This window comes from Sorangium sp. So ce128 (assembly GCF_051525245.1).
Lineage (GTDB): Bacteria > Myxococcota_A > Polyangia > Polyangiales > Polyangiaceae > Sorangium > Sorangium cellulosum_B.
Map to the genome: position 1 here is coordinate 9,998,344 of NZ_CP150313.1, position 230,686 is coordinate 10,229,029.

Below are 230,686 nucleotides of genomic sequence, written 5' to 3' on the forward strand. Positions count from 1 at the left end.
CGCGACGTCGCAGCCGGCGAAGCAGGCCGACCTGCCCTCGCCGTCGACGGTGTGACACACGTAGCCAGGCCGGCAGTCGAGATCGCTGCCGCAGGTGTTCATGCACACCGGCGAGCCGCCCTCCGCCGCGGGGAAGCAGCCCGCGCCTGGCCCGCACTCGTCATCGCTCTCGCAGTCGAAGGCGAGGCAGTACCCCTCCACCCAGCCGTTCGGCGCCGCGGGATCCTCGTCACGATAGCAGGTCGCGCCGCGCAGCGAGCACGCCTCGTCGGCGTCGCAGGCCGCGCCGATCTCCCCGGCGCCGACCGTATCCTCCGCGCACGCCGCGCCGCAGGCCGCGTTGCACCCGTCGCCGCGCCGAGGAGAGCACAGGCCATGACGGCTCTGCACGCCATCGCAGGTCTCTGGATCATAGAGGGGATAACACACCCCCGAGTCGGTCAGGATGTCCGTGTTGAAGCAGCGAGAGCCGGGCGCGCAGCCCTGCTCGCTGTTCGACGCCGTACACAGCCCCTCCGCGCGCTGCATGCAGATGCCGAGCATGCAGACGGCCGCCTCGCCGTCGCAGTCCGCATCGCAGCTGCAGCTCGCGCCGACGGGGAGGCGCTTCTGGCTCGCCCCGCCGCTCTGCATCTCGCTGTCGACCGCCAACTCCGAATCCCATGGGTCCACACCACACGCTTCCAGAGAACCCATGAGCGCCGGCACCACCACGAAGAGCCATCGCCAATGTAGATCCATGCCACCCTGCCTAGTGAGGAGTGCGAGACCGCACCTGTCGAGCGTTCTAGTCACAGGCGAGGGGTAACTGGTTATTGAAAAGAGCGTATGAGTCACGCGGGATACCCCGCGCGAAGATATTCCCAGCTTCGCAGCGGCGTTGTTGTCCCCGCGCGTGGGGGCGCCCACGCGACGAGCGGCTGGCGCGCGTCCGCCGCCGGTGGACTCGCGGTCATCCGACGCACCGGCCGCGCCGCGCGGCGCCCGCGCGGCGATCGTCATCGCGTCGGCCCGGGGCGCCTACTCGTACTTCTGGCTGACGCGGAACGAGCCGAGCGAGCGTACGCCCGTCGCGTGCTGCTCGAGCAACGCGAGGGCTTCCTTGAACGCAGGCTCCTCCGTGCTGCCCTCGCACTCGACGAGGAAGAGGTACTCTTCAGGGCTGTCCGGCAGCGCGCGAGAGACGATGCGCGTGAGGTTGATGTGGTGTCTCCCGAGCGCGGAGAGCGCCGCGACCAGGGCGCCCGGGCGGTGGTCCAGCCCGAACAGGAGCAGCGTCCGCCCCCCCGAGGCCGGCGGCTCCGCGACCTTCCCGACGATGAAGAAGCGCGTGATGTTCTCGCCCTTCGCGCCGAGCTTCGGCACGAGGATCTCCAGCTTGTAGATGGCCGCCGCTCCCTTGTTGCCGATCGCGCAGGCCTCGCCGTCCTGCGCCGCGCGCTCGACCGCCTCGGCGGTGCTCTCGGCCTCGAGGATCTGCGCGTCAGGGTAGGTCTCGCGCAGCCAGTCGCCGCAGTGCTTGAGCGGGACGAAGTGCGAGTAGATGCGCTTCGGCGCCACGCCCGCCCTGCCGAGGAGCGACAGCGTGACGTGCAGCGAGAGCTCCTCGCACACGACGAGCGCGGCGCCCGTGCCCTCGCGGCGGATCAGCTGATCGACGGTGTCGTAGATCGGTCCGCCCACCGCGTTCTCGATGGGCACGACGCCGTAGGTCGCCGCGCCGCCGGCCACGGCGTCGAACACCTCCGAGATGGTGCGCCGGGGCGTGAGCTCCGCGCTCGCGCCGAAGCGCCGGGACGCGACCTCGTGGCTGAACGTCCCGGGCCGCCCGAAGTAGGCGACCCGCTGGCGCGCCGCCGGGGCCCCTGCCGCGTCGCTCGCCGCGGGCGCCGCGTCGTCGCCGCGCGCCGTCCCTGGCTTCCCCGCGTCAGCCGACATGAGCGACGGGCGCCTCGCCAGCGCCCGCGCGGACGGTCGCGACACGCCCCCCGCAGGGCGCGCCGCTCCGCCGTGGGGCCGGCATCCTTCGATGGAAGCTGTGCATCGAGCGCCGCCTGTCTACCGGCGCGATGCGGCGGCGTCCAGCGAGGAAAGCGGCGGCGTCTCGCGTGTCTCGCCTGTCTCGCCTGTCTCGCCTGCCTACCCGCGCGATGCGGCGCCCGCCGCCGCGGTGCACCAGGCAGCCGCCGAGCCCGCCCGTGCGTCGATCACACCCCAGCAGCCGGGCGGGAGCACCATCGTGGCCGACGATGCCGGAAGGCCCCTGGCGCGGTTCGGGTGAGGAACGATCGTTACATCCCGAGAACCATCGTCAAGCGGCGCTTTCCCGAGCGATTCGGCCTGCATGCGCGCAGTTGCGCATGCGGAGGGTGGCGCAGGAGACGACCACATGCCCATACATTCGACCACTTTTTCGATCGAATTTCGCCTGTGATCGCCCCGACCAGTTTTTGCAAGTTCCGTTTCTTGTGATAACGATCGTTACGCGATGTCGGGAACGGGGCGTGGAGGCCACGGTTCAGGGCCGCCGAACGACAGAGAAGGGGCCTACTGGCGGATCTTCAACAAGAAAACGATCGTGCTCGTGCGGCGATGGCTTCGCCTCCTGGGGGTTCCGCGCCGGGATCGCTGGGACATCGCCCAGAACGTGATGCTCGCGGCGCATGAGAGCTTCGGGAACTACGATCCGGAGCTCGGGCCGTCCGACCGCTGGCTGAACAAGATCGCTGTCCACGCCGCGTCCCACTACGGGCTGCGCGAGCGGCGCCGGAGGGAGGAGCCGTTGCCTGACGACTTCGACGCAGAGCTCGACGAGCCCTCGGCCGAGGAGCAGATCATCTCGGCGTGCGATCGCCTGTTCGCGCGCGCGGTCCTGCGCGAGCTCGACGCCGAGTTCGGCGCGATCCTCATGGCCCACGACATCGAGGGCGTCCCCATGGCGGACTTCGCGAGCCGGGCGGGAGTCCCCCTCTCGACGGCGTACAAGCGGCGGAGCCGGGCGCTCGCCGCGTTTCAGCAGCTGGCCACGCGGCGCCTCGCGTCGATGCCCGGCGCAGAGGCGCGGGGCGGCGGCCGGCCGGAGTCCGGCGCTGGGCCGCCTCGCGTCGCGGGCTGCTCCGCGCGGACGTGACGGCTCAGGGGCTCATCGCCCGCGCCGGCTCGATGACGAGGGAGCGGAGCCGCGCGACCCGCGCTCCTCGGACCGAGGCCGCGAGCGGAGCCGCGCGCGCTCCGGATCCTCGTTGATGAGCGCGAGGATGGCCTGCTTCTTCGGCGAGTCGTCGGGCTCGATCAGCAGGAAGAGGAGCGCCTCCTGGAGAGCCTCGGGCGCGCGATCGAAGCGATCGGCGACGACCGCGGAGACCGGGCTCCTCCCGTCGCCGGGCAGGAGGAGCCGAGCATCGCAGTTGAGCCCCTGTGCGATGAGCGCCAGCGCGCCGAGCCCGAGATCGCGCTCTCCGCGCTCGACCTGCCGCAGGTAGGTCGCCGAGAGGCGCGCTTTCTCGGCGAACTCGGCGTAAGTGAGCCCGTGCAGCTGCCGGAGCACGCGAATGGCTCGACCGACCTCCTTGGGAAGCGCATCGCTCATGGCCGGCGCAGCCTATCAACTCCCGCCGCAGCCGGAAAAGGACGATCGCACGTTTCTCCCTGCATTCGCGCGGGGGCGCACGTCGATGTCGGTTACTTACTATAACTGATTCAGCTCCTCCAAGAGCGCCCGGGAGTGCGAGTTCTCGCGCCTCTCGATCGCTATGCCGGTGAGGAGGGGCGCTTGGCCGCAGCCCGGATCGACGCGGGGTCAGCGTCGGTTGCGTCGGTTGTGTCGGTTGCAGCCTCAGGGCGCTTCTGTCATTCCTGGCGCGTTCGCTGGCAGGATGTGCGCTGGTTCGAGCGCGTGTCTCGGCCCCTTCGGGGGACGGCAAGGGGTTCGATGATCCGTCTGGAGCTTTCAGGAGAGCACACCCGGCTGCACTCGACGCTGTGCGCCCAGTGCCCGCAGGGCCCCGCGGGGTGCTGCGTCAGCCCGCCCGAGCTCGACTGGACGGACATCGGGCGCATCGTCTCCCTCGACGGCCGTGGCTGGCTGCTCGAGCAGATCGCCGCAGGCAACCTGCTCCCCGTGAGCCGCGGACTCGAGCTCCGGCGCGTGCGGAAGCGGGAGGAGCGCACGGCCCCGCGGCAATCGAAGTGCGTCTATCACGGCGCGCGCGGCTGCTCCGTCCCCGCCGAGCGGCGGGCCGCGACATGCAATTACTTCCTCTGCGAGGACGCCTTCGCCGAGCGCACGGACGGCCAGACGGATCCTGCGTCCGCCGAGAGCCGCCGGGCGCACGCGCTCCTCCGCGACGTCTACGACCGCTGGGACCGTGAGCTCGCCGAGGCGGTCGCGTCCCGCCCGGAAGGGCCGACGTGGGACGCGGCGTTCCTCGACTGGCTGGGCGCGGAGTTCGAGCGGCTCTCGCGCGCGTCGCGCGACGAGCTCGGCGAGCTCACCGCGCCTGGCCTCACCGCGCGTGGATCTGGATAGAGAGCGTCGCTGGCGCGGCGAGCGCGCCCGTCTCCCAGGGATCACCCGTCACAGCATGGCGACCGGATCCACGTCGATGATCACCCGGGCGTTCCGGTCAAGGCCATCCCTTATCAGCCCGGCCAGCGCCGCGAGCGCCCCCCGGAGCGGACCGCGCTCGCGCGCCCGGAGGAGCACCCGGAACCGGTAGCGCCCGCGCAGCCGCGCGATCGGCGCCGCCGACGGGCCGAGCACCTCGACGCGCCGGGCGACCCCCTCGGGGCAGGTGCGGGCGTGGGCCGCGAGCTTCGCCGCGGCGCCGCGCCCCACGCTCTCGTCGACCGCGTCGATCCGGAGCAGCGCGAGGCGCGTGGCGGGCGGATAACCCACCTCCTCGCGGTCGCGGATCTCCCGCTCGAGAAAGCCAGGCACGTCGTGCGCCGCGGCGAACGCGATGGCCGGGTGCTCGGGGTTGCGCGTCTGGATGAGCACACGGCCGGGGCGGTCGCGCCGCCCAGCGCGCCCGGCCACCTGCACGAGCAGCTGGAAGCCGCGCTCGGCCGCGCGGAAGTCGGGCAGCCCGAGCGCGGCGTCGGCGTTCACCACGCCGACCAGCGTCACGTTGGGCAGGTCATGGCCCTTCGTGACCATCTGCGTGCCGACCAGGATGTCGATCTTGCCCTCGCGCATCCTCGCGAGGATCGCCTGCGAGCGATCCTTGCCGGCGACGTCGCGATCGAGGCGCGCCACGCGCGCCTCCGGGAACGAGCCGGCGATCGTGGCCTCGAGCCGCTCGGTGCCGAGCCCCTCGAGCAGCAGGTTCCGCGCGCCGCACGCGCCGCAGCGGTCCGGCAGCGGCCCCGCATAGTCGCAGTAGTGGCAGCGCAGCCGCCCCCCCTCCGGCCGCTCGTCGAGCGGCGCCGCGGGCGCGGGCGCGCCGCCCGGCGAAGGCGGGCGCGCGTCGCGGCGCCGCCCGCGGTGGTACGTCAGCGCGACCGAGCAGGCGTCGCACGTGGTCAGCGTCCCGCACGAGCCGCAGACGACGCTCGGCGCGAAGCCGCGGCGGTTCAGGAAGAGGATCGCCTGCTCCTTCGCCGCGAGCGTCTTCTCGAGCGCGCGGTGCAGCGGCAAGGAGATCAGCGGATCGCCCGAGGGGCCGGCGCGGAAGCGGCGGAGATCGACGAGGGAGACCTCGGGGAGGCTGGCCTCGCGGTGCGCGCGGTCCGGCAGGCGCAGCTCGGCGAGCTTGCCGCGGCGCACCAGCGCGACGGACTCGATGGAAGGGGTCGCGGAGCCGAGCACGCACACCGCCCCCGCGCGGTGGGCGCGGAGCAGCGCCATGTCGCGCGCGTGGTAACGCACGCCCTCCTCCTGCTTGAACGAGCCGTCGTGCTCCTCATCGACGAGGATGAGGCCGAGGTCCGGCACCGGCGCGAACAGCGCGGAGCGCGCCCCGATGGCGACGCGCACCTTGCCGACGTGGAGGCTCGCCCACATCGCGTGGCGATCGGCGTCGCTCAGCCCGCTGTGCAGCACGGCGAGCTCGTCGCCGAAGCGGGCGCGGAAGCGCGCGACGAGCTGCGGGGTGAGGGCGATCTCCGGCACCATGACGAGCGCGCCGCGGCCCCGGTCGAGGCAGCTCTTGATGGCGCGCAGGTACACCTCGGTCTTGCCGGAGCCGGTCACGCCGAAGAGGAGGAACGCGCTCGGCCGCGGCTCCTGCCCGACGGGCCGCGGCTCCTGCCCGGCGGGCCGCGGCTCCTGCTGGGCGATCGCAGGGTGCTCCCCTCCCCCGGACGGCGCGAGCGCCGCGAGCGCCGCGTCGATGCGCGCCGCGGCCTCGGCCTGCGCCGCGTTGAGCTCGGGGGGCACGTCGCGCTCCTCGGCGCGGCGGAAGAACGGGTCGCGCGGCGGCTCGCGCTCGTCCAAGGCGACGAGGTTGCGCTCGGCGAGCTTCTTCAGGGCGCTGCGCGCGTTGCCGAAGCGCTCCTCGATCCGCGCGACCGGCTGCTCGCCGTTCGCCCGGAGCAGCGCGAGCACCGCCGCGGCCTGCCCGCGGAGCGTGCCGGGCTCCTCGACGACGTCGGTCGCGCTCGCGTACGCGACCTTGCGGCCGCCGACCTGCTTGGCGCGGCCGAGGTCGAGGACGCCGTCGAGCTCCCCCTGGGCCTTGAGCGCGCGCACCTGCTCGCGCTCGATCGCCGGCAGCGCGAGGCGGAGCACCTCGCCGATCGGCGCGAAGTAGTAGGCGGCGAGCTCCTGCAGGAAGGCGAGCAGCTCCGCTGGCAGCGCCGGACGCGCGTCGACGAGCGCCGCGAGCGGCTTGATCTTGGACGGATCGATGGCCGCGCTGCGCTCGCTGACGGCGAGCACCACGCCGAGCAGCTTGCGCCGATGGAACTCGCAGAGGACGCGCGCCCCCGGTCGGACCTCGCCGGCGAGCGCGGCAGGGACCTCGTAGGTGAAGGCCTGCGAGAGCGGGACGGGCACCGCGACATCGGCGAGGAGGGGCATCGCTCCGGAGGGCCGCGCGTGGCGCGGCACGGGCGAGATACCAGAGAACGCCGCCCAGGACGAGGAACGCAGGGCGTGCGCGCGGGCGCCGCGCCGGGCCCGCAAAGGAAAGACTCCAAAAAAAAAGCGCCGCCGGGGCCTCGGGGGGGGGAAGGCCGCGCCGGCAGCGCTGGCCGGACATAGAGCACCGTCCATGCCATCCGCGGGATTCGCGATTCGAACGTATTTCACTTCAGATGGGGCGCTCGCTGGTTTCGAACCTGAAATTTCGGCAGAGCACCATTGCAGAAGCGAACTGAGCGGCCTGCTCGAGCATCACAGAGGCACGCGCCGCGGGAGGGGGTGGGAACGCCGGACCCGCTCCCGCGAGGTCCGCCGATTGCTCGGGATCCGGTCAGGGGTTCACCGCTGGACGGTCGGCGGGGCGGGCGCCATGCGCTGGAAATCCGCGCAGCCACGCGCCTCGGAGGAGGGGGAACATGATCGGAACCGCAGTCTTGGGGGGAATCGAGGAGCAGGACTGGATCGACCGGATCGCCGACCCGCTTCAGCGCGGCATCCAATCCGTCCTGAGGCGAGCGCCCACGGTCGCCAAGGTGCTGCATGGCAAGTTCCTCGGGCACCCCTTGCACCCGGTGCTGGTGACCATCCCCATCGGCGCCTGGTCCTGCGCGCTGGTGCTCGATCTCGCCGGCATCGGCCGCAGGCGGCGTCGTCTCCATCGGGGAGCGGACGCGACCGCGGCCATCGGCCTCGGCGGGGCGCTCGTGGCCACCTTCGCCGGGCTCGCCGACTGGAGCACCACCCTCGGCCCCGCGAAGCGGATCGGCTTCGTCCACGGCGCCGTGAACCTCGCGATCGCCGGCCTGTACGGCGCCTCGCTCGCCTCCCGGGCGATCGGGCTGCGGCCGCTCGGGATCGCTCTGTCGACCGCGGGGTTCGGCCTCGCGGGGGCAAGCGGCTGGCTCGGCGGAGAGCTCATCTACCGCTACGGCGTCGGCATCGGCAACGACGCGTGCGAGCGGAGGCCGGAGATGCAGGTGCCCGTGCCCGAAGCGCCGATCGCCGACGCGGGCTGACGGCGACGGGCGCCGGCGCGCCGGACGGGCGCGAGATACGACGTTCTCCTCGACCGAGCGGGCGCTAGCGCGCCGCGAGATAGCAGCCCGCGATGACGAGCGCGGCGAGGGCGAACAGCAGCGCGCAGTGCACGAGCCATGGCACGAGCCGGCGCTGCTGCGGGCAAGCGAGCGGAGGCTGCGCCCTGGCCCGGGGCGGCGGCTCGGCCAGGGCCAGCGCGGCGGGCTCTGCGCCCTGCGCGCCGGCCGCCCTCGCGGGCAGCGCGGCGGCCTCCATCGCCGGCGGCGCTGCCATCGCCATCGCCTGCGGCGCTGCCATCGCCATCGCGCCCTGCGCGCCGATGTCCATCGCGCTCGGCGTGACGGCCTCCCTCGCGCTCGGCGCGATGGCCACGGCCGCGATCGGCTCGATCACCGCAGGCGGACCGAGCTCCAGCGCGCGCACAGCGCGCTCGCGCGCCCGGCGGGGCGCGACCAGCTCCGCACCGAAGTTGTCGCGCAGCCACGCCCCGAAGCGCAGCGGGCTCGCCGTCAGCTCGGCCGCCGCCGCGTAGGCGGCGATGTCCTGGAGCATCGCCGCCGCGCTCGGGTAGCGCTCGTCGGGCGCGACCGCGAGCGCCCGCGCCACGATCGCGTGGAGCGCCGCCTCGTCGGGGAGCCCGCGCTCCACGAGCGGCGGGATCGACGCGCGCCGCGCGAGCTCGAGCAGATCGCCCCGCGCCGCCTCCTTGGAGAGCGCGGCGCCGGGGCTCGCGCTGTACATCCGCCGGCCGGCGAGCAGCTCCCAGAGCAGGATGCCCGCCGCGAAGACGTCGGATCGCGCGTCGAGCGCCTCGCCCCGGGCCTGCTCGGGGCTCATGTAGCCGGCCTTGCCCTGCAGCGCCTCGTCCATGGCTCCGCAGCGCTCGTGCGCGCGGGCGATGCCGAAGTCGCAGAGCTTGATCTCGCCCTCGAAGCTCAGGAGCACGTTCGACGGCGAGACGTCGCGGTGCACGACGCCCTTCCGGTGGGCGTACGCGAGCGCCTGGAGCGCCTCGGCGATGATCAGCAGCGAGAACGCGACCGGGAACTTCACCTTCTGGCGCGCGCAGCGGCGGAGCAGCTCGCGCAGGTCGAGGCCCTCGACGTACTCCATCGCGATGAAGAGCGAGCCGTCCTCGCGGCAGAGGTCCTCGACCTGCACGATGGACGCGTGGCGCAGCCCCGCCGCGAGCCTGGCCTCGCTCGCGAGCATCTCGACGAAGCGCGGGTCGTGCGCGAACCTCGGGGCGACCTCCTTGATGGCGACGAGGCGCGCGGCGCCGAGGTCCGTGCGCACCCGGGCCAGGTAGAGATCGGCCATCCCTCCCTGGCCGATGTGATCGAACAGCGTGTAGCGGCCGATCTGGCACGGCAGCAGCCGCCCCCCGCGGGGCGCCGCGCGGCGGCGGGGAGTGTCCTCGCGCGCGGCGCCGAGGGGGAGAGCGGGCAGGCCGGAAGGCGGGTACGGGAGCGTGCCTCCGCGACGCACATCGAGGCGATCGATCTGCACGAGCCGTCGTCGCAGACTTCGCCCGGGCGGGCCAACTAAGTGGACGCGGCGCTGTTCAGGCCCTGGGGCGCGCAGCTCAGGCGCGGCGCAGTCCACGTCAGTTCACGTCAGTTCACGTCAGTCCACGTCAGTTCACGTGCAGCGCGCGCGGCGGCGGGCTACATCCGGCGCATGGCGTTCAGCGCAGGCTGGGGACCGGCCTTTGCCGGGTCGTTCATCCGCATCGTCGACGACCGGGGGCGCAAGCACGAGTGGCGCTCCCCTCCGGGGCGCATCGTCTCGCTCGTGCCGAGCGACACCTACTCGCTCCTCCGGCTCGGCGCCCGGGATCGGCTCGTCGGCCGCACCCGCTACTGCGTCGCGCCCGCCGGGGACGTCGAGGGCATCGAGCTCGTCGGCGGCACGAAGGACGCCGACGTCGACCGCATCGCCGCGCTCGACCCCGACGTCGTCGTCGCGAACCAGGAGGAGAACAGCAAGCGCGACATCGAGCGCCTCGACGCCGCGGGGCTCCGGGTGCTCGTCTCGTTCCCGAAGCGGGTCGCCGACGGCGTGGCGCACCTCGCCCGGCTGGCGCGCCTGCTCGGGCACGCCGCGGCGAGGCCCGGCGCGCCCGCGCCCTCGGCGAACGTGGAGCACGGCGCCCCGGGCCAGCCGCCGCCGGCCGCGGCGCGCGAGCAGGTCGCGGCCGCCTACCGCGCCCACGCCGCGGCCGAGGCGCGGCGCCGCGAGCGCCCGCCGATCCGCGCCTTCGTCCCGATCTGGATGGACCCGCTGATGACCGTCCACGGCGACACGTTCCTCTCCGACGTGCTCGATCTCGTGGGCGCGCAGAACGTCTTCGAGGATCGGCCCCGGCGCTACCCGCTCGCGGCCGACCTGGGCAAGGCGCCGCCGCTGCCCCCCGAGCGCGTCCAGGGCCGCGACCTCCGCTACCCCCGCGTGACCCTCGACGAGGTGATCGCCCGCGCCCCGGAGCTCGTCCTGCTGCCCGATGAGCCGCACGCCTTCACCGACGCCGACGCGGCAATATTTCGCTCCCTCGACATCCCCGCTGCCCGCCGTGGCCACGTGATCAGGTGCGACGGCAAGGACCTCATGTGGTACGGCGCGCGGGCGCTCGAGGGGCTCAGTCGGCTGCGCGAGATCGTCGACGCCGCCCGTCCCTGATGCACGCGCGATCGTCGGGTCAGGGGGTACGACGCCGAAATCCCGCGGCCTTGCGGCCGAGCAAGCCCCTCCTCGCCACGCCGCAGTTGGGGTAGGAACGTAGGATGACGTGGACACGGGAGACGTTGCGGGCAGAGATCATCCAGCTCCTGGAAGGACACACGGCCGGCGAGGTAAAGATCGAGGAGTCGAGCCACCTCGTCGCCGACCTCAGCCTCGACTCGCTGGGAGTGATGGAGATCGTCGCGGATATGGAGGATAAGTTCGACCTCTCGATCCCCGACGACATGTTGCGCGAGGTCGACACGGTCGCCGACGTCGTCAAGGCCATCGAGCTCCGGCTCAAGAACGAAGGAAGGCTCTCGGGATGACGGCTGTTTGGAAACCGCGGACGGTCGCGCAGGCGATCGAGGACGCAGCGGCAAGCACGAAGACGGGCTATCGCTTCATCGAGGAGTCCAGCGAGAACGAGCCGTTCTTCACGCACGGGGGCGTCGAGCGGGCCAGCGCGCGCTTCGGCGGCGCGCTCCAGGCGCTCGGGCTCCAGAAGGGCGATCGCGTCGCGTTGATCCTGCCGGACAACGCCGATTTCATCTTCGCCTTCCTGGGCGCGATCCGCGCGGGCGTCATCCCGGTGCCCATCTACCCGCCGACCGGCCTCGGCAAGCTGACCGGCTACCTCGAGAACACGCTGCACATCGTCGCGAAGAGCGGCGCCAAGGTGCTGCTCACGAGCGCCGAGATCAAGCGGATGCTCGGCACGATCCAGGCGCAGGCGCCGGCGCTCGAGCAGATCGTGGCGGTGGAGGGCCTCCGGGGCGCCCGCGAGGAGCTCAAGCCGGTCAAGGTCGAGCTCGACGACGTGTGCTTCCTCCAGTTCACGAGCGGCTCGACGTCGCGCCCGAAGGGCGTGGTGCTCACGCACGCGAACCTGGCGTCCAACGTGCGGGCGATCGTGGATCTCGGCCTGGCGGTGCGCGAGTCCGTCGACACCGGCGTGTCGTGGCTGCCGCTCTACCACGACATGGGGCTCATCGGCTTCGTGATCGCGCCGCTCTACTACGTCAACACGATCACGTTCCTGCCGCCGCTCCTGTTCCTGAAGCGCCCGGTGCGCTGGCTGGAGACGATCACGCGCCACCGGGGCAACGTGTCGTTCGGCCCGAACTTCGCCTATGCGCTCTGCGTGAAGCGGATCCGAGAGCAGGAGATGGCGGGGCTGGATCTCTCGACGTGGCGGGTCGCCGGGTGCGGCGCCGAGCCGATCCGGGCCGACAACCTGCGCGCGTTCGCCGAGAAGTTCGCGCCGGTCGGGTTCGACGAGAAGGCGTTCGTCTGCTCGTACGGGATGGCCGAGAGCACGCTGGCGGTGTCGTTCAGCGCGCTCGGGGCCGGGCTGCAGACCGACGCGGTGGACGGCGAGACGCTCTGGAAGGAGGGCAAGGCGACGCCCGTCCCGGCCGACGGCGAGGGCGCGTCGTCGCTCGTGCAGTGCGGGTCGGCGTTCGAGGGGCACGAGATCGCGGTCTTCGCGTCGGACGACGCGGAGAGCGCCCGCCCGCTCGGCGATCGCGAGGTCGGCGAGCTCCGGCTGCGGGGCCCGAGCGTGATGCCGGGCTATTTCAACGACCCGGATCTCACGAAGGAGGCGTTCGCGGGCGGCTGGCTGCGGACCGGCGATCTCGGGTACCTCGCGGAGGGCAAGGTCTATATCTGCGGGCGCTCGAAGGAGGTCATCATCGTCAACGGGCGCAACTACTACCCGCAGGATCTCGAGTGGGAGGCGAGCCGCGTCTCCGGGGTCCGCAAGGGCAACGTGATCGCGTTCGGGACGATGAAGCCGCACAACGACCGCGAGCGCGTGGTCATCGTCTTCGAGACCCCGGCGTCGGACGAGCAGGAGAAGCAGGCGCTGAAGGGCGAGGTGCGCCGCGTCGTCCAGCAGGCCATGGGGCTCACCGTCGATGACGTGGTGGCGGTCGGGGCGGGCATCCTGCCGAAGACCTCGAGCGGGAAGCTCCAGCGGAGCAAGACGCGGGAGCTCTACGAGAACGGGGAGCTGCTGATCCGCAGCTCGTCGCGTGAAGGGGACCGGCTGGACGCGGCGAAGGAGTTCGCCAAGAGCCAGATCAACTTCTTCCGCCACGCGATCTTCCGCGGGCGCGGGGGGTGATCCTGGAGGGGCCTCGGAAGGGGCCCCCTGGAGATCTCCGGGGCTGCCTCACGGCAGCTGACCGCGGCTCTCGCGGGTAGCTCTCAGGACAGCAACACGTCACTGCACGCGCTTCGACCTCACGGACGGAGTTCGAGCGAGCGGGCGCGCGGGGGAAGCGCGAAGGCATGGCCGCTCGTGCGGGGGGCCGTTATCGTCGAAGGGCGTCCATGCCCGTGTGGCTCAATCAGCTGCTGCCGATCCTGCTCCTGCTCGCGGCCATCGCGGTCGTCATGCGGCGGCTGCCGAAGATCGATCTCGGGCACTCGGAGGAGTTCCGGCGCCGGCGGTTCTTCAACTGGTTTCCGCTCGGGCTCACGTACGCCTTCCTCTACATGGGGCGGTACAACCTCTCCGCCAACGCGCCGGAGCTCGACGCGCTGCACCTCCTCAGCAAGCGCGAGTTCGGGAACATCGACGGCTGGGGCTCGGCCGTTTACGGGGTCGCCTTCCTGCTGAACGGGCCGCTCACCGACCGCTGGGGCGGGCGCGTTACCATCCTGATCGCCGCGGGCGGATCCGCGCTCATGAACGTCCTGATGGGCGTGGCCGTCCGCCTCGCCCAGGAAGGGCGGCTCGACCACAGCGCCGCCATCACCGCGATGACGGTGCTCTTCTCCGCCAACATGTACTTCCAGAGCTTCGGCGCCGTATCCATCGTCAAGGTCAACGCGCCCTGGTTCCACGTCCGCGAGCGCGGGATGCTCGGCGGCGTCTTTGGTATCCTGATCTCGCTCGGGCTCTATTTCGCCTACGACTGGAGTCGATTCGTCGCCAGGCACCTGCCGATGCCGTGGGTGTTCCACGTCCCCGCCCTGCTGCTGCTCGGCTTTCTGGTGCTCGACGTCTTCCTCATCCGCGACACGCCGGGCCAGGCGGGGTTCCAGGACTTCGACACAGCTGACGCGTCCTCGGGCGACACCGGCGGGCGCCTGGGGGCAATCGCGGTCGCACGGCGCATGTTCTCGCAGCGGGTCATCTGGATCATCGTCGCCATCGAGTTCTGCAGCGGCTTCCTCCGCAACGCCGTCATGAAGTGGTACCTCGTCTTCGCCGACAAGACCGGGCTCAAGGGCTTCGTGTCGGCGCACTGGGGCGTGCTCCTCTGCATCGCCGGCATCCTGGGCGGCGTGTTCGCCGGCTTCATCTCCGATCATGTATTCGATTCGCGCCGGGGCCCGGTGGCCTCGGTGCTGTATGCAGGCCTCGTGCTCGGCGCGGTCATCGTCCTCTTCACGCTGAGCTTCCCCATCGCCGGGTGGACCGTCGTGTTCATGTCCCTCTGCGTGATCGGCGTCCACGGCATGCTGTCCGGAACCGCGAGCATGGATTTCGGCGGGAGGAAGAACGCCGGCGTCGCGACTGGCATCATCGACGGCTTCGTCTACCTGGGCACCGCGGCGCAATCGTTCCTTTACGGGAGCATCCTGCCCTCGGGCGACGCGGCGAAGGACCCGGGGAACTGGATGCCATGGCCCGCGGCCATGCTCCCGGTCGCGCTCGTCGGCTTCGCGCTGGCGACGCGGGTGTGGAACGCGCGGCCCGAGCGGCGCGCGGCGGCCCACTGACGCGCGGCCTCCACGCGAGCCAGGCGAGGTATCCCCCGCCGGCCCTCTCCGCCCCACTCACCCACGCTCGGCGGCGAGCGCCCGGGGATCGACGAACACCCACGGCATGCCCGCCGCCTGCGCGGACTGGATCCCCAGCGCGGCGTCCTCGAAGACCAGGCACCGCGCGGGCTCGACGCCCAGGCGCTTCGCCGCCTCGAGGAACGGGTCGGGCGCCGGCTTGGGCCGCGCGTAATCCTCCGCCGCGACGACCACGTCGATGTACCCGCGGAGGCCCAGGAACTCCAGCGTCCGTTCCACCGACGCCCGTGGGCTCCCCGAGACGACGGCGCGCTTCACGCGCGGAGGAGCGTCGCGGAGCGCGGCGACGACCTCAGGCACGCCTCGCACCGTCGGTATCAGGCGGTGGTACGCCGCTTCCTTCGCCGCGAAGACCTCGGCCACCGGCATCCGCAGCCCGTACTTCCCGTTCAGGCACTCGACGATCCGGTCGGTCGGCATACCCGCCCAGCCGTAGAAATCTTCGCCGGAGAACTCGCACCCATGCGGGGCGAGCGCCTCGAGCCACGCCTGGTAATGGACCGGCATGGAGTCCGCGATCGTCCCGTCGCAATCAAAGAGATAAGCGACAAACGAGCCTGAGGGGAATACAAGTCCTGGCATAGGCCGCACCTAGTAGCATATCGGCAGGCCTCCCGCTGGTGCGCCGGCCCTCCCGGAGAGCTCGCCGTTCAAAACCTCAGGCTTCGTTTTGCTCGCGGGCGAACGAGATCGTCACCACCTGTCCTCGACCGCCTCCACCCGCACCTCGCACGCGCCATCGCCCCTGAGCGGCGACTTCGTCTCTTGCACGCGAAACCGCGTCCCCATCTTGAACAGCCCGCCATAGGTCTCGGCGTCGATCGGCCGCACCGTCCCGAAATCGACGCGGTGCAGGAGCTGCATGATCGCGAGCGCCGTCCCCTGTTGAAACAGGAGCCGCCCCCGCGCCGTGGGCCCGTGCTTCATGGCGTAATACGCGCTCTCGTGCGTGATCGGCGCCCGCAGCACGAGCGCCCGGCCCGGCTGGAACTCCGGCGCGGAGAGCGCCCCCCAGCCGAGCGCGCGGGCGAGCCCGAGCAGCTGCTCCAGGCGCTCGTGCTGATCCCTGCCCACCGGACCGCACGCCGCCTCGAACGACGAGGACGAGAGCATCCCCCCGAGCAGGTGGAACGCGCCCGTCTGCGCCGCCTCCCGCACGAGCGCCTCGAACCCCGGGACCAGCTCGGGAGACCGCCGCTCGATGAGGTGCACCGTGTCGAACGTCTTCTGATCGATGTACCCCACCGGCAAGAGCGCCAGGTTCACCCCGTACGCCGAGATGAGCCCGCGCTCGTCGGACCGCAGCGCCCCGAGCTCCTCGAGCATCGCGCCCTCGACGCGCTGCGCCCGCGAGAGCGGCCCGCCCTCGGGCTCCCAGCGCACCCGCGCCGACTCGATCTGCTTGCGCGTCAGCGCCTCGCCGAAGCGCGGCCGCTCCGACCGCCTCGTCAGCAGGAAGGTGCAAGTCGCGTCACCCCGCGCGACGCACGTCACCTCGTCGGCGTCGAGCCGCCCCCAGTCGGACGGGAACGCGAGGCTCGCCGCGGCCGCGCAGTAGCCCGAGGCGAACGCGTCCACCGCCAGCCGGTTCTGGATCCGACCGCCGTACTTCGCGAGGAAGCTCGTCCCGTGGAAGAGCGAGTCCGCGTGCACCGCGCCGCCCTCCGCGCTCACCTCGAACCGCAGACGCCCCTGCCCCATCGCGGCGAACAGCTCGCCCGCGAGCTCGAGCTTCTCCCGCGGCGACGCCCCGTGGCGGTCCTCGTACAGCGGCCCGAGCAGCGCGTGCGCCGCCTCGAACGCCGCCTGCCGGCGCACGCCGCGGCTCTCCCCGCCGAGCGCGTCGAAGATCGTCTGCTCCAGGAAGAGCGCGAAGTGGTGGGAGTGCGTGATCACCAGCTGATCCGCCACGTGGAGCAGCCCGTGCGGGACGATCGGGCCGACCAGATCGCCGAGCGGGCCGTCGATGCGGCCCCGCAGGCCGTGCCGGAGCGCCGTCACAGGAGCCTCCGCAGCGCGGCGCGCTCCAGGCCGAGGATGTCCGCGACCGCCGTCTCGACGAGCACCATCGCCTCCGCGCCGAGCCCGTCGGGGTGCTCGAGCGCGAGCGGCGTCAGCCCGGCGCGCAGGGCGAGCCGGAGCCGCGCCACGTGAGGCTCCGGCGCGCGCGCCTCGAGCAGCGCGAGCAGCCGCTGGATCCGCGCGACCTCGGCCGACGGCGGATCGACGGGCGGCGGCGTCCCGCCCGTCCGGCGCGACGGGATGCTGGACGAGCCCCTCGGCGGCGCCGAGCGCGCGACGCCCCGCACGAGATCGTCCACCGTGTCCGCGCTGAGCGGCTCCTCGAAGAGCCCCGAGGGGTCGCTCAGCATCTCCTCGGGCGGCTCCTCGAGCGGCAGCTCGGGCGCGAGCGTCGCGGCGAGCCGCTGCGCCACGAGCCGCGCCATGCCGAGCGGCATCGTGCCGTCGAACAGGCTCGCGACGACGCACGCGCGGACGCGGCGCAGGAGGACGGTCCGGCCGCTCAGCTCGAGCGTGACCACGGGGTCCGGGAGCTCCTCCGCGCGGCCCTGCGAGCGCGGCGGCTTGCTCGACGACCGCGCGCCGCGGCTGCGGGCGGGGCGGATCGAGCCCTCCCGCTCCGGGACGAGCCGCTGCGCGGCGAGCTGGCTCCCGAGGTACGCGTCGCGCAGCCCCGCGGCCACGTCGCTCGGAGAGAGGGCCGCGCCCTCGCGGACGAACACGGCGTGGACGCGCGCGTCGCCGAGGTGGAACACGACGATGGCGTCGAGGCCGCCGACGCCGTAGCCGATGCCGTCGAGCGCGATCGGCGCGAGCGGGTCGTCGTCGTCCAGCGCGCCCGCGCCGGCCGCGACGCCACGACCGAACGAGGGCTCGCCGTGCTCCGCGCTCACCCGACGACCCCGACAGCGGCGTCGATCGCGTGCCGGCACGCGATCCGGACGGCGTGCGCCTCGCGCGGCGTGAGCGGGCCCGGGCGCATCAGGCCGACGATGTACGCGGCGGAGCGCACCTGGAACCCGATGAGCTGGAAGAACGGCCCGTCGCCGACGCAGAGCTCGAAGCGCTGCGACGGGGCGCCGGGCAGCGCCGCGACGAGCGAGCCGATCGCCGACGCGATGAGGCCCGAGGCGGCGAGCCTCGCCTCCGTGTCGCGGATCGCGCCGGCGAACGGGAGCCCGGCCGCGTCCGCGAGGAACACGTCCGTGGCGCCCGTCGCCTCGGCGATCCACTCGATCACCCGCTCGCAGCGGGCGACCGGCCCGCCCGCCGCGGCGAGGTCCGGGAAGCGCGGCGCGCGGCCCGCCGAGAGCGCCTCGATGGCGCCGTCGAGCCGCTCCTCGAGGGGCTCGCGCGCCGCCGCGAACGAGGGCGGCGAGCCCAGAGGCCGCAGGTCGAGCGGCGAGCCGCGCCGCGAGTCGACGTCGTCGGCCGACGAGGGCAGCGCGCCCCGGAGCCCGAGCTCGCCGCCCACGCCCGCGCCCGACAGGGGCAGGAGGTCGCTCGAGGGCGCGAGCTCCTCGAACGACGGCGAGAGCGGCGACGAGGACGTCGGCTCCGGCTCCGCCCGCGAGGACGGCGGCCGGGACTCGAACGACACGAGCGGCTCGGCCGCGGGCGCGACCGACGCCGCCCGCGGCCTCCGCGACCTCGACCGCTTGACCAGCGCCGCCGCGGTGACGACGGCGCCGTCGACATCAAAGGAGGAGCGAGATCGGGCCATCGTCATCGTCCGGCGAGGTGGGGTCCAGGCGAACCAGCACGTCGTTCGCGAGCTGATCGAAGACGCGCGCGAGCGGCGGAGGGCGCTTCTGCATGAGCAGGAGCGGCGCCCCGCGGAGAGACGCCTCGAGGAACGCCTCGTCGCGCGGGATGACCGTGTCGAGGATGATCCCGTCGGGGAACTTCGTCCAGAGCGTCTCGGCGACGTCGAGCGACGCGGACGCCTGCCGGTCGAACATCGACAGCACCATGCCGAGCAGCGACAGGTGCGGGTTCTTCTCGGCGCGGACGCGATCGATCACCGCGAGCAGCTGGCCGACCGATCGGAGCGCGAGCGGCTCGGCCTGGAGCGGCAGGAGCGCGTGCGTCGCCACCTCGAGCGCCCGCGTCGTGACCTTGCCGAGCCCCGCGGGGCAATCGACGACCACGATGTCGAAGTCCGGCGAGAGCCGCGCGAGCACGCTCGGGAGCACGGGCCCGCGGGCGAGCGCGTCCTCGAAGCCAGCGACGGTCGTGGGATCGACCCGGCCGACGGTGAGCACCTGGAGCTGCGGCTCGCGCGTCCGGAGCAGCACCGACTCGAGCCGCTCGGCGCCCGTGAGCAGCTCCGCGACGCCCGGCCGCGCGCGATCCGCGAGGCCCAGCGACAGCCCGAGGCTCCCCTGAGCGTCGAGCTCCAGGATCAACGCGCGGTTGCCCGCGCGCCCGAGGGCAAGCCCGAGGTTGAGGGAAATCGTGGTCTTTCCGACGCCGCCCTTCTGGCTCGCGACCGCGATGACGTGCATGGACTCCCTGACGGCGCGCAGCGATGGCGCCCAGGGGGCATCCTAACAGGACGGATGCCGCCCGAAACCAGTCTCGACTTGGCCACGTTTCTCGTGGAGATCGCCGGCGTCCTTGCCTCGATGACCGGCCTGCGGTGGTCGGCGCTCGTGCGCCGTGCTGGCTGGGCCAATCCGCGCACGCCGCCGCAGCGGGTGACGGGAAGCCGGAGGCGCTTCGGAGCGGTTCAGCGCGCGCACGCAGGCGACCTGAGCTCGGGCGGCATCGACGGGCGTCGGACGGCGCCAGGCTCGGGGTCGTGGCACGGGCGGGACCGGCCACGCCCGCGGGGGCGGCGCTGGTCGGTGCACGCGCTCACTCGGGGATCGATTGACAGGGGGATATCAGCGTCGGCTCACCGACTTTCAGCGAAGCTCCGTCGTGCTCGACCAGCAGATAGCTGATCTGTCGACCACAGGTGTTATACTCCGCGAGGTCGATCACGACCTCCTCCGAGGCCCCGGTGCCCTTCAGGGTCAGGGTCAGCGTGACGGTGCTGTCCTTCGTGCTCGGCACGATGCCGTACGAGCAGAGATACCGCGCCGGGAGCGACGTCGGGCACCCTCCCAGGTGCACGTCGAGCTCCCCCGAGCGGTCTCCCTCGGCCAGGACGACCACGGCGGGCTCCGCCTCTGGCGTCGAGCCGCTGATCCCGAGGATGAGCCTCGGCCAGATGCTGCGCTCACATCTGCCATTGCAGCGGCTCGCCCCGCCCGCGGAGCCGTCTCCCTCCGACGGCCCCGCGCCGCAACCGACGACCAAGACGCAAGCAATGGCGCTCAACCCAATTTTCATGCTCACCTGACGCGTGGTTATGGTCTTCTTCAGCGCTTGGCAGCACCGGCATGAGGAGCAAGCGAAGACGGTCCGCCAAGGCCTGACGTTCACCCGACTCTCAGTTACCATCCTTCAGCGCTCGGCAGTGCCTGGCCAGCCCCGGATCAGTGAAGCTGCACATGTGTGGGCATTGCTGGGTTACCGCGTTCAACCGGACCTGCGGTCCCGCGCCCGAACCGGCGTCGCGCAGGCAGCAGTCCTGTCCTGGCACATCCGACGTGCAGGTGACCGTCGTGCCGTCTTCCCTGCCGCACTGGCATTGATGGACAGACATGCTCCCGTCGCCGCTCCCTCCCCCGGAGCAGCCGAGGCTCTGCATGGGCTGGTCCGGGAACGAGGCGGAGATGTCCATCACCATCGGCCGCCCCTCCGCCCATTCCTCCAGGTCCAGCGGGACGTCCGCCAGCGTGACCGTCCCCGAAATCGCCGTGTAGACCCGCCTCTTCTCCCAGCCGCGCACCTCGATCAAGCGCACGAGCGCGCTGTCCCGGTGCTCAGGCAAGCCGTCCCCTCCGCTCATCTGCGGGACGATGTTGAAGGCGCCGGAGCGCGCGCTGTTCGCCGTGACGGAGAGATACCAGAAGTCCCCCTCGGTGGTCTCCGATCCAGAGTACAAGCTGCACGGCGCGTCGATCCCCCCCTGATGAACGGCAGCGCGCACGATCGCTCCGTCCGGCGGCTCGGCCCTGTAGGAGAGGGAGAAGGTCGCCGACTCGCCATCGAGCGACGCAAGCACCTGCTTCCAGTCTCCCTGCGGCGTTTCAGCGCCACCGCAGCCGGCCAAACAGCCATAGACAACCATACCCGCCGCCGTCCACCCGCTCTTCATGAGGTCACCCTAACGCGGAGACTGGCCGGGGAGAAGGGCGTCGGAGATCTCCGAGACCGCGCACACGTCCCCGTATCTCCTGAGCGCCTGAGCGTGAGGCCAGGCCGCGTCCTCCAGCACGTGAACCCCCACCGGGATGGCGTCGGACATCGCCGTGACCACGGCTCCGCTTTCCGGAGCCGCGCCGTCCGCGGCGACATCCTGGACCTGCCGCCGGCCGACGTAGTGCACGACGCATGCAGCCTGGATCGGCGCGGCCACGTCTCGCTTCCTCTTCGCTCCCCGATCGAAGTACCCGCACTCGAACCGCTTGATCTCGACCTCCGACGCTCCGAAGCGCATGGACGCGAGGGCGGACATGCGCTCGCTGATGACCGACATGTCGTGCACCTCCTGCCGCTCGCCGAGCGCGGCGTACTCGGGCCAGTCGTAGGAGAACGCCACCGGGGTGCGGTCGTTGGCGAACGTCACCGCGATCTTCGAGCCGGCGCCGAGGACGGCGATCCCGTTCACCGTGCGCCCGAAGATGATGGTGTTGGCCACGACGTTCTCGTACTGCTTGGGCCCCGCCCCCTCGCCGCCTCCGTGGACCTCGTACTCGCTCTTCAGCGGGACCATCTCCTCGCCGGCCTTCGTCGTGACCAGGCCCCCGAGCGTCGTCGAGATGAAGCTCTTGCCGATTTGCTCGAGCTCCTCGTGCGGGATACGGTCCTTCACCGCCACTTTGCCCGCCGCCGCCTGCTCCAGATAAACGCGGTTGTCGAACTCCACCCTGGTGCCATCCTCCCTCACTCGAATGGACCACCCGCTCGTCGAGGTGACCTGCAGGCGGCTCCCGTCGACGCTCTGGCGCTCGCTCCCCTCCGCGAGCCGCAGGGCGCCGGCCGACGCTCGCAGCCGGGACGTCACGAGGCTCGCCGCTTCAGCATTGCCCCTGCCGGGCAGGCGCTGCAGCAACTCCACCGTCTTGGCGCCGAGCCCGCTCGCGCGCGAACGAGCCCCGAGCTCCGCCCGGTACGCGCTCTCACGAGCTTGAGCGCCGGACGACAGCACCGCGATTGACGCGACCAGGGCCGCGACCACTGACCTTTTCATCATTTGTCGATTCACTGTAGCTCCTCCTCTATACCAGCCGGCGCCAATCAAACATCTTCCCAGGCCACGTAGCACCAGTGGGTCACGTCCCCGTCCGTTCGCCTCGGGAAAGACGTGTAGTTATTCCACGTCATGCCGTCGCGACGAGACTCGCAGTCCGCGAGGCTATTGCCGAAGGAGACGGCAGCGGCGTCGTTATCGAAGTACCAGTCGCTCAGCGCGTCCTTCCACGCGTTCCTGAGGGACTGGCCGCCCTGGATGTTGTCAGCGAAATCCTCTCCGACTTCATCGGTCGTATCGGAGTTCCAGACTTCGTCATGGCTACCCAGGATGATGCGCAGCCCGCCCTTCACCGCCACGTTCCAGCGTTGCCACGTGCGGTCATCCGAGTATTTCAAGGTCTCGCAGGCGTACGAGGCGAAGATGCTCAGGCCAACCCCCTCGTTCCCCCATCGCAGGTCCGTCGAGTGCACGAAATCGCCGTTGTCCCACATCGTGTAGACCGCGGAGTTGAACCAGCCGCCGCCGTGGGTATTGGCGAACATGAGGTCCACGTCTTCGGTGAAAACGTGGTCGGACGCCCCCTCCCAGTATGGCTTGGCACCATGGAGGTTCTGGTAAAAGACCTTGGTATCGGTATCGTCGAGCTCGTCGTTGAACGCGGAGCAGCGATCCCACGCGTCAATCACCTCGTCCTGCCAACCGCTCTCGAAGGTCTCCTGGCACCACGCGCCGAACCGCTTTTGACTGACAGATGCCTGCGGCGCCTCGTCGAGCTCCTCCGGTGCCCCGACCGCCTCGACGGTGCATCCGGCCGCGGCGAGCAGCGATAGACCAAGAAATCTAGATATCAACTTCCACGATGCCTGTGTCATTTCACCACCTCGATCCAATCCAGCTGATCCAAGGACAAACGCAGCCGCCACGGAGGCCGGGCGCGCCGGCACAGCCCATCGGATGCATGGGCCAGAAGGCGCGCCGTCTCTTGTCGTCCCCAGGTGCGAGACAGCGACGGCGTTCCGGACGGAACAATGCAAGCGGCTTGCCATCGCCACACGCGGTGCGAAGTCCTCGTCCGGCAGACCGGCTCTCGTGAAGAAAGACCTCTCCGGCACCGGCAAAGCCACGATCCGGACGCGAACGTCCCACGCTACGAAGCGAGGAGCTCACGCCGCGTGAGCACGAGGAGCGGCGCCGTGACATGTCACACGCGCGTGTGACGTGTCACGCGCGTGTGACACGTCACTGCGGACGGCCTGCGAGCCCCCCAGGGGAGCGCCCCTCCGCCGTCGCCCGCGCTACCGTGCAGGCTCCGCGCTCAGCGTGGGATCCAGGCCGCTGCAGGCGCCCCGCAGCGAGGCGAAGCGCCGGAGGCACGCGAGCACGGTGCCCCCTCGATCGGACGCGCTGAACCGGACGTGCGGAGCTAGAGCAGCGAGATCCGCTTCATCAGCGTGCCGCACAGATCGCTCTGCGGGTTGCGCTCGCGCTCGATCTTGAGGCCGGCGCGGAAGATCTTGTCGGCGCTCTCGAGGTTGCCGAGCACGACGTGGCAGAGCCCGAGCAGCTCGTGGTCGCCGGGATCGCCGTGGATCGACACGAGCTCGGTCAGCGCGGGGACCGCGGCGCGGTGGGCGTCGATCATCGCCTCGGTCGGCGTCGACGGGACGCCCTTGGCGAGGATCATGAGCCGCAGCACCTGGCGCTGATCCTCGGGGCGCTGCTTGAGGAACTCCGGCTTCTGGAAGAGGTCGCGGTATCCCTTGTAGGCCGCGTCGAGGTCGCCACCGCGCGCGAGGGCGACGATGGTCTTGACCGCCTGGACGAGCGTCTCATTCGGCATGACGAGACGATACACGGCCCCGCGCCCCGCGGCGAGACCGCCGCTGCACCGGCGCGACGTGTCGCCGGAAAGCCGCGCGCATGAACGCCGCGCGCTTCCGTCACCGTCGTCTGCGCGCGCTGCGCGGCGGTGCGGCGCTTGCGGCGCCGCTGTGCGGCGTGGTAGTCGCGTCGAGCTCGGTTGCTCATGCGCTGGCTGTCCTCCCTCTGTTGCCTCTCCGCGGCCGCCCTCGCCGCGCCTCTGGCGCTCGGGCAGCCTGAGGCGCGGCCCGAAGCGCCCATGGCGCCGCAGATCCTCGAGCACGTGGATCCGGAGTACCCGCCCGAGCGGCTCGCGGAGGGCATCGACACGACGGTCACGCTGTTCGTCACGGTCGAGAAGGACGGCACGGTCAGCGACGCGGTCGTGGCCGAGTCCGGGGGCGCGGCGTTCGATGACGCGGCCATGAAGGCCGTGCGGCGGTGGCGTTTCTCGCCGGCCATGCGCGGCGGCGCGCCGCTGCGGGCGCGGATCCGGGTGCCGTTCCACTTCGCGCCGGGCCCCCACGAGGAGCAGCCCGCGCCGGCGCAGACCGAGGCGCCGGAGGCGGCGGATCGCCCGGCGGCGCCCCCGCCGCCCCGGCCGGCGGCGCCCAAGCCGGTGGAGTTCGCCGGGGGCGTCGCGGGCCCGCACGCGGTGGCCGAGCCCGGCAAGCCGATCGAGATCCACGTGCAGGGCCGCCCGAACCCGCCGCGCCGCGCCGCGAGCGACTTCCGGATCGGCCGCGCGGCGCTCTCCGCCGCGCCGCACGCCACCGCCGCGGATCTGCTCCGCACGGCGCCCGGCGTCCACGTCGCCCACCCCGAGGGCGAGGCGGTCGCGCAGCGCATCTTCCTCCGCGGCTTCGACGCGGAGCACGGCCAGGACGTCGAGCTCCGTGTCGGGCCGATCCCGCTGAACCAGCGCTCGCACGTGCACGGCCAGGGCTACGCGGACCTCAGCGTGATCATCCCGGAGGTGGTGCGGTCGCTCCGCGTCGTCGAGGGCGTCTACGACCCGCAGCAGGGCGACTTCGCGGTCGCGGGCAGCGCGTATTTCGACCTCGGCGTCGAGGAGCGCGGGCTCCAGCTCAAGGGCACGCTCGGCTCGTTCGGCACGCGGCGGCTGCTCGCGGTCTGGGCGCCGGAGGGCCAGTCGGAGGACACGTTCGGGGCCGCCGTGGTGCGCGCGACCGACGGCTTCGGCGACGGCGCGCGCGGGGCGATCTCCGGGGGCGCCGTCGGCCAGTACCGCGTGCCGCTGCCGGACGAGTACTCGGCGCTGCTGCACGTCGCGGCCCACGGCGGCCGCGCGAACCTCGCGGGCGTGCTCCGGCGCGACGACGTCGAGGCGGGGCGCGTCGACTTCCACGACGCCTACCCGGATCTCGCGGCGCGCGCGCAGTCGGCCGCGTCGACGCGGCTACAGCTCGCGCTGAGCGTCGAGCGATCGGACGACGACGGCTCGCAGAAGAGCGTCTGGCTGTGGGCGGCGACGTCCGGGTACCGGAGCCGGATGAACTTCACCGGCTACACGCAGCGCTCGCGCCGGCGGCCCGAGTGGGTCGGCCGGGGCGACCTCATCGAGCAGGCGAACCAGGACGCCGCGCTCGGCGGCGGCCTCGCCTACCGCACGCCGAGGATCCCGCTCACGCCCTGGCTCACCGGCCAGGTCGCCGTCGGCGCCGAGGTGCAGACCAACGGCATCGACCAGGCGCAGAACCTCCTCCAGCCGCCGCAGAACGAGACGTGGGATCAGCGCGTCGACGCGTCGATCCAGGTGACCGGGGTCGGCGCCCACGCCGACGCGCTGCTCGAGCTGTCGCGCTACGCGCGCCTCCGCGGCGGCCTGCGCGCCGACCTGCTCGTCTTCGATGTGGACGACCGCATCGGCAACTTCATCCCGGCGGCGCAGAAGGAGACGCACATCGAGGGGTTCCGTCGCACGGCGGCGGGCCTGGCCGCCGGCCCGCGGGTGACGCTGGAGCTCGATCCGCTGCCCGCGCTGCGCGTCTCCGCGTCGTACGGGCACGGCTACCGCTCGCCGCAGGCGCGGCTGCTCGAGGACGGGGACAACGCGCCGTTCGCGACCGTGAAGAGCTACGAGGCGGGCGCCACGCTGCGCCCCGGCGGTGGCCTCAGCGTGACCGCGGCCGCCTACGAGACGCGCCTCTCCTACGACCTCGCGTTCGACGCGGCGGAGGGCGCGCTCGTGCGCATCGGCCGGACGACCCGCCGCGGGCTCGTCGCCTACCTGCAGGCCGCGCCGAGCCCCACGCTCACGGCGGGCGTGAGCGCGACGTTCGTCCACGCCACGCTGGACGAGCCGCCCCCGCCGACGCCCGAGAACCCGTCGCCGCCGTACGTGAAGGGGCAGCAGCTCCCGTTCGTGCCGCCCGTCGTGGTGCGCGCCGACCTCGCGCTGAAGCGGCCGGTCTTCACGATCGCCGGCGCGCCCGTCGAGGGGCGGCTCGGCTACGGCGCGACGTTCCTCTCCCCGCGCCCGCTGCCGTACGCGCAGACCGCCGCGCCGGTCTTCGTGGTGGACGCGTCCCTCTCGCTCCGGCGGAGCCTGCGCGTCGGCCGCGACGCCGCGCAGGGCGGCCCCTGGATCGAGGTCGGGGTCGAGGCGCAGAACCTGCTCGACGCCGAGTACGCTGACACCGAGTACTCGTTCAAGTCGACCTGGCCGGGCGCCGCGGGCGCGTCGCGGCCGTCGATCCCCTCGGAGCTGCCGGCCCGGCACATCAGCGCCGGGCCGCCGCGCTCCATCCTCGCGAACGTGACGCTCTCGCTATGAACGCCCCGAACCTCGCCCCGGCCGCGCGCCGCCTCCTCGCCGCCGTCCTCCTCGGGTCGCCCGCGCTGTCCGCGTCCGCCTGCGCCGGCACCGGCCAGCCCGAGGTCACGTACGCCGCGCACGCCGAGGCCGACGTCCCGGGGGAGATCGCCGCGGGCGCGTGGACGATCGCGCTCGACGAGGCGACGGTCGCCTTCGGCCCGGCCTACTTCTGCGCCGCGGACTCCGGCGCGTCGACGCTGTGCGAGACCGCGATCGCCGAGCTGACCACGATCACGCGCGTGAACCTGCTCGACCCCGCGCCGCAGCCGCTCGGCCTGGTGCACGGCTTCGAGGGCGAGATCCGGAGCGTGTCGTTCAACTACGGCATCCACTGGTTCTCGACCGAGTCGTCGCCCGCGCCGGCGCCGGAGGCTCCCGGCGTCAGCTCCGTCCACCTGCGCGGGCGCGCGACGCGGGGCGCGGAGGCGCTCGACTTCGAGGCGGACGTCGACGCCGTGCCGCAGCGCCAGGGGCTGCTCGCGGTCCCGAGCCTCGCGGTCGCCGCGAGCGTCGGCGCGGCGCCGGTCCGCCTGGTGGTCCGCTTCGACGTCGTGGACGAGTGGCTCGCGAGCGTCGACTTCGACGCCCTGGCCGAGGGAGGAGCGACCAGCGTCGCCATCGCGCCGGGGTCGCCCGCGCACCAGCGGCTGCGCTACGACATGATCGCGGTGCACCGGCCGCAGTTCCTCTGGACGGCGTCGCCATGAGGCGGCCTCGGTGAGCCGCCGTCCGGCCCGCGCGACGGCCGCAGCGCGGCGGCGGCCTGGCCGGAGCCCCGCCTGCCGGTGGCGAGCGCGCTGGCTCGTGGCGCTCGCGCTCGCGGCCCAGCTGTGCAGCCTGACGCACGCGTTGCTCGTCCGGCACGCCCGCTGCGAGCACGGCGAGCTCGTCCACGCGGCGACGATCGCCGTAACCGCGGCGACGCTGCACGCCGAGCGCCGTCCTCCCGGCGACCAGCCCGGCGCGCCCGGAGCGCGGCCCGGCGGGGGTGACGACCTGTGCGACGCGCTCGCGCCGCGCCACGAGGGCGACGAGCACTGCGACGCGTTCGCGCTGCGCGGCCAGCTCGGCGCGCCCGTGCACCGCGTGGCGGAGGCCACGCTGCTCGAGGTCGTCCGCCTCGCCTCGATCCGGCCCTCGCCCGAGGTCCGACCCATCCCCTTGCTGATCCTGGCGCCGAAGAGCTCCCCGCCGGCGGCCTGAGCATCTCACGAGGCCAGAGGGTGATGCGGGCGCTGGGCGCGCGAGGAGCGCGGGCCTGCGCTCGCCGGGCGCGCTCGCGCGCGCTCGTCGGGATTTCGAGACGACTCAGGAGCTTGATCATGCAGAGACTGAAGGTGACAGGGTTCATGGTGACGGCGTGCGCGCTCGCGCTCGTCGCCGGGTGCGGCGATGACAGCGGCGCGACGTCCGAGACCGGCGCCGTGCAGATCTTCGTGGAGCCGGAGGACACCATCCCCGAGGGCCTCGAGCCGGGCACGGGGGAGGAGAACATCGCGGACGGCTGGAAGGTCACGTACGAGAGGTTCCTCGTGACGATCGGCAACGTGCGCGCGGCGCGCTCGGATGCCGAGGAGACGCTCGGCGATGACTCGGTGTTCGTGCTCGACCTCAAGAACGCCCCGGCGACGAGGTACGTGATCGCGGAGTTCCAGGACGTGAGCGCTGTGCGCTGGGACCGCTTCGGGTTCGATCTCCCGAACGCGAAGGCGGGGGTGAAGACGCTTCCGCCCACCACGGCGGCCGACGTCGACCTCATGGTCGAGGGCGGCTATTCGCTGTTCTTCGAGGGATCCATCGAGAAGGAGGACGGCGAGTCGTGCCCGCCGCCCGGCGACGCGTGCGTCCCCGCGGCTCGGGTGCGCTTCAGCTGGGGCCTCTCGGCCGGGACGTCGTTCGACGATTGCGCGACCGAGGACGGGCTCAACGGGTTCAGCGTGCCGACCAGCGGCACGGTCGCGGTGAAGCCGACGATCCACGGCGATCACTGGTTCTTCGACAACATCACCGCGGGCGTGGAGCTGACCAAGCGCTACGCGCAGTACATCGCGGACAGCGATCTCGACGGCGACGGCGAGACGACGATCGACGAGCTCAAGCAGGTGAACGCCGCCGACGTGTTCGGCGACGAGTACAACCTCGCCGGCGCGTCCGGCGGCCCGATCGAGACCGCGTACGACTACGTGGTCGCGCAGGCGCGCACGCTCGGCGACTTCCAGGGCGACGGCGAGTGCCCGAGGCGCGCGGTGCTGCCGTGATCGGGTGAAGGCGGCGGGGCGCGCCGCCCCACGATCCTCACGGCGCTATGCCGGGCCGAGCTGACAGGCGGTCGTACACCCGTCGCCGTCAGCCGTGTTGCCGTCGTCGCACTGCTCCCACTCCGGGTCCACCACGCCGTCTCCGCACACCGCACCGGCGCTCGCCCCGCCCGCGCCCCCGGCTGCGCGGAGCTGACAGTCGCTCGAGCATGCATCTCCGTCAGCCGTGTTGCCGTCGTCGCACTGCTCCCACTCCAGGTCCACCACGCCGTCTCCGCACACCGCACCGGCGCTCGCCCCGCCTGCGCCCCCGGCTACGCGGAGCTGACAGTCGCTCGAGCATGCATCTCCGTCAGCCGTGTTGCCGTCGTCGCATTGCTCCCACTCCGGGTCCACCACGCCGTCTCCGCACACCGCGCCGGCGCTCGCCCCGCCCACGGCGCTCGACCCGCCCACGGCGCTCGACCCGCCCACGGCGCCGCCTCCGGCCGCGCAGTCCGTCGAGGAGGAGCAACATTCGACACACGCCCCCGTGCTCGAGCTCTCCTCCGGCGAGTCGACCCCTTCGATGAAGCGCACCTCGCACGCAGCCTGCATCAAGAACAGCCCTGCGACGGCGAGCAGCGGACAGCGCGAAAGAAGATGATGACGCATGACTCTCCCTCTCAAAGCGAAGCCGGGATGTGCCTCGCTCTGGTAAGTGGGCGCGAGCTCCTCTCCGTGGCTCACCAAAATCAACGATTCAGAACCATCCGGCGACTCAGAAGCTCACCCGCAGGCCGAGGCTCGGGAGCAGCGCCGGGCGCCCCGTGCGGCCCACCTCCGCACCAGCGATGGTGAAGACAGGCTCTCTTGCGAGCACGAAGACGTCGAGCGCCGCGTGGACGGCGAGGTACGGTAAGACGCGGACGTCGACGCCGCCCCCTGCGGAGACGCCGGCGGTGAGCCAGCTCTGACGCCGGTCGCGATAAGGAGGGTTCGCCCGGCCGGCGATCGTCACATGGTAGACGCCCGCGCCGAGCGAGATCACCGGATGGATCCGCCATGCCTCGGGGCCGGCGGCGTACGCCAGGCCGATCATGGCCGCGGTCTGCCGCAGCGCCACGCGCCCGCCGGGAGCGTCGAGGTTCCTGGCCACGACGGCCGGCACGAGGGTCCCGCGCAGCGAGACGCTCGCCGTCAGATCGTACCCCACACGGAAGTAGGGCCCGGGGACGATCCCGACGTCGCCGGCGAGCGCCGCGAGCCCCGCCTCGACGCTCAGCCGGCGCTCGTCGGACGTGGGCGCCGTGGGCGCCCGGGGCGCGGCGCTCCCGGGGTCGGGTCGCCCGGGCGCGGCCGACCCGCGCGCCGCCCGGGATCCGCCCGGAGGCGCGGCCGGCCCACGCGCCGCCGTGGATCGCTCGGCGGGCGCGACCGCCGCTCGCGGCTGCAGCGGCGCCGCGTCGAGCGCGATGGCCTCCTCGCGCCCCGCCGGCGCGGCCGCGTCGGCGATCCATTGCGCCACCCGCTCGGGCAGCTCGCGCCGCTGCTCGCCGCTCAGCTCGAGCAGGCTGGCCCGGAGCAGCTCCGCCGACCGCACGGCGAGATCGCTCGCCGCGTTGGTGGCGCCGGGGACGCCGAGCTCCACGCGGCGGACCAGCGTCTCCTTCGTCGCGTGATCCGCGATCCACGCGTCGGCGACGGCCACGCCGTCGGTCTCGAGGATGGCGATGGCCGCGAACACGCCGCCCGCGCCCTCGACCTGCGCGCGCCCGTCGACGCCCGGCGCGCCCTCCAGGGAGCGTACCGAGAAGCCCACGGCGCGCAGCTCGCCCTCGAGGCGCACCGTGGCCTCCTCGACGACCTTCCCGGCGTGCGGCGCGCGCACCACGATCACGCCGATCGCCTCGGCGGCGCTCGCCCCCCGGGACACGAAGAGCGCGGCGCACAGCGCAAGGGCGAGCCTGAACCCGCTGCGCCTCATGGGCGGCGGAGGATCTCCGCCGCGGCGGCCGCGAACGCCCCGTGCGGGTGGCGCGCGAGGTACTGCTCGGCGATCGGCCGGGCCGCGCCGTCGCCCTGGGAGGCGCGCAGCACGATCATCTTCCGCCCGAGCGCCTCGGCGGCCAGCGAGCCGGCCGGCGACTCGGCGAGGTACCGATCGTACCAGTCGATGGCCGCCGCAGGCGAGCCCGCCTCCGCCATGCGACCGAGGAGGAACGCCGCCGAGCGCGCCTCGGGCGAGCCGGGGAAGCGCGCGCGCTCGGCGAGCAGCGCGCGCCGCGCGAGGTCGTTCCGCCCCGTGTAGCGCGCGGCGTCGGCCAGCGCGGCGATCTCCGGGAGCGGGCTCGCGGCGATCGTCGCGTCGATGCCCCGCGCCTCCGCCACCGCGATCGCCCCGGCGAAGTCGCCGCGGGCGACATGCTCGCTGCAGCTCCCCGAGGCGGGCGCAGGCGCCGCAGCCGCACGGACCGCAGCCGAAGCTGGCGCGAGCGCCGCCATCGGATCGGTCGTGACTGTCGCACCCGCCGCGGCCGTCGCACCCGCCGCGGCCGGCGCTCCCGCCGCTGCCGGCGCTCCCGCCGCGGCGGCCCCGCCCGTCTCTGCCGGCGCCCCGGCGTCCTCCAGCATGCCCATCTGGGCCGGCGCCCCGGCGTCCTCCAACACGTCGGTCCTCGCCGGCGCGCCGACGTCGCGCGACTCGCCGCCTTCCGGCGTGCGCGCGCCGGCGGCGCCCAGGTCCGCGATCGTGAGCTCGCCGCGGACCACGTCGGCGACCAGGCGCTGGCCTCCCTGGAGCGCGACGCCGCCCGAGGCGAGCGGGCCGCGGACCGCGACCGAGCCGCTCTGCATGGTCAGCTCGAGCCGCTCGCGCTCCCAGCTCAGGTCGAACTCCGTGCCCGTCACCCTGACGGTGAACGGCCCTGCCGCCGCGACCCACTCGGCCTCGGGCAGGTGCGCGACCCGGAAGTGCGCGGCGCCGCCCTCGATGTGGATCTGCGCGCCGCGCGCCGTCACGGCGGTGACGCGCCCGCGAGCCCCCGGCGCGAAGCGGACGGTCGTCCCCTCGCTGAAGCGCGCCGTCGCCCCGCTGGTCCCCCCGCGCACGTAGGTGTCCGCGAGCGCCGCGCCGTCGGCGCGGTCTCCCGGCGCGACACCGTCGACCTGGTACGACAGGCGCGCCGCCGGGCGCAGCGCCCAGAGGCCCAGGATCACGAGCAGCGGCGCCAGCGCCGCTGGCAGGAGCCAGCGCCGCCGCGGCGCGAGCGGCAACACGGAGCGCTCGACCTCGTCGATCAGCCGCGCGCGGCCGCGGGCGAGCGCGCGGTCCGCCGGCGAGGCCGCCCCCGCCTCGCGCGCCAGCGCCGCAAGCCGCCGCAGGGCGACCTCCGGCGGAACCCCGGGCTTCGGATCAGCCATCGCTCGCCTCCTCCACGGGCTCGACGTACGCCGCGAGGAGCGGATCCCGCTCGGCCATCGCGTGGACCCGCGCGGTCACCTTGGCCAGGTGGCGCTTGGCCGTGGCCAGGGACATCCCGCTCGCCTGCGCGGTCTCCGCGAGCTCCAGGCCCTCGATGTGGCGCAGCACGAAGAGGAGCCGCGCCCTGTCGTCCAGCCTGTCGAGCAGCGCGTAGAGCCGCGCGACCGCCTCGCGCGCGCCCTCGTCGACGCCCTCGGCCGGTTCGTCCGGCAGCGCGCCGCTGTCGGTGAGCGAGAACCAGCGCCGGAGCCGCCGGCGCCGCAGCGCCGACCGCGCGACGCGCACGGCGATGCCGAGGAGGAACGGCCGGAGCGCCGCGGGATCCCGCAGGTGCTTCACCTCGCGGAAGAACTGCAGGAACGTCTCCTGGGCGTGGTCCTCGACGTCGCCGCCCGGCCCGAGCACGCGGCGGAGCAGGCCGTGCACCACGGCGCCGTAGCGGTCCCAGACGGCGCCGGCGGCGCCTGGCTGGCCCTCGGCAGCCGCGCGGGCGAGGCCGGCGTCGTCCAGGCCGGCCAGGGGGCTCGGGCGGACGAGGGTAAGCCGGGGGGCGAGGGCTGCGCTGGGCAAGACCACGGGAACTGGACTAGGTGGTCGCGAGGGGGTCCCGGTGGCTCACAAAAGCGACGGGGGCGAGCGCCGCGCGCGCCTCGCGAAGGGCGATCTGGATCTGTCGATGGGAAAGGGACAGGCCGCATCGAGGGGGGAGACCGACGCCGGAGCGCCGACGAGAAGGGGGCCAGGGATCGCGGGGTCGGAGGGCGGCGTCTCCAGCGCGGAGACGGGTGCCACCCGTCTTTTCTTGGAGCCACGTCCACCGGGGGACGGGTGCCACCCGTCTTTTCTTGGAGGAACGTCCACGGAGAGACGAGTGCCGCTCGTCTTTTGTTGGAGGCACGTCCACCGGGAGACGAGTGCGATCCATCTTTTTGTGGAGGCGATCGCTCAGCTGCTCGGGCTGGCGGCGGTACCGGAGGGGCGAGTGTGCTCACGCCCGTAAGGCTCGGGTGGCTAGACCCGGGCCTTCACCTTCTCCATCGTGGCGATCTACCTCATCGCCGCGCGCGCTTGGGGGCGAACCGCTGGCTGGCGACGGCCGTCGCGCCGCTTCCCACACGCCCTCCACAGCCGGCCCCAGGTTTTCAGTCTCCCCCCTGGCCCCCCTCAAACCACCTGCACCGGCGCGATCTGCTCACGCAGCTTGATCTGCCGTCACGACGACGGCGTGATGTTCGTCAGCGAGATCCCATGCGACCGACGTCGTCATCGCTGGCGAGCGCGATGACGATGGTGCGGGATCAGACCGGCGGGACTTCGTCAGAATCCAGCGGTGCCAGAGGATCGACGACACGTGGGGAGATCATCGGTGAAATCCGCGGCGAGCTCGTCCTCGCCGTAGCCCGAAGCGACGTGCTGGCTCGCGCCCAGCGTATAACAGGTGTCCTCGTCCCAGCAGGCGCCGCCGCCCTCGAGATAGACGACGACGCGCTTGCTCTTGCTGGTCAGGTTGACGCCGATGCCGGTCGTATCGCCGTTGGCGCAGAAGGCGTTGCTGAACGGGACCCAGGTCCAGTTCTCGGCGGACGCCTCGATGGGTGTGTCGAGCGGCGTCTCGCCGCTCGAGCAGGCGGCGAGGCTTGGGGCGAGGAGGAGGGCGGTGAGGGGGAACAAGACAGTCCGGGGTGAGTTCGTGGTCGCTACGTAGCCGAACGCACCGCGGGCGGTGCCTTTGGGCAGGATTCCGCAGCAAAAGTAAAAGAGCACCAGATCCCTCGGGACGGGGCGATCCGGGGCAGGAGGCACTGAGGGGGAAATGGGCTTTCCGAGGCACTCGATCAATCGAGCGGAAGGGGGTGGACACCCTCTGGAGGCACTGGGGGGTGCCATGGCCAACTTCGGCACAAGTCGACACGAGCCTCGCGCGCCAGATGAAGAACCAACGGAGATCGGGGCACGACGTGTCTGGCACGGGCTTTGCCTGGGGCGAACGTATGCCACACCAATCATCGATGCGAAGATCATGGGCTGCTGTCACCGTCGCGCTGCTGACGGCCGCACTGCTTGCGGCGTGCGGCTCTGTCACCGTTGCGGATACCCCGAGCTCCACGTCGACCGCCGGCGCCAGCGGGAGCTCCGTTGCGGATACCCCGAGCTCCACGTCGACCGCCGGCGCCAGCGGGAGCTCCGGCTCGGAGGCAGCTGGCGAGGCGTGCGGGATGAATGGGCCTTGCGAGCCGGGGTCGCATTGCCTGTTCCGCGACCATGCGTGCGGGACGACCCCGCCCGACGAACACTGCGGGACGGAGGGCTACTGTGCTGTGCCCGGTTCATGCAGCGGCCTGGGCGGTCCACCTGTCTGCGGCTGCGACGGCAAGGTCTACGACAACGCGTGTCTCGCGGACTCCGCCGGCGTGGGCACTTCGAGCCTCGGAAACTGTGGGCCCGCGCCTCAAGGGCGCTTCGCGTGCGGCGAACTGTTCTGCGAGAAGGCGGCTCAAATATGTATCGTGAACCATCCCGACGGCTGCGGGTTCACCCGGCACGAGTGTCGCGACCTGCCCCAGGGCTGCGACAGTGCCAGCTGCAATGGGTGCGTCGACGAGTCGAATGAGTGCCTCGATGTCCTCCAGTGCAGCGCGGACGCCAACGGCGACATCACCGTCACGTGCGTCACCTTCTGACCTCGACGACGAGCTATCCGGCAGCAGCTCCGTCGATACAGGAAATCTTCCTGCGCGCATGGGCCACACGGCCTGGACGCGGAAGAAGATCGGGCGCTGCCGTCAGCGGTCGACGACCTCATCCAAGTAGAAGCGGTTCCACGCCATCTTGCCGTCGCGCGCGGTGGAGATCACCACGCCACGGAAGGTGCTCGGCTCACCGTCGGTCGTCGTACCGATCATCTCCCACTCTGACCAGGTCTGACCGGACTCCGCGTCGAAGACGGCGCGCTGAATCTGCGCTCGGAGGTCCGGCACGCGGGCCAGCAGGCGGCTCCAGTTCGCGCGGACGTGCCCATTACCGACGAAGGGGCATTGACGTGGCAGGCGTCTCGATACCTCTCCACGGCAGCGCGCTCCACGTGGTTTCGCGAGTCTATGCGCCCTCTTTCGGCCGTTCTGGAGCGTGCTCGACCTCGCGCGGCGTTGACATCGGCTGACCGGACCCTCCGCGAGAGATCGCGAATCGCACGAGGAGCTCGAGGACATCGTGCAGCGCATCCGAGAGCGCACGCTCCGCTGGCTGCGAAAGCGCGGCCTGCTCGAGGAGCGTCCGAGCGAAGAGCGCTCGAACGACGCGCCGGAACGGAGTGCGCTTGACGCTTGCGCTGAGGTCGCGCTCCGCGGGGGCGAGCTCGTGAGGATTGAGGACGAGACCGTCGTGCCGACGGACGATGGCGGCGAAGCGCGGTTCGAGCCGAAGCGCCGTGGGCCGCTCACGGTGGAGCTCGATGGTTTCAACGTCAAGGCGGCGGTGCGCATCGAGGGCTACGTGCGCCGGCCATCACGACGCGCCGCGAACCGCGACAGCGGCCGTTTGGACGAGCTCAGTAGGGTACAGCCAAACGGTAGGATGCCTTCCGCTTGGTGCTACGTCGCGGTAGTCCCAGGCGTTTCAGGCGTGGAAGACCTGCCTCATCGCATAAGGCCCGTTCTGTCAATGAACTCATCCAGCCGGACTGCACGAGTCAGGAACGGCTCCGGGAATCGTGACTTTGCGGAACGCGTTTGCTTGTCCTATCCGCTCGCTGAAAGCGAAGCGATCGACGCGGCCGTTCGGGGTGGCGCGCGGATCGAAGAGACCCTCGAAGGCGCCCGGCGGCGCGCGCGGTGCTCCTGTTCGCCAGGCTTACGAGCGCTCTCACCGAACCGCGCGCGCCTCCGCTTGGGCGCAGGCCGCGCGTCTTGCACGAGCTGGTCTATTTTGTCGTCACACAGGACGCGTCGTCCGTCGGAGTAGTCAACTCTATCTCTTGAGACGGATAGTACATCACGAAATTATAACACATCTCATCCACCGTCCGCTCCCCGAACTCCACGGCCCTGTTGCCCGGGTTGTCCCACGCGCAACGCGTCCTCACGGTGTCGCCGCCTCGAAGGATGGTATCGTTGTCGTACCAGATCTGGTTGTCGAAGTTCCACGGATCGGCGAGCCCCAGGTTGCTCGGCTCGCTGCCGTCCGTGGGCACCGTGTTGCTCGACAGGTGCTTGCCGAGATTGTGCATGTGCGGCATAACACTGATTACCGAAATCGCCCCCATATCCCGCGGAAACTGGTAATCGCAGCTCACGTCGAGCGAGCCGTGAGGCGGGATGTTGATGTCTTCTGTGCCGAACGAGAAGATGCCGGCGTCGTTGGGGCGGAGCTCCGTCGTCGTGCAGACGTTGAAGCCGGTGCTGTCTTGCTGCCCGTCGAGGCCCTTGATGTTGCTGTAGTGCACCTGGACTACGAAGTGTGCCGTGCCTTCCAGCGGGAAGCCCGCCTCTAGCGGCAGCTCCGTGGCCTTGCCGCCGGGCGCCCAGACGGACAAAAGAGCCCCCTGGATGTCGCCCCCCTCACAGGGCGTGGGCGTCGAGGGAGACGCCTCATCCGCCTTGAAGAGCAGGATATGGTGTACAATGGTGCTGTTGTCGATCTGGGGTGCGATCCCGACGAGGTGTCGTTTCTGGCCGATCTCTACATCGACCCCATAACACATATACTGGTCCTGGACGTCCTTCGGCATGACGTAAGGCGCGGACGGCGCTAGCAGGACATCCGGTGTGCAGCTCAGGGTCGGAGGGTCGATGGTTCCGCCGCCGCCCGGGTCGACGCACGTGTCTTTACCGGCCGGCATGCCGGCGGCGATCCATTGATCGAAGATCGCGAGCTCCGCGGCGGTCAGGCGCTCGGTTGGGGGCGGAGGCATGGGGCGCGCGGTGTCGCGGGCGCGTGCGGCGACGAGCTCGTAGACCTTCTTGTTGGGATCGCTCACCGCGGGCGCGACCAGATCGCTCCGGTCGACCAGCGGGAACGGCGCGCCGAACTTCGGGGACGCCCCGTGACAGGTCTGGCACTTCGTGGAGAGGATCTTGTCGACGTCGCACGGCAGCGCTTCCGCGTTGCCGTTCTCCGGACCGGAGCCGGATGAGCCGCTGCTGCCCTTCTCGGCGTCGCTGCACGCGACGACCACGAGAGCGGATAGGAAGGACAGCGCCGAGAACAAATAACGACTACGATTCATGCGAGCTCCTCGGGGAAAAGTGCGACCTGAATCGGCGTTCGAGGGTATCGAGCCCTGATCTGCAGCTTTTCGGAAGGGCGGTCGAAGACCGAGATTCCGAAAAACGCCGTCGAATTGGGTGGAAGAAGAACGCGCGCCGCGAGCTCCCGAGAACAGCGGGAGACTTGGCGCGTGCGAGCACCGGCGACCCAGGTCTACGGACGGGCCGGCGACCTGGCGTCGGTGCTACTTCGGTGAGTGCCCGCCCGCCCTGAGACTGTTCAACGGTGCGCTCACGCGGAAGGTATCGAGGCGCTCGCGCGCCAGGAGGCGCGGTGCCGTCTGGTCAAAGCTCGGCTGCGGACCAGGGTCGCGCGCGGGGATCCATCTACGGGGCGCGCCCGAGCCCGCTACTGAGGCTCAGCGGCGTGCTCGGGCCGAACGCGCCGTGGCGCGCCGCCGTCGTGGTGTACGGCCGCGGAGGCGTTGCGGCGGCGAAGGCAGCCCACGACGCCCCGAAGCGGAAGAGGCGCAAGGGCAAGGAGAAGGAGGACGGCAACGCGGCGGCGATCCTCGTCGATGGGGGCGCGAGGCGTGACGAGGTGCCCGAGGAGGGCGACGTGCCGCGCTCGATCCCAGGCAGGGCCAGCCTCGGCAGCGGCGTGGTGCAGGTCGTCGGCGCGCGTATCGACTGGGCCCGTTTGCTTCGCCGCGTGTACCTCGAAGATGTCCTCGCCTGCCCTTGTGGCGGTCGGCGTCGGGTGGCCGCGGACCTTCACGATCCCGAGGTGGCGACCGCTATCTTGGTCCACCTGGGGCTGCCGACCGAGGGGCCGGCCGTGGCCCGAGCGCGCGACCCAGCGGGGTGCGAGGTCCAGCACGCCGCGACGCGGCTCCGGCACGAAGAAAATCACCAGCGGCATGACGATCGAAGCGGTCGTCGTCATAGGGCAGCGCCATGGACGGGGGTAGCGCTCATGGGAGTCTCCGGGAGTCAATGAGGGGCAGGGGCATCCCGGTCGGCGGCCAGCAGTGCCGTGACCCGGTCGATCCCCGCACGGACGCCGGCGCCATGGTCGGAGGCCAGGAAGCCGAGGCCGGCGACGTTCAGCGCCAGCGTCAGCCAGAACACGACGCGGAAGGAGCGCTTGCTGGATTTGTGGCGCAGCAACTGCTGCGCATACAGCGCGCCTGGCCAACCGCCGACCAGCGCCAGCAGGTGCAGGGTCTGCTCCGGCGTGCGCCAGGCGCCGCGCTCGGCGGCGCGCTTGTCCTTGTAATAGACCAGCAGCGTCACCAGGCTGGCGCCGAGGTAGAGCCAGGGCAGCACACGCGGCACCCGCCCCAGGGCGGCCAGCGCTGTCACCAGCGCGAGGAAGGGCAGCGCCACCAGCAGGGCGCGGCTCGCCGGGCCCAGGCTGGCCCTGGCGCCGGCCAGTTCGACGTCCTCGGCGCGGACGCGGCCCTGCGCGTCGCGAGCCGCACGATAGTGGACCGTGGCGCCCACCGCGGGGCGCTGGCCGCGCGGCAGCGACTTGATGTGCACAAAGGCCTCGGGGCCGCCGTCGGCCGGCGCGATAAAACCAAAGCCCTTGTCGTCCAGCCAGCGGACGATTTTTCCGGTGTTGCGCATGGGGTCTCCTCGAAGTACGGGCGCCGGGTCAGCTCGGTGCGACGGGGCCGTCAGCGGCTCCACCAGGGTCACCGGATGGGGCCGTGTTCCGTGCACCATCATAACGCGGCCAGCGGGGGCGGCGGCACATCAAGCGGAAGCTCGAGGGTCTGAGCGCTGTCGGCGCCCTCGATTCCGGCCGCCTGAGCGGCCATGAGGGGGAAGACGTTCTGATGCGCGCCTGATGCGTTTCCGCGGAGCGCTTGGCTCACGTTCCCGCTCCGCCAGCCCTTTTGCCCTGGCGCTCGTGCATGGCCTTTCCCGCCGCGCCCGGCTCCAGCGCCAGCAGCAGCCAGGTCGCCGCCAGCAGGGGCAGGTTCTTGGTGACCTCGCCTGGCGGTGCCAGCCAGGCCATCGGCAGGATCACGCTGATGATGGCCATGTAGGCGAGCATCAGGGCGATCTGCAGCCGATACGCCAGGCGCCAGTAGGGTACAGCGATACGGTAGGATGCCTTCTTGGTGCTACGTCGCGGTAATCCCAGGCGTTTCAGGCGTGGAAGACCTGCTTCATCGGATAAGGCCCGTTCTGTCAATGAGCTCGTACAGTCGGACTGCACGAGTCAGGAACGGCTCCGAGAATCTTGACTTTGCGGAACGCGTTTGCTTGTCCTATCCGCTAAAGGATAAATTTTATGGGGTTGAAAATTTCAACTGATGAAGACGAAAATTTCTTGTTTGAGCGTGTAGTGAAACATTTACAATCGTCTTATGGATATTCACTCGAAGACGCAGAGCGTTTGGTGAGCAGATACTACGAAAAATTTACAGATCAAAATTATTGTGACAAATACGATATCATGGCTCAAACCATGGATTTTTTTGGTCACATAGAATCGAGAGGGATGGCTGATAGAGTTCATTTTTATGAAGGCTTGAAGCATGAGCCTGATGAAGCGGCGTTTATCGAATGGCAGCAAAAAATGGGATTTGATTTAAAGTGTGTGCGTTGGGGGGGGGGGGGGGGGGGGGGGGGGTGGTTAAATGGCTGTTTTATATTGAGCGTTTCTGCTTTCAGATCTCTTCGGGCCGTCTATATTTCCTGCTTCTCCGTTTGCCAAAAACCGGAAACCGTATGAGCATCGGTATTTTCCGGATCCCGCTGCAACACCTCCTCGGCGTGGTGTTGTGCACTTTGCATGTCACTCAGTAGGGTACAGCTATACGATAGGATGCCTTCCGCTTGGTGCTACGTCGCGGTAATCCCAGGCGTTTCAGGCGTGAAAGACCTGCCTCATCGCATAAGACCCCTTCTGTCAATGAGCTCGTACAGTCGGACTGCACGAGTCAGGAACGGCTCCGAGAATCTCGACTTTGCGGAACGCGTTTGCTTGTCCTATCCGCCCCGAGCTCCGTCTGCTTGGCGCATCCGCGCCAACCCACGACGTCGATACCCTTCGACATGGGTCGACGGCCTTGGAACGCGCGTTCCACGTCAAGGCCGATCGCGCCGCGCCAAACGTGCGAGCCCCAACGGCCGGCCCGCGGGGCCCAGCGCAGAAGAATTCAGCGCCGCAATTCATCGAGGAAACGGGCGGCCACCGCGGCCGGCGAGCCCTTCTTCTCGTCCACGGCCGCGTTCATCTGGCGCATCTTCTGCGCGTCGATCGTCCCCGACAGCCCGCGCAGCGCCTCCAGCACCTCCGGGCGGGTGCGCGCGAGCCGATCGCTCACCAGCACGAGCGCGTCGTACGGCGGGATGGCCCGGCGATCGTCCTCCAGCAGCACCAGATCATCGACGATGATCCGCCCGTCGGTCGAGAAGGCGGTGATCACGTCCACCTGCTCCGCCCGCAGCGCCTCGTAGAGCAGCGACGGATCCATGCTCCGCGCCTCGCGGAACGCGAGGCCGTACACGCGCTCGATGGCGCGCCACTCCGGCCGCTGGAAGATCTCGTAGTCGCCCCCCACCCGCAGCGATCGCGCGCGCGCCCCGAGATCGCTGATGCGCCGGATCCCCAGCCGCTCGGCCTCGGCCCGCCGCATGGCGAGCGCGTAGGTGTTCTCGAACCCGAGCGCGGCGGCCACGTGGACGTTGTACCGATCGAGCAGCTCCCTCTCCACCGTGGCCAGCACCGACGCGCGGTCCGCGCTCTCCGTGCTCCGTCGCAGGACGTTCGCCCAGAGGGTGCCCGAGTAGTCGACGTAGACGTCGATCTCGCCGTTCTTCAGCGCGTCGAACACCACCGTCGATCCGAGCGATCCCAGCGTCCGCGCCGGCACGCCGGCGACGCGCTCGATCTTCCCGGCGACGATGCCGGCGAGGATGTACTGCTCGGTGAAGGTCTTGGCGCCGACGGTGATGGACACCTGATCGCGCGCGAGCAGGGCGCGCACGACCGGGGTGGCCGCGAAGACAGCGAGCCCGGCGAAGCCGCCGAGACACAGCAGCACGAGGCGCCGGCTGCGGCGCGTGACGCCGGCGAGCAGGCCACGCACCAGGCCGTCCAGCACCAGCGCGAGCCCGGCCGAGGCCACACAGCCGATCAGCACGGCCGTGGTGTTGCGCGTCTGCAGTCCGCTGAAGATGTAGTCACCAAGGCTCGGCGCCCCGACCGGCGTGGAGAGCGTGGCGGTGCCCACCGTCAGCACCGCCGCCGTGCGCACGCCGGCCACGATCACCGGGAGCGCCAGCGGCAGCTCGACGCGGCGGAGCTGCTCGCGGGGCGTCATCCCCACGCCGCGCGCGGCCTCGATCACCGCCGGATCGAGGCCCGAGAGGCCGGCCGCCGTGTTCCTGAGGACCGGCAAGAGGCTGTAGAGGAAGAGGCCGATCAGCGCCGGCAGGTAACCGATGCTGCGCGCGCCCAGGGCCGCGAGCACGGGCACCATGAAGGCCAGGAGCGCCAGGCTCGGGATGGTCTGGACGACGCTCGCCACGCCCAGCACCGGCCCCTCCAGGCGGCGCGATCGCGTGACCAGCACGCCCAGCGGGACGCTCACGGCCACGCCCAGCGCCAGGGCGACCAGCGTGAGCCCAAGGTGGGCGGCGAGGTAGCGCGGGAGGAGGGCGAGCTGCTCCTTCACGAAGCGTCGCCTCCCGCGATCGTTCGCGCGGGCGCGCCCGCGATCAGCGACTCGACGGCGCGCGCCTGCTCGAGCGGGCCGCGCACCAGATCGGCCACGTAGTCGTCGGCCGGCGCGCGCACCAGCTCGCGGCCGGGCGCGAGCTGCAGGAGGCGCCCGCCGCGCATGACGCCCACGCGATCGCCGAGGAGCAGCGCCTCGACGACGTCGTGCGTGACGAAGATCGCCGAGAACCCCAGGCTCCGGCGCACCCGCGCGAACGATCGCTGGAGGCGCTCGCGCGTGATCGGATCGAGCGCGCCGAACGGCTCGTCGAGCAGCAGCACGCCCGGCTCGGCCGCCAGCGCCCGCGCCACGGCCACGCGCTGCGCCTGGCCGCCGGAGAGCGCGTCGGGCCGCCGATCGCGGACCTCGGCTGGATCCAGCTCGACCAGCTCCAGCAGCGTGTCCACCCGACCACGGATGCGCCTCGCGTCCCAGCCGAGGAGCGCCGGCGTGATGCCCACGTTCTCGGCGACCGTCAGGTGCGGGAAGAGCCCGAGCCGCTGGAACACGTAGCCGATGCGGCGCCGGAGCGCGTGCGGCGGCACGGTGGTCACGTCCTCGCCCTCGACGCGGATGCGACCCGAGCTCGGCTCGATGAGCCGGTTCGTCATCTTCAGCGTCGTGGTCTTCCCCGATCCCGACCCGCCCAGCAGGACCACCAGCTCGCCCGGCTCGACGCGCAGGGAGACGCTGTCGACAGCGGCGATTCCATGGTAGCGCTTGGTCACCTGATCGAGCTCGATCATCGCCGCCGAGAGCGTGGCTCCTCGCGTACGACCCGGAAGCTCGAAAAGACATAGGGATAGTCCCGGCGATACCAGTTGCGGAAGCTCGGCCGGAGGAACCCCTCGTCGGTCGCCCACGAGGCGCCGAAGACGACGTCGTGCTCCCCGTCGAAGAAATCCGCCGAGTACCCGGGGTACGTGCGGGCGTACGCGACGAAGCCGGGCAAGGGCGCGAAGGGCGTGGACGTCCACTCCCAGCCATTGCCCACCAGCTCCTCGACGCCGAACGCGCTGGCGCCGTCCGGGTGGCTGCCCGTCGGCACCGGCGACCATCCGCGAAAGCCGAACTGGCCATGACGCGGCTCGCCCGGCGCGTGCCCCCACGGACGCGCGCGCACACCGCCGCTCGGCTCGCCGAACGCGGCGCGGCGCAGCTCGGCCTCGGTCGCCAGGCGCCCACCGCGCCAGGCTGCATAGGCGCGCGCCTGCTCGCCCGAGACCTGCGCCGGCCAGCCCGACGCGACCTCGAAGGAGACCGGCCCGAAGATCGTCTTCACCGCCAGCCCGCCTCCGCGGCGCACGAACGTACGGGGCGTGAGCGCGGCCCGCGCGCCGTCTTCCATCGCCTCGAGGAAGGCCAGGTAATCGCCGTTCCGCACCGGCAACGAGTCGATGGTGAAGCCCGGGACATCGATCTCCGCGCGCCCGAACTCGTTGTCCCAGCCGAACGGGATCGCCTCGAAGTCCGCGCCGATCACCACGCGGCCCGCCGGGACGTGCCGGGGCTCGGCCGCGCGCCCCCCGCCGCCCACGAACGCGGGCGCGCCGTCGGGGCGCCGCGCGGCGCCGTGCTCCTGGAGCATGTACATCAGGGTCTCGTGGTGCATCCGCTCGTGCTCGATCACGAGCTGGAGGATCCGCCCCCGCGCGCCGAGCACGTCCTCGGGGCGCGCCAGCACGTCGGGGATGCGCGCCCGCACGGCGCGGCGGACCTCGTCGCGGTACGCGATCACCTCGGCGATCGCCGGCCACGCGTCCCTCGACGCGGCGCGGGCGCCGTCCTCGTCGGCCGGATCGATCCCGCGCTCGAACAGCACGTCGAAATCGCTCCGCATGGGCCCGAGCCCGAGCACGCCTCGGCCGATCTGGTTCCACGCGAAGGCCGGGAGGTGCCCCAGGTAGAACGAGAAGGGGTGTCGCAGCGCGATGGGCCGACGCCCCATCGACGCCTCCGGGACGAGCGCGAACAGATCGTCGCTGCGGCGCCACGCGGCGGCGAGGAGCGCCTCGAACGAGGCCTCCGTCACGCGTCGATCCGCCGGAGCAGGGCCAGCGCGAAGAGCTGGTCGGGATCGGTGTGCCACGAGGACACCACGAGCCCTCCGGCCCGGGCCGAGGCCTGGAGCGAGTCGCGCGTGAACTTGCAGCTCACCTCGGTGCGGATCTCGGCGCCGCGCTCGAGATCGAGCCGCAGATCGAGCGCCGGGATCTGCACGCGCATCCGCCGCGAGGCCACGAGGCGCATCTCGATCCACGCCCGCGCCGCGTCGTAGAAGGCGCGGTGCGCGAACGCGTCGGGCGCGAAATTCGCCCCGAAGCGCCGGTTGATCACGCGGAGCGCGTTGCGGTTGAAGGCCGCCGTCACGCCCTCCGGATCGTCGTACGCGGCCTCCAGCCGGGCCGTGTCCTTGACCAGATCGGCGCCGACGAGGAGCGCGTCCGACGGCTCCATGACGCGCGCGACCTCGCGGAAGAAGGCGCGCCGCTCGTCGGGGTAGAGGTTGCCGATGGTGCCCGCGAGGAAGACCACGAGGCGCCCCCCGCCCCGGCCGAGCCGCGGCAGGTCGGTGGTGAAATCACCGATCACGCCGCGGAACGTGTACTCCGGGTAGTCGGTGCGGAGGCGGCTGATCGACGTCTCCAGGAAGAGCCCGTTCACGTCCAGCATCGTGCACGTCTCGCCGCCGCCCACCCACCGCCAGGCGTCGAGCAGGATGCGGATCTTGCGGCCCGCGCCGCTGCCCAGCTCGACGAGGCGCCGCGGCCGGACGGCGCGCAGGATGTCTCCGGCGCGCTGCTCGAGAATGCCGATCTCCGTGCGCGTCGGGTAGTAGACCCCGAGGTGGGTGATCTGCTCGAACAGCTCGCTCCCGAGATCGTCGTAGAAGTAGACGGGCGGGATCTCGGGCGGCGATCGTGTGAGGCTCTCGCGCAACCGAGCGCGCTCATCTGGTGAAGGGTACGCGTCCTCCGCGAATGTAGAGCTCAACAGGACCTCCTTGAGGGAGCGCTGGGCAACGCGTCCATTGGGAGGAGAGCGGCGGACGTCAAGCATGGATCCCCGACGTGCCGCCGTGGACGATGCTCGGTGAACCCCGGGCAGCGCGGGCGTACTCAAGGGGTGTGCAGAAAACGGGGGCCGGGCAGGTAGAGCCAGTAGGGTGCAGCTATACGGTAGGATGGCCCAGCGTATAACAGGTGTCCTCGTCCCCGCAGGCGCCGCCGCCCTCGAGATAGACGACGACGCGCCTGCTCTTGCCGGTCAGGTTGACGCCGATGCCGGTCGCATCGCCATTGGCGCAGAAGGCGTTGCTGAACGGGACCCAGGTCCAGCTCTCGGCGATCCGGGGCAGGAGGCACTGACCGGACTCCGCGTCGAAGACGGCGCGCTGAATCTGCGCTCGGAGGTCAACGCAGACATCTGTGCCCGTTTCAGCTTACCCATCGTCGAGATTCTGCTGTTGGCACGCCTGAGCCGCCGCACGCCCTTCCTCAACGAGGCGCTGGAGCTCACCGTCCGCAGTGAGCCCCTTGAAGCGCTCGTCGAAGAGCACGACTTCGGCCCAACTGGGCGCAACAGCGAGGGCTTGCCTGAGATCGGCAATAGCCTCAGCGCGCTGGCCCAGCAGAGCGTACACCGCGGCGCGGTTATACCATGGGCTCGCGAAATGGCGTGCCAATATCGAGTGCTCTGGAGGCGCCTGCACGCTGCATCCGATGGCCGCGCTATAAGCGTTGATCACGTCGTCGTGACGACTGAGCTCGAACAGCACAGTGCCCAGGATTTCCCATGATCGCGGTTCATCCGGGGCGGCGGCGACGAGGCGGTTAGCCGACGCCAGTGCTTCGTCGAGTCGACCCGCATCGCGGAGCGCTACGGTGCGCTTGCGGAGAAGATCCACCAGCGTCCAGTCTGCTCCCAGATATCGGTGATCGAGGGCGCGGACGCAGTGATCCACCGTCAGCGTGTCCCTGACATCGAGGAGCGTGAGCGCGCGGTCGAAAGCCTCGACTATTTCACCCGCTGGATCGAGGAGGACGGTGGGAGTCTCCTCGAGCGTCGAGGCTTCGAGCAGGGCTGTCCCGAGAAGGAACCACAAGGTGGGCGAGCGTGGCTCGATCGCGACCGAGCGTCGCAGCGCCTCGACGGTGCCCGCATGATCCCCCGCGTCACTGGCAAGCACGGCGCGCTGGAAGAGAAGCGCTGCATGCTGGCCCGAGCCTGGAGCGAGCAGGCCCTCGAGCACTTCCGCCGCTTCAACCCGCCAATGGTTGCGATAGAGCGTGGTGAAATTCTCGGTGATCGCGAACGGTGCCTCTTCCCCAGCGAGCCCTCCACCCGGTGAGAGCGCAGTATTAAGGTCTTCCACGAGAGAGCGGACCTCCACGGCCTTGTCCTCGTCATGCTTCAGGCGGGTCAGCGCGGTGAGCGCGTTGGCGTACGCCATCCAGGGGCCACCTCCCCATCGCCGCGCGAGCTGGCGAAGCGGGCGAAGGCTCCCGATCTCCGTTGTGGTGGACTCGAGCAGCGCGTTCACCGTCCGCTCGAGATCGGCGAGCCTCCTCTCCTTCAGCGCCGATCGCGAGAGGTGCGCCAGCATCAATGGATCGATTATCCAGACGTGCTCGCCGGTGTCGGCCTCGATAGACTCGATGTCGTGGAAGTCGACCACCGCGCGGTATCCAGGTGGCAGCGTCAGGACCTTTCCCAACCAGGGGCGCACGCGGAATATCTCTGACACCGTCGTCATGACGATAGCCTCCGGCGGTCCGGCGGGATCGCGCGACGCACCGATGGTCCAGCCGGAATCCCGGAGATCGCTCGGAGCCATGCGACGTAGACAGACGCGGAGTGACCTCAGACTACTCTTCTCCATCCTTACCAGGGCACGGAGTGGCGCGCTTGACCGCTTGGCACCGACACGCTTCACGACCGCCTCTTGCTCGTAGAGAATTCGCAGGGCTTGGTCCGCCCCAGGAACGGCATCGCGTGGTGGGCTGCCCTTGAAATCTGGCTCGTGCACGACGACCTCGCCACCCACGTGGCGCAGCGTGAAGGGAATATCTCCGAGTTCCACGGTTGCCCCATCGTTCAGCGCAGTACCTCCCTCGTGGCACCTGGCCACGACATCGAGGAGCGTCTCAGCTTGCAATTCGAGATCGGCGCCACAGCGGACGACCACCTGGGAAGCGCCGATCCTACGGCGGAACTCTCTGGATGCGTATTCTTGCTGGCTCATCTTTGGCTTCCCTCAGCTGCGCGCGCCGGCGGCGGGTCGCGGCGGCCAGCGCAAGGAGCGCGGCGCCCGCGATCGACGCGCTGGCGCGCCCGCTCTGCCCGGGCGTCGCGCAGCCGCAGCCGCCGTCCGAGCCCGCGTCCCCGGAGTCGCCCGGGGGCGCCGCGCCCGCGCCCCCCTCGCCCGCGCTGCCCGCCTCGCCGCCGCCCCCGCCGGAGGACACGCCCTCGCCGCCGCCCCCGCCGCCCCCGCCGGGCTCTCCCTCGAAGCGGACGGTCGCGAAGTTGCCGTAGCTCTCGCTCAGCGGCGGCTCGCCCTGGCAGGAGACGAACTCGTAGCCCCATGTCGGGCGGAGCGAGAACGCGCTCCCCTGCGGCGGGCCCACCACGTCGAGCTCGAGGACGACCGTGCGCTGCTCGCCCGGCGCGAGGTCCCCCGCGTCGACGCCCGCCATCAGATCGCCCGCCGCGACCGGCGCGCCCCGCGCGTCGCCCGCGACCCCGTCGGTCGTGAAGCGCTGGAGCGCGAGCCCACCCTGGAGCGGGACCTTGAAACGCACGTTCGTCGCCGCGGCGTGCCCCTGGTTGTCGAGCGTCACGGTCACGGTGAGCGCGTCACCGACCTCGACGACATCCGCGCTCGTGCGGAGCGACGAGGCCCCGCCGGTGAAGCTCGGCGCGTTGACGTCGATCTGGAACGCGGCGAGCGCCGGCATGAACGAGTCGCCCGTCGTGATCGTCCGTATCACCGCCGACCGCTGCCCCGCGACGAGCTGCCCGCCCGCCGAGCTCACGGGCACCGTGGTGACGTCCCACCCCTGGCGCCCGCCGGAGACGTTGACCCCGGCGATCGCGTCCTGGTTCGCGCTGCCGAACGTGCCCCGCGTGTCGAGCTTGCCGTCCGCGTCGTTGAGCTGCGAGCAGAAGAAGTTATCGGCGGGGTTGTTGCCGCCCGACAGGCTCACGAACACGTCGGCCGCCGTCGGCGCGAGCAGGAGCTGATCGCCGGTGTGGGTCGCGTCCCCCGCGATCGCGCCCATCGCGACCTTCCCCTCGATCGGCCCCGAGGGCGGCGCGCAGAAGCCGCTCACCACGTAGTCCTGCTGGGTGTCCTCGTCGACGAACGATCCGCCGACGAGCACCGACAGGTTGCGCACGGGCTGCGTTCCGTCGCGGTACGCCACGACGAGCGTCCACCCGGCGGCGTTCAGCGCGTTGTTCGTCTCGTTTTGCGTGCCCGGCACGCCGCGCACCTCGTACGCCCCGGCGCCGTGGGCCTGCACGAACGCTGTCACGTTGGCCGACCGCAGGTAGTAGTTCACGGAGAACCCGCTCGCGCTCGTCCCGGCGAGCGTCACCGAGGTCGCCTCGTCCGGCGACGCGGCCATCGACGCGCCGCCCGTGCTCAGCGTCACGGGGGTGCCAAGGAACGCGGTGACATCGTCGCCGTATTTGTAGCTGCCGCCCCAGATGAGCTCCGCGTAGAGAACGTCGAGCTCGTCCGGCAGGACCAGCTCCGCCGCCGACCCGTTCTGCCTCCAGTCCGCCGTGGTCCCCGCAGGCCACGGGTTCGCGGCGTTCGGCGGCGTGTCGTCGACGCTGCCGTCGAGCGAGAGGAACGTCCCGATCGAGCCCACCGCGCCAGGCCCGTTCGCACTGAGTTGCTTGCTGAGCCCCAGCGTGTTCCCGGTGGCGACGATGCCGCCCGGCGTCGTCGTCGTGAAGCGGAGCTGGGTCGCCGAGGCGGGCTGGGCGTGCCCGAGGCCCAGGGCGGCGAGCCCGGCGAGGGCCGCCGTGCGGCGGCGCAGGCGACGCATCGTTGCCTTCGTCTCCAGCAGCCGCGCGGCCCACCGATCCCATCGCGCTCGGTTCGTCATGGCTCCTGCCGCCCTGGATCGGGCCCACCGCGCAGAGGCCACGCCCTCCGCGCTCCGGGTGTGCTGCCGGCCCCGCGTCCGCGCGCAGGATACCCGCGCGACGCCGGGCGCTCCAGGGCGTCCACGCGAAGGATGGGGTTCGGACCTACGAACACGCGGAGATCGCCCTCTACCACGCGCTCGGGGACCTGCCGGAGCCCGGATGGCTCACCCACAAGTTCTACCGAGGAGGCAGAATGACTAGCTCTACTGCGGGAAGTCGGCCGGGGAAGCAAACCCCCAAGCCGTCAAGGGCGCCAAGAAAACCGGGGACTAGGGGGATGCCCGGACGGCCCCCTTCCCCCATGCGCGTTATCCATCCGCGGGGGTGAGCCCGTCCGTGCGTCCTCGCGGCGTCGCGCTACTTCCTCTTCGCGTCGTCGACGTAAGGGGCGGGCACCCAGCGGTAGGACTCTCCGTCTCTCCGGACATGGCCCAGCCCGGGAAACGGGGCGTGGGTGTGCGCGACGAGGTAGCCCTTGTCGGCCGCGTCGGCGAGCGCCTTCTTGCGCGTTTCCACGGCCATCGGCGCGTTCACGTCGAAGGCCACCGCCACCGAGGGATCGTCGAACTGAACGGCCATGATGTGAACGAGGTCGCCCCACAGGAGGAGCCTCTGGCCGCCGCTCTCGAGAGCGTACAGCGTGTGACCGGGCGTGTGGCCGTATGCCGGCTCCGCGCGGAACCCCGGAAAGAACTCGGCCGCTCCGGTGAACGGCTTCACTCGCCCGGCGTCGAGGTACGGCTGCAACGTGGCTTGCGCCGCGGCGAAGAACTGGGCTTGCATCCCCGAGGACTTCGCGGCGGCCGCCTTGTCCATCCAGTAGTCGAGATCCTTCTGGTTCAGGTGGACGGTGGCGTTCGGGAAGGCCCTCTTCCCGCCGATCACGAGCCCGCCGGAGTGATCCGGGTGAACGTGCGTGAGGAAGACGTCGGTGACGCTCTCGGCGCTCACACCCACCGCAGAGAACGACGCGGGGAGCTTCCCGGTCGTGGGGCCCATGAGCTCTGCGCACCCGGTGTCGACGAGGATCGTCCTGCCGTTCCTGTGGATCAGGAAGGTGTTGAAGGACACGTCGATCGGCGACCTCTGGAAGGATTGCGCGAGGAGCTTGTCGACCTCACCCGGCTTGGCGTTGAGGACGAGGCCATTCGAGATATCCAGGCCGAACGTGCCGTCGGAAAGCACGGTCACGTCGATGTCGCCTACACGCGTGTGATAGAAGCCCGCCTGACGCCTCTCGCCGCCGGACGGAATCAGCGCGCTCGCCGCCGGAGACGGCGCCGGTGCCGCCGGCGTCGCGGCGGGCTGCTCCGGAGCCGCCGGGCTCTTCGGAGCGCTGCTGCTCGGCGGGGCCGGGGCGGCGCACGCGGCGGGGAGGGTGAGAGCGCCTCCGAGCAGCAGGAGTGAGGCCGCGATGGACGCGATTCGCCGCGTGGAAATCATCCGCATGATCGTTCTTCTCTCCGGGCGCTCTTCGGTCGCTGGCGGCGCGCGAGCGCTGCTCGCCGCCCGTCGGCGGGACGGCGGCCCGTGTTCGCCGCCCGTTCGCCATTGCACCGTACGTCCATGCAGGTAGACTTACTATGCCTGAAACATCAGAAAAATAAACCGATCGTCCAGATGGGGCGCCTGACGGGCGCTGGAGGAGCGAGGCGATGGACGCCCTCAGCCGACTCTTTCATTCGCTGCACGTCGAGAGCGCCCTGTGCACGCGCTTCGAGGCGTCGGCGCCGTGGGGACACCGCGTCGCGCACCGCGGCCCCATCAAGTTCGTGCTCATCGTCGCGGGATCGTGCTGGCTGCGAACGCGCGCGCTCCCGGAGCCGAGGCTGCTCGGCGCACACGATCTCTTCCTCGTTCTGGATGGCGAGCCCTACGTGCTGTCCGATTCGCTGGACTCCGCGACCGTGGACTGCACCGATCTCGAGGATCGCCGAGACGGCTATCTGATCCGCTACGGAGGCGGAGGCGCGCGCTCCACGCTGGTGAGCGTGGCCTTCGACGTGGATCCGACGGAGGGCGAGCCTCTCCTCGTCGCGCTCCCGCGCTTCATCCACCTGCGCATCGATCAGAACCGGAGCCACGGCCTCCAGTCGCTCATCGAGCTGTTGCGCCTAGAGGTCTGCTCGTCGGAGATCGGATCGATCCCGATCATCCGCCGCCTCGCCGAGGCGCTCTTCATCTCGGCGGTCCGGGCCTACCTCCAGACCGGCGAGGGGCCGAGGAGGGGCGTCCTCGCGGCGATCGCCGACACGCAGCTCGCGCGCCCGCTCGGCGACATGCACGAGGACCTCGCGCGCGGCTGGACGATCGACGACCTCGCGCGCAGCGCGCGGATGTCTCGCTCCGCTTTCGCGGAGAGGTTCCGGAGCACGGTGGGCCAGACGCCGCTCGAGTACCTGACGCGGGTCCGGATGGACCGCGCGCGCGGGCTCCTGCGGGAGGGCATCCCCATCGCCGAGGTTGCCCATCGCGTCGGCTACGACTCGGCCATCTCGTTCACGCGCGCTTTCCGGCGCGTGACCGGCGGCACCCCGGGGGCGTACCAGCGCGGACCCGAAAGCGGAGCGAGGCCGGAAGACGCGCACGAGAAGGAGTCGAGGCGGCCATCCTCATGACGGTGGCGCCTCGCCGGTTCCCGGCGCCCCGTCGCCGGACGACAAGCCCGCCATGAATCGACGGCACCGTTCTTCGATGTCCTGGATGCTCAGGCGCCCGTCCTCGAGCAGCCTCGAGGCGTGCCGTATTCGCCACCCCATCACGTGCGCGAGCGGCATGTCGCCCGCCGCGGGCGGGGGGCGCCGGGACGGCTCCGCGCTTCCTGGCGGGGTCTCGTCGACGGGACGCCAGGTCGTCGGCCATCTCGACGTAGGGCGCCAGGAGGAGCGACGTCGACGGAGGGCGTCGAACCGCAGGTTGTCACAGCGCTGGGCCTCGCCGCGCCGGTTTCTACTCCGCCAGCACCGGCGCCATCCACGGCACATCGGCCGGCGGATCCTGATACAGCTTCCGAGCCCATTCCTGGTCGGTGAGTCGGGTGAAGCCCTCCGCCAGGTGCTCGTGGTAGGCGAACACCGCGCCCGCGTACGCGCGCGGCCCCTGACAGGTATCGACCGTCATGACCATCATGCGTGGATTGCCGGTGCCCACGTGCAACACCGACGGCGATCGCGGGACCGGCAGGTCGCCTCCGATGTCCGTGTGCACATCGGCGATGGTCGGGTCGCTCTTCAAGCCGTCGACGGGATCGAAGAACAGATCCTTGTACCAGCCCGTTTGCCAGGGGTCACCGCTGCCACCGCCCTCGATGTGAATTGCCTGCTTGATGAAGGTCAGATGCTCCTCCGAGTGCGGCATGCCCGTCCGCTGCGCTTCCGCCATTTCACTCAAGGTGGTCGCGATACGCGACAGGGTGCCGAAGTAGGCGCTCACCTGCTCGGCCAACGTGTCGTTCCCGTTCAAGCTGAAGTCGAGGGTATCGACCAAGGCCTGGCCCTGGCCGGCGAACTTGGCGATCCTTTGAAACAGCTCGGGGTAGGGCTCGACGTACGCATCCGGAAAGTCGCAGCCATTGCTGCCGGTATACGACTGCTTGGCATACAAGATCGTGTCGTGCCTGAGCTGCGCCCACGATCCGAGCTGAGTGTTCAGCAAACGGCGCCCCCACGCCTCGCTGCGCGCCACGCTGGGTAGACCTTCCGCGGCTGGCCCCAGGGTCGTGGCGTTCGCCGAGAGCGTCTGTAGCGCCCCGAGCCAGGACGTGTACAGGCTGCCTTCCCAGTACGATGGAGGGTGGGCGTCGGCGATGACGCGAACGGCCGCCAGATCGCCGGCGTAGCTCCATTCTTCGAGCTCACCCGCGAGCAGGCTCACCGCGTGGTCGTTCTTCAGGGCGGCGAACGCGGCGTCGAGCGGGTTCGGGACCACGCGCGTCGCGGTGCGGTCGTACACCACGTTGGAGAACACGTGACTATCGATCACGTAGCGCTGCCCGAAGAACGCAAAGCTCGCATTGAGCGGGAACGTGGAATCGCCGCCATCCTTTCGCATGATGTGGCTCGCGATGCGCTGCTCGCCGTAGCGCCCCTCGATGATCGCCTGAGCGATCGTCGTGTCATCGATGGCAGCAAGCCCGCTCGCATCGGACACCCCCAGGCCCTGCAACAGCTCGTCCAGCTCGGGCACGATCATGTAGTCGTGCTCACCAACGAACGCGGTGATGGTTCGATCGATGCCCGACCAGTCTTCCAGCGCCGCGGCATCCATCAAGTCACGCATCGCCAGCGCCGCCTCGAGCTGACGGCGCCAGAAGACGCGCGAACCATTGGGCATGGTCTCGATCAGCCGAAAATCGATGCGTCCCATCCACATCATGGCGCGGAAATAGCGCTCGAGCGCCACCGTGTCCGTGTAGTGGCCCCGAGGCTTGAATTGCGAGAAGTCGAAGCGGCGCGGAACGCCGAAGATGGACCTTTGCTGTTCTCCGTCGGCCGCCTCGGCATGAGCCAGGAAGGACGCGACGTCGGCTTTGCTGGCTCCCGCCACGGGTTCGCTGGGCGCTCCCATCAGCAGACTGCGCGCGACGGTCAGGTAGAAGTCCGCGTCGGCTGCTGCCTGCTCCGAGAGCCCGGAGTTTCCGGACGCCAGGCGAGCACGCATCGTGTCGAGCAAGCGGGCGACACGCGGGATCAAGACGGCCTGTTCCAGGGCCTGCAAGATGTCGTCGTACGAACGGTGCATGGCTTCGAGCACCATGTCGCCGCTCACGAAGACCGGCAAATCGTGCACGTAGATGGCAGCGTAGGCGTAGGGAAAGCTGGGATAGGCAAGTCGGCTAGAAACTACGAAGCCGTTCGCGGCCAGGACCTTGAGCTCCGCGTCATTCAGGCCCAGCTCTGATCTCTGGATCAGATCGAGGTTCTGAACGTCCGTGAGACCGTAGCCCAGATCGTTCGAGAACGAGACCGCGTAGGCCTCCTGGAGGGACGCCGCGTCGTGTTGTTTGGCGGTGGCCACCTGGGCTTCGACTTCGGTCGCGGCGACCGAGCTGAGCTCGAGCTGTACCTGGGTTCCGACCTCTGCGGGACGCTCGTCGCCGGGACCGGCGGGGCCCGGCCCACCCGGTTCGGTGGAACCAGAACACGCCGCGAGCAAGCCAACGCTGACCAGGGTGGAGAGAATTCGTTGGGTGTGCACGGATTTTCCTGCTCCTTTGGCGGCACAGGGTCTGGTGTGCCGGTGTGCCAAACCCGGATCGTTGTGCCGCGGCACCAGGCCGAAGGACGCTCGAATCGCGGGTTTCATCCACTCCATGTGTGCCAACGCCATAGACAGGCAACCGGCGTGCCAGCCCTCCGAGCCGACAAGCGGCTTCCCGGCTTCCTGCTGGCCACTCCAGTGCCGCGGGTGTGGGTGTTGTACGGCGCCAACGGTTGCACGGGAACGCTCGCCGCGGAGCTCGTCCAGGCGCGGAGCCTCGCTCCGGTCCTTGCTGGGCGTGGAGGGCTCGGCGGCGTGGTCCTTCCGTCGTTGGCGCGAGGGGGAGGCGCGCTCGGCGGGGTCGGGCTTGCAGGATCAGCCTTGCTCGTCCTATCGTCCTTGACACGGGTCGACGAAGCCGTCGTAATTGCGTCGTGCTGACCATCCGGCGCGAGCAGATGAAGCTCCTGGCCCGGCGCCCGGACGCCGAGCTCATGCCGCGCCTGCTCGAACGCGTGCGGGTGATGTATCCGGAGCAGGTCTGGAGCACGAACGACGAGACGCTGATTGAGCGCCTGAAGGCGCAGCTCCAGCGGGCGGCGGGCCACGGGCTTCACCTCGAGGCCCACGTGACCAGCTATGTGGATCTGTGCTTCGAGCTCGGCGACTCGTTCGAGGAACAGCCGGAGTACGCGGCGCTCGTCGCCACGCTCCGCGCCCGGAATGTGACAAGCGAGGCCAAGGCGCAGGCCATCGCGGACGAGCTGGTGATCGGGTAAGCGATGCGACGGCGCCCGATCGCGGCTGCGTGGGCAAGTGGCGCGGCGGTTCGGGTGCGCGCGTGCCGTTGACCGTGGCGGCGTTGTTGCGGGCAGCCGCGCGCTGCCAGCGGCGCATCGAGCGGATCGACGAGGAGCTCGTCCGTCTCGACCACACAACGGCCCCGCCCGGCAATACCGACTGGCCCACCGAGCGCCAGCACATCCGCCGTGTGCTCAACAAGGCGCGAAAGCTCCAGAACGAGCGGCGCATCCTGCTCCGGCGCCTGGCCAAGGTCGAGCAAGGTCAAATCCCGCCCCGGTACGCAGACCGGGCCCGGCTCTATCGCGGCAGGTTGCTCTTGGACTTGGCGAGAAACCACGCCCGCTCGAAGCCCATGCAAGGCCGGGCGCGCGACCTGGTCGACATTGTCCGCACCTGCGTGGTCGAGCACCGAGAGGCTCTGTTCGGCCAATGGATGATCGACAGCCTCCGCGAGCTCAACACCGCGCGACGTCCGGGCCAGGATCGACGCTTCCTCTACGCCAACGAATGGGATGGCGGTGTCTATCGCTTCCCGCAGCGGTCGTGGATGGCGGACGCGCCCGTCGACGACCACCACCCCGCCCACTCGGTCACCATGAACTTCGCCAACACCGAGGACTTCAGCCCGTCCGCCGCCCTCGAGGATCTGTTCACCTGCGACGCCCATCCCATCGCCATCGAGTGCATGAGCGCGCTGCACATCTGCTTCTTGCGCGCCTTCATGAAGACGGTCGGCACGGCGGCGCTCGACGCGGTCACCGAGGACATCGTGCAAGTCGCGCCGGGAGACGAGGGCAGCGTGAGCAAGCTGCGGGTGGCGCTGGCGGTGGACTCCGTCGACCAGCTGCGCCCCGGCGATTGGGTGTACTTCTACAATCATCCAGACTACGTGAAGCGCCACCGCGACAGCTCCTTCGCCACCTGGCAGGGTGCCAATGCCGTCTATCTCGGCAACGTCGGCGGCGAGCCGCGCTTCAGCACGTTCGATTCGCAAGACCCGGCGTGGACCGAAGCCGAGTTCGTGGCGTTCCTGCTGCAGGAATACAACCGCAAGCCGGGCGGCCCGAACAGGGGACAGCTGGCGAACATGTTCCCCCAGCTGGCTTCGTCCGACGACGTCCCCGGTCTGCGTTGCCCGAATCCCGAGCAGCGGGGGCGGATCAGCCCGGTCTATCGCATCAACGTTCAAGAGCTGGCGCGCTGGCGCTGAGGCGCTCGCGAAGCAAGCAGCTCTCCGACCGGCGCCAAGACGCCATTTCGTTGGGCGACGCTGGGCTTCGATGCGGATGGTCACCGGTCCGCGAAGAAGATCCACGCCATGACCAGCAGGAGCCCGAGCCGTGGAGAACAACCACGCCATTCGTCTCCTGACCCAACAATCGCCGACCCAACAAGGACCGCCTGTGGTCCTTCGCCGCGAAGACTGGCTTCAAAGCCGATCCGAGCGACATCAATCACACGTTCTGCTGCGCTCAACAGGGAGCTTGGCAGCATTCGTCAGTCATGAGCTGCCATTCAGAGTTGCGGCGCCCCCTTCGAACGCGCTGGGCAGCACAAGATCGTCATCGAAAAGACGATCGAGAGGAAGGAATAGGCAGCGGCCGTTCGAATAACATCTGGCCGCAGCCGTCAACCGTCAGGAGAGCACGTCGGCGGCGGTCTTCGCCCCAAGGACGTTATCGAGCCAGCGGTCGAGAGTAGCAATGTCCGTGCATGCCTGGACGCGCGCACTTTCGCGCTCGGTGAGCATGATCCCTGCCCGCGCAAGCAGCCGCAGAAGCGTGTCCCTCTTGCCCTTGAGCTCGCCCTCACGTAGGCCCTTGAGCTCGCTGCGATCCATGAGCTCCCGCACGAACGGAAACCTCGCCTCGCCTTCGAGCCGGCGCGAACACACGGGAGAATCCGAGGAGAGCTCGACCTCAGGGGTGGCGGCGCCATGGCGGAAAGTAGCAGTCGCCCCCATCAGAGCTTACGGCACATCCACACGCTGGGGATTTCGACATCCGATCGGCTGCTGCTCACGCTGAACGATATCAACGCGGAGAGCCGCACAAGCGAAGAGCTCGAGCGCAGCACGGTCGTCCAGGGGCCCCTCACGCGCCTGTACCTGCTCACGGCTCAGACGCCGGACGGCTGAGCGAACACGGCCCGACCGGGCATCTCGCCTGCGCTCCAGGTGCTGCTACGGGAGGTTTCCCCGGTTCAGCAGGACAACCACCATGGCGCCAAGGCCGCCAGCTCGAAGCGGCGCCGCGCCGGGAACCTCCGCTGCGGCGCCGCGCCCTCGACCGCGCTGCACCCCTGCCCCATCCTCTCGCCATGCTGCCGCCAGCCAGCGCACAGCCGGGCGACCTCCTCGCCCAGCGCTTCGTGATCGAGCGCCAGGCTGGCCGGGGCGGCATGGGCTTCGTCTACCGCGCCCTCGATCGCGCCCGCGGCGAGCCGGTCGCGCTCAAGCTCCTTGCGGGCGAGGGCGACCGCCAGGAAGAGCGCTTTGCCGCGGAGTGCCGCATCCTCGCCGGCCTGAGCCACGCTGGCATCGTGCGCTTCGTCGCCCAGGGGGTGACCGACGCGGGGCAGCGCTGGCTGGCCATGGAGTGGCTCGAGGGCGAGGACCTCGCCGCGCGGATCGCGCGCGCGGGCCTCGGCGTGGACGACAGCGTGGCCCTCGCCCTCGCCGCGGCCGAGGCGCTCGCCGCGGCGCACGCACACGGCGTGATCCACCGCGATATCAAGCCCTCGAACATCTTCCTCGTCGGCGGCGACCCGCGCCGCATCAAGCTCATCGACTTCGGCATCGCGCGCCTCAGCGGCGCGACGAGCCTGCACACCCGGACCGGCGTGGTGATGGGCACCCCGGGCTACCTGGCCCCGGAGCAAGCGCGCGGCGAGCGCGCCGATGCGCGCGCCGACGTCTTCGCGCTGGGGGCCGTGCTCTTCGAGTGCCTCACCGGCCGGCCAGCCTTCGCGGGGACGGACGTCCTCGCGGTGCTGGCGCGGCTGCTGCTCGAGCCCGCGCCGCGGGTGCGCGAGCTCCGGCCCGACGTGCCGCCGGCGCTCGATGCGCTGGTCGCACGCCTGCTCGCCAAGGATCCGGCGGCACGGCCAGCAAGCGCCGCCGAGGTCGCCGCGGCGCTGCGCGCGCTCGGGGCGCAGGGCGGCGAGCCGGCGCCGGTCCCCGGCGCGGCGCTCACCGCGGGGGAGCAGCGCGTGCTCTCGCTGGTCATGGCCGCGCCAGCGGACGCCGCCTGCGCGGCCGGCGGCGAGACGCTGCCCTCCGAGGTGCCGGCGGGCGCCGCCGGCGCGGCCGGCGAGACGCTGCCCTCCGAGGTGCCGGCGGCGCGGCGGGGGCGCCTCGAGGCGGCGATCTCCCGTCTCGGCGGCCGGGTGGACCAGCTCGCCGGCGGCGGGGTGCTGGTGAGCCTCCACAGCAAGGGGAGCGCGACCGATCAGGCCGCGCGCGCGGCCCGGTGCGCGATGGTGCTGGGGCCGCTGCTCGACGACAGCGGGGGCGCGGCGCGGATCGCGGTCGTCACCGGGCGCGCGGAGCTCACCGGGCAGACGCCGGTCGGGGATCTCATCGATCGCGCCGCCACCATGTTGGCCAGCGCGCCGCCCGCGGCAGGCGTCGCGATGCTCGACGAGGTGACTCGGGCGCTGCTCGACCCCCGCTTCGAGGTGCGGCGCGGCCCGGCCGGCTTCGAGCTCCACGGCGAGCGGGAGGCGGGCGGGGGCGCGCGCATGCTGCTCGGGCGAGAGAGCCCGTGCGTCGGCCGCGACCGCGAGCTCCGCGCGCTCGTGGACCTCTTCGAGGAGTGCGCCGGCGAGGGGCTCGCCCGGGCGGCGCTGGTGACCGGGCCGCCGGGCATCGGCAAGTCGCGCCTCTGCGACGAGGCGCTCCAGCGCATCCGCGCGCTCCGGCCCGACGTGGAGATCTGGACGGGCCGCGCCGACGTGGTGGGCGAGGGCGCGCCCTTCGGGGTGCTGGGCGAGGCCATCCGCTGCGCCAGCGGCGCGCTGGCCGGCGCGCCGCTCGGCGAGCGGCAGGCGCGGATCCGGGCGCGGGTCGCGCGGCGCGTGCCCGAGGCCGAGCAGCGCCGCGTCGCGGAGATGCTCGGCGAGATCGCGGGCGCGCCCTTCCCCGACGAGGAGAGCCCCGCCCTCCGCGCGGCGCGCCAGCACCCGGCGGCGATGGCGGAGCAGATCGCCCGCGCCTTCGAGCGCTTCGTGGCCGCCGAGGTCGAGGCCCGGCCGATCCTGCTGGCGCTCGACGATCTGCACTGGGGCGATCTGCCCTCGGTGCGGCTCCTGGGTGAGGCGCTGCGCCGGCTCGAGGATCGGCCGCTCTTCGTGCTGGCGCTCGGGCGCCCCGAGGTGCACGAGCGCTTCCCCGGGCTGTGGGCCGAGCGCAGCGTCCAGGAGATCCGGCTCGCCCCGCTGCCGCGCCGCGCGGCCGAGCGGCTCGCCGTGCACGCGCTCGGCGACGCCGTGGGCGCGACCAGGATCGCCGAGCTTGTCGAGCGCGCGGCCGGCAACCCGTTCTATCTGGAGGAGCTCCTCCGCGCGGTCAGCGAGGGGCGCGGCGAGGCGCTGCCCGAGACCGTGCTGGCCATGGTGCACGCGCGGATCAGCGCGCTCGATCCGGCGGAGCGGCGGGTGCTGCGCGCGGCCAGCGTCTTCGGCGAGGTGTTCTGGGCCGGCGGGGCGCGGGGCCTGCTCGGCGGCGATCTCGCCCCTCAGGCCTGGGGCGGCCCCCCGCCCGGGGGCGATGACGTGACCCTGCCCGTGACGGGCGCGGCGATCTGGGCGGGCGAGGCGCTGCGCCTGCCCTGCGGCGAGCCCGCCTCGCCGGTGAGCGGAGCGCTCGCGTCGCTCGTCGCGCGGGAGGTGATCGAGCGGCGCGCCGAGAGCCGCTTTCCGGGCGAGGAGGAGCTGGCGTTCCGCCACGCGCTGCTGCGCGAGGGCGCGTACGCGACCCTGACCGACGCCGATCGGGCGCTCGGGCACAAGCTGGCCGCGGCGTGGCTCACGGCGGCGGGCGAGAGCGATCCCGGGGTGCTCGCCGAGCACCTGGAGCGCGGCGGCGAGCGCGCCCAGGCGGCTGCCCGCTACCTGGAGGCGGCGGAGCTGCTGCTGCGCGGGGGCGACACCGCGGGGGCGATCGAGCGCGCGGAGCGCGGCGTGCAGTGCGGCGCCGAGGGCGACCTCCACGCGGCGCTGCGGCTTCTGCAGTGCGAGGCGCTCTCCTGGATAGGGGAGAAGGCTCGAGCCGGCGCTCTGGCGAGGCAGGCGCGGCGCCTCGCCAGACCGGGGAGCCGGAACTGGTGCCTGGCGACGGCCAAGCTGCTCTGGAGCGCGCTGGAGGAGTGCGGCTCGGCGGAGCGCATAGAGCTCGTCTCTGGAGAGCTCCTCGCGATGGACCCCGAGCCCGATGCGGCCGCACCCTTCGCGCAAGCGCTGTATTTTGCCTGGTCGTGGCTGATGTTCGTGGAGCGACGTGACCTGGCTGAGGCCTACCGCGCGAGGCTCGAGCGCCTCGACGAATCGCTCGGCCGCCGAGATCTGCTTGTGTCCGGCCACTGGCGCGTGATGCAGGCGGAGGAGGCGCGCCATCTTTGCGTTGACGGCTGGGCGGCGCTCCAGCTCCTGCGCCAGGCCGAGGCCGCGTTCGACGCGGCAGGGATGCGACTGCTGGTGGAGTACGCGCGCGTGAGCATCGCCGGGGCCTACGTCGAGCTCGGGGTCCACGACCGCGCCGAGGAGATCCTGCGCCCCCTCCTGCCCGAGGGGAGCGCTCGAGCCGACGTGAGCGGACGGATGGCCCGGTGGTGGCGCACGGTCCTGCGCTGCGCGCGCGGCCTGCTCGACGAGGCGATCACGGATATCGTCGATCTCGCCAGCGCCCTCGCGGCGCAGCAGGATCGATTCTTCGAGAGAATGGCGCGCCTGCTGCACGCGAGCCTGCTCTACCGCCGCGGCGACCTCGTCGCGGCCGAGCGCGAGGCGCTCGCGGCGATCGAGGGGCTCGCGATGCCCTCGCTGGCCCATGACTGGGCGAGAACGGTGCTCGCGCGGGTGAGGCTCGCCCAAGGCCGCGCCGCCGAGGCCGCGGCGATCACGGAGGACCTCGTGGGGCGCCTGCAAGCGCTCGGGCTCAGGCCCCCGGAGGCGGACGGGCTCACGCTGGTGCACGTCGAGGCGCTCCACGCAGCGGGGTCGACCGACAAGGCGCGCGCGGCCCTGGCGGCGGCGCGCGCGGACCTGCTCGCGCGCGCGGACCGGATCCCGGACGCGGACATCCGGCGGTGCTTCCTCGAGAACGTCCCCGAGAACGCGCGGCTGCTGGCGCTCGCGGAGGCGTGGCTCGGCTGAGGCCTCAGGCGCCGCGCGCCGCGCAACCCCAGCGCCTCGGCGGCGATCGCCGACACCGAGCGTGAGACGAGCAAACCTCTCCTCATCACCTGACGTCGATCCCTTTTTCTCTCAGGCGCCGGAGGATGTCCTGACCGTTCATCTCCCAGAGGTCACCAGGGTCGATCTCTTGCACCTGGCCGTCCCTCCCCTTCACAATCCACACCTCAATCTCGCGATTCTTTCTATCCCTGGCGGTGCCAATCGCGATGGACTCGACCTCAGCGAGACGAAATCCCTTCACGGTCGGCGCGAACCAGAACCCCGTGGTCTGCTCCAGCTTCTCGTCGTCGAGGACGACCCGATCCATCGCCAGCATCGGCGCGAAGAGGCCACCCGCTACCGCAGAAACCCCGAATGCGATCAAGGCAACCACCAGCGGCTGACGCCTCCACAGCAGGAGCACGCCGATCGACGCGGCAAGCACCGCGACGGCGATCGCAATGCCGGGCACATAGCTTGGGAAGCTGTAGATCATGCTGTCTTACCTGACGGACCTCGCGTTCTACCGCGAGACCCGAGCGAATGTAAGAACGCCGAGCGCGCGATCCCACGGAAGCCCCCGTGTAGGCTACGTCGGAGCGCGCAAGAGCACTTTCGCGGACGCAGCGCCGAGGACCAGGCCAGCGCCTGCGCCAGCGCCGCGAGGGTGCGGCGCGCCGCGTCGCTTCTCACGCTGTTCGCCCGCTCTCGTGACCGTGGAGGATCGCTCCACGGCACGGGTCGTGATAGATCCGAGGGGCAACGGGAACTCCAGGGGCCGGTCTGTCCGGCGTGCGTGGCGCTGGGCGCATGCTCTCTACCTCGCGCTGCTCCCCTCGGCCTTCCCGCTCCGGGAGTCACCGGTCACGATCCTTCAGCTTGCAGATGGTTGGCATGAACAAGAACCGTTCTTCTCGATGGCTGTGCGGCACAACCTCGATCGCACTCGGGATCGCGGCCCTCTCCGGCTGCTCTGGCAAGGTGGACAAGGCTGATGATGGCCCGAGCGGCTCGTCGAGCGCGGGCGGCACGACGGGAGAGGGGGGCCATGGCGCCAGCGCCGGCGCAACGGGCGCCGGCGGAGCTGGCACGGGCAGCACGGGCGCTCTGGGCTCTGGTACGGGCGGCTCCGGCGACGGTGGCAACGGAGGCGCCGGACCGAGCAGCTCCGGGGCTGGCGGTTCCAGCGACGGGTCGGGTGGCTCGAGCGGCAGCACCGGCAAGTTCGTCGGCAACATCACGACGAACCGCCAGGTGCGCGACGGCTTCATCCAGCACTGGAACCAGATCACGCCCGAGATCGAGGGCAAGTGGCCCTCTGTCGAGACGAGCCGCGGCGTTCGAGACTGGAGCAGGCTCGACGCGATCTACGAGTACGCGCAGGACAACGACATCCCCTTCATGCAGCACAGCTTCGTGTGGGGTGCCACGCAGGCGGCGTGGCTCACGAGGCTCCCCGCGGAGGAGCAGCGGCAGGCCGTGAGGGACTGGATGCAGGCGTTCTGCGAGCGGTACCCCGACACGAAGTACATCGTCGTCGTCAACGAGCCGCCGCCCCACACCTTGCCTCCCTTCATGAACGCCATCGGAGGCGCCGGCGAGAGCGGCTATGACTGGATCGTCAACTCCTTCAAGTGGGCTCGCGAGTTCTGCCCGGACGCGACCTTGATCCTCAACGACTACAACAACATCGAGTACGAGAGCGATCACAACCACTTCGTCGAGATCGTGAAGGCGGCGCTGGAGGCGGGCGCCCCGATCGACGGCCTCGGCGCGGAGGCCCACGACGCGTACAAGATCGACACCAGCACCGTGAAGGGCTACATCGACAGGCTCGCCGCCACGGGCCTGCCCGTGTACATCACCGAGTACGACATCGACCTCGCGGACGACGACGAGCAGCGCAGGGTGATGGAGGAGCAGTTCCCGATGTTCTACAACCACAGCGCCGTCAAGGGCATCACCCTCTGGGGCTACGTCGTCGGCTCCACCTGGAGGGACCGCACGGGCCTCCTGTACCCGGACGGCACGATGCGGCCGGCAATGACCTGGCTGATGGACTTCCTCGGTCGCGGCGAGTGATCTCCCTCGCACGACCGTGCCGCGGCGCTCCCTGGCGCGCACGACCGTGACATACGTCTCGGGGTCAGAGACGGCATCGCCGGGATGGTCGAGCACGACGCGGAGATCATCGAGTCCGGGATGTACGGGCGAGGGCACGCTCGGGATCTACTTCTGACGCGCGGGATCAGCGCGCCTCGTGCTCGCGCCAGAAGGCGAACGCCTCGTCCAGGTACACCTCCTTCGCGCCGTGGCCGAACGGGTGCTCGGCGACGCGCACGGGCCAGCCCGCGCCGCGCAGGACGCCGGCGAGGGCGCGAGCCGAGCCGCCCACCGTGTCGTGGGCGCCGAAGCCGATGTAGAACGGCCTCGGCGCGAGCGTCGAGAGCTCGGGCGTCGCGCGACCTCCCCCGCCGGACATCGCGCCGAACCCGTCGGCCTCGATCCCGCCGCGCAGCGCGAGCGCCGCGGCGAAGTACGCGCCCGACGACGAGCCGGCGACGTACACGCGCGAGAACGGGGCGCCGGCGATCTCCTCGAGCTTCCTCCGCTTCTCCGCGAACGTCGCGACGAGCGGAGCGGCGTGCTCGCCGTACGCCCGCCCGCCCGTCGGCCAGCCCCGCCAGCTCGCGTACCCCTTCGGCGCGAGGCCGACCTTGCCGCGCGGCATCAGCGCGGCGACGCCGGCGCGCCGTGCGGCGCGGGACACGACCGTCTCGAAATTGGTCTTCTGCTGGCTCTCCTTCCCCGGCGGGACGATGCCGTGGAGATAGAGCAGCAGCGTCCGGGTCGGCGCGTCGGGCAGGACGTAGCAGGTCTCCTCGTCGAGCGCGTCGACGCCATCGATGCACCAGTCCGTCTCGACGCGCGGCGGGCGCGCTCGGGGCCACGGTGCCGGCTCAGGCGATGCGGTCGGGGCGGCGGCGACGGTCGGGATCGGCGCTGCCGGCACAGGGTCGGGCTCCGCTGGACCGAGCGCGGCGCCGTCGGGCGCCGGCGCGCGCGCGCTCCTCGGAGCGTCTGCCGTGTTGCCGCACGCGCAGAGCGCGCCGAGCAACGCCGCGATCCACCGCCGCGACGGCGAGCCGCTGGCGCTGCGACCAGCGCTGGCCAGCGCGCCGCTCGCCGACCGCCGCCCCATCACCCCGCGCGCGCGTCGCTCACCGCGATCAGCGCCCCGAGCGCCGCCGCGCACACCGTCTCCGTGCGCAGCGTCAGCGCGCCGAGGCGAACCCGCTCGAACCCGAGCGCCGCGCACATCCCGAGCTCCTCCGGCGTGAACCCGCCCTCCGGCCCGACCGCGAACGCCGCCTCCATGCCCGGCGACAGCGCGGCCAGCCGCGCGCCGAGCGGCGTCTCCGCGTAGGGATCCAGGCACATCCCCAGCGCGCCGCCCTCGGTCGACGGCGCCGCCTGCGCCTCGGCGAGCGCCGCCGCGAGGCTCATCGGCGCCTCCACCCGGGGCGCGTCCCCGCGGCCGCACTGCCGCGCCGCCTCCACCGCGATCCGGCGCCAGCGCTGGCTCCTCTCCTCGGCGGGCCGCGCCACGCTCCGCGCCGAGATCGCCGGGATGATCCGCGTCGCCCCGAGCTCGGTCGCGTCGCGCACCACCGCGTCCATCTTGTCGCCCTTGCCCACGGCCTGGATCCACGTCACGCGCCGGCCTGGCCGCAGCGCGGCCGGGCGGGGCGCGTCGATGCGCGCCTCCGCCCCGCGGCGGCCGATCGACTCGAGCGTGGCCTCCGCCTCGACCCCGAGCTCCGGATCGAACACGACGAACCGATCCCCCTCGCGGAGGCGGTGCACCCGCACGACGTAGCTCGCCGCCTCGGGCGGCAGCGCGATCACGCCGGCCGCGATCGCGCCGAGCGGCACCCGCAAGAGCCCCGGGCCGCTCATCCCGGCGAGGACGCCGCGCCGCCCGGCGCGCGGAACAGGAGCGCCACCCAGCCCTCGCCGCCCGCGTCGCCCCGCCCCGCCCTGCGATCGCCGCCCGGCGACGCGGGATCCGGCCGGGTCGCGACGTGCTCGAGCGCGCGCGGCAGCGACGTGTACCGCGCGATCAGATCGTCGCGCTCGCTCTCGAGGATGCCCGACAGGATCAGCCAGCCGCCCGGCTCGAGCACACGCGCGAGCTCCGGCGCCAAGGGCCGCAGCACCCGCGCCTCGATGTTCGCGACGACCCACGGGAACCGCCGCGTCACCCCCTCGACCACGCCGGCGCTCGCCTCGATGCGGCCCTCGAGGCCGTTGCGCGCCGCGTTCTCGAGCACCACCTCGATCACGTCCTCGTCGTTGTCGATCGCGATCGCCCTCTCCGCGCCGAGCACCAGCGCGACGAGCGCGAGGATGCCGCTGCCCGTGCCCACGTCGAGGAGCTCGCGGCCGCGTAGCTCCGCCGCGTGCTCGTCGAGGAGCTCCGCCACGAGCGCCGTCGTCGCGTGGAGCCCCGTGCCGAACGCCCTGCCCGGCTCGAGCAGGAGCACCCGCTCGCCCTCGCGCTCGGGCGCGCGCTCCGCCCACGGCGGCACGACCGTGATCGTGGGCGTCAGCGCGAACGGCGCGAAGTGCTCCTTCCACGCGTCGCGCCAGGCGTCGCCCACCACCTCCTCGAGCCGCGCGGCGAGCGGCGGCGACTGCTCCCCGAGCGCCGCGATGGCCTCCATCGCCTCGCCGTGATCCTCGAAGCTGGCGACGAGCGTCACCTGGCCCGAGCGCGCGCCGCGGACGAGGGTCTGCTCGTCGCGCTGCTCGACGCCGCTGGCGCCCAGCTCGAAGAGCAGGGCGCCGATCTCGTCGGCCTCCGGCTCGGGGACATCGACTGCAACGAACGGGTATCGAGGCTCCACCTGGCTTGCTCCGTGACGGGCCGCCGGCCTGGAGAGCGGCCGCGGCGCGGACGGGAGCCTAACGAAATTCCCGCAGAGAGGCGCGGCCGATCGCGCGGAACCGCTGGAAGACGCGGAGCATTTTTAACGTCCCACGTAGCGGCGCCGCGCCGGGACCGAGACCAGAACCTCGGAGCGCGCCGCCGGCGGCGGGACGCGCTCGCCGTCGTGGAGCACCATCGCCGTCAAGCGCCCCCCGTAGACCGCGCCCGTGTCGATGCCGGTCGCCCACGCGTGCATCTGCGGCTCGCTCCGCGCGTTGTGGCCGAACACCACGTGCGGCGGGCCCTGGTACGTCTGGCCCCACAGCGTCTTGCCCCCGCGGCGCTCGACCGGCTCGCCGTAGCGGCCGAGGCAGCGCACGTACATCAACGTGTGCGGATCCTGTCGCTCGATCGGCAGCCCGGGGATCAACCCCGCATGGACCACACGGAGCCCGTGCTCCGGCAGATCCAGCCAGTACGGCAGCGTCTCGAGCCACGCCCAGTCCCGCTTGCGCAGCTGCTGCGCGGTCTCCTTCGAGAGCTCCCCCAGCGGCTCGCCGCGAGGATCGCTCCGCCCGGCACGCCAGCGGAGCAGCCGATCCTCGTGGTTGCCCCGCACCGAGATCGCGCCGACCTCCCGGAGCAGATCGAGCGTTCCGCACGGATCAGGGCCGCGCACGATCAGATCGCCGACCATGACGACCCGATCGCCCGATACGAGGCCCACGTGCTCGATCAGCCGCGCCAGCTCATCCCGGCAGCCGTGAACGTCACCGATGATGATCGTGCGCGGCATCGCACACCCAACGTAGCAGGGACGCCCGTTCCATGGGGGGCGCCCAGGCCCGTCCCCGCGGACGCGGCAGGACCGCGCGGCTCCGCCGGCGAGCGCGCCGCGATCGCCACGCGCCGCAGCGCGCCGTGATCGGAATTTTACATGCAATTCAGGAGAATTACGCGCCGGCCACCCGGACGGCGCCGCGCTGGGCCCTGGTCAGGCGCATTACGGGGAGTCGATCTTGGCGCGCTTCGGGATCACGACGATCCCGCCCTCGCTGACGAACCACTTCTTGCGGTCCTCCTCGAGGTTGAAGCCGATCTCGGCGCCGGCGGGGATCTCGACGTCCTTGTCGATGATGCAGCGGCGGAGCTTGACGTGGCGCCCGATCTTGACGTCCTCGAACAGCACGCACTCCTCGATGTGGCTGAAGGAGTTCACGCGGACCCGGTTCGAGAGCACGCTCCGGTGGATCCTGCCGCCGGAGATGATGCACCCGAGCGACACCAGGCTGTCCGTGGCGATGCCGACGCGCGCGTTCGCCTCGTCGCGGAAGACGAACTTGGCGGGCGGGTCGTGGCTGATCCCGGTCCGGATCGGCCAGCGCGGGTTGTAGAAATTGAACGCCGGCTGGATGCTCACGAGATCCATCTGGGCCGCCCAGTACGCGTCGATCGTCCCGATGTCGCGCCAGTACCCCGCGCCCTCGTCCTCGCCGGGGACGAGGTTCTCGTGGAAATCGTAGACGTAGACGCGGCTGCCGCTCTGGACCATGCGCGGGATGATGTCGCGCCCGAAATCATGCGCGCTGTCCTCGGTCGCGGCGTCGTGCTCGAGGACGTCGAGCAGCGCCTTCGTCTTGAAGATGTAGTTGCCCATCGACGCGAGGCACATGCCCGGCCTGCCGGGCATGCTCGGCGGATCCTGCACCTTCTCGTGGAAGGCGAGGATGCGCCCCGACTCGTCGCACTCGATGACGCCGAAGGCCCGAGCCTCCTCCTTCGTCACCGGGATGGCGGCGACGGTCACCTCCGCGTCGCGCGACAGGTGATCGTGCAGCATCTGGCGCACGTCCATCTTGTAGACGTGGTCGCCGCCGAAGATGCAGAGGTGCTCGGGCGACTCGTCCGTGATGACGTGCTGGGTCTGGTAGACGGCGTCCGCCGACCCCTTGAACCAGCTCTTGCCCGTGCGCTGCTGCGCAGGGACGGTCTCGATGAAGCTGTCGAGCATCGGCGAGAGGCGCCAAGCTCGGGCGATGTGCTCGTCTAGCGACGCGCTCTTGTACTGCGTGAGGATCTTGATGCGGTGCAGCCCGGAGTTGACGAAGTTCGAGAGGACGATGTCGATGATCCGGTACCGGCCGCCGAACGGCACGGCCGGCTTCGCCCGATCGTGCGTCAACGGGCCGAGCCGGCGGCCCTCGCCGCCAGCAAGGATCATCACCAAAACCTTCGAGGCTTCGAAAGCGGTGCGCAGGGTCGTCTCGCGCATGGGACGGAGAGGGTACTCGATCGATGTTGCCATCGCGAAGAGCGGAAACACGTCCTTCGCGTATTCGAGGCAACCCCGGGACCGGGAGAACGCCGCGGAGGCCCGCGCAACCCAGCCTGGCGGCGCCGGGCGGAGCCCGGGCGGGTCGCGCCGCGCGCCTTGCCGAGCCCGCCTCTCACGCCCTCCTGCCCCGCGATCGGGCGGCGCCGGCAGCGGCCCGTCGCGCTCTACCGTCCTCCGCCCGCCCTCCGCATCGGCGCGCTGCCGCGCGGCCCTCCGCCGCGGCGCGCTGCCGCGCGGCCCTCCACCGCGGCGCGCTGCCGCGCGGCCCTCCACCGCGGCGCGCTGCCGCGCGCCGATGCGCGACGAGGATCGATGAAGAGAGGGGGACGTCTCCGTTTCTCTTTACGATCGACTCGCGGCCGTGTTAGCCGTTTCCGCCGTCGCGCGCGCATGCGAGAGGCGCCTGACCCGCACGCGGCGCACCGCTGTCCGAGGGCTATTCCAGCGCTGGATCTTTCCTGCTGGAGGTGCCCGTCACGCTGACCTTGGAGATGCCATGAACGCCCGATTCGGTCGAACCCTCCTCGCCGCCATCCTCCTCGTCGCGGGCACTTCAGGGTGCGGAACGGACGAGCAGCCCTACCAGGCAAAGCCCGCCTTCAGCGGCCGCAAAGCGACCCTGCCCGCGGTGCCGACGCTGCCCGCGAAGAACAAGAAGCAGGGCGACGCTTACACGGTCTGGGGCGTCACGCACGACCTCCGGAGCCGCGTCCACTTCGAGGAAGTGAACGGCAAGAAGCTCTCGATCGTCGGCTACATCGTCAAGACGAACCTGGCGGAGGCCCCCGCCTGTGCCGTGCACAAGACGGGCAAGGGTGACCCGCCGGACTGCAAGGCGCCGGTCCCCAGCTTCGCGATCGCCGATGAGAAGGGCGAGACGAAGGACATGATCGAGGTCATGGGCTGGGCCTCGAACTTCGCGCAGATCTACACCATGATCGAGGCGATCGACAAAGCGCCGCGCGGCAAGGAGGGCGAGGCGAAGCTCACGGACGAGTTCTGGGGCCAGGAGCTGCCGAACCCGATCCCGGCCGTCGGCGCGAAGGTCAAGGTCACCGGCACCTACGGCGTGACGTTCACGAAGTCGACAGGCGGCGCGGCGGCCAACCCGAAGTACGGCATCCTGTCCGCGGAGCAGATCGAGTACCTCGAGCCGCCGCCCGAGAAGGCCACCCTCCCCGGCATGAAGCGCAGGCCCTGACGCAGCCGCTGGCGGCGGCGGTGCGCCGTCGCGCCGCGCCGCTTCACGTCAGGATGGACCGGATCCCGCTGCTCGGCTCGGTCGCCGCCGACTCGAAGACGGCATCGACGAGCAGCCGCCGCGCCGACTCGTCGTCCGCTTCCCGGCGATCGACGCGCACCAGCGACGCCGGCGCCTGACGGATGATCGCGTCGAACACCTCCCGATCGAACCGGTACAGCTCCTCCCCCACGATCACGGCGTACAGATGCGACGCCGCGCTCGTCGCCCGGAGCGAGCGCAGATCGCACTCGCGCACCGTCACCCCGAGCCGGGCCCCCGCCTCCCGGCACACGGCGACGAGCTCGGCAGGACAACCGGCCACGATCACGAGCGGAGCGGGCGGAGCGTTCGGGACCACAGCCCTGCGCGGCTTCGTACCGTCCTCCATAGGCGCCTCAGCGTAGGCCACGAGTCGAGTACGCCGGCAAGGGAATTGTTTCGTCAGGAACCACCGACGAGCCCGTCTTTCTGCGCGAGACAGCGGCGATCAACGCACCCCCGCTCCCTGCTGGATGTGCCACCCCCGGCCCTCTGCCACGCCGATGAAACGGATCCGCCCCGACCGCTCCATATCGTCGACCAGCTCCTCCGCCTCGAGCTGCGAGATGTCGATCCGGTCACAGAGCACGTCCCGGAACCGGGTCTTGCCCTGCACGTAATCCTCGTCGATCAGCGGGCCGAGCGAGCCCGCCAGGATCTCGGCGGCCAGCTCGAGCGCCACCACGGGCGTGACCACGGTCTCGGCGGTCGTGCGGACGCTCTCGTCCGTCGTCTGGACGGCCGCGTCGCCCATCGTGACGCTCGCGTCTCCGGTGATGAGGGTGCCGTACTCGACGGTGCTCCGATCGGTCGTCATGACTCCACCTCGTCCGGGCTCGGGCGGGTCCGGGTGCCGCGCCCGCGCCAGGCTTCCTTCCTCGCTCATGGAGCGCGGGAGGCCCGAGCGGAAGCCGAACGGAAGCCGAACGAAGACCGAGCGGAAGCCGACACCGCGAGGGCACCTCCAGGGACGGCGATCCTGGCGGCGATTTCAGGCGGCAACCCGCCGAAGATCAGGGAAGCTACCGCTCCTGCCAGGCCCATCGCTCGAGGGGGGAGGCCCTGGGCCACGAGATCATGATGTCGTCCCGCGAGTACTCCCCATCACGCCCCAGCCGCACGGGGGCGGCGCGCACGCCGATGCCCCGCGCGCGGGGGCTGATCCCGTTCCAGCTCGTCGGTCGGGTGCTGCTCCACGCGATCCTCGTCGGCGTCACGGCCGGCATCGCCGGCTCGCTGTTCTTCGCCGCCCTCGAGCTCGCCGAGCACGAGCTCTTCATCGCGGTCACCGGCTACGAGCCGCTCCGCGCCAAGGGCGAGGCGGTGCTCTCGAGCGCGCACATCGGGGCGTTCCGGCCCTGGCTCGTCCTCGTCCTGCCGGCGTTCGGCGCCCTCGTCGGCGGGGTGCTCACGGCGAAGCTCGCGCCCGAGACCCGCGGCGGCGGCGGCGACGCCTTCATCCGGGCGTTCCACCACATGGGCGGCCACATCCGCAGCCGCGTCCCTGTGGTGAAGGCGTTCGCCTCCATCTTCACGCTCGGCTGCGGCGGGTCCGGCGGGCGCGAGGGGCCCACGATGCAGATCGGCGGCGCGATCGGCTCGATCATCGGGCGCGCCCTCCGGGTGGACACGCGCGAGCGGCGGATCCTGCTCATCGCCGGCGCGGCCGCGGGCATGGCGGCCGTGTTCCGGACGCCGCTCGGGGCCGCGCTCCTCGCCGTCGAGGTGCTTCACCGCGACGACTTCGAGGCCGACGCGCTCATCCCCTCCATCCTCGCGAGCGTCGTCTCGTACTCCGTCTTCATTTACTTCTTCGGCGAGTCGACCCTCTTCGCGCACGCGCCCCGCTACCCGTTCATCCCGAGCCACCTCCCCCTCTACGCCGCGCTCGCGCTCGTCGTCTCGCTCGTGGCCACGCTCTTCCTCCGGACGCTGCACGCCGTGGAGCACACGGTGCACCGGATCCGCCTGCCGCCCTGGGCGAAGCCCGCGCTCGGCGGCCTCGCGCTCGGCGCGCTCGTGACCCCGCTGCTCATGCTCCTCGGGCCGCGCTTCGACAGGCCGGGGGAGGGGTTCGGGATGCTGGGCGCGGGTTATGGCGCGGCCCAGATCGCGATCACGGGGGCCCCGTGGCTGCCCGGCGGGTGGACCGCGGTGCAGCTCCTGCTCGTGCTGCTCGCCACGAAGATCGTCGCGACCTCGCTCACCGTCGGCTCGGGCGGCAGCGCGGGGGACTTCGGCCCCTCGCTCGTGCTCGGCGCGCTCACGGGCGGGGCCTTCGGGCGCGCGGCGGAGCTCCTCCTCGGCGACCCGCGCATCGACCCCGGCGCGTTCGCGCTCGTCGGGATGGGCACGTTCTACGGCGGGATCGCGCACGTGCCGATCGCCTCGCTCGTCATGGTCTGCGAGCTCGCCGGCAGCTACGACCTGCTCGTGCCGCTCATGCTCTGCGAGGGCATCGCCTTCGTGGCGCTCAGGCACAGCACCCTGTACCGCGCGCAGGTCGCGACCAAGCGCGAGTCCCCGGCGCACCGGGGTGAGCTCATCGTCGACGTGCTCCGCAGCATCCGCGTCGCCGACATCGTCATCCGCAGCCGCCCGTTCGTGTCGTTCGAGACGCGGACCCCCGCCTCGATCGTCGTCGAGCGCATCGCGGCGTGCGAGTGGCAGGACACCTTCCCCGTGCTCTCCGAGGACGGCAAGGTCGTCGGCACCATCGACGCCGAGATCCTGCGCGCCACAGCGACGAGCCCCGAGCTCTCGGGGCTCGCGATCGCGCACGACATGATGGCGAGCCCCGCCTCGGTCAGCGAAGCGGAGGACCTGCACCACGCGCTCCAGGTGCTGCTGGAGCTGCGCGTGCGAGAGCTCCTGGTCACCGACGCCGAGGGCAAGATCGTCGGCATCCTGGACGAATCCGACGTCACGCGCGCCTACCACGACGCGACGGCGGAGCTCGAGAGCGCGGGACAGTAGGAATCTCGGAACAGGCGACCGACGACGACGCAGGGCGGACGCAGGGCGCGCTCGTCCTGGAAATTCGGGAATGGCCAACTTTCCCGCGCCCGCGCGTCCGCGCGGCCGACACGCGCGTGTCATGGGCGTGCGCGCGTGGATGTCCTGGTCGCGCCGCGCGCCCGATCGTGGTTCGGGCGTAATGCCGCAAGCGTGCGGCCCCCACCGCTTTCGGGAGTCTCCTGAGCTTTCAATCTTGGATTCCACGCAGCGACGGAACGGAGCGCGTGGGGAATACTCTCGTTCATCCGGAGAATTCGGGGTCCGGAGAGCGCGAGGGAGAACGGCATGCTGGTCGATACGCTCGGAGGTCGGACGGTGCGGCGCAACGCAGAAGTACGAACACGATCGAGCGCGCCGAACAGCCGCGCCAAGCTCGTGGTCGTCGTGGACGACGAGCCGAACATCCAGGAGGTCGTGAGCATGATCTTGGAGAGCGAGGGCGGCTACGAGGTGCGCTGCGCCTCGAACGGCGAGGAGGCGCTGGCGTTGCTCGACCAGATCGCGCCGCCGGATCTGCTCGTCGTCGACATCATGATGCCGGTGATGGACGGCTGGGGCCTGCTCACGGCGCTCCGGCACAACGAGAAGACGGCCCGTATACCAGTCATTGTTTCATCCGCGTCTTCAAAACATGACGCGACGAGCCTCGGTGTCGCTCGGGTGCTGCCCAAGCCGATCGACTACGACGCCTTCCTCGCCGCGGTCGACGAGCTCACGCGCTCCAGAGAGCGGCAAATCCTCGACGCCGAGTAGGCCGAGTCGATCAGCCGACGGCGCCACTGCCTCCATCGCGGCAGAAAGCGCAAATGGCCCATGGACCTCCAGGGCCGTCCAGCGGTAGCTTCACTCCAGTGTTGTTAGAGAACCCGGGTGCCGGCCTCTTCGCCGGCTACACTCCCCTCCCCGGCGCCTACGACGAGCTGTTTGGTCGAGACGGCGCTCCTCGCCCCGAGTTCCTGCGCACTGCCACGCTCCTCGGCGCGCTCGCGCCGAACGAGTTCGCGCGCGCGCAGCACCTCGCGGAGCTCGCCCTGCTCAACCAGGGCGTCACGTTCTCGGTCTACGCGGATCAGCGCGGCGCGGAGAAGATCTTCCCGCTCTGCCTCATCCCCCGGATGCTCTCCGCGGCGGACTGGGCCCACATGGAGCGGGGCCTCGAGCAGCGCGTCCGCGCGCTCGGCCTCTTCCTCGACGACGTCTACGGGGACCAGCGCATCCTCAAGGAGGAGCGCGTCCCCCGGGACCTCGTGCTCGGCTCCGGGCAGTACCTGAAGCAGGTCCACGGCCTGCGGCCCCCGGGCGGCGTGCGCATCCACATCGCGGGCGTCGACATCATCCGCGATCCGGCCGGGACCTTCCGGGTCCTCGAGGACAACCTCCGCACGCCGTCCGGCGTCTCCTACGTCCTGGAGAACCGGCTCATCAGCAAGCGCGTCCTGCCGCACCTGCTGGACAAGGCGCGCGTGCAGCGGGTCGACCATTACCCGGCCCGGCTCGCCGAGACGCTGCGCTCGGTGTCGCCCGCGAGCCCGAGCGGCACGAGCGCCGTCGTGCTCACGCCGGGGCCCTACAACTCGGCCTATTTCGAGCACAGCTTCCTCGCGCGCACGATGGGGCTCGAGCTCGTGCAGGCCCCCGACCTGTTCGTCGATCAGGACGAGGTCTTCGTCCGGACGACGCGCGGCCCCCGCCGGGTCCACGTCATCTACCGCCGCATCGACGAGGCGTTCCTCGACCCCGAGGCCTTCCGCCCTGACAGCATGCTCGGCGTGCGCGGCCTGATGCGCGCCTACGCCGCCGGCAACGTCGCGCTCGCGAACGCGCCCGGCAACGGCGTGGCGGACGACAAGGCCGTGTACCCCTTCGTGCCGGAGATGATCCGCTACTACCTCGGCGAGGAGCCGGTCCTCGAGCAGGTCCCCACCTACCTCTGCATGCGCGACGACGACCGGCGCTATGTGCTCGACCACCTCGACCAGCTGGTCGTCAAGGCGGTCGACGAGGCCGGCGGCTACGGCATGCTGATGGGGCCGCAGTCGACCGCCGCGCAGCGCGACGAGTTCCGGGCGCGCATCCAGGCGACGCCGCGCCGCTACATCGCCCAGCACCGGGTCGAGCTCTCGACGAGCCCCACCTGGGACCCGACCGCGAAGACCGCGGTCCCGAGGAGGCTCGACCTGCGCCCCTACGTGCTGACGGGCCGCGACGGCGCGTGGGTGCTGCCCGGCGGGCTCACGCGCGTCGCCCTGGTGGCCGGCTCCTACGTCGTCAACTCGAGCCAGGGCGGGGGCTCGAAGGACACCTGGGTCCTGAAGGGCCCAGGCGAGAGCGCGCAGCGCACGCCCTCGGTCGGCGGCTCCGACGCGAGCCCCGCTGCCGCGAACAACGACCCTCCCGGCGCCGCGCCGGGACCTGCCCCCCCGGAGGCCCCGTGATCTCCCGCGTCGCCGATCACTGCTTCTGGTTCGGCCGCTACCTCGAGCGGACCGAGAACATGGCCCGCATCCTCGCCGTCACGCAGAACCTCGCGCTCGACGCCGAGATCCCGGCGCACCAGTGCTGGCTTCCGGTCATCATCGTGGCCGGGCAGAAGGCGCATTTCGGGGCCGAGCACGGCGAGGAGGCCGCGGCCGACGGCGAGCTCGTGCAGCGCTACATGAGCTTCGACGAGGACAACCCGACGAGCCTCCGCAGCTCGATCTCGGCCGCGCGGTGGAACACGCGGTCGATCCGGGAGGTCGTCAGCCTCGAGGTGTGGGAGACCGTCAACGAGCTCCACCTCTGGGTGAACAGCGACGAGGCGCGGGAGGAGTTCAGGTCGAGCCGCTACGCCTTCTACCGGCGCGTACGCCAGCTCACACAGCTCTGCCTCGGGCTCACGCAGAGCACGATGCTCAACGACACGCCGCTCGATTTCATCTGGCTCGGCGTGCTGCTCGAGCGCGTCGGGCAGACCGCGCGCACGCTCGACGTGCACCACCACGCCCTGACCAACCTTCCGCCGCCGCCGCCGTCGGAGATGAGCGCCCAGACGCAGGGAGCGCTGCGCCGGCAGCACCGGGTCGTCGAGACGGCGCTCTGGCTCTCGCTCCTCCGCGCCTGCTCCGGGTTCGAGCCGTTCATGAAGCTCAACCAGGGTCAGGTGAGCGAGCAGGCTGTCGCCCAGTTCCTCCTGTACGAGCCGCGCTTCCCGCGCTCGATCCGGCACTGCGTCCACGCGGCGTTCGCGCGCCTCTGCGAGATCCGGCCGCCGGACAGCGTGGCGCTCCCCGGCGGCGAGAGCCTCGAGCGGCTCCAGCTCCTGCACCAGTGGGTGGCCGACAGGGCCACCGAGGCGTTCGACCCGATGGCGGTCCACGCGGCGCTCACCCATGTGGTCGACGAGACGGCGATGATCTGCGACGGTATCGGTCGCGAGCTGCTCGGTTACGGGCCGCCCGACAGTAGCCCCACGGTCACGAGCCAGTAGCCGCCAGAGTCGCCGACGCACCCATGCCGAATCTCCTCGCGATGTCGTTCGAGGGCGAGCTCGCCCCATGTTTCGATCTCACCTGCCTGCAGCCCGGGCGCAAACTGCCTGACGGCTGGGGCATCGGTTACTACCCCGGCGGCGAGCCGAGCGCCTCGGTGCTCAAGGAGCCGGCGCCGCCGCAGGGGAGCATCCGCAGCGAGCTCGTGAAGGCGTGGGAGCACCTCGAGTCGTCGCTGCTCGTGCTGCACATCCGCACGGCGACGTGGGGCAGCGTCAACGACGCCAACACGCAGCCGTTCAGCCGGAGCTGGGGCGGGCGCGACTGGCTGTTCGCGCACAGCGGCAGCCTTGTCGACCGGATCGAGGTCGATCCGAAATCGCTCTTCCAGCCGGTCGGCTCGACGGACACGGAGCTCATCCTGTGCGAGCTCATGCGCTGGATGGCGTCGGAGAACCTCCGGAGCATCGGCGACATCGATCCGGCGGTGCTGCGCGACTGGTTCGACGAGATGAACGAGCACGGCCCCCTCACGACGGTCCTGGCCGACGGCCGCGATCTGGTGGTCTACGCGGATCGCGATCGCGAGGGGGACGCCTTCCTGTGGGAGGTGCTGCCGCCGTACGAGCGCCTCGCGTTCGGGGACGACGATCTGGAGGTCGACCTGACGCGCCGGGGGGTCAAGAGCCGCAAGGGCGTCATCGTCTCGTCGGAGGAGCTCAAGGTCCACGCGGGCGGGCGGGCGGCGTCCTGGAAGCGCGTGCCGCCGGGGCACCTCGTGGTGCTGCGGCAGGGGGCGCTCCGGGCCACGGCGTCCCCGCGCACCGACCGGCGCAAGCCGTCGTCGTCCACGCCGCCGCTCTCGTCGCGGCCGGTCCGGCGCCCCGTGCACGCGGCGGTCCGCCGCTTCCAGGTGGTGCACCGCACGTCGTACCACTACGCGACCGCGGTGGAGCGCAGCACGCACCTCCTGCGGCTGACGCCGGCGCACGACCGGCTTCAGTCGCTCCTGCACAACGAGATCGAGGTGTCGGTCGAGGGCCAGCAGCGCGAGTACGACGACGTCTTCGGCAACCGCGCGCGGCGGGTGCTGCTCGACACGCCGTTCCATGATCTCGTCATCGAGTCGAGGTCGCGGGTGGAGCTGCTCGACACCGATCCGCTGAGCTTCCGCCCGCTGCGCGCGCGGTCGACGATCCCGCTCGTGTGGATGCCGTGGCAGCGCCAGGTCCTGCAGCCGTTCCTCCTGCCGCCGGAGCTGGCCGAGAGCGAGCTCGCGGAGCTCATCGAGTACGCGATGACCTTCGTGGAGCGGAACGGCTACGATCTGCTCGACACGCTGCTCGACCTGAACGCGTCGATCTTCGAGGAGTACGAGTACAAGCAGGGGTCGACCAACCTGTTCACGACGGCGTTCGACGTGTACGCGAACCGCCGCGGCGTGTGCCAGGACTTCACGAACCTGTTCATCTGCCTGACGCGGCTGCTCGGCGTGCCGTCGCGCTACGTGTGCGGGTACATCTACACGGGGCCGAAGCACGAGAACCAGCGGCAGAGCGAGGCGTCGCACGCCTGGGTCCAGGTGTACCTGCCGGAGATCGGGTGGAAGGGCTTCGACCCGACGAACGGGATCCTGACGCAGACCGATCACATCCGCGTCGCGGTCGGGCGCAACTACGTGGACGCGACGCCGACCTCGGGCACGATCTACGTGGGGGGAGGCGCGGAGCGCCTCGCGGTCGACGTGCGGGTCGAGCCCATCGATTGAGGAGTGAGGAGCGGCCGGCTCACGGCCGCGGGGCGCTGGAGGGAGAGGGCGGCCGGCTCAGGGCCGCGTGGCGATCCAGTAGAGGAGCGCGGTCCGGCTGAGACCGTCGTCGAGCGTGGTGAGCGCCTGCGCGTCCTCCCAGGCCGCCTCCTTGTCGACGGTCGCGTGCGCCGCGATCAGGAACGCTTTCCAGGGGTCCTCCGCGTCCTGCGTGGTCTCCGAGATCACGGGCCACGCGTCCTGGACCCAGTCCTTGGAGATGAGCGACTCCGAGATCGGCGTGATCGGGAGCAGCTGGATCCCATAGACGTACTCGGGGTTGGGACCGAACCACGTCCCGAAGTCGGCCTTCGTGGACCAGAGCACGCCGACGGCGCCGTTGTTCTTGAACGGCTCGGGGTAGACGGTGCTGTCCGCGGTCACCTGCCAGTACGTCTGCGCCGAGGCCGTCTCCATGGCGAGGAGCACCCGGCCGAGGTTCTTCACGTCCTCGTTCTCGAGCGCCTCGCCGAGGAGCTGCATGCTGTACCAGGCGTTGACGGCCTCGGAGGTCGACTCCTGGTTACGGCCGTCCGCGAACGGGAACAGCCCTGACGCCCACGAGTGGCCCCTGAACCAATCCATGTTGCGGAACGGCGTGAAATACGTGTCCTTGGTGCTCGGGTTCGCGATGTCCCGGACGAGCCAGAGCGCCTTGTCCCCGTACTCCTCGCGCCACGCCTCATCGCTCTTCGCCAGCACGGCGGCCGCGTAGAGGAAGTAGCCGTAGTGGAAGTGGTGATCGTTGTAATACGCCTGGCCGAAGTCGGCGGCCTGGTCCGCCAGGCCGTTGGTCGTCACGAGGCCGCCCCAGGTCGTGTCGTAGACGAGGGGGTTGCCGTTCTGGCCGTTGAGCCACGGGTTGAGGCGCGACTTGAGCCGCGCCCTGAGCTCCTCCGCGAGATCCGCCTTGCCGACCACCTCGGCGATCTGCGCGAGGCGCGCGAGCTTCGCGATCTGCTTGCCCCCGAAATAGGGGTCTGTCCCGGCGACCGCCTCGTCGGGCATGAAGCCCTTGTCCTCCTCGAGGGCCGCGACGATATCATCGCCCCAGTCGTCCGAGACGCGGCGCGGCGCGTCCCAGCCGATCGTGCTGAGCGGGTACTCGAGCTCCCAGCTCGCGCCGGAGATACCCTTCATCTGGCCAATCACGGTCGGGTACGAGACGTCCGCCGCCTTGAACATATCGAGGTGATCCAGATGGTGCGGCAGCGCCATGGTCAGGAGATCGCCCTCGCCCTCGGTCTTCCAGACGAAGCGCACCCTGGCCTCGTCCTCGGTGACCGAGGCCTCGATGTCGCCGCCGACCGGGATGGCGGCGGCGTGCTTGTCGAGCACGGCCGCGGCGTTCGGCCCGGGGACGAGCGCGAGGCGGAGCGAGCCCTCGTACGGCTCGTCCGCCATCATGGAAAGGGCGTCCCACTCGAGGCTGATCTCGGGGAACGCATAGAGCACCCACGTCTGGCCGTTGTTGAGCGTGATCTCGAATCGGTCGCCCGTGACCGTGGTGGGGCTCGTCGACTCGCCGTTGACCTCGGTGATCGCCACGCCGTCACCGGCGCGGACGGAGGGGGCGAGCCCGTCGTACGTGGCCGTCACGTACGGCATCCCGTACACGATGGGCGCCGTCATCGTGCCGCCCTGCGCCGCCCACTCCATGGTGACTGACAGGAGATCGGCCGACTTGACGGTGTGGCCGGCGAAGGCCTGGCGCGCGCTGAGCGCGAGCTGCGTCAGGTCCGCCGAGGTGACGGACGCGCTCTCCACCACGACGCCGGGCCGGGAGATCGACAGCGCCTGTCCGACCGCCTTGAGGTCGTACGGCGCGGCGTTGATCCGCTGATCGCCCTGGCCGAGCGCGAAGTTCATCCAGGTGGCGTTCGTGGGGAGCGGGGCCTTGAGATCGGCCAGCACGGCGCCCGGCGCGAGCGGGTGCTCCGCCTCCGTGAACTCCGGAGCGACGTCCGACAGCGGCTTGCTGCGGTCGAGATCCCACGTCTCGACCGGCACGCCGCCGGTGCCGCCGGTGCCGCCGCCGCCGTCCCCCCCGCTGCCTCCGCCGCCGTCGCCCTCGGTCACCTTGGGCGGCGGCTCGTCATCGCCGCACGCGGCGATCGCGGACAGGCAGCTCAGCAAAGCAAAAGTCCGTAGCATCGGATGCTTCAACATCATAATCCAGCTCCCTCGCTCCCTCGCTCCAGCGCTCATCGCTCCACCTGCCACGAAGCGGATCGAGAGATGAGCCCTGGTGTCGTGGTAGTTTCATCGATTTGCAAGCAACGGCACAGATTCTTTCATGAAGCGCCGGGCCCGTCCAGCTTGGCGAGCCCGCCGCCCCCGCGCCGGAGGCCCTCGCGATGCCATCCATCAGGCGATCGACAGCCCGCACGCCGCGAGTCGGCTATGTCGTTGTCCGACGGTTCACGGGGTCCTTTATCGCGTCTTCGCAGGCGCCTTGGCCGCGCTCTTCGCAGGCGCCTTGGCCGCGCTCTTCGCGGGCGCCTTGGCCGCGCTCTTCGCGGTCGCCCGTGCTCCAGGCGCGGGCGGCGCCTCGCGGCCGCCGTCTCCGCGCACGAGCGCGAGCACCTCGTCCGCGTGTCCGTCGACCTTCACGGCGCTGAAGGCGTGCTTCACCGCGCGGTCGGGGCCGATGATGAAGGTGCTCCGGATGGTGCCCATCACCTTCTTGCCGTACATCGACTTCTCGCCGTAGACGCCGTAGGCGTTGTGCGCGGCGAGATCCGGATCGCTGAGGAGCGTCACCCCGAGATCGTATTTGTCCCTGAACTTCCGGTGGCGTTCGACGGAGTCGCGGGAGACGCCGAGCACGACGGCGCCCGCCTCGGCGAAGGCGCGCAGGGCCGCGGAGAAGGCCTGGGCCTCCCGCGTGCAGCCGGGCGTGTCGTCCTTTGGATAGAAGTAGAGGACGACCGTCTTGCCCGGGAAATCCGCGAGGCCCACCGTCTTACCGCTGTCGCTTTCGAGAGAGAAATCGGGGGCACGATCGCCTGCATTCACCATCGCTCGTTCGCTCCTTGTCCGCCCGGGCGCAGGGAGGACAGCCCCCCTTCCCCATCGGCGCGCACGATATCACGCGACGTCCCCGGCGTACCACATAGCGCCCCCCGGCCCGCGCCAGCGTCGCCGCGCGCCGCGCGCCGCGCCCAGGCGACGAGTCGGCGGGGCCTCGGCCCGGAGGGCGCGGACGCTCAGGGCCAGCCCGAATCCGGCTCGGGCGGAGCTTGATTCCGTCCGAGAGCGGGCGCACGACGACTACGTTCCACTCCCGGTTTCGCGCGCCTGCGCACAGCCGCGGCGCCCGACCCGCGAGGCACGGCGCGCGGCGGCTGGGTGGGAACACACGATCTCGAGGAAATCGCGAGGAGCAGCGTCGCGAAGAGCCCGGCCGGCGGAGCGAGGCAGGAGGGCGATCGATGTGAACCCGCGAACCGAACGAAGCGCGCAGGCAACCGCGCGCGCGACCGCGCAGGCAGCGGAGCGTCCCCGAGGCCGGCTTGCCCCCCCAGGCCAACCGAGGTACCCAAGGCACATTCGCAAGGCGCATGGCTGGCGTCATCGAATGAAATGGCATCAGCGCTGCTGGAGGAGATCATGACCCTGCCCGTCCCCGTGTACATCGTCGCAGCGGCCCGGACGCCGATCGGCGCGTTCCAGGGCGCACTCTCGCCCTTGCCCGCCCCCCGCCTGGGTGAGGTCGCCATCCGGGCGGCGCTCGAGCGGGCAAAGCTGTCTCCGGAGGCCGTCGAGGAGGTGTTCCTCGGCAATGTCCTGTCCGCCGGTATCGGGCAGGCTCCGGCCCGGCAGGCCGCCATCTTCGCCGGCATCCCGAGCAAGGTGCCGGCCACCACCGTGAGCAAGGTCTGCGGCTCGGGCCTCCAGGCCGTCCTCTTCGGCGCGAAGACGGTGGCGCTCGGCGACGCGGACGTCGTCGTCGCCGGCGGCATGGAGTCGATGTCGAACGTGCCCTACTACCTCCCGCAGGCGCGCTCGGGCTACCGCATGGGCGACGGCAAGCTCGTGGACGGCATGATCCACGATGGCCTGTGGGATCCGTACGGCAACTTCCACATGGGCACCGCGGGCGACGCGTGCGCCAGGGAGCACGGCTTCTCGCGGGAGGCGCAGGACGAGTACGCGAAGGAGAGCTTCCGCCGCGCGGTCGCGGCCCAGCGCGAGGGGCTCTTCGCCGCGGAGATCGCGCCCGTCTCCGTCCCGCAGAAGAAGGGCGACGCCGTGATCGTGAAGGAGGACGAGGGCCCGCCTGCCGGCAGGCCCGAGAAGTTCGCGTCCCTGAAGCCCGCGTTCCAGAAGGACGGGACGATCACCGCGGCCAACGCGTCGTCGATCAACGACGGCGCGAGCGCGCTCGTCCTGGCGAGCGAGCGCGCCGTCAAGGAGCACAAGCTCACGCCGCTGGCGCGGATCGTCGGCTATGGCGGCGCCGCGCAGGCGCCCGAGTGGTTCACGACGGCGCCGGCCGCGGCCATCGCGAACACAACGAAGAAGCTCGGCATCCCGACGGACCAGATCGACCTCTTCGAGGTGAACGAGGCGTTCGCGGTGGTGGCGCTCGCGGTGAACAAGCTCTCCGGGCTCGACGCCCAGAAGGTCAACGTCCGCGGCGGCGCGGTCGCGCTCGGCCACCCGATCGGCGCGAGCGGGGCGCGCATCCTGACGACGCTGCTCTTCGCCATGAAGGACCGGAACGCGAAGCGCGGCCTGGCCACGCTCTGCATCGGCGGCGGCGAGGCGCTCGCGGTCGTCGTGGAGCGGTGATCCGCCCGCAGCCCGTCGGGCCCGGCGTGCGCGGCGTGGAGGCCTTCCCCGCGCGCACGCCGACCCTGCCGCCCGCGACCCACACGAACAGCTACGCGCTCGGCGGCGGCGAGGTGCTGCTCGTCGAGCCGGCCACGCCGTACGAGGACGAGCGCCGCGAGTGGCTCGCCTGGGCGCGCGGCTTCGCCTCCCAGGGGCGGTCGCTCGTGGCGATCGCGGTGACCCACCACCACGCCGACCACATCGGGGGTGCGCGATTCTTCGCGGCCGAGCTCGGCTTGCCGGTCTGGGGGCACGCCGAGGCGGCCCCGCGCCTCCCGGGCGTCCCGCTCGCGCGCCGCCTCGCGGACGGGGAGGTGGTGCGGCTCGGCGGGCCGGAGCCGACGGCTCTGCGGGTGCTCCACACGCCGGGGCACGCGCCCGACCACCTCTGCTTCCTCGACGAGGCGCAGGGCGCCCTGGTCTGCGGCGACATGGTGGCCGCCGAGGGGACCATCCTGATCGATCCCCGGGAGGGCGACATGGCGGAGTACCTCGCGCAGCTCGAGCGGCTCGCGGGGCTCGGGGCGCGGGTCGCGCTGCCGGCCCACGGCGGGCCGATCGGCGCGCCGGAGGCGCTGTTCCGGCGCTACATCGCGCACCGGCTTGGGCGGGAGCGGCTGGTGGTCGCGGCGCTCGAGGCGGCCAGCGAGGGCGGCGCGGGCGGCGCGACGCTCGAGGCGCTCTTGCCGGTCGTCTATGCAGACACAGCGCCGCTCGTCTGGCCGCTCGCGCGGCTGAGCCTCGAGGCTCACCTGATCAAGCTGGAGCGCGAAGGGCGGGTGGTGCGCCGCGAGGACCGATGGCGGCGCGCGGCGGGGACGGGCGCCTGACCGTACGGCCGGGCGGAGCGGGGTCACGTCGTGGAGGCGTCGCCCTTCGCGCGCCGCGCGTCGCGGCCTCGTGCACCGCCTCTCCCATCAGGACGCGCGCGGCAGCTCGACCCGGAACACCGAGCCGGCGCCCGGCTCGCTCTCGACGAGGAGGCGGCCGCCGTGCGCCTCGACGATGCGCTTCGCCACGGCGAGCCCGAGGCCCGTCCCCGGGATCGCGCCCGCCGACGCCTTGAGGCGCCGGAACGGCTCGAAGAGGTGCCCCAGATCCGCCGGATCGATCCCGACCCCGCGATCACGGACCGCGATCTCGGCGCGACCCGCGCCGCCGTGGACCGCCACATCGACCTGGCCGCCGGCGGGAGAGTACTTGAGCGCGTTCGACAGGAGGTTGTTGAGCACCTGCTCGATCCGGGTCGCATCGCAGCGGACGAGCACCGGCGCGTCGGGGAGCGAGAGCTCGATCGGGTGCCCCGGTGAGACAGGGCGGTAGAGCTCGACCGCCTCCTGCACGAGCTCGCGCAGGTCGCGGTCCTCGACCCGGAGGTCGAGCTTGCACGCCTCGATCTGTGACGCGTCAAGGAGGTCCCCGACCATGCGCTCGAGGCGATCGACCTGCCGTCCGACGAGCGCCATGGTCCGCTGCACGCGCGGCTCCGACGGGGGGCCTCCGTCGTTGAGGAAGCCGACCGACAGCCGGAGCGCCGAGAGCGGGTTCCTGAGGTCGTGCGCCACGCCGCCGAGGAACGCGAACTGCGCCTCACGCTGGCGCTCCAGCGACTCCGCCGTGCTGTTGAAGGCCCGCGCGATGTCCCCGAGCTCGCGCGGCCCGACGAGCGGCGCGCGCGCGGCGCGGTCCCCCGCGCCGTAGCTGCCGATCGCCTCCTGGATCGCGACGACGGGGCCGTAGACGAGCCGCCGCGCGCTGATGAGGACCAGGGACGCGCCCGCCATCAAGAAGATGACGGCCGCGACGCCGGCGGTGGTCGCGCGCCGGCCCAGACGCTCTATGAGCGCCTGGGACGCACGGGCCTGATGGAGGTTGATCTCGACCAGGCGGTCGAGGGCCTCGAACGCCTCGTCGAAAGCGAGCGAATCGGTGGCCAGCGCCGGCGCGTCCGGCGAGGGGGGTGAGCCGCCGGCATCGCCGGCATCGCCGGCTCGACGCCCGACGAGGTATTCGTCGACGCGCCGCTCTGCGTCGACGAGCACGCCGCTCTCTTCCTGGCTGCTCACGTAACGGTGAGCCTGCGAAAGGCCCTCCCTTAGCTCGATCTCCCACTCGTGGAAGGTGGAGATCGGCCCGCCGCTGGCGGGCCCGGCGCCGCGGTGGATCTGATGTGCATCGCGGAGGAGGTCGATCTGCAGGCTGTGCACCAGGCGGACGCTCTCGATCGCGTCGCCGAGGATCCCGGTGGCCTGCTGCATGGTCGCCGAGGCGGCCATGAGCGCGGCGACCACGGCGATCGCCGCGCCCGTGAGGAGAAATGTAGCGATCCCGAGGAGCGTGCTCAGGCTTGGCTGCCTCGAGGAGCCGAGCTCTGACGCGCGCCGCGCCGCTGCTGATTCCATGGCGTCGATTGGTCCGATTTCGCGTCCGAGGCAACTCGGACGCACCGCCGCCCCCGAGCGGCGCGGCCCTCCGCGCCGCGCCCGCGGGCGCGGCGCGTCTCCGCCGCAGCTGGTGACGGCGCCATGGCGGAGGGTGGAGGCCGTCGATGTCGGGCCCGGCGGCAGCGCCGGCGAGCTCGGCTCAACAGCGCTGACCGATGATGGGCGGCGTCACGGCGCAGGTGTCACTGGCACGCCTGGGCGGCCGTGTTCCGGCGGAGCCCGCAGGCGAAGGCGCCGCCGCCGCAGCTGAAGACGCTGCAGTACTCGTGCACCTCCCTGTACCCGTTGGGGTAGGTTTTTACCTCGCAGTCCGCAGGGCTGTAGTCGCACACCTCCTGGCAGCGGATCGGGCCGGTCGTGCCGTCGTTCGCGTCCGTGCACGGCCGCTCGTCGAGCTGGGTGGTCGACGTGAACCCCACGTCGGCCTGATCATCGAAGTGCCCCGTGCAGAAGTGCGCGTCGGTGACGGTGCCCTCGAGATAGCTCCGGATGTCCGGCGAGAAGAAGGGCACCGGGTTCGGCGCCTTGTTGTCGGCGACGCGGCGGACCTCGAAGTGCAGGTGGTCGTTGTCCGGCCAGTCCGAGGACTCGCCGATCTCCTGCCCCGGGACGACGAGATCGCCCTCCGCGACCAGGGTCGACGCGGCGTGCCCGTAGATGACGTACACCGAGCCATAGCGGATCGTGAGATCGATCTGGGAAGGCGCGCCCCGGGCGGTGGGGTACCTGCCCGTGCAGGCGTTTGGCCCGGCGCACATGACCTTTCCATAGCCGACCGAGTACAGGGGGCTGCGCGCCGGGACGGAGAAGTCGAGCCCGCTGTGGTTGCCGGAGGTGTGCGTGTAATAGACGGTCTGGAGCACGACCGACGTGCACGTATGGCCGAAGTACTGCCCCATGGGCGGCGCATCTCCGTTCGGCATCGTGGTGGGGTGATTGCAGAACGTGGGCACCTTCGTGTCGCTGAGCTCGTCGCCGGGCCCCACCTCGCCGCAGCCGGTGGTCGGGTCCCCCCCGCCGCCGGCGCCCGAGACCGACGCGTTCGTGATGGTCGCGCCGTCGTCGTACAGGCTTGTGTCCAGCTCGAGCGGGTACGTGGGCGCCGCGCTGCTCGTGTGGAACACGGCCCCGTTCTTCAGGTAGCTCACCTGGCCGTTCTGCACCTCGACGCGGAAGACGTCGCCGGCCTGGTAGGTCCCGAAGTAGCCCTGTCCGTAGCCTTGCTCCACGACCTCCAGCCCCCCGTCGCCGCGCAGGTAGATCGCGTAATCGATGTCTCCGTACCCCTGATCGGCGTCGCCGTGGCCAAGGCCCGCCATCTTGTACCGGTTCGTCTCGTTCGTGGAGAACTCCACGTAGCCGTCGTCCGACGCGATCTGCTGGACCGACGAGGCCCCGGCATGCCAGCCCCAGCCGGCGGCGCGCGTCAGCGAGCCCCCGCTCGCCGGCGCATGGCGGACGTTCTTCCAGAACCCCGGCGGCATGCAGCTCGTGTCCCCGGCCGCGCAGCTCACGACCTGGGCGCCGGTGACGGTCGCGCCCTCGTGGTTCAGGCTGGTATCGAGCCTGAGCGGGTAGGTGGGCGCCGTCAGGCTCGTATGGAACGCCAGCCCGTTCTTGCGGTACCGCACCTGGCCATTGAACACCTCGACACGGAAGACGTCGCCGGCCTGGTAGGTCCCGAAGTACCCCTGTCCAACCCCTTGCTCGTAGATCTCCAGGCCCCCATCGGCGCGCAGGTAGATCGCATAATCGATGTCCCCGAAGCCCTGATCGGCGTCGCCGTGGCCGAGGCCCGCCATCTTCTCGAGGTTCGCCTCGTTCGTGGAGAACTCAGCATAGCCGTCGCCCGCCTCGATCTGCTCGGCCGACGAGGCCCCGGCGTGCCAGCCCCAGCCGGCGGCGCGCGTCAGCAAGCCACCGCTAGCGGTGGCATAGCGGACGTTCTGCCATAGCCCGGGGGGCATGCAGCTCGTGTCCCCGGCCGCGCAGCTCACGACCTGGCCGCCGGCGACGGTCGCGCCCTCGTGGTTCAGGCTGGTGTCGAGCCCGAGCGGGTAGGTGGGCGCCGTGCTGCTCGTGTGGAACACCAGCCCGTTCTTGCGGTAGCGCACCTGGCCATTGAACACCTCGACGCGGAAGACGTCCCCGACCTCGTAGGTCCCGAAGTATCCCTGTCCAACGCCCTGCTCGTAGACCTCCAGGCCCCCGTCGTCGCGCAGGTAGATCGCGTAATCGATGTCTCCAAAGCCCTGGTCCGTGTCGCCATGGCCGAGGCCCGCCATCTTCTGGAGGTCCGCCTCGTTCGTGGAGAACTCCACGTAGCCGTCGCCCGCCTCGATCTGCTCGGCCGACGAGGCCCCGGCGTGCCAGCCCCAGCCGGCGTCGCGGGTCAGCAGGCTTCCGTTCGCCGTGGCGTAGCGGACGTTCTTCCATTCCTGCGGCGGCATGCAGCCCTCGTCCCCGGCCGCGCAGCTGATGATCTGGGCGCCGGTGACGGTCGCGCCCTCGTGGTTCAAGCTGGTGTCCAGCCCGAGCGGGTAGGTGGGCGCCGTGTTGCTCGTGTGGAACACCATCCCGTTCTGCCGGTAACGCACCTGACCGTTGAACACCTCGACGCGGAAGACATCGCCCGGCTGGTACGTCCCGAAGTACCCCTGTAGAACCCCCTGCTCGACGATCTCCAGGCCCCCATCGGCGCGCAGAAAGACCGCATAGTCGATGTCCCCGAAGCCCTGATCGGCGTCGCCGTGGCCGAGGCCCGCCATCTTCTCGAGGGTCGCCTCGTTCGTGGAGAACTCCACGAACCCGTCGCCCGCCTCGATCTGCTCGGCAGACGAGGCCCCGGCGTGCCAGCCCCAGCCGGCGCTTCGCGTCAGCAAGCCTCCGTTGGCGGTGACGTAGCGGACGTTCCTCCACAGCCCCGCCGGCATGCAGCTCGTGTCCCCGGCCGCGCAGCTCGCGACCTGGGCGCTGGTGATGGTCGCGCCCTCGTGGTTCAGGCTTGTGTCGAGCCCGAGCGGGTAGATGGGCGCCGTGGCGCTCGTGTAGAAAACGAGCCCGTTCTTGCGATAACGCACCTGGCCGTTGAACGCCTCCACGCGGAAGACGTCGCCCGGCTGGTACGTCCCGAAGTAGCCCTTCCCGTACCCCTGCTCGACGATCTCCAGGCCTCCATCGGCGCGCAGAAAGACCGCATGGTCGATGTCCCCGAAGCCCTGATCGGCGTCGCCGTTGCCGAGGCCCGCCATCTTCTCGAGGCTCGCCTCGTTCGTGGAGAACTCCACGAATCCATCGCCGGCCTCGATCTGCTGGACCGACGAGGCCCCCGCGTGCCAGCCCCAGCCGGGGCTGCGCGTCAGCAAGGTCCCGTTCGCCGGGGCGTAGCGGACGTTCTTCCAGAACCCCGGCGGCATGCAGCTCTCGTCGCCGGCCGCGCAGCTCGTGACCTGGGCGCTGGTGACGGTCGCGCCCTCGTCGTGCAGGCTGGCGTCGAGCACGAGCGGGTAGCTGGGCTCCGTTTGGCTCGTATAGAATACGACCCCGTTCTTGCGATAACGCACCTGGCCATTGAACACCTCGACGCGGAAGACGTCGCCGGCCTGGTAGGTCCCGAAGTAGCCCTTCCCGTAGCCCTGCTCGAGGATCTCCACGCCCCCGTCGGCGCGAAGGAGCACCCCGTGATCGATGTCCCAGAACGATGGGCTCTCATCGCCGTGGCTCAACCCGGCGATCTTGGTCCGGTTCGCCTCGTTCGTGGAGAACTCGACGAACCCGTCGCCCGCCTCGATCTGCTGGACCGACGAGGCGCCGGCGCTCCAGCCCCAGCCCGGGCCGCGGGTGAGGGCGCCGCCCGACACCTGGACCTCGACGGCGTTGTTCCAGAAGGCGCTGGCGCCCTCTGCAGCCCGCGCGTCTCCCGCGCTCGCGATGGTGCTCCCGACGGCGAGCGCCGCGAGGAGCGCGCCTTTGCAGAGCCGCCTCATGATGCGCCCGTCCTCCCGCGGCCCGCGACGAGCGCGGCGGCGAGGCATGGCGCAGGGTACCGGATGGATCTGTCGAATGCGTGATGAAGCACGGTGTTGATCTCCTCTGGACATGGATCGTTGATGAGAAGCCGAGCAGACGAGGCCCTCCGGCCAGCGCTCCGCCGCGGGTCGCGCGTCGCGCGCGTGCGTCTCCGCTCACCAGCGCGCGACGGCGGCTGGCCCTGGCGCGCAGGAGGGCGCGGGGGCGCGGATCGGGTGTGGCTCGACGGCCACCCCCGTTCCTACGCCGCGGCCGTCCGGCTTCTGACAGGCACCGATCCTCTTTTCCCGCGCGCGCCGCCGGCTATCCCCGGCGAGGGGCGTCGCCGGGCATGGCGGGCGGCGCGGGGGGCTGGGGAGGCGGGCGTGCTCCGGCCGGGCGACGGCCAGGAGGCGCCCGCGCGGCGCGGCACCGCCGTGCTATGTCGAGCCACATGGCACCGCCGCGCATCGCCGTCGTGGGTCACGTCGAGCACGTGACGCTCGGCCGCACCGAGGGCGTCCCCCAGCCGGGCGACATCGTTCACCTGCTCGACGCGCGCTTCCTGCCCGGCGGGGGCGGCGGCCTCGCCTTCGCGCAGCTCTGCCGGAGCGACGCCGAGATCCACCTCTTCACCGCGCTAGGGCACGACGCGGCGGCGCGCGCCGTCGAGGAGCGCATCCGCGTCGCGCCGGGGCGCGTGCACGTCCATGCGGCGGTGCGCGCCGTGGACCACCCGCGCGTGGTCGTCGTCGTGGACGCCGAGGGCCGCCGCACCATCCTCGTCACCGGGGCCCCGCTCCAGCCCGCCGCGACCGACCCGCTCCCGTGGTCGATCCTCGCCGGCTGCGACGCCGTGTACTTCACCGGCGCCGACCCCGAGAGCCTGCGCCTCGCGCGCGCCGCGCGTCGCCTCGTGGTGACCGCCCGCAGGGGCGCGGCGCTCCGGGAGGCGGCGATCGCCCCCGACGTGGTCATCGGCAGCGCCTCCGATCCGCGCGAGAACGCCCCGCTCGCCGCGTACGACCCCTGCCCCGGCGCGCTGGTGCTCACCGACGGGCCGCGGCCCGTCCGCGTCCTCCGCCCGGGGAGCGTCGCGCTGGTCGACGCGCCGCCCGCGCCGGACCGCGTCCTCGGCGAGTACGGCGCCGGCGATAGCTTCGCCGGCGCCCTCACCTACCACCTCGCCCACGGCCTCCCGGTCGAGGAAGCCTGTCGCCTCGCTGGACCGCACGGCGCCGCCGTGCTGCGCGGGATCGATCCGCTCGAGATGCAGATGGGGCTCATCGCGCCGTGACTCGGGTCCACCGCTGCGGGGCGGGATCGCGGCGCTTGTTACCTAGATGCAGCACCACGGGTAGAGCGTCGATACAACCCATGTCTTGTCGTGCTTGCAGCGCATCGCCCCACCACAGTTGCCGCCCCCGGAGTCGTTCTCGCAAGCATAGCCGACAGCATCGCACGGTTCGCCTGGGCTGGCGCCCTCACACGGAGCGCAGCTCGCGTTGGCCCCGGAGCATCCACCACACGCCGATTGCTCCGTCTTGAGCCAGGCTGCCGGCCGCGCTGCGCAGCTGCTCTGAGTATCGTCGGGATCACCTTCATTGAGTTTGCATTCGAACACGAGGACGCAATCGCCCGTCGTGTACGTGCAGATCTTCCCGATCTCAGGACACGCTGTCGATTCGACAAGCACCTCGCTCGGGCACCCGGGCGAAACCGTCGTCTCCCCGCTCGGCGCGCCGCCTTCCCCGCTCGGCGCGCCGCCTTCCCCGCTCGGCGCGCCGCCTTCCCCGCTCGGCGCGCCGCCTTCCCCGCTCGGCGCGCCTCCGGATCCACCCGCTGAAGCGCTCTCAGCGTCGAGGTTCACGTGCGAGGAACAGCCGATGAACAGGGGCACAACGAGGGCAACACCGACGAGAGAGAGGTGACGCATCCGCTCCTCCGGGCCTGCCCTCAGCAATTGCCGTTCCGCGGCGATCCTTGCCTTGTTTCATGCAGCTACGTCGAGCGCGGGGGTTCCCCTCTGGCCCAGGTTGGCACGCTTCGGCAAGCCCCCATGGCGCAAGGACCTCCGCCAGCCAGCGTGCTCCAGGTCCAGCCTTCCCGGTCCAGCCTGACCAGGCTGCCGGGCGGACGGCGCGGACGGCGCGGACTCCGCTTTCATGGCCACGTCGCCCCTGTCATCGCCGCCGTCCTCGCCTCATGGCGGCGTCAGGAGAGCCACTCCGCGCGCGCTCGGGCGACCTCCGCCGGGGCGCATCCCTCCTCCGGGGCGCGCAGGCGCTCCCATGCCTGCTCGATATAAGCAAGGCACTCCATGATGGATCCCTGCTTGCCGGCCTCCCGCGACCCGCTCGGGATCGCGCGCTCGACAGGGCAGACGGTGTACTGCTTCTCGTGATCGACGACGACGCGATAGGTGGCTGCGTCCTGCCGCTGTTCCTGGTTCATCTTCCCCTCCGCGGGTCGGCCCGATTGCGCTGCGGGGTCGCACCATAACCTCGCTCCCCGCGCCGTCGAGCCGGAATCTCCGAGAACGGATCGCAGGATCAGGCCGTCTCCGCCCGAGACGGCATCATGCCGGGATCGATGCCCGTGTCACGACATCGCGCCAGCGAACCGATGACGCGACAAGCCGCTCCCCCATGGGTCGACGCCTCACGCCGCGGGAACAGGCAAGGAGCCTCGGCCCATGTCTCGTCGTGCTGGCGCCGCAGCAGGCCGGAGCGGGCGGTTCCAGCCGCGGCCGGGAGTCCCGCACGCCGTGGCCTTGAAGCGATGGATCGTCGGCATCAGCTGTCCGGAGACTCGTGGAAGTCCGCGATATTTGTCCGGCTCAGTAGAGGATCGAGGGCAGGAACGCGCCCGCGGGCTCGTTGTAGAGACCGACACTCATGAGCGTCATCGGCTGGACCACGCGTAGGCCATGGTCCAAACACCAACGGAACAGCTCCCCGTTGCGGGTTGGTAGGAGGAAGCCGGGACCCGGGAATGCGGAAGCCGCCCCGATGAGCGCTTTCAGCGCGTCGTTCGTCTCGCCGACGGCATGGCCAAAAAACGCGACCGGCGTGGCATAGCCGGTGATACGCCCCCCGTGCTCGACGATGGTCGCGGTTCCCTGCTTGATCGCATCGAGCAGTTCCCCACGACGGTCATGGCCGTGGACTTGCACACACACCTGATTGCAGGCGTCCAGATCACGCTCGATGGCTGGGCGCACGCTGTAACCGGGCACCTGCACGGCGAGGGGCGCTCCTTGCATGATGGACAGCGGTTCGCGGGCCACGAACCCCAACCTGGCATACAGGGAGAGCGAGCGACTATGGTAGGCGGCCTGGACCAGCCGGACCCCCGGATAACGCTGCTGGGTCACCCGATCCAGGACATGCTGCATCAGCTGGCGTCCGACCGCGCGATTTTGCATGGCGGGATCGACCGTGATCGGGCCGATGCCCGCCACCGTCGAACGCTCGTCGAGGAAGTTGCTGCCGACAACCCGGCCGTCAAGCTCGGCGACCACCGCATAGAAGCAGGGGTGCGCAAGCAGCCCCGCCAGGAGCCCGGTGGCGGCTTCGGACGAGGGCAAGTCCGGTGGGAAGCCGTGCTGCTCAGCTATTGTCTTGAAGGCCTCGTAACAGATCGCACCACAGCGCGGCGCGTCTTCGGCGTTGCCCGGTCGCAGCGTGACGTTCATCGGGGCTCCCTCCATCCACTACTCATCTGGTTGACCTCCAGTTGTTGCGACACCTAACGGCCGGCCGTCGAGCCGCGAGCCCGAAGGGAGGCCCCCGCAGGGGGCCGATCGCAGGGCTCGTCGGATTCAATGGCGGGTTGGGCGACGCCGTCAAGAGTCGGCAAAGATCGCCGCAGCCGAGGCCGATCGTACATGACCCTCGGCCTGTACGGATCGCGCTTCGCGCCTGCAGAGCGCGGTCGAGGCAGGTCGGTCTCGCCAGCGCCCACGGTCGCCTGACCGCCCCCTTCTGTGTAAAGCACGGACGTACCGCGGCGCCTGCCCCTTGGGTTGTCCCGTGAGAGGGCGCGTCATCCCCCTGCCGAAGCCGCCACACGCGGCGGCCGTCCCGCGGTGGCTGGCGCAGGATCACGGGAAGGTCCATCCACGGCGCTGATGGATCCATCCAGAACATCGAATGGTCGGCCGGACGGGCGTCGTTACAACTCTCTTCACACCGAAGCGCGGCGCGCCGTGCGCCGCCGAAGAGGAGGATCTTATGACCGCTGCTTCCCCGACCGCCGTGACGCTCTCCCTCCTGGCCCGCATCGAGGCCAAGCCCGGCAAGGAGGCCGAGGTCGAGGCGCTCCTCCGCTCCGCCGTCGGCCTCGCGGCCGAGGAGCCGCGGACGGTTCACTGGTTCGCGCTGCGCATCGGGCCGTCGACGTTCGGCATCTTCGACACCTTCGCGGACGAGGTGGGGCGCAAGGAGCACCTCGCGGGCCGCATCGCGGCAGCGCTCATGGCCAAGGCGCCGGAGCTGCTCGCCGCGCCGCCCGTCATCGAGCACGTGGACATCATCGCCGCGAAGGGTTGACCGGCCGCGCCCGGGCAGCGCGCGAGAGCAGCGCGTCCCAGAAGAGCTGCAAGCCCGGCGCCGGCGTGCGATCGCCCGAGCGCACCAGCGCGACGGTGCGACGGAGGGCCGGATCGACGAGCGGGCGCTGCGACGCGCCCGTCAGCAGCACCGAGTGCTCGGGCATGAAGGCAAAACCCAGCCCCGCGTGCACCAGGCTCTGGACCCAGTCCTCCCGGTCGGTGCGGTACGCCGCGTACAGGTCCACGCGCCGCGCGGCGCACACGCCCGTCACCTGCTCGCGCATCTCGCAGGCGAGCCGATCGAGGTAGGGCTCGCCGTCCAGATCCTCGAGCCGCAGGCCCTCGCGCGCGGCCAGGTGGTGGCCGGGCGGGAGGACCACGACGTAGCGCTCCTCGTAGAGGGGCGCCACCACGCACCAGTCCGGGACGGCGTCGCCGAGGTTCGAGACGATGACGTCGACCTCGGCCTCCTCCAGCCGCCGCAGGAGCTCCCCCTGCACGGCCACCGCGATCTCCAGCTCCACCCCCGGCGCCTCCGCGCGGAACGCCGCCAGCGAGCCCGCGAGCCGCGCGGGCCCGATGGTGCAGAGGATGCCCACCCGGAGCGGCACCTGCTTGAGGCGCCGGTGGTTGTCCGCGATCACCTGGACGGCCTGCATCTCGTCCCGCAGCCGCTGGAGCCGCGGCAGCACGCGCTGCCCCAGCGCCGTGAGCTTGGCGCCGCCGCGCTCGCGCAGGACGAGCGGCCCGCCCAGCTCCTCCTCGAGCTTCTTGATGGCGGCCGTGAGCGCGGGCTGCGAGACCGCGCACCGCTCGGCCGCGCGCGTGAAGCTGCGGGTCTCGGTCACCGCAAGGAAATACCGGACCTGATGCATCTCCATGGCCGCGCATCTTCGCCCGGCGACGCCGCCCGCGCCAAGGAGGCGGCGCGTTCGCTCGGCTCCGATCGGGGCTGCCGAGGGAGAAGACGACCGGCGGCCCCTCTCCCCGGGAGGGCGAGGGTCACCGAAGCGCGGTGGTGATCACATAGCGCGTGTCGCCGAACTCCGGATCATCGCATTCCTTGTAATACTCCCCGGAGCGGTTGAGCTTGCCGCAGTACTCCTTGCAAACCCCGACGATCTCGATCATCCCGCAGCCCTCGAGATCGCCGTCCGCGTCGAGCTGGCCCGCGGCGCAGTCGCGCTTCGCCGCGCGCGCGACATCGACGTTCGCCGGGTTGTAACAGGCGCGCAGGTACGGCGTCTCCGTGAAGAGGTTCCCCCAGAAGGCCCCTTCGACATGAGGGTACTCGTCGAGCTCGCCGCACCCGACCTCGTGGTGCAGCGGATTCTGTCGGGAGCGCATCGAGATGCTGACCGAGACTCCATAACGGTTCGTGTGGGCGGCGAGGCACGCGGAGACCATCCGCTTGCCCTCGTCGTCGAGCGGGCGCCGGTCCCACCGAGGCGCGAGGCCGAGGTGTCCGGGATAGACCTCCTTGTGGATCGCGCCCGCGCTGTCGGTCCAGGAGAAACGGAACGACTGGGACTCCTTGAGCGCGCAGCTGACCGTGTACTTCACGAGCGACCGGAAGAGATCGCCGCTCGCGCCAGGATCCCTGAGAGCGGAGGCCGCCACCGGGCTCAACGCGTTCGCGCTCAGCGCGTTGGCGCTCAGCGCGTTGGCGCTCAGCGCATTCGCGCTCAGCGCATTCGCGCTCAGCGCATTGCCGCTCGCGAGCTCGCCAGCGCTCGATCCGAGCTCCTCTGTTTCATCCCCCGCTTCGAGCGCCTGCTCGGGCGCGATGCAGCCGGTAGCCACGAAAAGGATGCCTGCGCACCCAAGTACAGCCCTGGTTTTCACGTGATGAGACCTCAGGTAGCGAGCCAAGGGGAGCGCCCACGCTCCCCGATCACAGCACGCCCTCCGGCGCGTCGCTCAACACAACGACAGCCGGGAACTCTCCACGTCAACGACCAGGGTACGGCAAACCACTTCGACTGTCAGCTATTAAATTGCACGTCCTCCGCGGATTCCTCCGTGGGACAGCAACGCTTCGTCACGTTCCGTCACGTTCCGTCACGTTCAGTCACGTTCGGCCACGTTCAGTCACGTTCGGCCACATTCAGTTCCGGCCGTTCCGCCCAGCTCCGACAGCTCCGACCCACTGCGATGCGAGCTCCAGGGTGCGGGCGTTGTCCGGAACGTGGGAGAGAAAGCGCCCGCGCCACTCGGGATCGCGAACGCCGGCGGCCCGGTCGAGCAGCTTGTCGCGCGCCGAGGAGATGGCGACCGCCGCCCTGGCCGCGTCGCCGACCGCGGAGAACGCCTCCGCGTGGACCAGTCGGATCATCGACTCGCCCTCTTCGATCCCGCCGAGCGACTCGAGCGCTGCCAGGGCCTCGCCGGCGGCCACGAGCGCCTCGGCGGCGCGCCCCAGCCCGATCAGCGCCCGGGCGCGGATCGCCATGGCCGTGACGCGGAACGGCGACGCGCTCTCCAGCGCCTCGGCGAGGCGCGCCTCGCGCTCAGCGCCCGCGAGATCGCCGGCGAGCAGGGCGATCTTTGCGAGGTACGAGCGCGACACCACCTCGGCGCGCGGGTCGCCCAGCCGCTGGCTCGAGGCGAGGGCCGCCTCCTCGACGGCCCGCGCCTCGGCGAGCCTGCCGCAGTAGGCGAGGACCTGCCCGAGGCTGGCCTGCGCCGCCGCCGCCACCTCGTGCAGACCCATCCGCTCCGTGGCCTCCAGCACGGAGCGGAGCGCCGCCTCGGCGCCGCCGAAATCGCCGAGCTCGCCGTAGGAATAGCCCAGGTTCGCGCGGGTGATGCACGCGTTGCGCCGGTCGCCGACCTGCTCGAACGCCACCAGCGCGGCCTCCAGGCCGGTGACGCAGGCGCCGGGATCGCCCCCGCTCATCGCGCGGAAAGCGCGCGCCTGGTGCAGCCCCGCGACCACCTCGGCCCCCGTGCCGGCGCCGGTCGACGCCCCGTCGCCCATGGCGCGCTCCACCTCCGCGATGAGCCCGTCGACGATCGCAGGCCGTCCGGCGAAGGCCAGCGTCGAGGCGCCCATGCAGAGGCAGGTGCTCCTCGCGCTCTCCGCGCCTTGCGAGGCGGTGACGACGACCGCCGCGCCCATCCACCGCTCCACACGGTCGAAGCCGCCCAGCTTGCTCGCGGCCGCGACGGCCTGCGTGACGGCCGCGAACCATGGCGCCGAGCCGGGCGCGAGGTGCCGCGCCGCGTCCGTCCCCCGCTGCTCGGCCAGCGCGAGGTCGCCACGCCACACGTGCGCCTCGGCCTGGACCAGCCGGAGCGCCCCCACCACCGCGGGCTCCGGCGCGCACTCGAGCCCGCGCTCGGCCCGCGCGATCGCGGCGCCGAGATCGTTGCCCTCCAGGGCGTGCTGCGCCGCGCGCAGGTACGCCGCCGCGGCCCGCGCGGGCACGGCGCCGCGCTCGAAGTGCTCCGCGAGCGCCATCGCGTCGGGCTCGCCCGCGCCCTCCAGCCAGGCGCCCGCAAGCGCGTGGCCCAGCCGCCGGTCGGCCTCCGTCAGCATCCCGTACGCCGCCTCGCGCACCAGCGCGTGCCGGAAGCGGTACTCGACCTCTCCGCGCAGCCGCCCGGGGCCGCGCCGGTGGACCACCTCACGGCGCTCCAGCTCCGAGAGCCAGCGCGTCACCACGGCGCCCCCGAGCAGCGCGCTCACCGCGCTCGGCCAGAACGCCTGGCCGAACACGCTCGCGGCCCGCAGCACGCGCCGCGCCTCGGCGTCGAGCGCCTCGATGCGCGCCTGCACCATCGCCAGCACCGTCTCCGGCAGGTCCGCGCCGTGGCCGGCCGCCACCGCGCGGACCTGCTCCTCCAGGTAGAACGGGTTGCCGTCCGCCCGGTCCACCAGCGTGGCCACGAGCTCGGCCCGCGCCTCGTCGCCCAGCGCGGCCCGCACCAGCCGCTCGCTCGCCCGGCGCGTGAGCGGCGGCAGCATCATCTGGTTGCCGAAGCGCCCCTGAGACAGCCCCGGAAAGGCCTCGTGCACCTCGGGTCGAGCCAGCCCGAGCACCAGGAACGGCAGATCCCGCAGGCTCCGGAGCGCCGCCTCCACCATCGTCAGGGTGGGCAGGTCGCCCCACTGCAAGTCCTCGAGGATCAGCAGCACGGGCTGCCTCGCGCACTCGGCCCGGATGAACTCCTCCCACGACAGCCGCAGCTGATCGCCCATCAGCTGCCGGTTGCGCCGCGCCGCGCCGACCCGGATGTCGTCGTCCGGGAACGGCGCGCCCAGGAGCTCGCCGAGGAAGGCGCTGACGCGCCCGACGTCGAGCTCCGGGTGGCGCTCGACCCGCGCCCTCACCTTGCGCCGGCGCTCCTCCAGCGGCTCGCCGTCGACGATGCCCATCGCGCTCCGCAGCGCGCGCGACAGGAGGCCGAACGCCGAGCCCGAGCTCATCGGGTCCCCCTGGCCGATCCACACCTCCACGTGGGCGCCGTCCGCCAGGTCGGCGCCGCCCCCGCCGCGCGCGCGGTCGGCCGCTCGCGCGTTGCGCGCCGACACCGTCTCGAGGAACTCCTGCCGCAGCCGCGATTTGCCCATGCCGGCCGCCGCGACCACCAGCAGCGCGCCGGAGGTCGACTCCTCGGTGCTCCGATCGAGCTCCGCGGTCAGCACCGCGAGCTCCCGCTCCCGCCCGAAGCACGCCACCGGCTTGCCGAGCAGCGCCGGCGCCGACGTCACCCTGAGGTCGTCCCGCGCCCCGTGAAGGAAGCGCGCGCCGCCCTCGCAGCTCGTCTCGAACCGGCCGCCCAGGAGCCCCGCCGTCACCTCGTCGATGCGGACCGCGGCGACCGCGCCCGGCTCGCCGCGCGACGGCAGGAGCTGGACCGCCCGGTCGATGAGCTCGCCCATCGGGATGCGCGACGTCAGCTCGGCCCGGCCGGTCACGAGCGAGACCTGCGCGCCGCCGAGCAACGCGCGCAGCGAGAGCGCGCAGCGCGCGGCCTGCGCCGCGAGATCGGTGGCCGCCTCGGCGCTCGTCAGCACGAGCAGCGGCGATCTCGCGTCGATGAGCTCGATCTGACCCTGGTAGCGCTCGGCGAGCGCGTAGAGCTCGTCGGCGCGGCCCGTCGCCCGCGCCTGCTCCTCCTCCTGCGAGCGCGTCACCTCCTCGGGCGCCGAGCGCTCGTGCGCGAGCACGAGGCACGTGACGCGCCGCTCGCTGCTCGTGAGCTCCAGGACGGGCGCCAGCGCGGCAGGGTAGGCGCCGTCCGCCGCGCCGGCGCGGCTGAGGTCGATCGCGCGGAGCTCCTCGGCGACGGCCGCGCCGTCGCGGGGCCGCCCATCTGGCTGCTTCGCGAGCATCCTGGTGACGAGGACGTCGAGCTCGCCCGGCAGATCCGGGCGGACCTCGCGGAGGCGCGGCGGCTCGTCGAGCAGCACCTTGACCATCACGGCGAGCGCCCCGGCGCCCTGGAAGGCGGCGCGCCCGGTGAGGCACTTGAAGAGCACGCAGCCGAGCGCGAACACGTCGGCGCGGGCGTCGACGCGCCGCTCGCCGCGCGCCTGCTCGGGCGCCATGTACTCCGGGGTCCCGAGGACGGTGCCCGGCAGGGTGAGCTGCTGGTCGATCCGGAAGCGCGCGATCCCGAAGTCGAGCACCATGGCACGATCGAGCCGCCCCTCGACGAGGAGCAGGTTGCTCGGCTTGAGGTCGCGGTGCACGACGCCCTGCCCGTGGAGGGCGCCGAGCGTCTCCGCGATCCGCGCGACGACGTCGACGCTCTCGGCGGGGGTGAGCCCTCGCCGCGCGATGCGCTCGGCGAGCGTCTCCCCGGCGAGCCACTCCATCACCATATACGGCTTGCCGCCCGCCGCGACGCCGTGGGCGATGTACCGGACGACGCCGGGGACGCGCAGCGCCGAGAGCACCTCCACCTCGCAGGAGAAGCGGCTGAGCTCACCCTTGTCGGCGCGGCGAAGCACCTTGAGAGCCACCGTGTCGCCGCTTCGCCGGTCGCGCGCCCGGTAGACGTGCCCCATCCCGCCCGAGCCCGCGAGGCCCTCGATCTGGAACCGCTCGTCGACGATCTCTCCGACGCGCATCAACGGCCGTGAATCCAGCGATATCACGCGCGCCGCCCTCCTGGTCTGGATACAGGCCCGGGATGGTAGGGCGACTCACCTCCAGCGCGACCACGACCGGATCGAACGCGCGATGCGACGCGTCAGGGCTGGAGTCTCACGAAGAACACGCCGGCGCGCTCGGGGAGGACCGGCTCCGCGCACGCGCTGGCCGCCCGCCGGCGCGAACGAGGGGTTCTCGACGGATACGTGCGGGTGCGCAGGCCGTCCGGGTGGTGCGCCGAGCGCAGGTAAGCCCTCGACGACGAGGGCGCCCGTGATGGGGGAACGGCGCCGGCGCCGGAGAGGGCGCCGCCGGGTGCCGTGTTCTGCGGGCTCGCTTCAAGGCATCTGAAAAAGCCATCGAGGAGCGCATCTCGCCATGTCGATAAGCTACGTAGTCGCGTCATGTCGATGGGTGGGTCTTGCGCATCGCGAACCTCGTCATTGCGCCGGCGAAGGGACCCGCCTGCGCCATCGACGAACGCGAGACCCCGCCGACGACGCCCAGGGTGGGCGCGCTGGAGCGGCGCGGAGGCGGCGCGCGCCCGGAGGGCGGCCCTGAGGCGCGCTCGCCGGCGGGCCGGCACCCCCGCCCGCCGCGTGGCGTCGGGACGTCCGCGCGGCGTGAGCGCGGACGGAGACGGCGCTGGGCGGACATCATGAATGAAGTTTTTCTCTCCTGACGTTATCTTCGCCTCGGCCGCGTTTGTGATGAAGATCTTGTCCCCCGACATCGTCTCCGCCTTGGCGGCGTTCGCGAGCTGGCTCGGCGACCAAGGTGGCTGTTGACTTCCACGCCCGGAACTGCAATGTCTCTCGCTGCGCTTGCCCTTACCCACAGGAGACGTCGGATGTCGATGAGCAAGAAGCTGATGAGTGCCGTGTTGATGACCGTCGGCATTGGCTTTGCTGGAGCCGCGTGGGCTGCTGGCGGGACCGCGGACCTCCCCGCTTCCGTCGCCGAGAAGAAGGATTTCGGCTGCGGTGCAAAAGGACAGAAGGCCTGTCCGATGCAGGGCTGGATGAAGTCGGTGATGCAGTCGGCGACCACGAGCGGCGACGCCGCAAAGATCGCGGAGGCGCTGGAGTACGTGGCGAAGCGGCCGCCGAAGGGCATGGACAAGTGGGTCGCGATCACGAACGACGGCATCGCCAAGGCCAAGAAGGGCGACATCGACGGCGCCAAGGCGAGCTGCAAGACCTGCCACGATCTGTACAAGACGACGTACAAGGAGACGCTCCGCGACGCCCCCTTCTGAGGCGCTCCTCTCCTCTCTCGCTCTCTTCCCTCCCTCCGCTCATCCTTCCGCGCGCCGCGAGCGCGCCTTCTTCGGGCAGCCCTGGCCGGTCACGCCGGGCCTCGCCTGTCGATCTGCTGTGACGGCCATGAAGCCGGCCCGCGGCGACGGCCATGAGCCGGCCCGCGGGCCAGAGCCCCCCGTTGGGCGCGCGCCGGACCGTGCAGCTCAGCAGCCGCCGCCGGCAGCCGCGCAGATCTCCTGGGGCGTGAGCGTCCGGCCGAAGATGCGGAGGCTGTCGATCAGCCCGTTGAACTCGTCTTCCCCCGAGGGCTCGTCCGAGCCGATGTGGACGGGCTGTTCGCCGGAGGCGATCACCGGGCCAGAGGGGCTCCGGTCGACCTCGACGCCGTTCACGTAGAGGCTCTGCGTCTGGCCGTCGGAGAGACAGGCGACGTGCGTCCACTGCCCGGGAACGATGGGGGAAGTCACGTTCCGCTCGACGCCCATGGTGCAGCGGATCTGTCCGCCCGGCATCAGGAAGAGCGAAGGCTTCCCGCCGCTGTCGATCACGGTGTATCGCCGCTTGTCGGGGAGAGAGGCGGGGTTGATCCAGACATCGATGGTCATCGCGGAGGCGGTCCATGCGGCGTCGTGGCGGAAGTAGAGTTTGCTCCCCATCGTCACCGAGAGCGCCTGGCCGGCACGGCCAGGCGCATAGTGCAGGCTGCGCACCCGCTCGGGCGTGAAGTGATGCTGCGAGGCGTCGTCGGGGTTGCCCTCGAACGCGAAGCACGCGATCAGCGATGGAGCTGCCGCCCCGCACAGCGGCTTGGGAGCGCCAGCGGGCTCTTCGACCTGAGCGCCGCCGGGTTCTTCGACCGGATCCCCGCCGGGCTCTTCGACGGGAGCGCCGCCGGGTTCTTCCGTCGGCGTTCCGCCGGGTTCTTCCGCCGGAGCGCCGCCAGGCTCTTCGACGGGAGCGCCGTCAGGCTGTCCGGCGATGGCTCCGCCGGGCTCTCCGGCGGGAGCGCCGCCAGGTCCTCCGGGTTGAGCCTCGGATTCACCTGACCCGCCTGTGCCTTTCGTGTCGAGGGCGCAGCCCGGCAGCGACAGAAGAAGCACGGCGACGCCGGCCAGGCGATGTGCAGAGTGATGGGATTTGCAAAGCATGCTGCGTTTCCTGCGGGGCGCTCAGCGTAGCTCAGAACGCCGCTCCCTGTCACCGTGCCTCGCACGAAGGCTCGACTCGCGCCGGCGCGCCGCACGCCGATGCAGTGAGAAGAAAAATGCACCACAGAGGCGCAGAAGAAGAGGCGCGGAGTGCGTCGCGGTCGCTCGCTGCTCTCTCCTGTGGAGCCTCCGCGTCTCCTGGGTCGCGTTCGAGCAAAGAGAAGACCGCGAGCGCGGACGGGCCGGCGTTTTTTTACGGTGGTGGACGACAAGTAGACCGTTGATCGACGTCGTGGTCCGGTTCATGGACGGATTCATGGACCGACACGGGGCTCCGCTCCTGCTGCTCACGGCGACGTGGCTCCTGGCTGGCTGCGACAGGGAGGCCCCCCCACCTCGGCCGGACGCGACGCCTGACGGCGGCGGAGGAGGAGGGGCGGCCGCGCCGGGGTGCGCGGCCGGCGAGCGCACGACCGATTCTGGGTGCGAGCCCGCGGGCATCCCGCCCGAGGCCTGCGGCGCCGGCTTCACGCCGGGCGACCGAGCGTGCGCGCCTGTCCTGCCGGATGCCCCCTGCCCTGCGGGGACGATGGCCGTGCCGGGCGAGACCGCCTGTCGCGAGGTCGCGCCGTGCGGTGAGGCGCCATGGGGCGACATCGCCCTGGACGAGGAGACCCAGCACGTCGACGGCGCCTATGCAGGGGGCGACTCCGATGGCACGCCGGAGAGGCCGTGGACGACCGTCGGCGAGGGCCTCCGCGCGGCCGCGCCCGGCGCGGTCGTCGCGATCGCCGCGGGTACGTATCCAGAGGACGTGATCGTCGACAAGCCAGTACGGCTGTGGGGGAGGTGCCCGGCGCTCGTCGAGATCGCCGGGGCGGGGCCGGACACGGCCGCGGCCATCGAAGTCGGCGCGGGCGCCGACGCGGCCGAGATACGGGGCGTCGCGATCCGCAGCGCGGGGCAAGGTATCCTGGTCTCGGGCTCGAGCGGCGTCGTGATCGACGAGGTCTGGGTGGCCGGCGCGGGCGCCCAGGGCATCAAGGTGGACAACGAGCAAGGCCCGGCGGCGCTCACCGTCCGTGGCTCGCTCGTCGAAGGGGCCCATCGGGTCGGCGTGCACAGCGCGGGCGCCGAGCTCGCCCTCGAGTCGTCCGTCGTGCGAGGAACCCTCGAGTCCGGCGAGGTCGAGGGGACGGGCGTCGGCGCGAACAGGGGAGAGGGCAACACGCCGGCCTCGATCACGGTACGCGCATCCATCATCGAGCAGAGCCACGGAACCGGCGTGTACCTCATCGCCTCCGAGGCGCTCGTCGAGGACAGCGTGATCCGCGACAGCACCGGAATCGACACCAGCGCCGCCGGGATGGGCGTGCTGGCCATCCGGAACAGCCGGGGCCAGCCGAGCCAGGTGACCTTGAGGCGCAGCGTCCTCGAGGCCAATGAGGAGGCGGGGATCTGGGTCCAGGGCTCGTCCGCCGTCGTCGAGGATACGGTCGTGCGCGACACGCGGCCTTACCCGGACAAGCTGGCGACGGGGTGGGGCGTCTATATTGCCGCCGACCTCGAGGAGGGCCTGCGCTCCGAGGCGACCCTGCTGCGCGTGGTCGTCGAGCAGAGCCGCTACGTGGGCGTCGCGATCCTGAGCTCCGACGCCTCGCTCGACGGCGTGCTCGTGCGCGACACCCTGCCGCGCGACGGGGACGGGAAACACGGCGTCGGGCTCGCGGTGGCCTCCCGCGGCCCGCTGCGCGGCGACGTCACCGCGCGCGGCTCCGTGGTCGAGGGGAGCCGCACCGCGGGTGTCTTCATCGAGGGCGCCGACGCGACGCTGGAGCGGGTCGCGGTCCGCCGCACGCTCCCGCAGGCGTCGGACGGGCGTTTCGGCCGGGGGATCGAGGTCCACGCGCTCGGCGCACAGGACGGGCGGAGCGGCCTCGTGCTCCGGTCGTCGCTCGTCGAGGAGAGCGTCGATTCGGGGCTCGCCCTCTTCGGATCTGCGGCCACCCTGGAGGAGACAACGGTCCGCGGCACGCGGAGCTCAGCCGATGGGCTCCAGGGAAACGGCGTCACGATCGTCAAGGACCCCGGCGACTCGGAGGCCACGTTGACCGGCGTGCGCATCGAGGCGAGCGACGGCGCCGCCGTCGCGAGCTTCGGCGCGTCTGTGGCGCTCGCGCGCAGCACCATCGAGTGCAACTTCATCGATCTCAACGTCGAGACGGAGAGCGGCACGGCGGGCAAGATCACCGACGGCGGCCAGAACCAGTGCGGCTGTCAGGGCGTGAGCGTCCCGTGCAGGGCGAAGAGCGCGGGGCTCGCGCCGCCGGAGCCGCTGCCGGAAGCGCTGTGACGCCGGCCTCGCCTCAGCCCGGCTCCCGCCTGGCGCGGCGCGGATCCCCCGCTGCGCTCCTCCGCACCTCCGGCTGGCAGGCCGGGCAGAAGATCGCGTCGTGCCCGTGGACGCTCGCGCGACGGAGCTTGTCGCCGCAGCGCGGGCACGGCTGGCCCGGGCGCCCGCGGACCTTGAGGAAGTCGCGCAGCCGCTCGTCCAGGGCCGGCGCGCGCCGGGCGATCGTCCGGGTCGCGTCGCCGAGGACACGGGCGATCGCCACGTGGAGGCGGTCGGTCTCCTCCTCGGAGAGGCTCTGGACCGTCGCCTTCGGGTGGATCCTTGCCTCGAAGAGCACCTCGTCGGCGTACGAGTCTCCCATGGAGTCGAGCGCCGTCCCGTCCATCAGGAAATCCTTGGCGAGGTCGCGCCGTCCGCGCGCGGCAGCGCGGAACGCCTCCTGCGTGAACACCCGAGGATCGAGGACGTCGAGACCGACGCGCTGGAGCCCGGGGATCCTGTCGAAATCGCCCCGCGCGAGCACGTAGACCTTGCTCATCTGCACGTCGTCTCGGACCCTGAGCTCGCGGCCGTCCCCGAGGGTCAGCGAGAAGGCGAGATCGGTTGGAATCCGCGTCTCTCCTGGCCGCGTGATCGAGAACCGCCCTGCCAGCATCGGGGAGATCACGAGATCGAGCGCGCGCGCCCCGTCGAGCTCGAAGACCACGGCGTGCGCCCGCCGCGCCACGCGCCGGATCTCCGCGCCCGGCAAGAGCGCGTCGAGGCGCTCCGGGAGCAGGACGTGCAGCACCACCGAGTTCTCGGCCCGCGCCGCGGCCACGGCCGCGCCCGCGAGCTCGCGCGCGAGGATCGGAACGACGTACTCCAGGTCCGGGCGCTCGGGCACGCCTCCAGGATACAGATCTCGCCGCGAAGATCGCGCGACTTCGGGCGAGGCGCGAAAAAGAGGCGCGGCGGCGCGCTGATCACGCGCTGATCACGTGCTGATCCGCGGGGACTCCTCGCCGAGCGCTGCGTCGCCCCGCCGCGGCCGCTGCGCCCCCTGGATCACGAGATCCTGGCGCCGTGCGAGCGCGTACACGACGCGGATGAGCGCCGTCTTGAAGGCCTTCTCCGGCGGCGGGTTCAGGTGCACGACCCGGCGCTCGCCCGGCTGCGCGACATGGCTCGCGCGCCGCGGCTCGCCCCGCTGCGCGACGGGGCTCGCCCCCCCGGGCTGGTCCTCCTTCGGCTCCTCGACCTCCAGCGCGATGGGGATGGCGCCCCGGGGCTCGAGCGCCGCCCGGATGTCGTCGAAGCGGAGCTCGTCGCCCGCCTGCCCCGCCACGTCGGGCGGCGGCGCCTCGATGCGGACGAGGTCCTGCCCGCCCTCGCCGAGGAGCTCATCGTAAAGAGCCGTTACTCCCGGCACGAAGGCGCTGTGGACCATGAAATAGTTCTTGATGCGCTCGGTGCTGACGAGGCTGACCCGCACGGCGAAGCCGCACTTGTCAGGGGCAAGGAGGCTCCGGACGTGCTCGCCCTTCGCCACCGAGGAGAACTCCGCGAGCACGTGCAGCGCCCTGCCGTGCGCGAGCTCCCGGCTCGCCAGCGCCCGCGCGAAGCGGATGACCCGCATCGCCGTGCGGGCGTCGCGATCGAGCCCCTCGGGCTCGCTCAGGAACACCGCCGCGGAGAGCGGCGCGCCGCGCGCCACGCAGCGCACCGCGAGCGAGGCGAGGTCGTGCCCGTGCTGCGTGTACACCGTCGCGCTGCCCCCGCGCGGGAGCGAGAGCATCGCCCCGTCCGAGCCCGGCGGCGCGCCGCTCGGGCCGGGCGTCACGCCGAGCGAGGCGAGCCGATCGGGGAGCGGCATCCGCTCGTCCCCGCGCTCCCCGAGGACCAGCGTCACCTCGACGCCCGGCACGAACCGCGCGAGCGCGTGCAGCAGCGAGGGCAGCGCGGCGCTGTACCCGACGATCAGCACCCGCTCGATCTCGCCGAGGTGCAGCGAGAGCTTCGCCGCCCACTCGTGCGCCGCCGTCGCGCCGTCCGACGCCGCGGCGCGCTCGATCCCCCGGCCCCTGTAGAGCTCTCGCCCGTAGTCCAGGAGCGGCGCATACGTCGCCGATACGCCGATGAGCCCCCTGAGCCGCTGCGCCGGCACCCGGCCCGCCCGCGCGCCGAGGGCCCACGCCGGCGACCCCTCGGGCGGATCGAGCAGCGGATTCAGCCACGGCACGAGCCCCTCGACCGACACGAGCTTGCCCTCCTCGCGCTTCGGCACCGCCGCCTCGTCCCCGAGGAACACCCCCGCGAGGATCACCTGCTTCTCGTAGGCAGCGCGCGCCATGTCCGAGAACGAGAGCTCGCGCTTCGGCGCCTTGCCGAGCTTGCCGACGGCGCAGACCGCCTCCTCGCCCAGGAAGATGTGCGTGTAGAACTCGGAGCCGTCCGCGGTCATGAGGTCGGTGTAGAGGGACTCCACGCCTGGCGTGAGCAGGTGCTGGCAGAGGAAGAAGCCGAGGAACCGCTGCATGTCGAGCGGATGTGTCCCGGGCCCGCCCACCTCCTGGATGAGATCGCGGTTCTTGCTCTCCTGCACCTCGACGAACACGTGGCCGTGCGGGTTCTGCGTCCGGAACGAGGAGAGCGTCATCGCCGTCAGGGCGTCGGCGTCGGGCCCCGCGTCGGGCCGCGCGAGGATGAGCGCCCGCTTCGCCTCGGCGGCGCCCACGAGCTCGAGCGCCTCCGGCTGCGCGCTGTCCCCTTGGCGGTAGCTCACCCAGCGCATCCCCGGCGCGTAGAGGTAGGCGGGCGGGTCGTCCTCGGTGCCGAGGAGCGCCATCCGCGGGAGCGCGTGGCGGGTCGGCGGGGGCCCGCGGCGGAGGAGCCACTGCCAGAGCTCCGCGAGCCGGATGCTCCGGAGCGCGCGGTGGCGCTCGTACAGCCGGACGAACTCCTGCACCAGCATCTCGGCCTCGTGCACCGGGCCGATCACGAGCGCGTGCCCCGCGTAGCGGACCGGCCGCCGCCGCGCCGCGCGCACGACCTGGTCGACCACGTTGGCGCCGATGCCGATGATGAACGACGTGATGAAGACGCCCACCATGGTGAGGCCGAGCGAGACGACGGCCACGACGGGGTGAACCCGGAGGTTCTCGACGAGGTTGTCGGCGCTCTCGATCTGCCGGAAAGACCACCAGATCCGGTCGATGAAGTTGGTGTCCGGGGTCGGGCCGCGGCCATCGTAGTCGTGCGTGATCGCGAGGTGGCTGAGCAGCACGGAGGAGCCGAACGCGAGCCCCCAGACGGCCAGCGTGACGAGCCCGAACTGCTCGAGCAGCTCGCGCCGCGTCATGATCGCGTAGAGGTCGATCGCGATCTCGCGCGTGAAGCGCAGGAGCAGGAAGAGCCGCGAGAGGCGCAGCATGGGGAGGGCGTGGGCGGCGTGCACGTCGAGGATCCGCTCGAGCGGCAGGAAGCTGACCCAGGCGATGATGTCGAAGGCGAAGAGGAGCACGTCGAGGCGCGACCGCCCGTCCCCGCGCTGGTGGAGGAGGACGGCCCGGAAGAGGAGCTCGACGCCGAAGATCGCCAGGAAATACGGGCGGAGCTGCTCGTCGAGGCCCTGGATGGGCAGGACCGAGACGAGGATCAGGAGCGAGATCGCGGCCTTGACGGGGCGGGTCTCCAGCCCGCCGGCGAGGCGGTGGAGCAGGGGCAGGCGGGGCGCCATGGGCGGCAAGGATAGGCGACCTCGCGCGCGGCTGCTGTAAGCTCGCCGGGTGCCTGCTCGTCGATCGCGAGCCGGTCACGCGCGCGGAGGCCGCCGCGGCGCTCGCGAGGTCGGGTCCGGGCTCAGAAGAACGCCCAGCCCACGGTGGCGCTCAGGCGCAGCTGATCGATGGACGTGAACCACAGATCGTGGCGGGACGAATGCTACGTCCGCGTCTTTTCTCAACAAAAAATACTGTGGAACGATGGGGAGCTGCATGGACCACGCGAGGAGCATCCGCGGGCCACCCATCTCGCGGAGGCCTATCCCCACGTCGCCGCCGACCTCGGACGGCAGCGCGGCGAGCATCAGCCATCCCGCTTCCTCGCTCATCGTGGGATCCGCGCGCGCGGCGCACGGCGCAAAGACGAGGGCCGCCGCGACGGCCACGCCGGCACCAGCATGCGCGAGAGGGCGGGCGCCGCGGTGGCCGGGCGACGGACGGCGGCACCTCAGATCGCCGGCAGCGTCCACCGACGCGCGGTCGGACGAGCAAAGGTGTAGAGGGCGTCGATCGTGCGACGCGGAGGAGCTCGAAGGTAAGTCGCGCGGTGAATGGACCACGCGTGGAAGATACACGCGTCTCCGGCGCGCAAAGCGACGCGCGCGGCGTTCGGCATGTCCGGCGTGGTCCGATCGGCGCCCCTGCGGATCCGGAGCTCGTCCGGCGTGTCCCAGCGGGCGTGGGACCCGGGGACGATCTCGAGCCGATCGTCGTCTTCCAGGGCCACCCTGAAGTGGACCGATGTCGTCGTCGCGACGATGGCGCGCTCGATTTCTGGATCGGATTGGCCGAACTGGCTGTCTCGGTGCCAGTCCCCGTCCCAGTCGCGCCTGGTCTGCTCGTGGTAGTAATGCGCGTCCTTCAGGCGCGGGACGTCTTCCTCTCTTTCTCCCGCTCCCGCGCGCGAGAGGCCGGCGAGCAGCGCGCAGACGCGCCGGGAGCCGACGAACGCGGAGATGAGCTCCAGCGCGCAGGGATCGTCCTGAAAGCAGGTCGCGCCGTCCGTGAGGAGCGAGATCCTGGGGGTCGAGTGACCCGTCTCCCGGGAGAGCGCTCGTGTGCGGAGGAGCGCGGCGTCGCACGCGCGGCGGAGCTCGGCGCGCTCGGCGACGTCGAGGAAAGCGCGCATGATGAAGAAGCCTTGCGCGCGAAAGGCGTCGATTCGATCTCTCGTTGACGTGCTCATCATGACCTCGCGACACCCGGGATCGCGGAGATCACTCAATGGATGGCCCGAGGCCCACGCATCGCCAGGGCGATGAGGGGGCTTTGAGGGAACGGCCGCGGGCGATGGCGGCTCGAGACGACGAGACACGCGAGCCGCCCCGCGATCTCGAACGTCGCGAGCGCGGCCGGCGCGCCGAAGTAATCGATCGGCACGAGATCGATGTTTCGCGCCGCCTTCGGCGTGGAACGCTCGTCCAGGATCTGCGCGAGCGCCTTCTGGTAGCTCTCGCCGGTCCGGGCCATCCTGGCGCGGACGTCGGCGCGCAGCTTCTTGTGGTGGTGGCGGTTCCCCATCGGCCCTGTCCAGGTGATCTGCCGAGATCGGTCCTTGTCGGCCGGCACCGACGGAAGAGCGGCAGCATCACGAGCGAAGACCGCCGAAGGGCAGCGCCCTCTTCGCCCCTCGCGGAGCCGTGCCGGCGGCGAGCGAGGAGCCGGGCCCGGAGCAGCCCGCAAGGCGAAGTGTTCGCGGGAGCACGGCCGCTGTCAAGCAGGCGCCAGAGGCCCCCGCGCCGGGTGGGGCCGTCCGCGCTGCGGTTCGCGGCTCAGCGCTGCGTCTCGCTGACGGGGTGCTCGGGGCCGGGGCGCCCGTCAGCCAGCGTCTCTTGGAGGCGCTCCTGCGTCAGCCCCGGGCTGCTCGACAGCCTGGTATCCGCGTGGGGATCGTCCGATCGGGCGACCGACTGCGCATGGGCCCTCTCGGGGCGCGCCTCGCTCAAGGGGTGACGGCTGCCGGGCCGCCCCGTCGCGAGCGTCGAGCCCTGGCCGGTCTCGGGCGGCGATGCGGCGTGCGCCGGCCGCGGCGGGGGCGCTCCGGCCGAGCGCGGCGCGAAGAGGTCCGCCCAGTCCGGCAGGTGCCGCTGGAGCCGCACGCGCTCGGCCTCGGGCAGCGCCTCGCCGATGACCTGGCACACGGCCTGGGCGTGCTCCATGCCAAAGCCGCGCGGCGCGCCCTCGCGGCGGGCGATGCGGTCGTAGAGCTCGTCGCGATCGAAGTCGCCCTGGTACGTGGCGCCGCGCACCGCGGCGGCGATCGGACCCGGCAGCCCACCGGCGACCACGGCCGCCTCCTCCACGAGCAGCCGCTCGCCGAGCGTCCGTGCTGTCACCGCGATCGCACGCTCGGCCTCGTCGCGGCCCTCGAAGCCGGCGCGGCGCTGCACCTCCTCGATGAAGCGGTCGTAATCCATGAGGGGCCTCCTTCGGGAGAGGATCCCTGCGAGGCCCGTGCCAGGCGCGTGCCGAGAGCGGCGACCTCAACCTGGGTCCGGCCGGCGACCTCAACCTCGGCGACCTCAACCTGGGTCGGGTCGTCCGGCGACCTCAACCTGGGTCGGGTCGTCCGGCGACCTCAACCTGGGTCGGGTCGCCCGACCCAACCTGGGTCGGGTCGTCCGACCTCAACCTGGGTCCGGCCTGCGACCTCAACCTGGGCCCGGCCTGCGACCCCAACCTGGGTCGGGTCGTCCGCAACCTGGGTCGGGTCGTCCCACCCCAACCTGGGTCGGCGACCCCAACCTGGGTCGGCAACCTCCCGGGTCGGCAACCTCAACCTGGGTCGGGGCGCCCGCCTCTGGTCGCCTCACGCAGCGTGAGCCCGATACAGTGCCTCAGGCCCGCCTGGAGGTCGGATAGCGTCGTGATCTCGGCAAGATCGATCCCGAGCGAGACGATCGTCTGAGCGACGCTCGGCCGGATCCCGGTGATGATGCCCTCCGCGCCGAGGAGCCGGATCGCGCGGACGAGATCGACGAGGTAGCTCGCGGTCTTCGTGTCCACGGCCTCGACCCCGGTCAGGTCCAGCAGCGCATGGCGGGCCCCGGTGCGCACCACCGCCTGGAGCAGGCCGTCCATCACCTCCGCCGTCCTCGCGCTGTCGACCACGCCGATCATCGGGAGCGCCAGCACGCCCTTCCAGACCTGCAGGATGGGTGTCGAGAGCTGGCGGATGACCTGCTGCTGCCGCTCGATGATCGCCAGCCTCTCCCGGAGCTCCCTCTCCGCGCGCCGTGCCTCGGTGAGATCGAGAGTGATGCCGACCACCGAGTCCACCTCGCCCCCCTCCCCTCGGACCGGGACGAACCAGTTCTCGATGGGCTTTCCGTCCGCTTCCATGACGTTGTGCATCGGCTCCCCTCGAAGTGCCCTCCGCAACCCCCCGGTCTGGTGCTCCTTGTAGATGTCGAAATTGTTCAGCCCCACGAGCTGTCCTGGCTTCATGCCGGCCGCCGCGAGCGCCTTGCCGTCGTAGTAGGTGAACACACCGCTGGCATCGCAGGCCCAGACGACGACATCGAGGTTCTCGACGAGGGCACGGAGGATGTGCTGGTGCTCCGCCTGACGCCTGGACGCCTCGAGCTCGGCCGTCACATCGCGGCCGATGCACACCACGCCCGCCGCCTCGCCCCGCGCACCGAGCACGCGGTGATGAACCCACACGACGGCCACGTCGCCCCCGTCCCTCCGGGCGTGACGCAGGCGCTGCTCCCCGCTGTCCTCGTCGAGCAGCCGCCGCCACGACCCCGCGCCCTCGGGGACAGCGAGCAGCTCGGCGATGGATCGACCCATCGCCTCCTGCCTCGAGAACCCGAGCTGCCGCGCGGCGCTTTCGTTCCACGCCGTGATCGCCAGATCCAGCCCGTATTCGACCACCGCGAGCGGCGATCGCGCGAGAGTGTCGTGTGCGCTCATGTTCAGGTGCCCCGCCCGCGATGCGCCGGCGGCCTCGGCTGTGCAGCCTAACCTCACGACCTGTCGGCAAATCAAGCCTTAAGGGGCGCCCGCGTGGAGGCGCGGATCACATCTCGTCGCGGCGCTGCCGTGGGTCCACTACGTGTGTAATGTTCGCGACAACCCGATGGGGCGCTAGCCCTCACCGGCGCGGCCCGCGCGCGCCTTGAGCTGCATCCGCAGCGCCTCGACCACGTGATCGCGCAGCGCGACGGTCTTCCTCGGCAAGTGCTGGCCGCTCGGGAACACGAGGAAGACGCCGCCCGTCGGCGCCGTCCAGCGCGGCAGCACGCGGACGAGCGCCCCGGCGAGCACGTCCTGCTGGACGAGGAAGGTCGGGAGCAGGCCGATCCCACCGCCGTTGCGCACCACCTCGCGCGCGAAGAACCCGTCGTTCACGAGCCACCGGACGCGGAGCCGCGCGCGGGCGCGCGACACCTCGTCTCGCCCGAACGGGCTCGTCTTGATGAGCGCCACGCCATCGTGCCCCGCGAGATCCTCCAGCGTCCTCGGCGTCCCCCGCGCGGCCAGGTACGCGGGCGAGGCGTAGAATTGCAGGTGCAGCTCGCCCACCTTGCGCGCGACCAGCGTCGAGTCTCGCGGCTGCTTCGCGAGGAACCGGAACGCAGCGTCGTACCCCTCTTTCACCAGATCCACGGACTGCGTCGACAGGTGCATCTCCACCGTGATGCGCGGGTAGCGGCGGCAGAAGGCGGCGAGGATCTCCGCCAGCACCTCGGTGGCGAAGTCCGCCGTCGCCGTGAGGCGCAGCGTGCCCGACGGCTCGTCCTCGAGCTCCGGGAGCCCCTCGATCGCCTCGGTCAGCGCCTTGAGCCGCGAGCCGAGGCGGTCCACCAGCGCGTGCCCGGCCGTCGTCAGCGCCACGCTGCGCGTCGTCCGCTGCAAGAGCCGCACGCCGAGCGACGCCTCCAGCGACGCGACGCCCCGGCTGACCGTCGACTTGGGCACCCCCAGCCGGCGCGCCGCCTCCGTGAAGCTCGCCGTCTCGGCGACCGCCGCGAAGACGGAGAGGTGGTTCAGATCCATTGTTCCCATTTCGGTACACAGTAGCCAGTTTCTGCGTGTTGCACCAGATTCGAGACAGCGGCAAATATCCGCCCAACCTCGTCACAAGGAGCTCTCACCATGTCTCAGCCTCTCCTCGTCACCGGCGCGAACGGCCAGCTCGGGCGGCGCGTCGTCGATCTCTTGCTCGCGCAGGGCGCAGGGCCGCTCATCGTCACGACCCGGCACCCGGAGAAGCTCGGTGAGCTCCGCGCCCGCCGCGTCGAGGTGCGGCGCGCAGACTTCGATGCTCCCGCGTCGCTCGCGGAGGCGTTCGCCGGCGCGGCGCGCCTGTTGCTCATCAGCACCGACGCGCTGGACCGCCCCGGCCGGCGCATCGCGCAGCACCGGAGCGCGCTCGAGGCCGCGGCGAAGGCGGGCGTGCGGCACGTGGTCTACACGTCGCTGACCAACCCCGGGCCGGGCTCGCCGATCACGATCGCGCCCGACCACCAGGTCACCGAGGATGCCCTCGCGGAGAGCGGGCTCGGCGCGACCGTCCTGCGCAACAACCTCTATACGGACTTCCTCGTGGCCTCGCTGCGGCGCGCGCTGGCGACGGGCCAGCTGGTCGCTGCGGCCGGCGACGGCAAGGCCGGGTATGTCACGCGCGAGGACTGCGCCCGCGCCGCGGCCGCGGCGCTGGCGGCCGATTTCGATGGCAAGCGCGTGCTCGATATCACCGGGCCGTCGGCTGTGTCCCAGCGCGAGCTCGCGCAGATCGCCTCGTCGGTCACAGGCAAGTCGATCGACTACGTCCCCGTGCCGCGCGATGCGCTGGAGCAAGGCATGCAGAAGGCCGGGATGCCCGCGGCGATCGCCGGGCTCCTCGCCTCCTTCGACGAGGCGATCGCCCGCGGAACCCTGGATGTGGCGACGAGGGCGGTGGAGGAGCTCACCGGCAAGCCCGCGGAGGACGTGCGGAGCTACCTTGCGCGCCACCGGGCAGCGCTGCTCGCGCCGGTCGAGGCCTGATCAGGCGGGAACACCGATGGCGAGCGTGTAGACGACAGACTCGTTCACCCCATCCATGCCGAGGAGATCGTCGATGCCGCGGTCATAGTAGCCGCCCAGCGGAACGCCGCCGAGCTGAAGCGACTGGGAGGCCAGCAGCACGTTCTGCGCAAGATGCCCGGCCTCGATCAGCGCGAACCGGTACCCTCGGAGGCCGTATTTGAACCGGTTTCGCCTGAACATCGCCGCGATCAGCAGGACCACGCACGCGCCCTTCACGATCCCGGGAGCGACCATGGATCCGCCTATCTCTTCCCGGCAGTCGCCAGCCCGCACCTGCTCCAGGGCGTGCTGGAAGGGGTCGTAGTGGTACACGCCAGAGGCAACCCCGTCGACCCCGAGGACGGCGCAGTAGAGATCCAGGGGGTAAAGCGCGCCTCCGGACGGGACGGTCCGCATGGTCATCGGGCTCGCGGGGACCGTGTGGGTGATGCCGTACCCGGCGTACACGAGGCTCGAGAGCGCCTGCGCGTCGATTCGCGCGCCGCTGAACTGGCGGATCGATCTGCGCTCCCGAAGGAGCGCCGTCAGGCCCACATCGGGCAGCGCCGGTCCTGGCAGTCGAATCGCCTCGCCGAGCACATACCGCTTGGTTGACCTCGCCGTCGAGCGCCGGAGCTGCGCGCTCGTCTCCAGGAGCGTCCTACCAGCGGCCTCCTCGCCGAGGATGCCCGGATGGAGCTTGGAAGCCTCATGGTATGTCTCCGCCGGATCATCGAGCTCCACCTGGTCTCCATAGACCAGCTCCGCGACATTGACCGTGGCCGCATCGGCTTGACTCAATTTCATCATGTCCCCCTGTTGCCCCGGTCAGCGCGCCACGGCGCCGTGCCGCCGTCCAGCGCGATCCGTCTCTTCAGCTCGTTCGACGACGGACGCCGTGGATGACGCCCGCTCGTCCCTCTCTCGCATGAGCTCACGGGAACGGGTGCGGATGGACGTTGATGTCTTCAAACGAGAGAGGCCGGGCGCGGAGCCCCGCCTCGTACGCCGCATGATAGAGCCGCTTGCCGCCGAGGAACCGCGCGGTGTGGGGCGCGTCCAGCCGGCAGAGCTCCGGGCAGATCACGCGCACCACCCACAGCCCGGCGTCGCGCACATCCGGCGAGGTGATGTCGACGAGGTACGCACCGACGCCTCGCCGCGCGAGCGCTCGCACGGCCGAAGCGGTCTGACCGAGCACGTCCGTGCCCTCCAGGGGGGGCACGTCGCCGAGGTGGCGCCGCTCTCTGCTTGCATCGAGGAACGCGGAAGACGCGGAGCTCTCTCGCAGCGCATGGTAGAGCGCATGATCGTCGAACGTGCGGACTTGATGCGCCTCCAGCGCGCGCCGTCCCCTGGGCAGAGCGCTCAAGAGCTGCTTCGCCAGCACCCTGGTCTGGAAGGCTTCGCGCAGCGCCTTCCGTGCAGCCTCCTGACCGGTCGCCGCGCTGGCAGCGCCGACGGTCAGCGCGGGCTGCCCGGCCAGGGTGCATCGCGTCACGCCGATGGCGGTCGGCACGCGGAAGAAGACGCTCGCGTCGAGCGCGGCATAGTGAATGCCCGCTGGGGCCGGAACCACGCGCTCGTCATGACGAAGCGAGTCGTCTCCCTGCCAATCCAGGAGCGGCAGCTCCAATCGGTTGTTCCATGCGAGCATGAACGCGTCGCGCTCGATGACCTCCATCAGCGCGCTGAACGCAGCCTCTTCCAGCGTAGCGCCCAGCGCGGTCCCGCTGCTCGTCGAGTAGGCGATCTGCGCCTCGCCGCGCGCGAGGTGTGACCCCATGAACGTCAGCTGGGCCGGCAGCCACGCGGGCATCCCATCCTGGATGGACCAGCCACGCACCCACCGGACCCGGGCGCCGGAGGTGAAGGGCACATAGGGGAAGTCGCTCGACGCGTACTGCGATGGATGAAACAGGGCGAAGCTCTCCGGCTCCGGCGCTGCCCCGTCCAGCTCCTCATACGAAGAGAACACGAGATCCCCCACAGGCACATAAAACGACGAATATCGCTCGACGGCCTCGGCGACCGCCGCCACCCAGGCCGCCTCTCGATCGGGATGCACGGCGTTGGACGTGACCTCGCTCGGCGCGCCGACCAGATCCGAAAGGTCGCCCGTGTGGGCGCCAAAGTTGAAGAAGCGGCAGTCATCCGGAGCGCGGAGCAGCTCCACGGTGTCGCGCACGACGCCCGTATAGGGAGACACGAGGGTGCGCAGCCTGCCGGCGACCTCGGCGAGCGGCGTGCGTTGCGCGCGCTTCGGCGTGACGTGACCACGCGCCGGCTCGTCGCCTGGGGAGCGGAGCGGAGCAAACATGTTCATGGCTCCGTTCCTGCCTGCAGGGCGTACCAGGGGCTGGGGGCGCTCGCGGCGACGGCGGCGCTGCATGCCGAGCACCGGGGTACGCGGTACGCCATGTGCGTGTCGCTGCGGACGGTTGGACCTGGGTTGACCGCGTAAAACCGCCCTGGCAAGAGCGGGTCCCGCGAGACGATCCAGCGGGCCACGAGCAATGCGGCGAGGCCGCTCACGATCGCCAGCATGGCGCACGGCAGCGGGAAGCTGGGCGTGCTGCGCTCCAGGGCCCAGTATTGTCCGCGATACGCGACGTTCGAAGCGAGGCGCAGCCGGTAGCACTCGTAGCAGCAGGTTGCGTGCGGAAGGTAGAGCGGGCCCACCGCGGAGAACCTGCTGTCGTACGCGAGCACTTGCATCCAGGGGATACGTCGGCGCAGCGCTTCCGTGTTCCAGTGCGCCACCCAATCGAGCTCGCCTCGATCCGGAGCGACCACGACGAGGTTCGCCGAGGCCAGGTCGCCCGCCCCGGCATCGAACGACCTCCGCTGCACGCCCGTGACCCCGGAGAGGCTCACCTGGCGCGCGATCTCGTCGGCAAGAACGCCGGCACCGACGACCGCCACGCTGGCGTCGCTCAACCTTTGCTGCGTGAGGGATTCCGGCTCGTCATCGCGGTATGCCGCGTGGAAGCGGGCCGACTCCCGGACGGGCCGCGGCGCCGAGGCCCCGACCGGAGAACCGCTCGTGAGCACCCCTTTCTCGGCCAGCAACCGCAAGGCGTTCGCGGTGGCGGGCTCGATGGATCTTCCCATGTACTCGATCACTTGCTCGATCGTCCGCGTTCCATCGAGGATCGGAAGCAGCACCGGCAGCAGCTTGCTCGCGGCTTTGCCTTGAAAGCAGAGCGCCCTCTCTCCGTGCTGGAAGATCACCGCATCATCCGTGATCGCGACCCGATACCAGGTCTTGACACAGGGGAACTCAGGGACGTCGTCTAGCTTGTTCATACTCGCTCATCAGCTTCTTCGCGCTGCGGAGCTGGCGGCGAGGCCTCACGACGCCGCCAGCGCTGGCACGCAGAACGATGACTGGGGCAGTGCCCGTCAGGAATCAATGGAGCGCCGGAGGAGGCTCCTCATCTGACGAGGAGCCCTGTCCGGTCGGATAGCGTCGTCCGCATCAACCGATGCAGATGATGCTGCTACTGCTGCTGCACGCGGCGATGCCGATAAAGACGACGGACCTCGCGGCGCCATGCTCATCGACGGTGAGGTCCATCAGGTCATCGACCAACCATTCAAACATCTGCGTCCTTCTCCTGTATTGCCAGATTTCAGGTGCCGTTCGCGCGCCGCGCCTTCGTCGAAAATGCCTCGAACGGCCGCAACGGCATCGAGGACATCCGCGCCGAACTGGGGCTCTGCGGTGCTCTATTCCAAGGTGAATCTTGGAGACCTTCCATCAGTTTCCAGGCATGTTCGATTCCTTTCTTGCGTTGGCCACAGCTGGGCGCCATGGCAAGCGACGTACCAGCCGAGAACACACGCCACGCCCCGTCTCGAGATACGTGGACCGCAGCGCGCGGCGAGCATTCTCGCCCGACCCCTGCAGGACCGGCCGGGCGAGCCAGAACAGGAGCAAGCGCAATCTCCTGCGCGATCGAGCAATACCCTACCGATGCGCTGCGCTCTCGGCGGGAGATGCGCCTGCGTCGCCCTGGCTCGTCAGCCTACGCCCCGGCGTGAAACCGGCGGGCGAGCATGCTCCGCTGCCCTGACGTGGGTCGCGCTCCCCCGACCTGCTCCACCCAGCCTGGGTCGGATCGCTGCCAGCCAGAAACCGGACCGCCTCAGCTGGGGAAAGTTCCTTTACACTGCCTTCCGGGCTCCGCCCGGAGGAGGAATGTTCATGCGTCGATGGTCCGTTCTGCTGTGCGCTGCAGCTGTCGTTGCGTGTGGTTCGGGGGACGACTCGCCGGGGGACGACGCGTCGGGCGGCAGCGACACTAGCTCCGCAGGCGGTGGGAACGGGGGAAACGGCGGCTCCGGCGGCTCCGGCGGCAACGGCGGGCTCCCTGGCGCGTTTCGCTACGGCGCCAACCTCGGACACCGCAATGCGGACTGGGGCGATGACAAGGAGGCGACGCTCGCCGCGCTCGCGGGCGTCCGCAGCCTCCGCATCAAGCTGCCCGCGGCCCACTTCGCGAGGTGGGGGTACGAGATCGAGGTCGGCGACGTTCAATCCTACGCGTCCCTGGGCATGGCGGATCACATCGGATTTCTCATCGGATCCGAGTCCGTGGATCTGACCGTCGCGCCGGCCGGCGCGGAGGACTGGCAGAACGAGTACTATATCCCGAAGAGCCTTTACGAGCCGATCTTCTCGGCCGACGGGACGGTGAATCCGGGCAACGCGTGGGCCTCGTACGTGTATCGGACCGTCGACACCTACAAGTCCTGGGTCAAGCTGTGGCACGTGTGGAACGAGCCCGATTGGGTGGCAGACTGGCGCGTCACCCAGACATGGAGCACCGAGCCGCCGAAGTCCGCCGATCTCCCCCGGTTCAACGGCTCGATATTCGACTACATAAGGATGCTGCGCGTCACGAAAGAGGCCGCGCGCAAGGCGGATCCGGACGCGCGGATCGCCACCGGAGGCATCGGATACCCCACGTTCCTCTCGGCGATCCTGCGCTACACCGACAACCCCGAGGGCGGGGCGGTCACGCCGGATTACCCGGAGAAGGGTGGCGCATATATCGATGTCATCGACTTTCACTATTACCCGATCTTCAGCCCGAAGAGCTCGGACGCGTCCGTCGACGATTTCCTCGCATCGAAGGACGCCTTCGCCGCGACGCTCGCCGGCGCCGGCGTGGAGGTGCAAGGGTGGAATGTCTCGGAGAACGGCGCGCCGCTCGCGCCGACGCCGGAGTACCCGGAGGTGGGTAGCCCGGAATATGCACGCAACTACCTCATCAAGATGATGACCATGGCGCAGACGCACGGCATCGGCGGCGTCGACTGGTTCATTCTATCGAACGGCGAGGAGGGGAGCGACGACGTGTTCGCGCACATGGGGCTCTACAACGATGTCGGCGCCCTCGCCACCGTGGATCAGGCCACCAAGACCGACCTCGGCAAGGCGTACACCACCCTCAACGAGGTGCTCTTCGGCGCGTCCTACGATGACCGCGCGACCACGGAGCTCGCGCTGCCGGCGAGCGCTCGGGGCGTCGTATTCACGAAGGACGGCAAGCGCCGGATCGCCCTCTGGGCCGTGACCGCGAGCAGCACGGAGAACGCGTCCGCGAGCGTCGAGCTTGCGACGGCGACAGGGTTCGACGTCCGCGCGTGGGACGGCGCGAAGACCTCCGCCGACGCGAGCGGCGGCAAGGTGACGCTCGCCCTCTCGGGCAGCCCGGTGCTGCTGGTCGAGCGGTGACCGCCGGGCGTAGGCCGGATAAACCCGACCGGTAGACCCGGCGCGGGCTGCCAGCCCGCGGAGCGATCCGCTGGCGACGCGCTGATGCCCGCATCGCTTGCACGGCGGCGCGTGACGCGCGGGCGCTCTCGATGAGGGGCCCGGACTCGACCCAGACACACGAAGGTCGTGCGCGATCGGCGAGCGGCCTATGCGCCCCAGGGGGTCGCGATGGCAGCGATCGCCTTCCGCAACTCCTCGTCGAACTGCTGAAACGCCGCGAGGCGCCGCAGTGCACCGAGGCGCACCTCGGCCCCGAGGACCGCATAGTACTCCTCCACGCCTCGACCCATCCGCGCGCCCAGGCCACAGAGCGCCGTCTCCAGGACAGCTTTCGGGTCGGACTCCGCTTCGGGATCGGGAGGCAAGAGCGGCGTCCGGTCGGTCTCGAAGATGCGGCAGAACGCATCGGGGTCGGCCAACATCCACGCCTCGGTCTCCCGCACGGGGACGCAGGCGGCCGCGGCGAGCTCGGGGCGCGCGCGCCGCGCGCGGGCGAGGCCCGGCTCGATCCGCTCGCGCCGCACCTCATCGGGAGCGCCCTCGCCGTCGCTGTGCACGACGAACAGGTTGCACTCGCTCCAGCTCTCCTCGATCGCCGCGGCGATCCGCTCTTCCCGGCTGGCTCCCCGCATGCGTCGCGGCTCACTGATGCGCCGGGCATCATCTATATAGAAGCCGCCCTTGCAGATCTCGACGGCGAGCGGCGGCAAGATACGGTTGATCAAGTTGCAGAGGAACCGGTCATCCGCGGGGCCCTCGGCGTAAACCCCTGCACATAGCCAGATCACGCCTCGTCCTCCGGGCGCGCGGCGTCCAGGATGCGCTCGATCTCTCGCCGGGAGACCGTGCTCGGGTCGCGCTCCGGGCCGTCGGCAGCGCGCACGTGGCGCATGCGCGTGGAGCGGAGATCGTCTCCCCGCCGGACGAGATCCGCGAAGACGAGCGACTCGGGCCTCCCGTGGAGCGCGGCGACGAGCGCCGGCGAGTGGCTCGTGAGCAGCACCTGCGGCGGGAGGACGTCGCCCCCGGGCGTCGTGGCGTCGACGAGCTTGTCGATCAGAGCGCGCAGCCGGCCGGGATAGATGCCATTCTCCGGCTCCTCGACGGCGATCAGCGCGCCAGGCGGCGAGCCGCGCAGGAGCGTGAGCAGCGCGATGAGGCGCAGCGTGCCGTCCGAGAGGACGCGGGCGGGCACGCGGGCGCCGTCCGTGAACTCCACTTCCAGCCGTAGTTCTTCGTCGGCCGGAACCACCTCGAACGAGCGAAAACCTGGGATGAGCTCCGCGAGATCGGCCCGGATCTGCGCGCGTGCCGCGGGCGCCAGCGCGACAAGCGCCGTCGGGAGGTTGGAGCCGTCGATCGTGAGGGTAGGGCCAGCAGCGCGGTCGCTGGAGAGGCGAAGCTTGGAAGGCTCGAAGTGGACGATACGGATCGCGCTGAGCTCCTTCGCGACTTTGGCGAGCAAGCTCGCGGAGCGTGCTCCTGCCATAACGCCGCGGCCAGGAAGATCTCCGAGGGAACCAGGGTCCCACTCCAGCCCGAAGTGATTCCAACGAATGACCCGAGTGTCCGGCCCGGTCGCCGGCCTTGCGCCCTCCACCTTGAAAACGCTTTCCTTCTTGCGTGCGAGGCTCGGGACATCGTAACGAACCAGCGGCTCCAGCTCCGGATGCCGTGCGATCCACGTATCTGCGGCCGGATCATCGAGGATGACGAAGCGCTGTTCATCGATGGTGATATCCTCGATCCCTGAAGAAAGGACGGCGCGCCCGATCTCGGTCCTGTGGAGCACCCTCGTCACGAACGGCTCCTCCCAAGAAGGGTGGCTGGTTGTATCGAGAAGCATCTCCACGCTGATGCTGATCTTCTCCGCCGCTCCATCCCGCAGCCGCGAGAACTGATCCCGGATCGCCCCGCGACCGCCCTTCAGCGCCTCGGTGACGCTGGTCTGGGCGAGCCGTGACAGGAGGTGCAGCGCGTCGAGGAGGTTCGACTTGCCCGCGCCGTTGGGGCCCACGATCGCCGTCAGCGGCTCCAGGTCCAGCCCGAAGCCGCGGAGCGACTTGAACCCGTCGACCTCGATCCGCGTGATCATCGCCGGTCACCGTACCGCAGCCGCCCCCCCAGCGCACCGGCCCGCCCCGCAGGACCCGCCGCGCGCCACGGCCCCACCCCGCCTGAGCCCCTCTCGATCGAGCTCCGCAAAGCGAGGCAAGCCGCGCCGTACGTCCCGCACGAGCCCGCTCGGCCCCGCCGTCCCGCATGGTAGCGTCCTCGCATGGAGCTCCGCCTGCGCGGCCTCACCCACCTCGATCCGCTCGCCGTCCCTCTGCCCCACGGCACCGAGGTGACCACCCGGGTCGACCGGGTCCTCGGGGAGCGCCGCGTCCTGCAGGGCGCCATCGGGCGCGTCGTCGGCTCGGCGGGCGCCGAGCTCGACGTGATGCTCGTCGGCGTGGGCGTCGTCCGCTATCGCCGGGACGAGCTCGTCCCGCGCAAGACCGGCCAGGTGCGGCACGCGGAGCGGCGCAGCGCCGCCTGGGACGCGCTCCTGCCCGCCGTCGTCCTCGAGGCCGTCGTGGGGTCGCGCGCGTGGGGGCTCGCGAACGAGGGGTCCGACACCGACCGGCGCGGCGTCTTCGCCCTCCCCTTCCCCTGGACCACGGGCCTCGCCGAGCCGCCGCGGGACCTCGTGAGCGCCGACGGCAGCGCCTCGTACTGGGAGGTCGAGAAGGCCATCCGGCAGGCCCTGCGCGCCGACCCGAACACCCTCGAGCTGCTCTTCGTCCGCACCGCCGAGGCGCGCGACGACATCGGCGCCTGGATCCTCGAGGCGCGCGACGCGTTCGTCTCCTCGGCCATCTACGGCAGCTTCGGCCGCTACGCGCTCTCGCAGCTCAAGCGGCTCTCGCAGGCGCACCGGCTGGCCGAGCACCGGGAGCGCGTGCTCGACTGGCTCGCGAACGACCCCGCGATGTCGCTCGACGACGTCGCCCGGAAGCTCGCCGCCATCAGCCCGCGCGCCGCGCCGACCGAGGCCGACAGGGAGCTCCAGGCGAAGGAGTACATCAAGCAGCTCTACCGCTCGCTCCACGACCAGGGCCTGCTGCCCGCGCGCGACTTCGCCTCGCTCGCGGCCTTCGCCCGGGCGGACAGGACGTCGCTCGACCTCTCCCGCGACCTCCGCCCCAAGAACGCCTACAACCTGGTTCGCCTCATCGCGACCGCCATCCGCTGGCTGCGCGACGGCGAGGTCGACCTGGTCGTGCAGGGCGATCTCCGCGAGACGCTCCTCGCCATCAAGAGCGGCGCCTGGCCGCTCGATCGCACCATCGAGCTCGCCGAGTCGATGACGCCCGACCTCGAGGCCGCGCGGCTCGCAACCAGGTTGCCGCCGCACCCCGACGTGCCCCGCGCCGACGTGCTCCTCCGGCGGGTCCGCGAGGAGATCGCCCGCCGGCACCTCGCGGCGGAGCCCGGCCCCCTCGGCAGGGACGCTCCCCCCGCGCCGGTCGCGGCCTGGGACGACAGAGACGCGGCCCCCGCGCCCGGCAACGACCCCACGCCCGGCAACGATCCCACGCCCGGCAACGACCCCACGCCCGGCAACGAGTTGAGAAAGGACGACGGATGAACCCCCAGGTGCTCGAAGCAAAGCAGCAGGAGGTCGCGGCGCGCGTCATCGCCGAGGAGGAGGCCAAGCGTTCGCACCTCGTCATCGCGCTCAGCGGCGCGCACGCGTACGGGTTCCCCTCGCCGGACAGCGACCTCGACCTCAAGTCGGTTCACGTCGAGCCGACCGAGAAGCTGCTCGGCCTCCATCGCAGCAACGCGAGCCCCGAGCGGATGCAGGTCATCGACGGCGTCGAGATCGACTACACGTCGAACGAGCTCCACCCCGTCCTCATCGGCGTCCTCCAGGGCAACGGCAACTACATCGAGCGGATCCTCGGCCCCCTCCAGCTCCACGTCGATCCCGACCTCGCCTCCCTTCGCCCGCTCGTCGCCGCCGCGCTCTCGCGCCGGATCTTCCGCCACTACATCGGCTTCGCCACGAGCCAGCTCCGCGCCTGGGAGGCGGGAGGGCGCTCGTCGGCGAAGAAGCTCCTCTATGTCCTCAGGACCACGTTGACCGGCGCCCACGCCCTCCGGACGGGCGAGATCGTCACCGACGTCACCGCGCTCCTCGACCTCTACGGCTTCAGCGCCGCGCGCGAGCTGGTCGAGGCCAAGCGCGCCGGAGAGCAGGCGCCGCTCGCTCCCGACGTCGCCGAGCGCTGGGCCGAGCAGATCGCCCGCGCCTTCACGACCCTCGAGGCGGCCCGCGACCACGCCGTGCTGCCGGAGGAGCCGCCCAACCAGGGAGAGCTCAACGACTGGCTGCTCGCGCTGCGCAAGGCGCGGCTCTGAGGCGCGGCGAGGGTTCGCAGGCACGTCCACCGACGTGCGCACACGGGCACGCCGGAGCGCCGATCCCCGGACGGCCCAGGGCCGCTCCACGCTCGTTCCCGCGGCGCATGCCCGGCCAGCCCGGCCTCACCGCGGCAGCGAGCAGCCGTCCCCGCACGCCTTGCGGCCGTCGCCGCACTTCACCGCGGGCCCCTGCCCCACGCAGGTCACCGGGCATCCTCCCCCGGCATTGGAGCACGCCACCGCGCACGAGCCCATGCACATCACCTGGCACCCTCCGACCCGATTGCACCTCACGACGCTCCTGTCGCCCACGACGTGGGCGCACTTGTTGACGTCCTCGCAGGTGATCGAGCACCCCGCGCCGCAGGTGACCTGGCACGTCTCCGCGTTGCGGCAGTCGGTGGAGCAGCCGTCGGCGCACGTCGTGCTGCACCCCGTGCTCCTCGCGCACGAAGACTGGCAGTCACCGGCGCAGTGGCTCGCGCAGCTCTCTCGATCGGAGCAGCTCGGCCTGCAGCCGGGCGCGTCGCCGCACGTCAGCAGGCAGCTCACCGGCACGTTTCCCGGACTGCCGCCCGGGCAAGTGCAAGGCACGCCCGGCGGGCAGCCGGCGGGGTCGACCGCGAGCGCCGCAGCGCTCCGGGCCCGCGCGGCATCCGGGAGGGACACCGGCGCGCCGCTGTCGCCAGCGTCGCCGGCGCCCTGGTCGCGGGAGGGCCAGAGCAGCAGCACCATGCCGACTCCCACGCAGAAGAGGAGCGCCCCCACCCCGCCGACGACGGCGATCTGCGTCGCTCCCGGCGCGCGCGGCCCCCGCCCCCGGGGCGCGGCCCCCGCCCCCGGATAAGGCTGGCCCGGAGGAGCCCCCGTCGAGGCGGCCACCGCCGCCGGCATCACCCCCCCCGGCGGGCTCGCGCTCGGGAACTGCGCCCCCACCGGCGGCCCGTCGGGGATGGCCCGGCCGTACGCGCGCGTGCGCTCGTCCATCTTGGCCAGCTCCCCCGTCGCGAAGGGCGGCTCCTCGCCCCGTCGCAGCGCGCGCACGTCAGCGAGCATCGTTTGCGCGTCCGGATAGCGACGCTCGACCTGGAAGGCGAGCGCGCGGTCCACGACGCGCGCGATCCGCGGATCCACGCCCGGCGCCACCGTCGACAGCGGAGGAGCCGGCGTCGTGCCCCTCTTCACGAGGAGCTCTCCCTCGGTGAGCCCATCGTCGTCGTGGACTCGACGGTTCGCGAGGACGGTGAACATCGTCGCGCCCACCGCGTAGAGGTCGGCCCGCCCGTCCACGTTCCTCCCCAGGATCTGCTCGGGCGCCATGTAGCTCGTCGTGCCCAGCACCGCGCCTGTCCGCGTCTTCAGCCCCGAGCCGCCCTGCTTCATGCGCGCGATCCCGAAATCGAGCACCTTGAGCCGCCCATCGCGGGTCACGAAGAGGTTGTCCGGCTTGATGTCCCGATGGACGATCCCGGCGTCGTGCGCTGCCTTGATGACCTCGAGGAGCGTGTCCATGTGGGCGAGGAGCTCGGTCGAATCGATCGTACCGAGCCGCAACACGCGCTCGCGGAGGCTCTCTCCGTCGAGCAGCTCCATGACCAGGAACGGCTCTCCTCGCTCGGTCACGTCGATGTCGTGGACCTGCACCGCGGCCGGGTGCCCGAGCCGCGCGGCGGCGAGCGCCTCCTGCTCGAAGCGGGCGCGGAGCTCCCGGGACACGGCGCCCTCCGGGTGCAGGATCTTGATGGCCACGCGGTGCCCCACGTGATGGGTGGCCGCGTAGACGGCCGCCATCCCCCCCGCCCCGATCAGCGCGTCAATCCGCCATTTTCCGTGGAGGATCGTCCCGACGCGGGCTCTCAGCCGCTGGATCTCGTCCTCTTCCGCTTCCGACATCGGCGCGGAGGCTAGCACGGGCTGCCGCGCGGCCGGCTCGCGCGGAGGCCGCGCCGCGCGCGCAGCGCCCTGTCACGCCCCCCGGCCGCGACCGCGGCCCGCCGCCTCCCACGCCCTCGCCACCGCCTCTTCCGCGCTCGCGACCGAAACGATCCTGTCCGAGCGCCGGTCGTCCACGCGCCCCCCGGCGAGCTGCCTCGCCCAGCCCCCGCTCGTCGCGAGCGCGAGCACCGGCTTGCCGAGCTGCCAGGCGACGGCGATCTCGCTCAGCGTGCCCGCGCCGCCGCCGACGACCACGACCACGTCGGCCATGGCGACGACCAGGATGTTGCGCCCGATCTGCATGCCGGTCGGGACGACGATGTCCACGTACGGGTTGGCCGTGGACGCCTCGTACCCTGGCAGGATCCCCAGGATATCGCCGTCGCGCCACGTCGCCGCCTCGCGCCCGCCGCGCGACACGGCGGCCATGACGCCCCCCAGCCCCCCGGTGACCAGCCGGAACCCCGCCTCCACGGCGCGCCGCCCGAGCTCGACGCACACAACCTCGGTCGCCGCGTCCACCGCGAGGCCGTTGCCGATCACCGCCATCACGGGGCGGCGCGGCACGTAGGGAGCGATGTCCCGCTTCGTGTCCTCCTCTTCTCGCTCGTCCCGATCGTCGTCCATCACGGCTCCGCTCCGGCGCCTGCTATTTCTTCAGCCGGCCGATGAGCTGATCGCCCAGCTTGGGCTGATCGATCTTCCCGAGCCAGATGCTCCACCCTGGAGGGCGCGGGCCGGCCGAGCCCCCCGAGGGCACTGCTCCCCGGGCCGCCGTTCGTGCGCCCGATCGAGCTAGCCCCCGCGGCCGCGTGGAGTCAAGGCTCGCGCCGGCGCCGCGGGCGCGCTCGGTCGCGTGGTCGCGTGGTCGCGTGTCGCCCGGCGTCGGGTCGCGCTACCGCTGGGCCGGGTAGAGGCCGTCCACGGCGTCGGCCCAGAGCTTGTTCATGGCCACCCGCCCGGCGGGATCCGGGTGCACCTTGTCGGTGAACTGGGTGGGATGGTCCTCGAACCACGCATACAGATCCGGCCCAGGAGGGAGGCCGTTCTCCTCCGTCAGCGCGTCGATCGCCTGGTTGAACGCCGGGACGGCGTTGTGGTGGCCGTCCGGCGAGAAAGGGATATGCGCGAGCACCGGGACGCGGCCCGCTGCCTCGATCTTGTCGATGAGCTGCTGCAGGTTCGCCTTGAAGGTGCTCGGGTCGGTCTGGTCCCAGGAGTCGTTGGTGCCGTAGCCGATCGCGAAGTAGTGGAAGTCGGGGTTCATCTCCAGGACATCATCGATGCGATCGAGCGCGCTGGGCTTGTCGCTGCTCTTCGTGAGCTCTCCCCCGATGCCGCCGTTGATCATCGCCGGATAGTGGGCCGGGTGCGCCGCGTGCACGTTCTCGGCGAAGCTCGGCTGCGTGGCCGGGGTGTCGCGGTCATAGGCGAACGCCGTGATGCTGTCGCCGAGGAAGAACCACGTGTCCTCCGCACCCTTCGAGATGTCGTGCACGTCGATCTCGTCGAGCTGCACGCCGGTGTCGTCGGTCGTCGCGGGGGCCGCGGTCACGACGAGCCGGACCCAGCTCTTGCCGCCGAAATCGAAGCTGTGGGCGCGCGTGCGGACCGGGTTGTTGGTCACCTCCGCGACCTTGGTCCAGGTGCCGTCCGAGCCGTTCGTGGAGTCGCTCGACGTCTCCACGCGGTAGGCGCCCGGCGCCCCGTATTGCACGTCCGTGTAGTTGTAGTTGTACGAGGCCGTCCAGCTCAGGAGCAGCCGCTCGTACCCGGTGCCGACCTGGATGGCGACCCAGGCGGGCGCGGCCGAGGTGGGCTTGCCCGCGATCCAGGTCCCCGCCGACCTGTACTTGCCGTCGTTGATCACCGACGCCGTCCCCGCCGAGGCGAAGGCCGGCTTGCCGCGAGAGATGATGGGGTTGGGCACGATCCCCTGCGCGTCCGCACCGCCGCCGGTGCCGCCGGTGCCGCCGCCGCCGCCGCCGCCGGTGCCGCCGCCGGTGCCGCCGCCACCCGTGTCCCCGGCGCCGCCCGTACCACCGCCCGCGCCGCCCGTGCCCTGCGCGGTGGTGCTCCCCGAGCCCCCGGAGCTCGCCGACGAGCCGCCCGTGCCCCCGGAGCTCGCTGATGCGCCGCCGCCGTCGTCGTCCGAGCAGGCCGACAGGAGGACTACCGCCCCCAGCGCAAGGGCCAGGAAAGGTGACTGGTGAAATGAACGAAAAGCCATCGAAACTGACCTCCAGCGCCGGGCACTCTGGGGCAGTTCGGCGCCACGATCAACCACCTCCATCATCGATCCACGCCGACAAAATGAACCGGTAAAGTCCAGTTCGCTGCACCACAGATCGCAGCAGCCAAGGAAAGTGCCTCGGCGAGTGAAACAGTCAACTGAAACGGTAAATATTCAGAGATGTTACCCGTCGCGATGGGGGCACGGCAGGTCCTCGCGACGGACGGTGCCCACGGTCGGGATCAACCGTTCGGGCGTCGGCCAGGCGCGACCGCCGCGCGGTGGTGTTCCCCGCGCGCCGCGCCGAGGTGGCGCCGCGGCGCCGGCTCCACCAGCTGGAGGTGGCGCGGGGCTTGAGCGAGGAGGGCGACGACGATCCCGGGCTGCTCGCGGCCGCCGACGCCCAGCCCGACGAGGCCCTCCGCCACGAGGCGCCCGGCGGCTGAGCCTCACTTGATGGTTCGGACGAGGCGGAAGCCGACGCCTCGGTACGCCGCGTCCGACGCTGGGTAATTCTGGCCGGCCACGCGCAGCATATCCCGCGAGCCCGCGGCGTTGCCACCCCGAGCCACGCGGAGATCCGCCGCGTCGGTCCTCAGCGCGATCTCCGTGGCAGGGTTCGTCACGGGCCCCTCGGCGTCGTGAAAGACCGGTCGATCGCTGGTCCATTCGAAGACGTTGCCGAGCATGTCGAACAGGAGCCAGCGGTTGGGCCGCTTCGTCCCCACGGGGTGCGTGCGCCCCCCCGAATTCACGTCATACCATGCGATGGGCTCGAGGCTCGGCTCGGGGTCGTAGCGCGCATCCGGATTCGCTCCGGTGATGTCACCTCCGTAGTAGGCCGTCCTCGTCCCCGCGCGCGCGGCGTACTCCCATTCTGCCTCCGTTGGCAGGCGATAGCCCTCGCACTCGTGGACGCTCGTCGCGCCGCCCGTGAGGTCCACGCGACCGCAGATCACGCCGCGACCCAGCTCGCCTTGACATTCGGAGAGCTCGAAGCAGGGCGCGAGCGGCGGTTCGTGACGTGCGGAGAGCAGGTTCGCGAAGAGCAGGGCTTCGAACCACGTCGCATAGCGAAGCGGGCACGCGTCGTCCTTGCAGGTCACCGGACCTTCCTGCACCTTCTCCGGCTTCTCCGGCATGACGCTGACGAGCTCCGACCACTGCTTGCGCGTCAGCTCGAACTGCCCGATCTCGAACCCGCGCTCGAGCGTGACCGCCCTTGGGATCTCGGAGCTCTCACCACGCCAGAGCTCGCTCTCTGGCGAGCCCATGATGAAGCAGCCCGGCGGAATGCGACACCAACCATCCGCGCACTCAGCCACCACCGCCGGATGCCGACACACGGATCCATCGGCGGAGGCGGCTTCCCAGCCAGCCACCTCCGGACCGGCCGGGGCCATGTTGCTGGCCGGCGCGACGGAGGGCTCCTGGCGCTCCGCCTCGGGCTGGCAGCCGAGGGGTACGATCAGGAGAGCCCAGAGAGCGACACCGATCGCGCACGTCATCGAACCGCTTGTATTCATGGCTCGTCGCTGACCCCGAGGTCCGCCCCCACGACTTCGAATCGATCCGCTGCGGGCTGAGTCTTGAACCCCTCCGTCACGAGCAAGGCAACGCCGCCGAGCAGGCTCTCGTGGCCCAGTCCGCCATTCCAGCTGACGCGCTTTCCCTTGCAAGATTCGATGTTCTCTGCCGATTCACTGCACGCGGCGAGGTAGGCGTTGAAGAGATCCTTCATCCTCCAGCGCAACTCCGGCGTCGGATGGTTGTCGACCCCGTAGAGAAACTCCAGCCAATCGTACTCGGTGCCGAACGAGAGGAGGTCGGGGGACGAGCTCTGGTCGATGCAGTGCGTGTTGCGCCACCGGACGGCCTGCTTGCAGCTCACCGGGATCGGCGGCTGATTGACGTAGAGCCCGGTGACCGGGTCCTGCTCGCAATCGGTCACGCCCGGCATGCACGCCGTGTTCGACATCGGCTTGTAGTAGACGAACGTGCAGTCGGATTCCATGTCGGCGTTGAAGGCCTTGGCCGCGAAGTACTGAGCAAACCCCTCGACCTGCGCGGCGTTCGGCTCCTCCAGCGATTGCAGGCAATGGAGCCGCTGATCGGGGGGGACGCCATCGCAGCGACAGAGCGCGAGCTGGTCGGCTTCGCCCGCGCCGCAGCCGTACTCCGGCCTCATCAGCCCTTGACCGTTGCCCTGAATGAAATGACCGAACTCGTGCGCGACGACGTACTTGAAGCGGGTCGACGAAGCGACCAGACCATCTGGCTCGAGAAGCAACGTGTTGCCGCTCCTGCAGCTCGTCTGGAGCTGCTCCCCCGTGCAGGGATCGCTGGTGAGACAATATTCGTCGACGACGATCTCGATTCGACCATTGCCCTCGTAACGATGATCGATCATCGCACGTACGATGCCAAGCTCCCCATCGCTCTCGTGTTCACGTTTGAGCATCTGGCTGATCGCAGCGCCGGCTCGGGTGATCGAGTTGTGCTCGGTGAAGACCGGACGAAGGGGGGCCGGGGGCGTCGTGGGCCAATCGATCTGGCGGGCCGAGCACGTCGCGTCGGTGACGCTCCCGACGTCCTCCGCGTAGATCGCGCACATGGAGGCCGGCCCGCTCTGCCCGGTTTGCCGCACGACGACGTTGGCCCCGGTGAACGCTGAGCCGTTCATGGCGCAGTTGGTCTCCGAAGGGTCCAGGCAGTGCTGGCTGATGACGCGGGTCGCGATCTGGAGATCGGTGCCCAGCTGCCAGTGCGAGCGAACGGGGAGCTTGGGCCTCGGAACGCAGCCGTTGACGTCGAGCACGCCGCCGCGGTCGAACAACACGCCGGTCGAGTTCGTCATCGTGATCTGGTAGCGCGCAAAGCTCGCCGGGACCGGCTGCATCGCCTTGCCGGGAAGGTAGTCCTCGCTGCCGATGCCAGTCCAGGGGCCAGAGTCGATGAACTGCGCGTTCCAGTCGAAGCAGATGTCCGGGCTCGCGATCGGCGTCGCGGTGAAGCACATGCGGCCGCCGTCGATGCACGTCTCGTTCGCGCCGGTAGCGCCGGTATACAGGTCGACGTCGAACCCGTAGTCCCGGAGGTCGTCGTCTGCCAGGCAGAACCATGCATCGTCGTCGTCCACGTCGACCGAGACGTGGACCGTGGCCCGGTCGCGGGCGACCTGCACCGTGCCGCTGCTCGTCCGACCCTTGTCCTGGCCGTCGATGACGAGCTTGGCGACGAACGGATCGACCGAACCACACAGCCCCTCGCTCTCATCGAAGTTGAGCGAGGTGACCGTGAACGTGAAGGCGGCGGGGCCGGCCTCCTCGTTGCTCGTGTTGCCCACTTGCGGGCCCACGAAGTCGCCGTACACCTCCGAAGCCAGGTGGGACGTGGCGGACGTCGTCACCTCCGGCGCGAGCTGCACGCTCAAGGACGCGAGCGACACGCCCGGGCGCTCGATGGGGACGAGGGCGGGCGGCGGGGCGGGCTCTGGCTCCGGGGGGACATCTCCCAGATCGCAAGCGGGGCTGGACGAGCTCGCGGTCGCCGTCTCTCCGGCGAGCTGCCACGAGAGGCTGCCGCTCAGGTCGAAGGGCGCAAAGAACACCTTGTCGTGCACCCCGGGCAAGAGCGTCGTGGGCGGCACCACGCCTCCCGCGGGGACGAGCTGGTTCTGGGGGCCGAGCGGCACCGTGACCGGGAAGTCGCTCTCGTTCTCGTAGCCGAAGAGCGCGGCCCCCGCAGGGTGCTTGAAGCGTCGCACGCACTTGACCACCGGGTGAATGTTCAGGACATCGTGCCAGTGGTCGAAGGGGTCGAACGTGATGGTGGAGCCCGCCTCGGCGGCCTCGACCGTTTGCCCGAAGAACGACCCTCGATGTCCGGGCGACCCGACCGGCGCGAGGCGCAGGGTCGCGCTGGGCGCCACGATGGTCCCGTTGAACGCGGACTCGAGCGAGACGGTCCCGGTCCCGAGGTAGGCCAGGAAGAAGCTGCTGTCCGGGCCGACGATCTGAACGCCCCCTTTGAAGTCGAGCAGCTGGCGTACGTAGACGATCACCGGGCCGGCCGACGTGTCGAGGCGGGCGATCGACTGAGGCTGCATCTGGAGCTGATCGAGATAGTACGTGCCCGAGCTGAGATCCAGCGTGCTCCGGGAGCCGACGGAGACGCTCGTGTAACCTCCCGGGGCCAGCGACGAGGTCGTGTCCGGTCCGACGGGCGGTACGCTGACGAGCGACGGGAAGTCGACCGTGAAGCGCAGGTTCCCGAGCGGGTCGAGGGGCGTGGCTGCCAGCTCGGTCCCGACGATCGCTGCGCCGGCTTGCTTGGTGATGGTGCCTGCCGCCTGGACCGTGCCGGTGGCCTCCGTCTGACTCCCGAGCCAGACATTGCCTCCGCTGACGAGCGACCCGGTCCTCGTCGCGGCGTTGACCTCGAGGAGGCCGGTGCCGACGTTCACCGCCGGCGCCGGCGCGCCGTTCACGTCTCGCAGCGTGACCCCGCCGGCGATGCGCAGCGACTGCGATGCATGAAGGGCGACGTTGCTCTGTGAAAAGCCTGATGGGAACCCGAGCGCAATCTCGAACTGGTTCACGAGCGCCTGCTTGGCCGTGGAGATCGCGGCCTGCTCGGGAGCCTCCCCCTCGGGCGTACCACAGGCTACCACGCTCACGCTCGCTGCCAGCGCCAAGGCCCGTGAGAGCCGCGCCTGGATCCTTGAAGCGTCGTTCGTCGTGCCTCTTCCTCTGCCAGCGGCAGAAGGACACAACCTGGTGCGCTCCGGTAGATTGATGTTCTCGTGATTTGCCATTGTCATCCCGTGAGCACAGGCCGCTGTGGAAAACGCTGTTTCTCGGCCGCTCGGACTGGCACGTAGCACTCCATGTGCCAGGCGCAGAGAGCGCGAGATGTCTCGCTCCGTCGCGTTCCACGCGCTGGACGACGGGCCGCCCGCCGCGCGGTGAGCCCCATTCTCCATGACGTGTCACGGGCTGCAGCGTGACATGTCACGGATCGCGGCGTGACATGTCACGGCCCGCAGCGTGGCACGGCCCGCGGGAGCATCGCGCATCGGTCGCGTGCGGCTCTCGGCGGTTCGGCGCCGCAACGTCGTTGCCCAGGCTCGGTCCTGGCCCCGTGATAGGGAGAGCCCTCTTTACCCGCCCTCCGCCACCACCTCGCTCCAGTCGATGTCGAACCGCGCCAGGTACTTCCGCAGCCGGTCCGCGTCGTTGACGCTCTTCTTCTTCGCCCGCGACGCCGCGAACAGCACCCGTCCCGCCTCCGACAGCGACCGCGCGCTCCTCAGCACCCGCAGCACCTCGGCCAGCTGCACCCGGTCGAACGGGTCGAGCGCCGCCGCCCGGCGCGCGCCGAGCGCCGCGACCACGAGATCCTCCCCGTCGCTCCCCTCCCCCGCCGCGCCGCCCGCGGCGGGCGCTCGCCCGCCCGCCGCCGGCGCTCGCCGCCAGGCCTCCACCAGCCGCCCGATCTCCTCCTCCACGATCGGCACCCCGATCCTCCCCCCGGGCGCGAGCGTCGCCATCCGCGTCACGGCCGCGTTGAAGTCCCGGAAGTTGCCCGGCCACACCGCCTCTCGCGACGTCGCGAACTCGAGGAACCGCGCGCGCGCGTCGCGGCTCATCGTGATCCGCACGCCGAGCAGCCGCGCCGAGGCGTCGAGCTCGTAATCGAGGTTCGGCTCGATGTCCTCGACCCGCTCCCTGAGGCCCGGGAGCCGGAACGTCCACAGGTTGATCCTCGCCAGGAGGTCCTCCCGGAAGCGCCCCGCCAAAACCTCCAGCGCGAGATCCCGGTTCGTGCCGGCGAGCAGCTGGAACTCGCTCCTCACCTCCCTGTCCGAGCCGACCGGCAAGAACGCCTTCTCCTCGATCGCCCGCAGCAGCATCGCCTGCTCGTCGGCGCCGAGCTCGCCGATCTCGTCGAGGAAGAGCACCCCCTCGTGGGCCTTGCGCAAGAGCCCCGGGCGGTCCTGGAGCGCCCCCGTGAACGACCCCTTCGTGTGCCCGAACAGCGCCGACATCGCCCCGTCGCCGCGGATCGTCGCGCAGTTCAGATCCACGAAGTCGCCGCCCACCTGCCGGCGCCCCTTCTTGATGTCGTAGATCTTCCGCGCGAGCTGCGATTTGCCCGCCCCCGTCGGGCCCATCAGCAGGATGGGCGCGCGCGACGCGATCGCCACGTGCTCGATCCGCTCGATCAGCCGGTTGTACGCCGCGTTGCGCGTGTCGATGCCGCTCTTCAAGAACGACACCCCCTCGCGCTGCTCCTTCTGGAAGCGCGACGCGATGCGATCGTACTTCGAGAGGTCGAGATCGATGATCGTGAACGACCCGGCCGCGAGCTCCTCACGGTCGCGCTTCGGCGGCGACGTCTGGATGAGCCGACCCGGGAAGTACCGCGACTCCGTGAGCAAGAACAGGCAGATCTGCGCGACGTGCGTGCCCGTCGTGATGTGGACGAGGTAGTCCTCCCGGTCCGGCGCGAACGGGTACGCCCTCGCGAAGTCGTGGAGCGCGCCGTACACCGCCTCGAAGTCCCACGGATCGTCCACCTCGACCACGTGACCGCGGATGTCCGTCTCCGGCGAGGCGCGCCGCACGTCGCCCATCACCGTCTCGGCCAGACCCTCGAAGCGGCGCTGGTAGAGCAGCTCGAACCGGTCGACGATCAGGTCCTCGTGCTGGCACAGCGCCACGCTCGGGCGCCAGCGCGACCAGCGCTCCGCCGTCTTCCCGGTGTCCAGCGTCGGGCCCAGCATGCCGAGGACCACGGTCGTCTTGCGCGTCATAGAAGTTCCTCTAACCATTTTATACACAGGTCTAATCCGCAGGGCCAGCGGCCCCTGATCGCCTGGATTTCGAGTGGCACGCGCCGTGCGATACGCAGGAACGCCGAACCGACGGAGCGACAGACCGACGGAAACGACGGAGACCGACGGAGACCGACGGACCCCGCCGCGAACGAGCGTCGCGGCGCGCGCCGGACGGCTCGACCCCTCACCGGAGATCTTGCCATGGAGCGAAGCTACAACGTCATCCCCACGGACTCGGGCGTGCCCATCAAGGCGTGGACGGTCGGCGTGCCGTTCGAGACCGCCGCGGAGGCGCAGCTCAAGAACCTCGCCGCGCTGCCGTTCATCCACAAGTGGATCGCCGTGATGCCCGACGCGCACCAGGGCATCGGCGCGACCGTGGGGAGCGTGGTCGCGACGAGCGGCGCGGTCATCCCGGCGGCGGTGGGCGTCGACATCGGCTGCGGGATGATGGCGGCGCGCACGAGCCTCTCCGCGTCGCAGCTGCCGGACGCGCTGCGCGGGCTCCGGTCGGCCATCGAGGGCGCCGTGCCGCACGGCCGCACCGACAACGGCGGGAAGAACGACCGCGGCGCGTGGCGCTCGCCGCCCCCGGCCCAGGTCGCGGCGTGGGCCGAGCTCGAGCCGCGGTACCGGCAGATCGTCGAGAAGCACCCGCGCATCGGGCGCGGCTACGCCATCGAGCACCTCGGCACGCTCGGGACCGGCAACCACTTCATCGAGCTCTGCCTCGACGAGGAGGACCGCGTCTGGGTCATGCTGCACAGCGGGTCGCGCGGCGTCGGCAACCGGGTCGGGAGCTACTTCATCGAGCTCGCCAAGCAGGAAATGAGGCGCTTCTTCATCAACCTGCCCGACGCCGACCTCGCGTACCTGCCGGACGGGACGAGGCACTTCCACGACTACATGCAGGCCGTGTCGTGGGCGCAGGACTTCGCGGCGGTGAACCGCGAGCTGATGATGGCGCAGGTGGTCGAGGCGCTCCGCGGCTCGGGCGAGCTGCCGCCCTTCGACGCGACCGTGGAGGCGGTGAACTGCCACCACAACTACGTGGCGCGCGAGCACCACTACGGGAAGGACGTGCTCGTGACCCGCAAGGGCGCCGTCCGCGCGCAGGCGGGTGATCTCGGGATCATCCCGGGCAGCATGGGCGCGCGCTCGTTCATCGTCCGCGGGCTCGGCAACCCGGAGAGCTTCTGCAGCTCGAGCCACGGCGCGGGCCGCGTCATGTCGCGGGGCGAGGCGCGCCGCCGCTTCTCCGTCGCGGACCACGCGGCCGCGACCGCGGGCGTCGAGTGCCGCAAGGACGAGGACGTGATCGACGAGACGCCGGCGGCCTACAAGCCGATCGACGACGTGATGCGGGCGCAGAAGGATCTCGTCGACATCGTCCACACCCTGCGGCAGGTCGTCTGCGTGAAGGGGTGAGCCCCGCGCCCCGGCGCCGTGATATCGCTGATCCAGGGGAGAGCCGACCGCCATGCTGACCATCGATGGATCCATCGGAGAGGGAGGGGGCCAGATCCTCCGCACGACGCTCGGCCTCTCGCTGATCACGCAGACGCCCGTCCGTATCACCTCGATCCGCAAGGGCCGCGCGCGCCCGGGCCTGATGCGGCAACACCTGACGTCGGTCCGGGCCGCGGCCCAGATCGGCCGCGCCGAGGTGTCGGGCGCGTCGCTCGGCTCGCAGGAGATCGTGTTTCGACCGGCCGCGATCGTCCCCGGCGAGCACACGTTCCAGGTCGGGAGCGCGGGGAGCACGACGCTCGTGCTGCAGACCGTCCTGCCCGCGCTGCTCCGCGCGCCCGCGCCGTCGGCGCTCACGCTCGAGGGCGGCACGCACAACCCGCTGGCGCCGCCGTTCGACTTCCTGGACCTCGCCTACCTGCCGCTCGTGCGGAGGATGGGGCCGGACGTCACCGCGACGCTCGTGACGCCCGGCTTCTACCCGGCCGGCGGCGGGCTGGCCCGCGTCTCGATCGCGCCGGCGCCGGCGCTCGCGCCGCTCGAGCTCCTCGAGCGCGGGGAGATCCGCGCCCGGCGGGCGGTCGCGACGGTGTCGAACCTCCCGGGCGCCATCGCGATGCGCGAGCTCGACGCGGCGGCGGCGGTGCTCGGCTGGGAGCCGGGCTGCTTCAAGCCCAGCGTGCTGAGGGGCGGGAACGGCCCAGGCAACGTGCTCACCATCGCCGTCGAGAGCGAGCACGTGACCGAGGTCTTCACCGGGTTCGGGGTGAAGGGCGTGCGCGCGGAGTCCGTCGCCACGAAGGCGGCCGAGGAGGCGCGCGACTACCTCGCGGCGGGCGTCCCCGTGGGCGAGCACCTGGCCGATCAGCTGCTCTTGCCGATCGCCCTCGCGGGCCGCGGCGCCTTCCGGACCGTGCGCCCGTCATCCCACACGACAACCCACCTCGGGCTGCTCCGAGATCTCCTCGGGATCCGCTCGTCGGTCGAGCAGATCTCGGACGCGGCGTGGCAGATCGAGATCTGGCGCTGAGCGCGGTCCACGGCGGATCCACGGCCGATTGACGGCGGTGTCCCGGTTGTGCCACATCACGACGGGCGTACGGCGCGCCCTGCGTCGCGGGCTGCCCGCGGCACGACGGCGCGCCCGGACGGCGGCGACGCGGAAGGCGGGACAATGGCGAAGCGCGATTACCTCAAGATCACGGACACGACCCTGGCCGAAGCGCACCGCGTGCTCAGGCTCGCCGCTCGCCTGAAGGAGGAGCCGAAAGGGCGGCGCACGACGATTCTCGCCGGCCGGGCCATCGCGGTCGTCCTGGAGAAGGCGAGCACGCGCACGCGCGTGTCGTTCGAGGTCGGCATCGCGCAGCTCGGCGCCCAGCCGGTCGTGCTGAGCACCCAGGGCAGCCAGCTCGCCCGCGGCGAGCCGATCCGCGACACGGCGCGCGTGCTCGCCCGGTACTGCGACGCGATCGCGTTCCGCACGTCGTCGACCGCGCGCCTGCTCGAGATGGCCGAGGCGAGCGTGCCGGTGATCAACGCGCTCTCGGACGACGGCCACCCGGTGCAGGTGCTCAGCGACATCTTCACGATCCAGGAGGCGCTCGCGGCGAGCGGGGACAGGAGCGGCATCGCCGGCCGGCGCATCGCGTTCCTCGGCGACTGCGCGAGCAACATGGCGCGCTCGTGGCTCGAGGCGGCGCCGCTCTTCGATTTCCACCTCGTGCTCGCGGGGCCCGAGGGGTACATGCCGCCCGCCGACGAGGTCGAGCGCGCGCGGAAGACGGGCCACGTCACGATCGTGCACGACCCGCGCGAGGGCGCGGCGGGCGCGGACGTGGTGAACACGGACGTGTGGGCGAGCATGGGACACGAGGCCGAGGCGGAGAAGCGCCGCGCCGCGTTCGCCGGCTGGACCGTGGACGCCAGGGTGATGGCGAAGGCCGCGCAGCACTCCATCGTGCTGCACTGCCTGCCGGCGCACCGCGGCGAGGAGATCGACGACGAGACGCTCGAAGGGCCGCGCTCGCGCGTGTGGGATCAGGCCGAGAACCGGCTGCACGTGCAGAAGGCGCTGATGTTGTGGCTGCTCGGCGTCGAGCTGGCCTAGAGCGGGCGCGCGCCGCGCGGGGTCAACCGAGGAGCGCGCCGCGCCGGGACCGGGCGGGGGCCCCGTCGCCGCCCGAGCGGCCCGTGAGGTCCGCGACGACCTGCACCAGGTCGGCAGGGTCGATCGGCTTGGCGACGTGCTTCTGGAAGCCGGCCGCCAGCGCCCTCCTCCGGTCCTCGATCCGGGCATAGGCGGTCAGGGCCACGGCGGGGATACGCCGGATCTCGTCCCGGCCCGCCGCGCGGAGCTGGTGGATCAGCGCATAGCCGCTCTCCCCCGGCATACCGATGTCGCTGAGCAGGACATCGGGCCTCAGCCGCTCCAGGACGCTCATGGCCTCGCTCGCCGAGCCAGCCGTGGTGACCCGCGCGCCCGCTCCCTCCAGCAAGAAAGCGAGCATCTCCCGGGCGTCCGGCTCATCCTCGACGACGAGGACGTGAACGCCGAAGAGCGGCGGCGGCTCCCCGCTCCGCCGCGGGGCGCGCCCCGGCGCAGACGGCGGCCCCTCGTGCGCAGCGGAGGGCGCCGCGGGCAGGGGGAGCGCCACGGTGAACGTCGCTCCTGCCCCCTCGCCCGGGCTCTCCGCCTCCACCGTGCCGCCGTGCAGCTCGACGAGGTGGCGGACGATCGCGAGCCCCAGGCCGAGCCCGCCGTGAGCCCTCGTCGGCGAGGAGTCGCCCTGGCGGAAGCGGTCGAACACATACGGCAGGAACGACGTGGCGATGCCCTTGCCGTTGTCCGTGACCGAGATCGCGGCCTGGGAGTCGCTTCGCCCCAGCCTGACGGTGACCAGCCCTCGCTTCGGGGTGAATTTCACCGCGTTGGAGAGCAGGTTCCACATGACCTGCTGGAGGCGATCCGGGTCGCCGCACACGTGGTTGAGCCCCTCGCCCGGCTCGACGCGGATCTCGATCTCCTTCGCCTTCGCCGTCGGCGTGATGGTGTCCACGGCGGCCTCGATGACCGCCGCGAGATCCACGGCGATCGTGCGGAGCCGCAGCTTGCCCGTGATGATCCGGGAGACCGTCAGGATATCGTCGACGATCTGCGCCTGCGCGTGGGCGTTGCGCTCGATCGACGCCATGCCCTGCTTGACGCGCTCCGGGGCGAGGTCCTTGTCCTTGATCAGCCGCGCCCAGCCCAGGATCGCCGTGAGCGGCGTCCGCAGCTCGTGCGAGACCGTCGCGAGGAACTCGTCCTTCATGCGGTTCGCGTCCTCGGCCCGGATGCGGTCCTTCTCCGACTGGGCGAGCGCCTGCTGCTCGCGGCGGAGCAGCTCCGTGCGCTCGTGCTCGAGCTGCTTCAGCTCGGTGATGTCGACGACGGCGCCCGTCAGGAACAGCGGGGAGCCGTCCCGATCGGCGACGAGGCGCCCTCGATCGTGGACCCACCGGATCGACCCGTCGGCGCGGACGATGCGGTGGATGATGTCGTAGATGCACCGCTCGCGGATGCTCCGCTCGTGCATGGCGATCACCGCGTCGAGATCCTCCGGGTGGACGCGGCTCAGCCAGTCGCCCATGGGCTGCGTCGTCTCGCGCTCGTCCAGGCCCAGGATGCGGTTCAGGCTCGCGTCCCTCGTGTCGTACCGCGTCTCCAGGTCGACTCGCCACGTGCCCACGTCCGCCGCCCACGTGGCCAGCCGGAGCCGATCCTCCCGGTCCTGGAGCGCGCTCTCGATCCGGAACCGCTCGGTCAGGTCGACCGCGGCGCCGACCATGCGGATCGCCTTGCCGCTCGCGTCGCGGAGCACCGCGCCGCGATCGAACACGCGAGCGACGGAGCCGTCGCCGCGGTAGACGCGGTACTGCGCCGACCAGCTGTCGGCGTCCCCGTGGATGAGCTCCTCGAACTCGCGCGCAATGCGGTCGCGATCCTCGGGCAGCACGCGGCCCACCCACCACGCGGCGGTCGGGGCCATCTGCTCGGGCGCGTAGCGGAAGACCTCGTGAAACGTCGCGTTGCGCTCGACCCGGTCCGTCCGGATATCCCAGTCCCAGATCGGGTCCTTGATCGCTCGACCGAGGAGGCGATAGCGCTCGTCCTGTACGTCGGCCTTCAGGCGCGCGCGCTGCTCCCGGGCGCCTGCCTGCGCGGCGCCATCGGCGGCGCCTGCGAGCGCGACAGCGGCCTGATCGGCGAGCGCCTCGATCAGCAAGGCATCCTCGCCGGACGCCGGGGCGCCCCGCTCGGCCGCGAGCACGCCGGAGACACGGCCGTTGACGATCAACGGCGCGGCGGCGACGTGGGCCGCCCCGTCCAGCGCTCGCGCCATCCCGTCGTCGGCGCTCGGGAGCGGGCGGCCGCAGAGCTCGGCGAGCAGCGCCGGATCGAGCCCCAGCGCCGCTCGCACGACCGGGCGCTCGTCCTCGTCGTTCAGGATCAGGACGGCCCTGCCGGAGCCGCTCAGGCGCGTCGCCGCGGAGAGGACGATCTCTTGAATCGCGGGCGCCGAACACGCCGACGAGAGCGCGCGGCTGGCCTCGGTCAGCGCGCGGACCTGCGAGCGGTGCCTCTCCTCGTGTTCGATCACAGGCAGACGACCCTCGGATCCAGCATGAGGGTGCTCTCGCGGACGATGGGTGTGCATCCCTGACCAGATCAGCCGGGCACGCTCTTGGAACACGGCGCCCCGACACCAGAGCACGAGCAGGCGGTATGCCTCTTGCGGTCTTGTCATAGGAGCGCGTGGACATGCGCGCCAGCCAAGCTGCAGGCGATCCGGCGCAGAAAACTTGGCCCGGTATCCCGATTCCTGAGCAAACCCGCGCAGCGTGGATTTCCGCGACATGCCGCCCGAGCTCCTCCTGGCCGTGGCCGGCGCGGCGCTCTCCTTCGGGCTGGTCCAGACGCTCCGGCTCGCATGGAGGCGCGCATGGCAGCGGCGCCGGCTCTCGCGGTGCCGGGAGCAGGGCGCCGCGGGAGAGGCCCGCGCCGAGGCGCTCCTTCGCGAGCTCGGCTACACCATCGTCGGCCGGCAGGTCGCGGTCTCGTACGGAGTCCAGATCGACGGCGAGCCGGTCAGCGTCGGGCTCCGCGCCGACTACCTCGTGGCGCACGGTCCCAGGCGGTATGTCGCCGAGGTGAAGACGGGCCGGCTCGCGCCGCGCATCGACACGCCCGCGACGCGGCGGCAGCTGCTCGAGTACCGCGTCGCGTTCGACGTCGACGGCGTGCTCCTCGTCGACGCGGAGTCGCGGCGGGTGCGGTCGGTGGTGTTCCCGCTGCCCGCCGGCGCCGCGGCCGCGTCACCGTACGGCGCGCGCCTCGCGTGGGTCCTGGCGGCCGTCGTGGGGGGCCTCGTCGCGGCGATGGCCGCGCGCTCCGCGGGGTGACGCGGGCGCGCGGCGGGCCAGAGCGCGGCCTACGGGCGGCTCGCGGCGCGGCGCGCGCGGCGCCTGCGGCCGGCGAGCAGCAGGAGACCGAGCCCGAGCAGGCCGACCCTGGCCGGCGAGGCCTCCGAGGTCGCGCCCGCGCGGCAAGCGCAGGACGTGTCGGGCTTGTTGCCGCCCGTGCCGCCGCCGCTCGCGCCGCCGGAGCCGGAGCCGGAGCCGGAGCCAGTGGTCAGATCCACCGGATCGTCGAGCCCCACGTCGGGTCCGATCGACCCTCCGCTCGCGGCGGAGGCGGCGCCGCCGTGGACCACCGGCTCGCCGCAGACCCCGTTGACGCACGGCGCGTTGCCGGGGCAGACGGCGCCCGCGCACGCGTCGGCGCAGTTCCCGGCGACGCAGACCTGCCCGTCAGCGCACGTCTTGCCGTCGCAGCCGGCGTCGACGCAACGGCCGTCCCCCCCGCACACCTTGCCGGTCGGGCAGGTGCGGCAGCCGCAGTTGGACTGGCAGATGCCGCGCTCGCAGACCGCGCCGTCCTCGCACTCGATGTGGGCGCAGAGATCCACGCACCGCCCGAGCTGGCACTCCTGGTTCGCGGGGCAGACGACGCCGTCGCACCCGCCCACGCAGTTGCCGCCGACGCAGATCTGGCCGCCGGTGCACTCCTTGCCGACGCACGCCTGCTCCACGCAGAAGCCGTCGTCGCAGACGAGCCCGGCGTCGCAGACGACCTCGCCGCGCCCGCAGTACGGCACGCACGACCCGCGGTTGCACACGAAGCCCTCGTCGCAGAGCCCCTCGCCGTTATCGACCTCGCCGTCGCAGTCGTTGTCGATGTTGTCGCAGGTCTCTTTCTGCTCGCCGGGCTCGAGCACGGGCAGGCACTCGACCTCGCCCTCGGTCGCGCAGCCCGTCCTGCCCACGGCGCACGCGCCCTGCAGGCCCGTGTCGCAGACCTCGCCGCCGCCTTTGCAGGTCACGCCCGTGATGTAGTAGACGAAATCGTTGAAATCGCCGTCGTTCTCGTACCCGCCCTGGCTCCCCTTCCAGCTCGTCGCGGTCACGGGCAGGTCCTCGAAGGCGACATAGAACGCGTCGGGCTCGGCGGTCGACGTGTAGATCAGCGTGGTCACCCACGGCTCGTTCGGCGTGCAGCTCGTGCAGACGGTGTTCAGCTCGCGCTGCGAGAACTTCGTCTGGGTGCAGTAGGTGCCCTCCTTGCCGATCAGCGCGAAGCCGACCAGGCCGCCCTGGTACCGCGCATCGTTCCGGATGTCCGCCGCCGAGAACTGCCGCGGCGTCCAGTCGTGCTGCCCCGCCTGGGTGGTCTGCATCGTGGCCAGCGGGCAGAAATCGTTGTCCTCGCACCGGAACGCCGTCGACGTGTCAGCGGGGATCAGCTCGTAGATCTGGTTGTCCGGCGGGCGCGTGCCGCTCGCGTTCGCGTTGTACCAGCCGAACGCGACCTTGCACCCGCCCCCGCGCAGCACGAGCTCTCCCGAGAACCCGCAGAGCGGCGAGAACACGCCTGGCTCCGTGCTCGCGTCGGCCACGGGATCGATGTCTTCCCCCCGGTACCCGAAGAGCCCCTCGAGCGTGACGGCATCCCTGGGGAAACCCCGGCCCGTCACGAGGCCAATCTCGTTGTCGCGGACCGGCGTGGGCAAGTCCGTGCCGTCCAGCTGCTCCACAGCAGCGCTCGCGGGCACGGCCCCGGCGAGCGGGGCAAGCGATAGGAACAAGGAAAACGCGGCTCGAGCCGCGCGGCGGCGAGGCGTCGTGAAATAAGGCGTTTGCGGCATGAACACCACTCTACACCTCCCGAAGAGACCAGGGTGGATGAGATGACACATCTCCACACCACCAGAATTATGCAGCACGGTTGTTCCTGCGTCGCAGCGCGCAGCCGTCTTGACGCACGCCGTCACCACGACGCATGGAGTTGATCTGACGTTGAGTCGACCGTCAGCGTATTCCGGCGCCGCTCCACTTCGCGCCGGGACAGGCCTCCTCGGGGCGCTGCGCGAACGACTGCGGCGGAATCGCCACAATGGCGCAATGAAATAGCGGAGCAATGAAACGACGGCGCGCGCAACGAAACAACCAACAGCGCGGCCGATCAACGCAGCGACGCGCCCGGCCCGGGGTGTTGCCCGGGTGTGTTAGGCTCGCGCGCTCAGGCTGCGCGTTTCCACCGCCACCGTATGACCAAGAAATCGCTCCGCGTCTATTTCATCGCCCACCACGACGGCCGCTTCACCGGGATCCTCCTTCGCACGTGGGCATTCCTCTTCGATCGGCCGGCGCCGTCCGCGTATGGCGCCTCCGAGGACGAGGTGCTGCGCGCGATCGAGGTCGAGCTCCACGCGAGGCTCGCCACGGACGAGGACGATCTCGATCGCTACCTGTGGGACGAGTCGTTCGAGGTCCGCTCGCTGGACGTCGACGTCCACCCGCAGACCACGGTCAAGCGGACCGCCGTCGTCGGCCGGCGCCAGATCCCGCTGCGGCTCACGTACCTCGCGAGCAAGCTCGCCGAGGGCGGCGTCCGCGTGATGCTCCCCCGCTTCGGCTGGTCCGTTGTCCTCGAGGATCTCTCGATTGCGCCCGACGTGCTCCGCCAGCTCGTCACGAGCGCGCTGCTCGGCGAGTCCCCGCGGTCGCTCTTCGATTTTCGCCGGGAGGGAGACGAGTACGTGCGCCCGTGGTCGCCGCGCCGGATGGAGCGCGCCGGGCGGACCGCTCGGCGCCCGGAGGACGAGCGCCCCACGCTGCACGCCGTCTCCGAGGATCTCGTCGAGAAGGCCGCGCGCCAGCGGCTGCCGCTCGCGGTGGGCGAGTCCGAGGAGCTGGAGCAGGCGCTGCCGCTGTTCGACGTGGCGCGCGCCGCGCACGGCGCGTCGCTGCCGTCGATCCTGCTGGTGGGCGGCCCGGGCGTCGGCAAGACGACCTGGGTCCACCGCCTGGCGCGGCGGTTCGCGGCGTGGCGAAGGGACAAGGCGCGCGCGAGCTCGCCGGGCCTGTTCAGCACCTCGGCCGATCGGCTGCTCGCCGGGATGAAGTACCTCGGCATGTGGCAGGCCAGGTGCCTGAGGCTCGTGAGCGAGCTGTCGCACGAGGGGGATCTGCTCCACGTCGGCGCGCTCCTGCCGCTGCTCCGGCCGCAGCCGGACGGCGCGTCGATCGGCGACGTGTTCCTGCCGGCGCTCCGGACCGGCGAGGTGAGCCTCATCGCGGAGTGCACCGAGCCGGAGCTCGAGGCGTGCCAGCGCCGCGCGGCCTCGCTCGTGGCGTGCTTCCAGATCGTCCGGCTGCGCGAGCCGGATGCGGCCGCGGTGCCGGCGCTGCTCGCGGAGTACGAGGCGCGGAAGGACACGCGCGTCCGGCTGCACCCCGCGGGCAAGAAGCGGCTGGTGCAGCACCTCGCGATGTTCCGGCGCGACGTGCTCTTCCCCGGCAAGGCGTTCCGCTTCTTCGACTGGCTCGCGCAGGAGGCCGGCGCCCGGGCCGGCGCGGAGGCGGATGCGGCCGGAGCGGCGCCGGCGCGCGTGCTGTACCCGCGGGACGTGTCCGAGGCCTACGCGCGCCACTCGGGGCTGCCGATCGAGCTCATCGCCGACGAGATCCCCGCGAGCGCCGAGACGATCGCGCGCGGGCTGAAGCGGCGCGTGATCGGGCAGGACGAGGCGTGCGACACGGCGGCGCGGGTGCTGGCGCGCTTCAAGGCCGGGATGAACGACCCCGAGCGCCCGTGCGGCACGCTGCTGTTCGTCGGCCCGACCGGCGTGGGCAAGACGGAGCTCGCGAAGGAGCTCACGCGGTCGATGTTCGGCGACGAGGGGCGGATGATCCGGCTCGACATGAGCGAGTACAGGCTCCCGGGCTCGTCGGCGCGCCTGCTCGCGGCGGGGCCGGACGCGACGACGCTGGCGCAGCGCGTGCGGCAAGAGCCGCTGTCGCTCGTGCTCCTCGACGAGATCGAGAAGGCGCACCGCGAGGTGTTCGACCTCTTGCTCGCGATCCTCGGCGAGGGGCGGCTGACGGACGAGGACGGGCGCCACGTGGATTTCCGGATGGTGCTCATCGTGATGACCTCGAACCTCGGCGTCGCCGACCGGGCGCCGGTCGGCTTCGGCGGCGACGACGAGCGCGCCCTGCCCCCGGGCGCGCGGCGCGCGGCGCCGGCGGGCGTGCGCGAGCACTTCCGGCCGGAGTTCGTGAACCGCATCGACCACGTCGTGCAGTTCCGGGGCCTCGGGCGGGACAGCGTGCTCAGGATCGTCGATCTCGAGCTGGCCAAGGCCGAGGCGCGCACCGGGCTCGTGCGGCGCAACCTGAGGCTCCGTGTGCTGCCCGAGGCGCGGGCCTGGCTAGCCGAGGCGGGGTTCGATCCGAGGCGCGGGGCGCGGCCGCTGAAGCGGGTGATCGAGGAGCGGGTGATCACGCCGATCGCGGCGCGCATGGCGGAGGATCCGGGGTGCCGGGATCGAGAGGTCGTGGTGGCGGGCGGGGGCGCGGGGCTCGAGGTGCGGTTCGGGTAGCCGGCCGAGAGGGGGGCCGGGCGCAGCCCTCGCCGAGCGGCCTTGCGCCCCTCAGCCCGCGCCGGCGGGCTGTTCGACCTCGGGGCCGGGCTCACCGTGCACGACGGCCCACACGAACTCCGGAATGAGCGCGAGCGAGTGCTGGTCCTGCGTGACGCCGATGAGGCCGCTGACGAACTCCAGGGGGTGCTCCCGGCGCTGCGCATCGATGAAGCGCAAGGGCACGCTGGTCAGCCCCGGCGGGAGCTGCGCGAACCCGGGTCCCTCCGGAGCCGCCAGCGCGGAGAGCGGGTTGCGCCGGGCCTCCGCGGCCTTCCAGCGATCGAGCCAGCCGTCGAGATACGCATTCCAGACGAAGTGGTCGGCCGGCCAGGCGCGCAGGTACGGAAAGAGCACGTGGATCCACCCGGTGAGCTCATCCGCGGAGTTCTCGTACCGGAAGAAGGCGCGCCAGAACGCTGGATCCTGACGCCCCTCCGCCGCAGCGACGATCTGGTCGAGCACCGGCAGGAGCACGTCAGTCCAGCGCTCCGCCCCGAAGGGGACGAACGCCGCCGCGCGGTGGCGCACCCAGCGCCAGTCGTCCGCCGTGCCGAGCAGGTAAATGCGCGGGATTCCACGTTCCGGAAAGCTCATGTCCGCGGGGAAGGGCGGCTGCCACTCGAAGTGCGGCACGAACGGCGTCATCACCGTGAGCTCCGACGCCACGCGCTCCACCGGTCCCGTGGTGGAGAAACTGGCTGTCACGAGCTCCCGCAGCTTGCCGACCCGCGCGGCGATCAGGGTGGAGAAATCCGAGAACGCGACGGGCCACGGGTTCACCTCACCCAGCGTGAAATCCGGCCGATCGATCCTCAGCTCGAAGTCGCTGTCGTCGAGGAGGACCTGACGCCGCTGCGCCTCGTTCGCGGCGACGTGGAGCGTGAACCCCCGGGCAAGGCAGAACCAGACCACGTCGGGTGACAGCACGAGGGGATAACGCTGGGTATAGGCCATGTAGGCCGCCTGGACGAGCGGGTGCACGTCCGTGCGTCCGACGAGGGGCAGGCGATGGCGGTAGGCGGCCTCGACGGGCGAGACGAGCAGGCTCTGCACCGTCGCTTCCTCGTCGAACGCGGGCAGGGGCGCCGTCGAAGGCGCGACCTCGGCAACGTCGATCGTCGTGACGCTCATGGCTCCTCGTCCTCCTGGCCCTGCGCGACGGCTTCATGGGCCAGCGCTGCCGTAGATAGAACCTCGTACACAAGCGCGCCGCGCGAGACAACTCGCGCCGGCGGCAACCGCGCAGCGAGCGGGCTCAACCCTGGAATCGCCTCGGCGGCACCTCGACCTCGTCGGGCGCGCCGACGCACGGCCGTGCGCCAGACGCGTGAGCGGAGAGGCAGCGAGCGCTCACCCACAACGGAACATTTCAGTGAAACTGACACATCCGTGCGTGCAATTAGAGCGCCAGGTTACCTGCTCGGCGGACCGACCGCAATCGCGATGCTTGTCGCCGCGTCGCCCTGGATGCATGCGCGGATTCGGTCCCGGCGGAGCGCCACAATGGCGCGAAGGTGCGGGATCTCCCGGTCCACAAGGCGGATCCCGAGAGATTCGCTGCTGGCCGAGCTGGGCGACATGGCACGGCATATCCCGCCTCCAGGCGAGGATCGAGGCGCTTGGCAGCGCATGAGTTTCGCGTCATTCATGGCGCATGCCCTCCTCGCGCAGCTCCTCGCGCAGCCGTTCGCCTTCGCCGTCGAAAGCCACAGGTGTCCGCTCGGGGCTGCGCGCCCAGGTAAAGAGCGCGGGCAATTTCGCGCATCCTCTGACCGACGCCGGCAGCACGTCGAGCAGCGCGGCCGCGCCCAGCGCCGTGAACCAGGCCGCGGCTCCCAGCCCGACCCCGAAGCCAGACCCCTTCTCCGGCTGGGATCCCGTCACGCGGAAGAGCACCAGCAAACCGAGCTCGCCCGGCCCGACGACCACGACGACGGCCGCGCCGCACAGTCCATCAGGGAGCCAGTTCGGGAGCACGACGACCGGCAACAACAACCCCAATGTCGGTCGAGCCCCCACCAGCGCGCCAAGCTCCCCGACCGCGACGCCGAGGCCGCCGCTCTCCAACGCCGGGAACCTGCAGGATCCGGTCAGGCCTCGATCCGCCCAGTCCGATGGCGGCCTCCCCAAGGGCTCCACCCAGCCTCAGACCACCGAGCCCACCGTCAGGCCTCGATCCGCCGCTTCCGATGGCGGCCTCCCCAGGGGCTCTACACAGCCTCAGACCACCGAACCCACCGTCAGGCCTCGCTCCGCCGCTTCCGATGGCGGCCTCCCCAGGGGCTCTACACAGCCTCAGACCACCGAGCCCATCGTCAGGCCTCGATCCGCCGCTTCCGATGGCGGCCTCCCCAGGGGCTCTACACAGCCTCAGACCACCGAGCCCATCGTCAGGCCCCGCTCCGCCGATGGCGGCCTCCCCAGGGGCTCCACACAGCCTCAGACCACCGAGCCCATCGTCAGGCCCCGCTCCGCCGATGGCGGCCTGCCCAAGGGCTCCACACAGCCTCAAACCACCGAGCCCACCGTCAGGCCTCGCTCCGCCGATGGCGGCCTGCCCAAGGGCTCCACACAGCCTCAGACCACCGAACCCACCGTCAGGCCTCGCTCCGCCCCTTCCGATGGCGGCCTGCCCAAGGGCTCCACCCAGCCTCAGACCACCGAGCCCACCGTCAGGCCTCGCTCCGCCGATGGCGGCCTGCCCAAGGGCTCCACCCAGCCTCAGACCACCGAGCCCACCGTCAGGCCTCGCTCCGCCCCTTCCGATGGCGGCCTCCCCAAGGGCTCCACCCAGCCTCAGACCACCGAGCCCACCGTCAGGCCTCGCTCCGCCGATGGCGGCCTCCCCAGGGGCTCCACCCAGCCTCAGACCACCGAGCCCACCGCCAGGCTTCAATCCGCCCCTTCCGATGGCGGCCTCCCCAAGGGCTCCACCCAGCCTACCGACCAGCCATCTCCAGGCCTCGGCAAGGGTCCCCAAGGGAACACCAAGGCGACGGAGCCAGGAAGCACGGCTCCCAAGGGGGGCGAGGTGCCCGGAGGGACACCCGCGAAGGAGACGGTCGCAAAGGACAGCACGTCAGCTCAGACCTCCCCCAAGACGGGCGAGACCGGCGCGAAGAGCACCCCCGCCCCTAAACCCGCTGCCACCGCGGAGCCCACGCCCGCCAAGCCCTCCACCTCGAAGTCACCGCCCGCGGGGCAGGGCTCCCGGCAGCCGGGGGCCGGCGGCTCGGGACCGACGCCGGGACACTCGTCCACCACGGCCGACCCAGCGCAGGACGGCAAGGTGACATGGATCGCGGACAAGGCCGTCAAGAAGTCCGAATGGAGGACTCAAACGGGTAGAGGCAGCCGCAAGAAGGCGAAGCGAGGCCTCCCGAGCATCGCCGACCAGCTGACCAGCGGCGGCTTCCCCGCCCATCCCGCGCAGGCGAAGAAGGATCTCGGGAAGCGCTTCCCGAAAGGACCGCTGTTCAACGAAGCCGAGTGGAACGCCTTCGAGCAGCTCTCCTCGACCCCTCAGGGACAGCGCTGGCTCAACGCCTCCGGCATGCTCACGCTCGACCAGGTCAAGCAGTACCTGTCGGACGACAAGGACGACAATCCCGAGAAGTTCCGCGGCTTCCACCAGCTCCACAAGCCGAGCAAGGTCGTCCTCGCGAGCTACGTCTCTCGACAGAGGAACAGCGGCGAGGGCGGGCAACGCTTCGAGGGCACCCCTCCAGCCGCGGTGGCCCTGTCGATGGAGGCGAGGCACGCGAGCGACCCGGCGAGGCGGGACGAGCTCAAGCAGGAGATCGATCGGGGCATCGCGGCAGAATGGGCCAAGACGCTCGAGCACACGGCGCCGAACGACGACGCGACCAAGGCGATCGCGCAAGGCGCCGTGCCGAACCCGACGGGAAGCGGCACCCTCTCGAACGACGATGTCCTCGACAGGTACAACCAGTCGATCGAGGTGCTCACGAACGTCTTTCACCTGCTCCAGGAAGGCGCCGAGATCTACGACGACAGCGCAAAGAGCCATGTCCCGCTCCGCGACGTCCCCGTCGCCAAGCTCCTCTCCCACGGCGGCCGGGTCAACATCCAGATCCCCGCGGGCACGCCTCCGTACGCGGTGACCGAGCTCCTCGGCATCACCGACGGGCACGGCAACCCGAAGGCCGGCGTGTTCCCGCGCGCCTTCGGGACGCACCACATCGCGCTCGGCAAGGGCAAATTCAAGGAGGAAGGAGGACACGTCGCCGCCATCAAGTCCAAGCTCGATGACACCGAGCTCTACGGCATGAACCTCGCCATCGGCGGCCTCGGCCTCAAGGACTTCAACGGCGACGTCATCCTGCCAGACGGCGCTCACGGCCACATCTTCATCGGCCACCGGCCGCCCAGGTCGGACAGGCCGGGCGCCCTCCAGATCGGCATCGAGACGACAGGGCCCAACGCGCCCAGCACCGTCGGCTACATCCACAACTGGCGCTCCACCGAGAAGACCGCCAACCCCATCTCCAGCGTCGGCGGCCTCAAGCAGGACAAGATCGGTGACGACCAGATCAAGAATGCTCGCACCGTCGACCTGGGCAAGCTCGGCGACGACTGGGCCGGGGTCCTCAAGGACCGAGCGGACAGGTTCGAGCATGACCTGGCGGAAAGGGGCAAAGACGCGATCGGCGAGCTCGTCGGCCCGCGCACCCTGCCGCCGGAAGACATCCAGGACACCGAGCAGCGTGCCTCCGAGCAGCGGTCGGGAGGGCCCGATCAGGAGCCGCGGGACGACGAGCCCCGCGATCCGCCCGGGGATCGCGCGTCGTCACCGAAGGAAGATGCCCAGGACCCCGAGCAGCGCGCCCCCGAGCAGCCGACGCGAGGGGCAGAGCAAACCTCCCAGGACAACGAGCCACGCGAGCTGCCCGGTGATGCCCCGGAGCAGACGACGGCCAAGGCGCCGGAGGCCTCGAGTCCTCAACCGGGCGCTTTGCCGACGCAGGGCGCCCAAGAAAAGGCGCCGGAGAGACCCGGCCAGCCCCGGCCAGAGGCGGCCCCGCAGCTGCCCGCAGGGCGCCCCGTGGACCCCACGGCCATCACCACGGGGATGCAGGCGCCAGCGCCCGCCACGTCCGGTTCAGCCCAGGACCAGGCCGCGAGCGCCACCGGAATGCCGCCCGATGAGACCCCCGCGCCCTCCAGCGCGAGGAAGCGGACAGCCGCGCAGGCGCACAGCGACGACGAGCAAGACGCCCCTGCGAGCTCCAAGAGAGCGAAGAGTTCGGGGCAGCCCTCCTCTTCGTCGCAGGCGGCTCAGTCCGCGCCCGAGAGGAGCGGCGCCGGCCTCCTGGCGTCCCGGCACATCAAGGCGCTCCACGACTTGATGCAGATGTCGGACATGAGCCCTGAAGGGCTGACGATGCGCGGGATCACCGGCGGAGGGGCGTTCACGAGCAAGCGCGGCAATGACGGCGAGCTGAGCACCGATCTGCGCCCGGACGAGCTGGACACCCTTCGCCAGAAGGTCGACGACTTCTCCCGCGTCGCTCAGGACCTGCTCACGCGTACCCAGGACCTGCCCCAAGAGGACCTGACCCTCTACAGGGTCATCAACGATCTCGACACCAGCTCGCTGAGCGAGGGCGACACGCTCGACGAGATCCTCCCGAGCTCGACCTCATGGACCTCCGAGCTCGCTTTGGATCAATGGGTCAAGGACGGCGGGCTCGTCATGAAGATCAACACCACGAGCCATTACCCGACGGTGATGTTCTCCTACCCCGACGAGCAGCGGGACGAGGACCCGATCGCCTACAATCAGGCGCAGAAAGAGGTCCTCCTGGTGCCTTCGCGCATGACCATCACCAGGGTCACCGACCGGGAGCACAACGGCAAGCGCTTCCGCGAGGTCGAGGTGACGCCCAGAGAGCTTGAGTCCGGCGAGCTCGACGACGTGTTTCAGAGAGCGTCCCAGCGCATCGAGGAGAAGCAGAACGCCAAGCCGAAGGAGAAGAGCTTCGAAGTCGAGGATCGAGCGGCCATCGCCGAGCAATTCGGCGATACCGTGGCCGACGAGATCCTTGGTCACGTCGATAACCTCCCCCACTCCGGCGAGATCGTGGTTCGCGACAAGGCGGGTACCCCTTGGCGGATCGTCTCCGCGGACAGCAGGTTCGGTATCGACCTTCAGGAGAAGAAGGCGACGCCGGCAGACGCCGCCGCGGGCAACGCCGATACGGTGACCGGGGCCCCGGCGCCCAGCTGGCTTCACGCGCCCCCCCAGGGCGACGGCGCCGCCACCAGCAACGTGGACGACGCCGCTTCGGCGAACGCCGGCACGATGACGTCTGCGCCGACCGTGCCCCAGGCAGGCGACGCCGCCACCAAGCAGCTCGGAGGCGCTCCGAGCGCCGCAAACCAGGGTGCCGCTGCCACCGGAGGCCCAGCTCCAGGCAAAGCCGCCGCTTCCACCGCCACCGACGGCCTCGCCGCGACCGACAGCACCCCCACGAACGACGGCAAGGCATCGATCGACGCGACGCTCGAGGCGCTGAACGAGAAGAGCGCCCGATGGTCTCATCCGGCCACGGACGACAACAAGCAGGAGGCCGCGGCGCTGCTCGGCGAGCTCATGCGAGCTCAGGACGTGGATGAGTCGCTCATCCGGAGGCTCGAGGAGCTCATCAAAAACCCCGACTCCCTCTCCCAGTCGCAGTTCGCCATCTGCGCGCTGAACGGCGTGCTCCACGCGCTGCTCACCTCCGACCTGAGCGGGTTCGCGCGCGTGGTCGCGGCCGAGTTCTCCGGCAAGCTCTTCGACCGCAAAGGCAAGCTGCTCGCCGACTTCTCGCTGCCCGCGCAGGGCGAAGACGGCGCTGCCACGAGCTCGAAGGTCGCCGATCCCATCCAGCGTGTCATCCGCGGCGAGATCCCGCTGGAGCAGGCCCCGATCGGCAACAAGCTGCTCCAGAACGGCATCAAGAAGGCCGGGGCCAAGCGCGCCGACGTCGAGCGCAAGGGGGGCGCCTTCTCCGACAAGCACGTCCTCGATTACCTCCTCGCCCGGGGCATGGGCAAGATGCTCAGCAAGCTCGCCCGGGAGCAATACAAGGCCGACGCCGAGAACACCGCCCGCGCCATCCCCGGCTACCTCGACAAGGCAGCCACGAGGCCCAAGGACGCCACCGGCCCGTCCAAGAAGCGGGGAGATCTGCTGCTGTCGGCCAATTCGCTGGTGACGCTCTTCAACGACATCCTGGGCGGCGACGCCCGGACCATGGTCGCCGGTGACGGCTACGACGTGAGCCGCATCAACGACGTGCTCTCGCGGCCCGACCAGGCCCCGTTCGTTCTGGCCACGGTCCTCGACGGCAAGGCGCTCGCCGAACGCGCGGCGGAGTTTGCGAAGGATCCGAAGAAGTCCAGGCCGTTCGAGGACGCGGGCACGTTCGACGCGTCGAGCACGCACCAGGTCGTCATCAACGGCAAGATCACGGACAGCGGCACGCACTACACCGTGCCCATCTATTCCTGGGGGCAGACCTTCTCCATCGACGTGAAGAAGGAGGTCATGCCGAAGCTCTTCACCGTCGTTACCTACGGCTCATTCGCCACGGCGCAAGGGCAGGCGCAGGCGCCTGCCACGTCCGGTACAGCCCAGGATCAGGCCGCGAGCGTCACCGGAATGCTGCCCGACGAGACCCCGGCGCCCGACAGCGCGACGAAGCGGAAAGCCGCGCAGGCGCTCAGCGACGACGAGCAAGGCCCCGGATCGAGCGCCGAGAACAAGAAAGCGAAGAACGCGGGGCAGCCCTCCTCTTCGTCTTCGTCTTCGTCTTCGTCGCAGGCGGCGCAGCCCGCGCTCGCGAGGAGCGGCACCGGCCTCCTGGCGTCCCGGCACATCGACGCGCTCCAGGGCTTGATGCGCGACATGTCGAATACGACCCCGGAAGCGCAGACGATGCGGGGGATCCCCGGCGGAGGGGCGTTCACCAGCAAGCGCGGCGAAGACGGCGAGCTGAGCACCGATCTGCGCCCGGACGAGCTGGACACCCTTCGCCAGAAGGTCGACGACTTCTCCCGCGTCGCTCAGGACCTGCTCACACGTACCCAGGACCTGCCCCAAGAGGACCTGACCCTCTACAGGGTCATCAACGATCTCGACACCAGCTCGCTGAGCGAGGGCGACACGCTCGACGAGATCCTCCCGAGCTCGACCTCATGGACCCCCGATCTGGCCTTGGATCAATGGGTCAAGGACGGCGGGCTCGTCATGAAGATCAACACCACGAGCCATTACCCGACGGTGATGTTCTCCTACCCCGACCAGCAGCGAGACGGAGAGCCGATCGCCTACAACCAGGCGCAGAAAGAGGTGCTCCTGGTGCCGTCGCGCATGACCATCACCAGGGTCACCGACCGGGAGCACAACGGCAAGCGCTTCCGCGAGGTCGAGGTGACACCCACTCAGCTCCCGCCGCGCGAGCTCGACGCCGTGTTCGAAAGAGCCTCCGAGCGCATCGAGGAGAATCAGAACGCCAAGCCGAAGGAGAAGAGCTTCGAAGTCAAGGATCGAGCGGCCATCGCCAAGCAATTCGGCGATGCCGTGGCCAACGAGATCCTTGATTACGTCGACAAGCTCCCCGACCGCAGCGAGCGGGAGATCGTGGTTCGCGACAAGGCGGGTACCCCCTGGCGGATCGCCTCCGCGGACAGCATGTTCGGTATCGACCTGGAGGAGAAGAAGGCGACGCCCGCGGGGCGCTCCGTGGACCCCACGGCCGTCACCACCGGGATGCAGGCGCCGGCGCCCGCCGCGTCCGGTTCAGCCCAGGACCAGGCCGCGGGCGCCACCGGAATGCTGCCCGACGAGACCCCCGCACCCTCTAGCGCGAGGAAGCGGACAGCCGAGCAGGCGCTCAACGACGATGCGCAAGACGCCCCGGCGAGCTCCAAGAGAGCCAAGAATTCGGGGCAGCCCTCCTCTTCGTCTTCGTCGCAGCAGGCGCCGCCCGCGCCGGGGAGGGCCCTGGCGTCCCGGCACATGGACGCGCTCCATCGCTTGATGCGTGACATGTCCAACACCAGCCCTCAAGCGCAGACGATGCGGGGGATCCCCGGAGGCGGCGCGTTTACCAGCAAGCGCGGCACGGACGGCGAGCTGAGCACCGATCTGCGCCCGGACGAGCTGACCACCCTTCGCCAGAAGGTCGACGACTTCTCGAGCGTCGCTCGGGACCTGCTCACCGGCACCCAGGACCTGCCTCAAGAGGATCTGACCTTCTACAGGGTCATCAACGATCTCGACACCAGCTCGTTGGTCGAGGGCGGCACGCTCGACGAGCTCCTCCCGAGCTCGACCTCATGGACCTCCGATCTGGCCCTGAATCAATGGGTCCAGGACGGCGGGCTCCTGATGAAGATCAACACCACGAGCAAATACCCGACCGTCATGTTCTCCTACCCCGACGCGCAGCGGCCCGGGGACGCAATCGCCTACAATCAGGACCAGAAAGAGGTTCTCCTTGTGCCCTCGCGCATGACCATCACCAGGGTCACCCCGCGGGAGCACAACGGCAAGCGCTTCCTCGAGGTCGAGGTGACGCCCAGAGAGCTTGAGTCGAACGAGCTCGACGACGTGTTCGAAAGAGCGTCCCAGCGCATCGAGGAGAAGCTGAACGCGAAGCCGAAAGAGGTGTCCTTCGAGGTCGACCAACGACCGAAAATCGTCGCGCAATTCGGTGATACCGTGGCCGACGAGATCCTTGGTTACGTCGGCGATCTCCCCCACCCCAGCGAGGGGGAGATCGTGGTTCGCGATAAGGACGGTACCCCCTGGCGGATCGTCTCCGCGGACAAGGATTTCGGTATCGCCCTTCAAGAGAAGAAGGCAATGCCCGCTGACGCAGCCGGGAGCAGCGCCGCTACGGTGACCGGGGCCCCGGCGCCCAGCCCGACCCGCCCGCCCGCCCAGAGCGACGGCGCCTCCACGGACCATGCAGGCGCGCTGGCGACCGTCACCGGAATGGCGCCCATCCAGGACCCCGCGCCCGCCAGCGCGAGGAAGCGAACAGCCGCGCAGGCGCACAGCGACGACGAGCAAGACGCCCCGGCGAGCTCCAAGAGAGCCAGGAATGCGGGGGAGCCATCCTCTTCCTCTTCGCCGCAGCAGGCGCCGCCCGCGCCGGGGAGGGCCCTGGCGTCCCGGCACATGGACGCGCTCCAGGGCTTGATGCGTGACATGTCCAACACCAGCCCTCAAGCGCAGACGATGCGGGGGATCCCCGGAGGCGGCGCGTTTACCAGCAAACGCGGCACGGACGGCGAGCTGAGCACCGAGCTGCGCCCGGACGAGCTGACCACCCTTCGCCAGAAGGTCGACGACTTCTCCAGCGTTGCTCGGGACCTGCTCACACGTACCCAGGACCTGCCTCGAGAGGAGCTGACCTTCTACAGGGTCATCAACGATCTCGACACGAGCTCGCTGGTCGAGGGCGGCACGCTCGACGAGCTCCTCCCGAGCTCGACCTCATGGACCTCCGATCTGGCCCTGAATCAATGGGTCCAGGACGGCGGGCTCGTGATGAAGATCAACACCACGAGCAAATACCCGACCGTCATGTTCTCCTACCCCGACCAGCAGAGGGACGGAGAGCCAATCGCCTACAACCAGGACCAGAAAGAGGTCCTCCTTGTGCCCTCGCGCATGACCATCACCAAGGTCACCCCGCGGGAGCACAACGGCAAGCGCTTCCTCGAGGTCGAGGTGACGCCCAGAGAGCTTGAGTCGAACGAGCTCGACGACGTGTTCCAGAGAGCGTCCGAGCGCATCGACGAGAGGCTGAACGCGAAGCCGAAAGAGGTGTCCTTCGAGGTCGACGAACGACCGGAGATCGTCGAGCAATTCGGCGATGCCGTGGCCGACGAGATCCTTCGTCACGTCGACAAGCTCCCCGACCCCAGCGAGCGGGAGATCGTGGTTCGCGACAAGGAGGGTACCCGTTGGCGGATCGTCTCGGCGGACGAGCGGTTCGGTATCGACCTTCAGGAGAAGAAGGCGACGCCCGCTGACGTCGCCGGGAGCAGCGCCGAGGCGGTGACCGGAGCCTCGCCCGGGCGCCCAGCGACAGAGCTCGGCAGGCAGGCGACAGGCCAGACGCCGAACGGTCCCGCTCCAGGCGACCCCCGCGCTTCCACCACCAAAGACGGCCTCGCCGCGACCCAGAGCCCGCCGGCGGCCGACGGTAACGCCTCGGTCGATGCGGCGATCAAGGCGTTGAACGAGAAGAGCGCCCAATGGTCTCATCCAGCCACGGGCGCGAACAAGCAGGAGGCCCAAAGGCTCCTTGGCGACCTCATGCGCTCTCAGGGCGTCGATGAGGCGCTCGTCGAGCGGCTCGCGGAGCTCATCGAGAACCCGAGCTCCCTCTCCCAGTCCCAGTTCGCCATCTGCGCGCTGAACAGCGCCCTCCACACGCTGCTCACCTCCGACCTGGGCGGGTTCGCGCGCGTGGTCGCGGCCGAGTTCACGGGCAAGCTCTTCGATCGCCAGGGGGACCTGCTCGCCGACTTCTCGCTGCCCGCGCAGGGCGAAAATGGCGCCGCCATCAGCGCGCAGGTCGCCGATCCCATCCACCGTGTCCTCCGGGGCGAGCTCCCGGTGCAGAACGCCGGGTTCGGCAACAAGCTGCTCCTCAACGGAATCAAGAAGGCGAAGGCCGGATCCGCCGACCGCGAGCGCAAGGGCAGCGCCTTCTCCGGCGAGCACGTCCTCGATTACCTCCTCGCCCGGGGCATGGGCAAGATGCTCAGCAAGCTCGCCCCGGAGCAATACAAGGACGATGCCGAGAATGCCGCCGGCGTCATCCCCGGCTACCTCGACAAGACGACGCCGAGGGCCAAGGACGCCACCGGCCCGTCCAAGAAGCACGGCGATCTGCTGCTGTCAGCCAATTCGCTGGTGACGCTCTTCAACAAGATCCTCGGCGGCGACGCCAAGACCATGGCCGCCGGGGCCGACTACGACGTGGGCCGGATCAATGACGTCCTCGCGAGGCCCGACCAGGCGCCGTTTGCCCTGGCCACCATCCTCGACGGCAAGGCGCTCGCCGAGCGTGCCAAGGAGTTCGCGAAGGACCCCACGAAATCCAGGCCGTTCGAGGATGCGCGCGCGATCGACACCTCGAGCACGCACCAGGTCGTCATCAACGGCAAGATCACCGAGGATGGCGATCATTATGTCGTGCCCCTCCACACCTGGCAGCAGAGCTTCTCCATCAAGGTGAAGAAGGACGTCTTGCCGTCGCTCTTCCCGGTCTTCACGTATGGAACCTACCTCCCGTCGCGAGCGCCGGCCGCGAACGACCTCACCCAGAGCCAGGCGCCGATGCCCGCCGCATCCGGTACTGCCCAGGACCAGGCCGCGAACGTCGCCGGAATGCTGCCCGACGAGACCCCCGCGCCGTCCAGCGCGAGGAAGCGCGCAGCCGAGCAGGCGCAGAGCGACGACGAGCATGACGCCCCGGCGAGCTCCAAGAGAGCGAAGAATACGGGGGCGCCATCCTCTTCCTCTTCGTCGCAGACGGCTCAGCCCGCGCCGGGGAGGGCCCTGGCGTCGCGGCACGTGGACGCGCTCCATGGCCTGATGCGCGACATGTCCAACACCAGCTCTGAAGCGCAGACGATGCGCGGGATCCCCGGAGGCGGCGCGTTCACCAGCAAGCGCGGCACAGACGGCGAGCTGAGCACCGAGCTGCGCCCGGACGAGCTGACCACCCTTCGCCAGAAGGTCGACGACTTCTCGAGCGTCGCTCGGGACCTGCTCACACGCACCCAGGACCTGCCTCAGGAGGATCTGACCTTCTACAGGGTCATCAACGATCTCGACACCAGCTCGCTGGTCGAGGGCGGCACGCTCGACGAGCTACTCCCGAGCTCGACCTCATGGACTCCCGATCTGGCCCTGAATCAATGGGTCCAGGACGGCGGGCTCTTGATGAAGATCAACACCACGAGCAAATACCCGACCGTCATGTTCTCCTACCCCGACGCGCAGCGGCCCGGGGACGCGATCGCCTACAATCAGGACCAGAAAGAGGTCCTCCTTGTGCCCTCGCGCATGACCATCACCAAGGTCACCCCGCGAGAGCACAACGGCAAGCGCTTCCTCGAGGTCGAGGTGACGCCCAGAGAGCTTGAGTCGGACGAGCTCGACGACGTGTTCCAGAGAGCGTCCCAGGGCATCGAGGAGCGGCTGAACGCGAAGCCGAAGGTGAAGAGCTTCGACGCCGAGGATCGAGCGGCCATCGCCGCGCAATTCGGCGATGCCGTGGCTGACGAGATCCTTCGTCACGTCGACAAGCTCCCCGACCGCAGCGAGCGGGAGATCGTGGTTCGCGACAAGGATGGCACCCCCTGGCGGATCGCCTCCGCGGACACCATGTTCGGTATCGACCTGGAGGAGAAGAAGGCGACGCCCGCGGGGCGCCCCGTGGACCCCACGGCCATCACCACGGGGATGCAGGCGCCAGCGCCCGCCGCGTCCGGTTCAGCCCAGGGCCAGGACGCGAGCGCGACCGGAATGCCGCCCGACGAGACACCCGCGCCCTCCAGCGCGAGGAAGCGGACAGCCGCGCAGGCGCACAGCGACGACGAGCAAGACGCCCCGGCGAGCTCCAAGAGAGCGAAGAATGCGGGGCAGCCCTCCTCGTCGTCGCAGCCGGCTCAGCCCGCGCCCGAGAGGAGCGGCGCCGGCCTCCTGGCGTCCCGGCACATCGACGCGCTCCAGGGTTTGATGCGCGACATGTCGAATACGACCCCGGAAGCGCAGACGATGCGCGGGATCCCCGGCGGAGGGGCGTTCACCAGCAAGCGCGGCGAAGACGGCGAGCTGAGCACCGATCTGCGCCCGGACGAGCTGGACACCCTTCGCCAGAAGATCGACGACTTCTCCCGCGTCGCTCAGGACCTGCTCACTCGTACCCAGGACCTGCCCCGAGAGGATCTGACCCTCTACAGGGTCATCAACGATCTCGACATCAGCTCGTTGAGCGAGGGCGGCACGATCGACGAGTTCCTCCCGAGCTCGACCTCGTGGACCCCCGATCTGGCCCTGGATCAATGGGTCAGGGACGGCGGGCTCGTCATGAAGATCAACACCACGAGCCATTACCCGACGGTGATGTTCTCCTACCCCGACCAGCAGCGGGACGGAGAGCCGATCGCCTACAACCAGGACCAGAAAGAGGTCCTCCTGGTGCCGTCGCGCATGACCATCACCAGGGTCACCGACCGGGAGCACAACGGCAAGCGCTTCCGCGAGGTCGAGGTGACGCCCACACAGCTCCCGCCGCGCGAGCTCGACGCCGTGTTCGAAAGAGCCTCCGAGCGCATCAAGGAGAAGCAGAACACCAAGCCGAAGGAGAAGCACTTCGAGCTCGACGAACAATCGGACATCGCCGCGCAATTCGGCGATATCGTGACCGACGAGATCCTTCGTCACGTCGACGAGCTCCCCGACCCCAGCGAGCGGGAGATCGTGGTTCGCGACAAGGACGGTACCCGCTGGCGGCTCGTCTCCGCGGACAGCATGTTCGGTATCGACCTTCAGGAGAAGAAGGCGACGCCGGCGGACGTGCCGACAGGGTACAATCCAGCTCTGGACGGCGAGGACGATGCGGGCGACCTGCAGCCCCGCGCGCCCTCCAGCGCGAGGAAGCGGACAGCCGCGCAGGCGCAGAGCGAAGACGAGCAAGACGCCCCTGCGAGCTCCAAGAGAGCCAAGAATTCGGGGCAGCCCTCCTCTTCGTCTTCGTCGCAGGCGGCTCAGTCCCCGCCCGAGAGGAGCGGCACCGGCCTCCTGGCGTCCCGGCACATCAAGGCGCTCCACGACTTGATGCAGATGTCGGACACGAGCCCTGAAGGGCTGACGATGCGCGGGATCACCGGCGGAGGGGCGTTCACCAGCAAGCGCGGCGAAGACGGCGAGCTGCGCGCCGACCTGCGGCTGGACGAGCTGGCCACCCTTCGCCCAAAGGTCGACGACTTCTCCCGCGTCGCTCAGGACCTGCTCACAAGGAGCCAGGACCTACCCCGAGAAGATCTGACCCTCTACAGGGTCATCAACGATCTCGACACCAGCTCGTTGAGCGAGGGCGGCACGATCGACGAGATCCTCCCGAGCTCGACGTCATGGACCTCCGAGCTCGCCTTGGATCAATGGGTCAAGGACGGCGGGCTCGTCATGAAGATCAACACCACGAGCCATTACCCGACGGTGATGTTCTCCTACCCCGACGAGCAGCGGGACGAGGACCCGATCGCCTACAATCAGGCGCAGAAAGAGGTCCTCCTGGTGCCTTCGCGCATGACCATCACCAGGGTCACCGACCGGGAGCACAACGGCAAGCGCTTCCGCGAGGTCGAGGTGACGCCCACACGGCTCCCGCCGCGCGAGCTCGACGCCGTGTTCGAAAGAGCCTCCGAGCGCATCAAGGAGAAGCAGAACACCAAGCCGAAAGAGGTGTCCTTCGAAGTCGACCAACGACCGAAAATCGTCGAGCAATTCGGCGAAACCGCGGCCGACGAGATCCTTGGTCACGTCGACAATCTCCCCTACTCCGAGGAGATCGTGGTTCGCGACAAGGCGGGTACCCCCTGGCGGATCGTCTCCGCGGACAGCGGGTTCGGTATCGACCTCCAGGAGAAGAAGGCTACGCCGGCAGACGCCGCCGCTGGCAGCGCCGATACGGTGACCGGGGCCCCGGGGCCCAGCTGGACCCACGCGCCCCCCCAGGCCGACGGCGCCGCTACCACCAAGCAGTTCGGGGGCGCTCCGAGCGCCGCGAACCAGGGTGCCGCCGCCACCGGAGGCCCAGCGCCAGGCAAAACCGCCGCTTCCACCACCACCGGCGGCCTCGCCGCGACCGGCAGCACCCCCACGACCGATGGCAAGGCTTCGATCGATGCGACGCTCGAGGCGCTGAACGAGAAGAGCGCCCAATGGTCTCATCCGGCCACGGACGAGGACAAGCAGGAGGCCGCGGCGCTGCTCGGCGAGCTCATGCGAGCTCAGAACGTGGATGAGTCGCTCATCGAGAGGCTCGCGGAGCTCATCAAACACCCCGACTCCCTCTCCCAGTCGCAGTTCGCCATCTGCGCGCTGAACGGCGTGCTCCACGCGCTGCTCACCTCCGATCTGGGCGGGTTCGCGCGCGTGGTCGCGGCCGAGTTCTCCGGCAAGCTCTTCGACCGCAAAGGCAAGCTGCGCGCCGACTTCTCGCTGCCCGCGCAGGGCGAACACGGCGCTGCCACGAGCCCGAAGGTCGCCGATCCCATCCAGCGTGTCATCCGCGGCGAGATCCCGCTGGAGCAGGCCCCCGCCGGCAACAAGCTGCTCCACAACGGCATCAAGAAGGCCGGGGCCAAGCGCGCCGACGTCGAGCGCAAGGGGGGCGCCTTCTCCGACAAGCACGTCCTCGATTACCTCCTTGCCCGAGGCATGGGCAAGATGCTCAGCAAGCTCGCCCCGGAGCAATACAAGACCGACGCCGAGCATACCGCCAGCGCCATCCCCGGCTACCTCGACAAGGCAGCCACGAGGCCCAAGGACGCCACCGGCCCGTCCAAGAAGCGGGGAGATCTGCTGCTGTCGGCGAACTCGCTGGTGACGCTCTTCAACGACATCCTGGGCGGCGACGCCCAGACCATGGTCGCCGGGAACGACTACGACGTGAGCCGCATCAACGACGTGCTCTCGCGGCCCGACCAGGCCCCGTTCGCCCTGGCCACGGTCCTCGACGGCAAGGCGCTCGCCGAACGTGCGAAGGAGTTCGCGAAGGATCCGAAGAAGTCCAGGCCGTTCGACGACGCGGGCACGTTCAATGCGTCGAGCGCGCACCAGGTCGTCATCAACGGCAAGATCACGGACAGCGGCACGCACTACACCGTGCCCATCTATTCCTGGGGGCAGACCTTCTCCATCGACGTGAAGAAGGAGGTCATGCCGAAGCTCTTCACCGTCGTTACCTACGGCTCCTTCACCACGGCGCCAGGGCAGACGACGGCGCCTGCTGCGTCCGGTACAGGCCACGACCAGGCCGCGAGCGTCACCGGAATGCTGCCCGACGAGACCCCTGCGCCCGAGAGCGCGACGAAGCGGAAAGCCGCGCAGGCGCTCGGTGACGACGAGCAAGACGCCCCAGCGAGCTCCAAGAGAGCCAAGAATTCGGGGCAGCCCTCCTCTTCGTCTTCGTCGCAGGCGTCTCAGCCCGCGCCCGAGAGGAGCGGCACCGGTCTCCTGGCGTCCCGGCACATCGACGCGCTCCAGGGCTTGATGCGCAACATGTCGAACACGACCCCTGAAGCGCAGACGATGCGGGGGATCCCTGGCGGAGGGGCGTTCACCAGCAAGCGCGGCGAAGACGGTGAGCTGAGCACCGTTCTGCGCCCGGACGAGCTGGACACCCTTCGCCAAAAGATCGACGACTTCTCCCGCGTCGCTCAGGACCTGCTCACAGCGACCCAGGACCTGAACGAAGAGGACATCACCCTCTACAGGGTCATCAACGATCTCGACACCAGCGCGTTGAGCGAGGGCGGCACGCTCGACGAGTTCCTCCCGAGCTCGACCTCATGGACCCCCGATCTGGCCTTGAATCAATGGGTCAAGGACGGCGGGCTCGTCATGAAGATCAACACCACGAGCCACTACCCGACGGTCATGTTCTCCTACCCCGACCAGCAGCGGGACGGGGACCCGATCGCCTACAACCAGGACCAGAAAGAGGTCCTCCTGGTGCCTTCGCGCATGACCATCACCAGGGTCACCGACCGGGAGCACAACGGCAAGCGCTTCCGCGAGATCGAGGTGACGCCCACAGCGCTCCCGCCACACGAGCTCGACGCCGTGTTCGAAAGAGCCTCCGAGCGCATCAAGGAGAAGCTGAACGCGAAGCCGAAAGAGGTGTCCTTCGAAGTCGGCCAACGACCGAAAATCGTCGAGCAATTCGGCGAAACCGCGGCCGACGAGATCCTTGGTTACGTCGACGATCTCCCCTACTCCGAGGAGATCGTGGTTCGCGACAAGGCGGGTACCGCCTGGCGGGTCGTCTCCGCGGACAGCGGGTTCGGTATCGACCTCCAGGAGAAGAAGGCTACGCCGGCAGACGCCGCCGCTGGCAGCGCCGGTACGGCGACCGCGGGGACCGGCACCCCGCCTGCAGCGAGCGCAGCGAGCCCGAGCGCCATCACCACCGGTTTCAACCCCGCCGCGAGCGTCTCACGGAATGCCCCGGAGGACATGCTGGCAGGGTACAACGCCTCGAACAGCCGCGATCATGCAGCCGCCCCGACCGCCGCCACGACGTCCGGCAGCCCTTCCAGCGCCGAGCAAGCCGCGCGGCCCCAGGGGAGCCCCCTCGAGGATCTGATCCGCACGATCGAGGAGCAGAGCAGCACATGGCCCCGCCCGGCGGACGGCAAGCACAGGGAGGAGGCCGCCCAGCTCCTGAGCCAGCTGCTCCATGCGCAGGGCGTGAGGAGCTCGCTCGTCGAACGGTTGAGCACGCTCATCAAGGACCCTGCCTCGCTGTCGCAATCGGCCTTCACCAACTGCGCGCTGCACAGCGTCCTTTACACGACGCTCAAGAACGACCTCGCCACGGCATCGCACGTGGTCGTCGCGCTCTTCACCGGCAGGCCGCTCGGCCGGCTCGCGGGCGCGCCCGGCGCCGGCACCTTCGGACAGCAAGGCTCGCGCTCTCGGGCGCTCAGCCACGGCCTGGAGCTCCTCCTGAGCCAGATGAAGGGAGAGGTCCTGCCAGCGCACGGGCCGACTCCGAACAGACCGCTCCTCAACGGCCTCAAGACCGCCAAGGCCAAGCGCGACCGCCTGAAGGGGCAAGGCGCAGCCACCCAGGAGCTGGACGGCCACCTCCTCGACCACCTGCTCGCCCGCGGGCTCGTCGAGCTGCTCGGGGAGACGGCCGTCGCGGTGCTCGAGAAGCAGACCGACGACGCCAAGGAGCCCGGCGTCGCCGCGACGCAAGGCGATCTGCTGGTCTCGGCGAGATCGACCGCGGCCCTCATGAACGATGCGCTCGGAGCGAACGCGAAGATCATGACCAGCGACTCCCCCGGCGGCTACGACGTCGCGCGCATCAACGAGGCCCTCGCGAAGCCCGATCAGGCGGGGTTCGCGCTCGCGACCGTGATGAACGGCAAGGCGCTCTGGGAGCAAGCGGCGAAGCACGAGGCGGCCGCCTCTGCACCCCAGGATCCCGAGACGATCCCGCGGCTCGGCGAGGTCGACGCCTCGAGCCCCCACCTGGTCGCGATCGACGGGCCGATCACGGTCCACGGCGATTCCTTCATCGTGCCGATCCAGTCCTGGGGGCGAGCGTTCCCCGTGCGGGTGGCCAGGCAGGACATGCCGAAGCTCTTCGCGGCGTTCGCTTATGGCACGTATCCCCCGTCGCGGACGCCGCAGACGGGCGCCTCCGCCGAGGTGAATTCGCAGGCCCCGGGCGGCGCCGATGACGCGCTCACCGGCATGGCCCCCCGCGTGCAGGACTTCGACAGCCGGGCGGACTGGCGCCGCTTCAACGAGGGTGTGCGCCCCTGGCTCGGCGAGATCCACCGCATCCGGCAGCCCCACGATCTGCGCGGGGCCATCGACGTGCTCTCCCCCGAGGCCGCGAGGCTCTTGCTCCGGCTCTACGACGACCATCCCCAGACAGCGCGCGTCGAGCTGCGCCGGCTCGGCCGCTTCAGCATGAACGACACGCGCAGGCTGAATGAGGTGCTGGAGAGGCTCTCGGAATCCGAGCCATCCGATACCGAGCTGATGGAGGTGGAGCTCCTGTCCGAGCTCGAGGCGGTCGAGCAGGCCCGGAGCGAGGGCGAGGCGTCCGACGCTGAATCGCTCGACCTGGATCAGCTCCACGCCCTCCATGACCAGCTCGACGCGTGGGAGAGCGCGCAGGACGAGTTCGACCAGTGGGCGCGCGCGCAGCTCGACGGCGATCCGTCAGAGCCGGAGGACGCCGGGTCCGAACGATCGGAGTCCGGGGACTCCGACGCTGGGATGTCCGAGCCGGCGCGGCTGGCGCGCGCCAACGTCGAGGGGATGAACCAGCTCCACCACGCGGGCAAGGTCCACTACTCGTTCAACGTGCCCAGCGCGCGCCTGGACGCCCTCACGGCGGTTGCGCGGAACGCCGGCGTCCAGGAGGAGCTGGCGGACGCCCGGACCGGCTTCCTCAACCCGGACCATTTCGAGAAGCAGAGCAGCTTCACCTGGCGCTTGAAGCCCGGCGTGAGCGCGAGCAAGGCGCTGCGGGAGTTCTTCGACCCCGAGGAGCACCTCACCATCGCCGAGTGCGGGACGACGATGCAGGCGATCAACTACCGCACCCTCCTGCGCGCGGTCGGAGACGAGGACTTCGACCGGAGGTTCGGCGGCGAAGGCTCCAGCGTCTCGAACGAGGACCGCCTGATGCTGCAGCGCGACTTCAGCGCCCAGAACCCCCTGCAGCGCTTCTTCGCGCCCGAGGCCGCGACGCTGGATGACGAGGAGCGGGCGGAGATGACCGGCGACGGCGAGGCGGACACGCGCAACGCGCCGAGCTCCCGCCCCGCGAAGCGCGGCGGCTGGTACTACATCAAGAACCACGAGCTCTACGTCAGGCGCCACCCAGAGGGCTTCTGGAGCGGCGAGAACGCGATGTACCTGGGGCGCGCCGGCGCGTCCGGCGAGCAGATGTTCAGCGGGTTCGGCGTGCCCCCGACGACCGAGGAGCAGCTGGCAGAATCCCTGGCCAGCGAGTTCAACCACGCGCCGAGCGAGACCGAGGTCGAGAAGATCCTCAGCTCACGCCGCGACCTGAGCCTGGCGCTGCCGACGCTGGGAGATCTCGGCTCGATCGCTGCCATGCCGCTCACCGATGCGAGCATGGACCACATCGCCAGGCTGCACGATCACCCCGACATCGACGCAGCGCCCAGGGAAGCCGGCGAGCACGGACCCGAGGACGTGGCGCGCCGCCTGTTCAGGGAGACGCTCGAAGGCCAGCGGCTCCAGCAGCCGCTTTCGCCCTCGGATCTCGTCGCCACCCTCAACCTGTCGGAGCTCGACGGGAGGGCTTTCCAGTCGTGGGACCCCGGTCCGGCGGAGAGATCGCTCGGGACGTGGGGGGTGCGCGCGGTGCCCAGCGCGGCGGGCGCGGCCGCCTCGCAAGGCGCGCAGGCCGGGAGCCCAGGGACGTCGCGCGCCGTGCTGCGCTGGACGCGGCCGCCTTCCAGCAGGCACGCGGGGCAGCACACAACGCCGTATACGCTCGTCTTCGACGGCTACTGCAAGCGGTTCAATTTCACCTTCACGCCGGCGTTGATGAACCTCTTCCTCGAGCTCAATGCCGACAGGATGACGCCCGTCAACCCGCGCGAGCCGACCGTCCGCAAGACGACGAAGATCCGGGTCGACGAGGGCGCGGAGTTCCTCTTCCCGCTGCCCAGCGAGGTGAGCAAGCTCGCGAAGGTCCCCGGCGGCTTCCAGAGCATCGGCGGCAAGGTCCTGTCGGCCGAGCAGATCCGGAGGGAGTTCGGCCGTGAAGAGCTCTTCTCGGGTCCGCCGTCCCCGGTGAGCCCCGGACCGGAGGGTCCCACGGCTGCAGGCACGAGCCCGGCGGACGTGGGCGCGGGGTACCGGCCCCAGGACGCCGCGAGCGGCAGGAGCGACGGGGCACAGACCGCGACCACCGCTCCCACGACGAGCGTCGAGGGCTCGCGGGAAGACGGCGCAATCCGCGAGGCGCCGGACACGCGAGCGACCGGCGCGCCGGCTGCTCTCGACGCCGCGTCGATCGACGCCCTTGTGAGGACGCTCGTCGCGAAGAGCGACACGTGGTCCTCTCCGCGCACGCAGGCGGACAAGCAGGAGGCCATCGCGCTCGTGACCGAGCTCCTGCAACAGCTCGGCATGGACGCCCGGGTCGTCGACAGGGCGGGCGAGCAGGGCAAGGACACGCCTGACTCCGAGCACTCCGCCTGCACGTGTGTCCGTTAGCCCAGCGCCCGCGTCAGCCGCCCTCCTCGGGCGCGCTCCGCCTGCCTCCTCGCCAGAGCGCGGCTCGGCCGCTTCAGGCGAGCGCGATCCTCATCGGATGAGCAGCGCTCCCGGCGCCGAGCGGCTAAGCTCGGGCCGCGCCAGTCATGAAGTTCGTCCACGCCGCCGACCTCCACATCGACAGCCCGCTCCGCGGGCTCGACCGTTACCCGGGCGCCCCCGTCGAGCAGATCCGCGGGGCCACCCGCCGCGCGCTCGAGAACCTCGTGGACCTCTGCCTCGCCGAGGAGGTCGACCTCCTGCTCCTTGCGGGCGACATCTATGACGGCGACTGGAAGGACTACAGCACGGGCCTGTTCTTCGCCGCGCAGCTCTCCCGCCTGCGCGCCGCCCGGGTGGACGTCGTGCTCCTCTATGGCAATCACGACGCCGAGAGCAACATCACGCGTCACCTGGAGCTCCCCGAGAACGCCCGGCGGCTCGATCCCCGCCGCCCCGAATCCATCGTCTTCGATCGGCTCGGGGTCGCCGTCCACGGACAGAGCTTCGCGACCAAGGCCGTCACCGACGATCTCGCCGCGGGTTATCCGGACGCGCGGGCAGGCCTCTTCAACATCGGCATGCTCCACACCTGCCTGGGCGGCCGCGAGGGCCACGACAACTACGCTCCTTGCAGCCTGAACACCCTCGTCGGGAAGCGATACGATTACTGGGCGCTCGGCCACGTGCACACCCGGGAGGTGCTCTCGCGCGATCCGTACATCGCGTTCCCCGGCAACCTCCAGGGCCGCCACGCCCGCGAGACCGGCGAGAAGGGCGCCCTCCTCGTCGCGGTGGACGACGGCCGCATCACCTCGGTCGAGCACCGCCCCCTCGACGTCGTGCGCTGGAGCGCCTGCGAGGTCGATCTCTCCCCGGCCGCGAGCGCGGACGACATCGTGGATCTGACGCGAGAGGAGCTCGAGCGGCGCCTCGCCGAGGCGGACGGGCGCACGCTGGCCGCGCGGGTCTTCCTGTGCGGCGCGACGAAGGCGCACGCCGCGCTCCGCGCCGATTTCGAGCGATGGACGGGGCAGATCCGCGCGATCGCCAACGATCTCGGCGGCGCGCTCTGGATCGAGCGCGTGCTCTCCCGGACGATCTCGCCGCTCCAGGTGGGCGCGCTCGAGGAGCGGGACGACGCGATCGGCCAGCTCACGAGGTCGCTGCGCGCGCTGCGCGACGACGAGGCAGGCCTGTCCTCGCTGCTGCGCGAGTTCGCGAGCCTCAGGAACAAGCTGCCCGTCGAGGCGCGCGAGGGGGACGACGCGATCCGCCTCGACGACCCGGCGTTCCTGCGCGAGGCGCTCGACGACGTGGAGCACACGCTGATCTCTCGGCTGCTCGGCGCGAGCGACGCGCCCTGAAGGTCGGGCGCGCTCCCGCGGCGCGCCCGAGATCCGACGCCGCGACCTGACGGCGCGCAGCCCTCCGACCGCCGCTTGACGGAGCGCGGTTCTCCACCATGCACACCTCGCGATCCGGCGTGACGCGAGCATCACCTCGAACGTCCGGACGCCATGAAACGGGGGAATCATGGTCGACCAGGACGCTTTTCCGGAGCTGTTCCATCCGAGCAGCCGCGCCGAGCCGCACGCGATCTACGCGCGCATGCGGGCCGCGGGGCGCCTGCATCGCCTCATTCACCCCCGCCTCGACGTGCCCATCTGGGTGGCCGCGCGTTACGACGACTGCGTGGAGCTCCTCAAGGATCCGCGCCTGATCCGCGACTTCCGCAAGCTCCCCGACGAGGTGCGCAGGCGTTATTTCCCGCTCAGCGACCGGACGACCTTCATGGATCAGCACATGCTCGACGCCGATCCGCCGGATCACACGCGGCTCAGGGCCATCGTCCAGCGGGCCTTCTCGCCGCGGATGATGGAAGGGCTGCGCCCGCGCATCCAGGCGATCGCGGACGGGCTCATCGACGCGGTGATCGACAGGCGCCGGATGGAGCTCGTGGCAGACTTCGCGTTTCCGCTCCCCACCGCGGTGATCGCCGAGCTGCTCGGCCTCCCCCTCGAGGATCGCGACCGGTTCCGCCGGTGGACCAAGATCCTCCTCGCGCCCGCGAAAGATCGCGAGTTCGTGGAGCGCGCCCAGCCCGTGGTCGAGGAGTTCGCGGCGTACTTCCGGGCGCTCGCCGACGCGCGCCGCAAGGCCCCGCGCGACGATCTGATCAGCGGCCTCTTGCTCGCCGAGGAGCAGGAGCACAAGCTGAGCCCGGCGGAGCTCTCGAGCATGGTGTTCCTGCTGATCGTCGCGGGCCACGAGACCACCGTGCACCTCATCGCGAGCGGCATGTTCCTCCTGCTCTCGCACCCCGCGGAGCGGCGCCGGCTGGACGAGGACCCCGGGCTCGTCGGCTCCGCGGTGGAGGAGGTGCTGCGCTGCGAGGGGCCGGCAGAGCTCTCGACGATCCGCTGGTCGCTCGAGGACATCGAGCTGTTCGGCGCCCGCGTGCCGGCGGGAGAAGGGGTCTCGGCGGGGCTCCTGGCCGCGAACCGGGATCCGGAGCACTTTCCGGATCCGGACCGCTTCGATATCGGCCGCTCGCCGAACCGGCACATCGGCTTCGGGAGCGGGATCCACTTCTGCCTGGGCGCGATGCTCGCGCGGATCGAGGCGGCGATCGCCTTCTCGACGCTCCTCCGGAGGCTGCCGCGCATCGAGCTCGCCACCTCGCCGCGCGACATCGTATGGAGCGAATGGCCCATGATCCGCGGCCCGGCGGCGGTGCCTGTGGCATTCTGAGGAGCACATAAAGCTCCTTGGACGCCGACTTGTCGGACATCTTTCAGGTCACTCGGTCTGCTGCGCCGCAGCGGCTTTCGTGATGAGAATCCCCTCCAACCGCGAGCGGCCCGCCATCAGCGCGCCGGGAGGAGAGCGGTGACGCAGAGTCGCCACGCAATGATGGAAGCAAGCGCCCGGCGCCTGCCAGCGCTCGCCGCCGGCTCCACCATCGGGTATCCTCTGGCCCATGCAGTCTGTCCCGACGAACGCCGCACCCGAGGCCGAGCGACCGCGGCCCCGTCACGAGGAGAGCGACCAGCACGTCATCCTCTATGGGATGACGTGGAAGGACTACGAGATCCTCCTCGCTGTGCGTGGGGACCGGGCCGGCGTGCGCATGTACTACCTGAACGGAGCGATCGAGCTGATGAGCCCGTCCCGCAGTCATGAAGGGGTCAAGAAGACCATCGCGCGGCTCCTCGAAGCCTATTGCGATGGGCGCGGCATCGAGCTCAGCGGATACGGCGCGTGGACGCTCCGCAATGCGCCGAAGGAGCGCGGGGCCGAGCCCGACGAGTGCTACATCGTCGGTGACACGAACAAAGAAGTGCCAGACTTGGCGCTCGAGGTCGTCTGGACGCACGGAGGTCTCGACAAGCTGGAGATCTACCGTGGCCTCGGCGTCGCCGAGGTCTGGGTGTGGGACCGCGACGAGGGCCTCCGCATCTTCGCGCTCTCGGGTGAGCGGTACGAGCCCCGCGCGCGAAGCGCGTTCCTTCCCGAGCTCGATCCTGCGTGGCTCGCGGGGTTCCTCGATCAGCCGACGCAGACCCAGGCGGTCCACGCGCTGCGCGCGGCGCTGAAGTGAGGCCGAGGCGCTCCCTGCCGGCAGGACGCGCTCAGCCCCCCGAGGGGGCCGTCCGGGCGTAGGCGCGCAGCACCTCGGCCACGCTCCACGCCTGGGCGACGCACCCGCGGGGCGTGAACGGCGGCTCGGCGTCGAAGATCTCGCTGATCGAGCCGGCGCAGGCCTCGTCGAGGTGCGGCGCGAAGCCCTCGAGCAGGCGCCGCGCCCCGCCGAGATCGGTGGAATACACCTTCAGCCAGGCGTCGATGAACGGGCCCATGAGCCACCCCCACACGGTGCCCTGGTGATAGGCCATGTCCCGCGCGCGGAGGTCGCCGAAGTACTTCGGTTTGTAGTCCGGGTGCCCCGGCGCGAGCGACCTGAGGCCCACGGGCGTCCAGAGCCGCTCCTTCACCTGATCGACGATCCCCTTCCAGCGCGCGGGCTCGAGGACGGGGTGAGGCAGCGAGATCGCGAGGAGCTGGTTCGGCCGGAAGGCGTCGTCGGCGCCCTGCTCGCCGTCGATCACGTCGTAGAGATAGCCGTGCTTCTCGGACCAGAAGCGCCGGTTGAAGGAGGCCTTGACCTGCTCGGCGACCGCGCCGTAGCGATTCGCCGCGCCGTCGCCGTCGGACTCGCGCGCCCAGCGCTCGATGAGGCGCAGGGCGTTGTACCAGAGCGCGTTGATCTCGACGGCCTTCCCCCGGCGTGGCGTGACCACGTAGTCGCCGACCTTCGCGTCCATCCAGGTCAGCTGGTACCCCTCTTCCCCCTGGCGGATCAGGCCGTCCTGCGGGTCGGCGCGGATCCCGAAGCGCGTCCCGCGGGTGTGGTGCTCGACGATATCGATCAGCGTGGGGAGGATGAGCCGGAGCGTCTCGCGGTCCCCGGTGGTCGCCAGGTAGCGATCGAGCGCGTGGAAGAACCAGAGGGTGGCGTCGGCTGTGTGGTAGAGCCCGTCGTTCTTGCCCTCCGGGAACATGTTGGGGATGAGCCCGTCCTTCACGTAATGGGCGAACGTGCGCAGGATGTAGCCCGCCTCGGTGTGGCGCCCGGTGACGAGCGTCAGCCCCTCGAGGCTGATCATGGTGTCCCGGCCCCAGTCGGTGAACCAGTGATAGCCCGCGATGACGGTGCGCACCTCGTCCCCGGCGGCCCGGGCGCGGGCGGCGTCCTCGACGCGGCCCGCGGGGCTGATGAGGAACTGATCGGCGCCGAGGACGAGCTCCGCCGCCGGCCCGGTGCGGACCTCGGGCGCCGCGGCGAGCAGGAGCCGCGTCCGGCGCTTGCGCTCCGCGCGCTGCACCTCGTCCGTGGAGAGGGCGTTGAGCGTCTCCCAGGCCTCCGTGGACGCGATCAGGGTCGCGCTGCCGGAGACCGGGAGCTCGAGGCTGAAGCGGCCAGGGCTGTAGAACTCGCCGACGGCGTCGTATCCGCGGCTCTGCTCGATCCGGTAGCGCACGTTGCGCAGGCGGGCGCTCTCGATCCTGAACTCGGCCCGAGCGCCCTGGACCTTCAGCCGGAGCGGCGGCAGGTCGCCCGGCGACGCGAGCTCGTAGCGATCCTCGACCACGGTGAGCGCATAGGGGCCCGCCACCGGCCGATCGAGCGCGCCCTCGTGCGGCCGGAAATTCACCCACGGCTGGAGCTCGATCCGCACCGGGCCCGTCCCCTCGACGAGCGTGTACGTGACATGGACCGTGTTCTGCGCGTGGGGCATGAGGAGGCGCCGCTCGATCGCCATCCCCGCGCCCTCGTAGCGCCAGACGGGGAGCCCGGCCTCGAGGCGGAACTCGGCGAGATCGATGACCTGCGCGGCGCCGTCGTCGAGCCAGGGCTCCTGACCGCCCACCTGGTACACCCTGTCCTCCGCGGTGAAGAGCCGGGTGGAGAGATCGCTGAGCATCATGGTGCGGCCGAGGGGGGCCGGCAGCGCGGAGATCAGCAGTCCATGGAAGCGGCGGGTCACCGCGCCGGAGACGGTGCCCGACGCGTAACCGCCGAGTCCGTTCGTGACGAGCCATTCCCGCGTGAGCGGGTCCGAGCCGCGCTCGGCGTCGTCCTGCGAGGTGGGGGCGGCGCCCCGGGACCAGACCATCCTCCGGCAGATCTCGTCAGCGTACATGCTTCTTGGGCTCCTCTGGGCGCGGGCTCGCGCTCGTCTTCTCGGGCACCGGCGTCCCGACCACGGGGTGGAGGAGGATCGCCGCCTCGCCCGGGATGTGGACGCCCTCCTCGGTGATGACAGGTGGACTGCCTTGGCCCCCGTAGCGGGGGGACTCGCTGGACCACGACGTCTCCCAGCGGCGCCCCGGCGGCGGGGCGAAGAGCGGCTCCGGCAACGACCCTCGATGGATGTCCCGCCCGAGGTTGACGAGGAGCAGCCGGTCGTCGCCGTCGTCGCCGAAGTAGCGCAGGAGGAAGGCGTGGGCCGAGAGGACGGCCCCGTCGACGCCGCGCGGGCGCTGGGCCCGGATCACCGGGTCGCGCCGGCGGAGCGCGATGAGGTCCTCGTGGAGGGCGTACAGGGCGGCGTTCCGCTCGCGCTCGGAGAAATCGAGCTTGCAGCGCTCGAACGTCCGCGGGTCGCTCGGATCGTCGAGCTGAGCGCGGACCTCCGGCGACGAGCAGGACGGGAACTGCTCTAGGAACTCCGCCCTGCCCTTGCGCACGAGCGGGGCGAGCTCGGGGTTGTGGTCGGCGAAGAAGAGAAACGGCGCCGAGGCCCCGAACTCCTGCCCTTGAAAGAGCATGGGTGTCCCCGGGGCGAGGAGCAGGGCCGCCGACATCGCCCGGAGCTTGCCGGGGCTCACGATGTGACAGAGCCGCTCGCCTCGCGCGGTGTTGGCGACCTGATCATGGTTCTCCAGGAAGAGGACGAAGCGGGCCGGATCGACGCCGAGCGCCGGCGTCCCTCGCCGCTGCTTCTGCCAGTGATAGCGCTGCCCCTGGAAGAGGAACCCGTGCTTCAGGGCGGAGAGGAGCTCCTGGGGCGAGCCCTCGTGATCGCCGTAATAGGCCTCGCTCCGGCCGGTGAGCGCCACCTTGGCGCTGTGGTGGAAATCGTCGTTCCAGATCGCGTCGAGCCCGTAGCCGCCCCGCTCGGCGGCGCGGATCAGCCACTCTTCCTGCGACTCGTTCTCGGCCACGAGGAACGTCTCCTTGCCCTTCGCCGCCTCCCGCACGCGGCGCGCGATGGCGGCGAGGATGTGGTCCTTCGAGCCGTCGTAGATGTTCTGCGTCGCGTCGAGCCGGAGCCCGTCGAGGTGGAACTCGTCGATCCAGTAGCCGGCGTTGGCGATGAAGTATTCCCTCACCGCCTCGGATCTCGGGCCGTCGAAGTTGATCGCCGCTCCCCAGTCCGTCTTGTGACGATCGGTGAAGTAGTCCCCGGAGAACTGGCCGAGGTAGTTGCCGTCCGGGCCGAGGTGGTTGTAGACGACATCGAGGATCACCGCGATCCCGGCGCGGTGCGCCGCGTCCACGAAGCGGCGGAGATCGTCCGGGCTGCCGTAGAGGCGCGTCGGCGCGAAGAGGTTCACGCCGTCGTACCCCCAGTTGAAGCGGCCGGGGACCTCGGCGATGGGCAGCAGCTCGATCAGGGAGATGCCGATCCGCGCGAGCTCCGGCAGCTCGCGGGCGGCGGACTCCCATGTGCCCTCCCGGGTGAAGGTCCCGATGTGCATCTCGTAGACGACTTGCCCCTTCAGCGGGGCGCCCCGGAATGCCGCGTCGCTCCATGAGAACGCGCCGGGATCGATCACCTCGGAGGGCCCGTGCGGCCCCTCCGGCTGCGACCGCGAGGCGGGATCGGGGTAGAGCGCCTCGCCGTCGTCGAGCCGGAACCGGTAGCGGGTGCCGCTCGCCGCGGACGCGACGAGCCCCGCGAAATAACCGCCCTCCTCGGGCCGCAGCGGGGCGGCCCCGCCGCTCCCCGGCCCGGCCTCCAGGACGACCTCGACCTTGCGCCTGGCCGGCGCCCAGACACGGAAGTGGACTCCTTTCCCGACGAGCACCTCTGCGCCGATGGGCAACCGCCTCTCCGTCTTGAACTCCAGCATTGAAATGAATTCTAGGCGCAACACAGATGACGTCCAGCGCCGATATGCACATGACGACGCTACCGCTGCCACTGCTCAGTTGTCGAGCGCAACGTGCCTTACGGAGCTGCCTGAGAGCGATCAGGAGCAAACCGACATCGAGGTCGGCGGTGTCCGTGTGGCGAAATTGCGCGACGTGAGCTCGCTCTGAAGCTCGCGCGCCGCTGGGCTTCCTCCTTGCCCAAGGCATGTGTTCGTGAACACGAAGGAGATAAAACGAGACAGGAGTCGACCCATCGAGATGGGGAGATGCCATGAAGTGGGCTTGACGACCTTGCGATAGAAGGCGATGAAGCGCGCTCTCCGCGGCTACGGGTGGGCGATGACGACGAGGGTGCGCGCGCGCCGGAGCACGCAGCGCAACGCTCGCTCCAGCGTCTCCGGGTCGAGCGCCGCGAAGCTCTCGTCGAGCACGACGACCTCGGCGCCCTGGAGCAGCGCGCGCGCCATGTAGAGCCGGCTCCGCTCGCCGTGCGAGAGCTGCCAGCCCGTCTCGCCCACCACCTGCTCCAGCCCCCCCGGCATCCGGCCGAGCAGCTCGCCGAGGCCGAGCTCGTGGCAGATCTCCTCGGCCTCCGCGAGGTCGTCGGGCCTCGGCGGCCAGCGCCTGCCCATCAGCAGGTTGTACGCGAACGTCCCGGCGAGGACGTGGTTCTCGTGGAACTGCGGCGCCGCGGCCACGCGGCGCCGCCACGCGGCGGCGCCCAGCATGTGGCGGTCGAGCCCGTTGAGCAGCAGCAGCCCCGCGTCGGGCGCGCGCAGCCCCGAGAGCAGCGCGCTCAGCGTCGACTTGCCGCCGCCCGAGGGCCCCTCGAGCAGGATGCGGTCGCCCGCCGCGATCCGCACCGACACGTCGACGACCGCGGGGCGCGCCCGTCCCTTGTGCCGGAACGACAGCTCGTGCGCCTCCAGGACCGCCGCGCGGGCCTCGGCGTCCCCCTCGCGCGCGCGGGCCGGCGATCGCCCCGCGTCGGGGGGCAGCGGCGGCGGCGGCGGGCCGCCGCGGGCGGCCGCCTGGAACAGCGTGGAGACCTGCTCCCACGCGATCGCCGCGCTGGCGAGGCTCGACAGGCCGCCCGACAGGCCCTGGAGCGCGCGGCTCGCGAGCAGGACGCCCCCCAGCGCGACCGCGTACGCCCCGGCGGAGCCGGTGCCCGCGAGGAACGGCGGCAGGAGGCCGGCGATGCCCGCGATGAGCCAGCCGCGCGGCATCAGCGCGCCGATCTCGATCTGGCTCCGATCGATGTCGCGCGACAGCAGCAGGTACTGGGCGAGCGCCTCGTCCTCGCCGTGGTGCCAGCGGCCGTGGCGCTCCTGGGCGAGGCGGGTCCGGTGGCCGACCAGGCGCTCGATGAGGTCGTGCGTCATCGCGAGCCGCGCGGCGGTCCAGCGCGCGCGCCGCCGGTAGAACCGCACGCAGAGCGCGACGACGAGGGCCGCCCAGGCGACGAGCAGCAGCGCATGGATCGCGCCCGCCGCGCCCTGGGCGAGCACGGCCGCCGCCGCCGCGAGCTCGAACGCCGACGCGACCGCCGCGACGCCGCCGCCCATCGCGAGCCCCTCGATCGCCTCGGACTCGATCACGCGGCCGAGGAAGCGGCCCGCGCCCTCGCTGCGCACCTCCTCGGCGTCGAGCGCGAGCGCGCCCGAGAGCAGGCGCTGCTTGACCAGCGCGCTCGAGTCGATCGCGACGAGGCCCGACAGCCACGACATGAGCTGGCGCAGCGGCACGACCGTCGCGAGCAGCAGCGCGCCGGCGACGAGCCACCCCTCGTCGAGGTGGTCGTCGAGGATGCTGCGCCCCACGGTCATCCACACCAGGATCCAGAGCGTGTAGGCCGCCGCGTGGGCCGCGAGCAGGCCGAGGAGGCGGCGCGGGATCCGCGCGGCCATGGCCTGCCGCGCGAGCGGCGCGCCCGGCGGCAGGCGCAGGCTCCAGATGCCGTCGACGATCACGGGCCCGAGGCGCTCGTCGAGCAGGGCCCGCCGCGCGCGCGCGCGCCGCCGCGGCCGCACGGCTGCGCGCGCGAGGACGCGCTCGATCTCCGGGAGCACCTGCGCCTCGATCGGGCGGCAGATGCGGCCGGCGAGCGCCTCGACCGGGACGCGCGCCGTGGAGCGGTCGGCGCGGAGCGCCGCGAGGTCCCGCCCCCTGCGCCCCACGACGGCGAGGAAGCGGGGCGCCCCGCCGTCACGCAGCCACACGAGCGCGGGCGCGACGCGGAGGAGCGCCTCGCCGATCTCGTCGTAGCGCGCCGCGATCGGCTCCGCCTCGACGCCGAGGTACGCCGCGGCCTGATCGATCCACGCCCCGAGCGCGTCCGCGCTGCGGAGGTGCCCGGCGGCCGGGACGGGCGCCGCGACAGCGCGCGGGCCGAGGCCGCTCTGCGTCGCGAGCGCCTCGAGCGCGTCGCCGAGGCGCTCCGCCGGCCACTCGAGGGCGCCGAGCGAATCGACCGCGTGGTCCGGCCGCGCCCCCCACCCAGGTTGCGGCCTCGCCCCCCACCCAGGTTGCGCCTCCGCCCCGTCCGGCCGGGCTTCCCACCCGGGTTGCGCCTCGGCGGTCACCTCCGCTGGCCCTCCCCTGCCGCTCCGGCGCCCTCCCCCGTCGCTCCGGCGCCCTCCCCTGCCGCCTCGGCGCCCTCCCCTGCCGCCTCGGCGCCCTCCTCCGCCGCCTCGGCGATGCGCCCGCGCGCGACCTTCAGCCGGCGCCACCCGCCGCTCGACCAGAGCCCTCGCTGCACCGCTGCCTCGGCCTCGAGCAGCGCGCGGTAGCGCGAGCCGGGGCGCGCAGCGAGCTCGGACGGCGCCCCGTCCTCGACCACGCGCCCGCCGTCCACGACGAGCACCCGCTCGAACGATCGCGTCTCGCCGACGTCGTGGGTGACGCACAGGAGCGTCGCGCGCCGGAAGCGCCGCCGCGCCCGGGCGAGCAGCGCCCGGCGGCGCTCCCGGTCGAGTCCGCGGAACGGCTCGTCGAGGATCGCGAGCCGCGCCTCGCTCCGCAGCATCGCCCGGCCCAGGCGCAACCGCTGCCCCTCGCCGCCGGAGACGAGCCCTCCGCCCTCGCCGAGCAGGGTCTTCTGCCCCTCCGGCAGCCGCTCCAGCACCTCGCGCAGCTCGGCCTCCTCGACGACGGCGCCGAAGTCGGCCGCGTCGTCGGGCGCGCCGTAGCGGAGGTTGTCGAGGAACGATCGGTTCCAGATCTGGACCGCCGGGTCGACCCACGCGGTCTCCTCGCGCAGCGCGCGCACCCGCTCGCCGTCGAGGGGGCGGCCGTCGACGAGCACCCTGCCCTCGCTCGCCCGGTGCCAGCCGAGCAGGACCCCGACGAGGCTCGACTTCCCCGCGCCCGACGAGCCCACGATCGCCACGTGGCTGCCCGCCGCGATCTTCAGATCCACCCCGTCGAGGATCACGTGACCGGCCGCCTGGATGCGCACGCGCTCGAAGGCGATCGCGCAGCCCGCGCCGCCGGCGGCCCCTTGCGCAAGCGGCGCCGCTGCCGCGGGCGCGCGCACGGGAGCGCGGGCGCGCAGCTCCTCCGGCGCGCCGAGCGGCTCGAGCAAGCGCAGCGCCGTGTTGCGGTGCCCTGGGTACTGGAGCAGCGTGCTCGCGAGCGCCTGCCCGATGGCGGGCAGCGCGAGCGCCCAGTAAAAGAGCAGGAGCGCGCGCGAGAGGGCGCCCCCGCGGGCGAGGAAATCGCCGAGGATCCACGCGGCGAGCGCGAAGCCGATCAGCGCCTGCGCCCCGTCGACGGCGAGGGCGGCGCGGAGGAGGGCGCGGCCGGCGAGCGCCCACTCCCCGAGCAGGCCCGCGTGCTCGCGCCGCACGGCCCGCTCCGCCGCGTGCGCCCGGATCGGCACGAGGCCGAGGAGCGCGTCGAGGTAGAAGCTCGTGAGCGCGCCGGCGTGGGTGCGGACGCGCAGGTCTCGCTCGACGAGGACGCGGTTCCCCGCGAACGGCAGCGCCAGCGCGAGCGCGGCGCCCGGCACGGCGAGGCGCGCGCTCCCGGGATCGATCCAGACGATCGCGGCCGTGGTCACCGCGAGGTCGAGCGCCGAGCGCGCGATCTGGCCGCCGAACGCGGGCAGGCCGCGGAGCACGTGCAAGCTGTGGCCGCGCTGCGCCATGTCCGAGGCGGGGCGGCTCTGGAAGTAGCGATCGCCGATGCGCGGGATCTTCGCGAGGAACGCCATCCGCAGCCGGACCTCGAGGTGGCGCCCGAGCCGGATCATCCCCGTGGTCAGCGAGAGATCGAGGGCGAGCTCCACCGCGAGGAACGCCGCGAGGGCGATGAGGGCGGCGAGGCGCTGCTCGAACAGCGCGAGATCGTTCGAGATCTGGAGCAGGCCCCGGAAGAGGAGGCTCTCCAGCACCACCGTGGCGACGCTGAGCAAGAGCGCGCCGGCGAGCACGGCGGGCGTCAGCAGGCCGTCCTCGCGGATCATCCGGAGGAGCGCACGCGCAGGCGGGATCTCGCGCTCCGCGAGGGCGGCTGCGAGGTCGGGGGGCAGGCGCGCCTCGCCGCGAGCAGCCGTCTCGCCGCCAGCAGTCACCTCACCGCGAGCAGCCACCTCACCGCGAGCAGCCACCTCACCGCGAGCGACCGCCTCGGCGTGCACCGGGGGCTCGGGGGCGGAGGCGCCCGGCGCGTCGTCGCGGCCTGCCGGCGCGCGGGCGAAGCCGAGCGGCCGCCGCCCGCGGATCCGCACGAGCACGGCGCCCCGCGTGAGGACCATCTCCTCCCCGGACGGGTCGGCCGGCCCCGGACGCGCCGTCCAGAAGCCGGGCGGGATCATCTCCTCCCGGTCGGCCTCGGCGTCTCGGTCGAGCAGCGCGCCCAGCACGCGCGCGGCCTCGCGTCCGCGCCCGAGGCCGCCGGAGCGCACGAGCGACGTGACCAGGCGCGCGCCGGCGTCGAGCGCGGCGATCGCTCGCCAGTCCCGGTCCGACAGCGCCGCCTCGATCGGCCGCGTCCCTGCGCCGAGCCACGCGAGCCGGCGCCCGAGCGGCCGCGTGAACCCGTCGCTCGCGGCCCACGCGCGGAAGTCCGCCGCGGACAGGGGCAGCTCGTGCCGGTAGAGCTCGGCTTCGAGCTGCCGTCGCGTGACCCAGCGCCGCCCCGTGCCCGGGTCCATGATCTGCGCGAGGCCGCCGTGCCGGCGCCAGATCACGACGATGTGGAGTGGACCGGTCGACTGCCGCACGATCGCCAGGGCGGGCAGCGCTTGAGCCTCGTCGAGGAGCACGTGCTCCGGCGGCACGAGGATCTGCTGGGCCACGAGCCCGAGCTGCTCCGCGAGGTCTTCGAGGGTGTCGATGGAGGTGCCGTCGACGTCGGTCTGGCAGGCCTCGCGCAGGCGCCCGTAGCTCACGCCGACGCCGAAGCCCTCGAGCACGCACTTCAGCGTGGCTGGCCCGCAATCCATCGCCGACGTCTGCACGACCTCCGGCGCGAGGAGCCTCCGCCTCGCGCTCGGCGGCCGGCGGCGGGGATCGGCGCTCGCTGCTCGCTCCGGCGCGGATCGTGGCGAAGATCGTCGATCGGCGCCCTGGCTCACCCGTCCGCTCCGCCGCGGACCCTCACGATCTGCCCTGCTGCCCGCAGCACGAGCGACGCCGGCGAGACGCGCTCCATCTCGATGACGACGTTGCCGGGGAGCCCGTGCTGCATGGGGATCGGCGACGCGGGATCGGGGCGTACGCCGAGCTCCACGCGGATGCGGCCCTCCTGCGCCTCGCTGGCGACGCGCTCGACGGTGGTCGCCAGGGTGCCGTATTCGGTCCAGGGGAACGCGTCGAGGCGCAGGCGTCCCGCCTGCCCCGCGCGGATCCGCCCGACGGAGGAGGGCGGGAACTCTGCGATCACCCTGAGCTCGCCGCGCGGGACGACGGCGGCCACGACGTCCCCTTCGCGCACGAAGGAGCCGGCCCGCAGCACCGTGATTTCACCGACCCGCCCGGCGATGGGCGAGCGGATCTTGCGCCGCTCGATCTCGGCGAGCAGCCCCGCGATCGTCGCCTCCAGCACGAGCCGCTCCCCCTCGAGCGAGGCCACCTCGCGGTCGAGCCGCGCGAGCTCGGCCTGCTGCTCGCTCTGCCCGGTGCGTCGCTCGACGCCGGCCCGCGCGGCGGCGCGGTCGAGCGCCTCGGTCGCCGAGCGCCGCGACAGCGCCTCGGCCGCGAGCCGCGCCGCCTCGGCCTCGGACACGAGCCCGTCCTGCCGCAGGCGCACGGCCCGCGCCGCCTCGAGCTCCTGGAAGCGCGCGCCCGCCTCCGCCTCCTTGAGCCGCGCCTTCGCCTCGTCGATGCGGGCGCGCGCCGCCTCCGCCCCGTCGCGCAGCGCCCGCGAGCGCGCCGCGATCTCGGCCCGGAGCGGCCCCATCTGCCCCGCGATGGCCGAGAGCCGGGCCTGCTTGTCGTCCATGTCGCGGCGGAGCGGCTCCACGTCGAGCTCGACGAGGACGTCGCCCGCGGCGACCTCGGCCCCGAGGAGGTCGAGGCGGACCGAGGCGACCCTCCCGCCGAGGGGCGCCTCGACGCGGTGGGCCGCCTGCCCCACCTCGAGGCGCGCGCTCACGCTCGCCTCGTACTGCCCGACGCGCGCGAGGAAGAACCACGCGAGCCAGCCTCCGAGCAGGAGCGCGCCGATCGCGGCGCCGGCGATCGAGCCGCGATGGCCGTCGGTCGCGATCGCGTGGATCGAGCGTGAGAACCCGGCGGGCATGAGGGGTCGCGCCAAGGTACACGAGCGAAGGATGCGCAGGAAGTCGCACCCATCGACGGGGCGAAGGCGATGAGCCTGGCAAAACTTCACGTGCAGCGCGGGCCGATTGAATGAATGCTCTCCTCCGCGGCTCCGCCGCGAGATAGTCATTCCATTCCATCTGGAGGTCCCCCATGGCTGATATCGATCGTAATCACGAGCAGAACGAGCAAACGGAGCAGGCGGAGACGGTGCCCTTCTTCGCTCGCTACCTGGAAGATCAGAAGCGCATCCGGACCGGCGTCAAAGCCGGCGGCATCTACCAGACCCTCAAGTACCCGTCGGACCGGGACGAGAACGTCACCATGAAGTACCCCTCCGACGGCGACGAAGAGCTGGCCGTGAAGTGAACCGCGAACGCCGCGCGGCGGGTAACCGCCCGCGGCCGAGCGGAACCCACCGAAATCGCCCGCAACATCGCGTCCCTTCCGCAACGACGCGTGACGACGCGTGACGACGCGTGACGACGCGTGACGACGCTTAACGAAGCGTGACGACGCGTAACCAAGCTCAACACGATTCAACACAGTAAAGCGCCCGTGATTGAAAGATCGCCGCAGCAGCGGAATCAAAGAATCACGGGATCGCGGAATTGCGACGTCGAGCCGCTGCAATCGTGCTGAAAAGCGCTGAAAGGCGCCGAAGAACGCCCTCGGGCTTGCGCCCCCGCCTGGCGGCTCGCTATGTTAGCCCTCTTGCCCTCGGCGGCTCCGTCGCCGCGGCAACGCAACCATCTGGAGGTATCCCATGGCCGATATCGACAACCGTGAGCCCGAGCAGCAGGAGCAGAAGGACGACGCCGAGGCGGTGCCGTTCTTCGCTCGCTTCCTGGAGGATCAGAAGCGCGTCCGTACCGGCGTCAAGGCCGGCAGGCCGCCCTTCCAGACGCTGAAGTACCCGTCGGACCAGGAGGACGGCGGGGGCGGCGGGAAGGACCCCATCTTTACCACGCTGAAGTACCCGTCGGACGGCGACGAGGCCTGATCACCGCATGGACCGCCCGCGCCCGTGCGAGAGAGGTACCCTGACGTGACGATGGCGAGCGCGAGCGTCCTCCTGGTCTCGCACTCACAGGACGACTTCGGGATCGGGCGTGTGGCGGAGGCGCTGCGAAGGCGCGGCGCTCGCCCCGTCCGCCTGGACGTCGACCGGTTCCCTCGCGACATCACGCTCTCGACGGCGCTCGGGCCGGGCGGCGTGCGCCGCCGTCTGGAGGACGCCGGGGCCGCGATCGGCGGAGACGAGATCTCCGCGGTCTGGCTCCGGCGCCTCTGGGCGCCGGACCTCGGCGAGGGCATCCCCGAGGAGTACCGCGGCGCGTGCGTGCGCGAGTCGATGGCGGCGCTGACCGGCTGGCTGCGCGGGCTCCCCGCGCGGCGCTGGATCAACGAGCCCGCGGCCGAGGAGCGCGCCCAGGACAAGCTGCGCCAGCTCGCGGCGGCCGCGTCGGTCGGCCTTCGCGTCCCCGAGACGGTGGTGACGAACGACCCGGCCGAGGTCCGCGGCCTCTTCGCGCGCCTCGGGGGGAACGTGGTCGCCAAGATGCTCACGCCCTTCTCGACCAGCCTCGCTGGCGGCGCGCCCTTCGTCTTCACGCACGCCGTCGCGGAGGCCGACCTCGGCGCCCTCGCGGGGCTGCGCCAGAGCCCCATGGTCTTCCAGGAGCGCATCCCCAAGGCGCGCGAGCTCCGCGTCGCCTGCGTCGACGGCCGGTGCTTCCCGGGCGCGCTCGACGCGACCCGCTACGAGTCGGTCGCGGTCGACTGGCGCCACCCGGACGTGAGCGAGATCGGCATCGGGTGGGAGCCGGACGCCCTCCCGCGCGACGTCGAAGCGCAGCTCGGCGCGCTCCTTCGCGCCCTCGGGCTGGTCTTCGGGGCCGTCGACCTCATCCGGACGCCGGACGGAGAGCACGTCTTTCTCGAAGTGAACCCCGCCGGCGAGTGGGGCATGCTGGAGCGGGATCTCGGCCTGCCGATCGCCGACGCGCTGGCGGAGGCGCTGCTCGCTCCGACGGAGAACCGGTGACAGTCCTCATCATCACGCACAGCGAAGACAACGAGTGCATCGACCGCGTCGCCGCCGCGATCGCCAGCCTGGGCGGCCGGGCCTTCCGTTTCGACACCGACGCCTTCCCGGCGGGGGCGCGGCTCTCGCTTTCGTCGGGCGCCGGGGCGGGCCGCTCCACGCTGACCACCCGGGACGGCGCCCTCGACCTCGGCGACGTGACCGCCGTCTGGTATCGCCGGGTCGCCTACGGCGCCAGGCTGCCCTCGTCGATGGATCCGCAGCTCCGGAGCGCGTCGGTCCACGAGGCGAAGCAGACAGCGGAGGGCATGCTCGCGGCGTTCCGCGTCCCGCAGGTCGACCCCTTGCCGGCGGTGCGCTTCGCGTCGAACAAGCAGGTGCAGCTCGACATCGCGCGCGAGGTCGGCCTCGACACGCCGCGCACGCTCACGACCAACGACGCCGAGGCGGCGCGGGCCTTCGCCGCGACCTGCCCGGGCGGGGTGATCGCCAAGATGCTCTCGTCGTTCGCCGTCTACCGCGACGGCGAGGAGCAGGTGGTCTTCACGAACGCCCTCGAGGCCAAGGACCTCGCGGACATGCGGGGGCTCTCGCTCTGCCCGATGACCTTCCAGGAGAACATCCCGAAGGCGCGCGAGCTGCGGGTCACGGTCGTGGGCGAGCGCGTCTTCACGGCCTCGGTCGACTCGCAGGCGGCGCCCGGCGCCGAGGTCGACTGGCGCCGGCAGGGGCTCGAGCTCATCGACGCCTGGCGCAAGGACACGCTCCCGCCCGACGTCGAGACGGGCGTGCTCCGGCTGATGGATCAGCTCGGCCTCAACTACGGCGCGATCGACATCCTCCGCACGCCGGACGGCCGGCACGTCTTCCTCGAGGTCAACCCGTCCGGCGAGTTCTTCTGGCTGGAGCGGAACCCCGGGCTCCCCATCAGCGAGGCGCTCGCCGAGGTGCTGCTCGGCAAGGCGCCGCGGCGCGGCTCGTGGAGCGCCTTCCTCCACACGCCGGCGACGCATCCCCGCTGATCCGGCGGCGCAGCGCCGCCGAGCGGACGCTCGGTGCCGTCCGCCCGCCCGCCCGCCGCCTCCAGCACGACACGACCTGGCGCTCCCCTCACCGGACGGACGGGCGCCGCGCAACGCGCCCCGGCGCCGCGCGGTGCGGCTTGACAACGCCCGGAGGTTCCGCACTTGCTATCCGTTCAGGGGAGGGCACCGCCCCCCTGCGCCCGGCAAGCGATCTCGTGAAGATCCTAGAGCTCCACCTCCTCGCGTTCGGCCCCTTCACGGATCTCCGGCTCGACTTCTCCTCGCCGTCGCCGGGCCTCCACGTCGTCTACGGCCCCAACGAGGCCGGGAAGAGCACCGCGCTCCGGGCGATCCGCGGCCTGCTCTACGGCATCCCGCACATCACGCCCGACGCCCACGTGCACCACAACACCGATCTCCGCGTCGGCGGCCGGCTCGCGGGCAGGGGCGACGCCGCGCTCGCGCTCGTCCGCCGCAAGGGGCGCGTGAAGACGCTCCGCGACCCGGACGACAACCCCCTCGACGACGCCGCGCTCGCGCCGGTGCTCGGCGGCGTGACGGAGGAGCTCTTCCGGACCTCCTTCGGGCTCACCCACGAGACGCTCCGCCAGGGCGCCGAGGCCCTGCTCCAGGGCAAGGGCGACGTCGGTCAGAGCCTGTTCGGCGCGGGGCTCGGCGGGCCGGGGCTGCAGCAGCAGCTCGCCACGCTGCGCCAGGAGGCGGACGAGATCTTCACGCCCCAGGCGAGGACCCGCCCCCTCAACGAGGCGATCAAGGCCTTCGAGGCGGCCCGCAACGGGGCGAGGAGCGCCGCTCACCCGCCCGCGGACTGGACGCGCAAGCGGCAGGAGATCGACGAGCAGCGGGCCGAGCAGGAGCGCGTCGACGCGGAGCTGCGCGCGCTCCGGTCGACCGACAAGCGGCTCCGGCGCGCGCTCCGGGTGCTCCCGCTGCTGGAGGCGCGGCGCGCGATCCTCGGCCGGCGCGCCGCCCTCGGCCACGTCGTCCTGCTGCCCGAGAGCGCGCAACGCGACCGCGAGGACGCCCAGGATCGCGCCGCCGACGCGAGCGCCCAGGCCTCGCGGCTCCGCGCCGACATCGCGGAGCTCGAGGCCCGCCACGCCGCGCTGGAGGTCCCCGCGTCGCTCGCCGACCTCGACGCGAGCGCGATCGACGGCCTCGTGACCCGGCTCGGCAGCCACCGCAAGGCCGCCGTCGACCTGCCGCGCGTCCGGGCGGAGCTCCACGGCGTCGAGGATGACGCGCGCGCGATCCTCCGCAGGCTCGGGCGGGACGCCTCGCTCGCCGGCGGCGACGACCCCGAGCGGCTGGAGGCGATGCGCGTCGACGTCGCGACCGAGGCGCGCATCAAGAAGCTCGCCCGCGAGCGCGGCGCCGCCGAGGCCAAGCCGCGCGAGGTGGAGCGGCTGCTCTCGGCGCACCGCGCGCGGCGCGACGCCTGCGCGCGCAGGCTGGCCGAGCTGCCGCCGGGCGAGGACCCCGCCCCGCTCCGCGGCGCGCTCTCTCGCGCGCAGAAGCAGGGCGACCTCGAGCACCGCCTCCGCGAGGCCGCCGCCGCGGCGGCGCAGCTCGCCCGCGACGCCGACGTGCAGCGCGATCGGCTCGGCCTCGGCGCGGCCGCGAAGCGGGCGCGCCTTGACGTTAGCGACGCGGCCGCGAAGCGGGCGCGCCTTGACGTTGGCGACGCGCCCGAAGGCCGGCCGCTCTCCGCGGCCGAGGCGAGCGCCCTGCCCGTCCCGCTCCCCGAGACGGTCGACCAGGCGGCCGCGCAGTGGGGCGCGCTCGCCCGGGAGCGCGAGCGGCTCGGCGAGCGCGCCGCCGAGATCGAGGCGCGCCTCCGCGAGAGCGCCCGCGAGATCGACGCGCTCCAGCGCGCCGGCGCCGTCCCCACGGAGGCCGACCTCGCCGAGGCGCGCGAGCGCCGGGACGCCGCCTTCAAGGCGCTGGTGCGCGCCCTCCAGGCGAAGGCGGGCGCCCGCGCGGCGGCCGCGTCGATCCACACCGCCTCGCTCTTCGACCTCGGCGCGGACGCGCCCGCCTCGCCCGGGGGGCGGCGCAGGCCGTCGCTCGCCGCGCGCGACGAGCCGCCGGCCGCCCGGGGGAAGCCCGACGACTACGCCGACCTGGTCCGCGCCGCCGACGCCCTCGCCGATCGGCTGCGCCGCGAGGCCGACCGGGTCGCCCGCCTGGCGCGGCTGCTCGCGGACGAGGCGCGGGCCCAGGCGGACCAGGCGCAGCTCGCCGCGGAGCGCGCCGCGCTGGCGCGCCGGGCCGAGGAGGCCGAGGCCGCGTGGATCGAGCTGTGGCGGCCCGCGGGCGTCGCCCCGCGCTCCCCCGAGGAGATGCGCGGCTGGCTCGGCCGCTACGCGACCTTGACCGCCACGGTCGACCGGCTGCGCGCCGCGGAGGCCGAGGCCGAGGCGCTGCGGGCCCGGATGCAGGCGCACGCCGCCGAGCTCCACGCGGCGCTCCAGGGCGCCCGCGCCGCGCCGGGCGCCTCGCGCGGCGACGCGGCCGGCGCGGGCTCGCGCGGCGACGCGGCCGGAGCGCTGGAGGACGCGCCGGCGCGCCTCCCGGCGCTCGTCGAGGCCGCGGAGCAGGAGCTCGCGGCCATCGAGGGCGCGGCCCGGGAGCGCAAGGAGCTCCTGCGGGAGCGCAAGGAGCTCGAGCGCGAGATCGAGGACCTCGAGCGCGAGCAGGCGCAGCACGCGCGCGCGCTCGAGGCGTGGCGGGCCGAGTGGGCCGAGGGCGTGCGGCCGCTCGGCCTGCCCGGCGATGCCTCCGCGGACGAGGCCACGGCGATCCTCGACGAGCTCGGCGCGCTGTTCCGCAAGGCGGACAGCGCCGCTCACGAGCGCCGCCGGGTGCGCGGCATGGAGCGCGACGCCCGGGCCTTCGGGGCCGACGTCGCGGAGCTCGCGTCCCGGCACGCGCCGGATCTCGCCCTGCTGCCGGCGGATCAGGCCGCCGATCAGCTGATCAAGCGCCACCACAAGGCGCGCGCCGACCTGCGCGAGCGCGGCGAGATCGCGCGGAGCCTGGCCGACAAGCGCCGCGAGCTGGATCAGCAGGAGGCGCGCCGCGCGGCCGCCGAGGCGCGCCTCGCCAAGCTCTTCGAGGCGGCGGGCGTCCCGCGCGGCGGTGACGACGCCGACGACGTCGCCGCGCTCTCCCTGGCGGAGGAGCGCTCGCGCGAGGCGCGCCGGCTCGACCGCGAGCTCGTCGAGAACGAGGGCAAGCTCCTCGAGGCGGGCGAGGGCGCGGGCATCGCCGCGCTCGAGCAGGAGACCGCCGGGGTGGAGCGGGACGCGCTCGCGCTCGAGCTCGACCGGGCGGAGGAGCGCCTCGCGGCGCTCGAGGACGAGCGGCGCCGGATCGACAGGGCGCTCGGGAGCCTGGAGCAGGAGCGCGAGCACCTCCGGGCGACGGTGGGCGCCGCGGAGGCCGCCGCGGAGGCGCAGATCTGCCTCTCGCACCTGCGCGGCGAGGTGCGCCGCTACGTGCGGGCGCGCCTCGCCGCGGTGCTGCTCGAGCGCGAGATCGAGCGCTACCGCGAGCGCAACCAGGGCCCGATCCTGGCGCGCGCGAGCGCGCTCTTCCACCGCCTGACGCTGGGCGCCTTCGCCGGCCTCCGGGTGGGCTACGACGAGAGCGAGCAGGCGATCCTCCGCTGCGTCCGCGCGGCGTCCGGCGCGGCGGTCGGCGGAGCATCGGCCGCGAGGGCGCCCGCGCCGGACGGCGCGGCGGAGCCCGCGAAGGCGCTCGCGGACGCAGCGCCAGAGCCCGCGAAGGCGCCCGCGGACGCAGCGCCAGAGCCCGCGAAGGCGCCCGCGGACGCAGCGGCGGAGCCCGCGAGGGCGCCGGTGCAGCGCGAGGTGGACGTGACGGGCCTGAGCGACGGCACGCGCGACCAGCTCTACCTCGCGCTGCGCCTCGCGAGCCTCGAGCACCACGCCCGCACGGGCGAGCCGATACCGCTCATCCTGGATGACATCCTGATCCACTTCGACGACGACCGCGCCCGGGCCGCCCTCGCGGTGCTCGGCGAGCTCGCGGGGACGACGCAGGTGCTGTTCTTCACGCACCACGCGCGGCTCTGCGAGCTCGCGCGCGAGGCGGTGCCGGCCGACGTGCTCCGCGAGCACCGCCTGCGGTAGCAAGGCCGGTGACCGCGATACGCTATCCTGGGCGGGATGACGGTCCAGGAGCTCCACGTCGCGGGATACCGCTCGATCCGGGAGCTGACCCTCCCCCTCGCGCAGGTCAACGTCATCGTCGGACCGAACGGCGTCGGCAAGACCAACCTCTATCGCACCATGGTGCTGCTCGGCTCCGCGGCGAGCGGTACCTTTGCGCGCACGCTGGCCGAGGAGGGGGGGATGCCCTCGGTGCTCTGGGCTGGCCAGCGCAGAAAAGGCCCGGTGCGGATGACGCTGCGGGTGCGGCTGGATCAGCTCGTCTACGAGCTTCAGTGCGGGCTGACGCCGCCGCCTGGAGGGCCGTTCGAGCTGGACCCGGACATCAAGGAAGAGGGCCTCTGGTTGCTCGACAAGCGCCGCCGCCTGCCGATGCTGGAGCGGGCCGCGGGCTCGGCCTTCGCGCGCGACGCGGACGGCCACCGCGTGACCTTTCCCTTCTCGCTCTGGGGCTCCGAGTCGGTGCTGGCGCAGGTGGTGGAGCCGCACCGCTTTCCGTTGCTCTCGGTGGTGCGGCAAAAGCTGATGAACTTCCGGTTCTATCACCACTTCCGCACCGACTCCGGCGCGCCGTTGCGGGTCGAGCAGGTCGGGGTGCGGACGCCTGTGCTCAGCACCGATGGCCACGATCTGGCCGCGGCGCTGGCGACGATCCTCGATATCGGCGACAGGGGCGCCTTGAAGGATGCCGTCTCCAGCGCGTTCCCTGGCGCGTCGCTCGAGGTCTCCTCGACGCAGGGGCGGTTCCGCGTCGAGCTCGGGTTGCCAGGGATGTCGCGGCCGCTCGACGCCCGCGAGTTCTCGGACGGCACGGCGCGCTATCTCTGCCTCCTGGCGGCGCTGCTGAGCCCGAGGCCTCCGCTGCTGATGGCGCTGAACGAGCCGGAGACGAGCCTGCATCCGGATCTGCTCGGGCCGCTCGGGGATCTCCTTGTGCACGCGGCATCCCGGAGCCAGCTGTGGATCACGACGCACTCCCGCCCGCTGGCGGAGCGGATCCGGAAGGCGACGCCCTGCCGGCTCATCGAGCTTGGCAAGAATGGTGGAGAGACGGTGCTGGCAAGCGGCGCGACGGAGGATGAATGACGTCCGCCATCAACGACAGAGGTCTCGTCGTGTTCATTCGATGATCCATCGAAGCACGGGACCAGCGACGACGACGAAGGCCGCGTGGCCCGGAAGCACAGGACTATCCCCGCCGAGCCACTGCACATGGGCGCTCGTCGACCAGCCCAGCGGCCCTGCGAAGTACGAGTTGACCTGCGCATGCCCGCCTATCGCCACCCCGGCGACGCGCCCGCACAAGGCGACGCCGCACGACGGCATGTCGTAGAGCCCGACCGATGGCCCCAGACTGAAATTGCCGTCCTCCCACGCGACGCCGACGTCGAGTGATGTCTGATTGTAGACGCCGAGCCCCCCGTCCCGGGTCGCCAGGAGGATGGTGCACAGGTCGTGGACCGTGAACAAGAAGTCTCGCTCGAAGGGCCACGATATCGCCGCTTGTGGACCCACCGCGGGGCGAGAATCGGCGCCGATCTGAATCCACCCGAGGCTCGCACCGGCGCTGATTTCGGCCGCTCCTGCTCGCGCCGGTGCGGCGAGGAGCGGGAGGACGACCACAGCCGCCCATGGGATCTTCTGCCAGCCTCTTGTGCCCATGGTACCTCCCCTTTCCCCCAGCGGACGAGCGACGTGACGACGCGAGCCGTCCTACTGACGGTGAAATTGGACGTCAACCGAGATCCTGGCGGGGACGTCCCGATGGACGTGGGTCGTACCGTCCAGAGATTGCGCCCGTCGCGCGCCGGCCTGCGAGGCGCGAGTGCTCTCAGGCGCCAAGCAGCGGCGGCGCCGCCTCCGCTGCGTCGAGCAGGGCAGCTGGTTCCTGGAAGGCGCTCGCCGCGGAGGCAGGCGGCGTAGAGCTCCCGATGCGGGCGTCAGAGAGCGGCCCGCCCCGGTGATGGGCAATCAAGGGTGAGGTTGTCGAGAAGCCACTCGCTCGCTCTCCGATGCGGTCGAGGTGCTGCTGAACGCCCGCGGGTGAACGCCCGCGGTTCAGAGAGTGATCCGGCAAGCCCCGGCGTCGCCGTCTTCGAGGTGACCGCCGGCGACACGCTCACTCCGGACACGGCCCGACGCACCCCACGCCGCCGCAGTCGACGCCGGCCTCGTCGCCGTTCTTCACGCCGTCCGTGCAGGTAGGGGCCTCGCAGACGCCAGCCCAGCACACGCCGCTCGTGCAGTCCTCGCCGGTCTGGCAGCCCCGGCCCGGCGCGCAGCGCGGGCAATACTGCTTGCCGCAGTCGACGCCGGACTCGCGGCCGTTCTTCACCCCGTCGCTGCAGGTCGGGATCATGCAGGTCTCGTTCATGCACACGCCGCTCATGCAGTCCGTGGCCGCGCGGCAGCGGTCCCCCGCCTGGCAGGGCCGGCACGGGCCACCGCAGTTGAAGCCGGTCTCTCCGCGACCGGCGTCCTGCACGTCGTTCACGCAGTGCTCCGGCACGCACCAGACGCCGTCACACGCGCGCCCGCCGGGACAGAGCAGCGACGCGTCCGTGTCGACACACTGCACGCAGGCGCCCTCATGGCACCGCCCCTCGCCCGAGGCAGGACACGTGACCTCGTTCAACAGGAGATGCCGCGGCTCATCGATCTCGCAGACGTCGAGGGTGCACTGGTTGCCATCATCGTAGATGTCCTGGGCCGCCGCGCTGACCACACGGCCATCGGCTGTACACTCCTCGATCTTGCAGTCGCCCCGGAGCTGCGACGCGAGCGGACCTTCGTGGATCTCCACCGCGCACGCGCCGTCCACGCACCGCCCCGCGCCGCACCGCGGGTCGGGCGGGCCAGGGCACCCCGCGTCGCTCTCGCAACCGAGGGGCGGCACGGGCACCCCGGAGCACTTCTCGGTGCCCTCCTCGGTGCCCTCCGCGCACTCGTCGCAGGTGAGGCACTCCTTGAAACACTCCGAGCCCTGCTCGCCACGCGAGCCCTCCTCGCCGCGCGCGCAGCAGATGACCTTGCCCGGCTCGCCGCACACGCAGCGCTCATCGACGCAGACCGTGCCCGGCACGTACTGGTGGCTCGACTCGCAGTCATCCGTGACCGCGCAGTCTCCGCCCATATAGGGCACGTCACTACATGCAAAGAACGTCGCTGGGCCGATGAGAAGAATGAAACCAACGAACCAAGGCGCGATGGGCCTACCCATGCTCCAGTCCTCCGGCACGAGGCTGAGGCGCCGGCACCCTGGCGGCCCCAATCCGCCGGGGTGTCGTTTGCCTGTCATCCGAGGCGCGCACTATGCCGCGTCGGGCCCGCGGTCGTCACGCAAGTTTTCGCCAGAATGCGCCGCTGGCGAGGCGGTCTTCCAGCAGGGCAGGCGCGCTGTCGACGGGAGGAAAAACGGTGCTCGTCAACGGAAAGCCGCTGACGGACACCGTGTTCTCCGCCGGGCCGCGAGGAGGGGACGTGCGTGGCCGCGCGCCCCTGCTCACCGGGTCGCGTCGCGTCACGCTGGGACGCTTCGTCTCCGGCTCACGAGGCGAACAGCCAGGCGATGCTCGCCGCGCCGGCCAGGAAGATCGCCGCCGTGAAGATCAGGATCGCCGTCCGGTCAGGGCGATACTCCCCCCGATCGATGGCGCGAGCGACGCGCAGGTAACGCATCGCGGCCCACGCGATGAGCGCCATCCCGAGCACGACCATCCCCGCGCCGACGCCCACGACCTCGCGCAGCAACGACCGCGGCCCTCCCGGCGCGGCCGGCGGCCCCACCTCGAGGAAGTAGAGGCTGACCCGGTTGAGCGTGATGCCGAAGCTGAGCAGCGCGATCGCCGTGCGCACGTAGGCGAGGTGCGTCCGCTCGTTGGCCAGGTGCTCCCTCGCGTAGGCCTCCGTGCGCTTCACGCTCTCCTCGCCGGGCATGGTGGCTCGCCCTCCTCGTCGCGCGGCGCCCCGCTTCAGCAGCGGCCGTACCGATCGTCGAACCACGGATACGCCGTGTTCGAGTAGCCGCGGACCTCCCAGAACCCCGGCTGATCCGCCGCGGTGAACGTGATCCGCCGGATCCACTTCGCGCCCTTCCAGGAGTAGAGCTGCGGCGTGATCATCCGCACCGGGCCCCCGTGCTCGCGCGGCAGCGGCTTGCCCTCCCAGGTGTGGACGAGCAGCACGTCGGGCAGCATGGCCTCCTCGAGCGGCAGGTTCGTCGTGTAGGGGGTCTGCGTGCCGGGCGCGATGTCGCTCGCCTCGATCAGCACGAAGCGCGCGTCCGCGAGCGGGCGCGCGCGCTCCGCGAGGGCGGCGAACCGGACGCCGATCCAGTGGTTGTCCAGGCGGCTCCAGGTGGTCACGCAGTGGAAGTCGGACACGTCGAGCGTCTGCGGCAGCGCCATGAACTCTTCCCAGGAGTAGGTCCGCGGCGCCTCGCAGAGCCCGTCGATCTCGAGCTGCCAGCGCTCGATCGGGATGTCCGGCGTATCGCCGAGATCGAGCACCGGCCAGTTCTTCACCTCGCGCTGACCGATCGGCAGCCTCGGCATCCCGTGCCGGTTCGGCGGCCCGCTGCCCATCGGCGCGCGCCCGTCGAAGGCGCCCTTGCCGCGCGCCGCTTGCCGCGCGGCGAACGCCTGCTTGCGCTCGATCAACGACCTCGCCCGCCGCCCCGCGTCGTCCCCCATGACGTGACCATGGCGAGAGCTCTGGACGCCTGCAAGAGCGAGCTCATCCGACCTTGCGGCCCGAGAGCTCCACGGATGCGGCATCCACCGACACCGACGTCGGGGGGCCGAACTTCTTGACCTGAACGGTCACGAGCAGGGCCGGCGTGTCGTCGAGCACGCGCTCGATGATGCGCTCGGCGAGCGTCTCGAGCAGCTTGTACGACGCGCTCGTGCCCGATTCGACGACGAGGTTCGCGAGCCTGTCGTAATCGAAGACGCGCGCGCGCGTGTCCGCTCGAGGCAAGAGCGAGATCGGGAGCTCCACCTCCAGGCACACGACGAAATCCTGGGGCAGGTCGCGCTCGGCGCGAGACACGCCGTGCTTGGCGCGAAAGCGGATGCCGTCAAGGCGGATCCGGTACGTCTGGATCGCGGACTCCATCGGCGCCCCCTAGCACGCCTTCCGGCCGGCTTCCGCCGCAAGAATGCCAGGCGGCAGGCTCGCCCGCTCGCCGCGGCCTTCCCGGCGCGCGGCGGCCGTCTCGGCGGCGCGGGCGGCCTTCCCGGCGCGCGGCGGCCGTCTCGGCGTGTCCCGGCGCGGGCGGCCTTCCCGGCGCGACCGCCCTCCAGGCGCGCGGCGGCTGCGCGCCACGTCAGAGGAGAGGCCGCTTGAAGCACACGGCTTCGATCTTCGCGGTCATCTCGCTGCGCAGGAACTGCACCGGCTCCCAGCCTTCCTGCCCGAACCGCTTGAGGACCGGGTTCCATCCGGCCGTTGTGGTCACCTCGAACACCTGACTGTCGCTGACGCGCGCCGTCTCCACGTCCACGCACCGAACCTCCCACCGGGGCGGATCGGTCCCCGCCTGCACCGGTGGCACCAGGAAGCGCGGCGCGACGTACGACGCAGAGCAACCGAAAAGAAATGCGACGGCGATGGCTGTCCCGGAGCTGAGCTTCGGCATGAGCGGTCCTTTCCTGCGGGGTCGACTCGCGAAGGCGTATCGACGCTTCGTGCGCCACGTCAACTGGGAACGGCGCGCGCGCCGGCTCGCCGACGCGGAGGCCGCCGTCGCGGGGCGCGTCGTGGCAGCGCTCCAGGAGGACCAGCGCACGGTGCTCGAGCTCGCCTATTTCGAGGGGCTCTCCCTCGTGGAGATCGGCGAGCGCCTCGCGGTGCCGGTGGGCACCGTCAAATCCCGCCTCTCGCGCGCGCTGGACAAGCTGCGCGCCACGCTCCAGGAGCCGCCGCGCGCCGCCGCGGGCTGACGCCATCCCTAGCGCTTACGCGTGAGCGCCTCGCGGTCCTTCACGATGAGGCGCCGCCCCGCCGCGTCGAGCACCCCCTCCTTCCGGAACGCCCCGAGCGTCAGCGTCACCGTCTCGCGCGTCGACCCGATCACCTGGGCGATCTCCGCGTGCGTGATCGGCGCCGAGATCAGCGTCCCACGCGGCGTCGGCACGCCCCACCGCTCCGCCGCGTGCAGGAGGAACTCGGCGAGGCGCCCTCCCACGTTCTTGAAGAGCATCGACTCGATCCGGTCCTCGGTCTCCCGCTGCCGCGCGACGAGCAGCGCGAACACCGCGCCCCCGAGCCCCGGGTGCTGGGCGCAGAGCTCGCGGACGAGCGCGAGCGGCACCCGGACCACCTCGGCCTCATCCATCGCGATCGCCCGCTCCGTCCGCGTCTCCAGCCCGCCGAGGCACGACTCGCCGAGCACGTCGCCCGTGCCGCGGTAGCTGAGCGGGAACGCGGCCCCCGCCTCGTTGACGCGCTCGACCCGCGCGCGCCCCCGGCCGAGCACCACCAGCGTGTCCGCGGGGGCCCCCTGCTCGAAGATCGCCGCGTCGGACGCCACCACCTCGAGCACCGCGGCGTCGGTGACCGCCTCCCGTACCTCGCGATCCACCTGCGCGAACAGCGAGGAGAGCCGGAAGGCGCGCGCCACCCGAGCCTTCACGGGATCCATGGGCTGGCGGCCAGCATCCTGCGCGTACTGGGAATCCAGATCGCTCACGGTAGGGAACAAAAGAGTAATCCATCCCGCGTGGGTTGACACACAGGAATCCCCTGCGACCGAGGCCCGGCGCAGGGCGAACGGAGCGCCTCGCTCAGCGTCCGTCGCGGTCGAGCTGCACGACGATGTCCCGGTCGAGCGCGCTGTCCGCCGCGCGGGCGAACTGCTGGAACTTCGTATAGGCATCGGGCTGCACGCGGCCCGCGGGCAGCTCGAGGAAACGATCGAGGACCAGCGCGCCGCCCTCCATGCGATCGTTCACCCGCACGGCGCGCCCCGCGTCGTCCGCCGTCGACGGAGCGAGCTTCGTGATCACGCGCGCGCCCGCGGGGAGCTTGACGCGGAGCCGCACCTCCGAGCGCGTCGCGATCTGCTCCGACAGGTAGAGCGGCGTCTCGCGGACCGGCAGGCTGGCGAGGCTGGCCACGCGCACGCCGAAGGGCGGCGTGATGACCAGCTCCCCTCCCTGCGCGCGCGCGAAGCTCGCGGCGGCGATCTTCATCTTCAGCGTGAGCGGCCGGTCGATCTCGCTCAGCTCCTTGATCTCGATCGCCTGGAGCCGCGCCCCCGGCACCATCTGCGGCAGGAGGCGCGACTCGACGGCGTCCCTGAGCTGGGCGTCCGGGAGCGACTCCAGCGCCGAGCGCAGCGCGATCGCGAGCTTGCCCTCGTAGCGCTGCTCGATCGCCAGCGAGGCCGAGCCGTCCCTCGCCACCTCGGCGACGCCCTCCGTGACCACGCCGTCGTGCGCGCCGGACGAGGGCGTCACCTCGCGCGGCGTCCCCGGCTTCAGCACGATCGCCGGCTGCCCGCGGAGGGAGCTCGGCAGGTAGCCGTACGGCGCGAACTTGTCGCGCACGAACATCCAGCGCACCGCGCCCGCGCCGGGCTTGTCCCCGGTGTCGAGGCGGACGGCGAGCGCGTTGAACGTCTCGGCCTCGCTCATGGGCCCGCGCGGCGGCGCGGTGAGCCGGTCGCTCACGACGCCGTAGCCGGCGTCGATGCCGACCAGGCGGCACAGGTAGAGGAACGCCTCGGTCCGGTTGCCGCTCTTGCCGATGACGACGCGGCGGCCGTCGTCCTCGCGCCCCGGCTCCACGTTGGCGAGCACCCACCGGTAGATCCGGCGCGCCTGCTCGTCCTTCGACGGCGCCGCTCCCCCGCCCTCGCCGCGCGCACCCTCCGCGGCGCCGGCGGCCTTCCCCTGCTCGCCGCCGCCCGCTGCCGGCGAGCGCGGCGCGAGCGGCGTACGCGCGATTGCCCGCGCGATGCGCACGAGCCGCGGATCGCGCGGCGTCTCGTCGGCGGCCGCGTCGACCATGCGCGCGATCGTGCTGTCCAGGCGGATGCCCCAGCCGATGCGGATGTTCGGAAGGAACTCCGAGATCGGCGCGCTCGCCGGCTCCTCCGGGAGCGCGGGGCTCTTGTCGACCCGGTAGCGGCGCGTGACGAGCGCGCCGGACTCGACGATCTCCGGCGCCGGGACGGCGCCGGAGGCCTCCACGTCGAGCGGCCGGCTCTTCGGCGACACGACGATGAACTCGCTCCGCCAGTAGGGGACCTTCTCCTCGCGGAAGAACCAGCGCGGGCCCTGGAACGTGAGGCCCCCCTGCCCGTCGCCGCGCAGCACGAACAGGTTCTCCACCTCGATGTAGTCGCCCACCTCGAGGTGGGGCATCGTCACGGTCGGCTTGTCCTGGATGAACTCCGGCTCGTGGATCGACCCGTCGCGCTTGACCGTGCGGAGCTTGAGCACGAGCCCCTCGGGCATGCGTTGCTCGGCGTGCTCCTGGATGGCCTCCCGCGACTGGATCCGGATGATCTCGTGCTGGAGCATCCGCGCCGAGCCGTCCTCGTGGACCCACATGGCCGCATAGTCGAGCACGCGCGCCGCCGTGCCCGGCATGACCTCGCCCGAGGCCTCGTGCTCGGCGATCACCTTCTTCGAGTCCAGCCGGTACGGGCTGAGCTCCGTCGTGCCGTCGAGCAGCTCGATCGCGTCGCGCAGGCCCGAGGTGTCGGCGCCGGTGCGGATCGCCTCGATGAGCGCCTTCTGGAGCGCGTCGCGCTCTCCCCGCGCGAAGCGCGCGTCCGCGAGCGCGAGGCGCGCGTCGGCGTCGTCCGGCGACTTCGCGAGCGCGCGCTCGAGCTGCTCGAACGACTCGGCGCGCTTGCCGGCGCGGGTCAGGAGGTCGGCGATGCGCGCGGCGATGTCCTTGCGGTCCTTGCGGGCGGAGCCGAGGCGCTGGAGCTCCTTGATCGCCGCCGCGTAGTCGCGGCGATCGATCGCCCTCTCCAGCTCGATCTCCGCGTCGGGATCGAGCTCCCGGATGCGCGCGGCCAAGGCGTCGGCCTGCGCGATGTGCCCGTCGCCGTCGTGGATCCGGAGGAGCGCGCCCAGCACCTCGATGTCGTCCGGGAAGCGCGCGGCGGCCTCCTTCACGGTGCGGACGTGCTCGACGCGCCAGCCGAGCCGCGAGTACATCCCGGCGAGCGTCTTCAGGAGGTCGGGCACCTCCCGGAAGCGGTCGGCGAGGGCCTCGATCGTGCGGGTCATCTCGGACAGGCCGACCTTGTCGGCCTCCTCGAGCGCGAGCCAGAGGCGGGGGAACCAGAGCTCCGGGTCCTTCTCCGCGGCGCGCGCGCGCACGTCCTTCACGAGGTCTTGCCCGTCGGACGCCGGGAAGATCGGGTCCTTCTCGAGGAAGACCGCCTGGGCCGCGAGCGCGGGGCCGGTGGCGCGCGCCGGATCGGCCACGAGCGGCTCGATCAGCACGGCGCTCACGTCGTCCTGGCCCTCGAGGTGCGCGATGGTCGCGGCGAGGTACCGGGCGATCGGATCGCCCACGTCGCGCTCGGCGGGGGGCGCGCCGCGCAGGCCGAGCGCGCGCGCCACCTTCGGCGCGGGCTGCGGCGGCACGCCGAGCGCCGTGAGGAACGGCTCGATGGGGTTGGGATCCGGCAGGACCTCGGGCGGGACGAGCGAATAGGGCGGCGTCGGATCGGCGGACGTGGCCACGCCGAGGGGCGTGCCGTCGGGCGCGAGCAGGCGGATGGAGGTGTCGCGGCCCCCGACGCGGGCGAGGATGCGGTGCCGGCCGGGGCCGAGGCGCAGGCGGACGCCGAAGCGGGGCCAGATCCCCCACTGCTTCGTGTCGCGCGTCAGCACCTCGACGTCGTCGACGAGGATGGCGTAGGCCCCCTGGACGGCGATGAGCATCTCGCGCTCGGCGGGCAGGTCGACGAAGGTCTCGACGTAGAAGATGCCTCCGCTGGCCCCGCCCTCGCCGGGCCCCTCCGGCGCGACGGCCGAGAGCTGGCAGCCGCGGCGCTCGGCGCCGAGCACGCGCGGCGGGCCTCTGCGGTGGGGATCGCGCGGGAACACGGGCGGCCAGGGGCCGGCGCGCTCCGCCTCGTAGTGGACGCGGTGGTCGCTCGCGGCCAGGTGGCCGAACGGGCCGGCGAAGCGGGCGTTCTCGATGCACCCGTAGCGGCGCGCCGCGTGGTCGATGAGCGGCACGGCGGGCGCGGCGCCGCGGGCGTCGTCGGCGGTCCCGGCGGCGCCGTCCGGGCGCGCCGCGGCGGCCTCGTCGGGCAGCCCGTCGAGGCTCCACCACTCGACGAGCTCTCCGCGCGCGCGCCAGCCCAGCTTGCCCGGGTGGTCGATGGCGCGAAGGACGACCTCGCGGGACTTCTTCCAGAGGCCCGCGACGCTGGAGCGCAGGCCGAGCAGGCGGTTCGCGGCGAACCAGCCCACGAGCGGGGCGTCGGGGTGCGCGCTCACCCGGGCGGCGTCCAGCGCATCGAGGTAGGCCGCCGCCGCGCGCGCGTTGCGGCCGTGCCCCTGGTCGTCGATCGCGCGCCCGAGCGACGCGAGCATCGATTTCGCGCCGATCCCCTCCAGGCGCTTGCGCGCCTCCCTGGCGCCGGCAGGCGTGCCGCCCGGGACCAGGAGCTCTCCGAGGAGCCAGCGGCCGACGACCTCGCCGTCGGCCGAATGCGCGCCGGCGTCGCGGAGCGAGGCGATGGGGTCTTTCGCGCCGGGCGCGGTGACCGCGCCGCAGGCGCCGAGCGCGAGGGCCAGGGCGGCGGCGCCGGCGAGCCGGGCGAGCGTGGAGAGGGGGCGAGGAGCGCGCATCGGCCCGGTCCTTAGCGCGAGCGACCGCGTGCGCACAGAGACGCCGCGCGGCGCAGCGCTCCTGGCCCGCCCGGCCCGTGAGCGCCCCGCCCGGCCCGCCGTCGTCGCCCGACCCGCGGCATGCGGTCTCCGCGGCGTGTGGGCAGCGGCTCCAGGGGCATCGTCAAGGAGCGCCGTCGCCCCTAGAGAACGGCGCGCCACGAGGTCGTGCGCGACAACGTGGCGACGCTCTGCGGAGCCACCGAGGACGGCCCCATGGGTCGATGGTGATCTTGATTATCATTTGCATCATTGCTATGTGAAGCGGCGAACTCATGGAAGACGACCTTGCGGTAGAGCTCGGCGCGCTCGCGCACCGCGGCGCCGCCCCGCTGTCTTGATCGGGGAGCGCGCTCTTTCGAACCACCTCGCCGCGATGCTTTCGCACCGACAAGGATGAACGACATGGTACCCGGTTACACAGAAGAGACGGTGCTTGAGGTCCACCACTGGACGGACAAGCTCTTTACGCTCAAGACCACCCGCTCGCCGAGCTTCCGCTTCGCGAACGGGCAGTTCTGCATGATGGGGCTCGTGGTCGCGGGCAAGCCGCTCGTCCGTGCGTACTCCCTCGCGAGCGCAAACCACGAGGAGACGCTCGAGTTCTTCTCGATCAAGGTGCCGAACGGCCCGTTGACCTCGCGCCTGCAGCACATCGCCGTCGGCGAGACGATCCTCGTCGGCAAGCGCGCGACGGGCACGCTCACGATCGGCAACCTGCGGCCGGGCCGGACCCTGTGGCTCCTGGCGACCGGGACCGGCCTCGCGCCGTTCCTCAGCGTCGTCAAGGACCCCGAGACGTACGAGCGCTTCGAGCGCGTGGTCATCACGCACACGTGCCGTCGCGTGCAGGACCTCGCCTATGCGCGCTACCTCGAGCACGAGCTCGCGGCGGACGAGCTGCTCGGCGAGATCGTGCGGCCCAAGCTCCGCTACTACCCGTCCGTCACCCGCGAGGCGTTCAAGACCGAGGGCCGGATCACCGCGCTCATCGAGTCCGGCCGCATCTTCGCCGATCTGGCGCTGCCCGCGCTCGACCCCGCGCACGACCGGCTGATGCTCTGCGGCAGCTCGGAGATGCTCGCCGACACCGCCGCGCTCCTGGAGTCCCGCGGCTTCGAGGAGGGCAACAGCGGCGAGCCGGGCGACTACCTCGTGGAGAAGGCCTTCGCGGGCGAGAAGCGCTCCCCGCTCGCCAGCGCGTCGCCGGCCGAGAGCACGAACCTGTCCGGCCCGGCGTGACGTCGCGCGCCGCGCGTCGGGCTGCGCCCGGGCCCACGCGTCGGCGTCACGGCGGGCGCGCGGATCGATGCGGCGCGCAGGCCGCGGTTTCGGATCTGGACCGGGGGCACCGCCCGCCCCGGTCCAGACCGCGGCTCACACGCTCGCTTCGACAGCGCTGGCGACCTGCTGGAGGAGCACCGTCTGTTCGATCACCTCCGGCGGCACGCCGACATCGTCGCGCACGACGGCCACATCCCCGCGCGCGCCAGCCACGTCCTCGCGCGCCACCGCCACGTCCTCGGGCGCCACGGCCACATCCTCGGGCGCCACCGCCACGTCCTCGCGCGCCACCGCCACGTCGTCCCGCTCCGCCGCCCGGCGCAGCGCCGCGATCTCCGCCTGCGCGGCGACGAGCGCCTGCTCGAGCGCCTCGTGGAGCGCCGGCGGAGAGCCGGACGTGTCGCGCGCCTCGGTCAGCTCGCGCTCGAGCTGCGCGATCTTCCATCCCGCGGCGCGCAGGTCGGCCTCGCTCGAGGCGGCGCTCCGCGCCAGCGCGTCGAGCTGCTGCCGCAGCGCCTCCACCGCGCCGCCCGGCCCGCCCTGCCCCGCGAGCGTTCCACCCTGCCCGCCGTCCGCCGCCTGGCCCGGCCCGCCGTCGTCGGCCGACGCCGACGCGAAGACCGTCCCGAGCTCGTCGACGAGCTCCTTGCCCACCCGCTCGCTCTCGCGCAGCTGCGCCATGAGCGACGCGATGACGTGGCCCCGGTCGCGCAGCGCCTCCTCGAGGCCCGCGATCTCCGCGGCCGCCGCCTCGCCTGCGTCGCGCTTCTCGAGCTCCGATGCCCGCTGCTCCAGCGCGACGACGGTCTGCTCGAGCTCCACGATCCGCGCCTCGAGCAGCAGCCTGCGCGCGTCGAGGGCGCTCCGCTGGTCTTCCAGCGCGCGGCTCTCGCGCTCGTTCCGGTCCGCCCGCTCCTTCTGCCGGTCGCGGTCGCGCGCGAGCTCGGCGCGGGCTGCCTCCAGCTCCTCGACCCTGCCCCCTGCGCGCCGCGCCTCCTCCAGCGCGCGCTCGCTCTCCTGCGCGCGCCTGCGCGCCGTGTCCCGCTCCGACGTGAGCTTCGAGAGCTCCCGCCGCGCCCCCGCGGCGGCGGCCTCGAGCTCCCCCACGCGCGCCGCGAGCGCCGGGTCGGGCGCCGCCACGGCGGGCCGCGCCTCGAGCTCGGCGATCCGGGCGCGCGCGGCCTCGAGGTCGGCGGTCACGGCGTCGAGGCGGTCGCGGGCGCCGGCGATCTCCGGCTTGTTGCGGATCATGCCGAGCTCGAGCTCGACCTTGGTCCGCACCCGCTTCTCGTCGTCGAGCTGCTTGGCGAGCCGGGTCGCGCGATCGCGCTGGCTGCGGAGCTCCTCCTCCATGTCGCGGATCTGGTGCGACAGGCGCTCGGCCCGGACGTGGGCGTCGCCCGCCCTGGCCTCGACGTCGCGGAGGCGCGCCGCCCTGGCCTCGATCTCGGCCTCCGCCTCGGCGAGGCGCGCGGCCGTGGCGACCGCGCTCTCGGCGCGGACCCCGGCGTCCTCGCGGTCGCGCTGGTGCCGGGTGCGCAGCTCCGCGAGCTCGCCCCCGAGCCGCTGCGCGCGGCCCTCGGCCTCGCTGAGCGCCTCGGGCGACGCGCCGGCGCTCGCGCCCGGGAAGTCGGCGAACGGCAGCTCGATCACGGCGAACGCGTCGAGCCTGGGCAGGCGCTCGCCGGCCACGGCGATGAACCACTCGGGCTCCTCGGACGCGTCGAGGATCGACGTGTCCACGCTGACCTCGGGCTCGCCCTTCGGCGCGAACTCCGCGACCGTGTAGCCGACGAACGGCGCCTGGCCGACCATCCGCACCTGCTTGAACTGGAGCGCCACGAGGTCGTAGAGCGCGTAGTAGCCAGGAGCCGCGCCGCGGCTCGCGCCCGCGGGGAGCAGGCCCCGCGCGGCCTCCGGGTTCGGCGACGCGATGACGGCGACGCCGCTCGCGGCGGTGAGGCGTCGGGCGCGCCGGACGACCTCGGCGGGATCGCCGAAGAGGGAGAGATCGGGGATGACGAGGGTGTCGAAGGCGCCGTCGCGCACGCCCAGGTCGCCGTCGAACACGGCGACGTTCGGGTGCGGCTGCCGGGTGGGCGCCGTCCGCGCGAGCTTCTCGGCGACGCGCGCGGCGTCCGGGTCGTAGGCATGGACGAGGCGGGCTCCGCGCTGGAGCAGCCGGTCAGCGAGGCCGATGGTGGCGTCACCCACCACCGCGACCCGCCGGCCGCGCACGAGCGGCTCGAGGTAGGCGCTCAGCACCAGGGCGGGATGGAGCGCGGCGGGGGCGGCGTGCCGCGGCGAGCCTGCGGCGGCGAGGGAGGACTCCTTCGTCATGGTTCCGTCCTCTTACGGCTCTGGGGGCCCGGAGTCCACAAAGCGCAGTGCAGAGTTGCAAGGCGGCGCTCACCGCGCCGGGCGCCGCCGGGCGCCGCCCGCGCGCGCCGGTCCGACGCCTTCGTGCCGGCCCCACGATCCGCGCCTCCACGCCGTCAGCGTGGTGAGCCGCCTCACCCATGACGCTTCGCGTCTGCGCCGCATGTTCCTGGGCCTCTCCGTCGCTCCCGCCGTCGTCTCCACGACATCGGCGGTTCGCCCTCTCTCCTTCGAGATCGAGCGGTCCTTCTGCTGCGCTCGGTCAGAGGATCACGGTCTCGCAGCCGAGGAGGATCTGGATCTTCGCGATGGAGGCGCCCCTGGCGGCCTCGCAGGTATCGGGGCACAGCACGAGGGCCGCGGGAGAGGCCGGGTCGTCGTAGCGCCAGCCTGGGCCGTCGCAGCCGGGGCGCTGCGGCAGGATCTCCTGCGATGCGCCGTCGAGCCCGAAGAGGACGTTGACGTCGTCGAACGCGACCTGTCCGCCGGCCACCTGGGAAGGGACCTCGACCTCGCACGGGAGCGCCTGCCCCGTGACCTTCGCGAGCGCGTTCTGGAACTCGACGGCGATGTTGGTCGCCCCGACGAGGACGGCGGCGTCGGTGCCTCCCGCGGCCGCGACCTGGTTGGCGAAGCTCTGGTTCACGCCCGGGAGCCCGATCACGAAGGTGCGCACGGGGGTGCCGTAGCGCGCGCCCGCCGCCGCGAGATCCGCGATGGCGTCCGGGTCTTCCGGGTTCACCCCGGCGCACTGGGCCGCCGGCCCCTGGGGCTGCCCATCGGTGACGAGCAGCACCGCCGAGGCCTCGCCGGGGTGGTTCTTCGCCACGTCGATGCCCTGGAGCAGCGCGCCGCCCAGCGCCGGATAGACGGGCGTGCTCGCTCCGTTCGGCGACTCGGCCTCGATGGCCGCGACGATGGCGCCCGCGTTGTCGGGGAGCGGACCGAACGGGACCAGCGGCTCCCTGTACGCCTCGTGGTCACAGGCCGGCACGTCGTCCGCCACCCGCGGAAAGAAGCGCAGCGCCACGCGCACGCCGGCGAACCTCGCGCTGTTGACGAACGCCGTCAGGCCGGCCTTCGCGCTGGTCCACTTGTCGGCCACCATGGGGTCGTTGCCCGCCATCGAGGACGACTTGTCCATCATGATGTAGAGATTGAGCGGGACCGCGATCGCCTCCTCGGTGACAAGGCCACACGCGGCGTCCGGATCGAGGACTTCGACAGGCGCGTCGGTCGACAGCCCGCCATCCGGATCAAAGGTCCCGCCCGAGCCAGCTCCGTCCGAAGAGGAAGAGGACGAGACAAGGCCAGCTCCTGAGTCCGGTGCACACGCGCCATGGAGTCCCATGGCGACGGCGAGCCCAACCATGGAAGCGAGCGAGGTGGGGTGGAGCGATTCGAGGCGCATGGGATGAACAGAGGACAGCGAGGACGGCGCGGAAGCGGGAAGGTACGCAGACACAGAGTACCGGAGACGGTGACAGGCGCGAGGGGCGAATCGCGGAATCGTGAGCTGGCTCGCGCCGGCGCAGCACATAACGGCGTGGGCGGACGGCTGTTGATGCCGGCCGCAATGTGGCGCACAGCCCCGTTGTGATTGGGAACGAGCAAGACAAAGTCTTTTCGAAAAGCGCGTGAAGGTGCAGAATTAAGCATGCGCGCACAATTCTTCCTCGAGACGGCATCTCTGCTCGCATTTCTCTCGGCGATCGGCTGCGCGGAGAGCAGCTCGATCGACGACCCCATCGGGCCGTTCGAGGGCACGGGAGGCGGCTCGGGCGCGGGCGGCGAGTCCTCCGCGAGCAGCAGCACCACGACAGCGTCATCGAGCAGCGCCGCCGCCGCGAGCGGCTCGGGCGGGAGCGAGGGCAGCTCGGGTGGGGGTGAGGGCGGCTCGGGCGGGGGTGAGGGCGGCTCGGGTGGAGAGGGGGGCAGCGAAGAGGCGGGCGGCGGCGGCGCTGGGGGCACGGATCGATGCGCGCTGGGGTGCTTGCCGGGCACACACGACGTGGACGGCAATCCCCTCACGGGGGACGAGTGCGGCTGTGAATACGCGTGTACGCCGACCGCTGCGGGAGAGGCGGGCGAGGATCCGATCGACGCCGAGTTCATCGACGACAACTGCGACGGCGGCGACGGGCTCGTGGAGCAGTGCATCTACGTCTCGGCGAGCACGGGGGACGACGCCAGCAGCGGGACGCGCAACGCGCCGGTGGAGACGATCGCCAAGGCCATCCAGGTGGCGCAGGCGGGCGCGGTGCCGGCGATCTGCCTGTCGGGCGAGCTGTACCAGGAGGCGGTCACGGTCGCGTCCGGCATCAGCATCTACGGTGGGTTCGATCACGCCAACGCTGACTTCAAGTTCCGGAGGACGAGCTCGGTGACGACCACCGTGCGCGCGACAGGCACGGTGTTCCACGCGCCGTCGATCACGCAGCCGACGCACATCGAGGGCCTCTCGATAGAAGCGCTGAGCCCGTCGTCGGCCGGCGCGAGCACCTATGGAGTGCGCCTCGGCGGGGGGACGGCGGATCTCTTCGTGCGGTTCAACCAGATCGACGTGGAGGAGGGCCGGGCCGGCGCCGCGGGGACGAACGGGGCGGCGCACATGGTGGGGACGGCAACGGCGGGGAATGCGGGAGAGCGGGGCTGCAATGACTGCAGCGGCCTCGGCAATGCAGGCCCGGCGCCCACATGCGACGAGCCTGGCGGGAGAGCTGGATATGGCGGACATGGCTCGAACACCGGAGCGGCGGGCCATCCCGGCAGCCAGGGCGCGGCGGGCGGCGCGGGCGGCGCCACATCGAGCTGCCTGGACCCAGGCCCGCCGGGTCCCAATGGCACACCGGGCACGGCTGGGTCGCAGGGGACGCCGGGGACGGGGGGCGCGAATCTCGGCAGCATCGCCTCCGGCGTCTACCAGCCTGCGAACGGCACCAACGGGCAACCGGGAACGAACGGCGGCGGCGGCGGCGGCGCGGGCGGCGGCGGCGGCGGGACGTGTCCTGTAGGCATCGACGATCGCGGCGGTGGCGGCGGCAGCGGTGGATGCGGCGGGCTTGGCGGCCGCAGCGGCACTGCGGGCCGGGGTGGCGCCGGGAGCTTTGGAGTTTTCGCGGCGGCTGGCCGGGTGGTGGTCTCCCGCAACGAGATCACATCCGGGAAGGGCGGCAACGGCGGCCGCGGCGGCAACGGCGGAGCGCCGCAGTTCGGCGGGAACGGCGGCCCTGGCGGCCCCGGTCCTGATGACGGCCGCAGCGGCGGCGTCGGCGGAAAAGGTGGCAATGGCGGCGACGGCGGCCCGGGCGCGGGCGGCGGGGGTGGCCCGAGCGCCTGCCTGGCGCGATCCGCGAGCGTCACCTTCACGTTCCGAGAGAACAGCTGCTCGACCGGCGCCCCCGGGTACGGCGGCGCCGGCGGCACGACCCCGAGCGGCGGCGCCGCGGGCGCGGGGCAGGAAGGTAAGGCGGCCGCGAACCTGCAGATCAACTGATCAACGATGCTGAGTTCGAGGAGCTATCTCCCACACGTCTGCTCCGAAGTCCATGGCGCTTGCGCCCTGGCGGCAAGCATGATGTCGCCGGCCGTGTCGACGGCAACGTGACCCATGAAAGGCGATCTGGACTCGATCGCTCCCGGAGCGGACGAGCCTGCCAGTCCTGTCACCGTGGCTCTTATGCGCCGACATGACTCCGCCCGTCCGCTGGATTGCATTCAAATCAAAGGCGAGTCGATGCACGAGACAGCATCATCGGTACCGGAGCAGCGCCGAGCCCTTTGTGCTGACGCTCGCACGACCCCGCTGGTCGCCACCTCGATGCCCGTGACCGCTACACACCCGGCCTCGCCCGGACGCTGCTCCAGCGCGCTCCTGGCGGAGCGGCCGTTGCTATCGTGGAGACTCGTCCGCCCAGGGCGCCGGCGCCTCCAACGCCGTGGAGGCGCCTCCGCTAGACTGGAGCAAAGCGACATGCGCCCGTGTTAACGCGTTGCGACGGCACGCCGACCGGCTAGAACGGCTCCCCGGAAGCAACGAGCGCTGACGACAGGAGCCCCCATGACCACTGCAACGCAGATGCCCATGATGCCGCAGACGATGTCCCCCATGATGTCGACGCCGGAGATGGCCGCTGGCGCATCCATGATGCCCGGCATGATGGGCATGCCAATGATGCCCGGCATGATGGGCATGGGCATGCCGATGATGCCCATGATGGGCATGATGCCCGGCATGATGGGCATGAACATGCCAATGACGCCCGGCATGATGGGCATGGGCATGCCGATGATGCCCATGATGGGCATGATGCCAGGTATGATGGGCATGATGCCCGGCATGATGGGCATGGGCACGCCCATGATGTGCAAGATGTCGTGTGAGATGACCAAGGACGGAATGATCTGCAAGATGATGCCGCCCGAGGGCATGTCGATGGACGTGCTCAAGGAGCGCTGCGAGGCCATGACGAAGATGATGTCGGCCGGGATGCCCATGATGATGATGTGCGGCGGGATGCCCATGATGATGTGCACCCCCGCCATGGCCAAGTAGCGCGGCCGCAAACCTCCTCGGAGCAGCGGAGCGTCGGCGCTCACCGGCGTCCTCGCGCTGCTCCGCCCCTTCCCCTCCCCCGTTCCTCGGCGAGAAACGCGCCCCGCCTCAGGGCGCCGGCAGCGAATACGTCATCACCAGGTACATCAGCGAGTCGACGTTCGCCGGGTTGCGGTAGACGTGCGGGACATCCGCCTGGAACACGAGCGCGTCGCCCGTCGCGAGCAGAAACCGCTGTCCGTCGACGCTGATTTCAACGGTCCCCTGACAGACCACGATGTTCTCGGTCGTCCCGGGCGGGTGGGGATCGGCATTCTCGACGCCGAGCGGGGCCAGGCAGAGCTCGTAAAACTCGACCGTTCGCGGCGCATCGAACGGGAAGAGCGCGCGCGAGGTGAACTTGCCGTCGTGCGATGTCAGCCGCTTCGCGCGATCCCCGCGCAGCAGCATCGGGCCGCTCGCCGAGCGAGCGCTGACGAGCGCCGAGAACGGCACGCTGAGCGCGCGGGCGATCTTCCAGACGACGTTGATCGTGGGCGCGCTGCGGCCGAGCTCGACCTGGCCGAGCATGGCACGGCTCACGCCGGAGATCTTCGAGAGCCGCTCCAGCGAGAGGCCGCGCCGCGTCCTCAACCGCCGAAGGTTCTCCCCGACAACATGCGTGAGATCCGGCGGCGAGTCGTGGTGAGCGACCTCATAGGTCCACTCCTCCTCCAGCTCCTGCTCCTGCGCACCGGGCCTGGCCGGCTGCACGTCGAGCGCGACCGGCAGCGCGCCGTTCACCCGGGGAAGGTCGCTGTTCTGTCGGACGGATCTCATAGGAGGATGGGCGCCACTCTACACGGGATCTCAGGGTCGGCAAACCAACCAAATTCGTCGCTGCGTCATGATGAGTGTGATCAATCATCAGGCGATTTCCGTCACTCCTAGGATATCGCCTGAACCCGATCCGTGACGTCCCTGTCGCATTCGCTTTCCCCCTCGACGCGTTCGCCCTTCCGACCAGGGTCGCGCTTCCTCCCAGCGCGCTTCGCCGCACGCTCGCTCCCCGCAGGCTCGCTCGCCACAGGCCTCTTCCCCCTGCAGGCGCCTTCCCGCGGGCCGTGTCCCCCGGTCGCCCGCGCTTCCCCGCCCCTCTCCGCCTCCGGTCCGCCCCCGGCCGGCGAGTCAGGTCGGCGCCCAACCGTCCCTACCGCCAGCGCGCCGAAGCGGCTACAACCTGGGCTCGCTGTGCGGCACGCTGACGCAGCGCGCTCAAGCACCGAGGACTTGCCGATGGACCACGACATCGACGACGTGATCGACGGCCGGTACACGCTGATCGAGGTGGTCGGTCAGGGAGGCCACGGCGTGGTCTACCGCGCCCTGGACCAGGAAACCGGCGCGCACGTCGCCGTCAAGTACCTGCGGCCCGAGTTCGCCAGCGATCCCGCCCTGAAAGCCCGCCTGCGGCGCGAGGCCCGCGCCATGGGGGAGCTGGCCGGCACCAGCGCGACGCACGTCTTCGCGTTCAGCGAGGCGCCCGACGGCACCCTCTACATCGTCATGGAGTTCCTGAAGGGCAGCGATCTCGAGACGGCGCTGCGCCAGCTGGAGGCGCGGAACCAGCGGCTCCCGCTCGACGAGATCCGCGAGCTGTTCCGCCCGATCGTCGACACCCTCGACGCCGCGCACGCGCGCGGCATCGTCCACCGCGATCTGAAGCCCGCGAACATCTTCGTCCTCGACCACGACACGGGCGTTCCTTCCTCCACCTCCCCGCACCGCGGGAGCGCGCCGGCCCGCGCCGGCACGGCGGGGCGGGGGCGCGTGCGTTTGCTCGATTTCGGCCTTGTCAAGGTCATGCAGGCCGACCCCCTCACCCGCGAGGGCGCGATCCCCGGCTCGCCCAGCTACATCGCGCCCGAGGTATGGAAGGGCCGGCCCCAGGAGATCGACCACCGGATCGACATCTATTCGCTCGGCGCGGTGCTCTTCCGCGCGCTCGCGGGGCGCGTGCCGTTCGCCGGCGCGAGCCGGGTCGACATCCTGCTCGCCGCCGCCCGCGGCCCGCGGCCGAGCTTGCACGCCTTCCGGCCCGACCTGCTCCCCGAGGTGGACGCGTGGGTCGCGCGGGCGCTCGCCGTGGCCCCCGAGGAGCGCTTCCAGGACGTCCGCTCGCTTTGGAGCGCGCTGGAGCCGCACCTCGACCACGCCGATCGATCCGGCGGTGAGCCTACCGACGGAGGCGCGATCCTGCGCTGAACACGTTCCTCACCCGACCGCCTTGCGACGCGGGAAGCGGCGCTGGTAGCGTGGTGCAAACCATGCCTGAACCGAGGGCCGCAGGATGAGCTCCTCGCCCGGCCTGTTGCAGCCGAATACGCGGTTTCGCAACCGTTACCAGGTGCTGCGCGTCATCAAGGCGGGCGGCATGGGCGCCGTCTACGAGGTGATGGACGACGTCACCGCGACACGCCGCGCGCTCAAGGTGATGCTGCCCAGCCTGCTCGACAGCGAGGAGCTGCGCGCCCGCTTCGCCCTCGAGGCCCGCATCACCGGCGTCATCGAGAGCGACCACATCGTCAGGACCTCGGACGCCGGCGTCGACGAGGAGACCGGCACCCCATTCCTCGTCATGGAGCTGCTCCGCGGCGAGGAGCTCGGCAGCCTCGTCAAGAAGCGCGGCGCCCTCCCCGCCGAGGACGTCGCGCTCTACCTGTTCCAGGCCGCGCTCGCGCTCGACAAGACGCACGCGGCGAGCATCGTCCACCGCGACCTCAAGCCGGACAACCTGTTCGTCACGGTCCGCGACGACGGCTCGCCGTGCGTGAAGATCCTCGACTTCGGGATCGCCAAGGTCATCGAGCAGCACCACGCCTCCACGCTGACGCGGCAGATGCTCGGCACGCCCGTGTACATGGCGCCGGAGCAGATCCGCGCCGAGCGCAACGTCGGCCCGCGCGCCGACATCTACGCGCTCGGGCACGTCGCGTACGCGCTCCTCGTCGGCGAGTCGTACTGGGCCCAGGAGGCCGAGGCGACCGCGTCGCCGTACATGCTCGCGGGGGAGCTCCTGCGCGGCGCGATGGAGGCGCCCAGCGCGCGCGCGGCGCGGCGGTCCTCGGCGGCGCTGCCGAAGGAGTTCGACGGCTGGTTCCTCAAGGCGACGGCGCTCAAGGCCGAGGACCGCTTCGAGCGCGCGTCCGTCGCGGTCAGCGCGCTCGCCGCCGCGCTCGACGTCGCCCTCCCGCGGGCCTCGCGCGTCATCCTCCTGCCGGAGCCGGCGGCGCCCGCGCCGAGCGCGAACCCGAGCCCGACCGACCCGACGCTGCCCTCGAAGCCCGGCACGGCGAAGGGCTTCGCCGAGGTGCCGACCGTCACGGTGCCGGAGCTGTCGTCGAAGACGCCTCCCTCACGCCCCGGTCCGGCCTCGTACCCCAGCCCGCCCTCGCGCTCCGTTACGCCGTCGGCACCCAATCCGCCCTCGCGCTCCGTCCCTCCCTCGTTTTCTTCCGCGCCGCCCGCGCCGTCGGCCGCCTCGAAGTTCGCGGAGACCCGACCCCGGACGCCGCCCCCCCTGGACCCGCCGGGCCGGACGGGCCTCTCCGGGAGCGAGCCGTCGAGGAGGTCCGAGCTCACGTCGAAGCGCGAGCGCGCCCCGCAGCGGCGCTTCAACATCAGGCCCGACACGTCGACGGGGGTCCTCCACGTGAAGGTGTGGGGGTTCTGGGACATCGACGAGGGCAAGGCGTACCTCGACGAGTTCCGCCAGAAGGCATCGACGCTGCTCAACCTCGGGAAGCCCTGGTACGTGCTCGCCGACATCGCGGACTTCCCCCCGCAGAAGCCCGAGGTGAGCCCGTACGTCGAGCAGACCATGGCCTACGCCGTCGAGCACGGCATGCGCAAGGCGGCGAACCTCGTGAACAGCGCGCTCTCGAAGATGCAGATCTCCCGCCTGTCGGCCGCCATGGGGCTGCCCGAGTACTCGTTCTTCACCGCGGAGGCCGACGCCGTCGCGTGGCTCCTGAAGGGCTGAGCGCGAGGGGGCCGAGCGACGCCGGCCGGCCACGAAGGGCCGAGCGCGAGGCCAGCCACGAAGGGCTGAGCGCGCTCAGCCGAGGACGAACCGCCGGATGCGCCCGGCGAGGCTCCGCACCTTCTCCTCGGCCTCGAGGTAGCGCTCGGCCGCGTCGCGCAGGTGGGCCTGGCGCGACGCCATGAGCAAGCTCAGCTCGATCACGAGCTGCGGGCGCGCCTCGATGATCGGCTGCAGGGCCTCCTTCGTGATCTGGTAGAGCACCACCTCGTCGACGGCGCGCACCGTCGCGGTGCGCTCCTCGCCCGTGAGCAGCGCGAACTCCCCGAAGACGGCGCCCTTCTCGAGCGCGGCGACCGTCGCGTCCTGCCCGTCGGGGTGCCGCACCAGGACCTCGACGGTGCCGGACGCGACGACGAACATCGACGAGTCCCGCTGCCCCTGCAGCACGATCCGATCGAGCGGTCCGTACTCGATCCGGCGCGCCTTCGTCGCGAGCTTGCGGAGCTCGCGATCGAGCAGCGGCTTGAAGACCGGCGTCCGCCGGAGCAGCATCATGAGGTCCTCGGCGCTCGCCTCCCGCGCCGCCTTGCTCGGCTCCTCGAGCTCGATCGACGGCGCGGCCCCGTGGCCGTCACGCCGCTGCAGCGCGGCGAGGTGCGACGGGTTCTTCTCCATGTACGCCTCGAGCAGGCTCGCGTTCCGCGGGATGCACTCGTCGCCCGTGTAATCCATGAGGTTCCGCTCGGCGGCCCACCGGGCGACGTCGTTCATCGACTTCCGGTACTGCCGGCACGCCGCGGGGAAGATGCCGTCCTGGTCGCCGAAGAGCCCCGTCAGCGCCTCGGGCATCAGGTTGATCCCGAACAGCCGCATGTCCCCCCGCTGGTGCCAGAGCGCGAAGTCGCGCCACCGCGGATCGATGTGCGCGAGCTCCGGGAACGCGAGCACGTTGTTCTTGAGCACGGCCCGCTCCGCGTCGCGGAACACCCGGTGCCAGGTCTCCTGCGCGTTCCAGAGGTTGGGGCCGGCGAGCTCGATCGCCTTCTGCAGGTCCGCGTGGTGGGCGTGCAGGAAGGCGAGCGTGGCCTTCTGCTTGCGCATCAGGTTCGTCAGGCTCACGGGCCCGGCCGCGAAGAAGCCGGCCGCGCGCGGCGCGATGTGCCGCATGTCCCAGACCTGCGCCCACGCCGCGACGTCGATCGACGCGCGGATCGGCGCGAACGCCGCGCCCTCCTCGAAGGCCTCGCGCTCCCCCGGCGAGAGCATGTCCGGGTAGTCGTGCTTCACGGCCTCGAAGATGCCGAGGCACGTGAGCAGCTCGAGGTAGAGGCCCACCCGGAGCAGCCAGCGGGGGTCGGGGAGGTTGCGCCGGTGCTGCTCGAGGTCCTGATGGATGGCCCGGAGGTACAGGAGCGCCTTGTCCATGCCGATGGTCAGCACGGGGAACCACGGGTGATAGCCGACGTGGAGCTCGTCGATCCCGAGCGCCCGCTGCTGGATCTCCGTGTCCGCCTTGACGAGCCGGTCGAGCAGGCGCGCGTAGAGCGAGCCGAAGCGGCCGGTGTCGAAGATCTCGATGTCCGTCGACTCGGAGGCTACCGTCCTGCCCGCCTCGCTGAGCTTGATCTCGACGCGGAGCTGCTGCCGGAACAGGCTCGCGAACGTGAACGGCTCGAAGCCGTCGGTGACGCGCCGCCGGAACGACTCGGGCAGGTCGCCCCAGAAATAGCCGCCGCCGGTCTCCTCGCCGGGGGGGTGCGGCACGAGCTGCCGCGCCGGCACGATGGTGGCCACGTAGACCGTCTGGTGGAACGAGTTCCACGGGGCGGGCTCGAGCTTCGGGACGGGGTAGGACGAGGTCGAGACGATCTGCGGGCTGAGCGGCACGTCCATCAGGCCGGGCACCGGGCACGGCTCGCCGCCGTCGGGGCTCGCGGGGAGGAACCACGCCGACATGGTCACCTCGAACGGGCGCTCGAAGGGGGCGACGAACGCGTAGATATCGCGCAGCCGGTAGAGCAGCCACACCTCGTCGCCGAGCTCCGACGGGTCGCCAGAGGTGTTGATGCAGCCGACGCGCTCGCTGCACCCGTGCCCCGGATAGAGCGCCTCGTCGACAGGCCGCTTGCCGGGCTCGAACGGGATGAGCTCCAGCGACGGCGAGAGCTCGGCCGACTCCTCCTCCGGGCTCTGGCGCGCCTCGAGCTGGCGCAGGTACTGGCGGACCCGGGCGAGCTTGTCTTCCCAGTCCATGCCCTCCACACGGCTCATCAGCAGCCGCTTGAACTGCCTCTGGAACTCCTTCGGGGTCATCATGCTGCGTCCACCTGAGTTGCCGGGGGCCGGACAGGCCCTCCGCGAGAGCTTACCGGCTTCGCGCGCGCGGCGTCGTGCGATCAGCGCGGCGCGCGCCGCCACGTCGGTGCGAGCCCCTTGCAGCGCCGCGTCTCGGAAGGTACGGGCTCAAGCCCTATGGCTATCGAGATCCGCGAGCTCCGGAAGGGCGACAAGAAGGTCCTGAAGGACTTCCTGAACGTGGTCGACACCGTCTACGAGGGTGAGCCCAACTATATCCGCCCGCTCGACTTGGACATCTCCGATCGGCTCGACAAGAAGAAGAACCCGTTCTTCGAGCACGCCGAGGGGACGGCGTGGGTGGCGTACAAGGACGGCCGGCCAGCGGGTCGGATCACCGCGCAGGTCGATCACGAGCACCTCCGGGTCCACCGCGACGAGACCGGCTCGTTCGGGTTCATCGATACGATCGACGACGCCGAGACGGCCGGGGCGCTGCTCGCCGAGGCCGCGGGCTGGCTGCGCGCGCGCGGGATGAAGCGCATGCGGGGCCCCTACTCGCTCTCGACCAACGAGGAGATCGGCTGCCTCATCGAGGGCTTCGAGCTCCCGCCGGTGATGATGATGCCCTACCACCGGCCGCACCAGGGCCGGCTCATCGAGCAGGCGGGGCTCGAGAAGGTGAAGGACCTCTACGCGTGGGGCTACGAGGTCGGCAAGGTCCCCGCCCGGGCGCAGAAGGCCCACGCCGAGGTCCTGGCGATGCCGGAGGTGCACACGCGCTGCGGCGATCCGAAGAACCTGCTCCGCGACATCCGGATCCTCATGGACGTCTACAACGACGCCTGGAGCGACAACTGGGGCTTCGTCCCGATGACCGAGAAGGAGCTCGTCAAGTGGTCGAAGGACGTGCGGCTCATCCTGATGCCCGAGCTCACCAAGATCACGTTCATCGACGGCGAGCCGGCCGCCGTGTCGCTCGGGCTGCCCGACCTCAACCAGCTGATCAAGGACTTCCACGGCAAGCTCCTCCCTGGCGGCATCTTCAAGCTGCTGTGGCGGCTGCGCGTGCGCGGCCCGAAGCGCGGGCGCCTCGTCGTGCTCGGCATCCGCAAGAAGTGGCGCCATGTGCGGCGCTACGCCGGGCTCAGCGCCTTCCTCTACGTCGAGATGAACCGCGCGGCGCATCTGCTCGGCATGGAGGGCGGCGAGCTGGGGTGGACGCTGGAGGACAACGCCGCCATCAACGCGGGCATCCGGCTGATGGGCGGCCGGGTCCACAAGAAATATCGCGTCTACGAGCGGGCGCTGTGATGGACGCGCGCGCCAGCGCCGAGCGGCGCGCGCCGGGACCGGAAAGGAGGAGCGGAGCGATGAGGGTGCTGGTCACGGGCGCGAGCGGGTTCCTCGGCTCGCACGTCGCCGAGCAGCTCGTGCAACAGGGGCACAGCGTCGTCGCCCTGGTGCGGCGCTCGTCGGACACGAGGTTCCTGTCGTCGCTGCGCGGGGTCGAGCTCGCGTACGGCGCCGTCGAGGACGCGGAGAGCGTCCGCCGCGCGGTCGTCGGCCCGCCAGGCGTCGACGCGATCGTGCACTCGGCCGGGCTGGTCAAGGCGCGCGACGAGGCGGAGTTCTTCCGGATCAACGTCGACGGCACGCGGAACCTGCTCGACGCGGCGAAGGCGGCGCCGGCGGGGACGATACGGCGGTTCGTGTTCGTCTCGAGCCTCGCCGCCATCGGCCCGAGCCTGGACGGGCGCCCCATCGCCGCCGACGCGCGCCCGGCCCCGGTGACGCGCTACGGGCGCTCGAAGCTCGAGGCCGAGCGGCTGGTCCTCGCCGAGAAGGGCGCGTTGCCCGTGGTCGTCATGCGCCCCCCGATGATCTACGGCCCGCGCGACCAGGAGTCGTTCGCGTTCTTCCAGAGCGTCGCGCGCCGCTTCCTCCCGATGCTCGGCGACGGCAGGAACACGCTCAGCGTCATCTACGCCTCCGACGCGGCCGCCGCGTGCATCCGGGCGATCCAGAGCGACGTGCCGAGCGGCCGCGCCTACTTCATCGACGACGGAAGCGTGTATGTGTGGCGCGACATGCTGGCGGACGTGGAGACGGCGCTCGGCGCGCGGGCGCTCGTCCGTCTCGGCGTCCCGTTCTCGCTCGTGCGCGGCGCCGCGCTCGCGAGCGAGGGGCTCGGCCGCCTCACCGGCAAGGCCGTGATGCTCACGCGCGACAAGCTGAACGAGCTCTCCGCGTCGCACTGGGTCTGCGACTCGAGCGACGCCCGCAGGGAGCTCGGCTGGGCGCCCGAGGTGAGCTGGGCGGAGGGGACGCGCCGCGCGGTCGCCTGGTACCGCGAGCACGGCTGGCTGTGACGTGACGCCGCGCCGCGCGCCGTTTGACGCTCGCCCGCGGCCTCCGTACCGTAAATGCATGTTCCGCTGTCCGCCGGTTGCTCCGGGCCTCGTCGCGATGGCGCTCGGCCTGACGGCGGCGCCCGCGCAGGCCCAGGAGCCGCCTCGAGACGGCGCCGCCGCGGCGGCTCCGGACGCGGGCAGCGCGGCGGCAGCGCCGGCTGCGCGCGGCGCGCCGGACGCGCCCGCCGCGCGGTCGGCCCTGCGCGGCGCCGTCGTGGTGGCGGTGGACGACGCGAGCGCCGAGGCGGCTCGCTCGCTCGCCCGCGCGATCTACGGCGACCCCGCGCTCCGCCCGCCCATCGACGAGGCGACAGCGCAGGTGCTCGCCGGCGATCCGCCGCGCCCGGACGCGCCGGCCGCCGTGAAGGAGCTCGCGGAGGTGCGCAGCTCCGCCGGGCGCGCCGAGTCCGAGCCGGTCGCGCGCGGGCTGCTCGCGTCGCTCGGCGCGGGCGCAGGCGCGGCGCTCGTCGTCGCGGTGAGCACGGCGCACGGCCACCCCGTCGCGCGCGTGCTCCGGGTCGCGGGCGCGAGTTACGCGCCGCTCGAGCTCGGCGCGACGGTCCAGCGGACCGCCGACGGCGCGGCCGCCCCCGCCGGGGCGATCTTCGGCTGGCCGGGCGCGGGCGCGGCCGTGCGCGCGCTGCTCGCCGGAGACGAACGGAGCGGAGGCGCGGCCGGTCGCGCCGCGACGCCGCCCGCGCCGACCTCATCGCGACAGGGCTCCTCGGGACCTCGCGGACCTCGCGCCGACGTCGCCCAGGCGGCGCCGAGGTCCGCGGACGGCGGCGCCAGCTCGTCGGGGCCGTCGGAGCGGCGCCCGACGTGGAGCTCCCCCTGGTTCTGGGGGCCGCTCGCTGGCGTCGTCGCGACCGGGATCGTCGTGCTGGTGCTGGCCCAGACGGGCGGCGATGACGGCGACACCGTGCACCTCCGGGGCCGGATCGCGCCATGACGCGCTCCTCCCGGCGCAACCCGGCGGGGTTGGGGCTGAGGCTCGCCGCGCTCCTCTGCGTCGCGATCATCGCCGCGCCCGCGCGGCTCGCCGGCGCCGCGCCCCGCGTCTACGACGCGCCCGCCGCGTCGCGCGACGGCAGCGCCGATTTTCCCGTGCCGCCGCCGCCGCCGGCGTACCACACCGAGGATCTCGGCTGGATCGAGTTCGCCTATCACCCGTCCACCCGCGACCGTGTCCGCCCGCTGATCGCCCGCGCCGGCGACCTACGCGCCGAGCTCGGCGCCCTGCTCGGCCGCGACGTGCTGACCGCCCCCGTGAAGGTCCGGATCGCGGATGTGCCCGCCGAGCTCGACGATCTCGTCCCCGGGGGCCTCGCTGGCCCCGTGACGGCGATCTCGTTCGGCGCGCTGCGGCTCGCGGTCCTGAGCGCCTCTCCACGGCTCGGCGCCGAGACGCCCGATCTCGAGGGCGCCTTCCGTCACGCGCTCGCGCACCTCGCCCTGGATGAGGTGACGGGCGGCGCCGTGGTCCCGCGCTGGTTCCACGAGGGGTTCGCCGCCCACGTGGCCGGAGACCGCGGCGCTCGTCGCGCGCAGGTGCTCTCGGTCGCCGCGCTCCGGGGGCGCCTCCTCCCGCTCGACGAGCTCGAGGCGAACCTGACAGCCGCCGAGGACACGGCCGGCTCGCTGCCCTACGCGCAGGCGGCCGACATCGTCCGCTTCCTCGTCGATGACGAGCGGCGGCAGAGCTTCGTGCGCGCGCTGGCTCAGGCGCGCGGCGGCGTGCCGCTCGAGGCCGCGCTCGGGGCCGCCTATGTCTCGACGGGCCGCGAGATCGAGCTCGCGTGGCGCGCCAACGTCGCGCGCCGCTACGGCTTCGTCCCGGTGCTGGCCGGCTCGCTGCTGGCGATCGGGCTGCTGGTCTCCGGCCGGCTGGCCGTGCAGCGGCTCCGCAGCCGGAGGTCGCCGCCGCCTCCCGCGCCGCGCCGCCGGCTCCGCGCGGCGTCGGAGGTACGCCACCGGCCCGCGCGCCCGTCCACGGTCCAGCTCGTCGCCACCCTGGGCGCGCGTCACCGCAACGAGGTCGACGGCGACGCGGAGGTCCCGAAGGTGGAGCACAACGGCCAGTGGCACACGCTCCACTGAACGCCACGGAGGAGACCCCTCCTCGGCCCGATCCCGCCGGACCGCAGCGCCGCCTGACGGAGCTCGCGCTCGGCGCGGCCTGGCTCATCGGCCTCGCCGCGGCCCTGCAGATCGTGTCCGTGCTCCTGTCGTCGAGCCCGCTCGCGGCGGCGCTCGCCGGCGCGGTCGTCGCCGACGTCGTCGCGGCGCGCGCCGGCGTGCAGTGGACCGATCCTCTGGAGCCGGAGGGCCCAGGCCGCCGCGCGCGCCTCGCCCGTCGCGTCGGGCTCGGCGCTGCGCTGGGCGCGCTCGCCGTGCTGATCACGCTCGGCGTCTCCGCGGTGCTCGGGTGGGTGACCGTCGAGGCCGGGGCGCCCTCGGCGAGCCTCGGCTTCGCCCTGGCGCGCGCGATCGCCCTCGCTGTCCGCGACGAGCTCCTGCTCACCGGCATCCCGTTCGCCGCCGCGGCGCGCGCCGGCCTCTCGCCCCGCCCCGCGCTGGTCTTCTCCGCCCTCGCGCACGGCGCCGCGCTCGGGCTCGCGCCGGGCGCGTCCCCGTCGAGCTTCGCCCTCGCGACCACGCTCGGCGCGCTCGCGGCGGCGCTCTTCCTGCGCGGCCGCGGCGTGTTCGCGGCGGTCGCCGTCCACGCGAGCTTCACCGCGCTCGCGGGCGCAGGTCTGCGCGGCGCCCTGCTCGACGCCACGTGGATCGACGGCGCCCTCGCTTCGGGCACGCAGGCCTTCGGCCCGCCTGCCTGGCTCGGCGCGGCCGTGCTCGCCATCCTCGCCGCGCTCACCCTCCGCGCCGGCGCCCTGCAGCCTGACCGTCCAGCACGGTAAAGCGCCCCCGCCCCGCGCGGCCGCCACGGAGCTCTCGCCGCCGCGCCGGCATGAAGCGCGCCGCACCCGCGTTGTAGCTCCGGACATCGGCGCTGGCGGCGCCGCGTCCATCGCAGCTGCGCACTCGGCCTCTCCTTTCCACCGCCGGCGTCCGGTTTCCAGCGCTCGGCGCGTCACATCCACCGGACCGACACCGACATTTCACAGCGCCGTGAGAGCACGTGCCGCGCCAGCGGATCGCGGGCGAACGCGCGCGATCTCCCACAGCGCCTCACCCCTCGGACACGGCTATGTCATATTTCAGCGCACCGCGTCAAGCACACATTGACGCGCCGCCTTCGAGGAACCAACGATCAGGTATGCACTGCGAAAGGATCCTTCGGATTGCGCCGATGATGCTGCTCGCGCTCGTGTCGGCGGGCTGCGGCATGGCGACGATGATCGACACGAACACGCGCTCCATCCAGGCAACGACGGAGGAGATGCGGCGGACCCGCGCGACGATCGAGGATTCGAATCAGACGCTGCGGAGCTCGCAGGAGAGCATCGATCAGCTCGCCGAGCTGCGTCAGCCGATGGAGAAGCTCGCCGAGATGCAAGCGGCGATGGAGCGGCTGGCCGAGCTCAAGGGGTCGATGGACGCAATGCAGCAGAGCATGCGGGAGACCGCGCGCCTCAAGGAGTCGATGGATCGGCTGAGCGAGATGGAGGCCACCATCGCCGCGATGAACGAGAGCCTCGTGGGCATCCGCGGCCCGCTCACGGACGTCGCCGCCCTGAACGCGCCGATGCGCGACGTCGCCGCCCTGGACGCGCCGATGCGCGACGTCGCCGGGCTGAAGCAGCCGATGGAGCAGGTCGCGACGCTGCGCGAGCCGATGAAGGAGGTGAGCAAGCTGTCGGCGCCGATGGAGGAGATCAGCCAGCTCGGGGGCGATGCGTCGCGCCAGACCGGCCTCATCGCCATCGGCCTGCTCGGCTGGGGCGTCGTGACGTTCCTCGGCGTGTACTTCGGCGTACAGGCCGGTACCCGCCGCCAGCAGCGCCTGGCGCAGGGAGATAGGGACTCGAGCGCGGGGCCGGCGCCTGCCGAGCCCGCGCCGCGCGTCCTCACCGAGAGCCGGAGCTTCGAGCGCCGGGCCCAGATCAAGTCGATGTGATCGAGCTCTGCCGGACGCCTGTCCGGCCGGCGAACGGCGGAGTCGCCCGCCGCCCGCCGTCACATCATCCACCGATCAACGATACGTATTCCAGTGAGCCGACATGCGATCGGCCTGCCCTGCAGTGAACCCATCCATGCAGGAGTCGTCGGTGTAATCCATGAAGTTCTGGACCGGGTCGAGCCCACCTCCCCGGCAGCTGTCCCTGTTCAGCGGGCAGCCATACGCGGCGCTGCGCTCGGACGACGTGTCCGCCACGCCATCACCGCTCTTGTTGCAGCCGCCTTCGAACGTGTGGAAGAGGCCGAGCCAGTGACCGACCTCATGCGTACCCGTATCTCCCTCGTTGTACGGCGCCGCATTGCCGCCGGGTAACGTGGAATGGAGCAGGACGACGCCGTCGTCGGTCGGACGGACCGCGTAGCTCGAGGGGAACGTCGCCCAGCCCAGCAGACCGCCGCCCGGATTGGCCGTGTAGAGATTGAGGTGGTCTGGCCCACCAATGCGGAGCGCGGCCTTGGCCTGCCGCTCGGCCGAAGAGCCCGACGACATGGTGTACCAGGTCGCGTTCCTCGTCCGATCGACGGAGGCAAGCGTGAAGCTGAAGCGGGTGTTCGCGTACGCCTCGTTGAGCACCTCTATCTGCTCCGCGATCATCCCGTCCGTCACGTCGCCGTTCGACACGCCGATGCCCTTGTTGATGACGTGGACATGCACGGGGATCTCGACCGCCGCGCCCGCCGAGAACCCGAGCGCCATCTGGCTGCGGACGAACTGCTCGACGGCTTCCTTCTCAACGTCGCTCAGCTCGGCGGTCGCGCAGCCGCGCCGCAGGGGCGCCGGCGCCGCCTCGACCTGCTCGGGCTCGACGTCGACGACGGCCGGCGCATCCTCCACGGGGGTCGAGGGGTCGGCGCCGCACGCGACGCCCAAGGCAGCGATCAAGACTAAGGCAAATACTTCCGCACACGTCCGAGCTCGCATGGACACTCTCCTTGGTTCATTTCCCCGCAAAGGAAGCATGAATATATATCCGCGATCACAATCGGTTCAATTCCAAAAGGGCTGATTCCACTCGCGACGACCAAGGAAGATTCCATGTCTTGGTCGTTCTGGTCGTTCTGGTCGTCTTGCGTGTCTTGCGCTCTCTCGCCGAACGCCGACAGGCCCCCCGGACATGCAGAGCGATGACGAGGCGCAGCGGCCCGCGTGGAACGGACACGCCGATTGCTCCAACTTGGATCGATCGCTCCATTATGGAGCACACGTCGAGAGCGGCGCGGACCGAGGGAGCGCCCCTCGACTCGAGATCAGACGACGACGGGGACCTGGCTGTTCCGCCTGTTCCATGTCCTCCGCGCCTTCGGGATCAGGGCCCGCGGAGCTCACCCCGATTTCGAGGCGCCTTCCCGAGGAGCGCCGCACCGCGCGCCCATCCGCCTCGTCTGTGCAGATCGAGCGACGCTCGAAGCCAGGTGCACGACGTTATCCAAACTCTCCGCCTGCCACATCCTCTCGGAGCCGGGTCGGCGCTCGCCGCCGCCGGCCCTCTCGTCGGGGCCGCGCCGGGCACGCGCGCACGCGGTCCGAACGAGGCAGGCGCTGCGTTCTCGCGGGCGGTGGCGCGGCGGGCTCGGCGGCGGTCCTGCGATCTCGCTCACACTGGCACGCGGCCGACCCGGGCGCTGCGCGGCCGACGGGCGCGATGCATCGTGATTGCAGTACTCTCCTGGCGACGGTAGATGTCTGGCATGGCGCGTACGAAAGCAGGTCAGTCCGCGGAGGAGCTCCGTGAGCAGATCCGGGCGGCCGGCCTGCGGGCCACCTCGCCGCGCATCGCGGTGCTCCACAGCCTCGGCCGCTCGCGGACGCCCGTCAGCCACGCGGAGCTCGCTGCTGAGCTCGCCCCGAAAGGGTGGGATCGCGCCACCATCTACCGGAACCTGATCGATTTGACCAACGCCGGGCTCGTGCGCCGCACCGACATGGGCGACCACCTCTGGCGGTTCGAGCTGCGGGAGTCCACCGGAACCCACGCCGCGGACGAGCACCCGCACTTCATGTGCGACACATGCGGCGATGTGCTCTGCCTCCCTGACGAGAGCATCGAAATCAAGGCGGCGCGCGGCGCGCCGCGCGCGTTGCGGCGCAAGGGACTCCAGATCCAGCTCAAGGGCCGCTGCGATCGGTGCGTGCAGGCCTGAGCGGCGGAGCAGCCCTCGGTCATCGGCGACCCCCGGCCACCAGCAGCCCCGAGCCGCGTGAATGACGCGGCGCTCGGCGGCGCTCAGCGACCACAGACTGCTGTCCGCATCCTGGTTGCAACACCAATTTGATATTGATTAGGCTACGTGGCTCGGGCATAGCCCACCGCGCCCATGCTCGCGCTCGTCGTCGTCCTGTCGATCGCCGGCCTCGCCGTGGGGCCGCTCCTCGTGGCGCTCGGCCGGCGCCAGGCGCTGCCGACGTCGGTGCTCGACGGGCTGACGCTCGGCCTCGTGCCCGCGCTCGTCCTCACGCGCCACCTGCCGCACGTCGTCGAGGAGATCGGAGCGCAGGCGCTCCTCTGGGCGGCGCTCGGGTACGCGGCGCTCGGGCTCACGGAGCACCGGCGGCGTGACACCGGCGAGGTGCTGGGGCGGGAGATCGCGTTCTCGGCGCTCGCCGTGCACGGGCTGCTCGACGGCGCCGGGCTCGCGCTGGCCGTGGCCGCGGCCGACAGCAGCGCGGACGGGGTGCTCTTCGCGAGCGCCGTCCTCGTGCACCGGCTGCCCGAGGGGCTGTCGCTCGCGGCGCGCTTCCTGCCCGCCTGGGGCTGGCGGCAGCTCGCCGCGCGCCTCGGGCTCCTCGGGCTGCTCACCGTCCTCGGCGCCCTCCTTGGCCAGCGCGCCGTGGAGAGCCTCCCCCACGAGTCGTTCGAGGTGTTCATCGCGTTCGGCCTCGGCGTCCTCCTGCGGCTCGTGGTCCACACGCACGAGGCGCCGCCTCGGGGGGCGCGCGCGCGGACGGCGAGCGCGATCGCCTTCGCCTCGGGGCTCTGCGTCGCGCTCGCGCTCCCCAGCCCGGAGAGCTCCTTCACGAGCGCGCATGCGTCCGAGCTGTCGTTCGCCGAGTCGCTCGGCCCGCTGTTCATCGAGACGGCGCCCGCCGTGCTCGCCGGGCTCGCCATGGCGGGGCTCCTGCGCGCGCTCTCTCCGAGCGTCCTGCATCGCTCGATCGGCTCGCTGCGCGGCGGCGCGGCGCTGCCCCGGGCCGCCCGCAGCCTGGCGTCCGGGCCGCCGCTGCCCCTCTGCGCCTGCGGCGTTGCGCCGCGCATGCAGCGGCTCCCGCGCGCGAGCGCGCCGGTCGCCTCGGTCGTCGCCGTCGTCCTCTGCGCGCCGGCGCTCGATCCTGCCGGCGCGCTGCTCTCGCTGCGGATGCTCGGCCTGCCGTTCACCGCGGCGCGCGTCGCGGGCGGCGCGCTCCTCGCCGTGCTGGTCGCGCTCCTCGTCGCCAGGGTGGCCAGGACGAAAGGCTCGAGCGCCGCGCCCTCCGGCGGCGCGCCGCCCGTCGTCGCCGGGACCGTGGCATCGCCGGGCGCGCGGCTCCGCGCCGCCGTCGCCGAGGCCGTCGGTCCAGCGCTCGATCACATGGCCGCCTGGTACGTCGCGGGCCTGGTGCTCGCCGCCGTCCTCGAGGCGGCCATCGCGCCGGCCGCAGCGCGCGCGCTCGGCGCGCCGGACGACGTCCTCGTGAGCGCGCTCCTCGCGGTGCCCGCTCACGTGTGCGCGCAAGGCGCGGCGCCGCTCGCCGCGGTGATGATCCACAAGGGGCTGCCGGTCGGCGCGGCGCTCGCGTTTCTCGTGGCGGGGCCGGCGACCCACATCGCGGCGCTCGGCGGCCTGCATCGGGCGTTCGGAGCGCGCGCCGCCGCCGCCTCCGCGCTCTTCAGCGTCACCTTTGCCGTCGCGCTCGGCCTCGTCGCGAACGCCTTCGTCCCCCTCTCGGCAATCCCGGACCTCCACGACCTCGCGTCGCAGGAGCACTCCACCATCGCGTGGGTCTGCGCGGCCGCGCTCGGCGCGCTCCTGCTCTCGAGCTTCATGAGGCTCGGCCCTCGCGCATGGCTCGGCGGCATGCGTGGCGCCGGCGACACCGGTGCGTCCGGGTCAGAGGGGCCGCATGCGCCCTGCGCACACGCACATCGCTGCAGCGCGAGCGGCGCACCGGACGACCACGGCGCGCCGCCCGCGTGACGCCGGGCTCCCCGGAACGTCGTTCCAGGAGCTCACGCTCGCCGCTCTCCCTCACGCGCCGCTCGCCGCTCTCCCTCGCGCGTCGTCCCGCGGCCTCCACCTCACGCGCCGGAGCTCCGGCGCGGGGCGGCGCGGCGATCACCCTAGCTGGACCGAGCCGTGGTGATCGCAGTGATCGCCGTGCGGATGGTGCAGGTGCGCCCCGACGAGGTAATCGAAATGATCGCCGTGGGGCACGGCCTGATGGCCGCAGCCTGCCCCGTGCGTGTGCGCCTTCTCGTGATCGGCGCATGCATGGCTCGGCGTGCACGCGTCAGGGTTCTCGTTGCCGACCGAGAGCACGTGCTCATCGAAGTGATCGCCGTGCGGGTGATGCAGGTGTCCGTCGTGCAGGTAATCGACATGGCCTTCATGCCGCAACGCCTGATGTCCACATCCCTGCCCATGAACATGGGCGTGCGCTTCATGCGTCTGGTGGTCGTCCATCGACTTGCATCCTTTCCATCAATGCTCGCTTCGAGCTCGGGTAACGGCTCGACGTGGGGCCAACATGGGGCCCCGACGCGCACCGCCGCAAGGAGCAACCTGGCGCGCATGCCGTGGGCGCGCCGACCACGCTCGCTCGCCCTGCGGCGCCGCGGCGCTCAGCGGATCCAGTACCTGCCGATGAGCACGAGCGCCATTGCCCAGAGCACCACCCCGATGCCCGCCGCGACGAGCATGGCCTTTGGCAGGCGCCTGCCGTGCTGCACGAGCCGTCCCAGCGTCCCGGCGGCGTCGCCGCTCCGCGCCGCCGCGCTCTCGGGCGCGAGGCCGACGTCGCCGCCGAGGCCGATGTCCGAGGCGCGCCGCCCCTTCTGTCCCCGGAAGCGCTCGGCGCGCAGCTCGCGGAGGACGGCCTCGAGCTCCTTCGCGAGCGCGTCCGCCGAGGCGATCCGCTCGTCGCGCTCGCGGCGGAGGCACGCTTCGACGAGCTGGCAGAGGCGCGGCGGGAGCCCTGGCCTGCGCGCGGCGATCGGATCGCAGTCCTTGCTCAGGATCCGGACCATCAGCGCGTTGTAGTTCGGCGCCTGATGCGGGGTCGTCCCGGTCAACGCCTCGTACATGACGACGCCCAGCGACCAGATGTCGGCGCGGGCGTCCACGTCCTCGCGCCCCGCGGCCTGCTCGGGCGACATGTACGCCGGCGAGCCGACGACGCAGCCCGTGCGGGTCAGCGAGAAGTTGTGCTCCTTCTCCAGGACCTTGCTGATCCCGAAGTCAAGGATCTTCCCCACGAGCTCGCCCAGGTGGTTGCGATGCACATGGATGTTCGCGGGCTTCAGATCGCGGTGGATGATCCCTTGCTGGTGGGCCATGTCGAGCGCCCGCGCGAGGCCGAGGAAGAGCTCGACCAGCACCTCCGGCTCGATGGTGCCCTCGCGCCGCAGCCACTCGTCGAGCCCCTCGCCGACGAGCAGCTCGAACACGAGGAACGGAGAGCCGTCCTCGGCCTGGCCGAGGTCGAGGATCTCGACGATGCTCGGGCTCCGCAGGCGCCCGCTCGCCTTCGCCTCGTTGAAGAAGCGCTGGAGCGCGACGGCGTCCCCGGCCACCTCGGGGCTCATCACCTTGAGCGCCACGTCGCGGTCGATGAGCACGTTCTTCGCGGCCCACACCGACCCGCTGGCGCCTTGGCCCAGGAGCTTCACGAGCCGGTAGCGAGACTGGATGAGATCGCCGGGGTTCACTGCTGCGCCGAGGTGTCGCTGGGGAACTGAGGGAACTGAGGGAGCCGAAGGAACTGAGGGAACCGAGGAAACAGGCGGACCGGAGGACCGCGGGACCAGGGAACCGAGGAGGAGCTGGCTTTACGCCGCCCCCATCGGAGCCGGACCGGAGGATAACCCGAGCCATGGACGAGCGGTACCGCGGTGCGGCGCGCTCCAGAAGGAAGCAAAAGTTCGCGGCGCGAGGGGCGACAACCCGCCTCGCCGCCTCCGCGGGCACAGAGATCCGTGGGATTTTCCGATACCGCGACGCTTCGACTCGGCGTCACCGGCGCTCGCCGGACACGACGGCGAGCGATGAAGAGGCTGGGCAGCGAGGGGCACAGCGCAATTTTCTTGTGCGCCGGCCCCTGCGCTGCCCTCGGGGGTGGGGGCGATCAGACGTCGTAGTAGAGGAAGAACTCGTGCGGGACCGGGCGGAGCCGGACCGCGTCGACCTCGCGCTCGCGCTTGTAGTCGAGCCAGGTCTTGAGGATGTCGCGGGTGAAGACGTCGCCGCGGAGCAGGAACTCGTGGTCGCGCTCGAGGGCGCCGAGGGCCTCGTCGAGCGAGCCCGGCATGTGCGGCACTTCCTTGAGCTCCTCGGGCGAGAGCGCGTAGATGTCCTTGTCGAGCGGGTCGCCCGGATCGATCCGGTTCTGGACGCCGTCGAGGCCGGCCATCATCATGGCGGCGAAGGCGAGGTACGGATTGCAGCTCGCGTCCGGGAAGCGGACCTCGATGCGGCGGCCCTTCGGGCTGTTGCCCGGGGCCAGCGGGATGCGGATCGACGCCGAGCGGTTGCGGCTCGAGTACGCGAGGTTCACGGGCGCCTCATAGCCCGGGACGAGGCGGCGATAGCTGTTCGTCGTCGGGTTGGTGAGCGCCGCGAGCGCCTTCGCGTGCTTCAGGATGCCGCCGATGTACCAGAGGCCCGTGTCGGACATCCCGGCGTAGCCGTCGCCGGCGAAGAGCGGCTTGCCCTCCTTCCAGAGCGACTGGTGGCAGTGCATGCCGCTGCCGTTGTCGCCGAAGAG

General features: G+C 71.4%; 162 protein-coding genes (2 of these 162 running past the window's edge). 66 read left to right on the top strand and 96 right to left on the bottom strand.

Annotated features, from left to right (window positions below):
* Positions 1-651, bottom strand: the beginning of a protein-coding gene (locus tag WME82_RS37900) for a hypothetical protein (protein ID WP_438039311.1). 1,353 nt of this gene lie to the left of the window's left edge; the window shows 651 of its 2,004 coding nt (coding positions 1-651); it begins with the start codon at positions 649-651; the stop codon falls past the left edge of the window.
* A 369-nt stretch (positions 652-1,020) separates the two neighbouring features.
* On the bottom strand, positions 1,021-1,938 hold the full coding sequence (locus tag WME82_RS37905; RefSeq protein ID WP_437741370.1) for a prephenate dehydratase: 918 nt from the start codon (positions 1,936-1,938) through the stop codon (positions 1,021-1,023).
* 550 nt (positions 1,939-2,488) lie between these two features.
* On the opposite strand from WME82_RS37905, the gene WME82_RS37910 reads away from it, so the two are divergent.
* Positions 2,489-3,130 carry an RNA polymerase sigma factor gene (locus WME82_RS37910; protein WP_437852722.1) on the top strand — a complete coding sequence of 214 codons (642 nt, stop codon included), beginning with the start codon at positions 2,489-2,491 and terminating at the stop codon, positions 3,128-3,130.
* 12 nt (positions 3,131-3,142) lie between these two features.
* On the opposite strand, the gene WME82_RS37915 is transcribed toward WME82_RS37910, so the two are convergent.
* Positions 3,143-3,589: a helix-turn-helix domain-containing protein gene (locus WME82_RS37915; RefSeq protein WP_437741372.1), complete on the bottom strand. Its 447-nt coding sequence runs from the start codon at positions 3,587-3,589 to the stop codon at positions 3,143-3,145.
* A 342-nt stretch (positions 3,590-3,931) separates the two neighbouring features.
* On the opposite strand from WME82_RS37915, the gene WME82_RS37920 reads away from it, so the two are divergent.
* Positions 3,932-4,528 (top strand): hypothetical protein, encoded by a 597-nt coding sequence (locus WME82_RS37920; RefSeq protein ID WP_438039312.1) that lies wholly within the window; start codon positions 3,932-3,934, stop codon positions 4,526-4,528.
* 48 nt (positions 4,529-4,576) lie between these two features.
* Here WME82_RS37920 and priA read toward each other — a convergent pair whose 3' ends face one another.
* Positions 4,577-7,021 (bottom strand): replication restart helicase PriA, encoded by a 2,445-nt coding sequence (priA, locus tag WME82_RS37925; RefSeq protein WP_438039313.1) that lies wholly within the window; start codon positions 7,019-7,021, stop codon positions 4,577-4,579.
* A gap of 479 nt (positions 7,022-7,500) precedes the next feature.
* Between priA and WME82_RS37930 the strand changes: the two genes are divergently transcribed.
* Positions 7,501-8,100: a DUF2231 domain-containing protein gene (locus tag WME82_RS37930; protein ID WP_438039314.1), complete on the top strand. Its 600-nt coding sequence runs from the start codon at positions 7,501-7,503 to the stop codon at positions 8,098-8,100.
* A gap of 64 nt (positions 8,101-8,164) precedes the next feature.
* Here the strand turns inward: WME82_RS37930 and WME82_RS37935 are convergent, their stop codons facing one another.
* On the bottom strand, positions 8,165-9,631 hold the full coding sequence (locus WME82_RS37935; RefSeq protein ID WP_438039315.1) for a serine/threonine-protein kinase: 1,467 nt from the start codon (positions 9,629-9,631) through the stop codon (positions 8,165-8,167).
* A gap of 171 nt (positions 9,632-9,802) precedes the next feature.
* On the opposite strand from WME82_RS37935, the gene WME82_RS37940 reads away from it, so the two are divergent.
* The 4 genes from WME82_RS37940 (at position 9,803) to WME82_RS37955 (ending at position 14,581) form a co-directional block, all read left to right on the top strand.
* Entirely contained in the window at positions 9,803-10,801 is a 999-nt protein-coding gene (locus WME82_RS37940; RefSeq protein WP_438039316.1) for a helical backbone metal receptor, read from the top strand.
* 104 nt (positions 10,802-10,905) lie between these two features.
* Positions 10,906-11,172, top strand: coding sequence for an acyl carrier protein (locus WME82_RS37945; RefSeq protein WP_012239660.1), 267 nt, complete (start codon positions 10,906-10,908; stop codon positions 11,170-11,172).
* Positions 11,169-12,974 carry a fatty acyl-AMP ligase gene (locus WME82_RS37950; protein ID WP_438039317.1) on the top strand — a complete coding sequence of 602 codons (1,806 nt, stop codon included), beginning with the start codon at positions 11,169-11,171 and terminating at the stop codon, positions 12,972-12,974. Before WME82_RS37945 ends, WME82_RS37950 begins: the two co-directional genes overlap by 4 nt.
* Before the next feature lie 209 nt (positions 12,975-13,183).
* Positions 13,184-14,581 carry an MFS transporter gene (locus WME82_RS37955; RefSeq protein ID WP_438039318.1) on the top strand — a complete coding sequence of 466 codons (1,398 nt, stop codon included), beginning with the start codon at positions 13,184-13,186 and terminating at the stop codon, positions 14,579-14,581.
* Between the two features lie 57 nt (positions 14,582-14,638).
* On the opposite strand, the gene WME82_RS37960 is transcribed toward WME82_RS37955, so the two are convergent.
* The 10 genes from WME82_RS37960 to WME82_RS38005 form a co-directional block, all read right to left on the bottom strand.
* Positions 14,639-15,244 (bottom strand): HAD family hydrolase, encoded by a 606-nt coding sequence (locus WME82_RS37960; RefSeq protein ID WP_438039319.1) that lies wholly within the window; start codon positions 15,242-15,244, stop codon positions 14,639-14,641.
* Between the two features lie 111 nt (positions 15,245-15,355).
* Positions 15,356-16,663: a hypothetical protein gene (locus WME82_RS37965; RefSeq protein ID WP_438039320.1), complete on the bottom strand. Its 1,308-nt coding sequence runs from the start codon at positions 16,661-16,663 to the stop codon at positions 15,356-15,358.
* The gene (locus WME82_RS37970; protein ID WP_438039321.1) at positions 16,660-17,577 is read right to left on the bottom strand and encodes a hypothetical protein; all 918 of its coding nucleotides are present in this window, start codon (positions 17,575-17,577) and stop codon (positions 16,660-16,662) included. Before WME82_RS37970 ends, WME82_RS37965 begins: the two co-directional genes overlap by 4 nt.
* Positions 17,574-18,407, bottom strand: a complete 834-nt coding sequence (locus WME82_RS37975) for a hypothetical protein (RefSeq protein WP_438039322.1) — start codon at positions 18,405-18,407, stop codon at positions 17,574-17,576. Before WME82_RS37975 ends, WME82_RS37970 begins: the two co-directional genes overlap by 4 nt.
* Complete coding sequence (locus tag WME82_RS37980) at positions 18,382-19,191, bottom strand: ParA family protein (RefSeq protein ID WP_437764501.1); 810 nt, start codon at positions 19,189-19,191, stop codon at positions 18,382-18,384. Before WME82_RS37980 ends, WME82_RS37975 begins: the two co-directional genes overlap by 26 nt.
* 352 nt (positions 19,192-19,543) lie before the next feature.
* The gene (locus WME82_RS37985; protein ID WP_438039323.1) at positions 19,544-20,023 is read right to left on the bottom strand and encodes a hypothetical protein; all 480 of its coding nucleotides are present in this window, start codon (positions 20,021-20,023) and stop codon (positions 19,544-19,546) included.
* 100 nt (positions 20,024-20,123) lie between these two features.
* Entirely contained in the window at positions 20,124-20,894 is a 771-nt protein-coding gene (locus tag WME82_RS37990; protein WP_438039324.1) for a hypothetical protein, read from the bottom strand.
* Between the two features lie 9 nt (positions 20,895-20,903).
* On the bottom strand, positions 20,904-21,992 hold the full coding sequence (locus WME82_RS37995) for a hypothetical protein (protein ID WP_438039325.1): 1,089 nt from the start codon (positions 21,990-21,992) through the stop codon (positions 20,904-20,906).
* 44 nt (positions 21,993-22,036) lie between these two features.
* Positions 22,037-22,864 carry a DUF6345 domain-containing protein gene (locus WME82_RS38000; RefSeq protein ID WP_438039326.1) on the bottom strand — a complete coding sequence of 276 codons (828 nt, stop codon included), beginning with the start codon at positions 22,862-22,864 and terminating at the stop codon, positions 22,037-22,039.
* Positions 22,865-23,415: 551 nt separating this feature from the next.
* Positions 23,416-23,832 (bottom strand): hypothetical protein, encoded by a 417-nt coding sequence (locus WME82_RS38005; RefSeq protein ID WP_438039327.1) that lies wholly within the window; start codon positions 23,830-23,832, stop codon positions 23,416-23,418.
* Positions 23,833-24,018: 186 nt separating this feature from the next.
* Here WME82_RS38005 and WME82_RS38010 point away from each other — a divergent pair, with 186 nt between their 5' ends.
* From WME82_RS38010 to WME82_RS38025, 4 genes are all read left to right on the top strand, one after another.
* Positions 24,019-26,649, top strand: a complete 2,631-nt coding sequence (locus tag WME82_RS38010; protein WP_438039328.1) for a TonB family protein — start codon at positions 24,019-24,021, stop codon at positions 26,647-26,649.
* On the top strand, positions 26,646-27,398 hold the full coding sequence (locus WME82_RS38015; protein WP_438039329.1) for a hypothetical protein: 753 nt from the start codon (positions 26,646-26,648) through the stop codon (positions 27,396-27,398). Before WME82_RS38010 ends, WME82_RS38015 begins: the two co-directional genes overlap by 4 nt.
* Before the next feature lie 10 nt (positions 27,399-27,408).
* Entirely contained in the window at positions 27,409-27,894 is a 486-nt protein-coding gene (locus tag WME82_RS38020; protein ID WP_438039330.1) for a hypothetical protein, read from the top strand.
* A 119-nt stretch (positions 27,895-28,013) separates the two neighbouring features.
* Positions 28,014-28,949, top strand: a complete 936-nt coding sequence (locus WME82_RS38025; protein ID WP_438039331.1) for a hypothetical protein — start codon at positions 28,014-28,016, stop codon at positions 28,947-28,949.
* Positions 28,950-28,994: 45 nt separating this feature from the next.
* Here the strand turns inward: WME82_RS38025 and WME82_RS38030 are convergent, their stop codons facing one another.
* The 5 genes from WME82_RS38030 to WME82_RS38050 form a co-directional block, all read right to left on the bottom strand.
* Positions 28,995-29,603: a DUF4215 domain-containing protein gene (locus tag WME82_RS38030; protein ID WP_438039332.1), complete on the bottom strand. Its 609-nt coding sequence runs from the start codon at positions 29,601-29,603 to the stop codon at positions 28,995-28,997.
* Positions 29,604-29,709: 106 nt separating this feature from the next.
* Positions 29,710-30,915 (bottom strand): hypothetical protein, encoded by a 1,206-nt coding sequence (locus tag WME82_RS38035; protein ID WP_438039333.1) that lies wholly within the window; start codon positions 30,913-30,915, stop codon positions 29,710-29,712.
* Positions 30,912-32,351 (bottom strand): tetratricopeptide repeat protein, encoded by a 1,440-nt coding sequence (locus WME82_RS38040; RefSeq protein WP_438039334.1) that lies wholly within the window; start codon positions 32,349-32,351, stop codon positions 30,912-30,914. The genes WME82_RS38035 and WME82_RS38040 overlap by 4 nt, the downstream gene beginning before the upstream one ends.
* Entirely contained in the window at positions 32,344-32,988 is a 645-nt protein-coding gene (locus WME82_RS38045; RefSeq protein ID WP_438039335.1) for an RNA polymerase sigma factor, read from the bottom strand. The genes WME82_RS38040 and WME82_RS38045 overlap by 8 nt, the downstream gene beginning before the upstream one ends.
* Before the next feature lie 741 nt (positions 32,989-33,729).
* Positions 33,730-34,083 (bottom strand): hypothetical protein, encoded by a 354-nt coding sequence (locus WME82_RS38050; protein ID WP_438039336.1) that lies wholly within the window; start codon positions 34,081-34,083, stop codon positions 33,730-33,732.
* 836 nt (positions 34,084-34,919) lie between these two features.
* Between WME82_RS38050 and WME82_RS38055 the strand changes: the two genes are divergently transcribed.
* Positions 34,920-35,093 carry a hypothetical protein gene (locus WME82_RS38055; RefSeq protein ID WP_438039337.1) on the top strand — a complete coding sequence of 58 codons (174 nt, stop codon included), beginning with the start codon at positions 34,920-34,922 and terminating at the stop codon, positions 35,091-35,093.
* Between the two features lie 102 nt (positions 35,094-35,195).
* Here WME82_RS38055 and WME82_RS38060 read toward each other — a convergent pair whose 3' ends face one another.
* Both WME82_RS38060 and WME82_RS38065 read right to left on the bottom strand, forming a co-directional pair.
* Entirely contained in the window at positions 35,196-35,894 is a 699-nt protein-coding gene (locus WME82_RS38060) for a nuclear transport factor 2 family protein (RefSeq protein ID WP_438039338.1), read from the bottom strand.
* 437 nt (positions 35,895-36,331) lie between these two features.
* The gene (locus WME82_RS38065; RefSeq protein ID WP_438039339.1) at positions 36,332-37,636 is read right to left on the bottom strand and encodes a peptidylglycine alpha-amidating monooxygenase; all 1,305 of its coding nucleotides are present in this window, start codon (positions 37,634-37,636) and stop codon (positions 36,332-36,334) included.
* 407 nt (positions 37,637-38,043) lie between these two features.
* Between WME82_RS38065 and WME82_RS38070 the strand changes: the two genes are divergently transcribed.
* Positions 38,044-38,616, top strand: a complete 573-nt coding sequence (locus tag WME82_RS38070) for a hypothetical protein (protein ID WP_438039340.1) — start codon at positions 38,044-38,046, stop codon at positions 38,614-38,616.
* On the opposite strand, the gene WME82_RS38075 is transcribed toward WME82_RS38070, so the two are convergent.
* Positions 38,610-39,248, bottom strand: coding sequence for a DUF1294 domain-containing protein (locus WME82_RS38075; protein WP_438039341.1), 639 nt, complete (start codon positions 39,246-39,248; stop codon positions 38,610-38,612). The genes WME82_RS38070 and WME82_RS38075 overlap by 7 nt on opposite strands.
* Before the next feature lie 247 nt (positions 39,249-39,495).
* Positions 39,496-39,846, bottom strand: a complete 351-nt coding sequence (locus WME82_RS38080) for a DoxX-like family protein (protein ID WP_438039342.1) — start codon at positions 39,844-39,846, stop codon at positions 39,496-39,498.
* 75 nt (positions 39,847-39,921) lie between these two features.
* On the opposite strand from WME82_RS38080, the gene WME82_RS38085 reads away from it, so the two are divergent.
* Complete coding sequence (locus WME82_RS38085) at positions 39,922-40,365, top strand: hypothetical protein (RefSeq protein ID WP_438039343.1); 444 nt, start codon at positions 39,922-39,924, stop codon at positions 40,363-40,365.
* A gap of 427 nt (positions 40,366-40,792) precedes the next feature.
* Here the strand turns inward: WME82_RS38085 and WME82_RS38090 are convergent, their stop codons facing one another.
* From WME82_RS38090 to WME82_RS38120, 7 genes are all read right to left on the bottom strand, one after another.
* On the bottom strand, positions 40,793-42,313 hold the full coding sequence (locus tag WME82_RS38090; protein ID WP_438039344.1) for a glycine betaine ABC transporter substrate-binding protein: 1,521 nt from the start codon (positions 42,311-42,313) through the stop codon (positions 40,793-40,795).
* The gene (locus WME82_RS38095; RefSeq protein ID WP_438039345.1) at positions 42,310-43,104 is read right to left on the bottom strand and encodes an ATP-binding cassette domain-containing protein; all 795 of its coding nucleotides are present in this window, start codon (positions 43,102-43,104) and stop codon (positions 42,310-42,312) included. The genes WME82_RS38090 and WME82_RS38095 overlap by 4 nt, the downstream gene beginning before the upstream one ends.
* Positions 43,101-44,390, bottom strand: coding sequence for an SUMF1/EgtB/PvdO family nonheme iron enzyme (locus WME82_RS38100; protein WP_438039346.1), 1,290 nt, complete (start codon positions 44,388-44,390; stop codon positions 43,101-43,103). The genes WME82_RS38095 and WME82_RS38100 overlap by 4 nt, the downstream gene beginning before the upstream one ends.
* On the bottom strand, positions 44,387-45,352 hold the full coding sequence (gene egtD, locus WME82_RS38105; RefSeq protein ID WP_438039347.1) for an L-histidine N(alpha)-methyltransferase: 966 nt from the start codon (positions 45,350-45,352) through the stop codon (positions 44,387-44,389). The genes WME82_RS38100 and egtD overlap by 4 nt, the downstream gene beginning before the upstream one ends.
* A 448-nt stretch (positions 45,353-45,800) precedes the next feature.
* A complete protein-coding gene (locus WME82_RS38110; RefSeq protein ID WP_438039348.1) occupies positions 45,801-47,603 on the bottom strand; it encodes a tetratricopeptide repeat protein in 1,803 nt (600 codons plus the stop codon).
* The gene (locus WME82_RS38115; RefSeq protein WP_438039349.1) at positions 47,563-49,476 is read right to left on the bottom strand and encodes an MYXO-CTERM sorting domain-containing protein; all 1,914 of its coding nucleotides are present in this window, start codon (positions 49,474-49,476) and stop codon (positions 47,563-47,565) included. The genes WME82_RS38110 and WME82_RS38115 overlap by 41 nt, the downstream gene beginning before the upstream one ends.
* Positions 49,477-49,876: 400 nt before the next feature.
* Positions 49,877-50,968 carry an MBL fold metallo-hydrolase gene (locus WME82_RS38120; protein WP_438039350.1) on the bottom strand — a complete coding sequence of 364 codons (1,092 nt, stop codon included), beginning with the start codon at positions 50,966-50,968 and terminating at the stop codon, positions 49,877-49,879.
* Between the two features lie 206 nt (positions 50,969-51,174).
* On the opposite strand from WME82_RS38120, the gene WME82_RS38125 reads away from it, so the two are divergent.
* Entirely contained in the window at positions 51,175-52,137 is a 963-nt protein-coding gene (locus WME82_RS38125; protein ID WP_438039351.1) for an AraC family transcriptional regulator, read from the top strand.
* Positions 52,138-52,468: 331 nt separating this feature from the next.
* Here WME82_RS38125 and WME82_RS38130 read toward each other — a convergent pair whose 3' ends face one another.
* Positions 52,469-54,823 carry a DUF3160 domain-containing protein gene (locus WME82_RS38130; RefSeq protein ID WP_438039352.1) on the bottom strand — a complete coding sequence of 785 codons (2,355 nt, stop codon included), beginning with the start codon at positions 54,821-54,823 and terminating at the stop codon, positions 52,469-52,471.
* A 329-nt stretch (positions 54,824-55,152) separates the two neighbouring features.
* Here WME82_RS38130 and WME82_RS38135 point away from each other — a divergent pair, with 329 nt between their 5' ends.
* Both WME82_RS38135 and WME82_RS38140 read left to right on the top strand, forming a co-directional pair.
* The gene (locus tag WME82_RS38135) at positions 55,153-55,497 is read left to right on the top strand and encodes a hypothetical protein (RefSeq protein WP_438039353.1); all 345 of its coding nucleotides are present in this window, start codon (positions 55,153-55,155) and stop codon (positions 55,495-55,497) included.
* Positions 55,498-55,526: 29 nt separating this feature from the next.
* A complete protein-coding gene (locus tag WME82_RS38140; RefSeq protein WP_438039354.1) occupies positions 55,527-56,732 on the top strand; it encodes a hypothetical protein in 1,206 nt (401 codons plus the stop codon).
* Positions 56,733-57,158: 426 nt separating this feature from the next.
* Here the strand turns inward: WME82_RS38140 and WME82_RS38145 are convergent, their stop codons facing one another.
* The gene (locus WME82_RS38145; protein ID WP_438039355.1) at positions 57,159-57,416 is read right to left on the bottom strand and encodes a hypothetical protein; all 258 of its coding nucleotides are present in this window, start codon (positions 57,414-57,416) and stop codon (positions 57,159-57,161) included.
* A 42-nt stretch (positions 57,417-57,458) separates the two neighbouring features.
* Here WME82_RS38145 and WME82_RS38150 point away from each other — a divergent pair, with 42 nt between their 5' ends.
* Both WME82_RS38150 and WME82_RS38155 read left to right on the top strand, forming a co-directional pair.
* Complete coding sequence (locus WME82_RS38150) at positions 57,459-57,659, top strand: hypothetical protein (RefSeq protein WP_438039356.1); 201 nt, start codon at positions 57,459-57,461, stop codon at positions 57,657-57,659.
* Between the two features lie 182 nt (positions 57,660-57,841).
* A complete protein-coding gene (locus tag WME82_RS38155) occupies positions 57,842-61,894 on the top strand; it encodes a serine/threonine-protein kinase (RefSeq protein WP_438039357.1) in 4,053 nt (1,350 codons plus the stop codon).
* 85 nt (positions 61,895-61,979) lie between these two features.
* Here the strand turns inward: WME82_RS38155 and WME82_RS38160 are convergent, their stop codons facing one another.
* Positions 61,980-62,411, bottom strand: a complete 432-nt coding sequence (locus tag WME82_RS38160) for a hypothetical protein (RefSeq protein ID WP_438039358.1) — start codon at positions 62,409-62,411, stop codon at positions 61,980-61,982.
* 398 nt (positions 62,412-62,809) lie between these two features.
* Between WME82_RS38160 and WME82_RS38165 the strand changes: the two genes are divergently transcribed.
* Positions 62,810-63,997, top strand: a complete 1,188-nt coding sequence (locus tag WME82_RS38165) for an endo-1,4-beta-xylanase (protein WP_438039359.1) — start codon at positions 62,810-62,812, stop codon at positions 63,995-63,997.
* A gap of 166 nt (positions 63,998-64,163) precedes the next feature.
* On the opposite strand, the gene WME82_RS38170 is transcribed toward WME82_RS38165, so the two are convergent.
* The 5 genes from WME82_RS38170 to glgC form a co-directional block, all read right to left on the bottom strand.
* Positions 64,164-65,117: an alpha/beta hydrolase gene (locus WME82_RS38170; protein WP_438039360.1), complete on the bottom strand. Its 954-nt coding sequence runs from the start codon at positions 65,115-65,117 to the stop codon at positions 64,164-64,166.
* Positions 65,117-65,875, bottom strand: coding sequence for an RsmE family RNA methyltransferase (locus WME82_RS38175; protein ID WP_437741435.1), 759 nt, complete (start codon positions 65,873-65,875; stop codon positions 65,117-65,119). Before WME82_RS38175 ends, WME82_RS38170 begins: the two co-directional genes overlap by 1 nt.
* A complete protein-coding gene (locus tag WME82_RS38180) occupies positions 65,872-66,825 on the bottom strand; it encodes a 50S ribosomal protein L11 methyltransferase (protein WP_437741436.1) in 954 nt (317 codons plus the stop codon). The genes WME82_RS38175 and WME82_RS38180 overlap by 4 nt, the downstream gene beginning before the upstream one ends.
* Before the next feature lie 123 nt (positions 66,826-66,948).
* The gene (locus tag WME82_RS38185; RefSeq protein ID WP_012239701.1) at positions 66,949-67,644 is read right to left on the bottom strand and encodes a metallophosphoesterase; all 696 of its coding nucleotides are present in this window, start codon (positions 67,642-67,644) and stop codon (positions 66,949-66,951) included.
* Between the two features lie 207 nt (positions 67,645-67,851).
* Positions 67,852-69,120: a glucose-1-phosphate adenylyltransferase gene (gene glgC / locus WME82_RS38190; protein WP_437741437.1), complete on the bottom strand. Its 1,269-nt coding sequence runs from the start codon at positions 69,118-69,120 to the stop codon at positions 67,852-67,854.
* Positions 69,121-69,679: 559 nt separating this feature from the next.
* Here glgC and WME82_RS38195 point away from each other — a divergent pair.
* The gene (locus WME82_RS38195) at positions 69,680-70,384 is read left to right on the top strand and encodes a hypothetical protein (RefSeq protein ID WP_438039361.1); all 705 of its coding nucleotides are present in this window, start codon (positions 69,680-69,682) and stop codon (positions 70,382-70,384) included.
* Between the two features lie 43 nt (positions 70,385-70,427).
* On the opposite strand, the gene WME82_RS38200 is transcribed toward WME82_RS38195, so the two are convergent.
* Together WME82_RS38200 and WME82_RS38205 are read right to left on the bottom strand one after the other, a co-directional pair.
* Entirely contained in the window at positions 70,428-70,814 is a 387-nt protein-coding gene (locus WME82_RS38200; RefSeq protein ID WP_437741439.1) for a hypothetical protein, read from the bottom strand.
* 99 nt (positions 70,815-70,913) lie between these two features.
* Positions 70,914-71,282, bottom strand: coding sequence for a hypothetical protein (locus WME82_RS38205; protein ID WP_437544954.1), 369 nt, complete (start codon positions 71,280-71,282; stop codon positions 70,914-70,916).
* 260 nt (positions 71,283-71,542) lie between these two features.
* On the opposite strand from WME82_RS38205, the gene WME82_RS38210 reads away from it, so the two are divergent.
* From WME82_RS38210 to WME82_RS38230, 5 genes are all read left to right on the top strand, one after another.
* Complete coding sequence (locus WME82_RS38210; protein ID WP_438039362.1) at positions 71,543-73,441, top strand: chloride channel protein; 1,899 nt, start codon at positions 71,543-71,545, stop codon at positions 73,439-73,441.
* Between the two features lie 327 nt (positions 73,442-73,768).
* Positions 73,769-74,236 carry a response regulator gene (locus WME82_RS38215; RefSeq protein WP_012239707.1) on the top strand — a complete coding sequence of 156 codons (468 nt, stop codon included), beginning with the start codon at positions 73,769-73,771 and terminating at the stop codon, positions 74,234-74,236.
* Between the two features lie 53 nt (positions 74,237-74,289).
* On the top strand, positions 74,290-75,918 hold the full coding sequence (locus WME82_RS38220) for a circularly permuted type 2 ATP-grasp protein (protein ID WP_438039363.1): 1,629 nt from the start codon (positions 74,290-74,292) through the stop codon (positions 75,916-75,918).
* On the top strand, positions 75,915-76,952 hold the full coding sequence (locus WME82_RS38225; RefSeq protein ID WP_438039364.1) for an alpha-E domain-containing protein: 1,038 nt from the start codon (positions 75,915-75,917) through the stop codon (positions 76,950-76,952). The genes WME82_RS38220 and WME82_RS38225 overlap by 4 nt, the downstream gene beginning before the upstream one ends.
* 23 nt (positions 76,953-76,975) lie before the next feature.
* Complete coding sequence (locus tag WME82_RS38230; RefSeq protein ID WP_438039365.1) at positions 76,976-78,721, top strand: class II glutamine amidotransferase; 1,746 nt, start codon at positions 76,976-76,978, stop codon at positions 78,719-78,721.
* Positions 78,722-78,778: 57 nt separating this feature from the next.
* Here the strand turns inward: WME82_RS38230 and WME82_RS38235 are convergent, their stop codons facing one another.
* Both WME82_RS38235 and WME82_RS38240 read right to left on the bottom strand, forming a co-directional pair.
* Positions 78,779-80,914 (bottom strand): glucan endo-1,3-beta-D-glucosidase, encoded by a 2,136-nt coding sequence (locus WME82_RS38235; protein WP_438039366.1) that lies wholly within the window; start codon positions 80,912-80,914, stop codon positions 78,779-78,781.
* 279 nt (positions 80,915-81,193) lie between these two features.
* Complete coding sequence (locus tag WME82_RS38240; protein ID WP_438039367.1) at positions 81,194-81,781, bottom strand: peroxiredoxin; 588 nt, start codon at positions 81,779-81,781, stop codon at positions 81,194-81,196.
* A gap of 591 nt (positions 81,782-82,372) precedes the next feature.
* Here WME82_RS38240 and WME82_RS38245 point away from each other — a divergent pair.
* Positions 82,373-83,557 carry an acetyl-CoA C-acyltransferase gene (locus WME82_RS38245; protein WP_438044972.1) on the top strand — a complete coding sequence of 395 codons (1,185 nt, stop codon included), beginning with the start codon at positions 82,373-82,375 and terminating at the stop codon, positions 83,555-83,557.
* A complete protein-coding gene (locus WME82_RS38250; RefSeq protein ID WP_438039368.1) occupies positions 83,554-84,429 on the top strand; it encodes an MBL fold metallo-hydrolase in 876 nt (291 codons plus the stop codon). The genes WME82_RS38245 and WME82_RS38250 overlap by 4 nt, the downstream gene beginning before the upstream one ends.
* A gap of 87 nt (positions 84,430-84,516) precedes the next feature.
* Here WME82_RS38250 and WME82_RS38255 read toward each other — a convergent pair whose 3' ends face one another.
* On the bottom strand, positions 84,517-86,001 hold the full coding sequence (locus WME82_RS38255) for an ATP-binding protein (RefSeq protein ID WP_438039369.1): 1,485 nt from the start codon (positions 85,999-86,001) through the stop codon (positions 84,517-84,519).
* A gap of 224 nt (positions 86,002-86,225) precedes the next feature.
* Complete coding sequence (locus tag WME82_RS38260; protein ID WP_438039370.1) at positions 86,226-90,029, bottom strand: M23 family metallopeptidase; 3,804 nt, start codon at positions 90,027-90,029, stop codon at positions 86,226-86,228.
* Positions 90,030-90,505: 476 nt separating this feature from the next.
* On the opposite strand from WME82_RS38260, the gene WME82_RS38265 reads away from it, so the two are divergent.
* Positions 90,506-91,348, top strand: coding sequence for a PfkB family carbohydrate kinase (locus tag WME82_RS38265; RefSeq protein ID WP_438039371.1), 843 nt, complete (start codon positions 90,506-90,508; stop codon positions 91,346-91,348).
* Between the two features lie 917 nt (positions 91,349-92,265).
* On the opposite strand, the gene WME82_RS38270 is transcribed toward WME82_RS38265, so the two are convergent.
* Together WME82_RS38270 and WME82_RS38275 are read right to left on the bottom strand one after the other, a co-directional pair.
* Positions 92,266-92,505: an MbtH family protein gene (locus WME82_RS38270; protein ID WP_437741457.1), complete on the bottom strand. Its 240-nt coding sequence runs from the start codon at positions 92,503-92,505 to the stop codon at positions 92,266-92,268.
* A 385-nt stretch (positions 92,506-92,890) separates the two neighbouring features.
* Positions 92,891-93,748: a GNAT family N-acetyltransferase gene (locus WME82_RS38275; protein WP_438039372.1), complete on the bottom strand. Its 858-nt coding sequence runs from the start codon at positions 93,746-93,748 to the stop codon at positions 92,891-92,893.
* 538 nt (positions 93,749-94,286) lie between these two features.
* Here WME82_RS38275 and WME82_RS38280 point away from each other — a divergent pair.
* The gene (locus tag WME82_RS38280) at positions 94,287-94,604 is read left to right on the top strand and encodes a putative quinol monooxygenase (RefSeq protein ID WP_437741465.1); all 318 of its coding nucleotides are present in this window, start codon (positions 94,287-94,289) and stop codon (positions 94,602-94,604) included.
* Here WME82_RS38280 and WME82_RS38285 read toward each other — a convergent pair.
* The 3 genes from WME82_RS38285 to WME82_RS38295 all read right to left on the bottom strand — a co-directional run bounded on the left by WME82_RS38285 (position 94,585) and on the right by WME82_RS38295 (position 100,688).
* The gene (locus WME82_RS38285; RefSeq protein ID WP_437852849.1) at positions 94,585-95,487 is read right to left on the bottom strand and encodes a LysR family transcriptional regulator; all 903 of its coding nucleotides are present in this window, start codon (positions 95,485-95,487) and stop codon (positions 94,585-94,587) included. The two genes, WME82_RS38280 and WME82_RS38285, sit on opposite strands and share 20 nt — an antisense overlap.
* A gap of 121 nt (positions 95,488-95,608) precedes the next feature.
* Positions 95,609-96,409 (bottom strand): hypothetical protein, encoded by an 801-nt coding sequence (locus tag WME82_RS38290; RefSeq protein ID WP_438039373.1) that lies wholly within the window; start codon positions 96,407-96,409, stop codon positions 95,609-95,611.
* A 304-nt stretch (positions 96,410-96,713) separates the two neighbouring features.
* Entirely contained in the window at positions 96,714-100,688 is a 3,975-nt protein-coding gene (locus tag WME82_RS38295) for a serine/threonine-protein kinase (protein WP_438039374.1), read from the bottom strand.
* A gap of 872 nt (positions 100,689-101,560) precedes the next feature.
* On the opposite strand from WME82_RS38295, the gene WME82_RS38300 reads away from it, so the two are divergent.
* A complete protein-coding gene (locus WME82_RS38300) occupies positions 101,561-101,968 on the top strand; it encodes a hypothetical protein (protein ID WP_437741470.1) in 408 nt (135 codons plus the stop codon).
* A gap of 207 nt (positions 101,969-102,175) precedes the next feature.
* Here WME82_RS38300 and WME82_RS38305 read toward each other — a convergent pair whose 3' ends face one another.
* A complete protein-coding gene (locus WME82_RS38305) occupies positions 102,176-102,628 on the bottom strand; it encodes a LamG domain-containing protein (RefSeq protein WP_438039375.1) in 453 nt (150 codons plus the stop codon).
* 119 nt (positions 102,629-102,747) lie between these two features.
* On the bottom strand, positions 102,748-103,014 hold the full coding sequence (locus tag WME82_RS38310) for a hypothetical protein (protein ID WP_438039376.1): 267 nt from the start codon (positions 103,012-103,014) through the stop codon (positions 102,748-102,750).
* A 422-nt stretch (positions 103,015-103,436) separates the two neighbouring features.
* Here WME82_RS38310 and WME82_RS38315 point away from each other — a divergent pair, with 422 nt between their 5' ends.
* Complete coding sequence (locus tag WME82_RS38315) at positions 103,437-105,473, top strand: right-handed parallel beta-helix repeat-containing protein (RefSeq protein ID WP_438039377.1); 2,037 nt, start codon at positions 103,437-103,439, stop codon at positions 105,471-105,473.
* Between the two features lie 13 nt (positions 105,474-105,486).
* Here the strand turns inward: WME82_RS38315 and WME82_RS38320 are convergent, their stop codons facing one another.
* The 7 genes from WME82_RS38320 to WME82_RS38350 form a co-directional block, all read right to left on the bottom strand.
* The gene (locus tag WME82_RS38320; RefSeq protein WP_438039378.1) at positions 105,487-106,359 is read right to left on the bottom strand and encodes a DNA-formamidopyrimidine glycosylase family protein; all 873 of its coding nucleotides are present in this window, start codon (positions 106,357-106,359) and stop codon (positions 105,487-105,489) included.
* 90 nt (positions 106,360-106,449) lie between these two features.
* Complete coding sequence (locus WME82_RS38325) at positions 106,450-109,191, bottom strand: hypothetical protein (protein ID WP_438039379.1); 2,742 nt, start codon at positions 109,189-109,191, stop codon at positions 106,450-106,452.
* Positions 109,192-109,682: 491 nt separating this feature from the next.
* The gene (locus WME82_RS38330; RefSeq protein WP_438039380.1) at positions 109,683-110,423 is read right to left on the bottom strand and encodes a phytanoyl-CoA dioxygenase family protein; all 741 of its coding nucleotides are present in this window, start codon (positions 110,421-110,423) and stop codon (positions 109,683-109,685) included.
* A gap of 32 nt (positions 110,424-110,455) precedes the next feature.
* Positions 110,456-110,755 (bottom strand): hypothetical protein, encoded by a 300-nt coding sequence (locus tag WME82_RS38335; protein ID WP_437852869.1) that lies wholly within the window; start codon positions 110,753-110,755, stop codon positions 110,456-110,458.
* A 251-nt stretch (positions 110,756-111,006) separates the two neighbouring features.
* Entirely contained in the window at positions 111,007-111,651 is a 645-nt protein-coding gene (locus WME82_RS38340; protein ID WP_438039381.1) for a DUF2267 domain-containing protein, read from the bottom strand.
* Between the two features lie 358 nt (positions 111,652-112,009).
* A complete protein-coding gene (locus WME82_RS38345; RefSeq protein WP_438039382.1) occupies positions 112,010-113,152 on the bottom strand; it encodes a PAS domain-containing protein in 1,143 nt (380 codons plus the stop codon).
* A 174-nt stretch (positions 113,153-113,326) separates the two neighbouring features.
* On the bottom strand, positions 113,327-114,238 hold the full coding sequence (locus WME82_RS38350; protein ID WP_438039383.1) for a LysR substrate-binding domain-containing protein: 912 nt from the start codon (positions 114,236-114,238) through the stop codon (positions 113,327-113,329).
* Positions 114,239-114,337: 99 nt separating this feature from the next.
* Here WME82_RS38350 and WME82_RS38355 point away from each other — a divergent pair, with 99 nt between their 5' ends.
* Positions 114,338-115,231, top strand: a complete 894-nt coding sequence (locus tag WME82_RS38355) for an SDR family oxidoreductase (protein WP_438039384.1) — start codon at positions 114,338-114,340, stop codon at positions 115,229-115,231.
* Here WME82_RS38355 and WME82_RS38360 read toward each other — a convergent pair whose 3' ends face one another.
* From WME82_RS38360 to WME82_RS38375, 4 genes are all read right to left on the bottom strand, one after another.
* Positions 115,232-116,059, bottom strand: coding sequence for a SagB/ThcOx family dehydrogenase (locus WME82_RS38360; protein ID WP_438039385.1), 828 nt, complete (start codon positions 116,057-116,059; stop codon positions 115,232-115,234).
* 127 nt (positions 116,060-116,186) lie between these two features.
* Entirely contained in the window at positions 116,187-117,578 is a 1,392-nt protein-coding gene (locus tag WME82_RS38365; protein ID WP_438039386.1) for a YcaO-like family protein, read from the bottom strand.
* Positions 117,575-118,561: a TOMM precursor leader peptide-binding protein gene (locus WME82_RS38370; RefSeq protein WP_438039387.1), complete on the bottom strand. Its 987-nt coding sequence runs from the start codon at positions 118,559-118,561 to the stop codon at positions 117,575-117,577. Before WME82_RS38370 ends, WME82_RS38365 begins: the two co-directional genes overlap by 4 nt.
* 172 nt (positions 118,562-118,733) lie before the next feature.
* Positions 118,734-118,859 (bottom strand): hypothetical protein, encoded by a 126-nt coding sequence (locus WME82_RS38375; RefSeq protein ID WP_437741485.1) that lies wholly within the window; start codon positions 118,857-118,859, stop codon positions 118,734-118,736.
* A gap of 603 nt (positions 118,860-119,462) precedes the next feature.
* Here WME82_RS38375 and WME82_RS38380 point away from each other — a divergent pair.
* On the top strand, positions 119,463-120,998 hold the full coding sequence (locus WME82_RS38380; protein ID WP_438039388.1) for a hypothetical protein: 1,536 nt from the start codon (positions 119,463-119,465) through the stop codon (positions 120,996-120,998).
* Positions 120,999-121,186: 188 nt separating this feature from the next.
* Here WME82_RS38380 and WME82_RS38385 read toward each other — a convergent pair whose 3' ends face one another.
* Positions 121,187-121,828 (bottom strand): hypothetical protein, encoded by a 642-nt coding sequence (locus WME82_RS38385; RefSeq protein WP_438039389.1) that lies wholly within the window; start codon positions 121,826-121,828, stop codon positions 121,187-121,189.
* Positions 121,825-123,135 carry an AAA family ATPase gene (locus WME82_RS38390; RefSeq protein WP_438039390.1) on the bottom strand — a complete coding sequence of 437 codons (1,311 nt, stop codon included), beginning with the start codon at positions 123,133-123,135 and terminating at the stop codon, positions 121,825-121,827. The genes WME82_RS38385 and WME82_RS38390 overlap by 4 nt, the downstream gene beginning before the upstream one ends.
* Before the next feature lie 183 nt (positions 123,136-123,318).
* On the opposite strand from WME82_RS38390, the gene WME82_RS38395 reads away from it, so the two are divergent.
* Positions 123,319-124,674 carry a DNA polymerase beta superfamily protein gene (locus WME82_RS38395; protein ID WP_438039391.1) on the top strand — a complete coding sequence of 452 codons (1,356 nt, stop codon included), beginning with the start codon at positions 123,319-123,321 and terminating at the stop codon, positions 124,672-124,674.
* On the top strand, positions 124,671-125,450 hold the full coding sequence (locus WME82_RS38400) for a nucleotidyltransferase domain-containing protein (protein ID WP_438039392.1): 780 nt from the start codon (positions 124,671-124,673) through the stop codon (positions 125,448-125,450). Before WME82_RS38395 ends, WME82_RS38400 begins: the two co-directional genes overlap by 4 nt.
* Before the next feature lie 126 nt (positions 125,451-125,576).
* Here the strand turns inward: WME82_RS38400 and WME82_RS38405 are convergent, their stop codons facing one another.
* The 3 genes from WME82_RS38405 to WME82_RS38415 form a co-directional block, all read right to left on the bottom strand.
* Positions 125,577-127,346, bottom strand: a complete 1,770-nt coding sequence (locus WME82_RS38405; RefSeq protein ID WP_438039393.1) for a protein kinase domain-containing protein — start codon at positions 127,344-127,346, stop codon at positions 125,577-125,579.
* A gap of 72 nt (positions 127,347-127,418) precedes the next feature.
* The gene (locus tag WME82_RS38410; protein ID WP_437852892.1) at positions 127,419-128,015 is read right to left on the bottom strand and encodes a TIGR00725 family protein; all 597 of its coding nucleotides are present in this window, start codon (positions 128,013-128,015) and stop codon (positions 127,419-127,421) included.
* 268 nt (positions 128,016-128,283) lie between these two features.
* Positions 128,284-129,618 carry a GDSL-type esterase/lipase family protein gene (locus WME82_RS38415; RefSeq protein WP_438039394.1) on the bottom strand — a complete coding sequence of 445 codons (1,335 nt, stop codon included), beginning with the start codon at positions 129,616-129,618 and terminating at the stop codon, positions 128,284-128,286.
* A 284-nt stretch (positions 129,619-129,902) separates the two neighbouring features.
* Here WME82_RS38415 and WME82_RS38420 point away from each other — a divergent pair, with 284 nt between their 5' ends.
* On the top strand, positions 129,903-130,067 hold the full coding sequence (locus WME82_RS38420) for a hypothetical protein (protein WP_438039395.1): 165 nt from the start codon (positions 129,903-129,905) through the stop codon (positions 130,065-130,067).
* Between the two features lie 3 nt (positions 130,068-130,070).
* Here WME82_RS38420 and WME82_RS38425 read toward each other — a convergent pair whose 3' ends face one another.
* The 3 genes from WME82_RS38425 to rtcR all read right to left on the bottom strand — a co-directional run bounded on the left by WME82_RS38425 (position 130,071) and on the right by rtcR (position 136,438).
* A complete protein-coding gene (locus WME82_RS38425) occupies positions 130,071-131,147 on the bottom strand; it encodes a formylglycine-generating enzyme family protein (protein WP_438039396.1) in 1,077 nt (358 codons plus the stop codon).
* Entirely contained in the window at positions 131,144-134,299 is a 3,156-nt protein-coding gene (locus WME82_RS38430) for a hypothetical protein (RefSeq protein ID WP_438039397.1), read from the bottom strand. The genes WME82_RS38425 and WME82_RS38430 overlap by 4 nt, the downstream gene beginning before the upstream one ends.
* Positions 134,300-134,782: 483 nt before the next feature.
* Positions 134,783-136,438, bottom strand: coding sequence for an RNA repair transcriptional activator RtcR (gene rtcR / locus WME82_RS38435; RefSeq protein WP_438039398.1), 1,656 nt, complete (start codon positions 136,436-136,438; stop codon positions 134,783-134,785).
* Between the two features lie 225 nt (positions 136,439-136,663).
* On the opposite strand from rtcR, the gene WME82_RS38440 reads away from it, so the two are divergent.
* From WME82_RS38440 to argF, 3 genes are all read left to right on the top strand, one after another.
* Complete coding sequence (locus WME82_RS38440; RefSeq protein WP_438039399.1) at positions 136,664-137,890, top strand: RtcB family protein; 1,227 nt, start codon at positions 136,664-136,666, stop codon at positions 137,888-137,890.
* 52 nt (positions 137,891-137,942) lie between these two features.
* Positions 137,943-138,962, top strand: coding sequence for an RNA 3'-terminal phosphate cyclase (gene rtcA, locus WME82_RS38445; RefSeq protein WP_438039400.1), 1,020 nt, complete (start codon positions 137,943-137,945; stop codon positions 138,960-138,962).
* Between the two features lie 144 nt (positions 138,963-139,106).
* On the top strand, positions 139,107-140,042 hold the full coding sequence (gene argF / locus WME82_RS38450) for an ornithine carbamoyltransferase (protein WP_438039401.1): 936 nt from the start codon (positions 139,107-139,109) through the stop codon (positions 140,040-140,042).
* Between the two features lie 22 nt (positions 140,043-140,064).
* On the opposite strand, the gene WME82_RS38455 is transcribed toward argF, so the two are convergent.
* Positions 140,065-142,575, bottom strand: a complete 2,511-nt coding sequence (locus WME82_RS38455; protein ID WP_438039402.1) for a hybrid sensor histidine kinase/response regulator — start codon at positions 142,573-142,575, stop codon at positions 140,065-140,067.
* 256 nt (positions 142,576-142,831) lie between these two features.
* Here WME82_RS38455 and WME82_RS38460 point away from each other — a divergent pair, with 256 nt between their 5' ends.
* Positions 142,832-143,377 carry a hypothetical protein gene (locus tag WME82_RS38460; RefSeq protein WP_437741500.1) on the top strand — a complete coding sequence of 182 codons (546 nt, stop codon included), beginning with the start codon at positions 142,832-142,834 and terminating at the stop codon, positions 143,375-143,377.
* A 29-nt stretch (positions 143,378-143,406) separates the two neighbouring features.
* On the opposite strand, the gene WME82_RS38465 is transcribed toward WME82_RS38460, so the two are convergent.
* Positions 143,407-145,119: a hypothetical protein gene (locus WME82_RS38465; protein WP_438039403.1), complete on the bottom strand. Its 1,713-nt coding sequence runs from the start codon at positions 145,117-145,119 to the stop codon at positions 143,407-143,409.
* 462 nt (positions 145,120-145,581) lie between these two features.
* Between WME82_RS38465 and WME82_RS38470 the strand changes: the two genes are divergently transcribed.
* A complete protein-coding gene (locus WME82_RS38470) occupies positions 145,582-147,918 on the top strand; it encodes an AAA family ATPase (protein WP_438039404.1) in 2,337 nt (778 codons plus the stop codon).
* Between the two features lie 51 nt (positions 147,919-147,969).
* Here the strand turns inward: WME82_RS38470 and WME82_RS38475 are convergent, their stop codons facing one another.
* Positions 147,970-149,091, bottom strand: coding sequence for a DUF4419 domain-containing protein (locus tag WME82_RS38475; protein WP_438039405.1), 1,122 nt, complete (start codon positions 149,089-149,091; stop codon positions 147,970-147,972).
* Between the two features lie 510 nt (positions 149,092-149,601).
* Positions 149,602-150,027 carry a hypothetical protein gene (locus WME82_RS38480; RefSeq protein WP_437741504.1) on the bottom strand — a complete coding sequence of 142 codons (426 nt, stop codon included), beginning with the start codon at positions 150,025-150,027 and terminating at the stop codon, positions 149,602-149,604.
* A 964-nt stretch (positions 150,028-150,991) separates the two neighbouring features.
* Here WME82_RS38480 and WME82_RS38485 point away from each other — a divergent pair.
* The 4 genes from WME82_RS38485 (at position 150,992) to WME82_RS38500 (ending at position 173,651) form a co-directional block, all read left to right on the top strand.
* Entirely contained in the window at positions 150,992-170,008 is a 19,017-nt protein-coding gene (locus tag WME82_RS38485) for a hypothetical protein (protein ID WP_438039406.1), read from the top strand.
* A 146-nt stretch (positions 170,009-170,154) separates the two neighbouring features.
* Entirely contained in the window at positions 170,155-171,414 is a 1,260-nt protein-coding gene (locus WME82_RS38490) for a metallophosphoesterase family protein (protein ID WP_438039407.1), read from the top strand.
* 169 nt (positions 171,415-171,583) lie between these two features.
* Complete coding sequence (locus WME82_RS38495; protein ID WP_438039408.1) at positions 171,584-172,801, top strand: cytochrome P450 family protein; 1,218 nt, start codon at positions 171,584-171,586, stop codon at positions 172,799-172,801.
* A gap of 229 nt (positions 172,802-173,030) precedes the next feature.
* A complete protein-coding gene (locus tag WME82_RS38500; RefSeq protein WP_438039409.1) occupies positions 173,031-173,651 on the top strand; it encodes a Uma2 family endonuclease in 621 nt (206 codons plus the stop codon).
* A 31-nt stretch (positions 173,652-173,682) separates the two neighbouring features.
* On the opposite strand, the gene WME82_RS38505 is transcribed toward WME82_RS38500, so the two are convergent.
* The 5 genes from WME82_RS38505 to WME82_RS38525 all read right to left on the bottom strand — a co-directional run bounded on the left by WME82_RS38505 (position 173,683) and on the right by WME82_RS38525 (position 184,460).
* Complete coding sequence (locus WME82_RS38505; RefSeq protein ID WP_438039410.1) at positions 173,683-175,755, bottom strand: amylo-alpha-1,6-glucosidase; 2,073 nt, start codon at positions 175,753-175,755, stop codon at positions 173,683-173,685.
* On the bottom strand, positions 175,745-177,691 hold the full coding sequence (gene treZ / locus WME82_RS38510) for a malto-oligosyltrehalose trehalohydrolase (RefSeq protein ID WP_438039411.1): 1,947 nt from the start codon (positions 177,689-177,691) through the stop codon (positions 175,745-175,747). Before treZ ends, WME82_RS38505 begins: the two co-directional genes overlap by 11 nt.
* A 348-nt stretch (positions 177,692-178,039) precedes the next feature.
* Positions 178,040-180,298, bottom strand: a complete 2,259-nt coding sequence (locus WME82_RS38515; RefSeq protein ID WP_438039412.1) for an ATP-binding cassette domain-containing protein — start codon at positions 180,296-180,298, stop codon at positions 178,040-178,042.
* A complete protein-coding gene (locus WME82_RS38520; protein ID WP_438039413.1) occupies positions 180,295-183,162 on the bottom strand; it encodes an ATP-binding cassette domain-containing protein in 2,868 nt (955 codons plus the stop codon). Before WME82_RS38520 ends, WME82_RS38515 begins: the two co-directional genes overlap by 4 nt.
* A 128-nt stretch (positions 183,163-183,290) precedes the next feature.
* Positions 183,291-184,460, bottom strand: a complete 1,170-nt coding sequence (locus tag WME82_RS38525) for an HlyD family secretion protein (protein WP_438039414.1) — start codon at positions 184,458-184,460, stop codon at positions 183,291-183,293.
* A gap of 173 nt (positions 184,461-184,633) precedes the next feature.
* On the opposite strand from WME82_RS38525, the gene WME82_RS38530 reads away from it, so the two are divergent.
* From WME82_RS38530 to WME82_RS38555, 6 genes are all read left to right on the top strand, one after another.
* On the top strand, positions 184,634-184,849 hold the full coding sequence (locus WME82_RS38530; protein ID WP_438039415.1) for a microviridin/marinostatin family tricyclic proteinase inhibitor: 216 nt from the start codon (positions 184,634-184,636) through the stop codon (positions 184,847-184,849).
* A 397-nt stretch (positions 184,850-185,246) separates the two neighbouring features.
* Entirely contained in the window at positions 185,247-185,483 is a 237-nt protein-coding gene (locus WME82_RS38535; RefSeq protein WP_272103913.1) for a microviridin/marinostatin family tricyclic proteinase inhibitor, read from the top strand.
* Between the two features lie 51 nt (positions 185,484-185,534).
* Entirely contained in the window at positions 185,535-186,527 is a 993-nt protein-coding gene (locus tag WME82_RS38540) for an MvdC family ATP-grasp ribosomal peptide maturase (protein ID WP_438044973.1), read from the top strand.
* A complete protein-coding gene (locus WME82_RS38545) occupies positions 186,524-187,549 on the top strand; it encodes an MvdD family ATP-grasp ribosomal peptide maturase (protein ID WP_438039416.1) in 1,026 nt (341 codons plus the stop codon). Before WME82_RS38540 ends, WME82_RS38545 begins: the two co-directional genes overlap by 4 nt.
* Positions 187,550-187,767: 218 nt before the next feature.
* Positions 187,768-191,730, top strand: coding sequence for an AAA family ATPase (locus tag WME82_RS38550; RefSeq protein WP_438039417.1), 3,963 nt, complete (start codon positions 187,768-187,770; stop codon positions 191,728-191,730).
* Positions 191,731-191,766: 36 nt separating this feature from the next.
* The gene (locus WME82_RS38555; protein WP_438039418.1) at positions 191,767-192,855 is read left to right on the top strand and encodes an AAA family ATPase; all 1,089 of its coding nucleotides are present in this window, start codon (positions 191,767-191,769) and stop codon (positions 192,853-192,855) included.
* Between the two features lie 33 nt (positions 192,856-192,888).
* Here WME82_RS38555 and WME82_RS38560 read toward each other — a convergent pair whose 3' ends face one another.
* The 6 genes from WME82_RS38560 to WME82_RS38585 form a co-directional block, all read right to left on the bottom strand.
* A complete protein-coding gene (locus WME82_RS38560; protein ID WP_438039419.1) occupies positions 192,889-193,239 on the bottom strand; it encodes a hypothetical protein in 351 nt (116 codons plus the stop codon).
* A gap of 649 nt (positions 193,240-193,888) precedes the next feature.
* The gene (locus WME82_RS38565) at positions 193,889-194,902 is read right to left on the bottom strand and encodes a hypothetical protein (protein WP_438039420.1); all 1,014 of its coding nucleotides are present in this window, start codon (positions 194,900-194,902) and stop codon (positions 193,889-193,891) included.
* 413 nt (positions 194,903-195,315) lie between these two features.
* Positions 195,316-195,705, bottom strand: a complete 390-nt coding sequence (locus WME82_RS38570; RefSeq protein WP_437741520.1) for a YidH family protein — start codon at positions 195,703-195,705, stop codon at positions 195,316-195,318.
* Positions 195,706-195,740: 35 nt separating this feature from the next.
* A complete protein-coding gene (locus WME82_RS38575; RefSeq protein ID WP_438039421.1) occupies positions 195,741-196,460 on the bottom strand; it encodes a molybdopterin-dependent oxidoreductase in 720 nt (239 codons plus the stop codon).
* Positions 196,461-196,503: 43 nt separating this feature from the next.
* Positions 196,504-196,884, bottom strand: a complete 381-nt coding sequence (locus tag WME82_RS38580; protein ID WP_437741522.1) for a dihydroneopterin aldolase — start codon at positions 196,882-196,884, stop codon at positions 196,504-196,506.
* A gap of 211 nt (positions 196,885-197,095) precedes the next feature.
* The gene (locus WME82_RS38585; protein WP_437711098.1) at positions 197,096-197,407 is read right to left on the bottom strand and encodes a hypothetical protein; all 312 of its coding nucleotides are present in this window, start codon (positions 197,405-197,407) and stop codon (positions 197,096-197,098) included.
* Here WME82_RS38585 and WME82_RS38590 point away from each other — a divergent pair.
* Positions 197,406-197,711 (top strand): sigma-70 family RNA polymerase sigma factor, encoded by a 306-nt coding sequence (locus tag WME82_RS38590; RefSeq protein WP_438039422.1) that lies wholly within the window; start codon positions 197,406-197,408, stop codon positions 197,709-197,711. The genes WME82_RS38585 and WME82_RS38590 overlap by 2 nt on opposite strands.
* Before the next feature lie 8 nt (positions 197,712-197,719).
* Here WME82_RS38590 and WME82_RS38595 read toward each other — a convergent pair whose 3' ends face one another.
* The gene (locus tag WME82_RS38595) at positions 197,720-198,460 is read right to left on the bottom strand and encodes a Crp/Fnr family transcriptional regulator (protein ID WP_437852955.1); all 741 of its coding nucleotides are present in this window, start codon (positions 198,458-198,460) and stop codon (positions 197,720-197,722) included.
* Positions 198,461-198,554: 94 nt separating this feature from the next.
* Entirely contained in the window at positions 198,555-202,598 is a 4,044-nt protein-coding gene (locus WME82_RS38600; protein ID WP_438039423.1) for a hypothetical protein, read from the bottom strand.
* A 444-nt stretch (positions 202,599-203,042) separates the two neighbouring features.
* Here WME82_RS38600 and WME82_RS38605 point away from each other — a divergent pair, with 444 nt between their 5' ends.
* A complete protein-coding gene (locus tag WME82_RS38605) occupies positions 203,043-203,879 on the top strand; it encodes a ferredoxin--NADP reductase (RefSeq protein WP_437852960.1) in 837 nt (278 codons plus the stop codon).
* 135 nt (positions 203,880-204,014) lie between these two features.
* Here the strand turns inward: WME82_RS38605 and WME82_RS38610 are convergent, their stop codons facing one another.
* Together WME82_RS38610 and WME82_RS38615 are read right to left on the bottom strand one after the other, a co-directional pair.
* The gene (locus WME82_RS38610; RefSeq protein ID WP_437852963.1) at positions 204,015-206,261 is read right to left on the bottom strand and encodes a hypothetical protein; all 2,247 of its coding nucleotides are present in this window, start codon (positions 206,259-206,261) and stop codon (positions 204,015-204,017) included.
* Between the two features lie 301 nt (positions 206,262-206,562).
* Positions 206,563-207,711 carry a vWA domain-containing protein gene (locus WME82_RS38615; RefSeq protein WP_437852964.1) on the bottom strand — a complete coding sequence of 383 codons (1,149 nt, stop codon included), beginning with the start codon at positions 207,709-207,711 and terminating at the stop codon, positions 206,563-206,565.
* 246 nt (positions 207,712-207,957) lie between these two features.
* On the opposite strand from WME82_RS38615, the gene WME82_RS38620 reads away from it, so the two are divergent.
* Positions 207,958-209,796 (top strand): PE-PGRS family protein, encoded by a 1,839-nt coding sequence (locus WME82_RS38620; RefSeq protein WP_438039424.1) that lies wholly within the window; start codon positions 207,958-207,960, stop codon positions 209,794-209,796.
* A 564-nt stretch (positions 209,797-210,360) separates the two neighbouring features.
* Positions 210,361-210,855, top strand: a complete 495-nt coding sequence (locus tag WME82_RS38625; protein WP_437913041.1) for a hypothetical protein — start codon at positions 210,361-210,363, stop codon at positions 210,853-210,855.
* A gap of 108 nt (positions 210,856-210,963) precedes the next feature.
* On the opposite strand, the gene WME82_RS38630 is transcribed toward WME82_RS38625, so the two are convergent.
* Positions 210,964-211,674 carry a helix-turn-helix domain-containing protein gene (locus WME82_RS38630; RefSeq protein WP_437741531.1) on the bottom strand — a complete coding sequence of 237 codons (711 nt, stop codon included), beginning with the start codon at positions 211,672-211,674 and terminating at the stop codon, positions 210,964-210,966.
* A 456-nt stretch (positions 211,675-212,130) separates the two neighbouring features.
* On the opposite strand from WME82_RS38630, the gene WME82_RS38635 reads away from it, so the two are divergent.
* The gene (locus tag WME82_RS38635; protein ID WP_438039425.1) at positions 212,131-213,099 is read left to right on the top strand and encodes a serine/threonine-protein kinase; all 969 of its coding nucleotides are present in this window, start codon (positions 212,131-212,133) and stop codon (positions 213,097-213,099) included.
* 85 nt (positions 213,100-213,184) lie between these two features.
* Positions 213,185-214,876, top strand: coding sequence for a serine/threonine protein kinase (locus WME82_RS38640; protein ID WP_438039426.1), 1,692 nt, complete (start codon positions 213,185-213,187; stop codon positions 214,874-214,876).
* A gap of 75 nt (positions 214,877-214,951) precedes the next feature.
* On the opposite strand, the gene WME82_RS38645 is transcribed toward WME82_RS38640, so the two are convergent.
* Entirely contained in the window at positions 214,952-217,195 is a 2,244-nt protein-coding gene (locus WME82_RS38645) for a cyclic nucleotide-binding domain-containing protein (protein ID WP_438039427.1), read from the bottom strand.
* 156 nt (positions 217,196-217,351) lie between these two features.
* Here WME82_RS38645 and WME82_RS38650 point away from each other — a divergent pair, with 156 nt between their 5' ends.
* The 6 genes from WME82_RS38650 (at position 217,352) to WME82_RS38675 (ending at position 223,666) form a co-directional block, all read left to right on the top strand.
* Positions 217,352-218,488, top strand: coding sequence for a hypothetical protein (locus WME82_RS38650; protein WP_437741535.1), 1,137 nt, complete (start codon positions 217,352-217,354; stop codon positions 218,486-218,488).
* 59 nt (positions 218,489-218,547) lie between these two features.
* The gene (locus WME82_RS38655) at positions 218,548-219,546 is read left to right on the top strand and encodes an NAD-dependent epimerase/dehydratase family protein (protein ID WP_438039428.1); all 999 of its coding nucleotides are present in this window, start codon (positions 218,548-218,550) and stop codon (positions 219,544-219,546) included.
* Positions 219,547-219,604: 58 nt separating this feature from the next.
* Entirely contained in the window at positions 219,605-220,540 is a 936-nt protein-coding gene (locus WME82_RS38660) for a hypothetical protein (protein ID WP_438039429.1), read from the top strand.
* Positions 220,537-221,688, top strand: coding sequence for a peptidase MA family metallohydrolase (locus tag WME82_RS38665; RefSeq protein ID WP_438039430.1), 1,152 nt, complete (start codon positions 220,537-220,539; stop codon positions 221,686-221,688). The genes WME82_RS38660 and WME82_RS38665 overlap by 4 nt, the downstream gene beginning before the upstream one ends.
* A complete protein-coding gene (locus WME82_RS38670; protein WP_438039431.1) occupies positions 221,670-222,506 on the top strand; it encodes a CPBP family glutamic-type intramembrane protease in 837 nt (278 codons plus the stop codon). The genes WME82_RS38665 and WME82_RS38670 overlap by 19 nt, the downstream gene beginning before the upstream one ends.
* Before the next feature lie 392 nt (positions 222,507-222,898).
* Positions 222,899-223,666 (top strand): hypothetical protein, encoded by a 768-nt coding sequence (locus WME82_RS38675; protein WP_438039432.1) that lies wholly within the window; start codon positions 222,899-222,901, stop codon positions 223,664-223,666.
* 75 nt (positions 223,667-223,741) lie between these two features.
* Here WME82_RS38675 and WME82_RS38680 read toward each other — a convergent pair whose 3' ends face one another.
* On the bottom strand, positions 223,742-224,650 hold the full coding sequence (locus WME82_RS38680; RefSeq protein ID WP_438039433.1) for a zinc metalloprotease: 909 nt from the start codon (positions 224,648-224,650) through the stop codon (positions 223,742-223,744).
* 767 nt (positions 224,651-225,417) lie between these two features.
* Between WME82_RS38680 and WME82_RS38685 the strand changes: the two genes are divergently transcribed.
* Entirely contained in the window at positions 225,418-225,870 is a 453-nt protein-coding gene (locus WME82_RS38685; RefSeq protein WP_437741542.1) for a Fur family transcriptional regulator, read from the top strand.
* 174 nt (positions 225,871-226,044) lie between these two features.
* A complete protein-coding gene (locus WME82_RS38690; RefSeq protein ID WP_438039434.1) occupies positions 226,045-227,901 on the top strand; it encodes a permease in 1,857 nt (618 codons plus the stop codon).
* A 138-nt stretch (positions 227,902-228,039) separates the two neighbouring features.
* Here WME82_RS38690 and WME82_RS38695 read toward each other — a convergent pair whose 3' ends face one another.
* The 3 genes from WME82_RS38695 to glnA form a co-directional block, all read right to left on the bottom strand.
* Positions 228,040-228,387, bottom strand: coding sequence for a hypothetical protein (locus WME82_RS38695; protein ID WP_438039435.1), 348 nt, complete (start codon positions 228,385-228,387; stop codon positions 228,040-228,042).
* A 158-nt stretch (positions 228,388-228,545) separates the two neighbouring features.
* Positions 228,546-229,631, bottom strand: a complete 1,086-nt coding sequence (locus tag WME82_RS38700) for a serine/threonine-protein kinase (RefSeq protein WP_437741545.1) — start codon at positions 229,629-229,631, stop codon at positions 228,546-228,548.
* A gap of 416 nt (positions 229,632-230,047) precedes the next feature.
* Positions 230,048-230,686, bottom strand: partial view of a type I glutamate--ammonia ligase gene (gene glnA, locus WME82_RS38705; protein ID WP_437545073.1) — the 3' end only. The gene runs 774 nt beyond the window's last position; 639 of the gene's 1,413 nt are visible here — the last part of the coding sequence; the start codon falls outside the window, past its right edge — the gene reads right to left on this strand; it ends in the stop codon at positions 230,048-230,050.

Coding starts and splice junctions, on each gene's coding strand:
- WME82_RS37905 (WP_437741370.1), bottom strand. CDS start 1,938: ATGTCGGCTGACGCGGGGAAGCCAGGGACGGCGCGCGGCGACGACGCG.
- WME82_RS37910 (WP_437852722.1), top strand. CDS start 2,489: ATGTCGGGAACGGGGCGTGGAGGCCACGGTTCAGGGCCGCCGAACGAC.
- WME82_RS37915 (WP_437741372.1), bottom strand. CDS start 3,589: ATGAGCGATGCGCTTCCCAAGGAGGTCGGTCGAGCCATTCGCGTGCTC.
- WME82_RS37920 (WP_438039312.1), top strand. CDS start 3,932: ATGATCCGTCTGGAGCTTTCAGGAGAGCACACCCGGCTGCACTCGACG.
- priA (WP_438039313.1), bottom strand. CDS start 7,021: ATGCCCCTCCTCGCCGATGTCGCGGTGCCCGTCCCGCTCTCGCAGGCC.
- WME82_RS37930 (WP_438039314.1), top strand. CDS start 7,501: ATGATCGGAACCGCAGTCTTGGGGGGAATCGAGGAGCAGGACTGGATC.
- WME82_RS37940 (WP_438039316.1), top strand. CDS start 9,803: ATGGCGTTCAGCGCAGGCTGGGGACCGGCCTTTGCCGGGTCGTTCATC.
- WME82_RS37945 (WP_012239660.1), top strand. CDS start 10,906: ATGACGTGGACACGGGAGACGTTGCGGGCAGAGATCATCCAGCTCCTG.
- WME82_RS37950 (WP_438039317.1), top strand. CDS start 11,169: ATGACGGCTGTTTGGAAACCGCGGACGGTCGCGCAGGCGATCGAGGAC.
- WME82_RS37955 (WP_438039318.1), top strand. CDS start 13,184: ATGCCCGTGTGGCTCAATCAGCTGCTGCCGATCCTGCTCCTGCTCGCG.
- WME82_RS37960 (WP_438039319.1), bottom strand. CDS start 15,244: ATGCCAGGACTTGTATTCCCCTCAGGCTCGTTTGTCGCTTATCTCTTT.
- WME82_RS37975 (WP_438039322.1), bottom strand. CDS start 18,407: ATGGCCCGATCTCGCTCCTCCTTTGATGTCGACGGCGCCGTCGTCACC.
- WME82_RS37980 (WP_437764501.1), bottom strand. CDS start 19,191: ATGCACGTCATCGCGGTCGCGAGCCAGAAGGGCGGCGTCGGAAAGACC.
- WME82_RS37985 (WP_438039323.1), bottom strand. CDS start 20,023: ATGAAAATTGGGTTGAGCGCCATTGCTTGCGTCTTGGTCGTCGGTTGC.
- WME82_RS37990 (WP_438039324.1), bottom strand. CDS start 20,894: ATGAAGAGCGGGTGGACGGCGGCGGGTATGGTTGTCTATGGCTGTTTG.
- WME82_RS37995 (WP_438039325.1), bottom strand. CDS start 21,992: ATGATGAAAAGGTCAGTGGTCGCGGCCCTGGTCGCGTCAATCGCGGTG.
- WME82_RS38000 (WP_438039326.1), bottom strand. CDS start 22,864: ATGACACAGGCATCGTGGAAGTTGATATCTAGATTTCTTGGTCTATCG.
- WME82_RS38005 (WP_438039327.1), bottom strand. CDS start 23,832: ATGCCGAATGAGACGCTCGTCCAGGCGGTCAAGACCATCGTCGCCCTC.
- WME82_RS38010 (WP_438039328.1), top strand. CDS start 24,019: ATGCGCTGGCTGTCCTCCCTCTGTTGCCTCTCCGCGGCCGCCCTCGCC.
- WME82_RS38015 (WP_438039329.1), top strand. CDS start 26,646: ATGAACGCCCCGAACCTCGCCCCGGCCGCGCGCCGCCTCCTCGCCGCC.
- WME82_RS38025 (WP_438039331.1), top strand. CDS start 28,014: ATGCAGAGACTGAAGGTGACAGGGTTCATGGTGACGGCGTGCGCGCTC.
- WME82_RS38030 (WP_438039332.1), bottom strand. CDS start 29,603: ATGCGTCATCATCTTCTTTCGCGCTGTCCGCTGCTCGCCGTCGCAGGG.
- WME82_RS38035 (WP_438039333.1), bottom strand. CDS start 30,915: ATGAGGCGCAGCGGGTTCAGGCTCGCCCTTGCGCTGTGCGCCGCGCTC.
- WME82_RS38040 (WP_438039334.1), bottom strand. CDS start 32,351: ATGGCTGATCCGAAGCCCGGGGTTCCGCCGGAGGTCGCCCTGCGGCGG.
- WME82_RS38060 (WP_438039338.1), bottom strand. CDS start 35,894: ATGCGCACCGCCGCCTTGACGTTGAAACCATCGAGCTCCACCGTGAGC.
- WME82_RS38065 (WP_438039339.1), bottom strand. CDS start 37,636: ATGAATCGTAGTCGTTATTTGTTCTCGGCGCTGTCCTTCCTATCCGCT.
- WME82_RS38075 (WP_438039341.1), bottom strand. CDS start 39,248: ATGCGCAACACCGGAAAAATCGTCCGCTGGCTGGACGACAAGGGCTTT.
- WME82_RS38085 (WP_438039343.1), top strand. CDS start 39,922: ATGGGGTTGAAAATTTCAACTGATGAAGACGAAAATTTCTTGTTTGAG.
- WME82_RS38095 (WP_438039345.1), bottom strand. CDS start 43,104: ATGATCGAGCTCGATCAGGTGACCAAGCGCTACCATGGAATCGCCGCT.
- WME82_RS38110 (WP_438039348.1), bottom strand. CDS start 47,603: ATGAGCCAGCAAGAATACGCATCCAGAGAGTTCCGCCGTAGGATCGGC.
- WME82_RS38115 (WP_438039349.1), bottom strand. CDS start 49,476: ATGACGAACCGAGCGCGATGGGATCGGTGGGCCGCGCGGCTGCTGGAG.
- WME82_RS38120 (WP_438039350.1), bottom strand. CDS start 50,968: ATGCGGATGATTTCCACGCGGCGAATCGCGTCCATCGCGGCCTCACTC.
- WME82_RS38125 (WP_438039351.1), top strand. CDS start 51,175: ATGGACGCCCTCAGCCGACTCTTTCATTCGCTGCACGTCGAGAGCGCC.
- WME82_RS38130 (WP_438039352.1), bottom strand. CDS start 54,823: ATGAAACCCGCGATTCGAGCGTCCTTCGGCCTGGTGCCGCGGCACAAC.
- WME82_RS38150 (WP_438039356.1), top strand. CDS start 57,459: ATGGCGGAAAGTAGCAGTCGCCCCCATCAGAGCTTACGGCACATCCAC.
- WME82_RS38155 (WP_438039357.1), top strand. CDS start 57,842: ATGCTGCCGCCAGCCAGCGCACAGCCGGGCGACCTCCTCGCCCAGCGC.
- WME82_RS38160 (WP_438039358.1), bottom strand. CDS start 62,411: ATGATCTACAGCTTCCCAAGCTATGTGCCCGGCATTGCGATCGCCGTC.
- WME82_RS38165 (WP_438039359.1), top strand. CDS start 62,810: ATGAACAAGAACCGTTCTTCTCGATGGCTGTGCGGCACAACCTCGATC.
- WME82_RS38170 (WP_438039360.1), bottom strand. CDS start 65,117: ATGGGGCGGCGGTCGGCGAGCGGCGCGCTGGCCAGCGCTGGTCGCAGC.
- WME82_RS38175 (WP_437741435.1), bottom strand. CDS start 65,875: ATGAGCGGCCCGGGGCTCTTGCGGGTGCCGCTCGGCGCGATCGCGGCC.
- WME82_RS38185 (WP_012239701.1), bottom strand. CDS start 67,644: ATGCCGCGCACGATCATCATCGGTGACGTTCACGGCTGCCGGGATGAG.
- glgC (WP_437741437.1), bottom strand. CDS start 69,120: ATGCGCGAGACGACCCTGCGCACCGCTTTCGAAGCCTCGAAGGTTTTG.
- WME82_RS38195 (WP_438039361.1), top strand. CDS start 69,680: ATGAACGCCCGATTCGGTCGAACCCTCCTCGCCGCCATCCTCCTCGTC.
- WME82_RS38200 (WP_437741439.1), bottom strand. CDS start 70,814: ATGGAGGACGGTACGAAGCCGCGCAGGGCTGTGGTCCCGAACGCTCCG.
- WME82_RS38205 (WP_437544954.1), bottom strand. CDS start 71,282: ATGACGACCGATCGGAGCACCGTCGAGTACGGCACCCTCATCACCGGA.
- WME82_RS38210 (WP_438039362.1), top strand. CDS start 71,543: ATGATGTCGTCCCGCGAGTACTCCCCATCACGCCCCAGCCGCACGGGG.
- WME82_RS38215 (WP_012239707.1), top strand. CDS start 73,769: ATGCTGGTCGATACGCTCGGAGGTCGGACGGTGCGGCGCAACGCAGAA.
- WME82_RS38220 (WP_438039363.1), top strand. CDS start 74,290: ATGGCCCATGGACCTCCAGGGCCGTCCAGCGGTAGCTTCACTCCAGTG.
- WME82_RS38230 (WP_438039365.1), top strand. CDS start 76,976: ATGCCGAATCTCCTCGCGATGTCGTTCGAGGGCGAGCTCGCCCCATGT.
- WME82_RS38235 (WP_438039366.1), bottom strand. CDS start 80,914: ATGCTACGGACTTTTGCTTTGCTGAGCTGCCTGTCCGCGATCGCCGCG.
- WME82_RS38240 (WP_438039367.1), bottom strand. CDS start 81,781: ATGGTGAATGCAGGCGATCGTGCCCCCGATTTCTCTCTCGAAAGCGAC.
- WME82_RS38245 (WP_438044972.1), top strand. CDS start 82,373: ATGACCCTGCCCGTCCCCGTGTACATCGTCGCAGCGGCCCGGACGCCG.
- WME82_RS38255 (WP_438039369.1), bottom strand. CDS start 86,001: ATGGAATCAGCAGCGGCGCGGCGCGCGTCAGAGCTCGGCTCCTCGAGG.
- WME82_RS38260 (WP_438039370.1), bottom strand. CDS start 90,029: ATGAGGCGGCTCTGCAAAGGCGCGCTCCTCGCGGCGCTCGCCGTCGGG.
- WME82_RS38265 (WP_438039371.1), top strand. CDS start 90,506: ATGGCACCGCCGCGCATCGCCGTCGTGGGTCACGTCGAGCACGTGACG.
- WME82_RS38270 (WP_437741457.1), bottom strand. CDS start 92,505: ATGAACCAGGAACAGCGGCAGGACGCAGCCACCTATCGCGTCGTCGTC.
- WME82_RS38275 (WP_438039372.1), bottom strand. CDS start 93,748: ATGAACGTCACGCTGCGACCGGGCAACGCCGAAGACGCGCCGCGCTGT.
- WME82_RS38280 (WP_437741465.1), top strand. CDS start 94,287: ATGACCGCTGCTTCCCCGACCGCCGTGACGCTCTCCCTCCTGGCCCGC.
- WME82_RS38285 (WP_437852849.1), bottom strand. CDS start 95,487: ATGGAGATGCATCAGGTCCGGTATTTCCTTGCGGTGACCGAGACCCGC.
- WME82_RS38295 (WP_438039374.1), bottom strand. CDS start 100,688: ATGCGCGTCGGAGAGATCGTCGACGAGCGGTTCCAGATCGAGGGCCTC.
- WME82_RS38300 (WP_437741470.1), top strand. CDS start 101,561: ATGTCGATGAGCAAGAAGCTGATGAGTGCCGTGTTGATGACCGTCGGC.
- WME82_RS38305 (WP_438039375.1), bottom strand. CDS start 102,628: ATGGGGAGCAAACTCTACTTCCGCCACGACGCCGCATGGACCGCCTCC.
- WME82_RS38315 (WP_438039377.1), top strand. CDS start 103,437: ATGGACCGACACGGGGCTCCGCTCCTGCTGCTCACGGCGACGTGGCTC.
- WME82_RS38325 (WP_438039379.1), bottom strand. CDS start 109,191: ATGGCGCCCCGCCTGCCCCTGCTCCACCGCCTCGCCGGCGGGCTGGAG.
- WME82_RS38330 (WP_438039380.1), bottom strand. CDS start 110,423: ATGATGAGCACGTCAACGAGAGATCGAATCGACGCCTTTCGCGCGCAA.
- WME82_RS38335 (WP_437852869.1), bottom strand. CDS start 110,755: ATGGGGAACCGCCACCACCACAAGAAGCTGCGCGCCGACGTCCGCGCC.
- WME82_RS38340 (WP_438039381.1), bottom strand. CDS start 111,651: ATGGATTACGACCGCTTCATCGAGGAGGTGCAGCGCCGCGCCGGCTTC.
- WME82_RS38345 (WP_438039382.1), bottom strand. CDS start 113,152: ATGAGCGCACACGACACTCTCGCGCGATCGCCGCTCGCGGTGGTCGAA.
- WME82_RS38350 (WP_438039383.1), bottom strand. CDS start 114,238: ATGGATCTGAACCACCTCTCCGTCTTCGCGGCGGTCGCCGAGACGGCG.
- WME82_RS38355 (WP_438039384.1), top strand. CDS start 114,338: ATGTCTCAGCCTCTCCTCGTCACCGGCGCGAACGGCCAGCTCGGGCGG.
- WME82_RS38360 (WP_438039385.1), bottom strand. CDS start 116,059: ATGAAATTGAGTCAAGCCGATGCGGCCACGGTCAATGTCGCGGAGCTG.
- WME82_RS38365 (WP_438039386.1), bottom strand. CDS start 117,578: ATGAACATGTTTGCTCCGCTCCGCTCCCCAGGCGACGAGCCGGCGCGT.
- WME82_RS38370 (WP_438039387.1), bottom strand. CDS start 118,561: ATGAACAAGCTAGACGACGTCCCTGAGTTCCCCTGTGTCAAGACCTGG.
- WME82_RS38375 (WP_437741485.1), bottom strand. CDS start 118,859: ATGTTTGAATGGTTGGTCGATGACCTGATGGACCTCACCGTCGATGAG.
- WME82_RS38380 (WP_438039388.1), top strand. CDS start 119,463: ATGCGTCGATGGTCCGTTCTGCTGTGCGCTGCAGCTGTCGTTGCGTGT.
- WME82_RS38390 (WP_438039390.1), bottom strand. CDS start 123,135: ATGATCACGCGGATCGAGGTCGACGGGTTCAAGTCGCTCCGCGGCTTC.
- WME82_RS38395 (WP_438039391.1), top strand. CDS start 123,319: ATGGAGCTCCGCCTGCGCGGCCTCACCCACCTCGATCCGCTCGCCGTC.
- WME82_RS38400 (WP_438039392.1), top strand. CDS start 124,671: ATGAACCCCCAGGTGCTCGAAGCAAAGCAGCAGGAGGTCGCGGCGCGC.
- WME82_RS38405 (WP_438039393.1), bottom strand. CDS start 127,346: ATGTCGGAAGCGGAAGAGGACGAGATCCAGCGGCTGAGAGCCCGCGTC.
- WME82_RS38410 (WP_437852892.1), bottom strand. CDS start 128,015: ATGGACGACGATCGGGACGAGCGAGAAGAGGAGGACACGAAGCGGGAC.
- WME82_RS38415 (WP_438039394.1), bottom strand. CDS start 129,618: ATGGCTTTTCGTTCATTTCACCAGTCACCTTTCCTGGCCCTTGCGCTG.
- WME82_RS38425 (WP_438039396.1), bottom strand. CDS start 131,147: ATGAATACAAGCGGTTCGATGACGTGCGCGATCGGTGTCGCTCTCTGG.
- rtcR (WP_438039398.1), bottom strand. CDS start 136,438: ATGACGCGCAAGACGACCGTGGTCCTCGGCATGCTGGGCCCGACGCTG.
- WME82_RS38440 (WP_438039399.1), top strand. CDS start 136,664: ATGGAGCGAAGCTACAACGTCATCCCCACGGACTCGGGCGTGCCCATC.
- rtcA (WP_438039400.1), top strand. CDS start 137,943: ATGCTGACCATCGATGGATCCATCGGAGAGGGAGGGGGCCAGATCCTC.
- argF (WP_438039401.1), top strand. CDS start 139,107: ATGGCGAAGCGCGATTACCTCAAGATCACGGACACGACCCTGGCCGAA.
- WME82_RS38460 (WP_437741500.1), top strand. CDS start 142,832: ATGCCGCCCGAGCTCCTCCTGGCCGTGGCCGGCGCGGCGCTCTCCTTC.
- WME82_RS38470 (WP_438039404.1), top strand. CDS start 145,582: ATGACCAAGAAATCGCTCCGCGTCTATTTCATCGCCCACCACGACGGC.
- WME82_RS38475 (WP_438039405.1), bottom strand. CDS start 149,091: ATGAGCGTCACGACGATCGACGTTGCCGAGGTCGCGCCTTCGACGGCG.
- WME82_RS38490 (WP_438039407.1), top strand. CDS start 170,155: ATGAAGTTCGTCCACGCCGCCGACCTCCACATCGACAGCCCGCTCCGC.
- WME82_RS38495 (WP_438039408.1), top strand. CDS start 171,584: ATGGTCGACCAGGACGCTTTTCCGGAGCTGTTCCATCCGAGCAGCCGC.
- WME82_RS38500 (WP_438039409.1), top strand. CDS start 173,031: ATGCAGTCTGTCCCGACGAACGCCGCACCCGAGGCCGAGCGACCGCGG.
- WME82_RS38505 (WP_438039410.1), bottom strand. CDS start 175,755: ATGTACGCTGACGAGATCTGCCGGAGGATGGTCTGGTCCCGGGGCGCC.
- treZ (WP_438039411.1), bottom strand. CDS start 177,691: ATGCTGGAGTTCAAGACGGAGAGGCGGTTGCCCATCGGCGCAGAGGTG.
- WME82_RS38520 (WP_438039413.1), bottom strand. CDS start 183,162: ATGGATTGCGGGCCAGCCACGCTGAAGTGCGTGCTCGAGGGCTTCGGC.
- WME82_RS38525 (WP_438039414.1), bottom strand. CDS start 184,460: ATGCCCGCCGGGTTCTCACGCTCGATCCACGCGATCGCGACCGACGGC.
- WME82_RS38530 (WP_438039415.1), top strand. CDS start 184,634: ATGGCTGATATCGATCGTAATCACGAGCAGAACGAGCAAACGGAGCAG.
- WME82_RS38535 (WP_272103913.1), top strand. CDS start 185,247: ATGGCCGATATCGACAACCGTGAGCCCGAGCAGCAGGAGCAGAAGGAC.
- WME82_RS38540 (WP_438044973.1), top strand. CDS start 185,535: ATGGCGAGCGCGAGCGTCCTCCTGGTCTCGCACTCACAGGACGACTTC.
- WME82_RS38555 (WP_438039418.1), top strand. CDS start 191,767: ATGACGGTCCAGGAGCTCCACGTCGCGGGATACCGCTCGATCCGGGAG.
- WME82_RS38565 (WP_438039420.1), bottom strand. CDS start 194,902: ATGGGCGGAGACTGCGCGGTCACGGATGACTGCGAGTCGAGCCACCAG.
- WME82_RS38570 (WP_437741520.1), bottom strand. CDS start 195,705: ATGCCCGGCGAGGAGAGCGTGAAGCGCACGGAGGCCTACGCGAGGGAG.
- WME82_RS38575 (WP_438039421.1), bottom strand. CDS start 196,460: ATGGGGGACGACGCGGGGCGGCGGGCGAGGTCGTTGATCGAGCGCAAG.
- WME82_RS38580 (WP_437741522.1), bottom strand. CDS start 196,884: ATGGAGTCCGCGATCCAGACGTACCGGATCCGCCTTGACGGCATCCGC.
- WME82_RS38590 (WP_438039422.1), top strand. CDS start 197,406: ATGAGCGGTCCTTTCCTGCGGGGTCGACTCGCGAAGGCGTATCGACGC.
- WME82_RS38585 (WP_437711098.1), bottom strand. CDS start 197,407: ATGCCGAAGCTCAGCTCCGGGACAGCCATCGCCGTCGCATTTCTTTTC.
- WME82_RS38600 (WP_438039423.1), bottom strand. CDS start 202,598: ATGCGCGCTCCTCGCCCCCTCTCCACGCTCGCCCGGCTCGCCGGCGCC.
- WME82_RS38605 (WP_437852960.1), top strand. CDS start 203,043: ATGGTACCCGGTTACACAGAAGAGACGGTGCTTGAGGTCCACCACTGG.
- WME82_RS38610 (WP_437852963.1), bottom strand. CDS start 206,261: ATGACGAAGGAGTCCTCCCTCGCCGCCGCAGGCTCGCCGCGGCACGCC.
- WME82_RS38615 (WP_437852964.1), bottom strand. CDS start 207,711: ATGCGCCTCGAATCGCTCCACCCCACCTCGCTCGCTTCCATGGTTGGG.
- WME82_RS38620 (WP_438039424.1), top strand. CDS start 207,958: ATGCGCGCACAATTCTTCCTCGAGACGGCATCTCTGCTCGCATTTCTC.
- WME82_RS38625 (WP_437913041.1), top strand. CDS start 210,361: ATGACCACTGCAACGCAGATGCCCATGATGCCGCAGACGATGTCCCCC.
- WME82_RS38630 (WP_437741531.1), bottom strand. CDS start 211,674: ATGAGATCCGTCCGACAGAACAGCGACCTTCCCCGGGTGAACGGCGCG.
- WME82_RS38635 (WP_438039425.1), top strand. CDS start 212,131: ATGGACCACGACATCGACGACGTGATCGACGGCCGGTACACGCTGATC.
- WME82_RS38640 (WP_438039426.1), top strand. CDS start 213,185: ATGAGCTCCTCGCCCGGCCTGTTGCAGCCGAATACGCGGTTTCGCAAC.
- WME82_RS38645 (WP_438039427.1), bottom strand. CDS start 217,195: ATGATGACCCCGAAGGAGTTCCAGAGGCAGTTCAAGCGGCTGCTGATG.
- WME82_RS38650 (WP_437741535.1), top strand. CDS start 217,352: ATGGCTATCGAGATCCGCGAGCTCCGGAAGGGCGACAAGAAGGTCCTG.
- WME82_RS38655 (WP_438039428.1), top strand. CDS start 218,548: ATGAGGGTGCTGGTCACGGGCGCGAGCGGGTTCCTCGGCTCGCACGTC.
- WME82_RS38660 (WP_438039429.1), top strand. CDS start 219,605: ATGTTCCGCTGTCCGCCGGTTGCTCCGGGCCTCGTCGCGATGGCGCTC.
- WME82_RS38665 (WP_438039430.1), top strand. CDS start 220,537: ATGACGCGCTCCTCCCGGCGCAACCCGGCGGGGTTGGGGCTGAGGCTC.
- WME82_RS38675 (WP_438039432.1), top strand. CDS start 222,899: ATGATGCTGCTCGCGCTCGTGTCGGCGGGCTGCGGCATGGCGACGATG.
- WME82_RS38680 (WP_438039433.1), bottom strand. CDS start 224,650: ATGCGAGCTCGGACGTGTGCGGAAGTATTTGCCTTAGTCTTGATCGCT.
- WME82_RS38685 (WP_437741542.1), top strand. CDS start 225,418: ATGGCGCGTACGAAAGCAGGTCAGTCCGCGGAGGAGCTCCGTGAGCAG.
- WME82_RS38690 (WP_438039434.1), top strand. CDS start 226,045: ATGCTCGCGCTCGTCGTCGTCCTGTCGATCGCCGGCCTCGCCGTGGGG.
- WME82_RS38695 (WP_438039435.1), bottom strand. CDS start 228,387: ATGGACGACCACCAGACGCATGAAGCGCACGCCCATGTTCATGGGCAG.